Below are 230,686 nucleotides of genomic sequence, written 5' to 3'. Positions count from 1 at the left end.
GCCCCCACCCCTGCCATTCACAGGGACCGAGCCAGGGCCACCCGATCCGCGATCGATTCCGGTATGGCATTCAGCCCCTCCAGATAACGCAGGCGGGGCAGCAGGCCCCGCCGGTTAGCGATCTGTATGCTCAAGCCCGGTCGGGCGTTCATTTCCAGCATCAACGGGCCCAGCGTCCTGTCCAGCACGATGTCGACGCCGATATAACCCAGCCCGGTCAGATCGTCACAGAGCGCCGTGAGCGCCAAAATGTCCTCCCAGTGGGGAATCCTGATGCCGGCGATGGTCCCTCCGGTATCCGGATGATGGTCCACCGGCATTTCCCGCCAAACCCCCGAAAACGTGACGCCGGTAGCCAGGTCTATGCCGACGCCCACCGCACCCTGGTGCAAATTCGCCTTGCCGTCGGACACGCGGGTCGGCAGGCGTATCATGGCCATCACCGGCACTCCCCGGAACACCACCGTGCGGATGTCCGGCACGCCCTGAAAACTGACGTCGTCGAACAGGGGATCGAAATCGACCCGGTATTCGATCAGCGCGCAGTCCGGCAGACCGCCCAGGCTGTATAGGCCGCTCAGGATATTGGAGATGTGGTGGGCCAGCTCGTCTTCCGTCAGCGCCAGGCCGCTGCTGAGCCGGTACCGCCCGTTGCTGCGCCCGGTGACCACCAGTATGCCTTCCCCACCGCTGCCGTGGGCGGGCTTGACCACGAAATCCTCGTAGTCCGCGAGGATCCGCCTCAGGTTTTCGAGCTGATGCTCGATCTCGATCACCGCGTACAACGCGGGCACCGCGATGCCGGCGTCCAGGGCCAGTTGCTTGGTGATGCGCTTGTCGTCCACCAGGGGATAATAACTGCGCGGGTTGTAGCGCAAGGTAAAACCCGCGTTGCGTTCATTCATGCCCATGATGCCTTGCTCGCGCAGCTTGCGCCACGGCATCAGCCGGTCGACCCAGGACACGCGGCTATTCCCTCAGCGCCGAGCGGAAGCGCCACAGTTCGGTCAGCCGGTAGCCGGTATAGCGCCCCAGCAACAGGGTCGCGGCCAGCACCACCAGCAGCAGTTCGGGAAATACGAAAACCAGGTGGCCGAGCAGGCTGCTGCTCATCACCAGGTAACCCAGGGACGCGACCAGCAGACTACCCACCCCTTGCTGCAAGGCCTCCCAGGGCCCCGACTCTTCCCACACCAGCGACATGCGCTCGACCGTCATGGCGAGGATGACCATAGGGAACAAGGCCACCGACACGCCGCGGTCCACGCCCAGCTTGTGGCTCAGCAGGCTGACCGTAGCCATCAGCATGATGACGATGATCAACACCGCCGCCAGACGCGGCACCAGCAGCAGCTTGAGGTATTCCAGGTAGAAGCGGATCATCAAGCCCAGCGCCACCACCAGACTGAATAAGGCCAGCCCCCACCAGATCTTGGTCTCGCGGAAGGCCAGTGCGATCAGTATGGGCATGAAGGTGCCGAAACTCTTGAATCCGACCACGTTGCGCAGCAGCACGATCAGGAAAGCGCCGAGAGGCACCAGCAACAGCACGCGATAGACATTCTGCGTCTGCACCGGCAGGCCGAACAGAGAAAACTCCATCAGCCGGGAGCCCATCTGGCGCGCGCGCTGTTCGGCGACCGAGGTCATCTCCTGGGCGTGCCGGGTGACCGAATACTCGGCGTTGCCGAACCGCCCCCCCGATACGCTCAGCACCGGCCCGGTGCCCACGTGCCAAACCACCGCGTCATGGGGCAGGCCCAGCTCGGCGGTCTGCGGATTCACCGCCTGCCAGGCATGGCCGTCATGGATCTCCAGCCAGGGCGTGAGCTCGCCGTGTTTCACCCCGTCGCGCAACTGCAGGACGTGGAGCAGGCGGGCCGGGATGTTCGCGCCAGCCAGGACGTAAATCTGCCGTTTGGCCCACTCGGAAGGCGATTGTATGTCTTGCCGCAACAGGCTGACATTGGCGTCGGCGACCCCGGAATTCAAGCGCAGCAGGATCTCGCGCCCGAACGAGAGCGGGTCGGCGGACTTGCTGCGCGCCTCCTCGATCACGGCAGTGACCGCCGGACGCAGCAATTCGGGATAATCCGGCGTTTCCAGCTTGATCGGATAGGCCTCGGCCGGCGGAGGCGGGGTCGACGGATCCTTGGCGAGATGCAGGCGGTAATAAAGCACCTGGTAGCCGTTGGCGGATCGCGCGGCCCACTGCGCCGAGCGCCTTACGCCGTCGTCCTCGGTGGTCAGGCCGTAGCTGCTGGATACGAAGTTCTCGTCCACCACCGTGTAGCCGGCGGGTTGTCTGGGGATGAAGAACTGGACTTTGACCGGTACGTCCTTGCGCGCCTTGAATTCGATCCTCGCCTCCAAGGTCCATACATCCGCCTGTTCGGTCGGCAGCAGGGGCAAACCGAGGCGTGTCACCTTGTAATAACACAAGCCCACGCCGATCAATACCAGCAGCAGGGCGAGTATCTTCAGATGCAGATTTTTCAAGCCGATGCCCCGCGCTGTCTGCGGCGATACTTGGCGATCAAGGCTTGGCCGCCCCGGCCCGATTCACGCAGGGGTCGTCTTCGCCGCGGAACAGAAAGGTCGACGAGGCATCGACCAGCGCCACGTCTTTGAGGAAGCTGCGCCCCAGCAACACGGGATAATTGAATTTGCTGCGATCGACCAGATTGAACTCGGACGTGTAGTCCCTGCCGTTCTTGCAAACGGTCAGGGTCACGACGTCGCGCTTGGACACTTCGCGCTGGTGACTCTTGATGTAGGCGGTACGGACCAAGGGGCGCTCGATGACGATGGGTTTTTCGTGATCGTCGTCCAGATCCCTCACGGTAAAACGCACCCAAGGCTCGCCCTCCCGGCTGAAACGTTCGATCCGGTCCGAATGCAGCGACGAAGTCTGCGCTCCCGTGTCGAGCTTGGCGGTCAGACGCGTGTTCCAGGGTTTGAGGTAAACGGATTCCAGCCAGCCCATGACGACTTTCTCCCGCAACCGGTTACCCGCTTCTTCGCCGGCCCAGGATCGGCTGACCAGAAAAAATGCGGAACAGAGCAGGATGGCGATGCGCGGCATAGGTGGAGCGAGGGATTTGAAAAAACGGCGTGCATTCTATCAGGAAACCGTCCGAACGCCCCAGGTCTCGGGATCACCCCCCACGACATCAAAGGAAACGCGACCCCAGCACGCTCACCCATACGATGGCCGCCAGCACCAGCGAGGTCAATACCGCCGCCGAACCGATATCCTTGGCCCGGCCGGACAGTTCGTGGCGATCGAAGCTGATGCGGTCGACCACCACCTCGATGCCGGTATTGAGCAACTCGACGATCAGGACCAGCAGCACGCTGCCCAGCAGCAGCGCCTTCTCGATGCCGCTGCCCCCCAGCCATAAGGCCAAAGGCGCTGCGACGATCAACAGATAGACCTCCTGCCGGAACGCTTCCTCGTTTTCCCAAGTGGCGCGAAAGCCCTTGATGGAGTTGAAAAACGCTGCGTTGATGCGGGCCCAGCCCGTCAAATTCTGACCTGCCATAAATTCCGTCGATAAAGGGGTTAAACGGTGTGACGCGTCGCCCGGGACCAAACCTCGTCGATCCAGGACTGGTCGATGCGCAGATCACCGGCACTCAGCCAATCTACCACAGCCTGCGCCACGTCGGGGTAGTCCACCCGGATGGCCTGGCTCTGCTCCAGCCAGGTCGTGATCGTGGCCGCGTCCAGCGACTGCATCACCTGGCCGAGTTGCAACACGTCTAGGGCCAGCGCATTGGAAAGCTGCTCCATCTGTCCCCTGAGCGGCTTGACCAGCAGTTTCTTACCTGCGAGCAAGGCCTCGCTGGGAAGCTCGAAACCCGCATTGCAGATGACACCCGCGGCCTCGGCGAAATCCTGGAAGAATCCCGCCCTGGATAACTGCCGCACATGGATATGGTCCGCTTTTTCGTGCCGCGCGTGCGGCAGGTGCGGGCTGTAGACATAGAAGCGGTAATGGCGGTAACGCTTCAACAGGTGTATGACCTGGTTCACGTCTTCGAAAGGCAGATACACGACGATCTTGTCCCGCTGCACGGGGGTCGCGGCCGGCGACTCGATCAGCGGCGGCAGGATGGCACGATGAAAATGGTGCCAGTGCAGCCCCAAGCCCACCGATACCGGCGCGAACCAGCGCAGCACCTGCTCGCCGAAGAAATCGGCCCCGGCCTTGGGGATGTCGTAATCGAACGCGTACTGGTGGCCGATGCCCACGCAGGGGATGCCTTGCAGGCGGGCGGCCCAAGCGGTGACGGGCTCGAAATCGCTGACCACCACGTCGTAACCGCCCAAGTCCAAGGCGCGGACATCGCGTACGAAAGTACCGAGGCGGTTGTTGCGTGCGGTTTTCAGATATTGAATGCGTCCCGCCCGTGTGGCGAAAGTCAAACCCGCCCGCCACTCGAAATCGCCGAACGCCTCCATCTCGAACAGATGTTCCCAGGGGCGTCCCGTGAACATCCAGGTAATCTCCGCGCCCGCCGCCTTGAACTTGGGCGCCAGCGCCCGGGCGCGGGTGATGTGACCGTTGCCGGTCGCCTGCACCCCGAAAAAGACTCTCACGCGATCAATATCTCCAGGCTCAACATCGCCACGGCCGCCCCCATCAAGGCGCCGATCAGGGTATCGGTGGGAAAATGCACGCCCAAGACCACGCGGGCCATGCCGATCAGCCCCGCCCATACGAGTAGCGGCGGCAGCAAAACAGGATGGAAATAACCCAGCAGGGTGGCAACCAGAAAAGCCGCCGAGGTATGCCCGGAGGGAAAGCTGAATCGGTCGGAAGGCGTGACAAAGCTCTTGATGTTCAGCGCCGCCGGTGGCCGGTCCCGCTTGAATCCGTTCTTGATGACGAAATAAAGCGGGCGCTCCAAAGCAAAACCCAACACGAGGCAAGCCAACAAGGCATAGTCGTCGGGCCGCCCGGCCCACGCGAGCAGCAGTGCCAGCGTCAAATACAAATAGCCATCGCCCGACCGTGACACCCAGCGCGCGCAGCGAACCTGGAGTTTCTGCGTCTTGCGCCGCATGACCCAGCTGAACAGGGTCACATCGTAGCCGTGTATCGTCTGCATCAATTTCATGGCACACCTCCACCGCAAGCGTTACGATGCCTACGGTAGTTGCGGCGGATGACGAAGCGATGAAAGTTACATGACGAAGCGATGACAGGCACGAATGGCCTGCGGTCCTGATGCTGTTACCGTAACGAGGTGCGCACGTCGGAGCACCCGCCGCCCCAGATTTTCAACCGACTGCCGACGAGCGCGAAATCCGGCTCCAGAAGCGCTGGGCAATATTTCACCGTTGGTCAGTAAACGACCGTATAGACGCGAGTCCATGGAGGGACTAAAAGAATCCCATGCAATGCCTGCCGGTCGAAGTCAGTCCGGCTCCTATCAGTAGGAGCACCCAAGATGAAACGCGTCGACTCTAGCTTGAAGCCGAGTCTGGATGACTCCTCTGCAGTAACCGGCACCGAACCGGCAAGGCCCGCGCCTCATAGCCCGGCGACGCCCGCCGGGGACGACCGCTACCTTGTGCGAAGGTGGAAAACCCGCATCTACCGCTGGCTCTCGGTTTTCGCTCCGCACCGACGGGAAGCCATCGCCGAGCGCTACTTCCGCCGCAAAGATGCCCCCGGCCCTGCGGCCGAGCATGTCTACCAATACCTGATCGGCTCGACCAAACCGGGAAACCGGAAACGCCAGGAAGCCGCCGACGCCATCGGCGCCGATCATTTTTACCGCAGGCAATACCGGCAATATCTGAACACCGCCATGGGCGCATACGCCATGACGGCCACCCAGGTCATCATCGGTAGCGGTGGGGAAGCGCAAGGACATGGACGACAGCGTCACCGACGCACCTTTGCCGCGGTGGTGGAGCAGACCGGCAGTGCCAAGCCCATCGCAGTCATCGATGCCGCGACGGTCGTCGTTCCGCTCTTCCTGCCCTACCCCAAGCGGGCCGGCGAGTTGACCGCGGTACAACGCTGGCTGAATAGAAAAGGGGCAATGCCGGACTATTACCGCGGCCTGAGCGAAGGTGAGCCGGTGTCCTGCCGCTATCCGGCAGTCGACGCCCGCCGTCGGGGCGCCGCCGGTGCCCTGATCGAAACGGTGGAAGCCGCGTTGCACAACGACAGGCTGGCCCTGCTCGCACTCCACCCCATGGACCCGGACGCCATGGGCTTGCATATCACCCTGTTCGGCGTCGTCCCGCTGGAAGCGAGTCAAATCGAGCGAGAATACGGCCTGCCGCCTTCGGTATTACAGGCACACCGCAATGCCGCGCGGGACACGGGAAGCTTGCTGCGGTTTTTCGTAGGCGGCACGGAAGAAACCTACACGCAATGCTCGCAAAATCTGTTCGTCAAGCGTCCGGGAGGGACGTCCGACGAAAGGCCCTCCCCTTCTGACGCATGGAATCCGATGATGCCGCTGGAACAGCTATTGGCGGATCAGTTCGAATCCTTCCAGGTAACGGTGTCCGCCACCGGCCTGCCGGGAACCTCACCGCGCAACGGCGATCGGGGCAAAATCGCTTTCGTCGAACGACGCGGCAAAACCGTGTTCGTACTCGTCCCATACCATCCCGGCAACATGGTCCATGCGCACACGGCCAAACTCTGGAGTAACCCCTATGCCAGCCTGGTCGTCTCCGACGATCACCATGCGCTCAGCCGGGTAACGCTGTCCGGCCCCTGCAGCGCCTGGAGCCACCCCACGGTCCAGCGCAAATTCCCAGCCACCGCGGCGCGGACCGCAGATCGGACCGGAGCGAAAGGCAAGTCGTCACACGAGCCCGCGTACTGGTTCGTGCTCGAACTGGCGCGCTTGATCCAGCAGACGGAACCCATCAGAGCGCACCGCCTCTACGAAGCGCGCCCGCCCGACAGCATCAGTGCGGGCGGTCGAGCTCAGCACGGCAAAAAACCGGACTATTTCGGCGCAGAGTCCGTGCCTCCTTACGACCAGGCACTGCAGCATCGCCGGGTGGCGGGCGGGCGCCCCCTCGATCCGACAGGGCTTTCGCACCGCCGCTGGATAGAAGCCGTGGAGGCCGATCTGGCCCGGCGGCAGAAGCACCTGAGCGAGATTGTTGCGGAGGAGACGGCGCCGCTCGAACCGAACCTGGACCCGGGTCGGCTCAGCGATTTCGCTTGATCCGCAGAGACTCGATCCCCAGAACCGCCAGCAGCGCGAAGAAAAAAATCCGGCTCAACTGAGACGAAATGGACGTGCCGGCGAACCGTCCTGCTTTCCCTTCCGTCGCATCCGGCCACCCAAAAGACAGGGCCTCAAGGGACAGCGCCGTGCCGAGGCCACCCGACACCCCGGAGCGTTCCGCCAGAGGAGAAGCGCCAGCACCCGAACAGGACATCGAAGCCGCTTCGTGCGACCCGGCGGCGTAGTGGAAAAATGCCGGCGATGACACCGCTTCGAAAGGTGGCGCATCGGCGCTTTTCGACTGACCCATTGCCGGGGTATCCCGGGCGTGCAGAAACTCTATATTGGGACTATTCAGGATATTCCGTGGCAGATCGCCCATTCCCACTTCGTAAGCGTATTCGCAGCCCCCTACGGCAGGGCCTGCTGGCCACAATCCGCCCCCGGCATCGGCCATCAGCTTCGCTTCCGCATGGAGTTCTCCAGACTCCCGCGCGGCGGGCATTGCCACCGTGACATTGCAAAGCAGCATCCATACAACCGCCACCGCACCCATGTGTTCCTTCAGCGCCTCGGTTCCATGCCGGCGGATGACGCCCGGCGCACGTCGCCGACGGTCGCCGTTCATGTCCTGTCTTGCCCGGCATCGATTTTGACGGCAGCCGAAGACCCGCCGTGCTTCACCAGTGTTTCGGGCACTCGAATTTCATACTTGTCCAATAGTCTGTACAGCGTCGCTCTCGAAATACCCAAGTTACGCGCGGCCTGAGACATCGACTTCGATTTTCCACCGAGCATTTCCACAATCGCCTGCTTTTCCGCTGTAGCCTTCGCGGCGGCAAGTTCCGAAGGGCAGCCATTGCCATACGCGCTGCACTTCTCAAGACGCAAATCCTCAGCACTGATCAGAGCGTTTTCCGACATGACCAGCGCCTGCCTGACCCGGTTGATCAGTTCCCTAACGTTCCCCGGCCAATGGTGCCGATATAAGGCGTCTATAGCCTCGCGCGAAAATCCGCGTACGCGCGCACTTCTCTCATCCGCATACCGCTCGAAAAAAGCGCGTGCGAGCCCTTCTATATCCTCACCCCGCTCTCGCAAAGCCGGCACCGAAATATGAATGACATTCAAGCGGTGGTAGAGGTCTTCCCTGAATCGGCCTTCCGAAACCGCCTTTTCCAGATCCACATGGGTCGCGGCGATCACCCTGACGTCGCAAGTGATGGATTTACTGCCTCCCACTCTTTCTATGGTTTTTTCCTGCAGAAAACGCAGAAGATTAATCTGCGCCTCCAAGGGCAAATCGCCGATCTCATCCAGGAATATCGTGCCGCCGCTCGCCTGCTCTATCTTCCCTATCCTACATTTGAACGCTCCAGTAAAGGCGCCCTTTTCATAGCCGAACAATTCCGACTGTATGAGATTGGCAGGTATCGCTCCGCAATTAACTGCGACGAAATTACCCGCTTTGCGGCGCGATTGCCGATGTATCGACTGCGCCACGAGCTCCTTCCCTGTTCCGCTTTCCCCACCGATAAGAATGGGGGCTTCCACCGCCTTGATTTTGTATAAGTCCTTGAACAGCTTTTGCATCACGGGACTACTGCCGATAATCCCGTCCACCTTGTTGCATCCATAACCGTTCTCGGCGGCGGTCTGACGAAGAAATGCCATACCCGAAGCATGCCCGAGCGTATTTGCCAAAATGGACGAATCGATGGGGCGGGTTTGGAAATCATAGAAATACTCCACTATCAGATGACGAATGCTCGGATCCGTCACCGCCGCCGGTGCCACTGAAGCAATCCATTCGCAGTAGGGGAAACGACCTCGAAGCAGTTCCCACTGCGCCCTAACCTCGCTATCGAGGAGAATTTCTATATCGAGCAAGCCGACAGAGAAATTCTGCTCCTGCATAGCTTCGCCCGCTTCAAGAATAGTTTCGCAGCACGTCCCAAGCCATCCTTGTGAATCAAGCTCCTGACGTAGGAAAGAGCAATCTACTAACGCGGAATGAAGATAGATGAGCGCCCTTTTTTTCGGTACTTCACACTTTTCCGCAGCCAATACCTCAACAGGAACCTTAGCGCCGGACTTTATACTACTTTGGCACTCAACTAATAAATCGCTTGAACTTGCTTGCTTTAGCGCCATCATCTCACAGCCCCCTCCTCACAAACCCAATTAGTATCCTCCATTCCATTTATGCAAACCGCGAACACTCATGCGCAGCAGCTTACAAACCGCTTCCTAGGAAAAGAAACAACCTACCGCCGAAACACGGCTCCAAAAAATGAACGAGTAACCTCGGAATATTCCGGCTTTTTCGGCACAACTCAAGTTTGCCGAAATAAAGAGCCGACGGTCACATAACTTGATTTTGAAATGGAAACGACTCTATCCGCCCGCCTTGGCAAACTACCGGCCTTTGCGGAAAAAACAAAAGAACACCGTCATGATGTTTCAACGGCATCGCTACTTTTCACATAAATCCGTCATGCGATCCGCAAGCGAACAACCAAGCAAGCAGGAATACCAAGAGCAATGAACGTGCCCATCGATGTAAGAATTTTTTTTTCAGAAAATTCAATACATTGAAATTTCGACCCAGTTTTTCCCATGGCGCCTGTAAAAAAAACCGACACACGAATTTCTCACATTGGTTCGTTAAGAGCCCCTTTGTTGATTATTATGAAATGATGCGCCGTCAATGCAATTACTTACACCATACACCGATAGACAAATCAATATTAAATAACCCTCTAATACTATAATATTACCCAACTCTTATTATTAATGGCTGCGTTTTTTAAAAGCCAGCCTGAACGCTCACAACGAGCCGTTACACAATGTAAAAAAAGCTGACACCCCGGATCGGCCTATCAATGTGTTGACAGCCGATTGGACACGAAGAATGAATCAAAGACCGCCGACCACACAAAGCCAGCGCCTAAAGAAGTAGGGGACGCGAGAGGGATTGTTACTGATTTTGACCAGGAAAAACGACGCCTTCGATCCGGCCATTGAATAGCATACACACCGCTGGAGCATCTATGCCGTCGATGAGCGCGTTTTTGTATGGAAAATAGCGGCCGGAAATGGCACTGAAAATAGGTGGGTATGGACCGCAGGACTAGCACGCGGACCGGGAATCGAGAAAACTATAGAGCACCGCGTCAAACATGCATGACCATCGGACTCCAACGATCCTGAAAACGTCAAAACAATCAATAACCAGCGCCACGTCACGCGGATTTCATATCCTGCGCGGTTTTTAAACAAACTCCCATGCCCCGCAGGACATTCGACGCATTATTTCGATATACTTACTTGCGTTGCCAGGTCGTTTCCCGGAACATAGGTATAATCGTCGCGACTAACATCAACGACCGTGAACGTGAGAGTTCCCCCACCCTCACCCAAGGGCGGCGACAAAATCGCCGCAAGCCCCGATGCATTGGTTACTACGGAGCCTTCTCCTTCGACTATGCCACTCCATTTTCCCTTGACTGTCGCGTTGCTGATAATTTGCCTATTTCCATTAACTACGCCTACGATGACCCAAACCCTGTCGGCGCTTCCTAAAGGGCTTAGCGCTAATTGGCCAATTTGCAGAGTCATTGCCGGATCTCCGGCCACAACATTGATCTTTACCGATTTCGTTCCCGTAAGACCGGATTTGCCAGTTACTTTAAGGTTAGCCTCATAGGTGCCTGCGTTTTTATAGGTATGAACCGGATTACGGATATCCGACGCCATTGTTCCATCACCGAAATCCCAGAAATAACTCACTATATCTGGGGCATCCACAGAACCATCACTCGAAAAACTGACGGCTAGAGGGGCCACTCCCGCTTGTGGATTGCCCGTAGCCCGCGCGACCGGTGGAACTTCGGTGTAACGAATGTAGCTTCCGCCGAGTCTATATTGCCCGATACTTCCGTAATACGGATAGCCCGGGTCAGATCCGCTCGCCTGCTTGCCGACACCCGTTACTTTAAGATAGTAGGTTCCCGATGGTAATAATTCCGAAATGTGCGCATCGAGGGATCCTGCTGGGTTTGAGGACACCAAAAGCTCCCCCGATGAATTATAGAGTTCAGCCAGTATATCCAGGTTGGGACCGTGACGCGCAGGAGAGATGTGAAGCTCAACCGATCCTGCCGATGACGCAAACACAAAATAATCGACGTCGCCACGCCGTTCGATTACTCCGGCTTGCTCCACCGCGACCTGCCCGGCACTATCAGCCTGCCCCGTTAGAAGGCTGGCTTTTTCCACAGTATCTCCGATATCATCAGGTCGTAATTTCGCACCGTGGCTCTGAATTATACTGATGTCATCTTCTTTATTATTGGCATCCGGATACTCTCCACGACTCCATTGTACGAGGTTCTTGAAATATCCGACGCCCATGATAGAAGCCCATCCCGTCGCACCGCCCCCGTGTCCTCGGTAGTACTGGGAAGTCGACGTGCCGTCATGGGATAGACCGAGACTATGTCCGATTTCATGGGAAACCGAATCGGCCACGAACTTTTCGTTACCGGTACCCAGTCGGTCGTAAAAAATCCAGGATGGCTTATATTTGGGATTTAGCAGATCGAAGACACCCAGGAAGGATACGCCACCACATACACAATTTAAGACATCTTTCGTGATCAATGCGCGCGTACCATAAGCCTGATCTTCCGCATCTACTCGCAGCAGATTGGCCTCCGCCGGTTCTTCGGTGGTGATGTCGACATCGAAAGACGAATAGTCTTCCGCCACTCGCTGCCAGACGCGCTGTATCCATTCCTGCTCCTTTTCGTCGAATACGGTCGGATCGCCGTTCAAGTCGAACGGAGGTGCGTCGATTGCCGCTTTTCCATAAGCGGTGTTCCAAGCGGTTCCAATAACCAAATGGCCTGTAAAATCCAGGTAAACGAGCTTTTTCGAGCCGGGTCGGCTATGTAAATGAAAAGTCTTCGATAAATCGAATACAACGGGATTATCAACAGGAAACGGTCCGGCCTGCTCGCTCGACGCATAACTGATAGCGGGAGGCGTTTCCGCAAAGAATAATCGGCCGCTGGCGTCAAGCCATGCCGTGACGTCGGTCTCCAATATATTCCTAAATCGTTCGGGCGCCATGCCATGAACCGCAGCGATTCGGGGCAACAAACCACCCAAAATCCGAACAGCTTGCTTTCCCCGGACTTTCCCCTTGATATTTAGCGACGGCCACGTAGCTTGGACCGTTTGAGCGTCAAGACCAGACGCGGCACCCGCCATCAATGGCGAAAATAAGGGGTTAAGCCCCTTGCCGGACCCGTTTTTTCCAGAAACGTATACTGATTCGATGTCATGGTTGCGGCCAATTTTCATGACATAGTTATATCCGCGGAGTTCCCGAAGCAAATCGTCGTCTCCGGCCGGCTGATAGGCGCCGGCCCGAGCCGGCGTTATAGAGTGCCAACCAAGGCTTATTTCTTGAACTCCGTCACCGGCGTCCGCCTGTGCGCTTTGCCATATTATATTCCCCAGGAAAAGGCCCCACATAAAACGCCTGCCGCTGGCCGCAGGATGTATTAAGGCAAATGGCGTTTTCATCTTTTTCCTGCTTTATTTATTTTAATGAACGCAGAATAACGATCATATGAACCGACCGCTGCATTTTGACACGCGCCGATACCAGGACCGGCTTAAACGGAACTTCTCCACACCAATATGCTAATATGCACGCCCCAACCTTGGGGGCAGATTTAAGATCAATTACGGTATTTTTTTTAAAGTTCAGAAATCGAATTGATACCCAGGGTATGGCGTATCTGTTGATATCGTCAGCGTTCCGCTCTGGTAAAAGTAGTCAGGATTATTATAATCATGAGTATCGATAACGATACGACACGACGTTGGCCCAACAAGACGATCTTTGACAAATACGGTTCGCCCCTGAACCGAGTTATCGCGCACGCTTTTTGATCTTTGCCAATATTTTTGTACCGGATAACCTATCTTCGAGAAAGACTGCAAGCCCCAGTCGATGACATAGGGCAACCCGCTTATTTCGTCCACGGCCTGGTAATAGTCCTCAATAAGCTTTCCCGAATAAGCATTGGGCAGGCCGCTTGCGTTTATTACGCTCACGGAAGTATCCATGGCCATGATCGTTCCTTGTGAGTTGAACGATACCTTGGCCGTGTAACTTGAAAACACTACCTTCTTGAACGATCCTGATCCGCTTTGATTTACCGCAATTCGCTGCCCCCTAAACGTGTTTGGTGGATCGAGATCGGCCATGAGGGTAAATGTCGAGGCGGGAGAGTCCACGACCACAAAGCTATAATCCGGTTTGTGGACGGAACCGTCGCTAAAAACAAATACGTCATAGACACCCACAGAAAGCGAACAGCTCGTTTCCATGATGCGAGCCGCCGCTATCTGCATAGCAGCTTCAAGCAATGCGTAGGCTGCGCGTTCGGCTGTATAGAGATTGGTAACTACGAACGGAGCAGCGGGACCAGCAGAATAAATATCCGGCGGGCCCGGGGGCTCGGCTGCTAAAGCTGAGCCGAGTAAACCGCTAAGCACGTATGTAGCGACAAATTTGGCATTCATATTCATCCCATCTCATGCCTAGTTTATGATCTACAAGCTCCACCTGTTGCTCGGGTTATTTCAAAGTTACCAAGTCGACCTACCCGATACCCTTATTGGCCCGCCATTAATTGGCGAATAATAAACAGCCCCCGAGCCGCGGCTGAAGCTTATAGCCTCCTTAATAAGCAAACATCCATGAGTTATAGCCGGCCACTCCCCACGACTACTTGATAGTGTATTATCATGGTAACCCTGTCCATGCGGTAAAAATGCGCGCCTAGCGATAAACCAGGCGCGCTCATTTACTCGCATTAGACGTAACTATGCGGTATTTTCGGTTGCCTCAATCGTCCAACGGATTCCAATCTACAGGCGCCGCAGGAGCGACTCTTTGAACCACCAGGTAGCCGGATTGCGAGAAATAGTCCGGTTCGTTGAAGCCCGTGGTTCTTACCTGGATGCGGCATGAGGTCGCACCAACTAGCCGGTCTTTGACGAAGATCGTGAAGCCGTCCACGCCATTCCAGCGTTGGCTAATAGACCGCTGCCAGTACTTGTTGACCGGATATCCCAATTTCGAGAGAGACTGCAAGCCCCAATCGTAGATGTGGTAGTCACTCGGCCAAGAAGCGTCTCGGTAGAAGTCCTTGATTACCTTGCCTGAATAGGCATCCAAAATACCATTGATGCTTTGCTGCTGCAGGCTGGCCGTGCCATCCAAAATGGTATTGATACTGTTATAAGCGAGATCGGCATGATAACTGGCCACGGCTTTCCCTTTCAGGGTACCCGCGCCGACCTGATTGACAGCGATCTTTTCGCCCCGGAAGTTCACATAACCACCCGGATTCGCTTGTACGGTGAAGGAACCTATCCCTCCGGGAGACTCCACCGTAACCGTATTGGAAGCCGGGCTGCCCTTTTGACCATTGGCGAAAATGGTTAGCGGAAAAGAGCCCGCGCTGTCATCGCAACCCAGAGCATGAATCCGGGCTTCTGCTATCTGCTGAACGGCCTCCAGCAGACTATATGCCGACCGTTCCGACGCCGTTAGGTCGGTTACGGCTACCTGGGGCGAGGTGGGGCCTCCCGCATACAATCCCGGCGCATCGGGAGGCACGGCACTCACCGCGGCAGTCGCGAACCCGGCCAGTAGCGTCGTTGTTACGCTGGTCACCGTTAATTTAGCGCTCATAGTAATACTCCTTAACATTTGGGTTTTATGAATCACTCAATGCCCTTTATATAGAATTGCACTGAGTATTGAGCGTTCCGCTCAATTCGTTCTTCGGCATTCCGGGTGGCACAGAACAATACCTAAATTCCTGGAAGCCAATAACTCGATAGCCTTTATTGGTAACTAAGCTTTTGCCCTGCCCCTAGCGACAAACAATGCCGCTAGCCCCGATCCAAGCAGCCACACTGCCGCAGGTATGGGAACCGGCGCTTCTAGCGTTGGCGTTCCTTCTATGCGCAACATTAATGGCGAAGGACTGCTAGTGACGTCGAAATTGGTCAAATGAACGGCAATTTCACCTTCGAGAACGCCACTTGTTCTTCCGAACCATTCCAGGTATCCGGCTGAGGGCGACAACTTGGCCCAGTAAGTCGTGGCGGGGGCAAGGAATATATCGGCGGCCGGCGCAAATGTGTTGTGTCCGTTTTGGAGGGCCGCGAGGGGAGACAGCGTTCCGACCAATGTTGATCCGAGCTGTCCCGGATTTCCGTTATATATGGCCAGGGTTGCAATGGCCCCGCCATTAGGAAGATTCAGATTGAGTGTTATATCCCCCAAATCCCATCCATGGTTGCCGGTATTGAAGCCGTGTGCCACCCATTCGCTCTTGCCGTCGCCGCCCAACACGCCGACGGCCAAAGCTTCATCCTCTGCGCTGCCTAGGCTGTCATATAATGTATTGGCATCTGACGATACGGAATAAAAAACCGCCAACGCCAATAGCCATGAAAACTTCTTATATATGTTATTCATCTCGACATGCTCCTAATTAGTCATATCTCTAAATACCGGGGCCGGCGGCAGGCTTTTCTGGAATACCCGCGCCGCCATAAAACGCTTTGGATATGCCACCACAAGTACGTTTTCTTCATTGGGCATTCGATTGAATGTCTCGGAGAGACATCGCCCTGAATTACTACGGAAGCGTTTTCTGTTCGCCGATACCGACGCAATGCGTATGCCATACACCTATGGTCATGATATGAAAGGGAAAAAATTAGCGTACCTTGCAGCGCCGCAAAACAAGGTGTTCCAGAAGTGAGACAGGTATATCTTGCTGGGCAAGAAAAACCCGATATAACAATTAGTTGTGGACGATTTTCGGGTTGTAACAGATATGCGACAGCCGCGAGGCTTATTCCTTACCCACGGTTGTCATATCGGTGCGTGGTGCTGGCGCACCTTCAAGAGACCGGGCAACGGCCATAGCAGATTGGTGCAAAGCGCCCAGCCGTTGCCTGCCGCGTTTGGCTAGATTTTGGAGTGACGACGACAGCATCCGGGCGGAAACACCTGGCCATGACGCCTGGGGCCTTTTGTGAGGGGGAGGTCAAAGCAGAAGGTTCGTTGCTACATCGTAATTCGACCCGCCGGCTTGGAGATCGCCTCAGCCGGCCGCCAACTTAGGCTCTGTCGCGCCGGAGGCGGCTTGGGAGAGGGCGAAGCGGATCAATTAGACGGGGGAGTGCTGGCCGATTCGTCCACGGCGGCCATTGCGGCCGTATATTCGCGCGGCGTAAATCAGAAACGAACCGGAGCCGCCGTAGCCGCGACGTAACCGGCATTTACGGATATCGACGGGATGTTGCTCGGCGGCGCATGCCGGTTCGCAACGGAGAGGCGCGGTGATGATATTCGCGATGTGTTAGCCCCCCGCCACGCAGGACAAGCCCGCCCCTCAGGACGAACGCGGATAGCGGTCAAGGCACATGCCACCGTCTCGAAAGCGAAAAGCACGGCGGCCTCAGGTCGAAGACCGGCCGCCCGAATGACGCTGCCACCAGGCGGTGGGTCGAATGACGGTTCGGGAGATAGGCGCCAGATGGCTTTCGAACTGGCCAGCGCAGTTTTCCCAGGAATAGTTCATGGCGTAGGCGCGGCAATCTTCCGGCCTCAGATCCAGCGCGGCCAGGGCGGCTTTGCACAGGTCGTCGTGAAGGCGACCCACCTTGTCGCTGAGTATCACATCGACCGGCCCCTGCACCGGCAGCGCGGCCACCGGGACGCCGCAAGCCAGGGCCTCCAGCATCACCAGGCCGAAAGTGTCGGTCTTGCTGGGGAAAACGAAAACATCGGCCGCCGCGATTTCTTCCGCCAACTCCTGGCCGAATCGGTAACCGACGAAACGAACGGCCGGGTATTTGGATTCCAGTTCCGCCCGCTGCGGGCCATCGCCGACCACGACCTTGCGGCCCGGTAGATCCAGGGACAGGAAAGCGTCGATATTTTTTTCAATGGCGACGCGACCGGCGTAAAGAAAAACCGGCTCCTGCCTGTCCGGTTTGGCCAGCGGCTTGAACAAGGCCGTATCGACCCCCCGCGACCACAGGACCGGGTTCTTGAAGCCCCGCCCTTTCAGCTCTTCGATCAAGGCCGGGGTCGCGGTCATCGTGCGCTCGGCACCGTTGTGGAACCAACGCAAAAGCCGGTAAATCCAGCCCACCGGTATGCCGCTACGCACGTTGACGTATTCGGCGAAGCGCGTATGGAACGACGTCGTAAAGGGAAAGCCGCGCGAGCGGCAATAGCCGCGCGCCGCAAGCCCCAAAGGCCCCTCGGTGGCGATGTGGACGGCATCCGGCTGGAATTCGTCGAGCATACGGTGCAGCTTGCGCCCGCAGCCCAACGCGAGGCGAATCTCCTGGTAACCGGGGCATGGCCAGTTGCGGAAGCGGTCTGGCGTGAACAGCTCGACGATATGTCCGCGCGCTTTTAGCTGCTCGCAGTTCCGCGTCAGCGTGGTGACGACACCGTTAACTTGTGGGCGCCAGGCGTCCGTTATCAGGGCAATTTTCAAGCGTGTGTTCCTCCAGTAATCGAGCGCTTTCTTCCACCCAACGGATGACAGTCAGCTCGCCGGCGGAGCTCTCGGCGAGCGCCGTGCAGCTTTCCACCCAATCGCCGGTGTTGCAGTAAGTGATGCCGTTGTCCAGGGTATGCATGGCGGCGTGATGGATGTGGCCGCAGACCACCCCGTCCAGTTTCTCTTCCTCGGCGGCGTGCATGAGCGCCTTTTCGAAATCGAAGATGAAGCTGACGGCGTTTTTGACCTTGTGTTTGATGTAGGCCGACATGGACCAATAGGGGAATCCGAGCAGACGGCGGCCATGGTTGAACCAGCGATTGACCACCAGCAGCAGGTCATATGCCTCGCTGCCCAGGACCGCCAGCCAGCGGCTAGAGCACACCACCCCGTCGAATTCGTCGCCGTGCAATACGAGGAGGTGGCGCCCGTCGGCGGTTCGATGGATTGCACGCTCGCGGATTTCGACGCCGTTGAAGGTGGTGCCGATATAACCGCGGAAGATCTCGTCGTGATTGCCGGGGATGTAGATGACCTCGGTGCCGCGCGCAGCCTTTTCGAGGACCGCACGTACGATCTCGTTGTGCCGGGCGGGCCAGTAAAACCCGTTCTTCAGCTTCCAGAAATCGACGATGTCGCCGACCAGGTAGAGCCGCTCGCAGTCGTTGTGGCGCAGGAAGTCGAGCAGATATTCATCCTTACAGCCGCGCGTGCCGAGATGCACGTCGGAGATCCAGAGGGTCCGGTGATGGAGTGTCATGGGGCTACCCCGGGCACAAGCTAATACCGCGGGTTAGCGTAAGCAGGCTTTGTTACAGTCGGGTAACGCGGGGGTAACGATTGCATGACACGACCCCTTCCCTATAGCGCCCGCCGCTTGGAGCGCTTGCGCGCTCGGGATCCTGGGAAATTTGGCGCGGCTTATGGAGGGACGAGACGGGCCGCGCAGAACCGGCTACCATAAAGCCGCACGTAGTAAGCTGATTTTAAAACGACTTTTCGCTTCATCCATCTACTACGCGCGCCCCCCACTCCATTGGCCTGTCCATCAGTGTCTCTTTGAAATATGGCATCGTTCCCAACCCTGAGCCCCGCCTCATGAAAGCATGGTCATGGCTTTCGAGTTCGCTCAGGCGCAATTTGTGGGGCCTTGCCTTGGGCCTGACGACGGCGTTGCTGGGGCTGACCCCTCACGCCATCCTGCTGGAAGAGTCGCTGGGACTGGATCTGCTATTCGCTTTGCGAGGTGCGAGAACGCCCCCGGAACAGGTTGCGACCCTGGCGATCGACCGGGCATCCGCTTTGGACTTGCAGGCACCCGACGATCCCGGCCAGTGGCCCCGCGAGCTCCATGCGGAAGCGTTGCGGCGGCTAAAAGCGGCGGGTGCGGAAATCGCCGTGTTCGATATCGTCTTCGGTGAGCCGCGCGATGCCCAGGACGCCGTGCTGGCCCGGGCGATGAACGAGACCGGTATCTCCGTGCTGGCCACCTTGCTCAAGCTCAAGCATGTGCAGGGGGACGCTTATGCGGAAATTCAGGAGTCCCCGGCCCCGACACTGGGCGCAGCCGCTCTGGGTACGGGGCCCTTCCTGCTGGCTCAGGGCCCCGAAACGATCCGCTTCCTGCCCTGGCACGGGGAGCGCGAAGATCAGCCCACGTTGCCCCTGTTGGCCGTGCAGCATTACCTGCGGCACGCCGAAACGGGCTCGGCGCGGAGTGCGGCCCAAGAGGGTTGGAGTGACGTCCTTTCCAACCGGGGACCTCGCTTTTTCGATCACTACGGCCCCGCCGGCTCCATCCGGCGGCTGTCCTATTCGCGCCTGCTGAGAGCCGAAGCCGGCGAATTGCCCGATTTGCGCGGCAAGGTGGTGGTGGTGGGTTATGCGGAGGATTTTCAGCCCGAAACCAGCCTGCAGTTTTCGCCCTTTTCATGGGTCAGTTCATTGGAACTGACCGCAACGGCGATCGCGAACCTGCTGGAGAATCGCGCCCCGCGCCCCTTGCTGGGCACCGGCGGTCAGGCCGCTTTTCTGTTCGTCCTGGGCGTTGCGCTGGGAGTTTTGGCGCGGCGCGCGCGCATGTCGCGCTGCGTTCTGGTCGTCACCCTGTCCGTCGCGGCGTACACCGGCCTCGCGGGCGTGCTTTTCGGACTTGAAGGGCTGATCCTTCCGCTGATATTGCCGCTACTCTGGCTTACGCCGCTGACGCTGCTCGGCGGCCTGATCGGCAATTACCGGCGCCGAACCCGCGAGCATCGTCAAATCCATGCCGCCATACGCCGATTCATTCCCGTGGAAGTGGCGAGCCGCCTGATCCATCCGGAAGGCCGGCAGGACTGGGACGGACGGCTTTGTTACGGAATCTGTCTGGCCAGCGACGCCGGCCAATATACCGCGCTGGCGGAGAGGACCGAACCCATGGCGCTGGGCCAGCTGATGAACGCCTATTACGCCCGCTTGTTTCCGCTGGTCACAGCCCACGGCGGCCGCGTTTCCGACGTGCAGGGCGATGCCATGATGGCGCTCTGGATCGGCGCGGAAGACGATGTCGAATTGCACCGCAGCGCTCTCAGCGCGGCCCTGGCGATGCAGAACGTCATCGAAGATTTCGAACGGGAGCACGGCATTCATCTTCCGCTGCGCATAGGATTGAACTGCGGACCGATGCGGGTCGGGTTTGTCGGCGCACACGAACACGGGGAATACCGGGCCGTGGGCGATACGGTCAATACGGCCGCCCGCCTGGAGGCCTTGAACAAAGTGCTCGGTACTCGCGTGCTGGCCTCCGACTGGTTGTTGTATGCCTGTGGGGACCATCCGTCCCGATCCCTGGGACGATTTCTTCTGGCCGGCAAGACGCAACCGGTGGCGGTTCGCGAGGTGCTGCCGTCTGCCGTGGAACTGGGCACCCTGGACAACGGCCCGGAATTTGCCCAGGCCTTGACGCTATTCCAGGACGAACTCTGGGAGGAAGCCTGGACCGCCTTCGACGCGCTCGCGGACCGCTTCCCCGCGGACGGGCCGGTGCGATTTTTTCGCGATGCGGCCCGTGCGCGCGTTCTCAATCCCCAAGCCGAATCCATCGTCCGCATCGACAAGCCGTTGATACTGCAGCACAAGTCGATTTGAGCGATTGTCTCCGCAATACCCGCGACCCTAAAATGGCCACTCTCGCCCGGGAGCATCCGATGCGCTGGAAACAGCAACAAAGTCCTGCCACCAAACCGCGCCGCTTGATAAGCCCATATTTATCACTCGTTTCCCTGCTGGTTCCCGCCTTTGCGCTATCGGCGCCTTGCGAACACCCGGTCGCCCGCTTGGTGGCCTTTCAGGGCGAGGCAGAGGAACAAGCCGTGGGTACCGACCGCTGGACCAAATCCGCGCCGGAGCGATCTTTTTGCGCCGGCGACCGCATCCGCACCGGCGAACACAGCCGCGCCACCCTGGAGCTCGCCAACAAGACCTACCTCTCGCTGGAACAGCGGACCACCATCGTATTTTCCGGCCTCAAGCCGCACGAACCGTCCTGGCTCGATCTGGTGAAAGGCGCCATCTATCTGCGCAGCCGTACCCCCAGCAGCCTGGATATCCGCACGCCTTTCATCAACGCCGCGATCAAGGGAACCGAATTCCTGGTGGAAAGCGATGACCAGCAGGGCCAAGTCAGCGTGCTCGAAGGCCGCATCGAGGCCTCCAACCCGCGGGGCAGCGTGCTATTGACAGCCGGGCAGAGCGCCATCGGCCGCATCGGTGCGGCACCGCAGCGCAAGATACTGCTGACCCCACGCGACGCCGTACACTGGGCCTTGTATTACCCGCCCGTATTGGATACGGCCGAACTGCGCCGTCTCTCACCCGCCGCCGCCCATTTTTACGAGGACGGAGACACCGCCGCCGCGCTGGCCGCACTGGGTGCATCCGACGCATCGACAATCGCCAGATCCGCCCTGTTGCTGGAAGTCGGCCGGGCCGACGAGGCGAGCGCGCTGCTCGATACCTTGCCCATGGGGAGTCCGCACCGCGACGCGGCGCTGCCTCTGCAATCGGTCATCGCGCTGGCCCGCAACGACAAAACCCATGCGCGCACCCTGGCCGAGCAGGCCACGGTCCGCCTCCCACGCTCACCGGCCGCCTGGACCGCCTTGTCCTACGTGGAACAGTCCGAATTCCGCCTCGAACAAGCGCTGGATAGCGCCCACAAGGCCAGCGAACTGACGCCCGAAAACGCCCGTGCGTTGGCCCGGCAGGCCGAATTGACGGCCGCCTTGGGCCGGGCCTCCGAGGCTAGGCAGTTGACCGAACGGGCGGTGAGCTTCAACCCGCACCTGGCCCGCGCCTGGGTGCTGCGCGGATTGGCGCAATTGAACGAAGGCGACATCGCTCAGGCCGAAGCCACCCTCCAGGAAGCCGCGCGCCTGGACTCGGCCGATCCACTCGCTCATTTCGGGCTGGGGTTGGCGAAAATACGCCGGGGCCGACTCGATGACGGTACGGCGGAGTTGGAAATCGCCGCCAGCCTCGATCCGAACGACGCGCTCAGCCGCAGCTATCTGGGCAAGGCCTATTTCGAACAGAAAAACGCCAAGGTCGCCGCGACGGAACTCGAAATCGCCAAACAACTGGATCCGCTCGATCCGACCCCCTGGTTCTACGACGCCATCCGCAAGCAGACCGTGAACCGGCCGGTGGAAGCCTTGCAGGACATGCAGCAGGCGACCCGACTCAACGGCAATCGCGCCGTCTATCGTTCCAAACAACTGCTGGACAGCGATCTCGCCGCCCGCAGCGCGGCACAAGGCCGCATCTACAACGACCTGGGCTTCGGCCAGCGCGCCCTGGTGGAAGGCTGGAAATCGGTGAACGCCGATCCCGGCGACTATTCCGCACACCGCCTGCTGGCGGACAATTACGCCAACCTGCCCAACCACGAACTGGCCCGGGTCAGCGAACTGCTGCAGTCCCAGTTGCTGCAGCCTCTCAACGTGACGCCCTTACAACCCCATCTGGCGGAACGCAATCTGGCGATTGCTCCGGGTTCCGGTCCTTCGCAGAGCAGCTTCAACGAATTCAATCCGATGTTTCTGCGCAACGGCTTCAATCTGCAAACGTCCGGCGTGGTGGGCAGCAACGACACTTACGGCGACGAAGTGGTGCATTCCGGGTTGTGGAACAACTTCTCCTACAGCCTGGGCCAGTTCCACCACGAGACCGACGGCTTCCGCCCAAACAACCGGGTCAGCCAGGACATCTACAATGCCTTCTTTCAGGGGAACCTGACGCCTGATTTGAACGTCCAGGCCGAATACCGCCACCGTGGCATCAGCCACGGCGACCTGCTTTACAAGTTCGACTTGTTCGACTCGGCCAACAACAGGCTCGATCCTTTGTATAGCCGCAAGCTGGAAAGCGATACTTACCGTGTCGGAGCGCGTTACACGCTTACGCCGCAGTCGCAATTCATCGCTTCCGGCATCTATCGTTCGGAGAACGAAGCCTTGGAGGCATCCTCTTACTTACCGCCCCCCACGGCTCCGACAGTTCAGTTCAATTCGCCGAACCGCGGCTACATGGTCGAAGGCCAGTATCTCTTCAGTAGCCATTATCTCGATTTGAATGTCGGCGGCGGCTATCACGAAAACCGGACGCATAGCGATGCCACGCCGCTGGACTTCTTCGGTTTTCCCATCGATCTTTCCCGCCCGGCGGCGACGGTCAGCCAGGGAACCGCTTACGTTTATTCCCATATTCATGCGCCGCAGCAAGTAACCTGGACCCTGGGCGGCAGCCTCAACACCTACGACGACAAGCAGTTCGCCCAGCGGTTCAATCTGCTCAACCCGAAAGTCGGCGTGAGCTGGGACATCACCCCCTCGACCACCCTGAGGGCCGCGGCCTTCCGCACCCTCAAGCGTTCCCTGCTAACCGACCAGACCATAGAACCCACCCAGATCGCCGGGTTCAACCAGTTGTTCGACGACCTGAGCGGCACCAAGGCCTGGCGTTACGGGGTGGGACTGGACCAGAAATTCGGCGCCGGCCTGTTCGGCGGCGTGGAAGTGTCCCGCAGGGACAGAGCGGCGCTGCTGAACAATCCCGACGACCCCGGCTACCGCTACGTGCCGGACCGGGAAACCCTCTACCGAGCCTATGCGAGCTGGGCGCCCTCGGCGGAACTGGCCCTGAACCTGGCCTACCGGCTCGAGGTCTTCGACCGGCACAACATGAGCTTTCCTAACGAACCCGACACTCGCACCCACTCCGCGCCCCTGACAGTCAACTATTTCCACCCCGCCGGCTGGCTGGCCCATCTGACCACGACTTACGTCAACCAGACCGCCCGGGTGAACGGGACCTTCCTCGTCCCGGCGGTAGACGGCAAACCCGAACTTCACGACGAATTCGTGCTGCTGGATGCGGGGCTGGGCTACCGCCTGCCCGGACGCCACGGTATGCTCCGGTTCGACGTGAACAACCTGCTCGGCCAGAAATTCTCTTATTTCGGCCCAGCCTACCGCACGGGCCACGAAGAAAGGCCTCTTTTCTATCCGGAAAGAACCTTCACGGCCCGCTTCACCCTCGCGTTTTAACCACAACCTCTGGAGAGAGAGCATGACCCCAAGAACCAAGTCCCCACGCGCCACCCTGTTCGGCGGCCTGCTGTTCGGCACCTTGTTGGCCCTGGGCGGCTGCGCTGCCACCCCCGAAGCGCCCGCCCCCACGGTGCAGGCCCCCAAAGCGGCCTCGGCGCTCTCCTGCCCGTCGAACCAGTGCTTGCACGGCGTCAAGGTGAACAACCAGTGTACCTACTACTGCGGCACCTGCCCGGCGACTCCCTGCAATTAACATCCCCGTAGTTGAAGAATTGAGAGCAGCCTACAGCCCGATCCAACCCCGAAAATCGATAGAGTTTCAAGCCAACCGAAACAAGCGGCGGGCAGGCTGGGCCGCTGCAACCGGCGACCGCCCTTTCCTGCCCCGTAGGCCAATGCTCTCACGGCGTCAAGGTGAACGGCCAATGCTCCTACTATTGCAGCCCCAGTTGCCCGTCAACCTCTTGTTAGGATTTCCCATGCCGGACGGTGTGCTTAGCGTCCGGCATAGCCAACCTCCCCGCCCATGATATCGCCGTTTAAGAGGCCGCCCCGGAACGCGACAGCCCTTGTTGAAGGGCGCTTCCCCGCTTCATACCTCCACGTACTGCTCCCCCTGCGCCAGCCAGCGGCGCAACAGCAATTGGACGCGCTCCGGATTTTCATCGAGCAGGGTTTCCGCCGAGGATTTGACCCGCTCCAGCATCGCGCCGTCGCGCAGCAGGTCGGCAACACGAAACTGCACCTGGCCGGTCTGCCGCACGCCCATCAATTCGCCGGGACCGCGCAGTTCGAGATCGCGTTCGGCGATCACGAAACCGTCGCCGGTTTCCCGCAAGGTGGCCAGGCGCGACTGGGCCGAGGCCGATAGCGGCGGCTGATACATCAGCACGCAATGACTGTCGCCCGGCCCGCGCCCCACGCGGCCGCGCAACTGATGCAACTGGGCCAGACCCAGGCGTTCGGGATTTTCGATCACCATCAGGCCGGCGTTGGGCACATCGACGCCGACTTCGATCACCGTGGTCGCCACCAGCAGATCGGATTCGCCCGCCTTGAATGCACTCATCACCGCGTCTTTTTCCGCGGGCTTCATACGCCCGTGTATCAAAGCGCAGCGTACGTTCGGCAAAGCCTCGGCCAGAGCCACGGCGGCCTTTTCCGCGGCTTCGCACTGCAGCAGCTCGGATTCCTCGATCAGCGTGCACACCCAGTAGACCTGCCGGCCGCTGCGCACCCAATCGGCGATGCGCGCGATGATGTCCGGTCTGCGCGTGGCGGGCAGCACCGTGGTCTTGACCGGGGTGCGGCCGGGCGGCAGTTCGTCGATGACGGAAACGTCCAGGTCGGCATAACCCAGCATGGCCAGGGTGCGCGGGATGGGGGTGGCGGTCATGATGAGCTGGTGGGGATAACGACCATCGCGCGCGCCCTTCTCGCGCAAGGCCAAGCGTTGATGCACTCCGAAGCGATGCTGCTCGTCGATCACGATCAGTCCCAGCCGGCGAAACTCCACTGTTTCCTGAAACAAGGCGTGGGTACCGACGATCACGCCGGCACTGCCATGCGCGATCTCTTCCAGCACGCCGCGCCGCACCGCACCCTTGTGCTTGCCCGCCAGAAAGGCAACCTCGACGCCCAGCGGATTGAGCCACTGCGAAAAACTGCGGTGATGCTGTTCGGCCAGGAGTTCGGTCGGCGCCATGACGGCGACCTGACAGCCGGAGGCCAGGGCGGCCAGGGCGGCATGCGCGGCGACCACGGTCTTGCCGGAGCCCACATCGCCCTGCACCAGCCGCATCATGGGATGTTCGGTGGCGAGATCGGCCAGGATCTCGGCAATGACCCGCGTTTGCGCCGCGGTCAACGGAAACGGTAGGCTCGCGCGAAACCGTTGCGCCTCGCGTGCCGGCAAATCCAGGGCGGGCGCCCGGCGCAAGCGTGCACGGGACCGCAAGCGGCTGAGGCTGAGGTGATGCGCCAGCAGTTCCTCGAAAGCCAGACGCTGCTGCGCGGTTTTCAAGCTAGCCAGAGTGGCCCGCGCCGGTGGGCGGTGCAACTGGCGCAAGGCTTCCGGTAATGACGGCAGCCCCTGCTGGGCCAGCAATTCCGGCGGAAGCAAGTCGACCAGCCCGCTGGAGTTCAGCGCGAGATCGAGCGCCTGCTCGATCAGTCGGCGCAGACTCTTCTGGTGCAAGCCCTCGGTAAGCGGATAGATGGGCGTCAGCGTATGGCCGAGCGGATGATCCTCGCCTTCGGCCAGGACTTGCCAATCGGGGTGCACCATCTCCAGGCCGTAATAACCCTCGCGCGGCTCACCGTAACAGCGCACACGCGCGCCGCGCGACAACTTGCCCATCTGGGCGGCGGTGAAATGGAAAAAGCGCAGGTTGAGCAGACCGCTGCCGTCGGCGACGCGGCAGACCAAGGCGCGGCGCCCCTTGGCCGTCACCTCGCTCAACTCGACGCGGCCTTCGACCTGAGCATGCACGCCGGTCTGCAATCCGCCTATCGGCGTGAGGTAGCTGCGGTCTTCGTAACGCAGCGGCAGGTGGAACAATAGATCCTGGACGGAGTGCAGATGCAGCTTGTCCAATAGCTGCCGCACCCGCTCCCCCACGCCCTTGAGGGCCGTGACCGGCAGGCCGTCCAAAGCCTTGGGCGCGGCCACGGAACGATGAGGTTTTAGTCCGCCAGAACCAGAACGCCATCCATTTCCACGCCCGCGCCACGCGGCAGGGACGCCACGCCGATGGCCGCGCGCGCCGGATAGGGCTGGGCGAAATAGCCGGCCATGATCTCGTTGACCCGGGGGAAATGGGCCAGGTCCGTAAGGAAGATGTTGAGTTTGACGATATCGTCGAGCGAACCGCCGGCCGCTTCGGCCACCGCCCGCAGGTTGTCGAACACGCGGCGGATCTGCGCGTCGATGTCGCCTTCGACCAGCGTCATGGTGGCCGGATCGAGAGGGATCTGCCCCGAAAGGTAAACGGTGTCGCCCACCCGTACGGCTTGCGAATAAGTGCCTATCGCCTGCGGCGCCCGGTCAGTCTGTATGATGTGTCTTGTCATTTTTCTTGCGTCTTAGCTCGGATTTATTGCGGGAAATTTTTACCACCACCGACAATTTTCTCAGTTCCCGCATGACGTTGGCCAGATGCACCCGGTCCTTGACGCGCAGGGTGATGATGTCGGTGGACAACTCACTGTCCTGGTTGGTGATCTGCACGTTCTCGATGTTGGCGCGCATGGTGGAAATCACCGACGCCACCTTGGCCAGGGTGCCGACCCGGTTGAGCAATTCCAGCCTGACCTCGACCGGAAAATCGCCGCTGGCTTGCTTGTCCCATTCCACGTCCAGCCAGTTCACCTGGCGCTTGCGCAGGTCCGCAACGTTGTTGCAGTCGCTCAGATGCACCACGATGCCCTTGCCGGGATTGAAGAAGCCCACAATGGGGTCGCCGGGTATCGGCCGGCAGCAGCGGGCCAGATTGACCACCATGCCTTCGGTGCCCTTGATGACCAGCGAGGTCGGCGCCGGAACCGGCTTGTCGCACGCGGTAGCCGGCAGTTCAATCTCTTGCTGCCCCAGCAGACGCGCCACCAGAAAGGGTAAGCGATTGCCGAGGCCGATGTCTTCGAGCAGGCCGTCCAGGGAGGATGCCTCCACCGTCTTGATCAACCCCTCCACGCACGCCGGGGCCAGCTCGTCCAGATGCAGACCTTGCGCCGCCAACTCCTTGTCCAGCAGCCGGCGCCCCAGGGCGATCGCTTCCTGCTTCTTGAAATTGCGCAGATAGCCGCGGATCGCCGAGCGCGCCTTGGCCGTCACCACGTAGTTGAGCCACAAGGGGTTGGGCCTGGCCCAGGCGGCGGTGACGATCTCCACCGTCTGGCCGTTTTGCAGGACGCTGTGCAACGGAGCCAGCACCCGGTCGACGCGGGCCGAAACACAGGCGTTGCCGACATCGGTATGCACCGCGTAGGCGAAATCGACGATGGTCGCACCGCGCGGCAGCTTGACGATTTTGCCCTTGGGCGTGAGGACGTAGACCTCGTGCTGGAACAGATCGACCTTGAGATTTTCCAGGAACTCCATCGAATCGCCGGCATCCTTCTGGATTTCCAGCAGATCGCGGAGCCATTCGTGGGCGCGGGCCTGGGAATTGATGGCCTGATCGCTCTCCGACTTGTAAAGCCAGTGGGCCGCAATGCCGCATTCCGCCATCTGGTGCATGGCGCGGGTGCGGATCTGGATTTCCACCGGCAGGCCATAAGGACCGACCAGCACGGTGTGCAGGGACTGATAGCCGTTGGCCTTGGGCACCGCGATGTAATCCTTGAAGCGCCCCGGAACCGGTTTGTAGAGATTGTGGGCGATGCCCAACGAGCGATAACACTCGTCGACGCCGGTCGTGACGATGCGAAAGGCGTAAACGTCGTAGACCTGGCTGAAGGAGAGCCGCTTGCCGCGCATCTTCTGGTAGATGCTGTAAAGGTGTTTTTCCCGTCCGATGACCTCGCAGCGATCCAGCCCGCCCTCGGCCACGCGCTTGACGATGCTGGCCTCGATATTGGCGACCACTTCCTTTCGGTTGCCGCGCGCCTTGCGCACGGCCTGCTCGAGCACGCGGTAGCGGTTCGGATAGAGGGCTGAGAAGCCCAGATCCTCCAGTTCCAGCCGCAGTTCGTTCATGCCCAGCCGGTTGGCGATGGGGGCGTAGATGTCCAGGGTTTCACGGGCGATGCGGCGGCGGCGCTCCGCCGCCATGGCGCCCAATGTCCGCATGTTGTGCAGGCGGTCGGCCAGTTTGACCATGATGACGCGCAAGTCCTTGACCATGGCCATGACCATCTTGCGCACATTCTGCGCCTGGGCCTCGGCGCGCGATTTGGAATCCAGTTGCGACAGCTTGCTGACGCCGTCGACCAGATCGGCGACTTCCTGGCCGAAGGACTCCGCCAATTGGGCCTTGCTGACGGCCGTGTCTTCGATGACGTCATGCAGGATGGCCGCCATGACGCCGCGCATGTCCATGCGCATGCCCGCCAGGATGATGGCCACGGACAAGGGATGGCAGATGTAGGGTTCGCCGCTGACCCGGAACTGGCCTTCGTGCGCTTCGGCACCGACACGGTAGGCGCGGCGGACTTCTTCGATCTGCGACGGATCGAGATACGCCGCCAGTATGACGCAAAGACGCCGCAGAAGTTTCTCCTGCGGCGACTCGGTGGGATCGGAAAGAGGCAGGTCGTGCACGGGCAACCGCCCGGCGTCTACAGCCGGGGCGGCACTATGATCGAGCAACTCGGCGGCGAGGCGGTCTCCGGTCACGAAAGATCCCCATCGGGGTTTATTCCAGATCCTCGTCTTCCAGATCGGGCGTGTGCAGCCGGAAGGCCGGCCGCTCGATCGGATAACGGTCGTGCGAGGGAGCTTCCTTCAGATACTCGCGGGTGATCTTGCCCTCCGCGATTTCCCGCAAAGCCAGCACGGTCGACTTGTCATTTCCCCATTCCAGATGGGCATCGTCCGGGCGGCGGCTCAGATGGCGCGCCCGCTTCGATGCCAGCAATACCAGCTGGAAGCGGTTGTCGACCTTGTCCAGGCAATCTTCGATAGTCACTCTCGCCATTCGGCATAACCTCTATATGTGTAAATAAAAACGCATCCGCCGGCGCGGGGTTTCTTTGTATCCCAACGCGCCGCGGCTGTACAGTCCAAACGCGGTCTTAGCCTCGCGCCCGCTCCTCCAGTATCGCCACGGCCGGCAACACCTTGCCTTCCAGATATTCCAAAAAGGCGCCGCCGGCCGTCGAGATGTATGACACCTTGTCGTAGATGCCGTATTTCTGGATCGCCGCGATGGTGTCGCCGCCGCCGGCCAGGGTGAAGGCCTGGGTTTCCGCGATCGCCTTGGCGATGGTCTTGGTGCCCTCGCCGAACTGGTCGAACTCGAACACGCCGACCGGGCCGTTCCACACCACGGTGCCCGCCTTCAGGATGATGTCGGCCAGCTCCTGCGCCGATTGGGGACCGATGTCGAAGATCAGATCATCTTCGGCCACATCATCGGCGCTCTTCAACACGGCCGGCTCGTCTTCGGCAAACCGCTTGCCCACCACGACGTCCGTCGCGATGGGGATGCTGGCGCCACGGGCGGCCAGCTTTTGGGTTAAGGCCTGGGCCGTCGGCACCAGGTCTTCTTCATGGAGCGAATTACCGACCGGCTTGCCGGCCGCCTTGAGGAAGGTGTTGGCGATACCGCCACCGACTACCAGTTGGTCCACTTTTTCGGCCAAAGATTCCAACACCGTGAGCTTGGTCGAAACCTTGCTGCCGCCGACGATGGCGACCAGCGGACGGGCCGGATTGGCCAGCGCCTTGCCCAGCGCCTCCAGTTCCTGTGCGACCAGGATGCCGGCGGCGGCTACGGGGGCGTATTTGGCGATGCCGTGGGTGGAAGCCTCGGCTCTATGCGCGGTGCCGAAGGCATCCATGACGAAGATATCGCACAGGGCGGCGTATTTTTTCGCCGTCTCATCGACGTTCTTCTTCTCGCCCTTGTTGATGCGGACGTTTTCCAGCACCACCAGCTCCCCCTCGGCCACTTCGAAGCCGCCGTCCACCCAATCCTTGATCAGGCGCACGGGCTTGCCCAGGCGCGCAGCGATGTTGTCGGCCACCGGTTTGAGCGAACTTTCCTCGCTCCACACGCCTTCTTCCGGCCGACCGAGATGCGAGGTCACCATGACGCGCGCGCCGGCCTTCAGCGCATGCTCGATGCTGGCCATGGACGCGGTGATGCGGGCATCGGAAGTCACCTTGCCGTCCTTCACCGGCACGTTCAGGTCGGCGCGGATGAATACGCGTTTGCCCGCGAGATCGAGATCGGTCAAGCGTTTGAATGTCATGGCATGCTCCTTTTGTTGGATGGATTATTCGTGACGCCATTTGATCGAGCAGCCCATGCTGGGTATCTGCTCGCGCGGACCCGAACCCGTTTGGGCGACCTGCTTCATGGCTTCGAAAAGATCGCGCCGGGCGTTCGCCACGGCTTCCTTGCGGCTCTCGTCCAGCCGTCCCCGATACTGTAATTCCAGCTTGCCGTTGTAGCCGAAGAAATCGGGCGTGCAGACCGCCCCGTAGGCTAACGCGACTTCCTGGCTTTCGTCGTACAGATAAGGGAACGGAAAATCGAACTGCTCCGCCACAGCCTTCATCTGATCGAAGCCGTCCTCCGGGTGGTCCGCAGGATCGTTGGACATGATCGCCACGGAATTCACGCCGTAAGTCAGCAGCTCTCGGGCATCGCGCACGATGCGTTCGCGTACCGCCTTGACGTAGGGGCAGTGATTGCAGATGAACATCACCAGCAAGCCATGCTCGCCGCGGCTCTGTTCAAGCGTCCAGATGCGCCCGTCGACGCCAGGCAAGGCGAAATCGACGGCCGGCCGGCCAAAATCGCAGACTGGGGTTTCGGTACGCACCATGCTCGCTGACTCCCGATTCGGGCCGAAAAAGGCCGGTTATCATATCAGAGAAGCCGGTGCCGGCGGAGCCACTATAAATCGGCTCAGGCACGCGAGACCGTTCGAATCGCATCCGTCGACCATTCCCACCCCAAATTGGATGAGCCCTTGAACATCAACCGAGAAAAAATCGCGATTTTTCTGCGCTACGGGGGCGACAGCGACGGCTGGGCGCGCATGGGCACGGCCGAAGAAAAGGCCGTCATGTCCGACGGTGATTGGTACGGGCTCTCGAATCTGATCCAGGACTACACCCTGGTCAAGAACGGACGGGCGTCCGCAAACTTCAAGGCACGACTGGAGGAACGCATCGAGACATCAACCCGTGACCCGGCATCGCTCGAAGCCCTGAAACGGCTCATCGAACAAATGGCCTGAGCCCGTGTATCGCGGGCTTACGGCGACCGCCGTTCGCCCAGCTCGAGATAGGCTCAAACAACCTGAGCACACCCTAAGGAATACACCTAGAAGCGTGAACTGCCTCACTTTTTTTTTAACCACTTGTAGTCTAGGCTTTCGTCCGACGGCTTAATCGCTCGACCCACCCCACAAAGAACACGAAGGAGTTGAACACCATGAACAACTTGCCCAACAGAAGACAGCAAGGTTTTACCTTGATCGAATTGATGATCGTCGTGGCGATCATCGGCATATTGGCGGCGATCGCACTGCCGGCCTATCAGGATTACACTGTGCGCGCCAAAATATCCGAAGTACTGGCCAAGGGCGCAGAAGCGAAGACCTCCATCGCCGAGTTTCTTACGGCAACTGGCCACTTGCCTCAAACATTGACGTCTGCTGGAGTCGCAGCCACGGGTTATGGTCTAACGGGAGGTCCGGCTTGGACCGTGTCCGGCACTTCTGGGTACTTGACCTTGAAAACGACATCCAACACCACACAATTTCCGGCAGCTGCGGCAGGGAAGACTTTCCTACTGTCGATCCAATCCACGACGGGAGGCGTCATCGTGTGGAAGTGCAAGGTTGGAAGTGGAACTATGCCGCAGAAATATCTGCCGGGTAACTGCCGCTAATTTTCCGGGATTTTCCACCTGTTAGAAGAGCCCCTCAACCGAGGGGCTTTTTGCTTGCTGGCTCTGGGAGGCAGATCCCTCGTTGCACCGTGCCGCCCGGCTCATGCGCAACTCGCCGTCGAGCCCCGCCGTAGCAAGCTTTTTTCCATCTCGAATTTTGAGTCACTTTTGCGTTCCGCAACCGATGCAGCGCTTATCCCCATTCTTCCTGTATTTCACCATCCTGCTATTGCCTCTAGCTGGTTTTCAAGCTTATCGATCCGGGCTCACCGCCGGGTTCTTTTTCGACGATTTCCCCAATCTAAGCGGATTGGCCGTGGTTTCCGACCTTAACTCGGCACTCGCATTCGCCCTAGAACCCAGAGGAGGGCCGCTCGGCCGGCCCCTGGCGCTGTTCAGCTTTCTCCTGAATGTCTCGTCATGGGATGTCGCACCGGAAGATTTTCTCTTTACGAATATCTGCATTCATCTGCTGAATGCCATGTTGCTGATGTGGTGCTGTTTGCGAGCGGCAAGAATGGTTGGCGACGATCACGCACAGGCGGGGTGGTTTGCGCTCTCCGTGGCGGCGCTGTGGATGGTACAGCCGCTCATCGTTTCCGCCAGCCTAATGATCGTCCAGCGCATGACAACGCTGGCGGTCACGTTCGGGTTGATCGGAAGTCTGCTTTTCTTGCGCGGTCTGGAGTTGCTCAAACAGTCCTCGCGCTCGGGCTATTGGGTAATGTCGCTCGGTGTTGTACTTGGTACTTTTTTTGGCGTGCTCACGAAGGAAAACGGCGCTCTCTTACCGATGCTGGTGTTGATTCTCCAGGGAACGGTATTAGGAAGGTACGTTCAGGACCTCGGGCCAGGCTACCGGTTATGGAGACTGGTGTTTTTGGTGTTTCCTTCACTTCTCATAGGTACTTATCTGCTGTACCTGCTGCCGACTCTGCCAGCAGCCTATGAGTTCCGCGACTTCTCTTTCGAGCAACGCGTTCTGACCGAAGCCCGCCTTGTCTTGCGCTACCTTGGCCTTATCCTGTTCCCGAGGCGGGCGGACATCGGCCCGTTTCAGGATGATTACCCACTATCGAATGGGTTGCTCGATCCACCCATTACCCTGCTCTGTTACTTGACGATAGCCTCGCTCCTCGCACTGGCAGTCGCGTTACGCAATAAAATCGCCGTATTCTCGTTCGCCGTATTCTGGTTCTTCGCCGGCCATCTCCTGGAATCCACGATCATTCCATTAGAAATCTATTTCGAGCATCGCAACTACTTTCCGTCGGTGGGGCCGACCGTAGCTATCGTCTATCTGGCTCTTCACCGCTGGCCCAACCGATGGGTCGGGCCGGTCACACTGGCGGCATATGTATCCCTAGTTACTTGGGTGTGTTTTTCGGTTGCCTCCGTCATCGGCGACAAGAGACAATCGGCAATTCTATGGGCTCAAGAACATCCCGATTCGATTCGCGCCGTTCAGAATCTGACTTTGGTCCACTCGCTTAACCGTGACTATGCGGCAAGCGCAGCGGTTATACAGGCTTATTCAGATCGCCACCCTCAGGATGTGGGAGCGGCCATGCAATCTGTCCAACTCGCGTGCCTTACTGGAACGGCCTCATCGAGGCTAGCGCACCTGAGGCAACGGCAGGGCTTCTTTGAGCGAGGTAAACTCAACGGGGTTATCTGCGGCGCAATGGAAAAGATTGCAACGCTGGTTATCGAAGACGCCTGCCCTGGGTTTTCCTCGCAAGATGTTTTCTCGGTTTCCCGGCAGATACTCGCCAGCCATAATATCGATCGCGCGCGAGAGGTCAGCTATTGTCTCCATGATGCGCAAGCCATGCTTTATTTCAACGAGCGGGATTTCAGTGCCACCATGGAACACCTCGAAGCGGCCTTTTCGTTTCGTACTTATTTAGATGTCGCCGAGCGTCTGATCGAAATCCCCATCAGCGCCGGCCGCTACGATTTGGCGCGGGAGAGTATCGCCAAAGTGCGGGCGAGAAAGCCTAAGAATATATTCCAGGCCAAAATGTGGGAAGACAAGATAACTAAGTTAGAAGTTTTGATTGATGGGATAGAAAAACGAGATGGGCACGTACTCAAATAGCAGTTTCATATTTCCGGGAGAGCCAAGCTTCTCCATCGTAATTCCAGCAAAAAACGAGTCTGCGTCTATCGGGAGCTTGGTTCGACAGATCAAGGGTAACTACCCATCGGCCCAAGTCCTGGTTATCGACGACGGCTCGACCGATAATACATTCGCCGAAGCGCAGGGTTCCGGCGCCGAGGTCGTCCGCCACCCACGGTCTCTAGGGAACGGGGCGGCCATAAAGACCGGCGCACGCAAGGCAAAAGGTGAAGTAATCGTTTTCATGGACGCGGACGGGCAGCATGACCCTGCAGATATACCCAAGCTGTTAGAGAAAATTTCCGAGGGATATTACATGGTCGTTGGCGCACGGTCTTCGCGGTCACAAGCATCGTTTGGCCGCCGAATTGCCAACGGGTTTTATAACCGTCTTGCGAGCGTCATGACTGGCTATCGCATTCTCGATTTGACGTCAGGGTTTCGAGCAGTGAAGGCCCGGCGCTTCCGAAAGTTTCTATACCTGTTGCCGAACGGCTTTTCTTATCCTACGACCAGCACCATGGCTTTTTTTCGCGCAGGTTTTCCCGTGGCTTACGTACCCATACAGGCCGGCAAACGTCAGGGCAAGAGCAAAATCCGCCTCCTGCACGATGGGGCGCGTTTTTTCCTTATTATCTTGAAAATTGGCGCTTTGTTTTCGCCCATGCGCTTTTTTCTTCCTATTAGCCTATTTCTATTCAGTTCCGGCACGGGCCTTTATGCTTATAACTACGTCACTCAAGGGCGTTTCACCAACATGAGCCTGCTCTTGTTCATGTCGGCCTTATTTACATTTCTGATCGGTATTTTGTCAGAGCAAATCTCGTCTCTGCATTATCGCGGCATAGAAGGTTCGCCGGGTGAACCGGGCTGAAGCAGCATAAAGATGAGCGAGCTACTGGGACCCGGCAAAGTTTTGCTGATTACGCGCAATTTTCCTCCGCTTTGGGGCGGAATGGAGCGGCTTAACTGGCATATCGCTGACGAGTTGGCCAATCGGTGTGCCGTGCGCGTGATTGCACCGAAAGGGGCGGCCCTGTCGGGATTACCTGACGCGATACGTGTCGAAGAGGTCGCGCTTTCCCCCTTATCAAAATTTCTCTTCTCGACGTTAATCCGGACACTAAAGGTTGCTCGCCAATGGCACCCTGACTTGGTTCTTGCCGGCAGCGGCCTCACCGCGCCTATCGCCTGGCTGGCGTCTCGCATCTGCGGCGCCCGAGCCTATGCCTATCTCCACGGATTAGACATCACCGTGCCGAACCCGGTCTATCGCACACTTTGGCTGCCTTTCCTGCGACGTTTGGATGGCGTCATCGCCAACAGCAACGCGACAGCGAAACTAGCCGAGCAGGCAGGCATAGCCGCCGGGAGGATAACGATCGTCCATCCCGGTGTGCACATACCGCGGCTCGATCCGGCTGCGCGGGCGCGTTTTCGCGCCGCCCATGGTCTGGGTGATCGCCCTCTGCTGTTGTCTGTCGGGCGTTTGACCCAACGTAAGGGGCTGTTGGAGTTCATTAGGGTGTCACTCCCGACAATCGTCAAGGCCCGCTCGGATTGCTTGCTGCTGATCGTCGGGGAAACGCCGAAGCATGCCCTCCATGCCGGGCGCGTAACACCCGAACTCATTCGAGCCACTGCCGATGAAATGGGTATGTCTGCCTATTTACGCTTTTTAGGGACTCTGTCCGATGATGAACTGTCGGAGATCTATCAGGCTGCCGACGTGCACGTTTTTCCGGTACGCGATCTTCCCAATGACCCCGAAGGCTTCGGCATGGTGGCCGTTGAAGCTGCGGCGCACGGATTGCCCACAGTGGCCTTTGCTACCGGCGGCGTGGTAGATGCAGTTGCCAACGGCGTATCCGGCCGGCTGGTCGGACCGAATGACAGCGAGATCTTTACCAGGGCGGTACTGGCACTTCTCGAATCTCCCTTACCAAAAAGCGAAATCATACGATTTGCTGAGAATTTCACCTGGGAGCGGTTTGGCAAGCGGTTTTTTCAACACCTTGCATAGACGGAGTTGCACTCGTGACGGCTATAAATTTTCTCCCTGATACTCAGGGCTTACGCGCGCTTACCGTATCACTCGTGATTTTGTCGTACTTGGGCTATCGGCGGTTTCATACTTCCGCATAGGTTCTACGATTGCTTCGCCAAGTCAACTTCGTAATCCTTATAGGCCATTTCGCAATATACCTTCCAAGATATTTAGCGAACTTACCCATCCCCCAGTTTTAGGGTACGAGACAGGGCTAAGACTCAGAATATCTGTGGCAGTAGCTACGAAATCTTCTACTTCAGCGGTGCGGACTAACAGCCTAGGGTGGTCACGCAGCACCCAAGATGTCCCGGCCACATCCGTGGCTACAACCGGTACATTGCAGGCCATGGCCTCATAAATTTTCACTGGATAACTGTAGTCGCCAAAATCGCCAGGCTTGTTAACGACAATTAGGAGATCAAGGCTGTTCAATATTAGCGGCACTTCTTCGGGAGGCCGGTAACCCAGCCAATGCGTCCCGGCAGGTACGCTCGTTCTACTTGCCACACGTCCGGACAAGACCAATTCTATGCGGGGCTCGCTGGACCGCAATGCCTCGAAAACCGAGAAGAGCAATTCGATATCCCGGCTCGGGTACAACGAGCCGGTGTAACCGATCAGGATTCGGTCTCGGGGTAACCCCAAGCGTGTTCTACATGTCGCCTTTTCCATGGGGAAAAAATTGGGGTCAGCCGCCATCGGCACGATCCGTACTGGCCTGCCGCCAGCGGATACACTCATCAGCTCGGCCAACTGAGGTCCGGCGGCCGTTACTGCGTCGGCTCTCTTCAGGGCTTGCCGCCAAGCCCAATGCAATGGCTTGGCCCATGGAATATAGCTTTCGTAGTTGTCGTAAGCATCTATCAGCGTGTGCGCACCGACTGACCGCGCAATGTGGCAGGCCATGATACCGTACCAAGTATCTGAAAAGCCTATTACCCAGTCCGGTTTCGTTTCGAGTGCAAGCTGCTTGGCCTTACTTAAAAACGGACAAGGTCCCCATGGAATCGCGGAAACGGAATGCCAATGAAGATTGGCTTTCTTCTGATATTGCGGAGGGTCACATTTATAGCTCAACAGCACTAAGTGGACTTCGTGACCGCTTTCCGCTAGCAGTCGCGGAAGATGGTAGAAACGCCCGTAGGGCTGTGCAAAAAGATCACGCCCTTGAGGGCGGCGTTTACAAAGGCAGAGGAGTTTCACTTGCCGACTATGGACTCGACGATCGTTTGAAACCGCTTGTTGAATTGTACTTGCCCCCATCGCAGGGACTTGGCTTTTCCTGCTTCGGCCAATCTTACGCAAAGCTCGTCACTTCCGGCAAGTTGGAGCAACGCCTGTGCAATTTCCTCAACTGATTCGGGATCGAATAATAACGCGGCATTCCCAACTTGCGCCGGCATAGCGTAAATATTGGAGACAGCCAACGGGCAGCCAGCGGCTATTGCCTCTAAGGGGGGGATATTAGTCGGGCCGAAAAAGGTTGGCATCACCAATGCTCGGGCGCGCCGGTAAAATACGGGTACATCGTCATCGGGTATATACCCCAATATCTGCACCCGATCTTCCAATCCTAACCGCTGAATTTCCTCCAGCACACGTGGGTAGGCATTTTTTTTGGAGCCAGCCAGTATGAGATGAAGATCGGGCGCCTTGGGCCGAATAGCTGCTAATGCCCTTAGCAGCCGGCAATGATTCTTGTGCTCCCAAAACTGAGCCGGATAAAACAAAAACTTAGGCGGCAGGTGGTATCTCTTATCAAAGTCGTCGGGTACATATTCACTACGCATATACGCCGGAGCCACATAGGGAAGCACATGTATGTGTTCCGCCCTTATGTCATATGATTCCAACACCTGTTGCTTTCCGACCTCAGAATCCACCAAGACCCCTTTTGCATGGCGGCATAGTCGCCGATAGTGGCGCTCTCTTCTGTGAAAGAGGCCGAACGCCGAAACTTCAGGGAAACGCCTTTCGTACCGATGCATCAGGTCGTGAATGACGCCGAGTGTGGGCGAGGGAATAGCATAGGTCCACACGTCTTGCGCAGGGAAAAGCCACAGATCACAGCCTTGATCCATCAACTGCCGCGTGAAGGGGTGCACATATTTAGCAATGTTTCGCCAAATCGAAAGTGGTAGACCGAAGCGCAAAGCCGTGCGGACAAGAGTTTCCAGTTTGCCTTCATGAGTCGCTATTTTTAGTACCCTGGAGTCAAGCTTTTGCAGTTTTGGCGACCAGGCGGTGTGGGAGTACGCTACCAAGATTTCATAGCGACTCGGAGGGAGATTCAGCAAGGCATCGAGGACCGATTGAGCGTACTGAAAAGCCCCGCCTCCCTCTGGAGGAAAACCTAGATATAGGCCTATCCGCTTCACCGCACCGCCACAAAACAAGCGTTCCAAGTGGCCACATCAGGCTCACTTTCGTCCAGCCACTTTAGCAAACGTAATGGGCTTAGCCCAGCTGCCTGCAAAAACACACCTACCTCGGGGGCAAATAAATAGCGCATGGCATGAATTTCGGTGATGCGGCTCAATCCACGTTCGCCCTCGACGAGCACCTCATAGTGGACATCCACGCGGTTATCGTTGGGGTAAACAACCGGTTCAGCGATACGAGTGACTGTCACTCCATCACCTTCCAAACGCCTTACGCGAGTCACCGGCGGGTCAGTTAAAACTCCGGGACCATACCAGCAATCAAAGATAAACACCCCACCAGGATGCAAATGTTCTGCTGCCGTGGTCATGGCAGCCAAAAGGTCGTCATTACTGGTTTGATAACTTATCACATGGAATAAGGCCAAGACGACGTCGAATTGGGTATCCGTCCTAAAATCGCGCAGATCACCAATAACAAAATCGATATCGGCTAACAAAGGAGTGTCAGACGCCCGTTTCCGAGCCCTTTGTATCATCGATGGGCTACGATCAAGCCCTGTGATCCGATAGCCCAACTTTGCTAGCTCTCGCGCGTGACCGCCTGTACCGCAGCCCAACTCGAGGATACGTTTAGCGTTTGGCAAATGCTGTTGTATGAGTCCAGACACATAGCCCGCTTCGCCAGAATAGTCCTTATCTCTGTAAAGCAGGTCGTAGTAAACCGAATAGGCGTCAAAGACGCTCCCAGTAGTGGTTTCAGTCACGCATGATCTCCCATAACGCCTCACAAACCCGGTCCTGGTCATCCGACGTCAAACCAAGGCCGCTAGGAATATAAAATCCACGCCTAGCTAGGTGTTCCGCAATCGGATATCTTTCGCCTTGAAAAAGACCCATTCTTTGCAGGACGGGTTGCTCGTGCATGGGCCAAAAAAAAGGACGGCAACCTATCCCCTTTACGCCAAGTCGTTTCATGGCCTCCTCGGCATCGAATTCCACTTCGTCCTTCAAAACCAAACCATATACCCAGTAGATATTTTCAGCGTAATCCGTGTGTGGTTGCGGGAATTGTATTCCGGGAATACCCGAAAGTTGTGCGTTATATCGAGCTCCCATGCGTCGCTTGCGTTGGACAAACTCATCCAGCCGTTCGAGTTGCGCCAATCCCAGGGCGGCCTGTAAATTGGTCAGGCGCAGGTTCCAGCCCAAACGTTCGTGTACAAATCGTTTGCCTGGCTGGAAGCAAAGGTTACGCAGACTGCGACCATCCTCTGCAACTTGCTTGTCGTTCGTAACGATCATGCCGCCTTCGCCGGTCGTAATATGCTTATTCGGATAGAAACTGAACGTGCTGACATCACCGAAACTGCCGCAGGGCCGCCCTTTATAGGTTTGACCGTGCATTTCCGCTGCGTCCTCAATGACTTTGAGCCCATATTTCTGGGCGATATTCAATACTGGGTCGAGATCAACAGGAAGCCCATAAATGTGGACGACCATAATAGCCTTAGTACGAGGATTAATTTTATCCTCGATTTGGGCGATGTCCATATTCCATGTCAGGGCATCACTATCAACCAACACCGGTTTTGCCCCGGATCGGATGATTTGCCCAATACAAGAAATTATCGTAAAAGTTGGCAATATAACTTCATCTCCAGAACCGATATCTAGTGCTTCAATGGCAACATCAATGGCCGCTGTCCCGTTGCTTACCGCTATTCCGTAGCTACGCTCTACGCGCGTAGAAAATTGCTCTTCAAATTGCTTAACGAAGGGGCCTTCGGATGAAATCCAGCCGGTATCGATACATTTCTGCAGATACTTTTTTTCGTTACCATCAAGAAGAGGCTCATTGACTGGTATCATCTTTCTCACCGCAAAATCATAAGCTGCCCATGCTCCACGGAGTCGAAGCGGGTTTTGTCCTGATCGCCAGCATAGGGCCCTTGTTTCACTTCTATGATTTCTGTAGGTTCAAGCATTTCGAAGCCATGGCCACCCAGTGCAAGCAGAATAACATCCCCGGCCTCCAATATAGTGCTTTCAAGGTACTCACGTTCGGCTGAGTAAAAGTCTACTCTGAGTCGGCCAGACTTTATGAATAGAACCTCGTTTGTATAATGAACTTCACGTACCACAGGATTATGCACATGCGGCGGTATCACATAGCCAGTCGGGCGATTCATGTAGCCAAGCTGCTGGGAGTAAGCACCTGGAGTCAAAAACTCGATACCGTTTGCCCGAAAGGTATGACGTAAAATAATAGCTAATTCCTTGCTGCCATGAGTTATTCGGTTGATCATGTGATTCCCTCAGGTTTATCTACAAATTAGAAGGGTAACTGTTCTGTTGGTAGTTTATGGGCGAGACGCAAAGTGTCTATATATATTAGAGCCCGTTTGAGCTACCTTTGAGTGAAACTCTTAGACTGGAATGGCCACTCAAATCAGATGCGAGCCTAGTCGTTACGGAGAATATCGGCACTTTGTGAGCAATAGTGCGGCTGTTGGTTGCCGTCGAAGTAAGCGTCGAAAATTCTTAGTGCGTCTTCCACCGATAAGCCGTGACTGCGGACGGCAGGCCATTGGCTGACTTGGGACCGAGAAACGGTTCGGAAAGGGGAGAACTGCACTACAACCCGCGTTGCTCCCATGATACTGAGACTACTGATCCTGTGATTACCATCTGCCACAATATACGCGTTTCGGCTCTCGCCGCGGAGCTCAAAAACACGAATGTAGCTGTAAGTCTCAGGATGGTAGCCATTATCCTTGATATTCGCCCAGGCGCTCTCAAGCCAACGATATTCTTGCCGTACAACGACGTCTGGAACGCCTAGGTCTGAGAAGTGCGTGAGGATATCTGGTATAGAATGTGGGTTATCACACCAGCCTACCGGGTTCTTGGTTTGATGACGCCAAGGTAGTTGCCATAGTGATGGCGGATGTTTTAGCGAAATGGATAGCGCCTCCGCTAGATTCCGTGGCCGAAAGTGCAGTATAAAGCTTAAGAATTCATCTCTTAGTATCTTGCTCGATACGCCTTGCGATAAGCCTCTTATGTATTGTTCGTATGGATTAAATTCATTACGCCCGTAGCGGAACCCGCAATAATGCACGCAGTCTTCTATCTCAACCTCCTTGGTTCGGAAAAATAATAAGCGCGCGATCGTTTCAGACAGCTCTGTTCTGCTGCTCCAATACATAAACGTGGACCTCGTGACCAAAGTAGTATCCTAGTCTGGTGCTTTCCTGAACGTCAAGGCCCGCCTCGGCAAACGCGCGTTCTATTTGGGGACGGGAATGAATGTAGGTTGTTATCCGCTCGGTTGGCCTAACGGCATCTATAACTCTTAATGCTCGTCCTACACCTCGCGCAATTCGAGATAAAAGTCTTTTCAAGCGTGGTCCTTGAAGATACGTCTGAACTATTATTCTCCCACTGCAAACTCTTTTAAGTTCAGTCATTAGTGGCACTAGGTTGGCTTCAGGAAGAAGGTGTAATAGGCGCCAGCAAATTACAGTGTCGAAAAATTTATCCCCATAGATCAAATTAAATATGTCGCCTTGCGTAAGTTCCACGCGTTCACGATTTAGGGCGGCTACTTTCTTAAGTGCTTGCTTAAGCATGTGCTCCGATATATCGAGCCCGATAATGTGTGCTTCCATAGGATAATAGGAAAGAAATCTGCCGGTACCTACCGGAGCATCGAGAACCCTAGCGGCGGTTTGCAAGGAGAAATATTTTTTAATGAAACTATTTTCCAGACACCATACCACCTCGCTGTCACGTTGTTGCTCGTAATGCGCCGACTCTAGGACGCCATATTTTGAATATCCATCGTAGCTTTCCGGTACGCTTGTAGTCTGTGTCGGTTGATGAGAAGGGTTATTCATAGCGAATTTTCTCTGGATTGAGTGTTGCTCATGTAATATCTTGACTAATGAAAGTAGTAGCTGTATTAGCCCGCCCTTTTATATCAGGCCTGCTATTTGCGTGAGCTAATTCATACTGCATCAAGACAGATTGGCTGGCTATTTTGTGAGGGCATAAAATGTCTGATAACAATCTTATCGCAACCCAATCAGCGCCCGGACTTGGATACGTGCAAGACGCCTTGTCACTGGAACTGCGAGACCGAAGCCTATGGCGGAAACAGCGTAAGATATCACCGTCGCTATCGCCGCACCTTTTCCGTTAAAGTTAGGAATTAATGTCAAGTTTAGGATCAGATTCACAGCAGCAGCGGTAGCTGTTTTGGCGAGATATAACTTTCTCAAATCCCGGTTGATGTACCAGGAGTCGCTGGCGACGCTTATGAATACCATCCAGGTTGACCAAATATGTATTTGCAAGATTTCTACGGTTTGCGCATAGGTGTCTCCAAATATTATAGGGACCGCGACAGGTGAGAGAAGCGTCGTCAGTAATGCGATGGCTAATCCGGTCCAGGATAATATCCAAAGAAAACCGGATAAGGCTTTATCAAATTGGTCGGGGCTACTTACAAATATTGAAGCCAGTCGCGGGGCTGCAGCGGCCATCAAGGATGCAGGAATGATATAAAAGCCCTCTGAGAGTAAGCTTGCTGCGGTGTAATGCCCGGCGGCTGATACGCCTGAAACATAACCAAGCATGAGGACATCAAACCGTGAGTAGATAGCAGTTGTAAATGCGGCAAAGACCATAGGTGTTATTAGCGCCGCCATCTTTTTTAATGATCCCAAGGAAGGGCGCTGTAATTGTCGCAAGTGGAGTCCTAGGCATTTGCGAGCCGCATGCCACATCCCAATTAAGCATAAGGTGGACTCCAGTACATTAACTGCAGCAAGCCATATTAGTGGATGAGGAAGTGACAGCACAGTTACCCGCAAAGTCGCGCTGAGAACATAGGCGGTAATTTTTACTGATGCTACGGCTCGGAAGCAATGGTTCGCCTGTAACCAGATCTCTATCACCCATCCAGCTTGTATTAGGCCTGATATAGAAAGTATTAGAACTAAGGGGACGACATTACCCGTATCATCGTTTAAAACAATAACAGTGAGCGCTAATGATGAGGCTGCGGCAATTAAGGCTCCAGAAACTCGAAGAGCAAGGCCCGTAGCTAAAATAGCCGGAGCAGCTTGGCGGTTTTGGATCAGTTCCCTCAATAGCAGGGATTCAAGTCCCGCTTGGCCGAGAAACCCAAATAGAGCAACGTAGGATAATGCGTAGCTATAGGTACCGAAGGTCTCTGGTCCTAGGAGCCTTGCAATGAGAATGTTTAATAGAAATGCAAATACAATCCGAACAACTCGTTCGGTGATTTGCCAGCCGACATCGCCATGGATTCCTTTCCAATGAATAGATGCGATCAGGCTAGAGAAGAATGAGGTTCTGGGAGATCGCGTGCCCATTTATTGCGGGCCATAAGGTGCAAAGATCCTATATGTAGATCATCACGCTAAAAAATGCGAATTTTTCTCCGATGGGCTATGCAAAACATGCAGCCACTCTTAACCCACATTGCCTTGATCAGGCGAGTCGGCGCCTGACCAACATCACCGAGCAATGAATGGGATCCGATATCCTTTGGAATCGGAGAGTGTCGTCCTGCATTTCGCCAACCAGCACCATTGGCGGGCGACATCTTGCGGCATTTTGACCGATTCTGATCGGCCTTTGTGCGGATCCCATTTAGCCAAGTCTAGTGTCAGTGCCTGAAATGCCGCATCCCCGTGAACACCATGGCTAGGCCGTGCTCGTCGGCGGCGGCGATGACTTCCGGGTCGCGTACCGAACCGCCGGGTTGGATCACGGCGGTGACGCCGACGGCGGCGGCGGAGTCCAGGCCGTCGCGGAAGGGGAAGAAGGCGTCGGAGGCAACCACCGAGCCCTTGATCTGCAGACCCTCGTCGGCGGCCTTGATGGCGGCGATGCGGGCGGAATAGACGCGGCTCATCTGGCCGGCGCCGATGCCGACGGTCTGCCGGTTCTTGGCATAGACCATGGCGTTGGATTTGACGAACTTGACCGCCTTCCAGGCGAACAGCAGGTCGGCGATCTCATCGTCGGTGGGCGCCCGCTTCGTGACGATCTTCAGATCGGCGCGGGCGATGCGGCCTTCGTCCCTGTCCTGCACCAGCAGTCCGCCGTTCACCCGCTTGAAGTCCCAGGCCCCCTTTGGCGCTGCGGGCCAGGCGCCGGTGTCCAACACCCGCACGTTGGCCTTGGCGGCCAGTATGGGCAGGGCATCGGCGGCATATCCCGGCGCGATAATGACTTCCACGAACTGCCGGTCGACGATGGTTTTAGCCGTCGCCGCGTCCAGCGGCTGGTTGAAGGCGATGATGCCGCCGAAAGCCGAGGTGGGATCGGTCGCGTAGGCGCGGTCGTAGGCTTCCAGCAGGTTCGCGCCCTGGGCGATACCGCAGGGGTTGGCGTGTTTGACGATCACGCAGGCCGGCGCGTCGTCGAAACTCTTCACGCATTCCAGGGCGGCGTCGGCGTCGGCGATGTTGTTGTAGGACAGTTCCTTGCCCTGTAGCTGGCGGGCAGCGGCGATGCTGCCGGCTGGCGCCTGACTCTCGACATAAAAGGCCGCCGACTGGTGCGGGTTTTCGCCGTAGCGCAAGGCTTGAGCTTGCTCGAAGCGCAGATTCAAATGGGCGGGAAAGACGGGCGCGTTTTCCACTCGGGCGCCGAGATAGTCGGCTACCGCGGCGTCATAGCGGGAGGTATGGGCGTAAGCCTTGGCCGCGAGGCGGAAACGGGTCGTCAGCCCCAATGAGCCCTTACCGGCCTGCAATTCCTCTAACAGCGCGGTGTAGTCGGCTGGATCGACCACCACCGCCACGGCGTCGTGGTTCTTGGCCGCGGCGCGTATCAGGGCGGGACCGCCGATGTCGATGTTCTCGATCGCATCATTCAGGCTGCAATCGGGCCGCGCGACGGTCGCTTCGAACGGGTATAGATTGACCACCACCAGGTCGATAGGCCGGATGCCGTGCTCGGCCATGACGCCTTCGTCCACCCCGCGCCGGCCCAGGATGCCGCCGTGGATCTTGGGGTGCAAGGTCTTGACCCGGCCGTCCATCATCTCCGGGAAGCCGGTGTAGTCGGACACTTCGGTCGCGTCTATGCCTTCGGCCTTGAGCAGCTTGGCGGTGCCGCCAGAGGACAGAATATCTACGCCCTGGGCACTCAGGATACGGGCGAGTTCGACGATGCCGGTCTTATCGGAGACGCTGAGTAGGGCTCGGGTGATTTTACGTTGCATGGGCGATTTCCGCTGTTTGGCGACTATGGAATGCGTATTTTCAATGTAGTGTTCGCTTCGCGACTTGCATGGCCATCCGGCCCAAATAGGTCAGGGTGGGAGTGGCTTTCAGGTCGCGATCTTCGCGGGTTGAAGCCCGCTCCCGCAGAAACTGACCGGGGATCTCGGGCCACCTTAGAAGCCACACGAGCCGCTCTGTCGGCTCCCCGTCCATGTAAGTCCGGGCTCCGGTCATCCCTGCCGGAGTGACGACGTTAGGTAGTTGGCTGACGTAGTCTTACAAATCAGGACAGTTTTTGAGGCGGCGAACTTTAGCCCTCGACGATCACGCTCGGCTCTCTCCGTCGGGAAAACGGGCGTGCTTTACGTTTACCGAGGGTCATTCCAGCCCGTATTGTCCGATCTTCTTGCGCAATGTGCTGCGGCTCAGGCCCAATACCTGGGCGGCCTTGCTCTGGTTGTAGCCACAATGTTCCAACACGGTGAGGATGAGGGGGCGCTCGATTTCGGCCAGGACCAAGGCATAAAGCCCGCTGACGTCGTTATTGCCGAGCCGGTCGAAATATTCCTGCAAGGCGAGCCTGACCTGTTCGCTCAGCAGCAGGTTTTGGGCAGGCTGATGACAACCGGATGTTTCGATCAGAACGGTGTCCAAAGTTTCCATTTTCATGCGGCGAGTTCCCGGAGTGTTAGTTCGGACAGGTCGGCGAGCCGGCTCAACTGCAACCCGGCGCTCTCTGCGGCATAAACCGCCTTGAGCGCTTGCGGGTTCATGCCCCCCAGCCGGCTGACATACCAACCGATGTGTTTGCGCGCGATGCGCACGCCCGCGTATTCGCCGTAAAAGCCGTGCATCTCCCGTATGTGCTGATGCATCACCCGGCAAATTTCCTCGCGATCAGGTGGCGGCGGGATGACGCCGCGCTCCAGATAGGCCGCCGCGTGGCCGAACAACCAGGGGTTGCCGAGGGCGGCGCGGCCTATCATCACGGCATCGGCGCCCGTTTCATCAAGCACGAAGCGCGCCCGCTCGGGCGAATCTATGTCGCCGTTGGCGACCACAGGAATGCCGACCTCGGCCTTGACCGCACGAATTGTAGTGTACTCGGCCCGGCCGGAGAATCCGCAGGCGCGTGTACGGCCATGCACCGTCAGGGCTTGTATGCCGCAGCTTTCGGCCAGTTTGGCGATGCTCACGGCGTTCCGGTTGGCGGGATCCCAGCCGGTGCGGATCTTCAGCGTAACCGGCACGTCCACCGCTCGGACCACAGCGTCCAATATACGCCCGACCAGGGCTTCATCGCGCAGCAACGCGGAACCGGCCGCCACGTTACACACTTTTTTGGCGGGACAGCCCATGTTGACGTCGATGATCTGCGCGCCGCGCTCGACATTCAACCGGGCGGCGTCGGCCATGGCCAACGGATCGGCACCGAGTATCTGGATGACGCGGGGCTCCGGCTCGCCGGTATGGTCGCAACGCAATCGGGTCTTGCGGTCGTGCTGCAATTGCGGGAGCGAGGTGACCATCTCCGACACCGCCAGCGCGGCGCCGTGACGTCGACACAGTATACGGAACGGCCGGTCGGTGACGCCGGCCATGGGTGCCAGTATCAACCGTCCGTTCAGCGAATAAGGACCTATGCGCATACGGGAAGAAGCAAAAAGGGCCGCAGAGTCTAGCCGCAAAGCGGCGGGATGCAAAGCCGCGAAATAAAAAAAATCGATACGCGGCGAGCCGCGGATTTCTTCTCAGATCAGACGGGCGATCTTAAGCAATACGGCGGTCAGCGCGGTGGTCTGCAAAACGCCCACGGCCACGACCCACCGGATCAAGTCGGCGCGGGTTTCCGCGACTTTGACTTCGACGTTTTTGATCTCCAGGCTTAGCCGCGACTCGACTTCCTTGATCTCTTTCTGCAGACGCAACTCGGTTTCCCTGACTTGCGGGTCGGTGGCCAAGTCCTGCATGTGGAGGTAGTGCTGTTCCAGTTATTCGAAAGCCTTCGCGATCCGGCGGGCGTGGGTCTTGCCGTCCTGGGCTTCGCTCAGCCGCCCGTAGAGTTTGAGCGCAACGCTCATGGGTCAGATCCCGGTCAACAGCCTTTCGGCTTCGCGATATTTCTCCGCCGTCCTGGCCAGGATCTCGGCCGGCAAATGCGGGCCGGGCGGCGTTTTGTCCCAATCCAGGGTCTCCAGATAATCGCGCACGAACTGCTTGTCGAAACTGGGCGGGCTGATGCCGACCCGATACTGGTCCAGCGGCCAGAAACGCGAGGAGTCGGGCGTCAAGGCTTCGTCTATCCAATACAGTTCGCCGGTATCGTCCAGACCGAACTCGAACTTGGTGTCGGCGATGATGATGCCACGCGATAGCGCATATTCGGCCGCCTCGCTGTACAAGCGGAGGCTGACGTCGCGCACGCGCTCGGCCAGGTCCCGCCCGAGCAGCTCGACCGTGCGGGCGAAGTCGATGTTCTCGTCGTGCGAGCCCAGCTCCGCCTTGGTCGAGGGCGTAAAGATGGGCTGGGGCAGCTTGTCGGCCTGACGCAGACCGGCGGGCAGTTCGATGCCGCAAACGGCGCCGCTGCGCTGATAATCCTTCCAGCCCGAGCCGATCAGATAGCCGCGCACCACCGCCTCCACCGGCAGCGGCTTGAACTTGCGCACCACGAGGGCACGGCCTTCCAGCAGGGCCGCCTCGGCGGGATCGGCGATTACCTCGGACAGGCCCCGTCCGGTCAGTTGATTGGGAATGACGTGGCGCAAACGGCCGAACCAGAACAAGGAAACCGACGTCAGCACCCTGCCCTTCCCCGGCACCGGATCGGGCAGGATGACGTCGAAGGCCGATAGCCGGTCGGTGGTGACGATGACCATGTAGTCCGCATCGACGTCGTAGATGTCGCGCACCTTGCCGCGCGCTTTCAGCGGCAGGCTGTGCAGATCGGTTTGATAGAGAGCTTCCGGGGCGTTCATGCGGGTTCCAGACGGGCTAGGGGAAAAACGATAGATGTTGTAAGTTTGCCAGTTTCGCGGTTAGGGCGGAACCGGCCGCGCGAACCGAATGAGGATAGCCTCCATGCCCAGCTTCGACGTCGTTTCCGAAATCAACCTGCACGAGGTCGCCAACGCGGTCGACCAAGCCAACCGGGAAGTGGACACCCGCTTCGACTTCAAGGGCGCCAAGGCCCGTTTCGAACTGAGCGAATCCGCCATCATGATGACTACCGAAACCGAATTCCAGCTCCAGCAAATGCTGGACATCCTGCATGCCAAGCTGGCCAAACGCGGCGTAGACATCGCCGCCCTCAAGGCGGAGCCGCCGCAGATCGCCGGACGACAGGCCAAGCAGACGATTTCGCTGATTCAGGGCATCGATACCGTCCTGGCCAAGAAGATCGTCAAGCTGATCAAGGACGGCAAGCTCAAGGTTCAGGCCGCCATACAAGGCGACCAGGTGCGGGTGAGCGGCAAGAAGCGGGACGATTTGCAGGACTGCATCGCTTCGCTGCGCGCCGCTCAGTTCGAACAACCGATGCAGTTCACCAATTTCAGGGATTGACGCGGAGATTCGGCGGGGCCACTTTCCGCCAGGCTGCCGCCGCCGCCTCCGCGCCGCATGCTCACCATCTCGGCGACGATGGACAAGGCGATTTCTTCCGGCAGCTTCGCGGCCAGGTTCAAGCCCGCCGGCGCGCGGACGCGCCCCAAGTGGGCTTCGTCGCAACCTTCCTGACGCAAGCGGTCGATCACCAGCTTGGCCCGGGTGCGGCTGGAAACCAGCGCCACATAACCGGCCCCCGAGGCCAGTGCGCGGCTGAGCGAATCGTAATCGCCCTTGTGGTGGCTGGCGATCACCACATAATCGCCCGCCTCGGGCTGCAGTGCGTCGTAGCGGATATGCTCGTTGACGACCCGAGCCGCCGCCGGCAGCCGCTCGGGTGTGGCTTGGTTGTCGATGACGGTGACGTCGAAACCGACCTTGTGGGCGAATTCGCACAGGCTTTCGACGATGCGGCCGTGGCCCATCAGCCAAAGCATGGGCCTGGGCAATACCGGCTCCACGTAAACCCGCATGCTGCCGCCGCAAGGCATGCCCGCGCCGAAAACCTCGTCGTTGAGATCGATGTCGATCACGCAGCTCTCTCCGCTCTGCAGGCATAGCAAGGCCGCCTCGGCGACCATGGTCTGGGCGCATCCACCGCCGATCCAGCCGGCCAGCAAGCGTCCTTCAGCATCAAAGACCGCCTTGGCCGAGGGCTTCGCCGACGAGGAGCCGAGTATCTCCACGACGGTGGCCAGGGCGTGCGGCTGGCGCCGGTCGCGCAGACTCAGTTGTAAGGCGAGCAGATCGGCGCTCATGATTTGCGTGCGACCAGCATGGCTTCGTCGCGAAATCCCTCGGTGATATCTCCCACGCGGCCTTCCTCTCGATAAAACAACAGTTGCAGGGGTTGAAACAGGGCCAGCAGCTCGTTGGGCGCCAGCAAGTAATCGAGGCTGCTGGGTCCCGCGGCCGATAACTTATCCCGAATATAGGTTTGATAAAACAGCAGGCCGCCGGGCCTGAGCGCATCGGTCAGAGCCCGGCCCAGAGGACGGTACAGAAACCGGCTCACCACGATGACGTCGAAAGTCCCGCCGGCCGGCGGCTCGACCTCCACGTCGCGGGGTTCGGCCAGAATGTCGAGTCGCAGACGCTCGGCGCGCCGGTTCACGTTCTCGACAGCCACCGGCGAAATATCCCACGCCCGCGTCCTAAGTCCCTGGCGAGCCAGAAGCAAAGCGTTCCCGCCCAAACCGCAGGCCAAATCCAGCGCGTCCCCGGAGCTAGGCAGAAGATGGCGATTTTCTACCAGCACCCGAGCCGCTTCGGGCTCGGCGATTTTCGCCTCGCGCCAAATCCGGTCCCATTTCTCCCGCACGCCCGATTCCGGGCTCTGAGTCACGAATGCGGCGGCTCGAAGGGCCGCGGGTCATAGCCAAACGCCTGCATCGCGGGCGTGTTGTCGAAACACAGGTCGACCGCCATGCGGCTGGCCATTTCCCCGGAATAGTGCCGGTATTTCGGTAGCAGCGACGCTAATTCCATGGCCGCCTGAAACAAGGGCAGAGGGATGCGCAAAAAATGCGGCCTGATACCTGCGGCCGCAAAAATCCGCTCGACCATGGCGCGATAGCTCAAGGTTTCGCCGCCGCTTAAGTCATAAGCGCGGTTGAAGGCGTCCGGATGATCCAGGATATCCAAACACGCTTTGGCCAGATCGTCGGCATGCACCGGCTGGCGATGCCCCAAGGCGTCCCCGATCACGGGGAAAAAGCGGAAGCGACGGATGAAACGGGTGATCACCGCGACATTCTTGTCCATGCCGCAGCCGTAAATCAGCGTGGGACGGAACACCGTCCAGGCGATGCCGCGAGGCTCGCAATACGCCGCAATGGCCTCTTCCGCCTCGACCAAAGCCCTGGCGAAAGCCTGTTCCTCCGGATCCCCGCTATTCGCCTTGCTGAACCGGCTGGTCGAACCGAAGGCGATGATGCGCTTGAGCCCGCCCTCCGGCAGTTTGGCAAGCAATGGGGGAAGCAGCGGCAAAGGAGCGAGATGGATCAGGGTCTCGGCGTCGGTTGTCGGCAATCCGCCGGAAAGGATGTCGCAGACATGCCAAACCACGCCCGAATCCTTGACCGATGGATGCGGGTTTCTGCTGATGGCATGAATGTCCCGCCCGCTCGCCAATAAACGAGGAATGACGAACCGCCCGATCTGGCTGCTCGCGCCGATCACCAATACCGACTGGGTGCCGGGACGACGCTCCCCGCGGGGAGCGAGGTCGATAACGGGTTTACGGATCAATTCTCGGTAGAGCGCGTAATAGGCGTCGGCCATTCCCCTTGCGATGAAGTTCTGCTCGAAACGCAGCTTGGCCTGCGCCCCCCAAACAACTCGCTCGCCCGGCGACTCCACGAACCGGATCATGGCCGCCCTTAACGCCGACGGATCGCTTGGCGGTACCACCAAGCCGGTATGTCCATGCAAATTTACAAAACTGGTACCGGTACCTATTTCACACGAAATCACGGGTTTACCCAACATCATGGCCTCCAGCAACGATACGCCGAAAGCCTCCGAACGCAAATGAGACGGCAGCACCAAGCCGATACAAAGGCTCAAAAGAGCCATCTTGTCCTCGTCCGGCTGCCCACCGATGAAATGCACATTTTTCAGGCCCTTGTCGTCCGCGAGCTGGCGCAACGCCGGCAAGTCCAAGCCTTCTCCCAATATGACCAAAGGCAGATCGGTGTGCTCGACCGCATCCAACAAGGTCCGCAAGCCTTTGTAATAGCGTACGACCCCTATGAACAGAAAAAAGCCCTCGCCGACATGCGCTCGCCAAAACGCAATACGTTCGGGGCTGGGCGCTGGGTAGCTCGCCGGGTCGATACCTATAGGTATAATTCTTACTTTTTCTATATGCTCTTGCAATACGGGGCTGGAATCAACATAGGCCGGCGAAGTCGCCACTATGGCTTGCACGCTACCTAGAAAGCGCCTCATAAGCGGCCGGTATATCATCATTAAGCGGTCCTGCTTGACGATATCCGAGTGGTAAGTCAGCACGGCAGGTTTATTCGGGCGGCCGATCAAATGGAGTACATCGGCGTAAGGCCAGGGAAAATGGTAGTGAATCACATCCGCCCATGACGCCAATTCCCGAAAGCGATACAAGGCTTCGAACGAAAACCCACATCCCGCAAGCTGAAAATCCAATTGCAACCATATTACTTCCGGTTCATTGGCATAATTCTTTTGCGCCTCGCGGGGATGAGCAGAAAGCGCCAAGATGCGGGTTTCAACCCCCGATTCCCGCACGCCGAGCGCTATTTGCCTCATGACTTCCAACAACCCGCCCCGGCACTCAGGAAAATAGGTTCGGTAAACTTGCAGAACACGCATGAAAGGCCTTTACGTTGTTTGTTTTTCCGGGAATCTCACGTGATTAAGTGTTCAACGGCAAATGCGTTCGTCATCTCTACGGTACTCCCATCGTTCCGGTATGGACGAGAGGAATCCAGTGACGAGGAATAATCCAGGCCGATCACATCTATGTGAGCTGGATGCGGGCATAACAGGCGGTCGCCGAAACCATAATATATCGTAGCCCGTGAAGTCATCAGCATCTCGCCGTTTCTATCCTTCCGTTATTCGTTATAGTCGTACGCCTTGTAGCCTTCGCGCTTGCAGAGGGCGTCGCGTTCGGCGGCGATGAGGTCTTCGCGCACCATCTCGCGCACCAGTTCGTCGAAAGTGGTCTTGGGTGTCCAGCCCAGCTTTTCCTTGGCCTTGGTCGGATCGCCCAGCAGGGTTTCCACTTCGGTGGGACGGAAATAGCGCGGGTCGACCGCGACGATGAGTTTGCCGGTGGCGGTGTCGTAACCCTTCTCGTCCACACCCTGGCCTTCCCAGCGTATGGAAATGCCGACTTCATGGGCCGCGGTCTCGACGAACTTCCGGACGCTGTATTGCACACCGGTGGCGATGACGAAATCTTCCGGATGATCCTGCTGCAACATCAACCACTGCATTTCCACGTAGTCGCGGGCATGGCCCCAGTCGCGCAAGGCGTCCAGGTTGCCCAGGTAGAGCGTGTCCTGCAACTGCAGCTTGATGCGGGCGATGGCACGGGTGATCTTGCGGGTGACGAAGGTCTCGCCGCGCAAGGGCGATTCGTGGTTGAACAGGATGCCGTTGCAGCCGTAGATGCCATAAGCCTCGCGGTAGTTCACCGTGATCCAGTAGGCGTACATCTTGGCGACCGCATAAGGCGAGCGCGGATAGAAAGGTGTGGTTTCCTTCTGCGGGATCTCACGCACATCGCCGTAAAGCTCCGAGGTGGATGCCTGATAAAAGCGGGTCTTCTTTTCCAGGCCCAGGATGCGGATGGCTTCCAGCAGCCGCAGCGTGCCGAGACCGTCGGCGTCCGCCGTGTATTCCGGCGTTTCGAATGAAACCTGCACGTGGCTCTGCGCCGCCAGGTTATAGATTTCGTCGGGCTGGGTCTGCTGGACGATGCGGATGAGGTTGGTGGAATCGGTCAGGTCTCCATAATGCAGCACCAGCCGGCGGTCCTGGACATGCGGGTCCTGGTAGAGATGATCGATGCGATCCGTGTTGAACAGCGAGGCGCGGCGCTTGATGCCGTGTACTTCATAGCCCTTGCTCAACAGCAACTCTGCCAGATAGGCGCCGTCTTGTCCTGTGATGCCGGTGATTAAGGCTGTCTTGGCCATTGAGTCGTAAGAAATAATTAAAGCAGGGATTTGAGGCGCTCCAAAAAAGTTGATTGATCAAATGTTATGGCTCGCTCCTCGCAGGCGTGACGCATAGCCAATGCAACAGAAGGAGTGAGAGCTCGAACCGAAGCGGCGATCTCATAAACACCCGGGTTCGCTGGCAGAAGAAAGCCTGTGGAACCGTCAACAATGGTTTCTCGCAAACCGCCCTCGGCGACACCGATTACAGGTTTGCCTGCCGCCATCGCCTCTACCGCGGACATACCGAAATCTTCATCAAGCGGGATGTAAATGCAGGCTCGTGCATGCCCTATCAGTTCCGCGAGACTCGCATCATTCGACCAACCCACGAATTTAATATTCGGTGCACTGCGGGCCAGCGCACGGAGATTATCGAGCTGGGAACCACCTGAGGCAACAACGAGTCTCTGATCAGGCATATGCAGAAAGGCTTTCACTATCCGGTCTACACGTTTGTTTGGCTCAAGGCGAGCAAATGAAAGGAAATAGTCACCCTGATCTTTCCATTTGAATAAGTCTACTGCTATTGGGGGATAAAGAACATCGGCGTCAACTCCGAGTGTTGAAAGCATCATCCGGATATGCTCCGAATTGGCGAGTATAACGTCCATCCTACCGATAGCTTCCAAGTAAGCGGTGCGATAACGGTCGATTATTTTACCAAGAGCTATTCGTGCGCCAGATGGCACGCGATCAAGGTATTCATTCTTCCTGTCAAAAGCAAAACGTGGCGGAGTATGGCAATAATAAATACTGCGACCCAGTTTCTGGCTGCTTACCGCCAAAGGGGCATAAATGCCGCTATAAATCACGGTGGTAGCCTGTGCGACCTCGGCGCGGTGCGCCTTAAACGTAAGTAACGCGCGTGGTACTCGTGGTACCCACAGCGGAAGGCGCCCAAGCACATGCACATCGGCACCTGCATAGGAAGAACTGCTTGCGAAGTCCGGATATATGCCAGCAACACCAAGAGAGAACCCGGGCAAGCCCCGTGCAACCGTCAAAACAAGTCGTTCTGCTCCACCGTTGACTTGAAGATAGTCATGCAAAATCCATTGGCAGCTGACTTTATAAGTCTCTAGGAGAGACTGTGTATGCATTATGGCAAACAAGAGAACAATATCAAAAATAATTGGATAAAAATATGGTACTTATAATGTTACTTGCCATGAGCTCACAGGTCACAAATCAACCAATTCGAAAGGACAGCAACCCAGTAACGGGGATGTGTTTATGAGGAACTCTTGCTCAAAGTGATGTTCCGCTCGCGCAAGTATTTCCCTCGGGGAAGGGAGATCGTGACAAGCGATGGGTACGTTGATCGCACAGTCCACGGATAAAAAGTAATCAACATACTTCATATCGTCTCCGCCGATCTTTTCTCCAAACTTTAGCCAGGCGGCTGGAATGTGGTATGCGTGGGCGACAATAATGCCGTGCAGGGAGCTTGAAACGATCCTATCGCAGCTTACGATTTCATCAATTACTCGCTCGGGCGTATCAAGGACGTCAATGATCCTGATTTCCTTACTTTCCGCTTTATAGCGATGCATAACCGCTGCCTGATCTATGTAATGAGGAATAATACCCAGGCTGAATTTTTTTCGGCTAGGAGGGCGATAAAGAAGCGGTAGCAGCAAGGCCGGATCGCCGTAAACCTCGGGAACCGACGCGCCGCATTCAAGTGCACGTTGCCGGGAAAGAGGACCTCTCACCGCTCGAATCTCCGCTTGCGGATTCACTTGATCCTGTCGATTGGCAAGGCCTGGCCCCCACGCGATACAATTCTCATTACACCAGTTTAATATGCTTCCGATGGCGACTACCTTCTTGTCCCTGTCAGAAACATCTATATAAGCTACTCCATCGCGACTAAGACGGGATAGAATGTAATGATTCAGAGCATCGCCGAAGTTCGAACTCAAAAACCAAAATGCCTTTAGCATGCCCCTTCTCCCGCAAGACACTCATGAGCCATAATCGCCCGCATCTCATACTCCGCACCCCATACATATTTATTACGGCGGGTGGCGGAGTGGATCGGCTGGCGAAAAATATAGTCAAATTGTGACACCAACCGCGAATAGAGGCTGGGGCCAATGCTCTGCTCATCAAAAAAAGGTTTCCTGACTATTGAATGGTAAAGTTGGTCATTAGTATCAATTTCAACTACCCTATCAATAACATCGTCGATTGTTATAAAATCATGGCAATTAATAAAGCACTCTGGTGAAAACTCATTTGCTATCTCTGGATTTCCCCAGTAAATTGGAATAGTTCCTGATGCCAAGGCTTGCACTATCTTCTCAGTCGTATAGCCTAGTGTGCTGCTGTTCTCCATGGCGATGGAAAATTTGTACTGCCTTTGTAGGGCCAGCTTGCCAGCCTCCCAACGCGGCGAGTAAGCAGCTTCAGGACGAAACCCTATATTATTTAAATGCCCTCCGGCCAAATCTACTCTTTTATATTCGCTCAACCGCCGAAAAAAATTATCTCTATAGGGGTGGCAATTGCTGTTAGAGTAAATAAAATTACAAAACCTCTTGTTTTCAATTGCAAGCTCCTGGGTGGGGCGTTTCTCAAGAAGGAACTTAAATGAATCATAGAAGACGTAATTTGGGCATCGAAAATATCTGTCTGAAAAAACAATAGGAGAGAAGCCAAATGCATAATCAAAAAGATTAAAATCGGGGATAACATTTTCGCCGGTCCAAAATATGCGTATTGGACTATCGATTTTTAAAAATTTGTTATACGTCCCACCATATTGTCCAACGGAACAAATCAAATAGTCGCATGAATCGGATTTCACCACGGGAAAATGAGAGACAAGAAACCCATGTAGCTGCCTCTCTACGAAAGGGGAAATATCCGAATAGCCAACTTTTATTAGATTCATTAAAGCAACCTTTGATACGGCACCTGAATCACCATGACTTAATAGGTCACGCGTGAATCATCGCATCGTGAATGTACCCGTTTTTCTTGAAATCCTATAAGCAAACGAAGAGGAAGGGTTCTCCTATGTATGAACGACTGTCATGAGCTTTTGCCTATGCTTTGCGTAGTTCGCGCATGGCGGATACCTTACGGCGGCGACGGCATTCTATTAACTGAACCTTGATGGCCGATAGAGGTGCCCTGATTTACCAAAAAAATATGGGCGACATGCGTACTATAGCTCATAAGCAATGTTAGTTGACTCCAGATGGCAAATCCTAATTGTCCGACGAACAACCATAATGCGCTAAATTAGGCTGCATTCAGGCGCGAATGGACGAATAAAATCAATCCATCGCAAAAACGATTGTTCTTTTACGTAAAAGGCGTCAAAGTCAGATACGGTAGTAAAAACGCGTTTATACCCTCTTGGGAGTAGTAAGTTATCAAAGGAGATCAGTCGATTGGCGTCGTGGTTATGCTCGATTGTCATTGCATTTATATCCCACACATCAAGTGACAAGCCCTCCAAGACTGCCAACTCTGCACCCTCTACGTCTAAACTCAAGAAGTCAATTTGGCTTGGGGCAGAATGCTCCGACAGAATATCGTTGAGTGTCATAGTCTGTACTTGACAGGCACTAAAATCTGACCTGTCGTGCATATCATTCTGCTGCAGTCCGGCCAAGGCACTAACAGAAGTATTCTTGCAAACGTGGAAGTCCAATACACAACCGGAACTTGACCACGCAGCCTTTTTGATGAGTTTGGCAGTTCTGTTATTATTGATCTGGTCGTGCAGGTATGGGTTGGCCTCAACCAGAACCCCACTCCATCCCAAATGCTTTTCCAACATATATGTATTTGAGTGACACACGCCATTTGAGGCACCAACTTCAACAAAATATCCGTGCTTGCGGAAGTTAGACATGCTCCAGGCAAGAACATCTTGCCCGAGCTGGCTCATTCGAACTGAGTTGTACTCATTTAATAACGCCAAAAACAATATTTCGCCTGTTAAATCTGAGTCGGTTTCGCCGGGAGAATTAAGGTCTCTCATCTGACTAATAAACGACGCGAGATATCTTAGGCCAAAAGTACGTGATTCTTGATTTGGCTTATTATTTGTTTCCATCAGAATTTTCCCAAAAAATTAATAAAATATAAATGATCTAAAGAAGGCAGCACAGGAGCATCGCTTTATCAAAAGACCATAACAAAACCGAGGGGATGCGCGCCTAATTAAGCCTGATAGGCTTTTATTACCTCGTCCACGGTTCCTTCTAGCTTGATCTCACCTTTGTCGATCCAGATCGCTCGGTTGCAGTATTGCTTCATGAGCCCAACAGAATGTGTGGCGAGGACGAAGCACTTAGTGTCACGAATCAGTTCACCAATCCGCAAATTAAGCTTATTAAGAAACCTTTCATCACCAGCACCGATAACTTCATCGAATAATATATTTTCAGCGTCGAAGGCAACAGCAACTGAAACCATCAATCGCGCGATCATCCCAGAAGAGTAGGTGGAGACCGGCATATATATAAACTCCGCGAGTTCTGAAAACTCGATAATAGAAGGTACTTTGTCTTCAATCTCCTCACGGTTCTGAGTATAAAAATATGCAAGATTGCGTATATTTCTGTAACCAGACACTGAAAAATCCAAGCCCGCACCGATATTAAAAAAGCCGCGAATGGGTGCGCTCCGTGAAATGCTTCCCGAGCTAATTGGATAAATGCCAGCTATCGTTTTTAGCAATGTACTTTTGCCCGAGCCATTCCGGCCAACTAGTCCCAAACGATCACCAGTGGCGATGGTAAGATTTATGTTCTTCAATCCTTCCACTACGATCTGTTTGTTTTGTGTCTTGACCTTTGAAAGGTTACCTATCTGCCTACTCAGAAAAGAGCGTAAAGAAGCATCTTGGTCGCCGTGAAAAACGGGAAAGGATACGCTAACGTTTTGGAGTTCTATCATCACGATTCACACGTAAAAAACGACTCGCTGTTCCTGAGTCTTTATAACCAAGCCCTGCACCACAGCAAGGGCCAGTAGCAGGACGATAGCGAAATAATAGGAACTTACTTCTGGCACATTGCCAAGCAAGGGGGCTCTAAGCAGATCGATGAGGTGGGTGAACGGATTTATATTTAATAACCAAGAATAGTCAGACGGGAAAGTTTTTCGCTCCCAAATAATAGGAGTTACAAGGAAAAACAGATAGATAAAATTTCCTACCGCCGGAGAAAAGTCTCGAAACCTAGCCCCTAGAAATGCTGACACTCTCCCGGCCACCATCATTATACTCAATACAAGCAATAAATTTGGCAAAACCAGCAGACTAGCAAACGATACTTTAACCCCAAGAAATACTATAACCATCACTTGAACGACGATGCCGTGCATAAATATGATTAGGTGCTTCATTAATAGCTGGCCTGCAAAGATCCAGATCGGGAATGTAAAGTTTTGGATAATCGCCGCATTGGAACAGTAAAGTCGCGTGGACTCGTTTATATATCCAGAAAGCAGGTTCCAACTAATTATTCCAGCAGAAATATATGGGAAAAACACCGTTAAATCTTGTTTGAATAGCGCACCGAACACCAAGGCAATGCCAATAATATTCACAAACTGACTCAACACAATCCAAAAATATCCGAACGCCGATCTGGCATTCTGCCGTTTCAGTTCGTCAATGGAAAAATACAAGACGTAGTTTATCCAGTGGATAATTTCTCTCATTTAATTTATCCCCAATTGATTTTTATGGGATCAATGCGAATCTCCCTGCGTTCTCGCTGAGAGGGGTAAGGCGCAGCAATATGAGTGGCCAATTTAATAAACATGTTGTACTTCGTCAGGACAAGGAGTTTTGCTTCTTCCAGTGCTTGGCGTCTTGCAGACAAGTCATCAAAATTAATGATGTCCAGTATCCTATGCGCGACCCTGGGATCATCGGGATCGATGGGTATTAAGGATTTTTCCGGGAAGAATTGATAGATGCGCGGGGAACCAACATAAATAGGTATCGTGTGCGCTACAAAACAATCCATTAGTTTTTCTGTGAAATAGTAATCGGAAATAGTATTTTCATAAGCAATGCTATACTCATACGGTGCAAGTCCAACCCACTTATCATGCAGCTCCTTGAAGCCACGGCCGAAAAGATCGAACTCAACGGTTCCCTGAATGCGTTTCAAAAAGTCCAATCGTTTTCTGTGACCGGGCAGAAGTGCCAAGTTGCTGGTAATCCAGCTTAGTTTCTTGGTCTTCTGAACATTAGTAATTGAAATGAGATCTGTGATGGATTTCTTGACGGACCAAGTTCTTGTCATGCACGGCTCTAAAATATATTTCCGCTCCGCGCCAAAATCGGCGGCGACACTCTCATCACAAGAAAAAACTATTGTCCCTTCTCCTTGTGCCTTATGAAATGGCTTGTGTTGAGGCGTAGGCGGTTCCCCAATGGCGAAAATCACTCGCCCCGGGTCGTGATATAGAGTGATTCCATTTGGTGATGGCTGATTGAGGATTAGGTAATAATCAGGCTTACGCAGAGGGAGGTCGTGGGTTATAAAGCGGACAGCGCCCCATCGCCGGGTGCTGTTCGGCAGCAGATAATCCAAGGCCTCCTCCGCATCGCCCCAGTTGTCGTAAACCCTTACGATCTTGTCTTTTGGTTCGTTAAATTTCGTTTTCAGATCGTGAAGAATTCGGCTCAAAGAACGAAGTTGGCGCAGACGCCGCAATCGTTCGATCATCCCTTCTTTTTTGCGACCGAGCATACTCCTCAGCCTTTGGGATTTCTTATAGAGTTCAAGTTCGAGCTTCTTTTTGATCAAACGAGTTGCGCTTTTTGGCATCAAGATGAAGGCTTTGGCGACAATAAAAGTGGCTTCGGAGCAGTCTCGATAGCGCCGCCAGTATGCCGTCAGTAGAAGGTCTCCTGCTTGAGTGCCGTCTAGTGATGACACGAATGGGATGATGTCTTCGATTTTGCTCAGGCCAAACGTTGTTGCCACTTGATTGACCATATAACTAGCATGATCCGCTTGCCAGTTGGGGTGGCTGGTCAGAGAGTCGGGACGGAGACGGTATGAATAAAGCAAATCCGCAATATTGCGCAGTTGCCCGAAGGCATTCGCCCTAAGCAGGTAGTCTACATCTTCAGATGACGTAGTTAGAGTTTCATCGAAGCGCAGATGCCGGATCTCGGTGTGTTTGAGCATGAATGTGGCGCAGCAGCCGTGAAACCCCCCATTTGTCACCGCTTGCTCCGGATAGGTTTCACTCCGTAAAAGCGTACCAGATTGGGAAACAAAGTAGATCCCCGTCCCGACTCCGAGGACTTCGGAATGAGCAAGCAGATATTCAAGTTGGGTAGCAATCCTGTCGTGATGTATTAGATCGTCTGAATCCAAAAAACAGATAAATTGCCCCTGCGCCATTTCCAGGCAGCGATTTCTCGCATATGCGGCTCCGCGATTTTCACCCCCCCGTTGTATCTGGAGAGGAAAGTCCGATGTCGAGCGCAACTCGTCGCCGAATAGATCGTCAACGGGGGGGGTAGATGCATCGTCGAAAATGCAAATTTCAAAATTGCGGAACTGGCTATTCTTTAGACTCTGCAAACACGCTGAAAAATATTCGTTGGCGTTGTAATAGGGGATAAGCACCGATACCAGTGGTAATGTTCCGGCAAGGGGAAAGCTCGTGGCAATTACTTTCTCTCGGGCGGTTAGTTCAGCATTTTCGATAAACCAACTGTCTGTCAGGAACTCCGGGTAGGTGCCAAATGCACCGGAATCCAGGGGGCACTTTCCGCTCTTGCGCCTTATGCGGGCGGCAAGGCGAGCGATCACACCAAGACGTCTAATTTCAGCTTTGTTACCATGGGATACTGAAAAAGGGTTTTTTCTGTAGAAGTAAAGGATGTCCGGCAGGTTAGTAATATCCCAACTATCTGCAATGCGTAGCAGCCAGTCTCCATCTTCACCACCATTCTTGTATAGGGCTCTAAAAAATCCTGCATCATCTATAGCTGCTCTACGGACAAGGACCGTCGCGCAACATAGACTGGGATCAATACGCTGCAAAGCAGGGTCAGGAGAATAACTTTCCTCTTTGTATATCTCACCTGACAGAGTTGCATAGGCGATCCCTGTGCCTACTGCGCCGACCCGAGGCCGGGTGGCCAGAAAAGCTAACTGGATAGAAATTTTTTCTGGAGACAACCAATCGTCAGCATCAATCCAGGCAATGAGCTCACCAGTCGCTTTGGATAGCAAGGTATTGCGAGTGGCGACGACGCCTTGGTTAGTAGCGTTACGCAAAACCATTATGCGGCTATCTCTTTTCGCATACGCCATTAATATCTCATAAGAGCCGTCGGTTGATGCATCGTCGAGGCAAATTATCTCCAGATTGCGATGAGTTTGGGCCAGGATACTATCCAGCGCCACTGAGAGAAATGGTTCAGTGTTGAACACAGGCATCAACACACTCACAAGGGCATTAGAAAACATTACTCAACCTTCCTAAAGTTAATCTTGACGCTTACGAGCATCTCAAATATGGGGCCTGACTTTTGTTGCCCAATCCAGATCGCAAGGCTCGCAAACGCTTGCTTTGACTTCAATCCTTCTCTGTTAGGAGAGTGTCAATCCCGCTCGTAAGTGCTCCGCAGAAATCCCCTTTGCGTTAAAGCCCTCTGAAGTCGCAGATTTACAACGCTGAAAGCAAAAAAATTTTATCGTACTTATTGTCGTTGACTTTAATAGCATGGCCGCTGCGGGAGGTATTAGCATGGTGGTGGACAACGCGCTACGGATACTTGATGCTGTGGCAAGGACACAGCTTTATTCACTAGATATTGTATATAAGTTGAGTTTTTCACCGCCCTGATAACCGATGTACCATCGTTGGGGATGGCATAATATTTCAGTTACTAGATATCATCAATTACGAGCAGAGTAATGCCCTACTCTTGGCGATGCGGCAGTTGTGGCTCCTATCGATGGTTGTGTAACTCGTCTCACTTAGATAGTGTCGTCATAAGATAGCGGCCCAAATAGCAATGCAGCGAATCTGCACCGCCGCCAAGAATGAAGCGGTATTTTTGGCATAACGAGTTGCAATACCGCGCCAGCGCTTCAGGTGTAGAAAGGCGTTTTCCACCAAATGCCGAAGGCGGTAAAGGTCTCGGTCATACGCGCGAAGTTCGGTGCGATTTTTCTTCGACGGAATGACAACCGCCATATGGGCAGCTTGTGCTTGGGCGACGATGGCGTCCGTGTCGTAGCCTTTGTCCGCCAGCAGATGCTGGGCATCCAAACCCGCGATCAAGGTTGAAGCCTGCGTACAATCTGCCACGGTACCTGCTGTAACAATGACTCTGAGCGGCATACCATGCGCATCCACGGCCAGATGTATCTTGCTGTTGAGCCCCCTTTTGTGACCCCCATATCCTGGCTGCCCCCTTTGGCGCCCGCCGCATGCGGGTGGACTTTAATGTGGCTGGCATCAATCATCAGCCATTCATAGTCAGGTTCGATCACCAACTGTTCCAACAAGGATTCCCATATGCCTTTATCGCGCCAACGGCAAAAACGGCGATGGGTGTTTTTCCAATCGCCGTAGTCGGGCGGCAAGTCTCGCCACGGCGCGCCAGTGCGCAAAATCCAAAAAACCGCATTGATAAACCGGCGGTTATCGTGCGCTTTACCACCCCAAGCACCTTCTCGCCCCGGCAACCGCGGCTCCAATAATTGCCAGACTCGATCCGATATATCGTGTCGCCGATGCCCTGAATCCGCCATCTTTCCTTTCAAAGAAAATTTGAGATAGAACTATTCTCTCATAATCTTGTGACGACGCTATCTAGCAGTCTGGGGTCGTGGATTATTGGTCGCAAGAAAGTCTCTATAAAGTGGAGCATAATATGCCATCTTAATTGGGATCGATTCAGGTACGATCGAAAAGGCAATTTACGGTGTCGTTCGGAAGACTGCGCAGCAGGAACTCGCCGATGAAGCGATAGCGCTCAGTTCTCACGAGGTCAATGATTATCGACAGGTCGATGTTCATATAGTCGTGCACGATGCGATTGCGTATACCGATTACAGAATTCCATTGGGGTAGGTCTTCGGCGGCTATCAAGCCGCGACGGACCAAGCCGGCGAAGGCTTCGTAAGCGGAAAGAGGTACGGGTTCGCCGGCCGATTTGAGCAGTTGCTTGGCCTTGCCGATGGTATTTTCCATCAGTATCTGAAGGGCGTGTAACACCCCGTTTTGCTCCAGGGCACTCAGCATTTGGCCCGTGCAGACCTTTTGGCTTGCTTCATCCAGCATTGCGCACTGCTCGCAAGCTACCCGTGCCGTTTCGGCCTGGTAGATTTCAAGCCGCATGCGTGCGCTCCCAATAGAAGTCTTCGAGTTCTCTCCAGGTTCTGGTGAGAAACTTCGACCAGGCTAGTTCGTCGTTGGCGACCAGCAGTCGACCTTCTTCGGCCACCAGCGCTTTCATGGCCAACCGGACGGAAGACAAGTCGATCAGATCGATCTTGCTGTCGATCACGCCAAGTTCATGGGCAAGCCGATTGCGAAGGCTTTCGTGTTCCGCGATACGGTCGAGCGGTTCCTCGCCGTATCGCCATTGGACGGCGATGTCCCAGTCGCTTTGCTCCTTCGCGCGACCATCGGCACGACTGCCGACCAAAACCGCGAACAGAATGCGGGGAAACTCGGCCAGGATCTGGCAGATTTTCACCATTTCAGTCAACTTATCCGATTGCATCGCTTTTCAACGTCAGCAAGATCATTTTGTAAGCTATTCATACCCCTCGTCCATGCGAATTTCCCAGCGTTTTATTTATGTACAAGCCCCGACTCGTTTGGAAAAATCGATGTCTTAATCCAGTCCGCTTATCTAGTTCAAGCTGCTCACCGTTTGTTCCAGCTGCACGGACTCACGAGAAACCATGGATTTGGCCAGCAATAACGTTCCGATATTCGAATGCCCAGGTATGGGCGAATTCATTCGCCCAGGGCGATTAAGCGCCCTACTATGAATTCAGGGAAATCATTTCCGGCCGGATTCCCTGCTTTTGGGCGATATCGTGCAACGGTTGGTGCGCCGAGCCACCATCTTTGACGATGACATCGATGCGTCGCGCCCCGTTCGCTTCGACTCCGCTCAGCGAGCGGATTAACTAAACGGCATTGCATAAAGCGGTGGCTACTAAACTTAAAAGCGTAGATTCCCATTTTTTCGGGAATGAAGGGTTTTTTCGAGGTGTCTCCTTCATGCGCGTAATAAAGCCATGAATGTTTTGCATCCATCGATCCATGTCTGGAATAGCATCTTCCGTCCTTTGTATTCAACGATCCATCTTTGCGATAGAACGTTCCATCTTTTTCATTCGTCGATCGATGTTTGCGATAAATCGTTCTACAAAATTTATCCTTAGTTCCATGATCGCGATAGAACGGTGCATCTATTTGGTGCATCGTTTTATAAAATTTCTAGAATGATCTATGAATTTCATGAAACGTTCTATGTTGGACATAGAGCGTTGTATCAATCTGGTACACCATTCTATCTCGATCATGGACCGGTGCATCATTTTGATGCGTCGCTCCATCGCAAACATAGAATGCCCTATCTATTTTGTGGATCATTCTGCGGTCAACATAGATCGATGTATGATGCTTTTGCATCATCCCGTTGGAAAAAGGCAACGTCGCTGCAACAGGACGCGCCAACCCCATACTTTTTGGCGAGTTCTTACGCCGCATCGATCGCTGCGTTCAGATTGAGGCGCTGGCGGCCATCACGATGGCACCGCGCTCTTCGGCATATAAACGCATGAGGTTTAGGCAAATTGGTCGGAACAGGAAGTGTAACAATCCGAGCGGCAGACGCCTAGAACCTATCTGCTTTTATCGGGTTTGGCGGGTGTGCAATTCAAGCTTCCGGCGGCTGGAACATCTTTTCCACGGCCTTGATCAGCTTCTTGTCGTGCAGGAACATGATGACGTGATCGCCGTGTTCGATCACGGTGTCATGATGGACCTGAATGACTTCCTCGCCGCGCACCAGGGCGCCCATGACCACGCCGGCCGGCAGTTTGATCTGGTCTATGCGCTGACCGACGATTTCCGACTCGCCGCGCTTGCCGTGCGCAACGGCTTCGAGCGCCTCGGCCGAGCCATGCCGCAGCGAGTGCACCTGCACCACGTCGGCCTGGCGGATATAGCGCAGCAGGCTGCCTATGGTCGATTGCTGGGGGGACAACACCAAATCGACCATGTTGGTATCGATGAGTTCCGCATAGGCCATCTTGTTGACCAGACAGATGACCCGGCGCGCGCCCAGGCGCTTCGCCAACATGGACGAGAGTATGTTGGCTTCGTCGTTGTTGGTGATGGCGCAGAAGATATCGGTGTTTTCGATATTTTCGCTGAGGAGCAATTCCTTGTCCGAAGCGTCGCCCTGCAGGACCACGGTGCGGCTGAGATCGGCGGCGATCTTTTTGGCGCGGGCGACGTCCCGCTCGATCACCTTGACCTGGTAGCGGCTCTCCAGGGTCAGGGCGACCCGTTTGCCGATGTGGCCGCCACCGGCGAACATCAATCGTTTGTACGGCTTGTCGACCTTGCGCAATTCGCTCATCACGTCCTTGATTTCCTCGCTGGAGGCGACGAAAAACACTTCGTCACCCGCTTCGATCACCACCTTGCCGTTCGGAATGATGGTAGCGCCGTCGCGGAATATGGCGGTGATGCGCGCGTGGACATTGGGCATATGTTGGTGCAACTCCCGCAGTTCCCTGCCGACCAGTTGGCCATCGGGGCGGGCCCGAACGGATACCAAGCGCACTTTGCCATCGGCGAAGTCGAGCACTTGCGAAGCGCCGGGGTATTCCAGCAGGCGTTCGATGAAATGGGTGATGATCTGCTCCGGGCTGATGACCACGTCGATGGGCAGGGCATCCTGTGCGAATAGCGCCGGATAGCTGAGGTATTCGATGGCACGGACGCGGGCGATCTTCTTGGGGATCTTGAACAAGGTGTCGGCGATCTGGCAGGCCAGCATATTGGTTTCGTCGTCGCTGGTGACGGCGATCAGCATCTGAGCATCCTCGGCACCGGCACGCGCCAATACGGTGGGATGCGAGGCGCTGCCCTGCACGGTGGCGATGTCGTAGCGATCCTGGAGATCGCGCAGCAACGCGGGGTTCTTGTCGACCATGACGATGTCGTTGGCCTCGCTGGCCAAACTGTTCAACACGCTGCTGCCTACCTGGCCGGCACCTAAGATGATGATTTTCATGCGTTAACGAATAAACCTACAAATCGCTGTCGAATTTCTTATTAACCAGTTATGGCGGGAGTGGCTTTCAGTTCGCGATCCTCGCGGGTTAAAACTCGCTCCCACAGTAACCAGGGATCTCGAGCCAGCTTAATAAGCACCTGAAACGCCGGACGGGCGTTCTTCCGCGCCGAATGGTGCCCCGGAGCCCTTGTCACAATTCGTAGACTGACATGACCGAAGGATCGGCACGGCTTTCCTGGACGAACCGACCAAGTCCATCATTTCTTCTCCCGGAATTTGATGCCGAGCGAATTAAGCTTGCGATAAAGGTGCGTGCGCTCCAGGCCTATGGCATGCGAGAGCCGGGCGACGCTGCCGGCGTATTTGTCCAGGTGATATTCCAGATAGGCTTTTTCGAATCGCTCGCGCGCTTCCTTCAGCGGCAGTTCGAAATAATCGGGCGCCTGTTGCCGGCCGGCCGCGGCCGGTACGTCGTGCAGGCCTTCGCCTAGCGCGGACTTGACTTCGTCCAGGCTGACCTCCTCGCCGCTGCCAAGGATTAGCAGCCGCTGCACGAGGTTCTTCAATTCGCGCACGTTGCCGTGCCAGGGATGATTGCGCAGGAAGTTCTGCACCGAGACGGGAAAACGGCGGAAAGCCAGCTTATCGCGCGTCACGAAATAATCGCCGTAGTAGCGCAGCAAGTCCGGTATGTCCTCGCTGTGCTCGCGCAGCGGCGGGACACGGAGAGTAACCACGTTGAGCAGATAGTAGAGCTCGCGGCGGAATCGGCCCGAGTTCACCTCTTCTTCCAGGGATTTGCGGGTCGAGGCGATGACCCGGACATCGACCCGCACCGGCTCGCTGCCGCCCACCCGGCAGAATGCGCGGGACTCCAAGGTGCTCAGCAGGCGCAACTGGGTTTCGTCTTCCATGTCGGCAATCTCGTCCAGATACAGGGTGCCGCCGTGCGCCTGCTCCAACAGACCTGGCTGAATGCGCCCGCCATCCTCCCGGCCGAAGAATTCGATGGCCGAGTATTCGGGTGCGATGCCGCCGACCCCCACATCGACGAAAGGCCCGTCGCGGCGGGCGCTGTTGGCGTGAAGGTAGCGCGCGAGGGTTTCCTTGCCGCAGCCGGGCTCGCCGGTCAGGAGCACGCGCGCGTCGTGCTGCGCCAGACGGCGGGCCTGCTCGCGCAGCCGTTCCATGGCGGCGCTCTTGCCGACGGGCTCGATGGCCGTATCGGTGCGGCGCTTGAGGCCGATGTTTTCGCGCTTGAGCCGGGCGTGCTCCAGCGCATGCTCCACCGTCACCAGCAGCTTGGCGAGCGACAGCGGCTTTTCCAGGAAATCGTAAGCGGCCAGGCGGGTGGCCTCGACGGCCGTTTCCACCGTGGCGTGGCCGGACATCATGATGACTGGACAATCCAGGGGATCGCTTTCCTGCCATTCCTTGAGCAGCGTCACGCCATCGACGTCCGGCATCCAGATGTCGAGCAATATCAGGTCGGGCCGTCGGGCCGTCCGCAGCGCGCGGGCCTGGGCGCCGTCTTCGGCAACGACGACTTCGTAGTCCTCGTCCTCCAGGATCTCCTGCAAGAGCTGACGAATGTCGGGCTCATCGTCCACCACCAGTATCAACGCCTTAGCCATGCGCCGTCTCCGGAGCGGGCAGGCGCACGATGAAGCCGGCACCTTCCTGCCAGTTCGGATCCAGCCTGATCGTTCCGCCGTGTTCCTCGACGATCTTCTTGACGATGGCCAGGCCCAGACCGGTGCCCTTGGTCTTGGTGGTGACGTAGGGGTCGAAGACCCGCTCGGCCTGCTCGGGCGCTATGCCGGGGCCGTGGTCGCGCACCAGGATTTCGACGTGGGGATGGTCGTTGTCGTGAACGTGGCGGGTGTGCATGCTCATTTTTCCCGATGGGTGGGCCGTCGTCATGGCTTCCTGCGCATTTTTGATCAGATTGTGCAGCACTTGTCTGAGGCGTACCGGGTCGGCCTGAATCAGCGGCAAATTGTGCGCCAGCGACAGCTCAAACTCCAGCCCGGATTGTGGGGGATAAAGCGCGACGACTTCTTCGATCAGGGCGTCGAGGTCGACCCGCTGGATCTGCATGATGGCCGGCTTGGCGTATTCGGCGAAGGCGTTGACCATGCTCTTCATGGCTTCCACCTGCTGCACGATGGTGCGGGTGGACTTGTCGAGGATATCGGCCTCGGTTTCGTTCAGGCTGTTGACCAGCTTGTGGCGCAGCCTTTCCGCCGAGAGCTGGATGGGCGTCAGCGGATTCTTGATCTCATGGGCCAGGCGCCTGGCCACCTCGCCCCAGGCGGCGTTGCGCTGGGCCTGGATGAGGGCGGTGACGTCGTCGAACACCACCACCGCGCCCTGCCAGCGCCCATCCGGATCGAACAAGGGCGTGCCGCGGAACAGCAGTTCCTGCCGTCCCTCGGGGCCGGTGAAATGGATCTCTTCCTGCCAGGTCTTTTCCCGGATCAAGCGCTCGCCCACGCTGTCGAGCAGGCCGGCGAGGTGCGGATAGGCCTCCGTCAGGGCGGGCAAGGTGCAGTTCAGGCGCTGGCTCACCTCGGCGCCGAGTATGGCGTGGGCGGCGTGGTTGGCCGTCTGCAAGCGCAGATGGGCGTCGAAGCTCATGACACCGGAGGACAGATTGCCCAAGACCGTTTCCAGATAAGCGCGCTGGCGCTCGATCTCCTGCCGGCTGTGCTGGGCCTCGTCGCGCGCGCGGGCGATCTTGGCGGTCATGGCATTGAACGATTCGACCAGAAATCCCAGCTCGTCCCGGTTCTTGACCGGCAATCGCTTCTCGTAATGCCCTTCGGCCACCGCCCGCGTGCCTTCCGCCAAGCGTTGCACCGGCGCGACGATGCGGCGGATGCTGAGAAACGACACCCAGATGGCGGCCAGCAGGCTGAGCAGCAAGACCAGCGAAAGCGTGAGGGTGAAGCTGGTTTTCAGCGAGCTGCGCAGATAATTGAGTTCCTTCTGGTGGACGAAGGCAGCTTCGACGGTTTCCGCCAGTTCGGCCAAACGGGTCGGCAGCAGGTGCAGCGACTGGATATAAAAGTTTTCCTCCAGGCCCGGCACCAGGGCGACCGCCCGCACCGTCAGGCGGCCGGCGGCCGGCTCCAGCCCGACATAAGGCTTGCCGCGCTTGACCTGCAATAGCACCGCCTCGCTGGGCAGGTCCGGCACGATGGAGTCGGTGCGCGCGCCGCTGGAAGCGAGGATGCGGCCCTTCTTGGTGAACACCGTGAGTTCGGCGTCCTCACTGGTGTCGAACAAATCGCCCAGGGTGATGCTAATCATGGATTCCGGCACGTTTTCCAGGATCCCGGCCGTCTGCTCCGTTTGCCGCAGATGCGTGCGCGCGCGCTCGTCCAGGGCGGCGCGTCCCAGTTCCAGCGCATCGTCCAGGGCGCGATCGATGCGCACGTCGAACCAGCTATCGATGCTGCGCTGCAGAAACTGCATGGAGTAGTAAAAGACGATGGAGGCCGGGGCCAGGGTCAACAACAGAAACACGAAGGCCATGCGCGCGGTCAGCCGGGAGCCTGCGACCCGCTTTTTCAACTGGCGCAGCAGGGAATAGGCATTGGCCACGACCAAGCCTAGCAGCAAGGCGGAGCCGGCGGTATTGATCAGCAACAGGGAGGAATACAGCCGGTTGAGCTGGGAGCTGTCCTGGGTGGCCGAGCTCATCAGGTGCAGCGAGCCTACGATGGCCGCGAACAGCACGCCGATGGAGAGCCAGAATGGCGGTTTCAGCTTGCCGGCGTCCATCGATACCAGGGGCTGCTCAAACGCCAGCCGGCGCTGAGATAGGCGATCGGCCGCAGCGGCAGCGGCAGCGCTTCGATATCCAGACTGACGGCCAGTCGGGCGCGATAACGCTCCCCATCCGGCAGTTGTGCGGCTTTCGCGACCGGCAGACCGCGCAACGAGCCCAGGTTCTCCAGCAGCGCGTTGAGACTGGCGAAATTGCGCGGAGCCAACCCCGCGCCTTCGGGCACGAATTGAAACAGCTTGGCCAGCGAGCGGTAGCTGACCCGCGCCCGCCTGCGCACTTCGATCACCGTATCGTCCCAAATCCAGGGGCGGTCGCGGGCGACGACGAGTCGCCATTCCAAGGTCAGCGGCACGCCGTTGCGCAAGGCGTCGATCGCGACATCGCTGAAACGGTAGTCGATGTCGGCGTTCAAAACCCAGTCCGACGCCTGCTTCACGAGTTCGGCCCGGGCGATGCGAAAGCCTTCCGCCGCATCTACGCCTGCCGTCAGGGTGCAGAGCAGCAACGCGAACCAGGGCAGCCGGTGGCGGAGCGTCATTTTTCCAGAAGCGCGTAGTAGAAACCGTCCATGCCGTCTTCGCCGGTCAGGATTTGACGGCCGCAGCCGGTGGACCGTCCCCAATCGGCCTCTACCGGTTCGTGGCGGGCATCGGGGTGGCGGCGGACGAAGTCCGCGACGTTGTCTTCGTTTTCCGCCCGCAGGATGGAACAGGTCGCGTAAAGCAGCCGGCCGCCCGGTGCCAGCAGGGGCCAGACCGCTTCCAGGATGCGCCGCTGGGTGGACTGCAGGGACTCGATATCCTCCGGCTTGCGCAAGCGCTTGATGTCGGGGTGCCGGCGGATGACGCCGGTCGCGGAACAGGGCGCGTCCAGCAGGATGCGGTCGTAATGCCGGCCGTCCCACCAGGACCCGGGCGTTGCCGCATCGCCCGTCAGCAAGCCGGCGCGCAAACCTGCGCGCTGCAGATTCTGCCGGATGCGGGCGATCCGGTCGGGGGCGATGTCCAGGGCGGTCACGTCGGCATCCGGGCAAGACTCCAGCATATGCAGCGTCTTGCCGCCGGGCGCCGCGCAGACGTCCAGGACGCGCTGACCGGATTGCAGGTCGAGCAGGCCGGCGGCGAGCTGCGCGGCCTCGTCCTGCACCGAAACCTCACCCGATTCGAATCCGGGCAGGCGCTCGACCGCCACGGGATTCTCCAATATGACGGCGTCGGACGCATGCCGGCCGGGCCGGGCATTCAAGCCGGCACGCGCGAGTTTTTCGAGATAGTCTTCGCGCGTGCCCTGCCTGCGGTTGACCCGGAGGGTCATGGGCGGAGTCTGATTCGCGTCGGCCATGATGGCGGCGGCCTGTTCGGGCCAGTCGGCGCGGATGCGGGCGATCAGCCAGTCGGGATGGCCCAGCGCGGCGCTTTCGTTCTTGCCGGCTGCGGCGAGAAGCTCCTCGCGCCGCCGCTGGTAATTGCGCAGCACCGCGTTGAGCAGGGGCTTGGCCCAGCTTCTGCGGCCGGCCGCCGCCACGGTCTCGGACACGGCCGCGTGGGGCTTCACCCGCGTATGTTCGAGCTGGTACAAACCGAGCAGGGCGAGCATGCGGATTTCGAAATCCTTGATCGGCCGCGTCGCCAGTTGTCTCAACACGCAGTCCAGGCGTTCGTAACCGCGCAGCACGCCGAAGCACAGGGCCTGCACGAAGGCACGGTCCTGTTCGGCGGGTATCTCCGGCAGCGTAGATTCCAGGGCCGCAGTGAGCGAGCGCCCCTCTCCGATGACCTGGGCCAGGATGTGCGCGGCGAGGGCGCGACTGTTCAAGCGTCCGCGCCCAGCCGCACGCCGTTGAGGGCGTGCGCATTGAGGAACGCCTGGGCGGGCAGACGCTTGCCGCCGGGGAGCTGGAGCTCCAGCACGTTCAGCACGCCGCGGCCCGTGGCGACCTCCAGGCTTTTGCCGGCGGCGAGCACCGTACCGGGCTCGGCTCCCGCCTCCCGTTCCAGCGCTTCTGCGCGCCAGATACGCAGGATAGAACCTCGCCACGTCGTCTCGGCCACCGGCCAGGGATTGAAAGCGCGCACCTGGCGTTCCAGTTCGACGGCCGGGCGCGTCCAATCGATGGCCGCCTCCCGCTTTTCCAGTTTTTCCGCATAAGTAACCCCGCTTTCGTCCTGGATTTCGGGCTGCAGACTAGCCGTTTCTATGCCCGGCAGGCTTGCCCGCAGGGCTTCCGCACCCAACACGGCCAGCCGGTCATGCAGGTCCTGGGCGGATTCCAGCGGGGCTATCGGCGTACGGGCCTTATGCAGCATGGGGCCGGCGTCGAGCTTGGGTTCGATGCACATGATGGTCACCCCGGTTTCGGCGTCGCCGGCCAGGATGGCGCGCTGGATGGGAGCCGCCCCGCGCCAGCGCGGCAGCAGCGAGGCGTGCACGTTGACGCAGCCCAGCCGGGGAATTTCGAGCACCGCCTTGGGCAATATCAAGCCGTAGGCGATCACGACCATCAGGTCGGCGCCGTAAGACCGCAGTCGATCCTGTTCTTCGGCGGGCCTCAGCGATTCCGGCTGTATCACCGGGATGCCGTGGGCCAGAGCCAGCTCCTTGACCGGGCTGGGCTGAGTCTTGCGCCCGCGCCCGGCCGGACGGTCCGGCTGGGTATAAACGGCGGCGATCTCATGCCCGGAAGCGAGCAACATGCGCAACGTGGGCACGGCGAAGTCCGGCGTGCCCGCGAACAGTATTTTCATGAATTTACGAGGAAGGGGCGGCGAATTCGGTTTTCAGATCGCCACATGCTTTTCGGGCTGGTCGCCTTCGGCGGCCTTGAGCCGGCGGTCCTTCTCCAGCTTCTTGCGGGCGCGGTGCCGCTTGAGGGGCGAAAGATAATCCACGAACAGCTTGCCTTCGAGATGGTCGATCTCATGCTGTATGCACACCGCCAGCAAACCGCCGGTTTCCAGCTCGAAGGACTGCCCCTCGCGGTCGAGCGCCCTGACCTTCACGTGTTCGGCACGGGAGACCTTCTCGAACACCCCCGGCACCGACAAACAACCCTCGTCCATTTCCTCGGTACCGGATTTTTCGGTGATCTCGGGGTTGATCAGGCACAGCGGGGCGTTCTTCTCTTCGGACGTATCGATCACGATCACCCGTTTCCGCACGTTGACCTGGGTCGCGGCCAGACCGATGCCGGGCGCGGCATACATGGTTTCCAGCATATCGTCGAGCAGTTTGCGAACGGAGTCGTCCACCGTTTCGACGGGCAAGGCCTTGTTTCTCAGACGTTTGTCGGGAAATTCAAGTATCGTCAAAAGCGCCATGGGATTACGACCGAACGTGGGTGTGGGTTTTTGGCATTCTAGCCGAATTCCTCTATGCTTTGGAACGCTTCGGATAGGCCGCGAAACGCCGGGAACTTGGCGCTTTGCGGTCCGCAGCAACAGTCCACTCTTCCGCCCACCCCCCATTTACCTCGCCCCTACCCGCTCGCCGGGATGACTGACAGAGGATACGGCGTCATGATACTGCGCATACTGCTCACCTTCTGCTTGTTGCTCGCCGCGTCCGGCCTACGGGCGGACGAAATCGCCCTAAACCCCGAACATCCGGAGACTTATGTCGTGGTCCGGGGCGATACCTTGTGGGACATCGCGGGCCGTTTTCTGCAAAAACCCTGGCAGTGGCCACAGATATGGCGGGAAAACCCGCAGATTCGCAACCCGCACTGGATCTATCCGGGCGACGAGTTGCGCTTGACCTATGTCGACGGCAAGCCGCAACTGACCGTCGGCCGCCCGTCGGAGCTCAGGCTCAGCCCGCAGGTCCGGATAAGCCCGCTCGAACAGGCCATACCCGTCATTCCAATGAACGCGGTGCGGCAATTCTTGACCCGGCCCAAGGTGGTCGGCGCGGGCGAACTGGAATCGGCGCCTTATGTCGTGGATTTTGCCGAGGAACACATCGTCGGCGGAGCGGGTGACCGAATCTACGCACGCGGGCTCGCCGAGCAGGCACACGACGACGGCTTCATGATCTTCCGTCCCGGCGCCGCCTACCGCGACCCCGACACGCGGGAAGTCCTGGGTTACGAGGCCTTGTCCGTAGGCGATGCCACACTCGAGCGTGGCGGCGAGATTGCCACCCTGCAACTGACCCGCACCGAACGCGAGGTGATCATCGGCGACCGCCTGCTGCCGGTCGAACAGGAAACGATGCAGATGCAGTACCAGCCCCACGCGCCGGACAAACTGGTCGAAGGGCACATCATCAGCGTCGTGGACGGCGTCAGCCAGATCGGCCAATATCAGGTGATCATCATCGACCGCGGTTACGCCGATGGGCTGGAAACCGGTCACGTCCTCGACATTTACCGGGCTGGCCGCACCGAACGCGACATCGTCAGCCGGCAAGCCGCCGAAACGGTGGATTTGCCGCGCGAGAAGTCGGGCACGCTTCTGGTTTTCAAGCCTTACGAGCGTGTCAGCTTCGGGCTGGTCATGAAAGCCACCCGCGCGCTGCACATCAATGACGCCGTCGTAACCCCCTAACTTGACGGCAACCCCTGCCCAGGAACTTGCCTATTGGCTGGCGCTCATGCGTACGCCCCGCGTGGGCCCGCGAGCCTTCCAAACCCTTCGGGATCATTTCGGATCGCCCGAAGGGGTCTTTTCCGAATCGCGCGCCGGCCTGACCGCACTGGGGCTGGCGGCGGCGACCGTGGATGGGCTGCTCGCGCCCGACTGGCGCAAAGTCGACGACGACCTGCGCTGGCTCGCCGAACCGAACCGCCACTGCCTGACGCTCGATCACCCCGACTATCCGTTGCCCTTGCGTGAAATCGCCGATCCACCGCCCGTGTTGTTCGTCGAGGGCGCCCCCCTCGCACTGGGCAGCCTGCAGCTCGCGGTGGTCGGCAGCCGGAATCCCTCCCCTACGGGCGAAAAACTGGCCCGTGATTTTTCCCGGGCCTTGGCCGAAGCCGGCTGGGCGGTGACCAGCGGGCTGGCCTTGGGCATCGACGCCGCTGCGCACCGGGGCGCGCTGGAGGGACGGGGACGAACGGTAGCGGTCGCCGGCACCGGGCCGGACCAGGTTTACCCCGCCCGCCACGCCCGCCTGGCCGAGACCATCGTGCAATGCGGCGGCGCCCTGGTATCCGAGCTGCCCACCGGCACGGCGCCGCAAGCCGGCAATTTCCCCCGCCGCAACCGCATCATCAGCGGACTGTCGCGCGGCGTGCTGGTGGTCGAGGCGGCGCTGCGCAGCGGCTCCCTGATCACCGCACGCCTGGCCCTGGAGCAGGGCCGCGAAGTCTTCGCCATACCCGGCTCCATCCAGAATCCCTTGTCGCGTGGATGCAACGCCTTGATCAAGCAGGGCGCCAAGCTGGTGGAGACCGTGCAGGACATTTTGGAGGAGTTGGGGGTCTATACCCCTGCCCCGGCTGCGGTTCCGGACAGCGGAGAAAAGCCCGCGGCCCCCGATCCGGCCCTCGCCTCGCTCTTAAAATCTGTTGCGTATGAACCAACCTCTGTGGATACTCTCATCGCAGCGACGGGATTCGCGCCGGAAACCATCACCTCCATGCTGTTGTTGCTGGAACTGGATGGTTACGTCATCGCCTCCGGCGGTGGATTGTACTGCCGCATCCGGTGACTCCCTAGCCCATCGCTTACCGAGAATTTGCATGAAAGAAAACGTATTCGACGTTCTGATCTACCTGTTCGAAAACTACATGGGGGGCGAAGCCGAGCCCGAGCCCGATCCGGACACCATACGCACCGAGTTGCTGGAGGCCGGTTTTCCGCAGGAAGAGATCACCAAGGCGTTCGATTGGCTGGAGTCGCTGGCGGAGCACAAGCCCATCACGGCCGTGTCGTCCCCAGCATTCCGCATCTTCGCCCACGAGGAAGCCGCCAAGCTGGACATGGAATGCCAAAGCCTGCTCATGTCACTCGAACAGAGTGGCATCCTGAGCCCGGCCAACCGCGAACTGGTGATTGACCGGGCCATGGCGCTGAACGAGGAGCGCATCTCCCTGGAAAACCTGAAATGGATCGTGCTGATGATATTGTTCAGCCAGCCGGACGAGGAAGTCGCGTTCGCCCGAATGGAAAACCTGGTGTACGAAACCATGCCGGGTTATATCCACTGAACGCCTGTTTAGCGATCATCCATCGACCACATTCCGGCGTCGCGCCCTCCCCTGCCTCATGAGCCACAATCTCGTCATCGTCGAATCGCCGGCCAAGGCCAAAACGATAGAAAAATACCTGGGCAAGGACTTCCAGGTTTACGCCTCGTACGGCCATGTGCGCGATCTGGTGCCGAAAGAAGGCGCGGTCGATCCGGAACACGACTTCGCGATGAAATACGAGGTCATCGATCGCAACCAGAAACACGTGCAGACCATCGCCTCCGCCGCCAAGAAGGCCGATGCGCTCTATCTCGCGACCGACCCGGACCGCGAGGGCGAGGCGATTTCCTGGCACTTGTACGAGATACTCAAGGAAAAGAAACTGCTGGAAAACAAGCCGGTGCACCGGGTTGTTTTCCACGAAATCACCAAGCGTGCGATCACCGAGGCCATCGAGCATCCCCAGGCGCTGTCCAAGGATTTGATCGATGCCCAGCAGGCACGCCGGGCGCTGGATTATCTGGTCGGCTTCAAACTCTCTCCCCTGCTGTGGAAGAAAATCCGCCGCGGCCTCTCCGCCGGCCGGGTGCAGAGCCCCGCCCTGCGCATGATCGTCGAACGGGAACTGGAGATCGAGGCCTTCAAGACCCAGGAATACTGGACCATCGAGGCCACGGCGCGGACAGCAGAACAAGCGTTCAAGGCGCGCCTGACCCATTACGAAAGCCAGAAACTCGAACAGTTCAGCATCACCGACGAGGCTCAGGCGGGCCAGGTCCGCGACGCCTTGCTGAAGGCCGCGAACGGCCAGCTTTCGGTGCTCAAGGTCGAGGAGAAGGAGCGCAAGCGCAATCCCGCCGCGCCGTTCACCACCTCGACCCTGCAACAGGAAGCGGCGCGCAAGCTGGGCTTTACCACCCGCCGCACCATGACCGTCGCGCAGCAACTCTACGAAGGCATAGACCTCGGCGGCGAATCCGTAGGCTTGATCACCTATATGCGTACCGACTCGGTCAGCCTGGCCAATGAGGCGATCCAGGAGCTGCGCGAACTGATCGCCAAGCGTTTCGGCAAAGACAATATCCCGGAACAGGCACCGGTCTACAAAACCAAGAGCAAGAACGCCCAGGAGGCTCACGAGGCGGTGCGTCCGACCTCGGCCTTCCGCGTGCCCGAGCAGGTGAAGTCTCATCTCTCGCCGGACCAGTTCAAGCTCTACAGCCTGATCTGGAAGCGCACCGTCGCATGCCAGATGATACACGCGACCATAGGCACGGTGGCGGTCGATCTCGGTTGCGGCGAGGGCAATGTCTTTCGCGCCAACGGCTCCACCGTCATCAATCCGGGGTTCATGGCGGTCTACCTGGAGGGGCGCGACGATGCGCAGGCCGGCGAGGACGACGAGAGCTATTTGCCCGCGCTCAAGAGCGGCGAGCAGGTCGATCTGGCCGAAATCGTCGCCGGCCAGCATTTCACCGAACCGCCTCCGCGCTTCACCGAAGCCAGCCTGGTCAAGACCTTGGAGGAATACGGCATCGGCCGGCCGTCGACCTATGCCTCCATCATCTCCACCCTGCAGCAGCGCCATTACGTGGAACTGGACGCCAAGCGCTTCCGCCCGACCGATGTCGGCCGTATCGTCAACAAATTCCTCACCGAGCATTTCACCCAATACGTCGACTACAACTTTACCGCCAATCTGGAGGACGACCTCGACGCGGTATCGCGCGGCGAGAAAACCTGGATACCCTTGATGAAGGAATTCTGGGGGCCGTTCAAGTCGCTGATCGAGGCCAAGGACGAAGGGCTCAAGCGCGCCGATGTCACCCATGAAGCCATCGAGGAAGCCTGTCCGGACTGCGGCGGGCCTTTGTCGATACGCCTGGGGCGCAACGGCCGTTTCATCGGCTGCAACAACTATCCGACCTGCAAGTACACGCGCAATCTCAACGGTGAAACGACATCGGCGGAACCGGAGGTGGTCGAAGGCAAGACCTGCCCGAAGTGCGATTCGCCGCTGGTCATCAAGACCGGGCGCTACGGCAAATTCATCGGTTGCAGCGCGTATCCCAAGTGCAAGCACATCGAGCCTTTGGAAAAGCCGGAGGACACCGGCGTCCAGTGCCCGGAGTGCAAGAAAGGCAGCCTCATCAAGCGCAAGTCGCGCTTCGGCAAGCTGTTCTATTCCTGCTCGACCTACCCGACCTGCAGCTACGCGGCCTGGAATCCGCCCCTGGCGGAGCCCTGCCCCAACTGCGGCTGGCCGATATTGACCCTGAAAACCACCAAACGGCGCGGTACCGAAAAAGTCTGCCCGCAGAAAGAATGCGGTTATGCGACGCCCTACGAAGGCGAATTGAACGCCATAACCGAAAGCTAAGCTCCCTCGGATGGGCTGGGTATCGGCGTTCCGTCTGCGCTTATGCGTGCGTCAACTGCGCCGAGGCGGCTTGATCGCCTATCCGACCGAAGCGGTTTACGGCTTGGGTTGCGATCCCCGCAACCTCGCGGCGATCGAAAAATTGTTGGCGTCGAAACAACGCCCCTCGACCAAGGGGCTGATACTGATCGCCGAGAATTTCCGCCAACTGGAACCCTTCCTGGACCTCCGCCATCCGGGTTTGCGAGAGGCGCTCAAGCTCGGCTGGCCCGGCCCGATTACCCGGATCGTTCCAGCGCAGTCCTGGGTACCCGAGCTGTTGCGGGGAGACAGCGGCGGCATCGCCGTTCGGGTGACGGCCCACGGCCCGTCGGCGGCATTGTGCCGCGCGTTTGGCGGCCCTGTGGTATCCACCAGCGCGAATCGCAGCGGAACGGCTCCGGCGCGAACGAGACTGCGGGTACGACATTATTTTCCCGGCACCGATCTCGTTTTTCTTCCCGGTGAGCTCGGAGGGCGTGGTGAACCGACGCCCATCTACGACGCATTGAGCGGAAAACGGCTCCGTTAGCGCGGGGCCGGAGCGCTCAACTTGACTTAACCAGCCCCGGTTCATACGATTCGCACACTTTTTAATCCAATCAGGAAATCTGCCCGCCCTCACTTGAGCGGGAACTTTACATGACTAGCCTTAGCACAACGGCCACCGTGTCGGTAAACGAAGACGACGCCCGACAGGAATTCGCCGGCATCCGCCAACTCGTCGAGGAAGAAAACAAGGCCGTCGACCAGATCATCGTCAAGGAACTGAGTTCCGGCGTGCTGCTGGTCAACCAAATCGGTCACTACATCATCAACAGCGGCGGCAAGCGTCTGCGGCCCATGCTGCTGCTGTTGGCGGCGAAAGCCCTGAACTACCCCGGCGACAAGCATCTCACGCTGGCCGCTGTACTGGAGTTCATACACACGGCTACCTTGCTGCACGACGACGTGGTGGACGAATCGTCTCTGCGCCGGGGCCGCGACACGGCCAACCGCCTGTGGGGCAATTCCGCCAGCGTTCTGGTCGGCGATTTTCTCTATTCCCGCTCGTTCGAGATGATGGTCGGCGTGCATGACTTGCGGGTGATGCAGATCATGTCCAGCACCACCACGGCGATCGCCGAGGGCGAGGTCCTGCAGCTTTTGAACTGCAACAATCCCGCGACCACCGAGCAGAAATACCTCGACGTGGTAGCCCGCAAGACCGCCATCCTGTTCGCCGCCGCCGGCCAACTGGCGGGCGTGTTGACCGGCGCCTCCCCCGAGGTCGAGCAGAACCTGCGCGAATACGGCCTGCGCCTGGGTATAGCCTTCCAGCTCATCGACGACGCACTGGACTACATGGCCAATCCCGAGGAACTGGGAAAAAACCTGGGCGACGATCTCGCCGAAGGCAAGCCCACCCTGCCGCTCATCTATGCCCTGGAGCACGCCTCGCCCGAGCAGGCCGAGATATTACGGGTCGCTATCGAGCAGGGCGAACGCGAGCACTTCAAAGATGTGTACGCAATCGTTGAGTCTACCGACGCAATTGCGTATACTACGCGGCGCGCAAGGGAAGAAGCGGAAAAGGCCATCACGGCGCTGGACTGCATACCGTCTTCCCAGTTCAAAGACGCCTTAATACGGCTCGCAAGATTTTCGGTAGCGCGCAGCTACTGAAAATATCAAAGTTTCGGGGTGTAGCTCAGCCTGGTAGAGCACTGCTTTCGGGAGGCAGTGGCCGGAGGTTCGAATCCTCTCACCCCGACCAATCAATTCCCTGTTTCTCGATACGTGAGAAACATCTCTTTCGCTTGTTTCTCGTCCGGTTTTTCCAACACGGAACTCATCTACTTTTTTTCACCCCTCTGTCGATCCCAATAGCCGCATAGTCGGCCGTCGGCGCAAGTTGCGCAGCATATCGTCCATCACGAGGGCGTGTCGTAGATCGTACAAGCCCAGCGCCGGAGTTGCCTAAGGTATAGGCCCTATCGTGGAGACGGGTGTTCCAGGCCTCTCGCATTATCTTGACCCTGCCCGATCCCTTGCAATTTTGACTTTACACACGAACCGGCGTTGACGGCCTCGAGTTATCTTCTCGCGAAGGCCGGCAAGGGATGCCGTGGGTAATACGGCCCGCGGCGCACAAGAAATTGCAGGCAGAATACCGGCGGATCAAACTATTAACGGTTCTGCCAAAGGCCCTCTTCACGCCCCCGTGGACGAAAGTACCTTTCGTGTGGAGAGGTATTCCCCTAGGTAGTGACGGGATTGGCGTTTCGATGCCTCTATTCTTAACCCAGCCCAGAGGTCATGGTGGGAGCGGCCTTCAGGCCTTAATCGTCGTGGGCTAAAGCCCGCTCCCACCGATCTGGCCGGGGATCTCGGGCCACCTTAACTAAGGGTGGGGAGTATGGCGTGGCCGACCAAGTTCTGCGCACACGCGTACAATCCGCGAGCCTGGTGCGGGAAGACCGCACTCCGGGGCGGTGCCGAGGTGAAGGCAGCCGGCTTTCCTGTGGCGAGAACCTCTTCAGGGGGAAACGATCATGAGCGAGCGAATTTCACGACGGGAGATGCTCTCCAGAGTGGCCGGCTTGGCTACCGGCGCGGGATTGGCCCTGGTGCAGGAGAAGGCGGAAGCCGAATGGCTGGGCGAATTTCCCCGCGTCGCCGTCAGCGTCAAGACCTCACCCCCCGGCCCGAAATCGATCGCGATGCTGGAGCGGATGCGGAAAGTGATCGGCCGCACCAACTACTCCGGGCTTTACGGCATCACGCTCGAGGGTGGACAAGGTGCGTATGTCACCGATCTGGATGGCAACATCTACCTGGACTGCCTCTCCGCCGCGACGACCAACGTCCTGGGCTATGGCCATGACGAGGTGGCGTTAGCCTACTACCAGACCGCCACCCAGCTTCAGAACTCCTGTTTCCCATATTCCGCCAACATTCAGGCCATCGAGCTTGCCGAAAAACTGACCCGCATCACGCCCGGCCGGCATGCGAAGAAGGTACTCATCGGACTATCCGGATCCGATTCATGCGACGGCGCGATCGAGGCGATGCGCAAATACACGGGGCGTTATGCCGTGATCAAATTTGCCAACGCCTACCACGGATCGACGGGGCTTTCCCAGCAGGCTTCGGGATTTCGGGGGCTCAACGACGGCATCTATCCGCCTTCGCCGAACTTCATCACCGTGGACTTTCCGGTGACGCTAAAGCAACGCGACGAGGTCTTGCGCCGGATAAAGACCTTGCTGACCTCCGGTGAGATCGGCGGTGTGTTGGCGGAACCCATCCAGGGGGACGCCGGAGTACAGGTGCCCCCCGAAGGATTCTTTCCCTTGCTGGCGGAAATGCTGAGCAAACATCAAGCCCTGTTCATCATCGACGAGATACAGAGCGGAATGGGGCGGACCGGCCGCTGGTGGGCGATCGAACACGACGGGGTGGTGCCCGATATCCTGGTGACCGCGAAAGGGCTTTCCGGCGGCTATGCTCCGATCTCGGCTTTGATCGGTCGGGCAGAGGTGATCGATGCCCTGCACCCGGCGCAGCATCTGTTCACTTATACCGGGCATCCGCCCTCTGCGGCGGCGGCCGCCAAGGTCATTTCCATCATCGAGGACCACGACGTCATGGCCAACGCCGACAAGCTGGGATGCAGGCTACTCGGCAGGCTGCAAGCGCTTCAGCTGCAGTATCCGGATGTGCTGGTCGAAGCACGCGGCCGCGGGCTGATGATCGGACTGGAGATCAATATTTCCAGGGATCCCGCAGCCTGCAAGCTGTTCGCGATGCGTTGCGTGGAGAAAGGCGTTTACGTGGGCTACTTCGGAAACGCCCAGCAAGTGGTCAGGATAGAGCCTCCCTTGATCTTGACCGAGGAGCAGACGGAACTGGTGGCCGACGTATGCGCGGAAGTGGCCAAAGAGATGCATAGCGGCCGCATTCCGGCATCCACCCGAGAAAAGGTACGGAACTTCGCTATCGGCTTGTAAACCGACTCATCGCGACTTCATTCGATAGAGATACTCGCTGCGGCGGCATCAGGCTTTTGCCAGCGCCGAGCCGCTCACCCCCACGGGCGTGGGGGTGAGCGGCCGGTGCTCCCGGCCGTGAACGACCGCCCCAGGACGGGCGGGCTGGCAAGCGCCACAGGACGTGTCCTTGCATCATCTCCATTCCGAACAATAAGGTTCATCCCCACGGGCGTGGGGAGCGGGGTATCGGCCGCCAGCGCCGTGGCGCCGATGGCGGTTCATCCCCACCGGCGTGGGGAACGGGCATTCCGTGGCGCGCTCGAAGCCGGCGACATCGGTTCATCCCCTCAGGCGTGGGGAACGGATGGCGCTTCGACTTCGCCTGGCCTTCACAGCAGGTTCATCCCCACGGGCGTGGGGAACGGGCCTCCAACGCCACCGACAGCTGCCCGATCGACGGTTCATCCCCACGGGCGTGGGGAACGGCAGGTCCAGTTGCCCGAGGTAGGGCATCATTTGCGGTTCATCCCCACGGGCGTGGGGAACGGACAAGGCAGGCAAGCAAACCCCGTTGGATTGGCGGTTCATCCCCACGGGCGTGGGGAACGGGTACAAGATCAATATCGACCCGGGCGTCCTGGGCGGTTCATCCCCACGGGCGTGGGGAACGGGTTGGTTATCCATATCAGTCCTCGCATGATTCGGGTTCATCCCCACGGGCGTGGGGAACGGTGTCACCGCCTCTTCATTTCAAGAACAAGATCGCGGTTCATCCCCACGGGCGTGGGGAACGGCTATTGGCGAAAATGCGTTTGAGGGCTGAGGCCGGTTCATCCCCACGGGCGTGGGGAACGGCCGCACGCGGGGTGCCCTAACCCCTCGGCCAACGGTTCATCCCCACGGGCGTGGGGAACGGGATGTCGACCGCTCCGGTTTTGTCGCACAGCGCGGTTCATCCCCACGGGCGTGGGGAACGGTGCCATATTGCCTCCTCTTGTTGTCTGCCCGGCGGTTCATCCCCACGGGCGTGGGGAACGGTCGGTGTCCACGTTGTTGATGCGGAAGCGCACCGGTTCATCCCCACGGGCGTGGGGAACGGATAAAAATCTCCTCGCTGCCGCCACCCGAGCCCGGTTCATCCCCACGGGCGTGGGGAACGGATCCTTCTCTCCGCGCCGGCTCGCCGCGATCGCGGTTCATCCCCACGGGCGTGGGGAACGGGCGCACTTCTTTACCGTCCTTTGCCTCCAGCGTGGTTCATCCCCACGGGCGTGGGGAACGGAAAAACTCGCGCACGTCCCAAACACGGTGCACCGGTTCATCCCCACGGGCGTGGGGAACGGCACTTGGGGCCGTGGTTCTAGCCCACTCACGGCGGTTCATCCCCACGGGCGTGGGGAACGGTATCCGCTGTCGGCGACCGTCGAGCAGCACGGCGGTTCATCCCCACGGGCGTGGGGAACGGACTTTTATAGGGACGGACGACGTCCCGGCGCCCGGTTCATCCCCACGGGCGTGGGGAACGGATCGCTTAAATACGCGTCAAGCTCCTTCGTCACGGTTCATCCCCACGGGCGTGGGGAACGGCAGCACCCGATTGTAAACATAGCGACACGCGCCGGTTCATCCCCACGGGCGTGGGGAACGGCAGCACCCGATTGTAAACATAGCGACACGCGCCGGTTCATCCCCACGGGCGTGGGGAACGGCCCCGGTAAGGCTATGACATGGCGTCGTCAACCGGTTCATCCCCACGGGCGTGGGGAACGGGACGTGGAACCGCTGCTGGCTTACCGTCGTACCGGTTCATCCCCACGGGCGTGGGGAACGGCTCTTTGGCGTCTGCCAGGCGAACGATCATTTCGGTTCATCCCCACGGGCGTGGGGAACGGAAGAGGATCTTCTACGCCTTCAAATCCGGCATCGGTTCATCCCCACGGGCGTGGGGAACGGGTTGCGCAACGGCCAGGCCTTGGCCGGCCATCCCGGTTCATCCCCACGGGCGTGGGGAACGGACCGCCCGTAGCAGTGTCAATTTTTCCGTCTCCGGTTCATCCCCACGGGCGTGGGGAACGGGTCCGCTGACACCTTGCGCTAGCTGTTACCCGCGGTTCATCCCCACGGGCGTGGGGAACGGCCCATGGCCGTCGCGGGCGCGCTTGTACATCAACGGTTCATCCCCACGGGCGTGGGGAACGGATCCTACGGCCTATAGGAACTGAACCCAAACCGCGGTTCATCCCCACGGGCGTGGGGAACGGTCCTTGGCGGCATCGGTACCGATGTGGAAGAGCGGTTCATCCCCACGGGCGTGGGGAACGGCCTCTAGCTCTACCTCTTTAAGCTGCCGGAAACGGTTCATCCCCACGGGCGTGGGGAACGGTATTGGCTGATCGTCAACCCTGGCCGGATTGCCGGTTCATCCCCACGGGCGTGGGGAACGGAAACGCCTCTTTCCTGGCAACAACTGCACGCGCGGTTCATCCCCACGGGCGTGGGGAACGGTGTTACATGCCTCCCACGAGGCGTGGAATGTCCGGTTCATCCCCACGGGCGTGGGGAACGGCAGTATCAGCAGTTGGTAGTCGACCTGGAAAACGGTTCATCCCCACGGGCGTGGGGAACGGATGGAACGCGATTGCCGGCCTCAATAGCGCGTCGGTTCATCCCCACGGGCGTGGGGAACGGCAGATTGACGATGTGCCAATGCAACAGGTTGGCGGTTCATCCCCACGGGCGTGGGGAACGGGGCTTAGCTTACGAAATCATGAACGGTAGCGGCGGTTCATCCCCACGGGCGTGGGGAACGGTTCATCATCCCCCTCTAGTTACACCTCGTTAAGCGGTTCATCCCCACGGGCGTGGGGAACGGTCGGTGCTTTTACCGATCTGCGCAGCATAGAGCGGTTCATCCCCACGGGCGTGGGGAACGGGAATTCACCGCGGCCGATCTGGCGGCCATGGCCGGTTCATCCCCACGGGCGTGGGGAACGGGCCGCCGCGACCTGGCCGAGTTCGCCGAAGGGCGGTTCATCCCCACGGGCGTGGGGAACGGCCCTAGCCCCTCTCCCAGAGGGCGAGGGGAATCGGTTCATCCCCACGGGCGTGGGGAACGGTGCATTTTTTCCCGGTCGCCGATATCGAGCGCCGGTTCATCCCCACGGGCGTGGGGAACGGCCTGTGGCCGTGGATTCCGCTGCTACGCCGATCGGTTCATCCCCACGGGCGTGGGGAACGGGATCTGGCTGGTACCGGCCTTTTCAATGGCCGCGGTTCATCCCCACGGGCGTGGGGAACGGGGTTTATCGGTTCGACCCGGCGCTCTCGGCGGCGGTTCATCCCCACGGGCGTGGGGAACGGTAGAGGCCCTGCAACTGGAAGCCGACAAGTGCCGGTTCATCCCCACGGGCGTGGGGAACGGGCCCGCTCCTGAGTACCGGCTCGGCTGGAACCGGGTTCATCCCCACGGGCGTGGGGAACGGGACCTCGTCGAAAACGACATAGCGTGCGGACGCGGTTCATCCCCACGGGCGTGGGGAACGGCGCACAATCGTCGCAGCCATTCTCCGCCCGATCGGTTCATCCCCACGGGCGTGGGGAACGGATCCCATCCCAGCGGGCAAACGTGATCGTCCGCGGTTCATCCCCACGGGCGTGGGGAACGGCGCGTCTTCGGCTTCGGTGCCGGAGGCCTCCTCGGTTCATCCCCACGGGCGTGGGGAACGGTGTCAGCCCATTTAGCGTTATCTGCTCGACAACGGTTCATCCCCACGGGCGTGGGGAACGGTTAAGCGCGGTCTCGCCGCATTGGGCGTCAGACGGTTCATCCCCACGGGCGTGGGGAACGGGTACGGCATGGATAGCGCGGAGGCCGTGTACGCGGTTCATCCCCACGGGCGTGGGGAACGGTTCCCAATAATTACCGCAATGTATTTCGATACCGGTTCATCCCCACGGGCGTGGGGAACGGATTTCCCTCGCCATTGGACAATCGGTCTACACCGGTTCATCCCCACGGGCGTGGGGAACGGGCACCCTCCAAGCTCGCCGGAGCGTTGCCCGCCGGTTCATCCCCACGGGCGTGGGGAACGGCTCCAATCCTACAATTACGGGATCGGGAAGTACGGTTCATCCCCACGGGCGTGGGGAACGGTCTACACCACGCTGACTGGGCAATTATCGCTGCGGTTCATCCCCACGGGCGTGGGGAACGGACCATCGCTAGTGTAGATTCCGATCTCCATGCCGGTTCATCCCCACGGGCGTGGGGAACGGTGTGGTATTACCGTTATAGTCACAACCAAGGTCCGGTTCATCCCCACGGGCGTGGGGAACGGGATGAGCGAGGACTGCCGGGCATTTATACGGCCGGTTCATCCCCACGGGCGTGGGGAACGGCGACCACATAGGGATGCTAGCGGCATTACAGCCGGTTCATCCCCACGGGCGTGGGGAACGGTCTACACCACGCTGACTGGGCAATTATCGCTGCGGTTCATCCCCACGGGCGTGGGGAACGGTCGCGCATATCCAAGGCGACGGTCAACCCGTACGGTTCATCCCCACGGGCGTGGGGAACGGTTCCCAATAATTACCGCAATGTATTTCGATACCGGTTCATCCCCACGGGCGTGGGGAACGGCATCAACAAACGTCGCGGAACTCAGACGATATCGGTTCATCCCCACGGGCGTGGGGAACGGCAATCCCTATTACATAGAGTGCGCGAATCTACCGGTTCATCCCCACGGGCGTGGGGAACGGTACTTGAAACTCATACGGGGGTCGATTTCCGGCGGTTCATCCCCACGGGCGTGGGGAACGGTCGACCGAACGAGGTTACGGGCGAAATTTTATCGGTTCATCCCCACGGGCGTGGGGAACGGGGATAGTGTGTTGACGACGGCAGGTCCGTTCGCGGTTCATCCCCACGGGCGTGGGGAACGGAATATCTGCTCGCGCCGAAATTATCGCACGATCGGTTCATCCCCACGGGCGTGGGGAACGGGTGGTATTACCGTTATAGTCACAACCAAGGTCCGGTTCATCCCCACGGGCGTGGGGAACGGAAACGAAAATTCTGTCGAAACTCCTCGACATCCGGTTCATCCCCACGGGCGTGGGGAACGGCGAACGCCCTGGGAACGGCGAGCGCAGAAGAGCGGTTCATCCCCACGGGCGTGGGGAACGGAACCTCGCGGCCAAAGTACGGGTTGACCGCCGCGGTTCATCCCCACGGGCGTGGGGAACGGCGCAAGATCGTATCGCGGAGCGCCACCGGGAGCGGTTCATCCCCACGGGCGTGGGGAACGGTATTGTCTAACGCCCCGGCTAAATTCAACGTTCCGGTTCATCCCCACGGGCGTGGGGAACGGGAAATCGCCCGTGACCTGATACACCCGCAAATTCGGTTCATCCCCACGGGCGTGGGGAACGGAAACCGCAAAAGGCATGGCGGCCCGCCACGAGCGGTTCATCCCCACGGGCGTGGGGAACGGCCAGGGGCTGTTGAAATGCAGCCGCCTGCCGCCTGGTTCATCCCCACGGGCGTGGGGAACGGATAAAAATTGGCGTTGCAGCCCGCGCGTAGCACGGTTCATCCCCACGGGCGTGGGGAACGGACGTGGTCCCTGACCTTTACCGGCGCCACGACCGGTTCATCCCCACGGGCGTGGGGAACGGACTTGCTCCGCTGGCATCTGCCGGACTGCTCCCGGTTCATCCCCACGGGCGTGGGGAACGGTACCGATCTGTTCACCTATACCTCTGGTTCTCCGGTTCATCCCCACGGGCGTGGGGAACGGCCGCCTTCGGCACTACCCGCCCAACCCTGACGCGGTTCATCCCCACGGGCGTGGGGAACGGCACCGTCTCGCCATCGCAAGGCGGCGGGCCGTCGGTTCATCCCCACGGGCGTGGGGAACGGAAAGCCGGCGAGGCGTTCACCAAGGCCGGCGACGGTTCATCCCCACGGGCGTGGGGAACGGACTCCATCGCCCTATGGGCCGCCAGCCGGCTACGGTTCATCCCCACGGGCGTGGGGAACGGAACGCGGATTTCTACGCGGGCACCGGCAGTACCGGTTCATCCCCACGGGCGTGGGGAACGGTCAGCCAAGTGAGGCCGGTATGAAACCGCTATCCCGGTTCATCCCCACGGGCGTGGGGAACGGCCGGCACCCATGGGCGGCACGCTGACTACCGGCGGTTCATCCCCACGGGCGTGGGGAACGGCGGCAAGCTCTGCAAGCCATCCTGGACCAATACGGTTCATCCCCACGGGCGTGGGGAACGGCATGTTCTAATGTTATACGTTCACCTTCAACGCGGTTCATCCCCACGGGCGTGGGGAACGGTCTTCAGCCAGCGCGGGGGCCTTGTCGTCCACCGGTTCATCCCCACGGGCGTGGGGAACGGGCCCTGGTGTTGTTGGAAAGTACACCATCGACCGGTTCATCCCCACGGGCGTGGGGAACGGGATGATGCGTACGTTCTCGATACTGCCCAGCTCGGTTCATCCCCACGGGCGTGGGGAACGGGCCTTGCGAGTGCGGTTGAGAATAATCGGCCCCGGTTCATCCCCACGGGCGTGGGGAACGGTTGTTGGGCCTGCGCCTGAGCCTGCTGTATGCCGGTTCATCCCCACGGGCGTGGGGAACGGTGTAGCCGCATCGACCTGAATCTCTTGGAACGCGGTTCATCCCCACGGGCGTGGGGAACGGTGCGGTGCCGGTCAGGCGGGCGGTACCGATCACGGTTCATCCCCACGGGCGTGGGGAACGGAAGTTAATGGCGCACCGCCGAAATTATTGACGCGGTTCATCCCCACGGGCGTGGGGAACGGGCTCCTCACCGAGTCCACCGACACGCAGGACACGGTTCATCCCCACGGGCGTGGGGAACGGTTCGAGGCCTTGGTCGGCGGCCAGCCGGTAGACGGTTCATCCCCACGGGCGTGGGGAACGGGCGGCCGGCCCGAGGCGGCCAACTGCTCGGCCACGGTTCATCCCCACGGGCGTGGGGAACGGTGGATGGGCCAGACCTGGGACGGCAACATTGCCGGTTCATCCCCACGGGCGTGGGGAACGGTGCGCCATCCGCCTGCACCTGATGCAAGGACGCGGTTCATCCCCACGGGCGTGGGGAACGGGGTTTCGTCTACCAGCGGCTCCGCGAGAGCGCTGGTTCATCCCCACGGGCGTGGGGAACGGGCCGTCATCACATGGCCGTAACCGATGGTCGGCGGTTCATCCCCACGGGCGTGGGGAACGGAGGAGGGTGCCATGAGACGTGGATTTTTACTACGGTTCATCCCCACGGGCGTGGGGAACGGGCGAAGGCGTATGGATCGTAAGGCGCAACCGGCGGTTCATCCCCACGGGCGTGGGGAACGGGCCCATTTCCACCAGCACTCGTTCCAGTAGGTCGGTTCATCCCCACGGGCGTGGGGAACGGGTTGGGCGATATCGGCCACCCACGAGGCGCTACGGTTCATCCCCACGGGCGTGGGGAACGGGCGACATCGCCATCCGACAGACGTTGGGGATGCGGTTCATCCCCACGGGCGTGGGGAACGGAATCCATCCGCCTATGACCGCATGGACAATCTCGGTTCATCCCCACGGGCGTGGGGAACGGTGCTGGTTGGATTCCGTTCCGTGATACCAAAACGGTTCATCCCCACGGGCGTGGGGAACGGTGCCGCTGAGCATATAGACAAGCGGAAGATCCCGGTTCATCCCCACGGGCGTGGGGAACGGATTTGCTGTTCCTTTTTATCTTTGCTCTTAGGCGGTTCATCCCCACGGGCGTGGGGAACGGGCTGAAGGCCTTCGTGTTTTCTGGAAGGCCTACGGTTCATCCCCACGGGCGTGGGGAACGGTACGCGTGATGTTGTTGCAATGTCCCGTTTTGCGGTTCATCCCCACGGGCGTGGGGAACGGTCTACCACTTTCGTCGGCGCCGGCGAGGAAGGCGGTTCATCCCCACGGGCGTGGGGAACGGTGCAGCTCCGCATCGGTGTAGCGCGAGAGCTGCGGTTCATCCCCACGGGCGTGGGGAACGGGCCTTTTACGATGTATTCGTCTCCCGCCGCGCCGGTTCATCCCCACGGGCGTGGGGAACGGGGGATAGATCGATATGCCAGTGCGGCGGAGGTCGGTTCATCCCCACGGGCGTGGGGAACGGCGTCGTATGGGACAGAAGGCCTGATATGAGCCCCGGTTCATCCCCACGGGCGTGGGGAACGGGGCCCGCGCGTTGACGCGGGCAATGGCGGCGGCGGTTCATCCCCACGGGCGTGGGGAACGGGACACCCAGGCCGGGATTGGTTTTGGCCCATTCGGTTCATCCCCACGGGCGTGGGGAACGGGATGGATACCATCAGATGACGCGGCCGTCGTGCGGTTCATCCCCACGGGCGTGGGGAACGGTTGTTCTTCGGCAAGGGTTTGTTCTGCCCGAACGGTTCATCCCCACGGGCGTGGGGAACGGTCGCCATGCAAGGCGCTGCGGCAGATCGCCAGCGGTTCATCCCCACGGGCGTGGGGAACGGGCAAATACGCTGTTTGGCTTTACCGCACAGGCCGGTTCATCCCCACGGGCGTGGGGAACGGCCCAACGGATAGGTCGATGGGCACGCCTGCGGCGGTTCATCCCCACGGGCGTGGGGAACGGACCATTTCTAACTTGTTGTTAGCAATGGCGTTTTTGGGCCGTCCGAATTCTACCGAATTGAACGGCGTTTTTGCACGACAAAATTTCCGGATTGTTAAAGAGCATTTCCACCTCCCTGAGGCGGGTCGGCCTGCGGTTCGGGCGGGAAAAAAGACACCAGCTTAAGGCCGTCCAGTTCCACCGGCATGCGACGGTTCTTGCCCAGCGTGAGGAAGTCGAAGCCGGATTCGGTGTTGGTGGACCACACCAGCACCGCGTTGCCGTCCTCGATGCCTTCGGCGACCTGCGCCCAGATCATCTCGCGGATGCGCTTGGACAAGTCGCCGACGTAAACGCCTGCGCGCACTTCCACCAGCCACACGGCCAGGCGCCCGCGCAGCCTCGGCGGGGCGTTTTCAAGCACGATGACCAGCATCGCCCAGGCTCTCGGGGTTGGGAATGGCGGGGCCGACGCTGTCTTCCGGTGCTTCGGGCGGCTGCACGCCGCCGGCGGCCAATACGTCTTCGATCATGGGGATGATCTTCTTCAGCAAATGGGTCTCGCGGAACACGTCGCGACAGGCCAGGCGCACCTCGCGCTCGGCGTTGGCCGGCTCCTTGGCGGCGATCTTGAAGGCGACCGGCACCACGGTGTCGAATTTGACCAGGTCGGCGATGTCGTAGACGAAGGACAAAGGCTTGCCGGTGTGGATGAAGCCGACCGCCGGGGCGTAACCGGCCGCGAGTATCGCGGCCTCGGTGATACCGTACAAACAGGCGGTGGCCGAGCTGAGGCAGCGGTTGGGCAGGTCGCCCGCGTCCCATTCCTGCACGTCGTAATTGCGCTGCTTCCACTTCACGCCGTAGCGCTTGGCCAGCAGTTCGTAGGTCTTGCGCACGCGGGCGCCCTCGATGCCGCGCAACTGCTCCACGCTGCGCCGTTCGGGCGGCTTTTCGCCGAAACGCAGTTCGTACATCTTGCGCACCACCTTGAGCCGCAAATCGCCGTCCAGCGCCAGTTGGGCCTGATAAAGCAGGCGGTCGGAGCGCGCCCCACCGGGCTGGCCCGAGGCATAGAGGCGCACGCCGGCCTCGCCGACCCAGACCAGCAGGGTGCCCACCCGTGCGGCCAGGGCCGCTGCGCGATGCGAGACGCGGGTGCCCGGCTCCAGCATCATGCAGGCGATGGAGCCGACCGGAATGTGGGTGCGCACGCCGTTTTTGTCGATGACTACGAAGGCGCCGTCCAGCACGTCGATTTCGCCGTACTCGATGAAGATCAGGGAGACGCGTTCCTTCATGGCGATGGGTTTGAGGGGTGGGAGGAGTCCGTTCATGCCGGCACCAGTCGTTTAAAAAAGTAATGTCGTTTTGGATGACCCTCACCCAACCCTCTCCCAGAGGGAGAGGGAGAGGGAAAGAATCAGAATTCCACGTCCTCGTAAATCTCCGCGAACGCCAGATCCAAACCGACGCTGTCCAAGCGTACGGTTTCGCCCGGCGACCAGGTCCATTGCTCCCAGCCGCCGTCCGGCAGCCTGCGGTAAACCTCCACCTGCGGGAAACGGCTTTCCACCAGCACATATTCCCGCAAGCTCTCCAGCGCGGCATAGGCGCGCATCTTCTCGCGCCGGTCGGTGGTTTCGGTGCCCGGCGACAGCACCTCGACGATCAGGCGCGGCTCGGTCAGATAATCCTTGGGCGCATCGGCGGCGGTGTCTCGCTCGGAACAGGTGACCACGACGTCGGGGTAGAAATACGCCTGCTCACGCGCCACCCTCACTTTCATGTCGGCGATATAACTGCGGCAAGGCGAACCGCGCAGATGATTGCGCAACCGGCTCGCGATGTTCAGGGCGATGGTGTTATGCGCCTTGCCCGCTCCGGCCATGGCATAAACATGCCCGGCCACGTATTCGTGGCGCACCGCACTGAGCGGTTCGCCGGCCAGATAATCGGCTTCGGGGATGGGAAGTACGGTGGCATGTTGCATGGCTGTACTCGGCTCAATACCAGTCCTTGAGGTGCATGATGCAGGGCTCGCCGGCCACCGCTTGCAGGTATTTTTCATCGGCGGTGACGAAAACACCATCGCGGACGATGGCGAGGGCGTGATAAGCGGCGTCGTAGAAGGTGACAGGGTACGATGCCGTCAGGCGAACGATCTCTCGCTGCCAGCTTGGCGCCACCGGCTCGTCGCAGCCGGCGAGTTGCCGGCGCAAGTCGGCCAGGTCGCGGTCGGCGTCCTGCCGGTATTTTCGCGCCAGGATGTTACCCACCTCGAAATACCAAAGTGCCGGCAAGCGTGCTTCGACCCGCCCCTGGGACAAAGCCTGCGCGATGGCCAGTGCCTGCGCTTGATAAGGCTCGCTCTCCGGCGGCAACAGCCATTTCAGGATGACCGATGCATCGATGACCAGGTGTCTCATCTAATGACTGTCCCGGTCTTCGCGCACCCAGTCTTCGGTCGTTCCCGGCAATTTTTCCTTGGCTTCCGCCCGCGCCCTGATCCGCGCGAACGCCTCCTCGCGTTGCCGGCGCAGCAAGGTTTCCGACACCGCCTGATTGATCAATTTGCTGCGCTCCCCTTTGGGTATGGCCTGGAATTGCTCCCAAACCTCGTCATCCAGAATCACATTCACTCGATGCGACATACTCGCCCACCCATCGCGCTGATAATTACACACGCATTATACACACCGAAACTGGACAGCACGGAGGGCGTGCCGTATCGGCGCGCAGCCGCGGAAGATGTGAGCTCCCGCGGCGCGGGCCCGGTCAGGGCTTCACGGCGTCACCACCGTCTCCACGATGGCGCTGAACTGGCCGACCTCCTCGTCGGCCAGCACGTAGACCAGCTTGTAGCGCCGCAGCTCCGGTTTGCCCGCCGCTGCGGGCGGACGCTCGTCGACATAGGGCGAGGCATTGTCGCGGGCCAGAAACACGAAATCGGCGTCGCCTTCCCGCCAGCCGTAGACGTTCACACCGTGGCTGTTGGACTTGTTGAACGAAACCTCCGCCTTGCCGCCGCCCAGGTTGGCGACGAACACATCGGGGCGGGCCGCGCTCAGGTCGCCGCTGCTCTCGGCCCCCTCGATGCCCAGCAGTTGCCCGATGGCGGGCGTGTATTTCGGATGCGCCTTGATGCGTCGGGCGATGCCGCGCGCATCGCCGTCGGCCTTGCGCCGGCTCTCCGACTTCTCGGCATTGGCCACCTTGGCGGCCGCCGCCGCGGCATCGGCCGCCTGGAGCTTCGCGCTCAGGCTCTGATTGGCGGCGACGATGGCGGCGATGTCCTCGTCCGACAGGCCGAACAAGGCCTGCTGGGCGGGAAGTGCGGAGGAAAAGTTGTTGTACCAGCGCTGGAAATCGCTGTCGGTGGAAGGAATGAACGATGACTTGGCCATGAAACACCTCGATGGTCAGCGGCCGCAAGATCCGGCGGCCGTGGAGACTATGAAACCCGCGCGCCCCATCGAATTCGTCCTGACGCGCGCGGACGGTTTTTCCCCAGGCGTGGAAAGTCTTTCCGCGCCCGTAGGAAAGGGTTATACGTCCGTGGAAACCTCTCCCGCGGACGTCGCAAACGTTTTTACAGCCCTAAGACGGCGTCCCACGGCCGTAGCCAGGCAATTTACGCCCGTCAATCGGCTTCCTACGGACGTAAGCAAGCGATTTACGGCCCGAGCAAACCTTGCTCGGCGCGTAGCCAGGGTTTTTACGACCGCAGGAAGCGCGCTTACGGGCGTAAAAATCATTTCTACGGCCGTAAAAAACTTTTTAAACGCACCCGCATACCCCTCTCTCAAAAGCGCAAAGCCAGACATTGCGGGGCTTGCGGGGCATAGACGGAGTTTTTGCAACGGCAGGGCGGCAGACGATCGCAAATTGTCATCGGGTGCAGCCGCGTGAACCTTCCAGCTACACCATTGCGGAAATTTTCCAGGGCAGTTCAAGCGACTTTTTCCGAAAAATCCGACACATCGACGGCGGCATGAACCCCGCGGGCGTGCTCGACGATAACTTCCAATCGCTCGGCAACCGGATCGTCTATCCAATCCTCCCCGCACAAGGAGCAGACCTGGGCCGGCACGTTGCGCACGACCACCACCCCAAATCCCAGATCGACGGCGAACGTCGTCTTGCCGAACTCCTTGTCGCCGCCGCAGAGCGGGCAGCATTCTTTCGCCTTACTCATGTCCTGAATACCGCCAATACCTCCGCGCGCGAAACTCCGCGCTCCATCATCCGCTCCAATGCATGCTTGCGCCACAAAACCTGCCGATTCGCCAGGCAGTCGCACAGTTCGGCCAAAGTCCACATCAAACCCGCCGCACCAGCATCAACCCGCAGCCGAAGGCTTTGGCGGGACCGATGCCGTTATAGAGTCGGCTCCGCAGGATTTCCGGTACCGTTACTCGGAGCAAACCTTGATAGGTTACGGTTAATAGCTTGCCGTGATTTTTACGTTTATCCCGAAAAAATAGCAACGGGTGCGGCTGGACGGTTACAGACTCCACCATTGCGCAATCGATCAATCGGCCGTTCAGCCAAGCAATTTGCTCCTCTTCGCGCAGCAAGGGCACGCGGCATTTGCGTTCGCCCCGTTTGTTAGGTTTTTTACCCGGCTTGGTGTCGGAAAATTGATCGGTGATGGTTTTGATCGGGTTGGCCGTCAGCAAGAATTCCAATTGCTGGCCTTCCGACGGCTGCGGATCGAACTCCCGCGACCCCAGCGACCGGGCGCCCTGCCCTTCGATCCGAGGCGCAGTCTGCGATTGCACCAGGAGACGGGCCTTATGCCCGGTGTGGTTTTCCTCGACCCGAAACAAAAATCCCTGGCGCTCTTCATCCAGCTCCTTGCGCGGTTCCTTTTCCTGCCCGGGAAATAGCGTCCACACCGCACGGTGCAGATCATAAGGATTCCGCGCCTTCGCCCAGTCCACTTCAATCCGGCTGATGAACATCGGCGGCCTCCGATTGCTTGTGGACGTACACTTTACGAGTGGCGAACATCCGCTTATTTCTGTGTATGGGTAAGTCGCGGACCACGATGGGATTGCGTTCTCGCGCGTCGGTTTCGGCGTAGATCAACCCGCCCAAGGGCAGCACTTGCGCCAAGGCCGCAATGCCGTTTTCCTCCTCAATCAGAAAATTTTCGGCATCCAGCAGCGGACGGGCCAAGGGGCAAGAGCGCCGCCCCAAGCTCGGGGTATAGACGGGCTTACGCAAATAAGCGGCGATGGATTCCAAGGGGTAAGTGGCTGGTTCGCGCTGGCCGACCGCGACGGTGAAATACGCGTCATAGAGGTATTCGCGACGTGAAACCACGGGATTGGGATTCGCTTTCGGCAATCCGCTAGCGTCCCGTTTCACCAACCGCGCCGCCAGCACCGTGTGAAAATCCGCCAGCCGTATCGATTGCCGGGGAATTGGCTTGCCTTTGCGCTCCGGCAGTTCTGGCCGTATCGCCTGCAAATCCGCCCTGACTGTGAAGTCCACACTTCCCGCCAATTGAGCTTGGGCTTCCGCGTCCTCGCGCTCGATTCCCAAACAGGCAGCGAGCAAGCCAAGCAGGGCGCTACGGGTCGGAAAATCGCGGCTGGGTCGGAAATCCTCGAAGGTGTGATCGCCCCAAGCTTGCATGGGGCCATCGAGTTTCAAGATAAGGAAGCTAGGCATTGCCGTTTCCTCAACCTTGGCCGTCGCGGGTGATCCAGCTTTCCAATTTCGACAGGGTATCGAAAGCGGCTAATTTGTGCGGCCAGGGCTTTTTCACCCCGCTTTCCCATAGTTCATCGCCAAACCGGAATGCCGCCGCTGTTTCATTCAGGCCATAGGCCGAATTCAAGCGCCGCCAGTATTCGGCAAGCTCCACCATTGAGGGCGAGAGATAACCGCCGTTGCGTCCGCGCTGGACGGGCGCTTCAAAGGCATTGGCGAGGGAAATCGGCTGGTCGGAGAAACTGACGATGGCGAAATCCGCCGGGTTGAACGCCGCGTGCCGTCCTTGCATGGCGGAAGGCACGACGGTCGCCAGCATGTGGAATAAGTGCTTGGCGATTTCCAGGGCACGGGCGCGACTTTCGGCGGTTTCAGTCGCTTTCATGTCGCCGATCAGCCCTAGGTTCACCTGTAATTGCTTGAGGTTGAGGCTGGCATAGCGGTAGAAGACACCGGCGGAGAATTGTTGGGTGTTGAGATGACCGGCCCCCATTTCGCCGGAGTCCTCCGTCAAATCGTCCACGGCGGTGAACCAATCCACATCCTGCGGTTCGACAGCATGGGTGGTGATGACATGGGCTACAGCCATCGCGCCATCGACGCTGGTCATCAAACCGGACGTCGCCATGCGGCCAAAAAGCGCGATGTCGAGCGCACCGCCAATGGCACTCCGAATCAATTCCGCCGACTCCTCCAAGCGCTTGGCGATCTTGTCACTTAGCGCCACGGCCAAGCAATCTTCCTTGGTCAGCGTCCGCTTATCCTTGCCCTTGCCGACCGACTTGCCGACCTTTTTGAACGCTTTTTCCTTCTCTTCGTCGCTCAATCCCTGTGCCTTGACCTCTTTGAGGATGCGGCAGATTTCCCGAATTTCGTTGTTAACCCACGGCGCTACAGCCAGTTGCTTTTCGGCTTCCTTGCCATCGTCCGCTGCCTCGTCGTTGGCGGCGGCGGGCGCTTCTTCGGCATCACCGCCTGCGTCTTCGAGGGATTTCACTGTTCGCACAAAACGGGTAGCCGCTTCCTCGATCAATTCCCGGTCGAACTCGCCACCCAACGCCGCAATCAGTTCCGCCTTGGCTTTTTCCAGGCTGCGGGTGCGGAACGAGGGGTCGCCCAGATGTTCCGCCCAATAGTTCAGCCCCGTTTCCGGTGGGCGACGCATAGCCCGCTTCAAGCTCTGGCTGGAAATCCTGACCCGCGTTACGCCCCCGAACATGGCAGTTTTCTGCATGTTGGAATCGTCGCGGTTGAGGCAAGAAGGGCTGTGCGAAATCAGCACATGGAAGTTGACGAAATTCTTAGAGTTCATGAGCGGCGTCCTTTTTTTGGCCAGAAGAGGTGGGTTGAGCGATGAAAAAATCTTCAATGAGTTGGCGCTTGGAATTTCGGCTCCAGGAACCGTCCTGCTCCGAGCGATAAAGCAGCCAGCCAAAGGTTTCCCAATCCACCCGAGGATGCTTGAGCATGATCGCCAAGCGGCGCAGTTGGATGATATCGAGCGGAGAACACGAACGGGCCACTTGGAACAAGCGCAGATCGCTGATACTGGCTTCCTTCAACTGCCTGCCGAAACGGGGGGTGGAAGCGCGTTTGGCGTCGCCACAGTCCTCACACCAAGGCAGAAGGAATACGATCCTCAGCCAGCCATCGTGGGGTCGCGTATGGTTGAACAGTCGATAAAGCGCGGGCGTATCCCGCAAGTCGTCTGGTTCCGCGATTCGGCGAATCTGCGCTTTCAGTCCGTTGTCCAAGCCACCCTTGTAAGTTCCATCAGGTCCGCGTTTCCCATGGAATTTCTCGCAGATTTCTAGAAATTCCGTTTCCAGGTTTTTTTTATCTGCCATCGGCCTGTACCTCTTGTTTAAGACTGGCTAGATCGGCGCCCAGCCCGGCGCGGGCCACGGCGATGATGGGAACGAGTTCCGGCTTGGCGGCGTAAGGGCCGGTCAATTCGCCGAAAATGTCTTGGCAAACGTCGGCCAGCACAGCCACGAAGTTCTTGCGGTGGATATTGAATTGTGCATCATCGAAAGCGACATCCGCCAAGGCATTTTGAATCAATCGCTCAGTGCGGCGGAAAAATAGGGTTTCACCGGTTTGTTGCAACCCCACGCCCAACCCTTTGAAACCCTTGTCCTTATTGCCTTTGCCAACATAGAACAGCTTCTTCCGCAGGGCGTCTCGGCTTTTAAGCGCCAGTTCGACCAAGTGTTTAAGGTTGTTCCCGGCTTGATCCCAGCCACTCGCCAGGCTGAACAGTTCGTGGCGGCGTTCGATGACAGACGCTTGATTGCTGCGATAACCCCCCACTAGCAGTGGCAATGATTTTCTCGGCCAAGTCTTGCCGAACTGAGCGATTGCAGATGCCGGACGGCTACCCTCCGGGTCTTGCTTGCTGCCGCGAGGAACCACGAATTCGCTCAGCAAAGTCCAAGCGGGCGCGGTAGTCGTAAAGGACAGGAACCTTTCCTCACGCTTGCCCTTTTTTGTAGTAATTTGCAGGGCACCATGTGGATGGGACCAAGGCGCGCCCTCGGCCGTATAGGTGAATTTCTCTTTGAAGAAACCGGTATAAGCTGATCCGGGCTCACCGCCAAGCAATTGGCAAGGTTGATCGTCATCGGAGCGAACCAAGCCAACATGAGCCGGTTGCCAGAACAAACCGCGTAACAGGCCAATTCGCGAAGTAGGGAAAGTCTCGCCCGCTTTGATAGGCTGAACCCAAGTGGGCTGATCGTGCGCAAGATCAAAGTCGTAGGTCGGCAACAGATCGGCGATGGATTCGCGGGTGAGGACGTTCCGCCAAATTGTTTCCCGCAAATGAGTACCCGACACCAAGGTGGTAATCGGTGCTCCACCCCGCAACCCTCCCTTGAAGCCGCCACCGAAACTGGGGCAGTTCACCGCTTGATGGAACAGCGCAATAGCCGTGGCGGGCGCACCCAGATAGCGAATTTCCCCTGGTTGGTTAAAAAACGCATGGTTATTGCCTTCCGGTAAACCAATCAGCAGCTTTTGGATGGGGGTAGCCTCGTCGGCCTTGACGCCACGGGTTTGCATGAATGGCCATTCGGGATGGTCAAGGTCGAACCAATCGCTGAGCTTGTCGGCACCATCCGCGAACTCTTCAGGCGAGAGCGGGGATTTGGCCCGTTGGCGCAGGGCTGGCGCGTCGTCGGGCGGAAACATCACCTGGACGAAGGAAATCAACAATTGCAGGCAAGCCATTTCCAAGTCGTCGCGGGGCAGGGCGATTTCCCACTCTTCCCGTCCGCAAAGCAAGTCTTCCAAAGTCAACATACGGCCTTTTGCTGCGCCTGCCCGTAACCTTACCGGAACCCATGGTTGTTTCATCAAATTCATTTATGGCCTCCTGTCATCCACATCACGGAAATCGCCAACATAAGCGCCAAAGCAGCTACAGCTAGCGGCGTGGTTTTGTTTAGCGCCTCGACTAGTTCACGAATTTCTCGAACAAATTCAGACATCCCATCGCCTCCTTTGTGGACACAGAGCGCATGGTAAATTCCATAAATATTTAAATCAAGTAATTTGGATTTAACGTTTTTTGTCGAGCTTAAGTGTTAAAATTCACTTTCGTTCCCCATCTTCGGGGATGACCCGTAATTCGGATTGATCCGATTTTTTACGTGGAAAAGTTCCCCACGCCTGTGGGGTAGCCGGGCGGTCTCACCCGCCCGACTCTTTAATTGCTTTCGCGAGGCCGTATTCCTGCGAGTAAGTTAAGTCGGTACTTCCCGCCGCCCCGCGCCAAACACCGCCTTGACGCTCCATCGGCAACACCCGGCAGCCTTCATCATTGGTTTCCAGCGATTGCAAGAACCTCCAACTCGCCGGAGCGGGAATACCGTTCAAGTTGATGGCCTCGGCCTTATCCATGTCATCCAAGTCCTTCAGCCTTCGCCCATCCAAGAACGCCTTGCCGTCCGCGCTCAAGGGCAGCACTGTATGACCCATTTCCTCATCGCGGGTCAGGGAGGCCACGGTGTCTTGATCGTCCCGGAATTCCCGGATGTTCATCCGCACGTAGCGGGCAGCATCACTACGCTTTTGTTCCTGGCGCTGCTTCCAGCCACAATGCCCGCCGAAAACATCCTCCGGTTCATCTTTATCATCCGACCAAGCTTCCCCATAAACCGCCTCGATCCATTGCCGGTAAGCGCCTGGAAACTCGATCAATCCGCCCGGTCGCTTCAACAATTGCTCGGTGCGCCACAACAGCCGGGGATCGCCATAAATGCATTCGATCAAGCCGTATTTGCCGCTCTCGGGGACTAGCACAGTACAACGGGACGACTCGAAATCTGATGGCCTGGATCGGTTGTGCCGGTGCAGCCGACCCAGCCGCTGGAACAGCAAATCCACCGGGCAGATTTGCGTCACCATCCAATCGAAATCGAGATCCAGGCTTTGCTCCACCACCTGCGTCGCTACCAAAATGCGCCCGGCTTCTCGCGCCGCCTCCTTGCCATAATGCCCAATAGCGGCTTTCTCCTTGGCTTTGCGGTCCTCGAATCGATAGCGAGCATGGAAGATGTCCACCGGAACCGACGTTTTATCCCGCAATGCCTTCGCGGCTTTCTGCGCCACGTCCACCAGATTGACGATCAAGACGACCTGTGCGCCGCTCTCAGCCGCTTCGATGACTCGGGCCATCGTCGCTTCGTCCGGTTCCGCTTTAGGGGTGGCGAGGCATTCAACCGCGACCGTGCGCGGCTCGGGGTGATGTTCAGAGGAGAGCTCTGGCGTGCAGAGGCGTCGGCCCATGGCATGGGTCAACAACGGATAGTCATTAGAATCCTCGACTTTCTTGGCGCCCCAAGCCTCGACCAAGCGCTTGCGTTGATTCGCGGGCAGGGTGGCAGAAAGCAATAGTGCGGAACCGCCAGTTCGCGCTTGCCGGGCCAGGATTTCTTCCAGCAAACCCGTCATATAGCTGTCATAGGCGTGAACTTCGTCCACGATGAGCACGCCGTGATTGATCCCAAAGCCCCGCACAAACTTATGACGGACCGGCAGTGCGGAAAGCAAGACTTGGTCCACCGTACAAACGCCGATTTGTCCCAGGAAAGCGCGCTTGCGGCTTTGCGCCAGCCAAGCGGTGCATTGTGCGGCGGCTTCCTCTTCGCCTTGGATGCTCGGGCGACGCCCGGTTTCTGTCAGCCGTTTGAAGTCATCATTGAGTTGCGACTTCCCGTGAGCCAAGACGATATTCGTACCTTCCCGGAAGGCCAATTTGGCGAAATCTTCCAGCCTCTTGAGCATGGCGTTGGCTGTGGCTTGGGTAGGCAGGGCAAACACAATGGAATCGGCCAATCCCGCTTCAAGCAAGCGCCAAGCGTAACCTAACGCCGCTTCCGTCTTACCAGAGCCGGTGGGGGCTTCCACCAAGAGCAAACCCGACTCCACAGGCAAGGCATCCACCATGGTTTGCACGCCCCGTGGCTTTTCACCCTCCGGGAGTAGCGCGGTGATCCCGGAATAATCCAGGACTTGCCCCTGCAGGCCGCAAGAATGCAGCACCCGTTTGTCAGTTATATCCGCGATCCGCTGAGAGAGATAGGCGGCGGGTTCGAGAATTTCGGCACAGTAAGAAAAATACCGGGTGTTTGAACCCACCCAGTCGGCCACTGAGCAGAAACCGGCGATTAGGTTTTGCGCGGCGCGGTTGTCGTTTGTTATTTGCGGCGGCCTGTCCCGCAAAGACAGACCGACTGGCACAAGGAATAGGGCTTCAAGCTCAGCGAACCATGCTTTCCGCGCTTCGATGTCCAGCGCCTCCAATCCTGCAAAATTTCGGATACCATCCGAATCTGCGTTTGGCGAAATGATTTCCCCGTGATGTCCGGCTACCGATGCCAACCATGGTGCCCAGTAATCCATAGCCCCGTAGTAGTTATCTTCATCCTCGATTCCGAGGAGGGAATCGGCTTCCGATGAAAACCAGCAATACCCCCCGATACCATGGTCATAGTGCCTACGGTCATCGGGCGGAATACCACGGAGCTTCTGTCCTAGCTCGGGCCAAAGTACTCCCGTAACCCCCGGAGCTTTGGATTGGAACCGCACATCGAACTTGCCCAGATCGTGCAACGCGACGAAGAACAACAACCAAGCCTTGAGTTCCGTCATGGCTTGCTCATCATCGCGGTCTACGTCCAGAACGGCGGGAAAGGCCCGGCGGATGGAACGACTCGAATCCCACCAGACATATGCCACTGCCGCTACATCCAGACTGTGATAAGGCAATAGATGCCAACCCGGATATTGTTCTCGACGAGGAGGAAAATCTCGGCTGCTTTTACCCCAATACCTGAAAAAAGCTAGTTGATTTGACATTGGAAATCCTTCACCGTGTCCCTCGTTTTCACAAGCTAATCGCCTTGAATTCCCATACCACCCAATTCATTGCCGGATATGGTGTATCGGGAAAGACGCGCCTATAGAAATCCGTTATGGAGCCATTTATGAGTAAATTGAATGATCAAAACCTTGAGCGCTGGGAAGCAAAACGGGATTTGAATGCCGAACTGGAAGCCTCAATTATCGATATCCAGAAAGGCCGGATAACCACCTACACCGTATATCAAGCGCCGCCCACCGATCCACTCTCATCCAGCGACCAAGATGACTTATGCGAGTGAGACAGCATGGGTATAAACGCACATATCTCCAGCCGTACCCCAATAACGAAAATACGCTTCCATCGAAAGCTCAGATCCGTTTTGCCGGGCGCTAGTTTTACAGGCCACTGCCTCAATGCAGGGTCTGTGACGAAGCTTATGCTCAAGCAACATTCGACCTTTCTCACAGATTCTTTCACAAAGTTTCTACCGTCACCGGGGCTGTCTGAGGGTTGATGGCTGCGCGCAATGCTGCGTTGATGAGGGTCTGGTAACCCTTGCCTTCGGCGTCGGCTCGGGCGCGGAAAGAGGCTAGGATGTCGCCGTCAAGATAAATGCTGATGCGGGTTCTGCCTGTGGGCTCGACTACCGCACCACGTTCGACCGTGGAAAAATCGTATTCAGGTTTCATAGATTTCCCATTCGTTGCAGGACGCCTGGCGCGCCAGTGATAAGCGTCGTGCCAGCCCAAAAACCCGAGGGTGTCGTGGCGTATGTCGTAATGCCGGAGTGAGCTCTCTCCCCACCAGGACTTACGAAAGTCCGGTTTCAATTGCTGGAAACTTTCGGCGAACTTGCCCAGATCGTGAAATGACAGCAGCGTCGTGATCCATGCTGCCAAGGCCTCTTCCGACCAGCCAAGCCTATGGCTCAGTGTGGAACGCAGGAAGGTGTGCCGCTCCAGCAGTACCGCGCCTACCGCCGCGACATCCAAGCTGTGATAAGGCAGCAGGTGATACGGCGCCCCTTCTCCTTCATCACCCGCCTTTCCTGCTTTGCCCCAATAGCGGAAATACGCTTCCATCGATAGCTCCTTGTCCTGATGTCCGGCGCTAGTTTATCCAGGCTACTGCCTCAAAAGCTGAGCCTGTGGTGCGGGCCGGGCAAATTTTTCGGCTTGAAAGCAGTCTCGGCTACCGCCCTGGCACTGATCGCGGGCTAAAGCCCGCTCCTACAAGTCGCGGCTAGTGGCGAGGTAAGGCGTGTATAGGCCGCTGTCGTCCAAGCACTTGAGCCGCGGGCCGCATTCCCGTAGAACTTCGGCTTTCCGCCTTTTCCTCGCATGCGACCCATGAATAAAACCCCACTCAAAACCGCCATGCCCTGGCTGGTGGCCGGCGATATCGACGGCTTTTTCGGGCTGGCTTTGGACAATCTGGTGCAGTTGCTGGTGATGACCGCGCTGTGCCGGGGCGTGCTGGGATTTTCCGAGGACCTGGTTTACGGGCGGATATTGCCCGGCGCGGCGGTTTCGCTGCTGGTGGGCAATCTGTTCTATGCCTGGCAGGCCAAGCGATTGGCGGATGTGGAAGGCCGTGCGGACGTTTGCGCCTTGCCCTACGGCATCAACACGGTGTCGCTGTTCGCCTTCGTCTTTCTGGTGATGCTGCCGGCCAAGCTGGCCGCTCAGGCTCAGGGCGTGGCCGATCCGGCCCGGGCGGCCTGGCAGGTGGGTTTGCTGGCCTGCTTCAGTGGCGCGCTGATCGAGATGGCCGGGGCCTTTGTGGCCGAGCGGGTGCGCCGCGCCACCCCGCGCGCGGCCTTGCTGTCGACGCTGGCCGGCATTGCCGTCGGCTTCATCGCCATGGGTTATCTGTTCCATGCCTACGCCCACCCCTTGGTGGGGCTGTCCACTTTGGGCGTGATATTGCTGACCTATTTCGGCAAGGTGCGTTTCAAAGGCCGGCTGCCGGGCGGACTGGTCGCCGTGGTGCTGGGCAGTTTGCTGGCCTGGCTGACGGGCATCGCACCGGTGGGCGCGGAACCCGTGGCGACCGGCTGGCGTCTGCCGGTGCCGGTGCTGGGCGAGCTGTTCGATTCGCTCCGGGCCGAGACCCTGCTCGCCTACTTGTCGGTGATCGTGCCCATGGGGCTGTTCAACCTGATAGGCTCGCTACAGAACATCGAATCGGCGGAAGCGGCCGGCGACCGCTATTCCACTCGCCCGTCCCTGCTGATCAACGGCGTGGGTTCGCTGGCCGCCTGCGCATTCGGCTCCTGCTTTCCCACCACGATCTACATCGGCCATCCGGGCTGGAAGGCGCTGGGCGCGCGGGCCGGCTATTCGGTGCTGAACGGTGTTTTCATGAGCTTCATCTGCCTGTCGGGAACCTTGGCTTACATCGCCTGGGCCGTGCCCGTGGATGCGGGATTGGCGATTGTGCTATGGATAGGCATCGTCATCGGCGCGCAAGCCTTCCAGGCCACGCCTCGCCATCATGCACCGGCGGTGGTCGTGGGCTTGCTGCCGGGCATCGCCGCCTGGGGCGCATTCATGGCCAAGAACGGCATGCGCGCCGCGGGCATGGGCGATGCGGACGGCCCGGCATTTTCGGCCGAGGTGTTGAGCCGTTTCGCGCAGGCGGACCTATGGATGGACGGGGCTTTTGCGCTGGAACAGGGGGCGATCTTTACCGCCACGCTGCTGGCCGCCGCGACCACGGCGGTCATCGAACGCCGTTTCGTCCAGGCGAGCCTGTGGTGCTGGGCCGCGGCGCTGCTTTCCGCGTTGGGATTGATGCACAGCTACCGCTGGGACGCGGGCGACACGGTCCTGAGCCTGACGCCGGCCTGGCCCTGGGTGACGGGCTATGCCGTGATGGGATCGGTGTTTCTGTCGGCGCGCTGGCTGACGGTGGAAGAGAGATAGCGGGAGCGTCTTGAGGATTTCGGCGGGAGCGGCTTGCGGACCGCGATCGTCGCGGGCTAAAGCCAGCTCCCACCGTAACGAAGTTCGAGCCTATCAGCCCGCCACGCCCAGGATGACCGCGCCGGCCTTGAAAACCGCCGTGGCTTTCGAACCGACGGCCAGCCCCAGGGCATCGACACTTTCGTTGGTGATGCTGGATGCAATCGTGTCGCCACCGGCAAGCTCGACCAATACTTCGGCGTTAACGCTGCCCTTTTGCACCTTGCTGACGGTACCGGGCAACTGATTGCGCGCCGACAGGCGGTAACCGGCGGCGTCCGTCAGGATGATCACCGTGGGCGCCTTGACCAGCACCACCACGTCCACGCCCACCTTGATGCCGAGAGTTTCTTCGGAAGTTTTGGTCACGGTGGCGATGATCTTGCTGCCGCCCTTGAGGCCGACTTCCACCTCGGTCGTCACCGCACCGGGCGTTACGGCGGTCACCTTGCCGAAAAATTGATTTCTTGCGCTTGTTTTCATAGTGCTTCCCCTCAATAGGATAGGTAGCCGCCGAAGCAGGGTGGAGTGATGTAGAACGGGCGGCCGTCGTTCTGCAGTTTTCGGAACGGGAGCTACGGAAATCCACAAAGGGTTCGGGCAACCATCCTCTCGGCCTAAGTCTCCCCGACCGGCAAGGCAGCGGGAGAAAAAGAACTCCCCGCACTCTCGCGATCCGTCAGATAGGCGATGGATCGCGTCTTGATGAGGCAATAGGCCCAATCGCCCTCATGGAGATTGAGCTCCTGCCAGGCGCGCGGGGTGATTTCCGCCCACAGGGGCGTGCCGGCATCGATCTGCACGTGTACGGCACCGCCCCGGTTTTCGATGCCGACCACACGTCCCGCGAGCTGGTTTTGGATCGAAACCCCCTCCACCTTCCGACTGGCCAGGGTGACCTCGCCGCGGTGCACCGAGACGTAGGCGGTTGCGCCGACCCCGAGGGCCGGCCGCAGAGGCAGCAGCAAATGATGTCCCGCGAACACGCCGACGGTGCAGCCGCCTTCCGCATCGTGTGCCTCGATGGCGACCGCGAGGACGTTGTCGCCGCCCAAGCCTGCCAGTCGATTGCCCGGAGCGGTCGCGAGCAGTTCGCGCAAATTTCCGCTGGCGGTGATCCGGCCTTCGGCCATGAATGCCAGGCGGTCGGTCAGATACAAGACCTCGGGCAACGAATGGGAGACGTAAATCATGGGCAGGCCCAGCTCCCGCTTGATGCGTTCGAGGAAGGGCAGTATTTGCTCCTTGAGCTGGCCGTCCAGTGACGCCAGCGGTTCGTCCAGCAGCAACAGCCTGGGCGATGCCAGGAGCGAACGTCCCAAGGCCACCCGCTGCTTCTCGCCGCCGGAAATTTGCCGGGGATGGGCATCGAGCAGATGGCCTATGGCCAGCATGTCGACGATGTCGTCGAAGCGGAAGCGGATTTCGTCTTGCCTCAGACGAGCATGGCCGTACAGCAAATTCCCGCGGACCGAATACTGGGGGAACAACTGGCTGTCCTGAAACACCAACCCCACCCGCCGCCGATGAGCCGGGATGAAAACGCCCCTCGCCCCGTCGAACAACACATCGCCGTCGAGCACGACTTTCCCCTCCTGCGGACGTATCAGCCCGGCGATGATGCCCAGCAGGGTACTCTTGCCCGACCCCGAGCGGCCCAGCAGACCGGTGACCCCCTCGTCGCATTCGATCCGCGCCTCCAGCGCGAAGCGGTCGCGCCGCAACGCCACGTCGCAAGTCAGCATCCGGCCTCCTAGGCTCCGCGCAGCCGGCGTTCGGCTCGGCGGGCGAGAAATTCGCTGCCTAGCAGGGCGGTGAAGGCCAGCGCGACGGAGATGAACACCAGGCGCATGGCCGGTTCCTCGCCGTCCACCGACTGGGTGTAGGTGAAGAACGCCAGCGGCAGGGTGCGGGTTTCGCCCGCGATGTTGCCGACGAAGGTGATGGTCGCGCCGAATTCGCCGACGCTGCGGGCATAGCTCAGGATGGTGCCGGTGAGTATGCCGGGAAACGCGAGCGGCAGGGTGACGGTCATGAAGACCCGCGCAGGGCCGGCGCCCAAAGTGGCGGCCGCCTGCTCCAGACGCGGTTCGACCAGGCTCATGGCCAGCTTCACCGCCTGCACCAGCAGGGGAAAGCTCATCACCGCCGCGGCGATGGCCGCACCTTTCCAGGTGAATGCGAAGGTGATGCCCAGCGCGTCGTGCAGCCAGCCGCCCAGCCAGCCGTTGCGCCCGAAGGCCAGCAACAGCACGTAGCCGGTCACCGTGGGCGGCAACACCAGCGGCAGATGCACCGTCGCTTCCAGCAGCGACTTACCGGGAAAGCGCCGCCGGGCCAGCAGCCAGCCCAGCAGGATGCCCGGCGGGAGCATGCCGGCCACCGCCCACAGGCTCACCTTCAGGGAGAGCAGCAGGGCGGAGATTTCTTCCTCGGTCAGCATCATGGCAGCTTAAAACAGCCGTATCCGACGTCTGCGCTATTTCGCGGGCGTGAAGCCGTAATTGACAAATATCTTCTTGGCCTCCGCCCCAGCCAGATAACGAAGAAACTCTTTCGCCTCGCCGGACTGAGTGACCAGGGCGAAGGGATAGACGATGGGGCTGTGGGTGTCGGCCGGGAAGCGGTCGACCAGATCGACCTTCTTGCTCAGCTTGGCATCGGTCTCGTAGACGATGCCGGCATCGCATTCGCCGCGCTCGACCATGCTCAGCGCGGCCCGCACGTCCTCCAGGCCGACCACGCGGCCTTGCAGCTTGTCCCACCAGCCGAGCCGGGTGAGCGCTTCCTTGGCATAGGTGCCGACCGGGACCGATTCGGGCACGCCGGTGCACAGCTTGCCCTGGAAAGCGCCGGGGAAGTCGAATTCCTTATTCAGTTTCACCTGGAGCTTCTTGCCGTGCGGAGCGATCAGCACCAGGGTGTTGCCGAGCAGATTGGTCCGCGAGGCGTGGTCTATCTTGCCCTTGCCGTCCAGGTAATCCATCCACTTGCTGTCGGCCGAAGCATAAACGTCGGCGGGGGCGCCCTGCTCGACCTGCTTGGCCAGGGCGGAAGAGGCGGCGAACGACAGCTTCACCTTGACGTCCTTATGCTCTTGCTCGAACTTCTTCGCGACGTCCGACAGCGCATTGGTCAGGCTCGCGGCCGCGTAGACGGTGACGTCGGCGGAAACCGGTTCGGCCTGGACGAAGGCGATCAGCAGCGGAATCAGTGCATGCAACAAACGTTTTTTCATGGGTGTCGCCTCTATCGGTAGTCAACAATGTGCCGGCGCGGTAGGCGCCTCGCCGCTGCGCTCGTGAACGTTCACCACGAAGCAGGGATATATCCGTAAAAAACCATCGGCATCGGGATTACAACACAATTTCGATGCCGTCGGTATTACCGGATATGGAACAGCTTGTGTACCGATTGCGAACTTTCGCCCTGCGTTCCTTCAGCGCCGATGCCGCGGGCCACCTAGCGTGCCGCGCTCGGCGAACGCTAAACTGAAACCCGCAACACCAATAACAGTAACCACCCCGGGAGCACATCATGGCCAAAGCCACCGTCACCTTCGAAGATATCGGCATCACCGTCACGGTGCCGGCCGGCACGCGCCTGATCGAAATATCGGAAAAGGTCGGTTCCGCCATCACCTACGGCTGCCGCGAAGGCGATTGCGGTACCTGCATGATGCAAGTGACCTCGGGCTGGGACAATTTGAGCGAACGCTCGGTGCTGGAAGACAAGATCTTGCGCGAACACTTCGCCGGCAAACACGACCGGCTGGCCTGCCAGGCCCAGGTGCTGAGCGGCGAGATCTCGGTGCGGCCAACCTGAGGAATTTCCCGTTGGGCTGGCGTCTGGCCAGCATCCTTACGGAGCGTGACTACGCGGAGCGGCCCAGGATGGGAAACAGCTCGATCAAGCCCTGGGCGATGAACTCCACCGCGATGCTGGCGATAATCAAGCCCATGACGCGGGTGACGACGTTCATGCCGGTGCGCCCCAGCACGGGAGCGATACGGTTAGCCAGCAGCAGGGCCAGCAGGACGACGGCCGCCGCCGACACTACGACGGCGGCGACCAGCAGGCGGTGCGGCCACGCCGGATCTAGATTGCCGTAGACGATCACGGTGCTGATCGCTCCCGGACCGCTCAGCAGGGGAATGGCCATGGGCACGACGGCTATCGAATCTTTGTCCACCGCTTCGGCCCGTTCTTCGGGCGTGTTGCGGGAACGGTCGTGAGATGCGCGCAACATCGTGATCCCCATGAGCAGGATCAGTATCCCTCCCGCCACCTGGAACGATGGCAGGCCTATGCCGAACAGCCTGAGGATGGCCTCCCCGGCGAACAACGCCACCAGCAATACCGCGCCGACCGCAAGCGCGGTGACCCCGGCGATGCGGCGGCGGTCGCCGGCGCCGCGGCTTTCCGTCAGGCTGATGAATATGCCGAGCGCCCCGAGCGGATCCAGAACCGAAACCAGCCCGGCGAGTAGTTTGATGTAGTCGTTCCATTGGGCCATGTGCGAGCGAACTCCTGTAACGCGCCGGTTTAATCGGCGTATCGAACGCCACGGTTCGAGCAGGACCGCGACGGGGGAAAGGGGCGGCGGCCCATTGCACTTCGGCGCCTCATCAGGTTGCAGGCAAGTCGCCCGATACAGCCCCATCGAGCGGGCGGAGAATTATGGCCGCCCTACATCGTACCCAGCAACGCCGAGCGGAAATCGGTCCTTATGGCCCGCGCCCTGGCACTCGCGCAGTTCTCCTCCCCCAGGCTGGACCGGGCACAACGCAAATCAAGAAAAATGGTGTTATCGCCCTTGCCGTCTATGCGCACGACGATCAAGGCAATGTCCTGGTCGGCTCGGGGACTGACGGTCTGGAGGATGCGATCGGTTTCCGTGAACAGGGGCAGGCTAGTGCGCGACTGAACATATTTTTTCGCCAACCCCCAAACACGCTCGCATTGCGCTCCGGGCTGACACGTGACCATCGCGGCGACCTCGTCCTGCGCCGCGGGGGGCGGCTCATGCCAAAGCGAGGAGCGTTCGAGCTCCTCGCGCTGCGCGAGCAGGTTCCGGAAGCGCTGCAGATCGCGCGCGAATTGGTCGTTGATAAGCTTTTTCTCGTTCTCCAGCGAGCCGATTTTCCCCTGATGGATGGCAATCTGCCGGCGGGTCGCCTCGATATTGTCCCGCTGTACCTTGTTGACCGGCTTGCCCTGCAACTCCAGTCCGGCGGCCTTTTGCTGCAGCGACTGTAAATACTGCTCCTGGCGCTGGCGATTGGATATCACCACCTTGATCTGGGCATCGATGGTTTCGAGCTTGCTCGACAAGGCCCGTTGCAATTCCTCTTCGTTACGGAAGGAGCGCAACAGGGCCAGATCGCGGTCGTGTTGCTCGGTCAACAAACGAGTCTGCTCGGTACGCCAGAGCTTGAGCTGCTTTTCCCGCGCCAGTTGCTCCGGCGTCTTGGCCGCTTCCACGCGTTCGACCCGTCGTCCCTGCTCGTTGAGCCGGGCCCGCTCGCGCTTCGCCTCCTCGGGAGGCACCTGGTCGGAATAATGCACCTTGCCTTGTTCGTCGACCCAGCGATACGTGTCCGCCCGCACGGGCCCCCAACCGGCGAGCAGCATCACGACGGCCAGCGCCCACAGACCAGAACGAGGAACGCAGGGGCGGGGGGCGGCATCCATCGATCAGACCCCGTAACGGTCCCGATAATCGCGGACATCCGCCAACTCCGCCAAGCGGCCGTCGGCCTCCAGATAATCGATGATGTCCTGTAAGGTGATGAGCGCATGCACGGGCAAGCCATAGCGCTCACCGACCTCGGCGATCGCCGAACGGTCACCCTGCCCTTTTTCCTGCCGATCCAGCGCGATCAACACGGCGTAAGGCTCGGCACCGGCCTGTCGGATAATATCCACGGACTCGCGCACCGAGGTGCCCGCGGTAATCACGTCATCCAGGATCAAAACCTTGCCTTGCAGCGGTGCACCCACGAGATTTCCGCCCTCGCCGTGGTCCTTGGCCTCCTTGCGATTGAAGGCGAACGGAACCTCCTCGCCCGTGGCCCGCGACAATGCGATGGCGGTCGAGCCGACCAGCGGAATGCCCTTGTAGGCCGGGCCGTACAACACGTCTGCACGCAGCCCGGCATGCAAATAAGCCTGAGCGTAGAACTCTCCCAGACTGCCCAGCCGGGCGCCCGTATCGAATAGACCGGTATTGAAAAAATAAGGGCTGACGCGCCCGGACTTCAACGTGAAGCGGCCGAAACGCAGGACTCCACACTGAATCGCGTAGGCGATGAAATCGCGCTGAAATGGCTGCATTAGGTTCCCTAAATTAGTCGATGCAAGAATCCGGACCGGCTTCACCCTAGACGAAATGAGGAGTCCCTTCGTAATTCAACGGCCCCCAACAGGGCATAGCGGCAAAGCCGCGTGGCGCACGCCCTTCGGGAATACGCATCCTCCGTACCACCGGCAGATGACCTTAAGAACGCATTTTTCGACCTTCCCGAGTGAGATGGCAAGTATAAACTAGGCAAACAACTTACAGATCACACTCAGCAAAAAATAGGCCATTCATCCCAAGACGGCCATTGCAGGCCCCGGGGGGGCTCCCTGTCGCTCGATGGCGACGATCCAGGCCGTTCGTCGGCCGGTCAGGGCGCCGGAACCCGACGCAACAACTCCTGCACGATGCGTCCGGTGTTGATCCCTTCGGCTTCCGCCTCATAGGAAAGGATCAAGCGATGCCGCAACACCTCGGCGGCGACTTCCTGGATATCCTCGGGCGTCACGAAATCACGACCGGCCAGCCAGGCGCGGGCTCGCGCGCAGCGATCCAGCGCGATGCTGGCGCGGGGACTGGCACCGTATTGCAGCCAGCGCGCCAGATCGGGATCACGGTCGGCGGGATTGCGGGTGGTCAGCACCAACTGCAACAGATAGTCCTCCAGCGGTTCGCTCATGAACACGTCCAGCACCTCGGCCCGAGCCTGAAACAGCACCCGCTGACTGAGCGGCGCAAACTCCGCCCAGCTGCCCTGGCGGCGCCCGCGCGCCTCAGCCCTTACGAGCCGGAGGATATCCCGCTCGCGGCTGGCTTCCGGATAACCGATGCGCACATAGAGCAAGAAACGGTCGAGTTGCGCCTCCGGAAGAGGATAAGTCCCCTCCTGCTCGATGGGATTCTGAGTAGCCATCACCAGGAACAACTCCGGCAGGCGATAGGTTTCCTTGCCCACCGTGATCTGGCGTTCCGCCATCGCCTCCAGCAAGGCGGCCTGCACCTTGGCCGGGGCGCGGTTGATCTCGTCGGCCAGGACCAAATTGTGAAACAAAGGCCCTTGCTGAAAATGGAAAGAACCGTCTTGGGGCCGATAGATTTCGGTCCCGGTCAGATCGGCCGGAAGCAGATCCGGAGTGAACTGTATGCGGTGGAAATCGCCTTCAACTCCGCCCGCGAGCACATTGATCGCCCGGGTCTTGGCCAGGCCCGGCGCGCCCTCCACGAGGATATGTCCGTCGGCCAGCAAGGCGATCAGCATGCGCTCGACCAGGACCCGCTGACCGATCACCTCGCCGTTGATGAAGTCCTGCAAGCGCCGCAGGTCTTGCTGGGCGGACGACAGGTTGGCCGGGTTGCTAAGGACGGGGTCGAGGCTCATGGTCGGATAGGCGGCTGATCGGTTCGGTTTCGAAGATGGATGGGGCATTATAATGAAATCATCCGTACACCGAACCGGGCACGACCATGACTTCGCCACCTCCAACCGCTATCCGCCGCGCCCTCGCCGCCCTCCTCGCCGGGGCTTTCCTGTATGCCTGCTCGCCGCAGAGAGACAAACTCGCTCCCCTGCCCTTGCCGTCGTCGCAAAACGACCATGTCGATGTTCAAGGCGCCCTCATTAGCGCGTCGCCCTACATCGACCCTCGGCAGGCCGAAGCGGCGTTCGGTTTCGACATCCGTGGCGCGGGGCTGCTGCCGGTGCGCTTCGCGCTGGACAATCGCAGCAATACGGTGATACGCATCAATCCCCAGCAAACCTTCCTCATCGACCTGGACGGACAGGCTTGGCCGGTATTGTCGACCGAACAAGCTTACAATCGCGTCGCCCGCGCCCAGGAACTGGGCACGGTCGCCTTGGGTAGCGCCCAAGGGGCCGGACTGCTGGGCGCCGCAGGCCTGGCCACCGGCTTCGCCATCAGCGTCGTCACCGGACATCTTTCCGGCACTCCGCTGGCTCAAGGTGCAGCGGCCGGAGTGTTGCTCGGTGCGCTGACGGGCGGGAGCGATGCGAATTACGAACTTGAAAACCAGGTGCGTGAAGATCTGGCACGCAAGTCCTTGCGCAATCAACTGGTGCAACCGGGCGAACTGGCGCACGGCGTGCTGTTCTTTCCTGGCCAAGACGAGGCGCGGACCGCGCGCGGCCTGCGCCTGAGCCTGGATTTGGACGGCTATCCGCAAATCGTCACCCTGCCCTTGAAAGTACCCCCGCCTTTGCCGGCCAAGCCCTAGGCCAGGGCTGAAATTCTCCGCCGGGCGATGCCGCCCCCGACCCGTTCGACGGCCTTGCCGTCATTTTTCGAACAGGGCGATGGATTCGACATGGGAGGTATGAGGAAACATGTCCATCACGCCGGCGCGCACCAGGCGGTAGCCGTGCTGATGCACGAGGATGCCGGCATCGCGCGCCAGGGTGGACGGATTGCAGGACACGTAGACGATACGCGAGGCCTTCCAGCGCGGCGCATAGGCCAATATCTCCGCCGCGCCGGTCCGGGCGGGATCGAGCAGCACCTTGTGATAGGTGCGCGTAGCCCAGGGGCTATGCTCCTGGGGCTGGAAGAGGTCGGCGACGTGGAACTCCACATTGGCGATGCCATTGTATTCGGCATTCTGCCGGCCCCGCTCGACGGCGGCCTGGCTCCCCTCGACCCCCACCACATGAGCCGCGCGACGCGCCAACGGCAGGGTGAAGTTGCCCAGACCGCAGAACAAATCGAGCACGTCCTCGTCCGCCTGGGGCTCCAGTATTTCCAACACACGATCGACCATCTTGCGGTTGATCTCGGTGTTAACCTGGGTGAAGTCGGTCGGCTGGAAACGGAATTCCACCCCTTGCTCGGGCAGGGCGTAACTTAAAAGCGCCGGCCGCTCGGGCTGCAGGGCGAAGATGGAATCCGGCCCCTTGGGCTGTAGATAGATATCGAAGCCGTAGCGCAGCCCGAAACTCCGCAAGGCTTCCAGGTCGGCCGCCGTCGGCTCGTTCATCACGCGGAACACCAGCGCGGTCGCCTCGTCGCCCACCGCCACTTCGATTTGCGGGATGCGCTCGCGCAGACTCAGACCGGCGATCAACTCGCCCAGGTCGCGCAAATGCTCGCCGATAGCGGGATGCAGGACCGCGCAGGTCTCGATCTCGGCGAGGAAACCGCTGGCCTTTTCCCGAAAGCCCACCAGCACCTTGTTCTTCTTGGCCACCCATTTGACGCCCAGCCTGGCCTTGCGGCGATAGCCCCAGAGGGGACCGGTCAATGGCGGAAAAACCCCCTCCGGCTCCACCTTGCCCAGGCGGCGGAACTGCTCCATCAGCAGGCGCTGCTTTTCCTCGATCTGCGCGTCTTCGGCCAGGTGCTGCAGGCTGCAGCCGCCGCACACGCCGAAATGCGGGCAGCGCGGTTCCACCCGCAGCGGGGAAGCCTGCACGACTTCGACGACCTTGCCCTCGGCATAATCGCGGTGCATGGCGGTATAGAGAAAGAACACATGTTCTCCCGGCAGGGCTCCGATGATGAATATGGCCTTGCCATCGACATGGGCGACGCCACGCCCGTCGTGGGTGTAGGAGGTGATTTGCGCTTCGACGGGCGTGGAGGGTAAGGGTCTGCGATTGGGGCGTCTGGACATGAATGAATGAATGAACGAAAGAACTGAAGAGAAGCGGAAATCGGGCGGGGCTATTCCGGAAAGACACCGGTGGACAGATAGCGGTCGCCGCGGTCGCAGATGATGACCACGATGACCGCGTTCTCGACCTCGGCCGACAATTTCAAGGCGGCCGCCACCGCGCCGCCGGAAGAGACGCCGGCGAATATGCCTTCCACCGCCGCGAGTTGGCGGGTCATGTCTTCGGCTTCTTCCTGGCTCATGTCGATGATGCGGTCCACCCGGGAGGCGTCGTAAATCTTGGGCAGATATTCCTGCGGCCAGCGACGGATGCCGGCGATCTTGGAATTACCCTCCGGTTGAACCCCGACGATCTGGATGGCCGGGTTCTGTTCCTTGAGGTATTGCGAAGTCCCCATGATGGTGCCGGTCGTTCCCATGGAGCTGACGAAATGCGTCACGGTCCCTTGCGTGTCGCGCCAGATCTCGGGGCCCGTGCCTTCGTAGTGAGCGCGCGGATTGTCGGGGTTGGCGAACTGGTCGAGCACCAAGCCTTCACCGCGGGCTTCCATTTCCCGCGCCAGGTCGATGGCGGCTTCCATGCTGCCTTCCGCGGGAGTCAGGATGATTTCCGCGCCATAGGCCTTCATCGCCGCGCGGCGCTCCAGGCTCATGTTGTCCGGCATGATCAGGGTCATGCGATAGCCCTTGATCGCCGCCGCCATGGCCAGGGCGATGCCGGTATTGCCGCTGGTGGCCTCGATCAGCCGGTCGCCGGGCTTGATCTCGCCGCGCGCCTCCGCCTGCTGGATCATGCTCAGGGCCGGCCGGTCCTTGACCGATCCGGCGGGATTGTTGCCTTCCAGTTTGGCGAGAATGACATTGCGGGTATCGCCCGGCAGGCGCTGCAAACGCACCAGGGGCGTGTTGCCTACGAAGGACTCGAGAACCGGAAAGGACACGTTCATGACAGGCTGAAATTTGAAAACCGACGGCGGCAAGAATACCAGAACGGGGACCCGACCGGCTCAGATGCCGGCAAGGCAGGCGATGCCCTATTCCCCAGCACGTGGATAGGTTTTTACCTTAAAATGTCGCCTTCTTCTACACAGCAACACCGCCCACCATGAAATCCGTCGAACTGCTCTCGCCCGCGGGCACGATCAAAAACATGCGCTACGCCTATGCCTATGGTGCCGACGCGGTCTACGCCGGCCAGCCGCGCTACAGCCTGAGGGTGCGCAACAACGATTTTCTGGAGCAGAACCTGGCGCTGGGTATCGCCGAAGCCCACGCGTTAGGCAAGAAATTTTACCTGGCCACCAACGTGCTGCCGCACAACAGCAAGATCAAGACCTTCCTCAAGGACATCGCGCCCATCGTCGCCATGGGACCCGACGCCCTGATCATGGCCGACCCCGGTCTCATCATGCTGGTGCGGGAGAACTGGCCCGACATGCCGGTACACCTGTCGGTACAGGCCAATACCATGAATTACGCATCGGTCAAATTCTGGCAGTCGGTCGGTATCACGCGCATCATCCTCTCGCGCGAACTTTCGCTGGACGAAATCGCCGAGATCCGTCAGCAATGCCCGGACATGGAACTGGAAACCTTCGTCCACGGTGCCTTGTGCATCGCCTATTCCGGCCGCTGCCTGTTGTCCGGTTATTTCAATCACCGCGATCCCAACCAGGGCACCTGCACCAATTCCTGCCGCTGGAAGTATGACACCACGCCAGCCACGGAAAACGCGGAGGGCGATATCGTGCCCGTGGGGAAACTGGACATTTCATTCGCCGAACTCAACAAGGCCGATTGCGGCGGCGCGGCCCGCCATCCTCTGGCCGATCAAATCTACCTGCTGGAAGAAGAAAACCGCCCGGGCGAATTCATGCCGGTGATGGAGGACGAACACGGCACCTACATCATGAATTCGAAGGACTTGCGCGCCGTCGAGCATGTGCAAAGGCTGGTCGAGATCGGCGTGGACAGCCTGAAGATCGAAGGCCGCACCAAATCGCATTATTACGTAGCGCGCACCGCTCAGGTTTACCGCCAGGCCATCGACGACGCCCTCGCCGGCCACCCGTTCCAGCCGGAACTTTTAGGCGTGCTGGAAAACCTGGCCCAGCGCGGCTACACCGATGGTTTTTATCAGCGCCACCACACCCACGAGCAGCAGAACTACCTGCGTGGCTATTCGGAAAGCCGCAAACAGCAATTCGTCGGCGAAATCACTGGCTTCGACCCGCTCACCGGCAAGGCCGATGTGCTGGCGAAAAACAAGTTCGCGGTCGGCGACCGGCTGGAACTGATACTGCCGGAAGGCAATCGGGACATCGTCGTCGAGCACCTGGAAGACAAAAACGGCAACCCCCTAGCCGAGGCGCCCGGTGGCGGCTGGGAGGTCAAGATTCCATTGCCGACGGCAGCGGCCAAACTCGGACTGCTGGCGAAGTATCTGCCATCGGCTACGACTGTTTAATCCTTAGAGCGGCACGCCCTGGTAGAGAGGGCAGGCAGTAATGCGCGTCTCGATCTGCTGCTTCAAGGCCAGGAAGGGTTCGCTCTCTATCGTGCCATAACGCTGGGCAAAGGCATCGGCGTCGAGGTTTTCCGGCAGGTCCTTGATGGACGGCATGAACACCGACTCATCGGTTCCGGCTTTCAGCAGAGACTGCACACGTCTCGCCTCATCGGCCGAACGCACCGCAACCTTGCCGAACAAGGCGCCGGCCCGGTCGGCGGCCAAGTCGGTGAAGCTGAAGCCACTGCCGCTATGCGTGTCGTTGATTTCCTTGGCCATGCCGACCACATCGGCCAGGGCTCGATGGCCGGAGATGGCCAGAGCCGCCGAGCCCATGAAATGCTGCGCCATATCGATGCGGCGACTGAGCAGGACACCCCGGCGCGGAAGCCGGACGGAAGCGCCGCCGGCCTCCCGCAACAATTCGCGATTATTGACATAGGCGCCCAGCACCAGAATGATCGCGCGGTTTTCCTCCATGGGCTCGCTTTCGGGAAGCGCGGACCTTTCGTCGGCCAGCGCGAACAAGGACTGCATCAAGACGGCCAGGCTGGCGTAACGCTTGCCTTGCAAGGCGGCGAGAGCCTCGCCCAACCTTTGCTGATATACCAGCATACGCTCCTGGCTGGCCACGTCGACCACCAGCGCCCGCAGTTGCTGGACCGTCTCCTGGTCCCAATTGAGCGCAAGCTGCAAGCGCTCGTCGCCGATCCGCACTTCGCGCAACAGGCGCTCGCCGACCGCGGCATAGCGACCCAGCGAAGTCAACGCCCGCATGACACCGATCAGCCCCCTCACCACCGGCGCCGGCAAAGACAAGCGCCCGACCCTCAAGCGTTTGATGACAGCCTGCGGCTGGGCATCGTCCGCGACCAGCTTCAGATTGAGATAGAGGTCCGCGGACCGGATCGGCAGCCGGATGCTGGCCGTAACGTCGAGCCGGCCACCATGTATCGAGGCGAGGGCATAACCCTGCCAATGCTTACGCAGCAAGGCGAAATTGACCAAGGCGGTCAAATCGTTTTCCGTCAGCGCGACCAATTTGATTCGCTGGCCGTCCGGCCGGGCGGCTACGCCGTCATGCAACAGCGTCCTGGTGGCCGCCAAAAAGGGCTGGGAACCGCCCGGCGGAGCGCTGATCTCCGGCGCCGTTTGCACCATCATCGCCAGTAAAAACCCAAACAAGCCGGCGACAAGCAATAATGCCGTCATGAGCAAACGTAGCTGGCGGGAACACATGGAAGGCGATCGGACTAGTTCGTGGGCGTGCGCTTAGTTTGCCAGAAAAAAACCTGAAATTTCGTGTGATCCAGGGCTTGCAATCGTCACCGCAATAGTTGACTATTTTTCTGGGGATTCGCTATAGTTTTCCTAACCCTTTCGACTGGGAGCAAACCCGTGAGACTGACTACCAAAGGCCGATATGCCGTTACCGCCATGCTGGACCTGGCTTATCACGGCGAGAAACATCCCGTCACACTGACCGACATCGCCAAGCGGCAGAACATTTCACTGTCCTATCTGGAGCAACTGTTCGCCCGGCTGCGCCGAGCCGGCATGGTGGAAGGGGTACGTGGCCCCGGCGGCGGCTACCAGTTGAGCCGCGACTCCGCCAGCATCAATGTCGCGGACATCATCACCGCCGTTGATGAAACCATAGATTCCACCCGCTGCGGAGGAAAGTCCAACTGCCATAATGCTCAGCCTTGCCTGACCCACGATTTGTGGATGGGCCTGAGCGAGCAGATCAGGACTTATCTGTCCACCATCAGTCTGCACGACTTGCTCCAGCGCCGCCAGGTGCGTCAGGTGGCCGAGCGCCAGGACAAACAACCGGTAGCCGCCCATGCGATGGAAAAGCTGGTTCGCCACGAACAGCGGGTTACCGCGTCCTGAAAGACGAGTTGAAGCCCAGCGGGAGTTCTGCGCGAGTCGATGATTTATCTCGACCATAACGCCACGACCCCACTGGACGAGCGGGTGCGGGAATCCATGCTCCCCTATCTGGGACCGCTCTACGGCAACCCCTCCAGCCTGCACCGATTGGGACGAATCGCCCGCAGCGCGATAGGCACCGCCCGCGAACAAGTGGCGGCCCTGGTGGGCGCACAGCCCTCCGAGGTGATATTCACGGCATCCGGCACCGAGGCCGACAATCTGGCGATCAAGGGACTGGCCGGCAAACTCCGCCCCGGCGTGATAGCCAGCCCACTCACCGAACATCCCGCCGTAACGGGACCTCTGGACTATCTGAGCCGGCACGACTGGCGTATACAGACACTGGCGGTAGACGCACAAGGCTCGCTTACCGGCGATAGTCAGGAAGCCTGGGAGCATCCGGACTTGCGTTTCGCGACGGTGATGCTGGCCAACAACGAAACCGGCGTGATTCAGGACATAGCCCGCGTCGCAGATCGCCTCCGGGCCCGCGGCCTTTATCTCCACTGCGACGCGGTCCAGGCGGCGGGCAAGCTCCCGCTCGACTTCCACCGCTGCGGCGCGCATCTGCTGTCGATCTCGGCGCACAAGATATACGGCCCCAAAGGCGCCGGCGCGTTGATCGTACAAACCGGCGTCGAACTCGAACCGCTGCTGCACGGCGGAGGCCAGGAACGCGATCTGCGCGGCGGTACCGAAAACGTCGCCGCCCTGGTCGGCTTCGGGAAAGCAGCGGAATTGGCCAAGTCGGAACTGGATCAGCGGTACGCCCACATGCTGCGACTACGCCAAGTACTGGAATCCGGGCTGGCCAGTCTGCCCGGCGCGACGATATTTGCCGGTGACTCCGAGCGCCTGCCTAATACCGTCCAGTTTGCCCTGACCCGCATCGATGGCGAAGCCTTGGTGATGGCCTTGGACCGGCGCGGTTTTGCCGTTTCCAGCGGTTCCGCCTGCGCCAGCGGCGCCGGCGAACCCAGCCCGGTCCTGCTGGCGATGGGCGTCGAGCCGGACGTAGCCAAGGGCGCTGTGCGCGTCAGCTTCGGCAAAGACAACAGTGAGGAACAAGTGCCTCTGTTGCTGCAGGCGCTAAAAAACATCCTCGCGGATTTCGGCCTGAACCGCGCGGCGGGTTAGAATAAGCGTCCGTTTCTCCCTGGTTAGCCGTCATGTCCATCACCCTCACCGAAAGCGCCGCCAAACAAATCGCCAAACAATTAGCAAAACGGGGTCGCGGCCTGGGGCTGCGCCTGGGCGTCAAAAAGGCCGGCTGCTCCGGGCTCGCCTATGTGGTCGATTACGCCGACGATTTGGGCGGCGACGATCAGGTTTTCGAGGAACACGGTGTCAAGTTGATCATCAACGCCAGCGATTTGCCCGTACTCGACGGCGTCCAGGTCGATTACACCCGCGAAGGCATCAGCGAGGCTTTCCGCTTTCACAATCCCAATGCGAGGGCTTCTTGCGGTTGCGGCGAGAGCTTTACCGTCTGATCAATAGGACGACCCACGGGTGAAATCGATCCATCGGTGATCCTCACTAAGCTCGACATTTTCGATGTACGCAACATCGAATACGCCCAGTTGAATCCGTCGCCCCGCATCAACCTCATCCTTGGTCCCAATGGCAGCGGCAAAACCAGCCTGCTGGAAGCGATATTTCTATTGGGGCGAGCGCGATCTTTCCGTTCGAGCCGCGCCGCCCAACTCATACGCCACGGACGGGACAGCCTCACCGTATCCGGCCGCGTGCAAGGAGATTCGGCGCCCGGGCTGACTTCCCTGGGCGTACGCCTGAGCAAGAAACAAAGGGAAATCGCGCTCCGCGGGCACAAGCTCACATCCAGCGCCGAACTCATCCGTGCCTTTCCCGTCCTCCTCGTACAACCCGCCAGCCACGCCTTGCTGGAGCAATCGCCCAAGTCGCGGCGCCAGTTCCTGGACTGGGGTGCGTTCCATCTCGACCCCGACTATCTGTCCCATTGGCGCGGCTATGTGCGCGCCCTGAGCCAGCGCAATGCGCTGTTACGCCTGGGCGACAATCGCAATGTCGAGACCTGGAACCATGAGCTCGCGCGGTACGGTACAATAGTCGCCGAGTCCCGAGCGGCTTACCTGGAACGGTTGCGCCCTTGCTTCCAAGAGGTAGTGCGGTATTTTCTCGGCCAGTACACTTTCACCTTGTCTTTGTCCGACGGATGGGACAGCGGCACCAGCCCCCTGATCTCGGTACTGACGAATAGCTGGGAGCAGGACCGTAAACTCGGTTACACCCACTCCGGACCCCACCGAGCCGATTTCGCGATCCAGGTCGACGGCAAGGCCGCGCGCAACTTCCTGTCCCGCGGACAGATGAAGCTATTGATCATCAGTCTGCTGCTGGCGCAGGCGCAATGCCTGGAACCCGCGCAGGGCGGAGGCGGCTGCATCCTGATAGACGACCTGGCCTCAGAGCTGGACGAACGCAATCGCATCCGGTTGCTGGAATTCCTTGCCGCCCGCGAGGGGCAATGTTTCATCACCGCGACGGATGGTCGCGTCCGGCACGAACTTAAAGCAGACCTCACGGCCGTATACGACATCGCAAACGGCCGGGTGGAACAGATTTGAACCCAAACTTTGCAACCCAGCGAGCGACTATGGCAGCCGACGATTACGACAGTTCCAGTATCAAGGTTCTGAAAGGACTAGACGCCGTCCGCAAGCGTCCAGGCATGTACATCGGGGATACCGACGACGGTACAGGCCTGCATCATATGGTCTTCGAGGTGGTCGACAACTCCATCGACGAAGCGCTGGCCGGCTATTGCAAGAGCGTTCAGGTGACCATCCACGCCGACGAATCCGTCACCGTTACCGACGACGGCCGCGGCATACCCGTTGACATTCACCAGGAAGAAGGCCGGTCCGCCGCCGAAGTGATCCTGACGGTGCTGCATGCAGGCGGCAAATTCGACGACAACGCTTACAAGGTTTCCGGCGGCCTGCACGGCGTCGGCGTTTCGGTGGTCAACGCTCTCTCTGAAGTGCTGGAGCTTGAAATCCGCAAGAGCGGCCGGCTTTATCAGCAGACTTACCGGCACGGCGAGCCGCAGGCGCCACTCGCGGATGTCGGCGCGGCGGAAGGCTCCGGCACCAAAATCCGCTTCAAGCCCAGTGCCGAAACTTTCACGCACATCGAGTTCAGCTACGAGATCCTGGCCAAGCGGCTGCGCGAGTTGTCCTTCCTCAATTCCGGGGTACGCATCGAACTGCGCGACGAGCGCACCGACCGCGAAGACGTCTTTGAATACGAGGGCGGCATCCGCGCCTTCGTCGAGCATCTGAACAAGAACAAGACCCCCCTGTTCGACAAGGTGTTTTACGTCAGCACCGAGCGCGAAGGCATCACCGTGGAAGCCGCCCTGCAGTGGAACGACTCCTATCAGGAAAATATCTACTGTTATACCAACAATATCCCCCAACGCGATGGCGGCACCCATTTGGCGGGCTTCCGCGCCTCGCTGACCCGTACCCTAAACCAGTACATCGAAGCCGAAGGGCTGCAGAAGAAACACAAGGTCGCGACCACCGGCGACGACGCCCGCGAAGGCTTGACGGCCATACTTTCGGTCAAGGTGCCCGACCCCAAGTTCTCCTCGCAGACCAAGGACAAGCTGGTTTCCTCCGAAGTGAAACCGGCCGTCGAGTCGGCCATGAACGAAAAGTTCGACGAATTCCTGCTGGAAAATCCGTCCGTGGCCAAAATCATCGCCGGCAAGATGATAGACGCCGCTCGTGCCCGCGAAGCCGCGCGCAAGGCCCGCGAGATGACGCGCCGCAAGACCACGCTGGACATCGCTGGGCTCCCCGGCAAACTGGCGGACTGCCAGGAACGCGATCCCGCCCTTTCCGAACTGTTCATTGTCGAGGGTGATTCCGCAGGGGGTTCGGCCAAGCAGGGCCGCGATCGCCGCACTCAGGCGATCCTTCCGCTCAAAGGCAAGATACTCAACGTGGAACGCGCCCGTTTCGACCGCATGCTCTCCAGCGAAGAGGTCGGCACGCTCATCACCGCACTGGGCTGCGGCATAGGCCGGGAGGAATACAACCCGGACAAGCTGCGCTATCACCGCATCATCATCATGACCGACGCCGACGTCGACGGCTCGCACATCCGCACACTGCTGCTCACCTTTTTCTACCGGCAGATGCCCGAACTCATCGAGCGCGGCTATATCTATATCGCCCAACCACCTTTGTACAAGGTCAAGAAGGGCAAGCAGGAGCATTACGTCAAAGACGACGGTGAATTGGACAACTACCTGCTGCAGCTTGGCCTGGAAAAGGCGAAGCTTTATCCCAGCGAGGAAACGCCGCCCATCCAGGGCCAGGGGCTCGAGCAGCTCGCCCGCGAGCACCTCAAGGTCCGCGACCTCATCGATAGACACTCGCACCGCTACGATGAAACCTTCCTCGAAGCGCTCATCGGCTTGCCGCCTCTCGACAAGGAGATCGCGAGCGACAGGGATAGCTTATACAACTGGTTTCAATCACTGGAAGCGCGCTTACGAACCTTGGAAAACATCGCCCAGTTCAGAGTCGATCTAAGTTTCGGCGGTCAAGGCGAATTTTCCGCGCGCGTCCTCAAACGCATACACGGCGTGCAAAAGTTCTTTGAGGTGGGTCCCAGTTTCTTTCAATCCCATGATTACACCCGGCTCGTGGCTTTCGGACAGATGACCGAAGGACTTTTTGGTCCCGGCGCATGCATAGGAAGTGAGGACAAACGGTCCCCCGTCGGCAGTTTCAAAGAAGCATTCGGCTGGATGATGGCTGAAGCCAGGAAGGGTCAGCATATCCAGCGCTACAAGGGCCTGGGCGAGATGAATCCCGAACAGTTGTGGGAAACGACGCTGGACGCCAACACCCGGCGCCTGCTTCAGGTCAGGATCGAGGACGCCATAGCCGCGGATGAAGTGTTTACCACACTCATGGGCGACCAGGTCGAACCGCGACGCGACTTCATCGAGAAAAATGCCTTGGAGGTTTCCAACCTCGATATCTAAGCAGGCTCCAACCGGTTGTTCGTTGGGCCCGGTTCCGTTTGTGGATTCAACCGGTGGATGCAACGGTTTGGTGAAATCGTTGTGCTGGCGTTTCGTAGTTTAGTGTTTTCCTTGGGCGCCCATTCAATTCTCGCGCTACGGCATTAAGCTTGGCTTGTGAATAGGCAGACAAGTCAATTCCCTTCGGGAAATACTGGCGCAGAAGTCCGTTGGTATTCTCATTGGTTCCCCGTTGCCAAGGGTGGTGCGGATCACAGAAATAGACTTGGATGTCGGTAGCCAAAGTAAAACGCTTGTGGTCAGCCATTTCCTTGCCCCGGTCCCAGGTCAGCGATTTGTATAATTCTTGCGGCAATTTATGAGCATTCTTGATCAACGCATTGGTGACGGTTTCGGTGTCCTTTCCGGACAGTTTGAGCAGCATCACGTAACGTGACTGACGTTCCACGAGCGTCGCAATCTGACTGTTCTTGCTGCCGCACAGCAGGTCGCCTTCCCAATGCCCCGGTATGGCCCGATCATCCGCCGCGGCAGGACGTTCGCTAATGGACACGGTATCGACGATTCGGCCGTGATTGTCCGTCTTCTGAGTGTGATGACGAGAACGGCGCATGGCGCGTGTACGACGCAAATACGCCAGCAACTCCTTCTTCAAAGCCCCTCGGGTTTGGATGAACAAGGTGCGATAGATCGTCTCGTGTGACACCTGATGACTTGCATGGTCGGGATAGATGCGCTTGAGCCATCCGGCAATCTGTTCCGGCGACCACAGCAACTGGAGCTTGTTCGCCACGATGTGGGCAAGCGTTCGGCTCTCCACCAGCTTACAACGCTTGGGACGACGCGCCCGATCCCAGGTAGCCTGGTCGGCTTGGCTGGCTCTATAGCAACTCCGACCTCCATTGCGATTGATTTCTCGGCTGATGGTGGAAGGCGCTCGCCCGAGCTGGCTTGCAAGGGTACGAATGGAGTGCCCCGCAACCAAACCTCGGGAAATTTCTTCCCGGTTGCTCAGCGTCAGCGCCAACCTAGAGCGACATCGCGGAGCAGGAGGTATCCCACCTGTCTCCGCCAGAATTCTCTGAACCGACGAGTGGTTGCGATCGAATAGTTGCGCAATCTGCTGGAGGGAGTCGCCCTTTCTCCAGCGCTCCCACATCAGCGCCTTCTGGCTGTCCGTGTAATAGATTCGGGGTCGCTGTTTCATCTGCAACACTCCTTCTGCCTATGCAGATCTAGTATGTTGCATCCACCGGTTGAATCCACATTCTTTAGTCGCCGTTCGCACCCGCTTTCGATTTTCCAAATCCAGGGGCCAGTTCAAGCTCCCCATCACCCGGCCGAATCGGGCTTCCATTCGGCCGCATCACGCCTTATCCCCCACTCGCTCAGCTGTATCTCGGCGCGCTGATAGCGCCGTGACTTCATCAGACTTGCCCAACTCCGGTCTCACAGCACAACATCGGCTTCGCTCGGCTGTACACTCGGTCGCGGAATCGTTACTGCCGGGTTGCTTGCGTTCCATTGAGTGACTGGTGAGTGACTGGGCCCGGGACCGCCGTTAAGCGTGGCACTTTCGCGGGATAGACGCGGAGTCAATAACTCAAACTGATTCCTATCGATACGGGCTTATAAGGCCCGGCTCGTCTAACTTCGATCCGATATCGGAAATAAAAAACCCCCGCCGGTTACCCGGCGGGGGTCAGTTGAACCCGATTCGGTTCGGATGGGATGAGCCACCCCGCGCGGGGCGGCTCAGGCCCACCTTACAGGAAGGACGGGATCAGAGGCGCGTCGATCTGGACGATCTGGCGGGTGCCAGCGGCGTCGAAGAAGAACAGCAGACCGGCGAAACGGCTGTCCGGATCGTAGATGATGTCGGCCAGACGATAGACTTCCCATGCAGCGTCGGAAGCGGTGACTTCGACGGTGCGGGTTTCACCCGGAGCCAGCGGGCTGTTGTCGCTGACGCTCAGGCCGTCTTCCGCCAACAGGTCTTCCGGATAGCCGGTGGTGTCTTTGTAGACATTGGAATCCAGGAAGCGGACCGAGGCGGTGTAGAACTCACCCAGACGCACAGCGCTGGTGCCATTGTTGCTGATGGTCAGCTTGAAGCGAATCGCACGACCCGGCACACGGTAGGTGGCGTCTTCCACCTTGATCGCGATGGTCGGCTTCTTCTCTTCCAGCGCGTGGATGCCACGCAGAGTACCCGCCTGCAGAGGAATGGTGATCGGGTACTTGTTGTTGGTGGCGCTCATGGAAGCCACCACGATCAGGATGGTGCCGGCCAGGAAGGCGGCGCCTACCTTGCGGTCGGTCGGGGTGACGATTTCATTGGCGCGACCCGCATCAACCAACAGGATGCGCGGCAGGAAGACCGGACGGCGGACCCACCAGACGATCCAGGCGGTGCCGAACACTGCCCAGAATACGTGCCAGAAGGCGATGTTGCTTTCACCGTAGGTTTCCAGGTCGATGGTCTGACCGGTCAGGGTGGTCACCGGGTTCTTGAAGTTGGCCATGGAGCCTTCAATGGTGATCCATTTGCCGGGTCCGATGATCGGACCGCCGCCCTGGACGTTCAACATGGTGTGTACGTGCCAGTCACCCGGACGACGAGCGCGCAGTACGACGCGGAACTCGTAGGTGCTGCCGATTTCCAGACGCACGGAACGCGGCACCAGCTGACCGCCGATGTAGGATTCCTTGCGGATGAAGACGGGACCGGGGATACCGATGTTGAGGAACGATACATGCGGTTCGTCAACGGTTTCCGGCCAGCCTTCGAAGACGTGGAACTTACCGGTGATTTCAACGTCTTCGTTGACCTGCACCTTTTCTTTGGACCACTTCAGGTCGTACCAGTGGATGGTACGCATACGCATGAACGCAGCCTGCGATTTTTCACCGTGGGCCGAGGCGCTCGGCGCGTAGAAGCTGGTCGCGGCGAATGCCAACAACAAGCCGACCAAGGACCAGTGCGCGATCCTGTCTCTGATTACTTTCATAGTTCCTCCTCTTTCGAGAATGTTCGTTGTTTCCGCTACCCGGTGAGCCCGGCAGCGGTGTGCTCTTCTTGATGGTTCAGCGCATGGGTGCGGACGCCGCCGACACCCATCCGTTTATCTACTCGCAATTAGCTCTGCTGAATGAACTTGACGGAGCCGAACCAGCGGCCGACGAAGTGCCAGATGAAGTAGATGAGGATGGACATGAACGCAGAGAAGAAGGCCGATACCGGCGCTACGTCCTTACCGAAGGTACGCAGAGTGCCCTTTTCAACCATGCGGATGTACTCGGGGGTACCGGTACGGACATAGTTGTAGCCCTGCAAGTCGGCAACCGACAGCAGCATGCCGTTGTACTCGACCGGTACGTGGAACGGTGCGATGACCGGCCAGTTGCCCGGGTAGAAGATCAAGCCCCAGCCCATGGCGCCAACGATGGCGGTGAACAGGTAGCTGCCGCTCAACAACAGGACGGTGTCGAGAATGATGGCGCCCGGTACGATCTGGGAAGGAAATACCAGGTTGATCGGGAAGTAGGTCCAGCCCCAGAAGTTGAAGTAGCGGTTGATCCACTCACCCAACAGCAGGCCCAGGACCGCCACGGTGGCGCCCCAAGGCAGACGGAAGCGTTCCCACAGAACCGACTGCAGCGCCGCCGGGAAGGTGATCAACACGATCGGTACCACCGTTACCCACAGACGACGATCCTTCCAGTCAACCCAGAAGTCCCAGTCACCCATCGTCAACATGGCGTGAATGTGGTACGAGCCCACCACCACGAAGAAAACAACAAACAACAAGATATAGTCTACGGTCCGCGAGACCTTTACTGCTTCGGCGTGTGACCGAACCGCGGATTGAAGTGCGCTCATGAGTTACCTCCAAAATGTCGCATTTTTATGTTTTCGCAAACCAGATCGACGAGCCGTAGATCCGGCTTACACAGCCTGCTTGCCCGAAGGACAAGTGGCAGGCGGTGCAGACAAAAGCCCGACCGCCCAGCCCGTAGCCTACTTACTTGCTGATCAGACCCTGATCAACAGCTTCGCAGATTTGCTTGCCGATCAGGTTGTTGAAGCTGCTAGCAACTTGCAGCACAACGCCCAGGATCGCCAGAGCCAACCAACCGAAGAACACGAAGCCGTAGTGCAGCGGCGCTACGAACAACTCTTCCATGAACCAGAAGGTGTGACCCCATTCGTTCAGACCGACGTTCGGCAGAATCATGAAAGGACCCACGACCGTGATCAGGTAGGGCAGAGACAGACCCTGCGACCAGAACGGCAGACGGGTCTTCGCATACAGGAAGGCGCCGAAGCCGGTGATGATGTAGATCGGGTAGCTCAGGTAGAACTCGATGATGTGCGACGGGGTGAAGTCGGTGTCGCGCACGATCGTCTGATGCCAGGTGCCGTCCTGCTCGGTGAAGTAGGAAGCGCCCCAGTAGATGGCCCACGCATAAGCGAACAGCCAGATCAGGTGGGTGAAGTTGCGGCGCAGTTCTTCACGCGGGGTGATGGCGGCCAGGTTGCGGTCGCGGGTCTTCCAGATGTAGCCCCACAGCAGCGATGCGGTGACGATTTCCAGCACGATTTCGATGTACAGGAAGTTCATCCAGTAGGTTTCGAATTCCGGTGCGAAAGAATCCAGACCGGCGGACCAGCCGTAAACGCCTTCGTACCAGCGTACCCACACATAGAAAACGGTGTAGATCGCAAACGCAAAAGTCAGCCACTTGATATCAAGCAGCGGCTTTTCCTGGGCGGCGACGCCACCAATAGTTGTTGCAGCCATTGTTACCTCCAGATTTAGGGTTTGCCTCATCGCATGATGAAGCGATTTCTTGTGTCTTCATCCTTAAATCCCCCACCTCATTTGCAGAAGTGAAGCCCCCTACCCTTGGGTGCGCGACACTTTGTCACACCCCCCGTTGCGCTGTCAAGAACTCATCCGGACGATTTCGCATAATCTTTCCGCTGCTAGAATCTTGCCTTCTACCGCATCGCAGGATCGCCCATGATCCACCAGGAACCCACAGTCAGCCGTGAGACTCTCGAACGCCTATTGCGCTACTGCCACCGTCGGCAATATGCGGGGAAGGCCCGCATCATCAAACCCGGCGACCATGGCGATACACTGTTCTACGTCGCCTCGGGCTCGGTGGCGGTCAGCATGCACGACAAGGCGAACGACCAGGACATCGTGCTGGCCTATCTGAACAAAGGCGACTTCATCGGGGAAATCGGCGTTTTCATGGGCCCCATGGTCCGCGACGTGTCGGTGGTAACTCGCGAACCTTCACAGCTCGCCGAAATCGGCTACGCCCGGCTGCATCAGCTGTTACATGCGGAATTGGCCGATTGCGCCGTCGATATTTTGTTGCTGATGGGCAAACAGCTTTCCCACCGCTTGCTCAAAACCAGCCGCAAGGTCGAGAAGCTGGCATTTTTCGATGTGACCCAGCGTATCGTCCACACGCTGGAGGATCTCTGCGGCCAGCCCGACGCCATGACTCACCCGGACGGTATGCAAATCCGCGTGACCCGCCAGGAGCTCGGTCGCATCGTGGGATGTTCGCGGGAAATGGCGGGCAAAGTCTTGAAGAGTCTCGCGGCGGATGGCCTGATATCCGTTTCAGGGAAAACTATTGTGGTCTTTGGCGCCCGCTAAGGGCTTCGCTCGGACGATTGCGTCCTCGTATACAGAGGGGGAAGAACCGCACCCGGGCTCGCCACATCGCGGTGGCCGGCGACTTCCTCCAAGCCGGCAAACCGGCCCCATAACTCGTCGCCCGACCAGGGGGTCTCGACGCGGCCGTATAGGGCGCGCTCCAAACGGTCGACGGCTTCGGCAAACTCCGCTCCCAATTCGCACCACACCGTCAGCGTCAAGGGTTCCTTAGCCGGATAGCGTATGCGCGCCCATCTCAGCAACGCCACGCGCGCCGCGCGGGCGTCGTTCGCCCTGCAGGCGGCCTGCAACTCCCTGCGGACCGACCGTGCGCTGTCATCGCTGGAAGATGACCGGGGACGGGGGAGCCCTTTATCGTCTTTGCGGCCCTTTTTGTAGCGACTGCCCCACCAGCCGGCCGCCGTGATCGCCCAACCCGTCGCACAGAGCAAAGCCAGCCCGAGCCAACGGCTTCCCGGCTCCGCCGAGTCCGGCGGCGTTACGGCAGGCGCTGCCGCCGGCTGCGCCGGTCCCGTCGTCATCGGCTTCGGTGTGGAAACGGCCGCTTGCTGTCCATCGTCAGCCAGCCCCTGAGCCGACTCTATGGTCAAAATGCGCTGCGGGATCCTTGCAACCTCGGGCTGGTCCGTTCGGATGTTCCACCAGGGTATTTCTATCGCCGGCAGGACGATGCGGCCGGCGCGCCCGGGGATCAGGGCTACTTTCTCCTCACGGGCCGCAACGACACCCGAATCTTTCTTTTCCTCGTTCAGACTAGGCTGGTCGGGATATTGCCTCAGATCGGCCACGGTTTCGGGCATCGCTGCAATTTCGGGCAGCACCCCTACCGTCGCACCGACTGCACGCAAACTCAGCGTGCGGGTCACGGGCTCCCCTACCTTCAAGCGACCCGGATCCTGCGACCACGTCTCCTCCAACTGCACGCTTTCGGCGGGAAGCCAGGGCTTGCCGGCGACCGCCGACGGCACCGCACGCACGGTGAGATCCAATGGGTTGGAATTCAAGCGCAACACCCGCGTCGCGCGATTGAACAGGCTGTTGAAACGGGAGCGCCCGCCGTCGGCGACGCGCGCTTCCAGCCGGACGGGATCGATGTGTAGTGGCCCGCTCTTCTGCGGGAACAAGGCATATTTGCGCTCCACGACCGTATAGTCGAGGCCGCCGCGTTGTGCGGTGTAACGGCGTTCCTTGCCCAGGCGCTCGATCAGGGTATCGGCCGGCGCAGGCTCGCTGAGATCGGCGCCCGCGACGTCCACCCTGAAAAAAACCCGCAAGGTATACACGACCTGCGCCTGAACGTAGGGGCTGCGTGGCTCCGCCTCGGCTTCCACTATCAAATCCCCAGACGGCGCGCCGTTCTTGGTCGATGGATCAGGTCCTTCCTCCACGAGGATCGGCGTCGCGGGACTGGCGTCGCGGCCGAAGGAGACGGGCGGCAGCGTCAGACTACCCGCGCGCCTGGCGATCAGAGTGAGCAGCCATTCGGTCTTGCGGTGGAAACGGCCGTTGACGATGGAAACCTGGCTGCTCTGGCTCTGGCTGACGATATCGAAGTCCTGTTTCAAAGGAGCGAAATCGGGCTCGCCGTCGGGCGACGCCTCGGCGCCGAACACGACATTGAACGACTCACCCAAGCGCACCGTACGGCTGTCGAGCGTGACCTGAACGGTGGCGGCCAGCGCCGGCGTCGCGACGAGGAACAGCAAACAGCCGAGCCAACGGATGGACGTGGCGAGTGAGAAGCTCATGGCCGACGCTCCAGTCCCTGGCGCTGCTGATACTGGTAATAAAACTTGCGCCGAAGCAGCCCGCCCGGATCATCGGGAATACGCCGCAACCATTGTTCTCCCGCTTGTTGCTGCTCGCGGCGCTCCGTACTCACCTCGCCCGCAGCCGGCCGATCGCGCTCGGCCGCGGACGTTTCAGATGCCGCGGACCGCGGCTTTTCCCCGCGCCCCTTTGCGTTTTCGCCCTCGCTCATGTCGTCCTTCTGCGTACTATTCTGTTCAGCACGTCGCTCCTGCCGGTTTTCACCCGACTTCTCCTGGTTCGCCTGCTGCTCCTGCGCCCGCTCTCCGCCGTTTTGCCCATTTTCCGGCTTCGCATCCTGCCGCTGTTTGGCGGCTTGGTCTTGTTGCCCATCACCGGGTTTTTCCTTTTTCTGTTCCTGCTGTTGTTGCAAGGCATGCTCCACGAGTTCCTTGTTGTACTTGGCGTCGGCATGCTGGGGGGATAACGCGAGGGCACGGTCATAAGCAGCCAACGCCTCCAGGTAGAGACCCTGCTTCGCCAAGGCGTTGCCGCGATTGTAATGAGCCTCCGCCGTATCCAGCGACTCCAGCGCTCGTGCCGCCTCGGCATAATCGCCGGCCCGATAGAGCGCGGCGCCCTTCCAGGCAGGATCGCTGAATGTCGACGCCGCTTCGGCGTGACGGCCTTCCGCATAGGCCCGGCTCGCGCGCTGGTCCGGGGTTTGCCAGAGACTCGTGCTGCCCTCGGCGTGGCTGGGGACGGGAGCCTGGGCCAGCACGACCGAGACGAATACCCACAGCACGCCTCTGCGGAATGCCAGAGCAGCCAGCGGGAGCAAGCCCAGCAGCAGCCACGGCCCCTGCTCGCGCCATTGCTCCACCCGGAAAACATCCGATCCGGCCCCAGCCCGCGCCTGTTGCGCGAACTGCGCCGTTAACTCGGCGACGTCGGCATCGTCCGCGCCCAGGGTGCGATAAAGCCCACCTCCGGTCGCGGCCAATTGCCGCAGGGCGGGCGTGGCCAGTTGGGAAAGCACGATTTGTCCTCGCGTATCCTGCAAATACCCGCCTTCGGGCAAAGGCACGGGCGCTCCCTCTTCGCTGCCCACGCCCAGGATCGAAAGACGATATCCACTCGCCCGCAATCCGGCGGCGGCTGGCTCCGACTTGCCCAGATTGACACCATGGGTGATCAGCAAGATATCGCCCTGCGTCAGTCCGGCTTGCCCGAGCAACTTCCACGCCCGTTCCAACGCCAGATCGGCACGACCTCCCTGCGTCGGCATGAGATCACTGGTCAAGGCCTCGATTTGTGCCTTGATGGTCGCCACATCGTCGGTCAATGGCGTCACGGTATACGCATCGCCCGAATAAACCAGCAGCGCAGTCAAGCCATCCTTCCGCTGGCGCAGGATATCCTCGATCTTGAAGCGCGCGCGCGCCAGGCGACTGGGCTTGGCATCCGCCGCATCCATGGTCCGCGATAAATCGAGCGCGATGACCAAAGCCGCTTCGTTGCGCAGGGCGGGAGCCGGCACCCGCTGCCAAACGGGGCCTGCCAGAGCCAAGACGGCCAGGACACCGCCCAGCCACCACAGCCAGACGCCGAAACGGCGCCCTCCACCACCCGCGCCCTGCACCAAAATGTGGGGCAGCAGGTCGGGATCGCACAACTCGCGCCAATCGCCGGCGTCACGTCCGCGCCGCTGCAGATATGCGCCCAACAGAACCAAAAGCAGTAGCGCCAGCAGCCACCAGGGCCGCATAAAATGGAATTCGTTCATCTCGGGTAAATCGCTTCAAACGACACGCCCCGCGGAAAGCGGGGCGTGGGCGGCAAACCGGCGGATCGGAAACTTCCCGTTAAACCAGCTCGCGGGCCTTCTGAAACGCATCGCGAAAATCCAGGTAGACCGGCTTTTCGGTCTCCAGCATCAGCGCCAGCAATCGATGTTGCAAGCGGTATTTGACGTCGCCGACCGCCAAGGCGCCTATGCCGACCGCGCCTTTCGAATTGACTGCATGGACCAGCGGTTCGCCGAAATGTTTCAGTTTGAGGCCCTCGATGCCCAAAGGCGGCACGGCATTGACGTCGCCGGCCACCTTGAGCTGCAGGGCGTCGGCCAGCACTTCCGCGCTCAACACCTGCACACCGGCCTTGGCGGTGCAGAACACGATATCGGCGTGCGCCAGCAAACGCGCCTTGTCGGCGTCGGAACTGGCGTAAGTCCCGTGCAGCTTGCTGCCACACAGCGCATTGTATTCGTCGGCCTTCTGCAGCGCGGTCTCGATGTTGAAAGGATCGATGATCGTGGTATCCGCGCCGGCCAACGAGGCGATGACCCCTGTCGCCAGGCCGACCGGCCCGGTGCCTCCGAACACGACCGCGCGCTGTCCTTCCAAACCCAGGCCATGCTTGTTTTTCAACTCTCGCTCCACGCAGGCGACCAGCGCCGCGGCGGTGGTGAATGCGCCGCTCGGATCGGCGAACACCGAAACTTCGAAGGGCGGCACCATGGCCTTCCGGGCTTTGTCCAGCATCCCCATGGCCAAGCCGATGTCGCGCCCGCCGATGAACACACCGGTGCGCTTAACGCCTGCCGGGCCGCGCGAGAAGATCGCATCCTGGACCAGGCCGTTCACCTCTTCGAGCTTGACGTTGCTATAGGGAAGCAAGACTTCGAAACCCGCATCCGCCGCCATGTTCAAATCGAACGGGCTATTGTGCGGCATGGGGTCGATCATGTGGATGATGGAACGTTTTTCCATGAGCTGGGACCTAATCGAAACGTGTGTCGAACGCCCGGAGGGCCGGGCGATGGAGCCGCCGGTCAGCGGCGACTGTCAGAGCTTCTTGGCGAATTCGCGCGCCGCCTCGAAGGCGTGCTCATAGTGGAGATAAACCGGCTTGTCGCCCTTGCGGGTCTGGAAACGCATCTGGTTGAGCAATCGATTCTGCGTCTGATACTTGACGTTGCCGATGGCCAATGCGCCTATCCCCACTGCGCCGCTCTTCGATCCCGGAATGGGCGTGCCTTTGTGGTGCGCGTCGAGACCGGCGATGCCCGAAGGCGGCACGGCATTGACGTCGGCCGCCACCTTCAGTTGCGGCGCGGACGCGACCAGCTCGGCGCTGAGAACTTCGATACCGGCCGCGGCGGTGGCGAACACCACGTCGGCCGTCTTGATCAGCTCGGCCTTGTTGGCGTCGGCATCCCCCTCGATGGCGATCTTGCCCTCACCGTACTCCGAGTTGGCGAGTGAGGCGATGGATTGCGCCCTTTCGAGCTGGCGACCGATGATCTTCACCTTGGCGCCGGCTTGCGCGGCGAGCACGGCGGCGATCTGGCCGACCGGGCCGGTACCGCCCAGCGCCAGCACGTTCTTGCCTTTCAGATCCGTGCCGTGCTGCTTTTCCAGTTCGCGCTCTGCCATAGCGACCATGGCCGCGGCGGTCGTGAACGAACCGCTGGGGTCGGCGAACAAGGACACCTCGAACGGAGGGAACATGGTCTTACGCGCGCTGCGCAGGAAATCCATGGCCGTTTTCACATCCCGCCCGCCGATGAAAATACCGGTCCGCTTGAGTCCGCCTGGACCGCGCGAAAATATCGCATCCTGCACCAGCGCGGGAATTTCGCCCAGTTCGAGCTGGGTATACGGAATGGTGGATATCCAGCCGGCGTCGAGCGCCATGTTCACGTCGAAAGGACTGAGATTCTTCTCGGGGCTGAACATATGGAGGATGAAAGGTTTTTCCATGGCGCGCTGCTCTCGTTATTGTTGGGAACTCGGGGCGGGTTGAGCGGCGCATTTTCCCTCATTGCGCGCGGGCTTTAAAGCACTTTGCCGGCCAGCCCCACCCGCCCCGTTTTGATCAGCCCTTCAATAATTTGGCATGAGCCGCCGCCAGCCGGGCGATGGGAACGCGCGGAGCGGAACACGAGACATAGCTGAGGCCTATTTCATGGCAGAAGTGGATGGACTCCGGATGTCCGCCCGCCTCGCCGCAGATGCCGACTTTCAACTCGGGCTTGACGCGCCGTCCGCGCTCCACCGTCATTTCCATCAGGATGCCCACCCCGTGGATATCCAGCACCTCGAACGGGTTGTCGCTCAAGATGCCGTGTTCGGTATACAGCGGCAGGAACTTGTTTTCAGCATCCTCGCGCGAGAACGAGAACGTGGCCTGCGTGAGATCGTTGGTCCCGAACGAAAAAAACTCCGCCACTTCGGCCAGCTGCGCGGCTCGCATGCAGGCCCGCACGGTCTCCACCATGCTGCCGAACTTGAGGTTGAGCTTGACGCCGAATCGCGCTTCCACTTCCGCCTCGATCTTGTCCACCCATTCCTTGACGCGAACCAACTCCGCGGAAGTGATGACCTGCGGAACCATGATCTCCGGACTGACCGCGACCCCCTCTTTCAGGCTTTCGGCCGCCGCCTCCAGCACCGCCCGGATCTGCATTTCGTAGATTTCCGGATAGGTGATCCCCAGGCGGACGCCCCGATGGCCCAGCATGGGATTGACCTCATACAGTTCGCGGACCTTGCGCAGCATCCGTTCCTTCTTGGTCAGGGCGGTGTTCAGCTGATCGAGGCCGAGATCGAATCCGGCCGGCGGCGGGTTCAGGTTCAGTACCCCGGCGGCGGCCAGATGGCCCTTGACGATTTTGCGGTAGCGGGTGATCGCATCGATGTCGTCGATCAACTGCTGTTCGGTGGGCAGGAATTCGTGCATGGGCGGGTCGAGCAGACGCACCGTCACCGGACGCGGCGCCATGGTCTTGAAGATCGCCTTGAAATCCTCCTTTTGTATGGGCAGCAATTGCGCCAGGGCGGCCTTGCGTTCGTCGACGTTGCGAGCCAGGATCATCTCGACCACCAGCGGCAACCGGTCGACCTCGTTGAACATGCGCTCGGTGCGGCAAAGACCGATGCCCATGGCGCCGTAATCCACGGCCAGACGCGCCGCGCTGGGCGTATCCGCGTTGGCCATCACCTTCAAGCGGGCCGTCTCGTCGGCCCAGGCCAATAAGGTTTTTAGGTCATCCGAGAAAGTCGGCTCCACCGTGGGGATTTCGCCCTGGTAAACATTGCCCGTCGATCCGTCGATGGTGATCACGTCTCCTTCGCGCAGCACCAGTTCGCCTATGGTCGCCTGCCGGGCGCGGGTGTCGACCTTGATGCCTTCGGCGCCGGCCACGCAAGCCTTGCCCATGCCGCGCGCGACCACGGCGGCATGTGAGGTCTTGCCGCCGCGGCTGGTGAGTATGCCTTGCGAGGCGAAGAAGCCGTGTATGTCTTCCGGCTTGGTTTCCTCGCGCACCAGGATGACCTTTTCGCCGGCGCGCCCGAGCAATTCGGCCTGGTCGGCATGAAACACCACCTTGCCGCAGGCCGCCCCGGGGGAGGCCGGCAAACCCTGGGCCAGCGGCTTTTCGCCGTGCGAAGGATGCAGGGTGGGATGCAGCAACTGCTCCAGGTGTACCGGATTGACGCGTAGCAAGGCCTGTTCCTTGGTGATCAGCCCCTCGTTGTACATTTCGATCGACGTGCGCACCAAGGCGGTGGCATTCATCTTGCCGTTGCGGGTTTGCAGGCAGTAGAGCACGCCTTTCTCGATGGTGTATTCGTAATCCTGGACTTCGTGATAATGCCCTTCCAGCTTGTTCCGCAACTCGACCAGTTGGCGGTAGAGATCGGGCATTTCGCGCTGCATCTCGGCAACCGGCTTGGGCGTGCGGATGCCGGCCACCACGTCTTCGCCCTGGGCGTTGACCAGATATTCGCCGTACATCTCGTTTTCACCGGTGCCCGGATTGCGGGTGAAACCGACTCCCGTCGCACAGTCGTTGCCCATGTTGCCGAACACCATGGTCACCACATTGACGGCGGTGCCGTTGGCCTTGTCCGGCGTGATGTTGAATTCGCGGCGGTAATCGACCGCGCGCTTGCCCGACCAGGAGTTGAACACCGCCTTGATGGCGATTTCGAGCTGCTCGTAGACATCCTCGGGAAAGGGCCGGCCGGTATGCTGACGCACGACGTTGAGGAAACGCTCGCTGACTTCTTTGAGGTGCCAGGATTCCAGGCCGATGTCGGCCTTGACCCCCGCCTGGCGTTTGACCTCATCGAACTCTTCGTCGAATAGCTCGTCCGGCACGCCCAACGCCACCTTGCCGAACAATTGGATGAAGCGGCGGTAGGCGTCGTAGCCGAAGCGCTCGTTATTGGTCTGCTGGATCAGGCCGAACAGCGTCTTGCTGTTCAATCCGAGGTTGAGGATGGTGTCCATCATGCCGGGCATGGACATGGCCGAGCCGGAGCGGACCGATACCAGCAAAGGATCGCTCTCGCCGCCGAAGCGCCGGCCGGTTTTTTCCTCCAGGTGACGCATGTGGCCGACGACATCCTCCATGAGATCGGGCGGCAGCACCTTGCGTTCCAGGTATTCCAGGCAGGCCTCCGTGCTGATGACGAAGCCGGGCGGCACGTTGAGGCCGATCTGGGTCATTTCGCATAGGTTCGCGCCCTTGCCGCCCAACAAATGCCTGTTCTTGCCGTCACCCTCGGTGAATGCGTAAACGTGTTTCTTGTTCATGAGCGTCTCCTTATTGATTATGGGTGGGACAACAACTTCGGCAGCCCCTTACATGCCTCGATGAAATCTCAGCGGGAACGCGGGCGCTTGCCGTGCAAGCGCAGCAAATCGACCCGCTCCAGCACACGCAATTGCGCCAGTGCCTTGATCAGTTCGAGCTTGGCCTGATCCCTATCGGTGAACAGGCGCGCCTTTTTCAAGACCTCTTCGGCCCGACGCTTGGCTTCCAGGGCCGACTCGCGATCGAGTTGATCCGAGCGCAGCATGTGATCGGCCAGTATCGTCACCTCGGTGCGTTGCACCTCCAGGTAACCGCCGGACACGTAGAACAACGCCGGCTCCCCGTTCCCCGTATCCAGCTTGATGGTGCCGGGGATGAGCTTGGACAACAGGGGCGCGTGACGGGGAAGGATGCAGACTTCGCCCAGCGAGGCCGGCGCGACCACGCTGCGGCAGAGCCCGGAGAATATCTGTTGCGTGACGTCCGCGATGTCGACTCTTAGCAGGGCCGGAGTGTGTTCGGTCATGAACTCGCCTTGGGATGGCTGAAATAGGATTCCGTTTCGTGCACGGCCAGCAGCGTGATTGCAACCGCACCGTCGACCGACAGGCGGTCGGTATTCAATATCAGGTCGAAATTCGCGGCGTGTTCCAGGGAGCAGTGTTCGAAGTTCTCGCCGAACAGATTGACGATGGACTGATGGCGCTTGCCGTTGATCTCGGCCACCTTTTGTTCGGCCTCGGTCAGGCCTATGCCGGTCTCGCCGCTGATGCGTGCGGCGCAGTTCAAGCGGGAGCCGACGATGCGCAAGCGGAACACGGGGCGATCCTGCAGGATGAGATGGGCACCCCGCCCGATCAGGATGCAGTCCTTTTGCGCCAACTCCAGCACGACGTCATAGAGGTATCGGCGGTAGCTGAGCAGGGTGGCCGTGGAGCCGGTGATCAGACTGTAAAGGAAGGTGGTGGTCTTCGCGCTGCCCTGCTCGTCGAAATGTTCGAGAAAAAACTTGTCGATGCGGGCGCGTTTGGCGACCTGCTCCAGTATCTCCGTCCCGTATACCGGCAACCCCAGCCGCTGTCCCAGGCCAGCGGCGATTTCCTCTCCCAGCGCACCGTAATCGCGCGAAATCGTGATCACCCTTGGCGGAGCGGGCTCGGCCTTGGCGCGAAGCTTCTTCTTGGCGAGGTAATCGTCGATGACGAACTCCCGGGTCAGCAACACTTCGATGGGCTCTTTGCCTGGCATGGACGGCGTCTCCGGAAATCGGGTTGTTTAAGGCTCGCAGCGATTGGTGTCGGGCTTGCCGGAAGCTTCGAGGATTTTCTTGAGTTTCCATTCGCGGTGGCGATTCATGATGTCGACCACCTCCAGAGGATCGTCCGTGACGGAAATGTAGTCCAACTCATCGGGGCCGATCAGCTTATGCGCCAACACCGTATCGCGGATCCAGCTCAGCAATCCGTTCCAGTAATCGGCCCCGAAAAGCACCAGCGGCATGGGGTGGATCTTGTGCGTCTGCATCAGGGTCAAGGCTTCGAAAAGTTCGTCCAGCGTGCCGAAGCCTCCGGGCAGGCACACGTAGCCGATGGAGTATTTGACGAACATGACCTTGCGCGCGAAGAAATAACGAAATTCCAGCGATACGTTCTGATAGTTATTGGGGCGTTGTTCGCTGGGAAGCTGGATATTGAGGCCTATGGAGGGTGCGTTTTTCAGCCAAGCCCCCTTGTTGGCCGCTTCCATGACACCGGGCCCGCCGCCGCTGATGATGGAATAGCCGTTGCCGGCCAACACTTCCGCGATGGTCTGAGCGGCCTGGTAATAAGGCGTTTCGGGCTTTATCCGCGCCGAGCCGAAGATCGAGATGGCGAAATGGGTATCGGAGAGCCTCTCGAAGCCTTCGGTGAATTCGCTGATGATCCGGAACATCCGCCAGGATTCATCGCCTTTGAGATCTTCTATCATGACCGGTTCCGTTCGGGTGGATTTCAGGGAAAAACGAACATCCGGATTATGGCATGTAATCGCTAACTGTTCCGGCCCGTGCGCTCGGGGAGGAATTGGGAAAGCAGCGCATGCAAGGCCTTGCCACGATGGCTGAGCCGGTTCTTTTCGTCCGGCGGCAATTCTGCCGACGTAACGCCCAGACCGGGCAGGAAAAAAATCGGGTCGTAGCCGAAACCGCCGCCCCCCGACGGCTCGAGCGCAATGCGTCCTTCCCACACGCCCTGACCGATCAGCGGGCTGGGATCGTTGGCATGCCGGAGATAAACCATGACGCAGCGGAAGCGCGCCGTGCGACGCTCATCCGGGACTTCGGCCAACTCGTACAACAATTTCTCGTTGTTCGCCCCGTCTTCGGCGCCGTCACCGGCGTAACGGGCGGAGCGTACGCCCGGCGCGCCGCCGAGCGCGTCGACCTCCAGGCCGGAGTCGTCCGCGATGGCTGGCAGGCCGCTGCACCGCGCCGCGTGGCGGGCCTTGATCAGCGCGTTTTCAATGAAGGTGAGCCCCGTCTCTTCGGCCTCGCGATCGATAAACCCGGCTTGCGAAACCACCTCGATGCCTCGACTCCCCAACATCACCTGGATCTCGCGGATCTTTCCGGGATTATTGCTGGCGAGCACGATCTTTTGCGTCATGACTTGGTCAAACCATTTGTGAAATTCATAAGCACAGGCTTATATTCATGAGGCCTGGCTGGCCGCCGGGCGTCACCAACAATCACCCCCGTGGAGAGCGCTACATGAGCAAGATTCTTCAAGAAGTATTGGCAGCGAACCAGAACTACGCCGCGCGTTTCGATAAGGGAGGCCTGGCCCTGCCGCCGGCCCGCCGCTTCGCCATCCTGACCTGCATGGACGCCCGCCTCGATCCCGCCAAATACGCCGGCCTGAGCGAAGGCGACGCCCACGTGATCCGCAACGCCGGCGGACGCGCCAGCGACGACGCCATCCGCTCCCTGGTGATTTCCCACAAGCTGCTGGGCACCCACGAATGGTTCGTCATCCATCACACCGACTGCGGCATGGAGCTGTTCAACAACGACATCATGGCGGATCTGCTGAGCAAGAGCCTGGACACCGCCACCATCGACGAGCACGGCTGGCACGATGTAGGCGCCGGACCGGGCTCCGCGGAAGGCCGCTACATCAACTGGCTGACCATCAAGAACCAGGCGGAGAGTGTCACCGAAGACGTGCGCCGCATCCGCGCCCATGCGCTGGTTCCCAAGCACATTCCGATCTACGGCTTCGTCTACGACGTGAAATCCGGGAAGCTGGTCGAGGTGCCGGAAGCCATCAACGCCGGCCGCGCCATCTGATCCGTACGGGCGCCGGCGCGTCCCGGCTAATCAGACAGCAGATCACCCCACTTTTCGGTGATGGCGGCCTTGGCACTCTGCACGGCAACGGCGTCGACACGCAAATCTTCCGGGCGACAGACGTGGAATCCGGCCCTGTCGCCCTGGGGCGGAGGAATGCGCAAATCTTCGACGTGCAGCCCAAGCCGCACGCCGAACAGGGCGGCGAAATCGGCAAATGCCTTCAATTCGGTGGCGGTGCGCAGCAGCTGACGTGCCGCTGCCAGATATTCGACGGCCAGGCTCTCGCCCTTCTCGCCCAGAAGCTCCGTGCGCAGACTCTGCAGCTGCCGCTGCAAGGCCTGTTCTTGCGCTTCGCGCTGCAGCACATTTCCCTGGCTGCCCCCCCCTGCTCCCAGCCCCCTTAAACGTTCTCTGACGGTGTGTAGCTGGCTCAGCAACTGAGCCCGCCCCTCGGCGGCCGTTTCATCCAAATGGGCTTGGATTTCCTCGATCTGCTCGGCCAGTTCGCAGGCCCGCTCACTGGCGGCGTCGGCCCGCTCGCGCAGGACGAAAACTTCGCCGTTGTCGCCCGGCTGCCCCGCAGTCGCCGAACGACGCGACTCGGCCAGCCGCCTAAAGGCATCGGACTCTTCCAAAGCCGCCAGATGTTCCGCCTTGATGGCGGTCAACCTTTCCTCTAGTGTCATGCCCAACCTCCATGATCCGATCAAGATAGGGATGCAACCCGTCAGACCGGGTTTTCGCTCACGGGAGGAGTGTAACGCAACGCATCCGTGACGTGAGGCCGGATTGCCTCTTCCATCAACGCGTGCAGGCGCGGATTGGCGGTCAGCACGTTGCCCGTTTCCAGGAATTTATCGCCGTTTTCGAAATCCGTGACGATGCCGCCGGCCTCCTGGATCAGCAACACGCCGGCCGCCAGGTCCCAAGGCATCAAGCCGATCTCCCAAAATCCGTCCAGTCGACCGCACGCCACCCAGGCCAGATCCAGTGCGGCGGAACCGGCCCGGCGTATGCCGGCCGTGTCCTTCATCAACTCGCGGAACATCGCGAAATAGGCGTCATTGTGACGCTGGTCCTTGAACGGAAATCCGGTGCCCAGCAAGGCGCCCTTGAAGCCGTTCTGCCGGGTGACCCGCAGACGGCGGCTATTCAGCGCCGCCCCGCCGCCCCGCTTGGCGGTGAACAACTCCTGCCGCACCGGATCGTAGATCACGCCGCACTCCAGCTTGCCCTTGAACAACAGGGCGATGGACACGGCGAACTGGGGAAAACCGTGCAGAAAGTTGGTGGTGCCGTCGAGCGGATCGATGACCCAGGTGTATTCCGCTCTCGGCCCGCCGTGGCGGCCGCCTTCCTCGCCCAGGAAGCCATGAGTCGGGTAGGCCTTGCGCAAGATATTAACGATTTCGTCTTCAGCCTTGCGGTCCACCTCGCTGACGAAATCGTTGCGTCCCTTGGGCGTGATCTTAAGGGTATCAACGCGATCGAGTTGGCGGACGATGTAATCACCTGCCGCGCGTGCAGCGCGGGTGGCGATGTTCAGCATGGGATCCATAGCGCTACCGGTTTTGTGAAAAAGCAGCGTAGGTTAGCAACTTTTGCTAGTATTTTCGCCCCTTTTTTGCCCGAGCCCTCGCCCCGTGCTCTCCAACATCCGCATCGTTCTGGTCGCCACGACCCATCCCGGCAATATCGGGGCCGCCGCCCGCGCCATGAAAAACATGGGGCTGTCCGACCTGGCCCTGGTAACCCCCAAGATTTTTCCCAGCGACGAGGCCAGCGCCCGGGCATCCGGAGCCGACGACATCCTGGAATCCGCCCGCGTGTTCGACGACCTGGACGCCGCCGTTGCGGACTGCCATCGCGTGATCGGGGCCAGCGCCCGGCTGCGCACCATCGCCTGGCCGCAACTGACGCCCAGGGAAAGCGCCGAACTGGCGATGGGCGATGCCGGCCGCCACAAGACAGCCATCGTATTCGGCCGCGAGCATGCCGGGCTCACCAACGAAGAACTGGAGCGCTGCCACTTCCTCCTGCACATACCCTGCAATCCCGATTTCAGCTCGCTCAACGTCGCCGCCGCCGTGCAGGTCATCACCTACGAGTTGTTCCAGGCCACCCGGGCCGGGGCGCCGCCCAATACGGCTAAGGAGCAAGAACCCCTGGCCACCGGCGAACAAATGGAATCCTTCCACAAGCATCTCGTACAAACCCTGTTCGATGTCGGCTTCCTGCACGAGCGCAAATCCTCGCCCTCGCTGACCCGCAAATTACGCCGTATCTTCAACCGCGCCCTGCTGGAGCAAAGCGAGATTCACATGTTGCGAGGCATACTGACTGCCGTCCAGCATCGCCTGGGGACGCGCGATGTCCCCCGTGGCAGCTAGCGCGGACCGCTCTTCCGGACGCCCCCCCAAAAGGCAAGCGGGAAGGGACTTCCCCTCCCCGCTTGCCAAGCCCTGCACGCGACTGTCCCGCACTTGAGCTTCTTGACGGCCGCTCCGGACTAAACCAGCCGCGCTAGCCCCTGCCACAACAGCTTGCCGCCTATGGCCAAGATCACGAAGGCGAACACCCGCTTGAGCTGAGCGGCCGGCAAGCGGTGCGCCAGCCTCGCGCCCAGAGGCGCGAACAGCACGCTGGTCAGGATGATGCCGACGAAGGCCGGCAGGTAGACGTAGCCCAGGCTAGGCGCGGGCAACCCTGGATGCTGCCAGCCCAGCGCAACATACGTGACGGCGCCAGCCAGCGCGATGGGAAAGCCCAAAGCCCCCGAGATGGCTACTGCATTGCCCATGGGCTGGCCGCATCGGGCCAGAAAAGGCACGCTGAGGGTCCCGCCGCCTATCCCCAGTATGGCCGACAGCAGTCCGATCAAACCGGACACCCCGGCCACCACGACGCTCCGCGGGTGCTCGGTGGCGAGCCGCGTGGACACACGGCGCAACATACGCAGCGCGACGAAGATCAGGAACAGGGCGAACAGCAGCTTGAACCAGCCCGCCGGCAGGCGCTCGGCGATCACCGAGCCTACCGCCGTGCCGAGCACGATGCCCGGCGTCATCCGCCGGATCCAGGACCAGCGCAAGGCACCCAGCCGATGATGGGTATAGACCGCGGACATCGACGTCACGACAATGGTCGCCAAGGAGGTGGCCACCGCCACGATCATGACCAGATCCGGCGGGCAGCCCGCCAGCGTCAAGCGCCAGATCAGAAACGGCACCACCACCACGCCCCCGCCTATGCCTAAAAGTCCGGACAAGACGCCGGCCAGACTGCCGAAGGCCAGGTAATACGCCCAAGTTTCGAACATACGCGCTTAAAGATGCTTGAGTTAAACTCGCGACCTTATCCGATCGGCACCTTCAGCATCAATCCATGGCATCGTTGAACACCTATCTCGTCGGCGGCGCGGTGCGCGACCGCCTGCTGAACCTGCCGGTCAAGGAGCGGGACTGGGTGGTCGTGGGCGCGACCCCGGAGCAAATGTTGGCCCTGGGCTTCCGGCCCGTGGGCCGTGAATTCCCCGTGTTCCTGCACCCACAAACCCACGAGGAATATGCCCTGGCCCGCACCGAGCGCAAGACCGCTCCCGGTTATCGTGGCTTCGTCGTGCACGCCGCGCCGGAAGTGACGCTGGAACAGGATCTGTTGCGCCGCGACCTGACCATCAACGCCATGGCCGAAGATGCGCGTGGCCGGCTGATCGATCCCTACGGTGGCCTGAGCGACCTGCAAGCCGGGCTGTTGCGCCATGTTTCCCAGGCATTCGCCGAAGACCCGGTGCGCATCCTGCGAGTGGCCCGTTTCGCCGCCCGTTACGCGCGCCTGGGCTTCAAGGTGGCGGAAGAAACCCTAACCTTGATGCGAGCCATGGTGGCGGCCGGCGAGGTGGACGCCCTGGTGCCGGAAAGGGTCTGGGCCGAGCTGGTCAAGGCCTTGTCCGAACCCGCACCGGCCGAATTCTTCCGCGCTCTGAGAAATTGCGGCGCCCTCGAGCGCCTGTTTCCCGAACTCGACCGCCTGTTCGGCGTACCGCAACCGCCCCAGCATCATCCGGAAATCGATACCGGGATCCATGCCCTGTTGGTTCTGGAACAAGCCGCCTGCCTCAGCGATGATCCCAAGCTGCGCTTCGCCGCCTTGATGCATGATCTGGGAAAGGGATTGACGCCACCGGAGCGTTGGCCCAGCCATCATGGCCACGAAAAATCCGGCCTGCCGGCCCTGCAGGCTTTATGCACCCGACTAAAGGCACCCAAGGATTATCAGCGGCTCGCGGAGCAGGTCATGCGCTATCACGGCCATTGCCATCGGGCGACCGAGTTGCGCGCCGCTACCTTGGTCGACCTGCTGCAACGATTGGACGCGCTGAGGAAAAACAACCGCTTGGCCGACTTCCTGCTGGCCTGCGAAGCCGACGCCCGAGGCCGCACCGGCTTCGAAAACAGGTCTTACCCACAGCGCGACCTCATCCTCAAAGCCCAAATCGCCGCCATGGCCGTGACCACCGCGCCTTTGATCGCGCAAGGCCTGCAAGGCGAGGCGTTAGGCAAGGCCTTGCGTCAGGCGCGCATCGCGTCGGTCCGTCGAGCCCTCGCGCCCCAAACCCCGACGATCACAGACCTTAGCCCCAAATAAACCGCCTCTTGCCTATTGCAGATCGAGTACCGATGAACACTTTTCCATCAATAATTTTGGCCAGACATAAAAGCCGTTGAATCTCCGGCTCTGTTCGAAATTCATACCTTACGTCCTCCGCGGAACACCCTTAATCGCCGACAACGCCCAGTTGAACCAGCACGTTGTGCGACCCCGAAATCAGGCTGCAAATGCGCATTCGATCGATCGATACCCTTAAGGGCTTGGCTATAATTGCCGTAGTCATCATACATACGGAACCCTTTATTGCCACCGCATCGATGAAGGGGGACTGGTACTATCTAGGGCAGTCGCTACAGCAGCTTTCTTCCTTCGCCGTCCCCTTCTTCTTCGTTGCCGCCGGCTACTTTTATTCCAGAGGAATCAGTAAGGAAAGCATACTGTCCAGATGGCTGAAATACACGTCACGACTCGCCTCGCTACTCCTAATCTGGACCATCATCGATGGAATCTTCTGGGGCCCATGGCTGGAACAAATGATTAAAGCAAAGAGCGCAGCTCCATTGCTTTGGAATTTGAACGCTCTCCCTTCGTTCGCCGCGAAGCGGCCAGACTTATTCTTCTTTCGCGGAACGGCCGTGCCATTATGGTTTCTCGTCTCGCTAATCGCAGGAATCAGTCTATTGGCACTATGCCTTAAACTCTCCTTACGCCCACCGGCCCTGCTTGCGATTGGTTTTAGCGCGTATGCGCTATGCCTAGCCACCTCATCTTATGAGGCCACCTTTTTGGGTTTTGGCCTGACTCTACCCCTTGAACAGCGAGGGCCACTCATTGCTTTCTCATTTCTGACCGTCGGGCACTTCTTTGCGGCCCACAACATAAGCACAAAACATAGCGCGCCCTTCCTGGCCACGGCAGTAATTATGATATTTTGTGAATCCGCCTTACTATCTCATCTTTCCGGGCTGCCCTTCCAAGAAAGACCTTATCTGTTCAGCAGCCTCCCGCTCGCCGCTTGCGCATTCCTGTTTGCAACTAGCCATCCGAACCTGGGGGCAAATTCGGTTCTTTCCGCACTCGGAAGTCGCTCGCTTGGCATTTACCTCATACACACGCCGGTGCTCGGCGCCGTCAGCCTCATCAGGAGAGCGGTCGTCCACCCAATATGGGAAATCATTTTCGCGTTATTGGTAATAAGCCTATCGTATGGGCTAGTGGCTTTATTAATGAGAATCCCATATATTCGAAAATCCGTCATATAGCCTGCCGTTTTCACACTCGGGCAACACCTACACCATACCCAAACTCCCAGCTTCAGCACACCCTAACCCCGCGCGCGGCCAACCGGGATGGTCTAACAGGACCTTGCGGGCCGCTTCATGTCTCCCGCAGAAACGATAGCTGTCTATGTATTTTTCTGGAGAGCTTCTGAAACAAAGAATATTCCCGCGATGAAATCGGCTCATCAATATCGAACGGGTATTTCCGTTGCAAGTAATCCAACTCCCCCTGCCGCAGAGCCTGGCTAGATGCCGTCGTATTTGAAACCTGCCCCTCCCAAAGAAACACGGCCGTGGTTAACTCGTTAAGAATATAAGGAGCCCCATAAATATCGTAGAGCCTGCGATAGTACTCACAGTCCATAAACCAAATCAAATTTTCATCGAACAAAGGCGGATCAACATTTCTTATCGTCAAGCAACTGTGAGTCCCTACGGTATTACTCACATGGATCGACTTATTGAGGGTTGGATATTGCGGCCGAAAGTAATTCACACGATCCCTCGTATGTATATATCTCGACAACAACCAGTTCGCTTCAGGCAAAAAAGCATCGACTATGGTCTTAAGGGCCAATTTATCATACAAGTAATCATCCTGACAGAGAAACTTAATAATATCGCCCGAACAATGCCTAATGCAGCTATTATGGTTTGCAGAGGAAGAGCCCCGCATTTCCTCAAACCTGACATAGCGTATATCGAGATTAGCAGCCCAACGACGAACCACTGTATAAATCGCATCATCTCGCGAATGGTCGGAAATAACGACTTCTATATCCTTATATGTTTGCCTTGATATGGCAGAGAGCGAATGATCCAGACACTCGACACCTCTTCCATACATTTCGTAGCAGGGAATTGCGATACTTACCTTCATACAGCCTCATCAGCAAATTCATTAAGTAGAGCAGCATGATTACCAACATTCAGGCCGTATAGCCTGAATTCAAAACGGCGGCAGGTTGGAAAAATGGACGCCAAAGCTTCATGCCACGAAAGGTAGGCGTTGCAAGTAAAAATTGCCGAAAAAAGCCTACACGATGGAACTCCGTGAGTGGACGGAGTAACCGGTATAGGACGGGGCCTGTAAGGGAAAGGAGACCGTGCCATGGCTAGCAGCGTTGTCAGCCCCCTGCAGAATGCGGCGATCGCGACTCGGGAACACCGGCTGAAAGCCGGGGGACGGAACGGGCATTGGCCGAACTAGTCGCATGATTTGCGCTTAGGAAAACGTTGCAACACGAGTTCATGGTATCGGCAAGCGGATGCTGCGCTTGGTTCAAGCAGCCGCCCCACAGCATGTTCCGGAAGCCCGCCGGGAGGCGTATCGAACACGCTCAAAGAGCGATCCCACCTAAATTTGACCCGCGCCGCTTCATCTTTTGCAGCAACGCACGATCCCTTTCCTGCTCCGAGAGGCGGGACTCAAGGCTTCCTCGTTGAACAATCCCGGCATCCGGCCACGCGTCGCATGGGCGACCAAGCCAACGCTCGCTCGCCGCAACCGGAATTCAGTTGCTCTGTTATATAATTAAAAGTATAAATTCTATAATGGAATAAGAAGATGCATGTAAATTGCTTATGCACGCCCCGTTGCCGCTTCCAGGTTAGTTCATGACTTTGTCCAAACGCCACAGCGTATTGCCCGGCTTTCCTTTGGCGATGGGCTTCACCTTGCTGTATTTGAGCCTGATCGTACTCATTCCGCTATCGGCGACCTTCCTCAAGAGTGCGACCCTGGGCTGGGAAGCATTCTGGCAAGTCATCACGACCCCTCGCGTCCTGGCGTCCTACAAACTGACCTTCTTCGCCTCCTTGGCCGGCGCGCTGATCAACGCGGCGTTCGGTTTGTTGGTGGCCTGGGTGCTCGTGCGCTACGAATTTCCCGGCAAGCGCTTGATCGACGCGCTGGTCGACCTGCCCTTCGCCCTGCCCACCGCCGTCGCCGGCATTGCCCTGGCGACGCTTTATTCCACCAAGGGTTGGGTCGGACAGCTATTCGCGCCCTTGGGGCTGAAGATCGCCTACACCCCCCTCGGCGTAGTGGTCGCCTTGACCTTCATCGGCCTGCCTTTCGTGGTCCGCACGGTACAGCCGGTGCTGGAAGAATTCCCCAAGGAACTGGAAGAGGCGGCGCACAGCCTGGGGGCGAACCGGCTGCAGACGTTCATCCGGGTGCTATTCCCGCAAATCTGGCCGGCCCTGCTGACTGGCTTCGCCCTGGCGTTCGCGCGAGCCATCGGGGAATACGGCTCGGTTATTTTCATTGCCGGCAACATCCCTTTCAAGTCGGAAATCACCCCGCTGCTCATCATCACCCACCTCGAGCAATACGACTACGCCGGGGCGACCGCGCTGGCCGTCTCCATGCTGGTGGTTTCATTCGCCCTGCTCCTGGCCATCAATGTATTGCAATGGTGGGGGCAGCGTCGATTGGGTCAGGCACATTAACCTATAGACATCGATATGAGCGCGATCGCAACCCCGCAGGCGCGTACCGCAGGCAGCTGGCTACCCTGGCTGCTGATAGGGCTGGCCTTGCTGTATCTCCTGGGCTTTCTGGTCCTGCCCCTGGCGCTGGTATTCATCCAGGCGTTCTCCAAAGGGGTGGCGACCTATTGGCAATCCCTGACGGATCCCACCGCGCTGGCCGCCGTGCGGCTGACCTTGACGGTGGCGGCCATCGCCGTCCCGCTGAACCTGGTATTCGGCGTCGCGGCGGCCTGGAGCATCGCCAAGTTCTCGTTTCCCGGCAAGAGCCTGCTGATCACCCTGATAGACCTGCCGTTTTCCGTCTCGCCCGTGGTTTCGGGCCTGATCTACGTGCTGATGTTCGGCCTGCAGGGCTGGTTCGGCGACTGGCTGCACGAGCATGACATCAAGCTGATCTTCGCCGTACCCGGCATCGTGCTGGCCACGATCTTCGTCACCTTTCCCTTCGTCGCCCGCGAATTGATCCCGCTGATGCAGGCGCAGGGCACGCAGGAAGAAGAAGCCGCCATCGTACTGGGCGCGACGGGCTGGCAGACCTTCTGGCACGTCACCCTGCCCAACATCAAGTGGGGACTGCTGTACGGCGTGATCCTGAGCAACGCCCGCGCGATGGGCGAATTCGGCGCCGTATCGGTGGTGTCGGGCCATATCCGCGGACTGACCAACACCATACCGCTGCACGTGGAAATCCTCTACAACGAATACAACACCGCGGCGGCCTTTGCCGTGGCTTCGCTGCTGGCGCTCCTGGCCCTGGTGACGCTGGCGGCGAAGAGCCTGCTGGCATGGCGCATCAAACAGCAAGTCCGCTTAGCCCATACCGAAGAATAAAGCCCCATGACCATACATATCGACCACGTCAGCAAGCATTTCGGCCAATTTCACGCGCTCAAGGACGTCAGCCTGGAAATCGCCGGCGGGGAACTGGTCGCGCTGCTCGGGCCGTCCGGCTGCGGCAAGACCACGCTGCTGCGCATCATCGCCGGCCTGGAGGCTCCGGACTCCGGCAGCATCATTCTGCACGGTGAAGACGCCACTAATGTGCACGTGCGCGAGCGCCAGGTTGGCTTCGTGTTCCAGCATTATGCGCTGTTCCAGCATATGACCGTGTTCGAGAACGTCGCCTTCGGCCTGCGCGTGCGTCCGCGCGCGACCCGGCCCAGCGACGAGGACATCCGCCGGCGGGTCAACGAACTGCTGGAACTGGTACAGCTCGGCTGGGTGGCGCAGCGTTATCCGACCCAGCTTTCCGGTGGACAGCGCCAGCGTATCGCCCTCGCCCGCGCCCTGGCGGTAGAACCCAAGGTGCTGCTGCTGGACGAGCCTTTCGGCGCGCTGGACGCCAAGGTGCGCAAGGACTTGCGGCGCTGGCTGCGGCGCTTGCACGACGAACTGCACATCACCAGCGTATTCGTCACCCATGACCAGGAAGAAGCGCTGGAGGTGGCCGACCGCGTGGTGGTCTTGAATTCCGGCCGCATCGAGCAGGTCGGCACGCCGGATTCGGTTTACGACCACCCGGCCAATCCTTTCGTCATGCACTTCCTCGGCGACGTGAACCTGTTTCACGGGCGTATCCACGAAGGCCAGGCGCATATCGGCGACGCGACCGTCGAACTGTCCGAGGCGCTACAACCTCCCAGCGACCAGGCCGTCTTTTACGCCCGACCCCACGAGTTGCAGATCGCCCCGCTCGACTCCGCCAAGCTCAACGGCGGCCTGCGCGCGCGCATCCGGGATGCACGCCGCTTCGGTTCCACCGTCCGGGTCGAACTGGAACGTAGCGACGGGCAAGGCCTGCTGGAAGTGGATATTTCGCAGGCGGATTTCCAGCAGCTGGGTTTGCAGAAGGACGCCGAAGTCCTGGTCGAGCCGACCAAGATACGGTTTTTTGCCGGCACCTAAAGCCCGGCGGCGACGCCAGTTCAGGACGCCCCTGGCGCCGCCGCGTCGGTGATGCGAGACACCAAAACCTTGTCCACCCGGTTACCGTCCATATCGACGACTTCGATACGCAATCCGTCGAATTCGAAGTGATCGGCCGTCCTGGGCACCCGCCCCAGGTGCAGCATCACGAAGCCGCCCACCGTGTTGAACTCGCCGGCCCTCTCCTCCGGCAGCTCGTCTAGATCGACCACGGCCTTCAGTCGGTCGATATCCAACATACCATCGACCAGCCAGGAGCCGTCCTCACGCTCCACGATCTCCGGCCTGTCCTCGCCCGCGTAAGAAGACAGATGTCCAACGATAACGCCCAGCACATCGCCCAGCGACACCAGCCCCTCCACCTCGCCGTACTCGTCCACTACCAGGGCGGTATGCAGGTGGGAAGCCCTGAACTGCTCCAGCAACTCCATCAGGGTCAGCGATTCCGGCACGTAGAGTGCCGGGGTCGCGATCGCGCGCAAATCCGCCTGTTCGCCCATCAACATATGGTTCAGCAGATCCTTGGTCTTGACCACGCCGATGATGTTTTCCAGGCCGTTTTCACACAAGGGCAGGACCCAATGGCGATGGTCGACGATGCGCTGGCGGTTTTCTTCGAAGGTGTTGCCCAGGTCGAGAAACACGATGTCCTTGCGCGGTCGCAGGATGGCACCCACCTTGCGATCGTCCAGGCGCAAGATGTTCTCCATCAACTGTTGCTCGGTCTGCTCGAACACCCCTTCCTCGGTGCCCTGCTCCAGCAAGACCTTGATTTCCTCCTCAGTGATGGACGGCGCTTGAGACGGTTTGATCCGCAGCAGCCAGAGTACCAGCTCCGTGGACAGAATCAGAGCCTTCACCGCCGGCAGGGCGGCCAGCGAGAGCCAATGCATGGGGCGCGCCGTCCAGGCCGCGATGGACTCGGGAAAGTTCAGCGCCAGCCGCTTGGGCACCAGTTCGCCCAGGATCAGGGAAAGGTAAGTGATGACTACCACGGTCACGGCCAGGGCCAGTTCATCCGCATAGGGCTGCAGTTGAGGGACCGCGGCGAGGTAAGGCAGCAGAGGTTTTGCGATCGCCGCCTCGCCCAAGGCACCGCTCAGCACGCCGATGGATGTGATGCCCACCTGGATGGTGGAAAGGAAACGGGTCGGCTGATCGACTAACTCCAGGGCCCGGGCCGCGCCGGCGTGGCCATCGTCCGCTCGCTGCTGCAGCCGGTGCTTGCGTGCCGAGACGATGGCCATCTCCGACATGGCGAACACGCCGTTGAGCAAAATCAACAGCATGATCAAACCGAATTCATAACCCATCGGGATACTCGAATGTAGGAACCGATAAAGACCGGACAACGGATATGCGCGCGGCTCCGGCCCGGTAGACGCCGACAGTGTAACAGGCCAGCAGATCCTGCTTTAAGAGCGATGAACACCCGGCGCAAGCGCCCCGACGGAGACACCTGCGACCTGCACAGGGCGGAGTTCTCCGCGCGCTTCAATTTCCAGGGCAAGGCGATGGCCGGGGCGCCACTCAAGGACGTGACGCCGAACCACTATCCGTCGAGAACTCCGCCGCTCACCCGGTCGTATCCCAATCCGTCGGTATAACTGGCGACATCGGCATATCCCGCCTCGTGCAGCAGTTCGCGGGCGGACGCGCCCTGGTCGTAGCCATGCTCGAACAGCAACCAGGCGCCCGGCAGCAGGTGTTTGCGTGCATCCGCGACGATGATGCGGATGGCATCCAGCCCGTCGACGCCGGAACTCAACGCGAGTGCGGGCTCGAAACGCACGTCGCCCCGCGATAGATGCGGATCGTTTTCGGCGATATAGGGCGGGTTGCTGACGATCAGATCGAAACGAGCGTCGTCGTCCAGTGCGGCAAACCAGTCGCTGGCCAGGAAGCGCAGATTGCGGGCTCCCAGTCTTTCCGCGTTGTCGCGCGCGACCGCGAGAGCCGCCGGACTGAGGTCGAGGGTGAGAACTTGCGCCTTCGGCAGTTCCAGGGCCAGGGTGACGGCGATCGCGCCGCTGCCCGCGCCGAGGTCGGCGATGCGGGCCGGCCGGTCGGGTGGGATGCGCTGCAAGGCCAGATCCACCAGCAGCTCGGTTTCCGGGCGAGGGATCAGCACATCCGGGGTAACCCGGAACTCCCGCGACCAGAACTCCCGCGTGCCGAGGATGTGGGCGATCGGCTCGCCCGCCAGCCGTCGCGCGAGCAGGCTTTCGAAACAAGTCATTTCCGCCGCATCGACCGTTTTTTCAGGCCAGGCGAAAAGCTGGGCCCGGCTTTTTCCGGTGGCGCGGCCGAGCAGGATTTCGGCATCCAGACGGGGGCTGTCGGTAAACTCGGCGAGTTTGGCCGTGGCATCCCGCAGCAATTCGCCGTAAGCGAGACGACTCATGTTCGATCGAATCGGATGCGCACGAAAGAGTCCGCCGGACGATGCCAGGCGTCCGGCAAATGGACATAATCCCCCGGTCCGCACCACCAGCTTTGCAGAGACGCATCGCGGCCATACTCGCGGAAGGCCGGATCGACGACACCTTGCGCTATCAAATCGTCGCACTCGACCGCCCGCGCACCGCCCTGAGACGACACCGACTTGACCAGCAGCAGATGGGACGCACCCGTAGCGACAGCCAGCCAGGCGGCCAGACTGTCGGACGTGATGTCCCAGGAAGCCGGCACGCGGGCGGCGCTCAGCGTTTCCGGCTCCGGCAGCCAGACGGCGGGCAAGCGCCCGGCCAATTCGCAGGGCGAGCGCGCCGCCCGCAAACCGGCGTTGAGGCCCAGCAGCATCCGCCCGTATTGCTGCATGCCTAAGATGGCCATTTCGTGGGCTGTCTGTTCGTCGAAATGCCAGCGGGCCTGGGCCGTTCTCACGGCGTCCGCGAAAGGTCCCCCGCCAGGCACGACGACGACCGGGCAGCCGGCCAGGGCATCCAGCCAGTGCGGCAAGGCATCGCCGTCGGCCAGGCTGCCGCCCAGCTTAAGCACCCACATGGTCGCCGGTGTTGCCGATCTGGAAATGTTCGAGCAGATGCAGGAGGGCGGCGGCCTTGTGATAACACTCCTGGTATTCCTGTTCCATGTCGGAGTCCGCGACGATGCCGCCGCCCGCCCAGAAGCGGATGCGGCTGTCCGAATGCACCAGGGTGCGGATGGCGATGTTGCTGTCCATGTCGCCGTCGTAGCCGATATAGCCGATGGCCCCGCAGTAGACGCCGCGCCGGTTGGGCTCCAGTTCCTCGATGATTTCCATCGCACGGATCTTGGGCGCGCCGGTGATGGAGCCGCCGGGAAAACAGCCGCGCAGCAGATCGAGCGCATGCCTCCCCGCCGCCAGCCGGCCGCGCACGGTACTGACCAGATGATGCACCGTGGCGTAGCTCTCGATCTCGAACAGGCCGGGCACGTGGACCGAGCCGGGCTCGCAGCTTTTGCCGATGTCGTTGCGCAGCAGGTCGACGATCATCAAGTTTTCCGCCCGGTCTTTCAGGCTGGCGCGCAACTCCTCGATGCGGGCCCTGTCGTCCTCGGGGTTCAGGGAACGCGGCCGGGTGCCCTTGATGGGCTTGGTTTCGACGACGCCCTGCTTCAGTTTGAGGAAGCGCTCGGGCGAGGAACTCAGGACCTGGACCTGGGGCTGGTTGAGGAAGGCGCTGAACGGCGCAGGATTGACGTGCCGCAGGGTCACGTAGGCGGTCCATGGATTGCCGTGGCAGCGGACCTGGAAGCGTTGGGCCAGATTGACCTGATAACAATCGCCCTCGCGGATGTACTGCTTTATGCGCGTGAAGGCCTTGCCGTACTGCGCGCGGGTCATGTTCGATTCGACCTGACCGCTCAGGCCGAAGCCTGTGTGCTGCCAGCCCAGGGTCTGGATCTGGCTGAAGGCGTGAACCAGATGAGGCCAGCGCGCCGCGGTCGCGGGATCGCGATTGAGGCTGACCAGACGGGTGCGACGCTCGTGGTGATCGACGACGACCGCCCAGTCGTAGACTCCCACACCCATCTCGGGTATCAGTTCCGCATCGCTAGCCAGCTCCGGCAAACGCTCCAGCCGCCGCGCCAGGTCATAACCGAAATAGCCTATGGCTCCGCCCGGAAACGGGATATCCGGCAGAGCCGGAGCCGGCTCGCCCAGAGCCTGCTTGATCAGGGCGAACGGGTCTTCGGGTGACAATCGGATGCTGTCGTCCTGGCGGATTTCGGTCAGTGGCCCGCGCGTCACCAGCGTGATGTACGGCTCCGCCGCCAGAATGTCGTAACGGCCCTGTCGGGTAAACGGAAAACCGCTGTCCAGGAAAGCCGCCCAGCGCCGTTCCGCCCAGGGCATGAACAGGGCGGTGCTGTCCTCGAAATAGGGTAGTTCGGTGATGGTGGGGATGTTTTCGCTCATCGGTTCTGCTCGGCCAGACAGGCGACCGCGACGGCCGGCGCGCAATCGGCCGCATGGAATCCGGCTGGGGATAGGGAGGAAGCTAACACGTCGTCGAAATCCAGATAGGGTCGCCCGGATCGGCGCGCCAATTCTTGCACCAGAAAACGGCCGACGCCAGCGCCGACCAGAGGCGCGTCTTCCGCCAGCAGGCCGAGCGACTCGGAACGGGCGCAGGCATCGCCCACGCAGGACAATTGCCGCTCGCGAAAATAGCGGGCGAGCCGCACCCAGTCGGCCATGGCCACCGATTCGGCGTCCAGCCCCAACATCCGCGCCAGGCGCCGCGCGCTGGCCTCCGGCGTCTTCGGACCGCCGTCGGCGGTATCGGCCTGATCGGCATGAGCCGGCAAATCGCCGAGCAGGCGGTAAACGTCGGCCGTCGTGGCGAAATGCTCGGCCATCAGGCGGACCCACTCGCCTCGAAACGGGGCGTGCGGCGTCAGGGCCATGAGCGAGGTGCGCACCGCGCCCGTGTAAACCAGCTCGTCGTAACGCATGCGTTCGAAATCGCTATAGCCCCGGTAAGAAACCGTACCGCCATGCAGGACCAGGATATCCGTGGTCGTGCTGCCGATATCCACCAGCAGGCCCGACGCGATACGACCGGCCGCATAAAGCCCGGTGGCCAGCCAGTTGGCCGAAGCGATGGCCGCGACGTGCCGCGCATCGACCTCGGCGGCGGGCAGGAATCCTTGAGGACCGGCAAAAACGGACAGTTGCTCGACGGGGCAATGCTCGCGCATCGCCGCGAGCAATCCCAGCACACCTTGTTCGCGATGCTCGAACAAATCGACCAGTTCGCCGGTCATGGTCAGGACATGACGGCAACCCGCGGCGGGAGCCAGTTCTTCGACTATGGAAGCGGCGGCGGCATGCAGATGGTCCAGGCCTCGCCACAAGGGGCAGGGCCGCTGGGCGACGGCAACCACGACACCGTTCGCCAAGCCCGCCGCCTTGAGATGGGCGCCGCCGATGTCCCAGCCTATCCGGTCAATCTGCATGATTTTCCCGCAGGGAAATTGCGACCGCTATCCCCCGAGCCGAGACCGGCGGCGGCAGAGCACCGCCTCGCATCAGCTCGAGAACGAACTCGGCGGGATTGTGCCCGATCGCGCGACGGATGCCGGCATAGGACGTCGTCAGGCGGGGGTTGATTTCCAGGATGCGGGGCCCCTGCGCGGTCAATATCAGATCGATACCGGCATAGCCCCACAACTCTGGCATGGCCCGAGCGACGTCCTCAGCCAGTTTTTGCCAGCGACCATCGGTGTCGGACAGGGCATTCACGAGGCAGCCGGTGAGTACGAAGCCCTTATCCCGCTGGTCTATCATCTGTCGGTTGACGGTCAGCAGGCTCGCCTCACCCGCGGCGAAAAGGATGGACAAGCTGAGCGGTTCCCCTTCCAGCAGCGGCTGAACGATAAACGCCGTATCGTCCGGTACTTCGGGCTCGTCCGGATGGAAAAAGATGCGCGTATGCTCACACCCTACCCCATCGTCGGGTTTGATCACCAGAGGCGAGTTGGCAAGCAGACCGTCGCGCTGAACCTGTACCCGGTAATCCGCCCAGTGCCAGCTTTCCACCACCGGCAGGCCATGGGCGCGCAAGCGCTCCAGAGTCGCGGACTTGCTGCCGGCCAGATTCACGGCCTGCGAAGGATTGCTCAGCAGACGGATGCCGGCCGCTTCCGCCTCCGCGCTCAAATCGGCCAGGATGCCGCCGCTTTCCGGCGCGACGAGCCATAGCGCATCGCAAGCCCCCAGCCCCTCGCGCCAGCGGGCCGAGAAACCCGCCGCATCGCTCACGGGAAGCCACTGCACGCGCGTATCGGCCGGCACTGCGGGAATGCGAGCATCGTTCAAGACCAGCACCTCGCTCACCCCGCCTGCCTGCAAGAGATCGTCCAGCAAGGCCCTCCGCATCAACCCGCCTTCCCGAACCAAGCCCGGCGGCAGCTCTGCCCCCGCGAGTCCACCGCCGGTGATATATTCCATCACCAAGATTTTCATGGATTGCGCCTTGCCTAACTCACGCATACAGATCGTCCCGGTTGTCGACCTGATGGGCGGCGTCGCGGTACAGGCCCGCGCCGGTTTGCGGGAGGAGTATCGCCCCCTCGAAAGCTCCCTGTGCACCGGCCCGGCGCCCGAGGACGTGATCTCCGGCCTGGCCCGGCTGCATCCTTTCGCCACCTACTACATCGCCGACCTGGACGCCTTGATGGGCCGGGGTGCTCAACATCCCCTGGTGCGTACGCTGGCCGAACGGCATCCGACCGCCGATATCTGGCTGGACGCCGGCTGGCCGGCGCCGACGGGCCCGTGGACTCCGATCGTCGGCACGGAGTCGCTCGACGCGAGCGCCTGGAATGACCTGAAGTATTCCGGCCGCGACTGGATTCTTTCGCTGGATTTTTTCCATGGGGAACTGCGGGGGCCGAGGGAGATTCTGGCCCAAGCGGACCATTGGCCGGAACGGGTGATCGTCATGACACTGAACCGGGTCGGAACCTGGGCAGGACCGGACTGGGATCGATTGACGCAAATACGGGAACTCGGCCCGGCCCGGCACCTGATCGCCGCGGGCGGCGTGCGCGACGAGCACGACCTCGATCGGCTGAGTGAATTGGGCATCGAAACCGTGTTGGTAGCGAGCGCCCTGCATGCGGGCCGATTGCATGACTATCTAAGTCGTTGAAGCGCTGTCGAAGACTGCAAAAAGAAAAAGCGCCTTGCAGCGCTTTTTCATTTTATCGCCGGAGCGACGCGACACCGCCAAACGGGTCGCGTCAGGCCACGAAATTAATCGTGAGCGGCGAAGGGGTGGCTTTCCTTGCTCTTACGTGCAACCACGTCAACGGCCTTCGGCTCGCCGGCTATGGCGCGCTTGATGGACAAACGGGTGGCTTCGTAGTTGTAGTCCTGAATCTTGGCATCGTCTTCAGCCAGCCAGTGGATGAACACACCGACGCTGATGAAGATGTCGTCGGCTTCGTCGGCCGGGATGGTGCCGTCTTCAACGGAATCGGCAACGGCCAGAGCCACACCGCGCTGTGCGGGTCCGAACAGCTGAACGGCTTGCTTGCCGTTCTTGATGGTGACCTTGTTGAACAGAATGGTGTTCGGCTTGACTGCCAGGTTCGGAGCGACAACGGCCAGCAGGGTGGTGAAGCCATCCTTGTTGTTGGTCAGTGCGTTGGCGAAAGCGGTTTCAGCAGCGCTGCCACGCGGTCCCAGGATCAGGTCGATGTGAGCGATTTCGTTGCCTTCGCCGACCAGGGCTTCGCCGACCAACAGTTTATTGATTTTTGCCATCTTGATTTCCTCTTCACTCGTCAAAGTATGAATAAATTATTGATTACAGACTCAGGTCTTAATCGGAATAGTTGCAAACAATCTCCGTGTTCAACCTCCTGCGGCTTTTACCGGCCACAGCGACTCCAGGCGTACTGCGAGCAGACAGGTAACCGTCAGGTCTGCGGTCGTGCCTGGATTGATCCCGGACGATTTGAATTCCTCATCCACCTCCTCGAGGAGTTGCATGAGTCGTTCAGATTCGACCGGAGCGGACAACGCCTCGTCGACTTGCGCCATCCTTTCGGCCACCTTCCTGGTGTACCGGGTGCCAAACTTGCGTTCGATGTGGCTGTCGGGGATCGCTTTCAGCAATCCTGCGAACACGGCCACGGCCGCCCATTCTTCATCCCCCCAACGGGACAGGGCCTTATAATAGCTTGGAATGGCAAAATCAAAAACATCCGCATAAACGGTTATATATTGCCGAGCGATTCGGTCGCGGTGCGCCGCGATGTTCATGGCTTCCCGCAGCGTAACGCTCGGAGGAGCGCGTACATCCTGCTCGGACGACTCGCCCAAGCCACCGGGCTCGGCCAGACAGATGGCCCGAAACACCCATTCGGCATCCTCGCGGGTAGTCTGTTCGAGCACATGAAATAGATTATTACGCAAAGGCAGCTCGCTCCTGCCGACCTGGCAAGCGAGCAGCAAGGGAGCCGCGAGCAAAATGATGCCCAGATTGGTATTGCAGCCCGCTGTTTCGCGGGTGGCGAGCACCGCCTGATAGATACGTTCGCCCAGCGACAGCGCCGGATCGCATAGAGGAGGCGCGCTGGCCTGCGCGCTACGGCGAAAATCCTCCACCGTCATGTCGTGACCTTCCGAATGGATGCTGACATTACCGGGTTTGAAGGCGCGCAGTTCCACCTCGCAGGCATCACGATAAGCCTGTTCGAGAAGCGCCCTTGCGATGCTCACGAGGCGCAGGCGCGCGTCTGATCGATATCGCTCCGGCACAGCGCGAGAAAATCGTCGGCCAGACGGTCGGCGATCACGACCTCACTGACGCTTTGCAGGCCCTTCCAAGCCGGCACGCTGTTTACTTCGAGGACGGAATAGTGGCCGAAAGCATCGCGGATGATGTCCACCCCGGCGTAAGCCATGCCGACTTTTTTGACCGAGTCTTCGGCCATTCGGCATAGCAGCGCATCGTCCAGCCTCACCGACTCGCAACGCCCGCCCTGCGCTACGTTGTTGAGCCAGGTCAGTCCGCAACGACGCATCGCTGCCACGGCCCGCCCATGGATGACGAACACCCGGAAATCATGCGGCTCGGCACCGGTGCTGACAAACCGTTGCAGATAATAGATGCCGTTGCTCTCGGCCAGAAAGCCCAGATCGTCCGGGCCTGAGTGGCGCTGCAAGCCCTCGCCCTGGGAGCCGAACAAGGGTTTGGAAATCACCTGATGCCCCTGCGCGAACTCGCGCCGGGCGATGGCCTCGGCTTCTTCGCGATGGCTGACGACCCAGCTCGGCGGCGTCGGGATGCCGGCCTGCTTGAGCAGGAAGCTGGTCATGCCCTTGTCCACGGTCCGTTCGATGGCGCGGGCGTCGTTATAAACGGGCACTCCCAGGGCCTTCAAGCCGTGCAGGATGTCCAGATAAAACGTCACCTGCTCCAGCGAGCCGCCCGGTATGCCGCGGACGAACACACCGTCCGGCAACGCGGCCTCGAAGCCGGGTATTGCGATGGGCAATCCGCCGCCATCGAGATTCATTCGGCAGGCGGTGAGGGAGACATAGGCGCAATCGTAGCCCCGTCCGGCGAAGGCGCGCTTCAAACGCGCGCCATGCCAGCCGGGGTCGTCGGTGAACAGGGCGATGCGGCCCATTTATTCTCCGCCGAAGGAACGTTCCAGCAACTCCTCGTCCAACTGGCCGGCGTGGAAGCTTCGGCCGGACTCGACCGCAGTCACGATCACCCTGGCGGGGCTGAACAGCATGGCGTCGACTTTGAAGAAATCGTACTTGTATTCCTTGAACACCTGGGCGAAGGGCTTGCCATAATCTCGCGAGGTGGAACTGGGCAACTCGTTGGCCAGCTTCTCCGCGGCTTCGGTGCTGCCCTTCACAAACAGATGCACGGTACCGCCGAACAGAATGGCATCGTTGGTCCGCCCCATCGCCTCCACAAAGCTGGGATGAGGCGGCGGAACCGGCGCGGAAGCCGTTCCATCAAGGATGTGCTCCAAAGGAAAGTGCAAAGAATGGGCCTTGTGCAGCGAAACTTCGAGCACGCGGGACACGACCTGCATGCCGCCCGCCAGACTGCTGGTCGGCGTGACGATGACATTGACCTTGGCAGGCTCCAACTGACACGCCTTGGCCACCTTGTCGACCAACTCGACCGGAGGAATCTTGTCCACTTCCAGCACGATGCTGGTTTCGCCGCAGACATCTCGATACCCCAACTCCTTGTAAAGCTCTTCGACCGGCGCCTCCACGCCGTCCTTAACTTTTACCGCCAGCGCGCGAGCAGGACCGGACCCCAGGGCATAGAAAGCGCCCTTGCCCTCCCCGTGAGACAAACTCCAGCCTGCGTACTGGCTGCCCAGACAGGCAATGACCGGGTTGGTGGAGTGCACGTGAACCGTGGTGGGCCAACGGCTGAAGGCACCGTTTTGGGTGAGCGTCACGGTGCCCAAACCACCCATGCAGATCTCGCCGATCAGACGACCCGCTTCCAGGCTGCCGAGCGCCTCGATGCCGGCATCGATCAGCGTGGCTCCGTTGGCCAACGTGCCAATCTTCAGGCGTAATTTGTCGGCGTTGGCAATCAGGTGTTTAACGATAGGCAAGGCGTGGGCATTGACGCTGACGGCTTGGGGCATGGCGATCCTCGTAAGAGCGGTAGTTGGATTTAAAGAAACAAGCTTTTGTACCCGATTGCAGTTCTACTGCAAAGCCGTGACCGAGATCGGACAGCACTCGAAACCCTCGTCACACCCGAACACACTTATATCCCCAGCCACGTGAGCAGCGCCCCCTCCCTCTCGGCCAGCAGGCTCAACACCTGGGACTCCTCAGTACCCATGGCCTGCACGCTGCACAGAGGAGATCCCGCGGCGATGCACGCGCCGGGCATGGGGCGATCGGCACACCAAATCGGCAATCGCTTGTCGAAGGGCAGCGTGAGTGCCCGCGGCGCATAAATCACACGGAATGCGCGCACGCGCCCTTGCAGCGCCACAACCCCATCCAACCGGCCTCGGCAAGCATCGATGTGCGCACGCAGCAAGCCGGCGGGGAAATCCTCGTCGTATAGCGACATGGTCGCGCTGGGTCTTGGGTTTAATTCGAGCACGCGACAAACTTCGCCGTCCATAACGATATCCAGGCTGTTAAGTCCGACCAGCCCGAGCGCCCGAGTCAGTTTCAGGGCGTATTCGTTTAATTTGGGCCTTTGCGCCGCATCGAGTTCCAAACGATTGATCGCACCGGCGAACAGGAATGGATGGGCAGGATCGTGACCAGCCGTCCACAGCGTGTTGAAACCGATCGGAACGATGTCCTGACCATCGGCCAAAAACAAGAGCGAGCCGATGCGACCGGCCACATGACGCTGGAAATATTCGCAAGGCCCCAGCCGGCCCGGTTCGGCGAGGAAGCGTACACCCATGCCCCCCTCGCCGCAAGCGGACTTCCGCAGCCAGCCGTCCAGTGTTTCCGGAACTTCGAAGCGTATTTCCGGGTAAGGAATGGCGAGCCGATCCAGCAGGGCGAAAAACTCGTGCGGCTCGTTCGCCCGATGAACGGTCGCGGGCGAATTTCCCAGCAGCGGCCAGCCGGCTTCCAGCTTGTCGAGCCACGCCGGCCGGGTATCGATGCCCCCGCCGTAAACCACGCCGCACACGTCCTTGCTTGAAACGAACGCACTCAACTCGTCCAGACAAACCGGGGCGTCGAAATCGGCCACAGCGACATGTTGACTCGCTGCGTTCAAGGTATCTTCGTCGCCGAAGCCATCGACCGCGATCGACGCATATCCGCCCCGGGCGGCCGATTGCGCCAGCATGCGTGCGGAGACTGCAACCAATAACAGGGCGGAGCCCGCGCTCTCGGGGCGGGCTTGCGTCACTCCAGCCGCACCTCGGCGCCCCGGTTACGTGGACTGGCAATGAGGAAATCCAGATCGGGCCATCGCGCTTGAATGGGGACAATCAATTCCGCGGCGCGCGCAGCACTTTCCACCAAACAGAATCCAGTTGGACCCCACGAACTCTGGCCTATGGCCACGGCCCCGGCGGACTGCAAATCGGCCATGGCCGCGCCCACCTCCGGACTGGTGAACCGCCCGCCCTGCGCCGGAGCAAAATGGTCACCCATCGCGCTCTGCAGCTCGGTGATCACCGCACCGAAACCGGCCAGATCACCCTCGGCCAGAGCCGGCAGTGCCTGCATCAACAAAAGATGACACAAGCGAGCGGTCTGCTGCGGGGGAAACGGCGGAAGCTCCGCAAACGCCGCCACCTCCGATACCCCGTGCAAGCCCTTGCCGCGGCGGTCGAAGGCGAGAATAAAACGCCAGTCTCCCGGCATTTCCAAACGCGCGATCACCGGAGGAACCACGGTATCCGGGCCACGTCCGCCGTCCACGACCAAGCCTCCTTGTTCGAAAACCGCAATACCGATGCCCGAGCGGGCACCCCGCTCTATGGTTCCCGCCAGTTCGCGGACCCTCGAGTTGAGACCGTGCAACCGCGCCAAGGCGGTGCCCAAGGCAAGCGTCAATTGGGTACCCGACCCCAAGCCGACATGCTCAGGTATCGCCTGATGGATACGTATGGAAATGCGATCGTCGACCCCCATGCGCTCGGCAAACTCCCGCGCCACTTTCAGCGCCCTTTCCGAACCCGGCCCTTCTGCGCACAATGATTCGGCACGCCTGACGCTCAATCGCGTGGCGACCTCGTTGATGCCTACGCCGATGCTGCCGAACTTCCTCCCCAAACTGCCCCCCAGATCGATAAACCCCATGTGCAAGCGGGCGGGGGCTTCGATGCTGACGACGGGTTGCGTAATTTCTGATGTGTCGGGATACTCAAGCATGCGTGGACGCGAAGTTGCTAGCGGGTGGACGGCGCGCGAACGTGGCCGGCCATGCTAGGCGATGAGTCAATTTTTGTCGACTTCTACGACGCACCCGGTAACATTGCGCCCGAGCCCACCGGCCCTCAGCGAGGGTCGAATTTGAATCTGCCCCACTCAAGGGTATGGGTTATAATTGCCCGCCTTGGAATACGCCATAGGACAAGCTTGATGTCTGTGCCCAACAAACCGCCTCTCAAGGATGCTCCCAAGTCCTCCGGCCTTTTATCCTCCATCGACAGCTTTTCCCTAAAGGAGCGTGGCGGCCTGTGGTTGGGCGGTGCGATTGCCACCGCGCTGATCATCCTCTTCGTGGCCATTTCCGAGTATTGGAGCCGAGAACCGCCCCGACTGGACGTCCTTGAAACCGCTGTGGAGGAAGCCAAGGTCCAGGATCCGAAAGAACTCCCGCTGGGCTACACCTACGCGACCGCCTTGATCGACATCGCGCAGACCTTGCTCCACAAGCCGGGCGGATTTCTGTCCAACGACATGTTCCCTCCTGGAGTATTTCAGGACAATATTCCGAGTTGGGAATACGGTGCTCTGACGGCCCTGCGTGATGGAACCTCGGCGCTACGCAACCATATCGCCCGCGCTCAGTCGCAGTCCAAGGAAGACGCCGATCTCGGCAAAGCCGAACCCTTTTTCTATTTCGACCACCGCTCCTGGCAGCTACCCTCCTCCGAATCGGAATACGACAAGGGGATCGAAGCCATGGAGCATTACCGCGAGCGCCTGGTGGGGCGAGACGCCCAGTTTTACTCGCGCGCCGACAACCTGCGCCAGTACCTCGAAATCCTCGAAAAGCGTCTCGGCAGCCTGTCCAACCGTTTGAGCGCCAGCGCCGGAGACAGCCGGCAGATGAGCACGGAAGAGAACCGAGCCATCGTCACGAGAACGTCGTGGATCAACATCGACGACGTATTTTTCGAGGCCCGCGGCTATTGCTGGGCCACCATACACATCCTCAGAGCCGTCGAATTCGACTTCCGGGACATCCTCGGCAACAAAACCGCCCTTGTTTCGCTCCAGTCCATCATTCACGAACTGGAGGACGGCCAAGCTCCCTACCTCAGCCCCGTCATACTCAACGGTGGCGGTTTTGGGCTATTCGCCAACTATTCACTGACGCTCGCCAACTACATCGCGCGCGCCAACGCCGCCACCATCGACCTGCGCAACCTGCTGCAGCAGGGTTGATCCCATTCCATTTAACAGTACGACCCGACAGTCATCCTTTCCATTCGCGTTATCCGTCATGCATAGCCTACCCAACGATAATCAGGTGGCGAGCAACGCCTTCGTTCGCCTGCTCTTCATGCTGATTTACTTCGCCTTGTTCGGTATCGTTCGCTTCATGATCTGGGCCTTGGTACTTTTTCAGTTCCTGGCTCACCTTTTCACCGGGGGCGTAAACGGGCGCGTAAAGCGCTGGGGCGATGGCCTGTCTGGCTGGACCCACAACATGCTGCGTTTCATGACTTACAACACCGAACGCATGCCATTTCCTTTCCATAAACTCGGACCCAATGGCGATTAGGCGCGGACACCGTCAGTCCATTGCTTTCCGGGCGGCCTAAGCATGGACTCCGAAGACTACTCCGAGTTCGACGAACATCCCCGGCGCCCGAGCAAGTCCAGCCAAAAGCGGGATAGCGAGGCGTTACAAAGCGTGGGCGAAGCACTCATCGCCTTGCCTCGCGAACGTCTGACCGAATTCGACCTGCCTCCGGACTTACTCGAAGCCGTCACGGTTGCGCAAACGCTCTCCACGCACCGCGGTGCTTACAAGCGACAGCGTAAATACATCGGAAAGCTATTGCGGGATATCGATGCGACACCGATCAGCGAAAAGCTGGCTAGCCTGAATCAGCAAAGCGCGGAGGCCATACACGCGCAGCACTTGATCGAGCGCTGGCGCGATCGCTTACTCGCGGGCGATGATCACGACATAAACGCCTTGATGGCGGAGCATCCGGACGCGGACCGGCAAAAGCTGAGGCAACTGGTTCGCGACGGCCGTAAGGAGAGGCAAGAGGCTGCAGCACCTCGTGCGGCTAGGTTGTTATTCAGGTATCTGCGCGAACTGCAACAACAGACGCAAGAGTAGTCTGTCACTTATCCAAGAACCAGACCTGCGGCAATTCGAGGATAGGACCAACGTGACCGTTGGCTTTCCTCTCACCAACAATCCGCCCCGCCTCCTGTGGAAGTTTTTTGGGCCAAATGGTTCAAACTCAACGATGCGCACTTCGTATCGCCCGCCTGTACACCCTTGGCGGTTGCTGTAAGCGTATAACACGAAACGAATGTGCCTGTGGTGCAACTGGGATTGGAGACCGTCATGGTGTAATAACCCTCATCAGACTCATAAGCACCGCCGGATGCCTTCCAGCCTAGATTTGCCGCGCTCGAGCTGTAGGTATTATTTTCTGTAAACCACCGCTCTTGGGCGTTGGCTGCCCTCATTAAAGCCACTTTGGCATCCGCCCTCCGGGTTTTCCGGATATGCTGCTGGTAACTCGGATAAGCCACGCTCGCCAAGATCGCCACCACAGCGACGGTGATCATCAATTCTATGAGGGTAAACCCCCGATAAATTCTAACGCTCCCCATCATTCGCCCTAGCCTTTTCATTGTATCTGTATCCAGGATTGGCGCCCCGTTGCGGCGCCAGCACCAACGGATTCGCGCGTAACATTCAGCTTGCCGCCTGAACCGCTGGTGTACTTGTACTCCACCGTACCGGCTGAGATGACACCCGGGGTTTTGATGATACCGATGGTCGACTTCATCCCCGACGGGGCAACCTTGGCACTGGAATAAGTCAATAAATCATTGCTATTGATCGCATTTTTCCCGTCAGCCGTATAAATATCCCAAGGCGTATTGGCTGGACTCAATCTGCGCCCGGTCGTGGCATCCAGTTCCATGAGCCAACTGTTGCCGCCGGCATCGCAAGAAAGAGAACTGGGTATGAGGGTAGTGAAAACGACGCGATTGTTACGCAGCAAGGCGAAACTCACGACCCGCTCGCCCTCTTTGGTCGGCGGGTCGGTTGAAGGACTAGTTGCCGGTTTGGCTAAATTCATAAACCAGCCCCGCGGACGCACAGATGGATTTGTCGTGTCGGAACAACCGAGGGTCGATGACGTTGTGATTTCCGTGTAGACGAACTGGCAATCGCTGGTGACTCTGAACTCGAGCCCGAATTCCGTTTGCTGGGAGACAATTTCCTGCTCCTGCAAATCACCTTTGCTGTCGATCCTGTCCGTATTCGCAGTACCGGTATTCTTGTCCCATATTCCGTAAAACGTCTGCAACTGCGGGTTCGCGCCCACCGTACCGTCGCCTTCCTCGAAATACTTGCCCGTGCCGAAATAAACCATCAGGCCACCCGCGGCTTGCGTCGCCCCCACATTGCCGACTTGGGGTTTGGCGGTAATCGGTTGACGGTTGGCGTCTGAACAGGAAGTCTCGGCAACGGCGCAGGCCACAAACAAGGGTTGGTTTCCAGCTGCGCTGCCGCCACCGCTTTTATAGTCAACAACGCTCCAGCCGCTGCTGCAACCCGTATTGTCCAGATTGGCGCTAGTACAACTCACGTCGAATTTCCAGAGATTGCCGAGCAAGTCACCCGCATAGATATAATCCACGCGGTGATCACCATTGCGATCTACCGGTATCGGTGTCGATAAGCCGTTTTTAGCCACCACGGTATTACCCGCAACGCCCGTATCGAGCTTTTTGATGATACTGCCGTCGGCAAGATTCAGGATGAACAATACAGCCTTGCCAGCGGTGCTCTCGTAGCCGTTTGCCACGATGGCGGCCCACTGCCCGTTGGCCATGCGTACGATAGTGGGTTGAGGGATGGTATAGCCAAGGTCGGCATCGTCGGCGCTGGTAAACTCCCACATGACTTTCTCTTTCGCGAACGAATCCGGCTCGGTCACATCGAGGGCGAATATGCCCTTTGCTCCTGCACCCGTCGCCCCGACCAATACCGTCCGCCATTTCACCGTACTATCGGCAGGTGTTCGGATATAAGCATCGCCCGTACGCACGGCACCGTCGACGAAATACTCGTGAGAGTGTGATGGCGATCCGTATAGCGAAGACGTTAGCTTACCTAGATTAGGAAATACGCTATTCGGCACATAGGCGAAGATCTCCTTTCCCCCATCCGTACCGTCGGTTGCATCGACGCCATGCAGCATGCCGTCATTCGCGCCGATATAAATCATTCGCCGCCGGGTTAGGTAAGATGATTGGGCTCGATAAGTAAGATAGCTGCTACCTTCCACATTGACCGGATCGGTAGGGCTGGTATTGGAAGGATTAAATATTTTGTCATAACCGAAATCCTCCGTGCCGGTAAACCACGGATCGGAGTTAATAACATCGCCAAGCAAGTCCGTCCTATCCCTAAACTCCCCCCCCGATTTCTTCAATTCTTTGCTTTGATCGCCGCGCAGGTAATTCAAGCGGAACTCACCTTTGGTATCGGAAACAGCCGGCGAGGAGTAGGGCACTGTATTTAGTGCTGCTTGTTGGGCACTGCTCAGCCCGGCAGATGTGGTATCCCAAACGAATGGAATCCCGCGGCTTCCCGCAGCCTTATCGCGATCGAAGGTATAGATGCTCCGACTGCCATGCGTGGGGAGTTTTTCCGCAGCATCCCAGCGCCGCTCGCCAATATCCCCATCCGATTTGACTTCAAACGCCAAAAGGCTGCCGGTCCAATTCGTGCTGTCGAATTTGGCCTGGTATACCAGGGTCGTCGTATCCAGGCGGGTGGAGTTGGTGGCTATCGCCGACGCCGAGGACGATTGCTTGATCACATCGTTGATGATGTTATCCAGCGCGGCTTCCAACAGCGAAGGATTGGTCGCCTTAAAAAAACCGTCCGGTAGTCCGTTCCCGTCGGAGTCCCATTCCGACGCCAAATTGGGCTTGTCGTCGGTAATATCCTTGTCGGCCGTATCGTCGATTTCGGTAAAGCTGCCGTATTTCGCCATATACCACAGCGGGTTTTCGAGCAGCTTCGCCGTGGATGCACCTTGCGTGTGAGTGACTACGGTAGGCTCGGTCACATCCGAAGATGGAAGGTTATCACCGACGATAAAGTTTTGGCCGCCTCCACGGATCACGGGCAGGTTGATGCCGTCGGCGGTACTGCCGGTGACGGTATAGCCGAACCGCAGGGTATGACCCGCTTGTGCCTGGGCGGCACAGGTGATTACCGTGATCTGGCTATCGCCAACCGATGAAAGCGATACGGCCGCGCTCGGGCTGGAAGTCGTCGGGCAATTGATGGTAAATGAACCGCAGGCCGCGCCGACACAAAAACCCAGCCGCTCGATACCGTCCATGTCGTGGTCGTTACCCCAGGTCGAGTCTTCCCAGTTGACCAAAAAACTGCCGGACATGAGTTTTTTGCCCGTATCGTAGTTCAATTGCTCGACGACCAGGTCGGTGAGACTGCACGCCCGCCAGCCGGTGGTGCTCGACGTCGCATGCGCGTCCGAGTTGGCCTCACAAGCCGGTAGCAGAGCCACCGTACCGGAACCTGCAGGAATTTCGAAACGGGGAAGGTTTTCCGCCAACGCCACGCTGTAACTGGTGACCGTCTGATTGTCCGGATACGCCGTTTGGTCGGGACGCAAATCGTGGGTATGGGCATGATAGGCCAGACCGGCGATTTGATAGCCGCCCTCCTGGGTGGGCACTTCCGGGCATATCCCTTCGGCATCGGCCAGGCCGGCAAGCACCTTGCCCGTACAGGATTTGTCCAAACCACCATAGAGATAGGTGCCGCCGTTGATGTTTTCCAAGGCGCCGATGGCATTAGTGGTCGCGGCCGCATCGATGCCAAGATCATTGCTCAACTGGTCGCGGTCGAATGAATTGAGTCCGGTGGAAATCGCAATGATGGAGCATTTGGCGCACCAGTCGCCGGTCGGTACCGGGTCGATCCAAGTCAACTGCGGCAGCGAGGAGATAAAACCCGAATCGGCCGCATTGAAGGCGGACGTCGGGTCTGTCTTACCTGCCATGTAGCGCAAGGCCTCCAAATAGGTTTCGCTCAGCGGGTTTCCCCAATCGACGCACTCGCCATCGTTGAAGTTGAGTATTCCCGGGCTGTCGCAGTTACTTTTGTATTCATGGTCGCCCAAGTGGTAGCTGCTGATACGCAGGCGGTTCAGGGTGTTGACGATGCCCGCGTCGCTGGGACCTTGATTGATGAATAGGCCATCAGTATCGATTTCGTTTTTTGTGACGTTCGCATTACCGCTTATGCGTTCCACGTTACGCCGGAGCACGCCTCCGGATTTGTTCTTTTGGAAGCTGCCGGTCATCAAACCGAAACGCAGCGGCTTATTTGATTGGCCGTAGCGTTGGACGATACCCGCCGGCTTGTAATTGGTGCCACTGGTTTTGTTGGGATAATCCTTGCAGTTACCCTCGCGCACCCCCGACACGCAGACTTGCACCCGAACGTTATAATCGGCCAGTTTCACGGTTGGCTGGGTACCGCCACTCAACTGGCATTGGGTGATCTCCGAAGCCGCCCACCGCGGGAAAGAACCCTCGGCGATACGCATTAGCGGCGGGTGGGAACTGGTGTCGACGTCCTTCAGCAGACCGGAAGTCGCATCGGTGAAGTTACATATGCTGATCTGGGTTTTGGCATAAGGCAGATATTTCTGCATATCCGCCTCGCTAGCTGCGGTATATACCTTGGCGAAGGAATGCACGTCATAAGGGAGTATCGCGCGCTCGAGCACGGTTTCCGCAGCGGTGTCGGTGGAACGATAGCCGCCGTATAACACCTTGCGGACGATATCCATACGGGTCATGGTAGCCCAGTTCAGAAAATTGCCACTCCAGTGACCCGTACACTCGTCTTTATAGGTTCCGCCAGCCACGCCGAACGGCTCGAACCGGTTGCTGCTGTAGTCGTAGCACTTTTCGGAATCGAAATAGCCGTAATAATCGATCTTCGGATTATATGTGGTATCGATACCGTCATTGTCCGCCGGGTTAAGGTCGGCGTAATCGGTATAGGCCTTGATATAAAGCTGGTGGTCGCGCGACATCGCCAGCAATACCCGCGGGTCCGCCGACGCGGTGAGAAATAATGGCGTCGTGGCGATAGCGGCGACCGCCGCATTCAGCGCGGCAGTAAGCAATAACGTGACAACCGCTATCAAAGTTTTTGTAAGCATATAGCCTCCACCGCCCGAAACACCGTGCAGCGTCTTAGCGTTTAAAAGTCGACTGCAAGATAACCACCGATGAGGCCGTGCCACCGGTACCGCGTGCAGTTATGCGGTACGTATTTGGCACTCCCGAAGTGTATACCGTCCCCGCTTCCAAACTGCCACCGGAAGCGGAAGCCGATGCAGCAGAAAACTCTTCGACTATATAAGCCGGATTGTTTGCTACACCCGATAATGTGCCACTATAAGTCGTAACATTGCTCGACGTCCAATCCACGGAAGCCCACAAATCCGGCGTGGCCGTCGCGCAATTCGTTCCGCTCGCATTGGCTTTATATAAACCATTAGCGCAATTGAATACCGGCAATGTCGCCTGGCTCAAAAATATTTCACCGGCTCTCAAGGCGCTCTCGGCCGCTTGAAACGCCAAACTCCGATCACGCATGTTGCCAGCCATCTTTTCTTCCAAGGTGATGGTTTGCAATGCGGTAACCCCCAGCAAGGTCATCAGCAACAACATGATGAGTGAGACGACCAGCACGGCCCCCTTTTGAGCCCCTGCTATTGCTAGGCAAATACCGCTAAGCGGCGGCATTTGCGCACGAAATGCTCGAGATCCTCCGAGCTCTGAACGATCATTCGCCATGACTTACTCCACCCGATTTCGCAAGGTAAAGGTCGCTTCAAACGACTGGTATAAACGGCGGTCCCCGGCTGGCACATCGGCACCGTTATAACGATAGGTTTGCTCTATATCCACGACGTTGTTTTCCACCGACATCAACAGCAAAGCAACCCGGACCGACTTGGCCTTATCCCACTGCGTATTGTTAGTAACGGTTTGCGCAGTCGAATACACATCGATTGCGCCATCGTTATCGGTATCGACGCCGTAGGTGATTTGCATATCTCGCACACCTTCGACAAGCTCCAGCGGAACTGAGGCACCTTGCTTGCGGTAAAGCGATGGTAGGTTCGCCGGATTGTTGCTGATGTAATAGACGAATGTGTCGATTTTAATAAGCTGCCCGTCGCCGGCGTAGCAGGCGCCGAGGTCCCCAGTGGCATTACCTGGACCGGCGCTTACGCTACCGGTGTTGTGAACGACATTATTCCCGGTATTCAAATTGGTGATTTGTAAAACCGACGCATGACTACAGTTTGTCGCAACCACTATGTCATTAACAGACAAGCCCGTCGTTGACGAAATTTTCAAATCCTTTGTATAGCTCGCTGAATTGTTACAGTCGCCGGAGTTGCTGGGCTGTCCCGTAATCAGGACCGAACGATCGGCTGCTTTTCGTATGACCACGATGTCTCTATTACCCAACGGGCTGGTAATCGCCGCATCGAGCGTTTCGTTCCAGGCCGTGGCGGAAATGGCCTCATATCCGTAGACCGCCTTTCCAAAGTCCCACAAAAAACCAGTTGCGTTGTTGAGTGTATTGGTCAGCGACACGAAGCGGCTACTGCAACCGAAATAGCCGGCCATGCGGATATCGCGCCCCATGATCTCGAAAGCATAACGCGCATTTTCCTGCAATCTCGCCAAGGCTTCGTTCAAGCGATAACTTTGCTTGTTGCCTAGATAAACCGTCAAAACCCCGGCCGTAAGAAAAAGCCCGAGCACCAAAGCCACCATGATTTCGACCAGAGACAGGCCCTGCTGACGCCGACGAGGGATAGCTGGATTTCGGCAATAAAGGAGCTTTGAACTCATAACTGGGTTTGATAGATGAATTGTTGACTCGAACTCCCCCCGCTGCGGGCGTCGTTCCATTGGATAGTGATAGTCACCCGACCGGAACTGACTTGCACCGCTCCATCCCCTTGCGGCAAACGCCGTTCTACCCGTTCAGTGAGCCAGTTATTCAACTGGCTCTGAGGCACTGTGCCACCCGACGGCGCCGCATCGCCCAACGCGAGGTTATAACCGCCATTCAAAGCAGCCTGACGGTCGGAGCGAAGAACATCGAGGATGTCGTAGGCGAGCATTGATGCCTGTGACCGCAGGTAGGCACTGTGATTGGTCTTGAGCCCATGCGCCTGAAGCCCCGCCAAGCCCAAAAGCCCGATGGAGAGCACCAAAACGGCGACGAGAACCTCCAGGAGGGTAAAGCCGCTTTGTATGCGCCTAAGATTCAACATGTGCCAGCCTCGACACGCGCTCTGCCTGTGCTGCTAACAACGATATTTTTCGCCTTAGGCGCCATGCAAAGCCCGAATGTGTCATTGACCACACCCCCGCTTCCTTGGGCGAAGCCATTGGGCAAATAGGCGATCCAGTCATCAACATGGCTACCCGCAGTCATGGTCGCGCCACTCAATGGCGGAAATATGCGCAGGATTTCGTCCCCCGCGTCTAAAGTACCGTTGGTCCCGCTAGGCTTGTTCTGGTCGACGAATACCAGCCAGCCTTGCGCCCAACTGCCGGAGGTTGCACAAACCGGGGAGCTCGCGGTCGTGTTGCTTTTGCACACGGTTACTTGAACACCACGCTTGATGGCCTCGCTACGTGCGAGGTTAAGGGCCGTGACGACATCGTTAGCCCGTGTGGTCAAGCGATTATTGCGTATGACTTCCTGAAAACCAGGCACTCCCAAACTTAAAATAATAGCCGCCACCGCCAAGGTGACCATCAGCTCGATGAGCGTGAAGCCTGAGTAGGCAGGATGTTTGTTCATGACGCTATATATAGCAATGATTCCTCTGCTTGAAAGGTGGCGCCGATCACAATTTCCATCGGTCGATGGAGGTGTTGGCACCACTGACAGCCTGAGTTGAGAGACTGGCTCCTCAAGTGGCATACAAGCCATCTTCGCGCTAGTCTCTGAGCATCCCCAACTAAACCTCATATTCCGCCTGGAGTTTTTCGATCATGCCGCTGACAGGCGGACGCTACTGAAAGATCGGAGAAGCCGTCATGAACACTACACCGCTCGCCGTTTCCCGCAACTACTTTCGCCACAGGGCCGCCAACCAATGGCACAAGACGCCTGCAGAACCAGGTGAACCGGGGGCGATACGGCCGTTTCTGGCAGGAAACTGGAAAATGAACCTGGTGCCACGCTCCGGCGTGGCCCTGGCGGCCCGCATTTTCGATATCTGCAAAGGCGTCAAGGATGTCGATATCGGCCTGGCGCCACCCTATACCGGGCTGTCCGCACTCGCCGATTACATCAAGCCCGATTTTCTGCGATCCGAATACGACTTGGGCAGAAACGTCTTCTTGATGGCCCAGGACACCTTTTTTGAGTCCAAGGGTGCGTATACCGGCGAAATCTCGCCCGAGATGCTGGCTGCCATCGGGGTGGACCGCGTCATCATCGGACACTCGGACCGCCGGGCCAATCTGGGGAAATTTTTCGGCTTCAGCTCCAGCGTCGCACGCCGCTTGACTCCCGATTTTCTCACACATGAACTCGATGCGTTGAGAAAGCGGGAGGGTGTCGACCCGCAGGTTTTTGCCGCCATCGAGTTCATGGCGGCCGAGCAGAATCACGAAATCCTCGCGGGCTTGGCGAAATTCCTGGAGGAAGACCTCAAAGAGCGCGCGGGTGAAAGTGACGCGGTGACCCAGCGTAAGGTGCATGCCTCGCTCGCCCAGGGCCTGCAGGTGATCCTTTGCTGTGGCGAGAACCGGGAAGCCCGGGCCCTGCACGAGACGTTCAAGCTTCTGGATCGGCAAATCCGGATAGGGCTGGAGGGTGTTTCGCCCAAGACCGTGAACGAGATGATCATTGCCTATGAGCCGGTATGGGCGATCGGTTCGGGCGCGAAGGCGGCCGGTGTGGAACAAATCAGCGAAGTGCATGATTTCATCCGCAACCTGGTGATGGATTTATACGGCGAGGAAACCGCTTCCGTGATTCGCATCCTTTATGGCGGAAATGTGAATCCCGAAAATATCGCCGACATCATGAGCATTGCCGGCGTGGACGGAGCGCTGGTGGGTGGCGCCAGCCTGAAAGCGCATGACTTTGCCCAGATCATACGCTTCGGCTGCCTCATACGGGACCGCCACAGCGATCTGTAAGACCGAACCATACCCTTTCGCCTACTGGTTTGGGGAGAAGCACGGTATCATGGTCGGGCGCGACGGTGCGCCCGACCACACCCGGAGGGACTGCAGCAGAAGACTGCTCCTTATTACCTTTCCTCATTTTGAGGAAACGGTGGACCGAATGAGACGGAGAGTCCGTGAACGACCGGTCGCCATACACCTGCCGCCACGCCCGAGGGCTCACCCGCCACCTGAATTGGCCCCGTCGGGCTAATCTTTCACCACCATCGTAGACATCTCGACGAGGACGTTATGCGTAACTGGAAACGCCTGCTGGCGACCACTGCCGCGATTTTGACCGCCCTGGTGGCGCTCGTTTTGGGGGCGGGCATCCTGCTGACCGATTTCCTGGTCGATCTGTGGTGGTTCTCTTCGCTGGAATATGGCGGGTATTTCTGGCTTCGACTGTTGTACCGTTACATCCTGTCGGGCGGGGTGACGGTATTCTTCTTTTTGATCTTTTTCCTCAACTTCCAGGTGGCATCGCGCTTCCTGGGAGTCGATCAGTCGGTCTTCTACCGCGAGGAAGTCGGCACCCTCATGCGCCTCGCCCAGACCGGTTCGATGCGGCTTTATATACCGCTTTCACTGGTGTTGGCGATCGCCATCGCGGCGCCCTTGTACCAGCATTGGGAGGAAGGGTTGCTTTTCCTTTTCGGGCCCGCGTCCGAGATTAGCGATCCTGTTTACAATCAGAATATCAGCTTCTTCCTTTTCTCCCTGCCCATCTTCGAACTGATACAGCGGGAGTTGTTCGGCAGCTTCACCCTTCTCACGGCCTGGATCGGTGTGCTGTATTGGCTGGAACACCGCATGGTCCCGGGCGAGCACAGGCCATGGGCGGTCGGCGCGAAACTGCACTTGAGCGGGCTGGTCTTCATCACCGCCTTGATTACTGCGTGGGGTTATATCCTGCAACGTCATGGCCTGCTCTATGTCGGCGACCATGAACCCATATTCTTCGGCCCCGGTCTGGTGGAGTTGCGCTACACGCTGCCCCTGCTTTGGGTGAGTGCCGGCGCCTTGGTCGTCGGCGCGGCTTGCGGCATCGCTTTTGTGCAATCCGGCCGGGCGCTCCGCGGTATGCTGGCCAGCGTGGTGGTATTCGCCGTGGCCGGCGGACTGCTGCGCCTGAACGTCATTCCCGAACTGCTCGATCGCTTCGTCGTCAAACCCAATCCCGTGAAGGTGGAAAAATCCTTCATGGAGAACAACATCAAGGCCACCCTCGCTGCCTACGACCTGACCGATATAAAGACCATAGACTTTACCGCTTCGAGCAGCGATTTGCGGATCGTGGACCCTCACACCCGCGAGCATCTGCACAACATCCCGATCTGGGATCCGGAATATCTGGACGACGTCTATCAGCAGCTACAGGGCATCCGGCCCTATTACAATTTCACCGACGTGGATGTCGGGCGTTACCAGATCAAAGGCCAGGAGGAACAGGTCAATCTGGCGGCCCGCGAAATCAATATCGAACGCCTGCCCAAAGAGGCGCGCAACTGGGAAAACAGGCACCTACGCTACACCCACGGCTTCGGCGCCGTGATCACGCCCGCATCGCAAACCGGCGAGAATCCCATGCAGTGGTTTTTGCGCGACCTCAGCCTGCAATCGGACGTAGGTCTGGGCGTGGAAAAGCCGGACATCTATTTCGGCATGGAAAACCTGGATTACGCGATCGTACCTAACCGGTTGAAAATCGTCGACATTTCCAGCTTCGACCAGGACTCCAGCCAGAACTACACGGGCAAGGGCGGCATCCCGATCTCGTCGCTCTTCCGCAAGCTCATCATGGCCCTGCATCTGCGGGACGAGAAGCTGTTCTTCTCGGTGAACATCGATAGCGACAGCAAGCTGCTGTTGCGCCGCAATGTCGTCGACCGCATTCAGAACCTGACCCCGTTCCTGGCGCTGGACAACGATCCCTACATCGTGGTGACACCCAAGCGCATCTATTGGGTTCAGGACGCCTACACCACCTCGCGCTGGTATCCGGTTTCCAAAACATCCAGGTTTGCGTTCAACAAGGACCGCAAAGCGCGGGAGTTCAACTACATTCGGAATTCCGTCAAGGTGGTGGTCGATGCTTTCGACGGCACGGTCGACTATTACGTAGCCGACCCCAGCGACCCCATCATCCTCGGCTATGGCAAAGCCTACCCCGGCCTGTTCAAAAGTCTGGCCGAGTTGCCGCCCCTACTGCGAGAACAGGTGCGCTACCCCAAGGACATGTTTCAGATCCAGATGGGCATCTACGCGAAATATCACCAGACGCAGCCGGAGCTCTTTTATCAGCAGGCTGAAACCTGGGACTTCGCCAAGGTGGGCGACAAGATCGTGAAGCCTTATTACATCACGACCTACCTGGAAGGTGCCCCCGAAATGGAAGAGTTCACCCTGCTGAACCCCATGACGCCGATCGGCCGCAACAACCTCAGCGTACTGGGCGTGGCAGGGTCTTACAGGACCGACGCCGGCCGTTCGTACAACAAGCACGTGGTGCTTTACAAGTTCAGCCGGGATGTCCAGGTGGAAGGCCCCTCGCAGGTCAGCGCCCTCATCGACCAAGACCCCGAGATTGCCCGTACGTTCGCCCTGTGGGACCAGAAGGGTTCCCATGTCCAGCGCGGGCGCATCATCATGCTGCCGATCGGCAAATCGCTCTTGTACGTGCAGCCGGTCTACATCGTATCGACGGCCAACATCAAGATCCCCGAACTGGCTCGCGTGATCCTTTCCCTCGGCAATATCGTGGTGATGGAAACCTCCCTGGAAAAAGCCCTGGACCGCCTGGAGGCCCGACTGCAGGCGCTGAAAATATCGAGCCCCGCACCATCGCCGCAGCCCGAGACCAAGCCACAGCCCTCAATGCGCCCTTTGCCCTGAAATCCTCCCGCGTCCTCAATGGGCACAAAAAAGCCATTTCCGGGTACCCGGAAATGGCTTTTTAACGAGAAGGACGAAGCGCTCAGGGTTGCGCGGGCGGGGGCTCTGCGACCGGAGGCAACTCGGCCCCGACCGGAGGAGCCGATACGGAAGGCACGGGAGCCTTGGCCTTATTCTTACCCTTGGGCTGAGTCGGGGCAGGAAGCGGCGCCGGATCCGCGGGAGGTTCAACCTGCGGAATAAGCTCGCCCGCGGCGGGTGGCGTAGCCGCGTCCGGAGCCGCCCCCTCACCCTCCGCCGGAGCGGCCTCCGGATTTTCCGCCTCTTCGGGCTCGGCCAGCGTATCCAGTTTATCTTCGAAGGTGGAGCCGGTATCGATGGAAATGGCACTCCGGTCCGGCAGGCTCAACTTATGGCCCAGATCCCGGAAACTGAACTTCAGCTCGCCCTTCAGCGAGCGCGGACCGGCGATGAGGTATTGCTCCTTGGTCGAATAATCGAACAGCGCCGTATCCAACTGATCACCCACCGTCAGCTCGAACGGTTCGCCGACCTGATCGTCTCCCGCCTGGAAAAACAGCGTCTTGAAAGAAATTTTGTCGCCGCTGGGCACACCCAGGCCATTGGCGGTACTGAAAAATCCCTGTAGCTTGGAGCGCGCCATGATCTTGCCGTTGATGCCAGCCGGAAACTCGTGCTCGAAACGCACCGTGATGTCCTTGCGTGTCGGGAAAGCGGCCACGAACGTCGTCTTGAGAATGGAGATAGAATTCACCTTGGCGCTGGTATAGCAGATGCGCGGTATCGCACCGGCTTCGCTGGGTTCGACTCTGACCCCGGGATATTCGCCCTCGATTTCGATGCAACTGGCGCCGGGCTGTTGCGACTCCAATCTTTTTCCCTGTATTTCCACGACCAACGCGGCAGCGACGGAAGGTGCCAGCATGGGCACCAGAAGACAGGTCAGTAACAAATGCTTGGGCTGCATGGTGTGAATCCCTTATCAAATCGATTATTAGATGAATATAGAAATCTGGCTTATGGCGACGCCGAACCCGGTTAACCCCGGAATGAGCTAAAGCATAGCGAAGCTCCATCGCCTTGTCTTGCGCCCCCATACCCACTCTGTCACACGCTCAATTCATGACCACAACATCCAACCATCATGACGTCATCATCACCGGTGGCGGCGTCCTCGGCCTGCTCAGCGCCAGAGAACTGGCGGCAGCCGGCCTCCGCGTCGCCGTCATCGAACGAGGCCACATCGGCGGGGAGTCCTCCTGGGCCGGTGGTGGCATACTTTCGCCCTTGCAGCCCTGGAACGCGCATCCCGCGATCAATACCCTGTGTGCATGGAGCCAGCGTGCCTATCCGGAACTCGCCCGAGAACTGTCGGATCGGACCGGCATCGATCCGGAATGGACCCGCAGCGGATTGCTGAGCATCGCCTCCCCTGACAGGGAGCGAGCCCTGGACTGGTGCCGGGCCCACCGCATCGAGCACGCGCTGCTGGAGCCCGGCGAACTGGCCAGGCAGGAACCGGCCCTCGCCGCGACCGATGCGGCCGCACTGTACCTGCCCGACATCGCTCAGGTGAGGAACCCCCGGCTTATCGCCGCGCTTAAAGCCGACGCCATCGCGCGTGGCGTCGTACTGTCGGAAAACACGCCGGTAATCGAAATGCCGATGGAAAACGGCGAAGTATGCGGCCTCGTCACGCCGCAGGGCCGATATACGGCCGATCGTTATGTGATCGCCGCGGGCGCCTGGTCCGGCTCGATTATACCCAGCCCGGCGCTGGCGATTGCGCCGGTCAAGGGACAGATGCTGGTGTTCCAGGCACCCGCAAACCTGATACGGTCCATCGTCCTGAGAGACACGCTCTACCTCATCCCTCGGCGCGACGGCCACATACTGGCGGGCAGCACGGTGGAGCACACGGGATACGACAAGGGTCTGACCGACGACGCCCGCGAGATGCTGAAGGATTTCGCCTGCTCGACGCTGCCGGCCTTGCGCGACTGCCCGATCGAGAAACACTGGGCCGGACTGCGTCCGGGCTCGCCCGAAGGCATCCCGCGCATCGGGCGCCATCCCGTGATCGAAAACCTCTATTTCAACTGCGGCCACTTCCGCAACGGCTTCGTCATGGCTCCCGCCTCCGCTCGACTGCTGGCCGATCTGATACTCGACCGGCAGCCCATCGTCCCTCCCGAGCCCTATCGCGTTCCCGACCACGTCTGAGCAAACGGTTCCGTTCAGCGCTCAGCCGTCGATGGCTATCATCTCCAGGGCATTGTCGTCCGGATCGCGGCAAAACAGGGCCCGGCGACCGGAAACGCTGACGGTGTATTTCACGCCCAAGGCATCCAGATGGGCCCGGAGGCCGTCGAAATCCCTGACCAGCAGCGCGGTGTGGCGGTCACGCCCACCGTGGGCGGGGCGAACCAGACCCGCTTCGGGACTGGGCAAGGCGATCAGATGGACCTGCTGTTCGCCGATCTCGTACCAGGCTCCGTCATAGGCCAGCGGCGGGCGCTTGGGGCTGGGCGTCAAACCCAGCACGCCTTCGTAGAACGCGCGTGCGCGGGGGAGGTCGGACACCAACACGGAGGCGTGGTGCAAGCTTACGATGTAGCTCATGGGGTGACTCCGAAAAAGTTAGAACAGGGCTCAGTCGCCAATTTTCTGGTAGCCGCCGTCCCGACTGGGCACGGCGTAGCGCTCCAGCGTGTCCAGGCGCAAGGCCGTCAACTCGCCGCCCCACAAACAGCCGGTGTCCAGGCCCCAGCAACCGTTTTCCGCATGAAAACCCAAGGCCGACCAGTGCCCGAACACGATGTTCGTGCCCTGGCTGCGCCGCCCGGGCACGCGAAACCACGGTAGCAAACCCGGCGACTGCTGACCCAGCGGGACTTTCTCCTTCAGGTCGAGACGGCCGTCCGCGGTGCAAAAACGCATGCGGGTGAAGCAATTGGTAATCAAACGGATGCGGTCCCAGCCGCGTAAATCATCCGACCAGCAGTCGGGCAAATCGCCGTACATGTGCGGAAAAAACTCGGCGTAAGCCTCACCGGACAGCAGATTTTCCACCTCGCCGGCGTAGCGGATCGCGTCTTCCAAACTCCACTGGGGCGGCAGACCGGCGTGTATCAGGTAAAATGCGCCGTCGCCGTATAGCAGGGGTAGCCGGCGCAGCCAGTCCAGCAGTTCGTCGCGGTCCGGCGCGCTCAGCACGGCGGCGAAGGTGTCCTTGCGTTTGACCCGGGAAGCCCCGCTGGCCACCGCCAGCAGGTGCAGATCGTGATTGCCCAGGACGGCTGCGGCCGCGCCGCCCAAGCCCTTGATGAAGCGCAGGGTTTCCAGCGAATCCGGTCCGCGGTTCACCAGATCGCCGGTGAACCAGAGCCGGTCTTGGGCCGGATCGAAACGGATGAGCGCCAGCAGGTCGTGAAGTTCGGCCAGGCAACCCTGTATGTCGCCGATTGCGTAAGTCGCCATGCCCGGTCAATGCAGGGTGCGGGGAATCGCGAGCGTGAACGGCGGGATCTCCGCCTCGAAGCGCTCGCCGTTGTCGTCGACCATGAGGTATTCGCCGCGCATCACCCCGACGGGCGTGGTGATCATGGCCGCGCTGGTGTAGCTGAAGCTCTCACCCGGTTCCAGGTGCGGCTGCTCGCCGATGACGCCGTCGCCGCGCACCTCCTGCACCTGGCCGTTGGCGTCGGTGATCACCCAATGGCGCGACAGCAGTTTGGCCGGCGCTTTGCCCTCGTTGCGGATGATCACCGTGTAGGCGAACACGTAGCGGTCGGCGTCCGGCTGGGATTGCTGATCGAGGTAATGGGTCACGGTCTGGATATCGATGCGATGGCGGGCGGTCATGGCGCGGTGTAGGTACGGTCGGGGCGCTCAGTGTAATCGGAACGCTCGACGCAACGAAACAGAGGAACACATGATCAAGAGCATTACACTCGTGTTGGCGCTGTTCTCGCTCGCCCCGAGCGCGTCCGCCGAGAGCGGCGCGGAGCTTTTCGCCGCCGCGGCGGCCGGCCAGGTCGAGCGGGTCGACGCCCTGCTGGCCCAAGGGGCGGACGTGAACGCGAAAAACCCGGCCGGCCGCACGCCGCTGCTGGCGGCTTCGTCGGCCGGAAACGCGCGCATCGTGCGCAAACTGCTGGCCTTCGGCGCCGATCCCAATGCGCCCGACCCGCACGGCGTCACGCCCTTGATGGAAGCGGCCGGACATGGCTACCCGGAAGCCGTCAAGGCCTTGCTGGCCGGTGGAGCCGATGTCAACGCCAAAGACGGTGCGGGGATGGCGTTGATCGACCGGGTCAAGAAAAGCGGCGTCCCGCACATCGCCGCTCTGCTGGAAAAATACGGAGCGAAAGGCGCGGAAGCCCCTCTGCCCGAAAGCGACAAACCCGCCGAAGGCGAACCCAAAACAGAAGGCGAAGCGCCCAAGGATGGCGCGGCCCAGCCGTGATTCAAGCGATAACCCGATTCGAGGCTCACAAGACGACATGCACATACACATACTAGGCATCTGCGGCACCTTCATGGGCGGACTCGCCCTGATAGCCCGGGAACTCGGCCATCAGGTCACCGGCTCCGACCAAAACGTCTACCCGCCCATGAGCACCCAGCTCGAGGAGCAGGGTATCCGTCTATACAACGGTTACGACGCCCAGAACCTGGACTCCCGCCCCGACCTGGTCATCATCGGCAACGCGCTCTCGCGCGGCAATCCCGAAGTCGAGGCCGTACTCAACCTGGGTCTGGCCTACACCTCGGGCGCCCGCTGGCTGTACGAAGCCTTGCTGAAGGACCGCTGGGTGCTGGCGGTCGCCGGCACGCACGGCAAGACCACCACATCCGGCATGCTGGCCTGGATCCTGGAGGAGGCCGGCCGCAAGCCGGGCTTCCTGATCGGCGGCATTCCCCTGAACTTCGGCATTTCGGCCCGGCTTGGCGGTTCGCCTTATTTCGTCATCGAGGCCGACGAATACGACACGGCGTTTTTCGACAAGCGCTCCAAATTCCTGCACTACCGGCCGCGTACCGCCGTACTGAACAACCTGGAGTACGACCACGCCGACATATTCCCCGACCTGGCGTCCATCCAGCGCCAGTTCCATCATCTGGTCCGCACCATCCCCGGCAACGGCCTGATCGTGTCCCCCGATGTGGACGCCAATCTCGCCGAAACCCTGCGCATGGGCTGCTGGACCGGCGTCGAACAGACGGCGCTGGACGATGAAGCCGGCGAAGCCGCCTGGCGCGCCCGGCTGCTGGCCGGCGACGGCAGCCATTTCGAGGTGTGGCGCGACGGACAGCTCACCGGCACCGTGCTATGGACGCTGACGGGCCGGCACAATGTGCGCAACGCCCTGTCGGCCATCGCCGCCGCGGCCCACGCCGGTGTCGCCCCGGACCAGGCCTGCCGGGCCCTGCAACGCTTCCAGAACGTCAAGCGCAGACTGGAAGTGCGCGCCGTGATCGACGACATCACCCTGTACGACGATTTTGCGCACCATCCCACGGCCATCGCCACCACCCTGGAAGGGCTCAGGGCCAAGGTCGGCGGACAACGCATCATCGCCATCCTGGAACCGCGCTCCAACACCATGCGCCTGGGTGTCCACGCCGACTGCCTCGGCGCCTCACTGCAGGCCGCCGACCAGGCCATCGTCTACCAGGCGCCCAATCTCGGCTGGGACGTCGGCCAGGCACTGGAACAGACGGGGAACGTCAGCGTGTTTTCATCGCTGGACGACATCGCGACCCGGCTCGCAAGCGACGCGCGCCCCGGCGATCACCTCGTATTCATGAGCAACGGCAGCTTCGGCGGATTGCACGGCAAGGTCGAAGAAGCGCTGCGCAGCCGCACTGCGAGTTGAGCGGGCTCACGGGATAACAGCGCCCGGTCCGGGTCTGGGTGCCTGTGTTCATGCCGTCTCGCGCGCCGGCATGGCCATCATCATGTTTGCGCCGCGAAACACATGACCACGCGCCGCAAGTCTCAAAGGCCTGCGGCTGACTTCGACGCTCAAAGCGACAAGCCCACCCTGCTCCGCGCATCCAGGCAATGCGCGCTGCCGCGGGCGAATTCGCGGCAGGTGCGCGGCCTGTCCGGGTAGATGTCGCAGGCGTAAGGTTCGTGCGGCGTCTGCCCGCCTTGCAGCGCGGCGCAGCGCTCGCCTTCCCGGCGCAGCTTGGTGTGGGTTTCCAGCTTCAGCACCAGATCCGGATGCCGCTTCACGACCTTCTCGCCCGGGCCGACTTCGACGGAATGATAGGCCTCGCGGCAGCACGCGCCGCAGGTCTGGCAATCCAGCTCCTCCGCCGGCTCCCAGCGCGCACAGGGCGGCGCATCGCCGGGCAGGCGGGCAGCCGGGGCGTGGCGGCAGCGCAGGCCTCCCCGTGCGCTAAAACCCCAGGCGCAATCCGCGCAGCCGTGCCCGCCGAAGTAATGCGCGGCGACCGCGTGACCGGCGGGATGAGTCGGCAGGGGATGCGTCACGGTATGCCATAAAGACGGCAGGCTCCCGCCGCCCTGTGCGGAAGCGGCAATGGGCTCCCGACTGCGCGGCGTCACGGCGGCGATGGCGGCACTCGCTTCCAGCGCTTCACGCAGAGGCCCCGCCCAACGCGGCTGCCCGGCGCGCCAGGCGGCGAGACGCGCGGCCACGCAACTGCGCTCGCGCCTGCCGCCCTTTTCCGCCGGCGCGGCGTAAGGATCCGCAGGCAGTTCATCCCAGAACTTCACGCGAAAATCGGTGGTCGGCGCGAAGAAATCGCGCAAGCCGTAAGGCATGGTCAGATAAGCCTGCAGGCGCAAGGTGGCATGTTCGCGCCAGGTGTGACGCCCGCTGGTATTGTCCAGACCCCAGTCGGTCTGCCCCTCCCCTGCCTCGCCTTCGACCAGGGCGTGACAGAGTTCGTGCAATATCATCTGGGCCAGCGAATCGTCCGGGTCCAGCATTTCATCCGCGCCGATCAGTAAAATGCCTCGCCCGTCGGTCGATGCGTAAGCCTCGGCCGTGCGTTCGACGCGAAAGCCAATGCGCTGCGCGCAAACGACCCAGACCCGCGCCAGCGGATCCTCGTATACATGCTGGGGAATGCGGATGAAGTTGGTCATATAAGCCGGTCGAACGGGGGAAAAACAAAAGGCGCCGATCATCGTTCGGCGTTTTACCGCTGTCAAATCGCGCTCGGCAAGACAGCATGGCCCGGCTTGCTGAATAATCGGCTTCCAGCGACCCGCGTCCGCGGGCCTTCCGCGCTTGCACGATGTCATCAGGGAGTACGCCATGCGCCGGTTTTATCTGCTGCTATCGCTCTGTTTCGTCTTCGGCCGTGCGGTCACCGCCGCACCGCTCGCCCCGGCCGACGTGCCCGAACCGCTCAAGCCCTGGGTGGGCTGGGTGCTGCACGACGAAGAGGAAAGGCTGTGCGCGGCCCTGGCGGGACAGCCGGATATCCACCGCTGCCTTTGGCCCAGCAAGCTGGGCCTGGCCCTGGACGAGCGGGGCGGCAGTTTCGACTTGCGCGTGCAGGTGGATGCCGCGGGCTGGCTACGCCTGCCGGGAGATCCGCAGCGCTGGCCGACGGACGTCAGCCTGGACGGCCGCGCCGCCCTGCTGGCGGGTCGCGACGGGATGCCGACGCTTTGGCTGACGCCCGGCAATCACGCGATAGCCGGGCGCTTCGGCTGGGAGCGCCTGCCCGAAAGTCTGGGCATACCGCGCGACGCCGGCCTGATCGCCCTGACCGTCAACGGCCGCGCGCAGTCGACGCCGCTGTACAATGCCCAAGGCGAACTCTGGCTGCGCGGCGCGCAGCGCCAGGACACCCAGGCCGCCAACAACACCCTGGACCTGCGCGTCTACCGCAAGATCGCCGACGGCAATCCCCTGCAACTGGCCACCCGGCTGGACCTGACGGTGGCCGGCGAGGCGCGGGAGGTTCTGCTGTCCGGCGCCCTGTTGCCCGAATTCATCCCGCTCTCCCTGCGCAGCGCCCTGCCGGCCCGGCTGGAAACCGACGGCGCGCTGCGCGTGCAGCTGCGTCCGGGCCGCTGGCAGATCGAGCTCGTCGCACGGCATCCCGGCGAAGTCGCCAACCTGAAACGGCAGGACACAGCGGTCGAACCCTGGCCCGGGGAAGAAATCTGGTCTTATGAAGCGCATGCGGAAACCCGCGTGACGGAAATCGAAGGCGCGCAGCAAATCGATCCACGCCAGACCGAGCTGCCGGACGAATGGAAAGCCTTGCCAGCCTACCGGCTGCAAGCCGGACAGGTATTGGCGATCAAGACCCTGCGCCGCGGCGATCCGGAACCCGAGCCCGACAATTTGACCCTGACGCGCGATCTCTGGCTGGATTTCGACGGTGCCGGCTATACCTATCGCGACCGCATCGCCGGAACCATGAGCCGGGACTGGCGCCTGGAGGCACAGTCCACCCAGCAGCTCGGGCGAGTCGAGATCGACGGATCGGACCAGTTGATCACCCTGCTGGAAGACCGGGCGGGCGTGGAAATACGCCGCGGCCAGCTTAATCTGACCGCCGAGGGTCGGACCAACCGCAGCGGGGCCGGATTGCCGTCGAGCGGCTGGCGACGCGACTTCCAGAGCCTGTCCATGACCCTGCACCTGCCGCCGGGCTGGCGTCTCCTGACCGCCACCGGGGTCGATCAGGCGCCCGGCAGTTGGGTCGGACGCTGGACCCTGCTGGATCTGTTCCTGGTGCTGATCGCCGGCCTGGTGGTCGCCCGCTTGTACGGCTGGCCGCAAGCGGCACTGGCCCTGGCGGCGCTGACCCTGCTATGGCACGAAAACGACGCACCCCGACTGGTCTGGCTGCATCTGCTGGCCGCGGCCGCCTTGCTGAAATCGCTGCCGGCCGGCCGCGCCGCCAAGGCCGTCAGGTACTACCGCCAATTGGCCGCATTGGGGCTGGCGCTGATCGCCCTGCCCTTCATGGCCGAGCAGATACGCATCGGCCTCTACCCCCAACTCGAACCCCACATCTGGGCCGATTACGAGGAGAGCGCCGACAGGAGCGCGCCGGCGATGGCTACGGAGCCGGCCGGTATCGCGGCGCAGAAGGCGGAAGACTATTCCGCCGAGCGCGCGTCGGGCGCCAGGAATTATCTGCCGCAGTCGCTGCCGACGCCGGCACCTCGGCGACTCGACGAATTCGACCCCGAAGCCAAAACGCAAACCGGTCCCGGCCTGCCGAACTGGCGCTGGAATCGCGTCGCGCTTGCCTGGAACGGACCCGTGCTGGCCGATCAAACCACGGCGCTTTATCTGCTGCCGCCCGGCCTCAACCTCCTGCTCAGCCTGGCGCGCGTCGGCCTGTTGCTGGCCCTCGCCTGGCTGCTGTTGCGCTCGGACTGGGAGTCCGCGCCCCCGCGGGCGGTATCTCCGCCGCCGACCGGCGCCAGTCTGCCCCCGGCGGCCGCCCTGCTGGTTCTGCTTGCACTTCCCTACGCGCCGGAAAGTCGCGCCGATTTTCCGCCGGCCACGCTGCTGCAGGAGCTGAAATCCCGCTTGCTGGCCCCGCCCGAGTGCCTGCCGGATTGCGCGCAGATACCGCGTCTGACCCTGCGTTTCGACGCCAGCGAACTGCAGATGCGCCTCGAACTGCACGCCCAGGAAGCGCTGGCGGTGCCGCTCCCCGCCCGCGAGGGCCAATGGCTGCCGGAACGCGCCGAACTCGACGGCCGGCCCGCCGGAGGACTGTTCCGCGGAACCGAGGGCGAGCTGTGGATCAAGCTGGATCCGGGCCGCCATGAACTGCTCCTGAGCGGTCCTTTGCCGCAGCACGGTCAGACGGCGCTGACCCTGCCTTTGGTCCCGCGCCGGGTGGCCGTGGAAGGCGAAGGCTGGCGGGTGGACGGCCTGGGGGAAAACGGCGTCCCGGCCGGGCCCTTGCAGATCTCCCGCACCCTACCCGGCGATGCGGGCCACGCCGAGCAGGAACTGGAAGCGCGTCCCCTGCCGCCTTATCTGCGCGTGGTAAGGACCCTGCGCTTCGGGCTGGACTGGCGCTTGCTGACCCAGGTGCAACGGGCCTCGCCGCCGGGCACGCCGGTTCTGGCAGACATCCCCCTGCTGGAAGGCGAGTCGGTCACCACACCCGGCTTCAAGGTCAAAAACGGAACGGTCGCCATCAACCTGGCGGCCGGGCAGAGCGAAACCGCCTGGGAATCGATCCTGGAACCACGCGCCTCGCTGACCCTCCATGCGGCATCCAACACCTTGTGGAGCGAAATCTGGCGGGCCGAGGTCGGCTCCATCTGGCATCTAAGCAGCGACGGCATCCCGGTGACCCGCCACCGCGGACCGAACGGCGACTGGTTGCCGGAATGGCGGCCCTGGCCGGGCGAAACGCTCACCTTGAAACTGCTCAAGCCGCGCGGCGCACCGGGCGCCACCCTCACCCTGGAACGCAGCCGCCTGGAGCTGAACCCGGGAGTACGCGCGACCGACGCCACCCTGACCCTGAGCTTGCGCAGCTCGCAAGGCGGACAGCACGGCATCGTGCTTCCGGAAGGCGCCGAACTGCGCTCCGCCGCTTTGGACGGCGTCGCCCATCCCCTGCGCCTGCAGAACGGCGCACTCAGCCTGCCCATCCATCCGGGCCAACAGACGGTGACCCTGAGCTGGCGGGAAAACCGCGGCATGGCAGGGCTGTTCGACGGCTCGCGCGTGGACCTGGGGCTGGCCGGTGTGAACAGCGAGATCCGGTACACGCCGGGACAGGATCGCTGGGTGCTGCTCGCCGGCGGCCCACGCCTCGGCCCGGCTGTGCTGTTCTGGGGGGTGTTGATCCTGATCGGCGTATTGGCGGCGGGGCTCGGCCGGATCGGTTGGACGCCCCTGAGCACCCGGCAATGGTTCTTGCTGCTGATCGGCCTGAGCCAGATCGGCCCGCTCGGCGCGCTGAGCGTGGTCGGCTGGCTCTACGCCCTGGCCTGGCGCGAGCGCCGAAACTCAATTTATTCGGATAGCGGCTTCAACCTCATGCAGGCCGGCCTGGCCCTGCTCACCCTGCTGGCCTTGTCCAGCCTGTTTCTCGCCGTACAAAACGGACTGCTGGGGCTGCCCGACATGCAGATCGCGGGCAACCAGTCCGATGCCTGGCATCTGAACTGGTACCAGGACCACAGCGAAACCGTGATGCCGCGGCCCTGGGTCGTCAGCGCGCCGCTATGGAGCTACCGGCTGCTGATGCTGCTGTGGGCCATGTGGCTGGCCTTCGCACTCCTGGACTGGCTGCGCTGGGGCTGGAATTGCTATTAACCCGGCCAAATAATACCGTACTGAGTCTGGTAAAATTCGAGCATGGAAGCAGAACGAATCGATACTCGAAAACTGGAGCCGGCGGCACGAGAGCAATTGCGCCGTACGGTCATCCGCTTGCACCGGCGAGGGCATAGCCAGGCGGCGATTGCGCGGGAGTTGGGTTTGCGCCGTCCCACGGTGACGCTCTGGCTGCTTAAAGCCGAAGCCGGGCATGGCGTGAAAGAGGCCCAGCGTGGTCGGCCCGCAGGCAACGGTCGCCGTCTCACGCCCGCTCAGGAAAGCGTTCTCCAGAAAGACCTGGTGGACAAAACGCCGGATCAAGTGAAACTGCGCTTCGCCTTATGGAGTGCGCAGGCGGTGCGAGCGCATATCCAGGCGTGTTTTGGGCTGAACCTGCCAGTGCGCTCGGTCAGAAACTATCTGAAGCGCTGGGGATTCACGCCGCAGCGCCCGCTCAAACGCGCCTTCGAGCAACGACCGGCGGCGGTGCAAAAGTGGCTCACAGAGGACTACCCAGCCATCGCCCAACGGGCCAAGGCCGAAGGGGCGGAAATTTGCTGGGGCGATGAAACCGCTGTCAGTTCGGTCGAGCATTATCCGCGCGGTTACGCGCCGCGCGGCAAAACGCCGGTGCTGGTGTTGTCCCAGTCCAAGCGGGAGCGCATCAACCTCATCTCCGCCATCACCAACCAAGGGAAGATGCGCTTCATGATGTATCGAGAAACGCTCACCGCCGATGTCTTCATCCAGTTTCTCCAGCGCCTGGTCCGTGAGGCGGGGCGCAAGGTGTTTCTGGTCCTCGACAACCTGCGGGTTCATCACAGCCAAACGGTCAAAGCATGGCTGGCAGACAAAACCGACCAGATCGAGCTGTTTTTCCTACCCAGCTATTCCCCTGAACTCAATCCGGACGAATACCTCAATGCCGACCTCAAGGCACGGATGAGTGCCGCCGAACCCGTGCGCGACGGCTCTCACCTGAAGCGCAAGGTGACTTCGCACCTGCGTTCGATCCAGAAACAGCCCGCCCGCATCCGCGCCTACTTCAAAGCCGCCCCCATCAAGTACGCCGCTTAGAACGTACGGTATTTTATGGCCGGGTTAATATGTGCGGGACGGATACTGGCGCAGCAAGCCCAAAAAGGCTCAGACCCCGGCGGAGCAGGCGCCGACGGACGCGGGGGGGAAGGAGAACGGCCCGTGATCAGGCCGAGCCGTGGGCGTTGAGGCGGCCGATGTGCTCGGCGAGGCGCAGGTCTTCCCGCACGGTGTGCTGGGCGAACCAGTCCATCAGAAACTCCAGCACCGCCACGGCCTCGCTTTCGCCGCGCTGGTAAGCCTCGATGTGATCGCGTAGCCTTCGGCTCAGTTGGAGGTGCAATTGCCGGTGCCGCTCCCGTTCGGGATAACGGCAACTGATCATGATGTTTTCTTCGCTCAGGAAATGGAACTCGGCGTATTTCTCGACTTCCGTGAGCAGCCTGACGATATAGTCGCTTTCCGCATCGTCTTCGATGCTATAGGCGACATTGCGGATGAGCTCGACGAATACCTGATGCTCCTTGTCGATCAACTCGTTACCGATCTCGTATTTCTGGTCCCAGTCGAATCGCATGGCACACCCGGCGTATGATTTTGCGTTCAGAGTATAGGCAAGACTGTCCCGGCGCGGCGGCGTTGAAATGCGCCGACCCGCCCGTTAACATCCGACCGCGGCATATCGAGATTTTTACGCTTTATTATCATTGCGTTACAACGGACAACTGCAAACCTTCGAAACCCGGACCGTTTTCCCCTCATGCCCCTCTACTTTTATAAGGCCGTCAACCGCGAAGGCGAGACCCAGGAATCGGAGCGCGAGGCGGCCGACGAGAGCGTCCTGCTGGCGGCTTTGCAGAGCGAGGGGCTGATCCCGATACGGATTGCCCCGGCATCCTCGCGACCCTTCGCCTGGCTGCGCCTGGGACGGGACAAATCGAAGCTGGCGCAGAAAGACATTGCGCTCTTCACCCACGAGTTGCTGACCCTGCTACATGCCGGCCTGCCGCTCGACCGGGCGCTGACCGTGCTGCTGGAGCTCACGGAAACTCAACCGGCGCTGAACGCCTTGATCGGCCGGGTGTTGGAAACCGTCAAGGGCGGCGCGCAGTTGTCGGATGCGCTGGAAAAGCAGACCGGCGTGTTCTCCCGCTTTTACCTGAACCTGATTCGGGCCGGCGAGGCCGGCGGCGCGCTGGAACAGGTGCTGCAACGCCTATCCGACTATCTGGAACGCTCCAAGGAATTGCGCGAGACGGTGAGCACCGCCCTGATCTATCCGGCCATCCTGGTCACCATGGCCGCCCTCTCGTTGTTGCTTTTGCTGACCTTCGTCGTCCCCCAGTTCACCGAGATGTTCGAAAGCGCCGGCAAGGAACTGCCCTTGCCCACCCAGATCGTGGTGGGCCTGGCCGAAGGCCTACGCGACTACTGGTGGGCGATCCCCTTGCTCGTGATGGGCGTCGCCAGCTACGTCCGCCAGCAGATGAGCGTGCCGGAACGGCGCTACGTATGGGACCGCCGGCTGCTCAAGCTGCCCCTGGTGGGCGACCTGGTCCGCAAGATCGAGGTGGCCAATTTCAGCCGCACGCTGGGTACCTTGCTGGGCAACGGCGTGGCGCTTTTGACCGCGCTGACCATAGTCAAGGAAACGCTGGGCAACCGCGTGGCGGCGGAAAAGGTAGACTTGGCGCTGGAAAACCTGAAACAGGGCGGCGGGCTGTCCGGGCCGCTGATCGAGTCCGGTTTGTTCCCCACCCTGGCAATCCAGATGATCAAGCTGGGCGAAGAATCCGGCCATCTCGACGAAATGCTGGAACGCGTGGCCGCCACCTACGACAAGGAAGTGAAGATCGCCATCCAGCGTCTGCTGGCCCTGCTGGAACCGGTGCTGATCGTGGGATTGGGCATCATGATCGCCGGCATCATCATCTCCATCCTGATGGCCATACTCAGCGTCAACGACCTGGCCTTTTGACCGCTCCTAACTCCTAACTCCTAACTCCTAACTCCTAACTCCTAACTCCTAACTCCTAACTCCTAACTCCTAACTCCTAACTCCTAACTCCATAAAAGCGTACCCAGCCATGCTTACCCCAAACTCCCGTCCTCTCGCCTCCCGCGGCTTCACCCTCATCGAACTGCTGGTCGTGCTCGCCATCATCGGTCTGCTGGCCGGTCTGGTCGGACCGCAGGTGATGAAGCATTTGGGCGAATCCAAGTCCAAGACCGCACGCCTGCAGATCGAGGAGCTGTCCTCTGCGCTCGACATGTACCGCCTCGACGTTGGCCGTTATCCCTCGACCGACGAAGGGTTAGCCGCGCTCATCGAAGCGCCCGGCAACGCCAAGGTCTGGAACGGGCCTTACCTGCGCAAGAAAAAGGTCCCGGCCGACCCCTGGAACACCCCCTATCACTATGTCGCGCCCGGCCAGCACGGCAAATTCGATCTGTTCACCCTGGGTGCCGACAACAGCGACGGCGGCGAAGGCGAGGATGCCGACGTCGCGAGCTGGGAATAAGCCGCGCCGAACATGGCCGCTCCTCGACCGCCGAACTCAGGCACGGCTAGCCCGCATGGCTTCACGCTGATGGAGATGATCCTCGTGCTGGTGATCGCCGCCCTGCTGACGGCGGTGGCCGTGCCCAACCTGCAGCCGGCCATGGCCACCATGCGATTGCGCGGGGCGGCCAGCGACATCGCCTCGGCCTTGCGCCACGTGCGCGGACTCGCGCTCGGCCGCGGCAAGGAAACGGTGTTCAGCCTCAACGTGGCGCGGCATGTCTATCGCGTCACCGGACGCGCCAAGAGCTATGCCCTACCGGATTCCGTGCGCCTGCAGTTGTTCACCGCCGACAAGGAGCTGGTCGATGCCGAAGAGGGCAACATCCGCTTCTATCCCGACGGTTCCGCGACCGGGGGACGGATCACCCTGGAAGCCGCCGGGCAGCGCCGGCTGGTCGACGTCAACTGGCTGTCCGGAGAAGTCACGGTACGCGAAGAACGTGAAGACTGAGTTCCGCGCCGGCCAAAGGGGATTCTCCCTGCTCGAGGTCATGGTCGCATTCGCCATATTGGCCCTGGCGCTGGGCGTGCTGCTCCGCATCTTCGGCGGCGGCACGCAGCTGGCGGCCAACGCCGGCGAGCGTGCCCGGGCGATATTGCTGGCGGAATCGCTGCTGACGGCCGCCGGCCGGGATGCGCCGCTGCAGCCTGGCACCAGCGGAGGCGAAATCGACGATACCTACCGCTGGCAACTCGACGTAAATCCCTGGCAACCGCCCGACCCCCTGCCGGACAATCTGCCGTATCAGGCCTATTGGGCCGAACTGACCGTGAGCTGGGGCGACGAAGACCGTCCGCAGACCTACAGCCTCGGCACGCTGCGGCTGCAGGCCGCGCAAGCCGGCCTGCCCCGATTCGGCGCGGGGAGATCCCGATGACGCGACCCCTGCGCCAAGCCGGCTTCACCCTGATCGAAGTGCTGATCGCGGCCACCCTGCTGGCCGTGATGATGACGCTGCTGCTGGGCAGCCTGCGCATCGGCGTGCGCAGTTGGGAAAGCGGCGAACGCCGGACCGCCGACATGAACCGCATGTTGACCACCCAGAATTTTCTGCGTTCCCACCTGTCGTCCACCCTGCCACTGAGACAAACCACCGCGCCGGGAGCCGATCCGGATCCGTCCTCGTCCGCCCTGCTCTTCGACGGCGGACCGGACCGGCTCGCCTATGCCGGCAGCCTCCCGCCGCAAGTGCGCGGCGGGCTGTACCGCTTCGAACTCTATACCGAGGAGCACGACGACATCCGCGATCTGAAACTGTCCATCCAGCCGGTCTACCAGGCCGCCGGAGGGTCCCGGGGAAATGAAGAAGGCAGCATCGAAGACGTAACCCTGGTTGAAAACCTGGCCGATCTGCGTATCGCCTACCTCGCCTCGGCTCAAGCGGACCAGCCCGCCGAATGGCAAAGCGAATGGCGACAGCCGGTCCTGCCGGCGCTGATCCGCATCGAGATCGCGCTGAAAGGCTCGCCGCCCTGGCCTCCCCTGACCATCGCGCCCCGCAGCGAGGCGCGCCAATGAAGGATATGCGCGGCCTGGCCCTGATCGCCGTGCTCTGGGCCGTGGCCCTGCTCAGCATCATGGCGGGAAGCTTCTCACTCGGCCTGCAACGCGACGCCGGCCTGCTGAATTCCCTGCAGGACCGCGCACGCAGCCTGGCGCTGGCGGACGCCGGCCTGCAATACGCCCTGATGATGCTGAGCATTCCCGACCCCAAGCTGCGCTGGCGCGCAGGGGACAGCTTGCGGGAAATCGAACTGCCCGGCGGCCGGGTAAGGTTGCGTGTCCTCGACGAGGGCGGCAAAATCGACATCAATACCACTCAGGAGCTTACGTTACGCGCCGTGCTGACCAAGCTGCTGAACGAGGACCGCGACAGGGCGGACGCCTTGGCGGATGCCATCCTGGATTGGCGTGACCCCGACTCCCTCAAACGCCTGCATGGCGCCGAAGCCGACGATTACGCCGCGGCCGGTAAGGGCTACGCGCCGGGCAACAAGAATTTTCAAACACTGGAAGAATTAGCCATGGTGTTAGGCATGACACCCGCGCTCTACGCCCGACTGGAACCCGTGCTGACCCTCTATAGCGGGCAGGACGGGATCAATCCCGCCTATGCCAGCCGCCAGGCCTTGCTCGCCCTGCCCGGCCTGGACGAAAGTGCCGTCGACGCCTACCTGGCCCAGCGCGCGAGCACCCCGCCCGAGGTGCCTCCGCCGCCGCTCAACATACCCCCCGGCGGCGTCCGCATGCACCAAGGCTCCAACGTCGCCTTTTCCATACTTTTGGAAGCGCGCACGGCGGAAGGCGCGAGCGCGGGCCTCAAGGCCGTGCTCCGCCGCCAGTTCTCCCGCAGCGGACTGCCTCTCGCCGTGGTCGAATGGAAACCGCAAACCGCAGGCGCCCTCGGTTACTTTGATACGCCGGGCGCGAACTGACCGCCATGCTGAAACTGGATTCCCACATCGAACTGGATTATGCCCGCTTCTTCCGCTGGTGGGGCGGCGAGTTGGCGGCGATACTGCCGGCACCCTTGCGCGCGTCCCTCTGGCCGCAGCGCGCCCGCCTGCTGCTGAGCCGCCGCGGCGAGCAAGTGCAGGTTTCCCTGTCCGACGATAACGGCGAGCGCCCGCTGGGCCTGTTCCCGCTGGACGAAAGCGCGGCCCGGGAACGGGAAAAGCTGTACGAAACCACGCCGCACCTGGACGAGGCGGAGCTTTGTCTGCGCTTAGGCCAGGGCCAATCTTTGCTGCGCACCTTCAAGCTCCCGGCCGCGGCGAGCGAAAATCTACGCCAGGTCATGGCTTTCGAGATGGACCGGCTGACGCCTTTCAAGGCCGATCAGGTCTATTACTCGATCCAGCTCATCGAACGCCTGCCGGACACGCGCCAGATTCGGGTGGAACTGGCCCTCACCCCGCGTGCCAAGCTGGACCCCTCTCTGGACGAACTGGCGTCCGCCGGCTGGCGGCCCGAACGGGTGATCGCCGACGGTGCTCGCGCCAATCACGACCTGTTGCCGGAGGCATTCCGCAGGCCCCGCTCGCGCCTTCCCCAACGGGTCAACATCGCCGCGGCGGCCCTGTTCGCGCTGCTGCTGCTAGCGACACTCGCCCTGCCCGCCTGGCTCAACTACACCCTGGAACAGCAGTTGCGCCAGGAGGTGCGCCAAGTGACCAAGATTTCAAAGGAAGTGGAAGACATCAAGGCCGAGGCGGAAAAACTTGCCCATGAGAATGGCTTCCTGCTCCGCAAAAAGAGCGAGGAGCCGGCAACCCTCGAAATGCTGGACGAACTGAGCCGGCTCATTCCCGACCAGACCTGGCTCAACGGCCTGCAATATCGCGACCGCAAAGTCGTCATCCAGGGGCAATCGCCCGCGGCCTCCAGCCTGATCTCGCAAATCGAGGCTTCCCCCTACTTCAAGAACACCAATTTCGTCTCCCCGGTGACCAAAGATGTCGCCAGCGGCCAGGAGCGTTTCCAGATAGCCAGCGAAGTACTCGGCAGGAGGGCATCTGAACAAGCCATACCCCCTCAGTAAATCGCGCCTCATCGCCCTGGGTCTGCTGGCGGGCGCCGTGCTGCTGGTGCTGGGCGTCGTGGTGCTGCCCTTGCATAGCCTCACGGCTTCCTATGCCGACAGCATAGAAGAACTGGAATTCCGTCTGGCCAAACTCCGCAAGCTCGCGGCCGGCAAGGAGGCCTGGACGGCCAGACTGGAAGAAATCCGGCAGCAGGGGCAGCAGGAGGAGCGTTTCTTCGCGCGCGACACCACCGCACTGGCCTCGGCGGACTTGCAAACCCTGATCAAACAGACGGTAACCGACGCCGGCGGCGAACTCATCAGCACCCAGGTAATACCCGAGCGCAAGGAAGAACAGTTCTCGCGGGTCGCCGTCAAGGTCCGCATGACCGGCAGTACACCGGTGCTGCGCCAGGTTCTCCACGCATTCGAAGCCAACACTCCCATCCTCTTCGTCGAGAACCTCAACATCCGCCCCATCCGGGTGGGCCAGCCTTTCTCGCCCGGCGGCAAGCCGGCGGCCAAGGCGACCGACAAGCTCAGCGTCGATTTCGACGTCGTCGGTTACATGAGGGGAGTGAATTAAGCATGCCCAAGACCTTGCGCCCCTATCTTCCCGCCCTGGCCCTGCTCGCCGGCAGCGGACTGCTGATCCTGATTCTGCTGCTGGAATGGTGGAGCGATCACAGCCGGCGGTCCGTTCTCCGGGCGGACCGGCCCGCCGGCACAGCCGAAATCGCCGCGGAAGCGGACGCCGGCGACGTCGGCCTGAAAGCGCTGGAAGAATACGGCCAAATGGTGGAGCGCCCCTTGTTCCAGGACAGCCGGCGGCCGGTGGAAGCCGAAGAGCCGGGCTTGGCGGGCGCGACAGAGCAAACACCGCTCGACTTCAAGCTGATGGGCGTGGTGCTGGTCCCGCAGGGCAAGAGCGCGCTGTTCATGGACGCCCGCAACAAATACAAGCGTGCGCGGCTCAACGCCAAGGTGAACGGCTGGACCCTCGTCAAGATCGGCGAAGACCGGGTGACGCTCGAACAGGCGGGGGAGCAGAAGGAACTGCTGCTGCTCAAACCCAAGCCGAAAGCCGCCACCCCCGCCCCTCCGCCCAAAGGCAAAGCCCAGATAAACACGGGCGCCCCGCCCCCTCCCGAGGGCGAGGTTGCCGAAGAACCCGATCAAAACAGCGCTGAAGATGAAGAGACGCCACCCGATGAACCACCCCAACCTTAAGCGCCGCGTTCCGGCAAACCCCAAGCGCCTCGCGGCGGGCATAGCATTGCTGGCCATGAGCCTGAACGGCTGCGAATACCTGGGACCCGTCGCCCAAAAGCAGCCCGTACCCAAGGTCCTGCTTCCGCAGGAACCGCCGGCGGAGAGCGAAGCAGCACCGCCCGCCGCCGAATCGAAGCCGCGGCAGGAAAAGGAATACTATCCGCCCTCCGGCGGCCTGGTGGGCCAGGGCTCCCCGTCCGTCCCCGCGGCGCAGCCGGCCAAGGAAGGCAAATACACGCTCAACTTCGACGAAGCCGACCTGGGCGAAGTCAGCAAGGTGATCCTGGGCGACACCCTCAAACTCAACTACGTGCTGAATCCCAAGGTGGTCGGCAAGGTCAGCCTGCAGACCACGCGACCGCTGGCCGAAGACGAGCTGATTCCCACCCTGGAAATGCTGCTGCGCATGAACGGTGCGGTGCTCATCAAGGACGGCCCGCTGTACAAGATCGAACCCGAAGCCGCCGGCACCGTGGGCGCGGCCGGCGCCCGCCTGGGCCTGGGCGGCCGGGACCTGCCGGCGGGCTATCAGCTCCGGGTGGTGCCGCTGCGCTACGTCGGCGTGCAGGAGATGCAGAAAGTCGTCGAACCGCTGATGCCGCCCAAATCCATCATACGCGCCGACGAGGTGCGTAACCTGCTGTTGCTGGCCGGCACCTCCGACGAACTAGAGAGTGTGATCGACACCATCCGCCTGTTCGACGTGGACTTCATGCGCGGCATGGCCGTCGCCCTGTTTCCGCTGCGCAACGTGGACGCCGTCACCATCGCGGAAGAACTGACCAAGCTGTTGGGCGAGAGTGCCGGCAAGGGCCCCCTAGGCGGCATGTTCCGGCTGCTGCCTATCGAGCGTCTCAACGCCATCATGGCGGTCAGCCCGCAGCCGCGTTACCTGGACGAGGTGGAAAACTGGATCGAGCGCCTGGACCGCTACAACACCGACAAGAGCGGCAGCATGCACGTCTACCGGGTGCAAAACGTGGACGCGGCGGAACTGGCCAACACCCTGGGCCAGATATTCGGCCAGGGCGGGGGACGCGGACGCGGCGGCGCCTCGCTGGCGCCCGGTCTTTCCGGGGCCAGCATAGGCGGTGGCGGTGCCTCGGGCGGATTCGGCGGCGCGGACGACAGCGGCTTCGGCGACGGCGCGTCCTCGTCCTCATCTTCCTCGTCATTCGGCGGCACCGGCTCGACCAGCAGCACCACGACGGGAACGGGGGGACGCAGCAGTCTTTCCGGTTCCGGCACGGGCGGCCTCGGCGGCTCTTCGGCGAGCGGTTCGGGGTCGGGAGGATTGGGAGCCGGTGGCCTCGGATCGGGCGGCTCGTCGGGTTCCTTCAGCCGGCGCACCACCGCTCGCGGCGCCACCGCCACCGAGCTCGGCAACAACATGCGCATCGTCGCCGACCCGTCCAACAACGCCCTGATCATCATGGCCAAGGCGCAGGACTACAAGGAAATCGAGACCGTCATCAAGGAACTGGACGTGCTGCCCTTGCAGGTGTTGATCGACGCCACCATCGTCGAAGTCAGCCTGACCGGCTCGTTGCAGTACGGTCTCCAATGGTTGTTCACGCACGGGCAAAGCGCCGAAGCGCTGGCGGGTTCCAAAAATCTGCTGGAAAACGCGGCCAACGCCGCCCTGGCCGCGTCAGGACCGGGCGGATTCGCCTATGCCTTCGCCGGCAAAGACATCAAGGTGATCGTCAACGCCCTGGCCGAGGATAAAAAGATCAACGTGGTGTCCTCCCCCTCGTTGATGGTATTGAACAATCAGGAAGCCCAGATCAATGTGGGCGACCGCGTGCCGACCACGACGAGCTCTTCCACCAATCTCAATTCCGGCGCCACCAACCCGTTCTCGACCGCCACCATCCAGTACCAGGAAAGCGGCGTGACCCTCAAGGTCAGGCCCCGCGTCAATTCGGGCGGCTTGGTCATCATGGACATCTACCAGGAAATCAGTACGCCATCGGAGGTCGTCGTCGGCGGCACAAACACCTTCCAATTCGCCCAGCGCAAGGTTCAGAGCCAGGTCGCGGTCGGCAACGGCGAAACCTTGGCCTTGGGAGGATTGATCAGCAATACCGTCGACAGCAGTCAGAGCGGCATCCCCTGGCTCAGCAATGTCCCCGTGCTGGGTTATCTGTTCGGCAGTCGAAGCAAGACCGACGACCGCAAGGAACTGGTGGTGCTGATCACCCCGCGGGTCGTCGAGAAGCGCCGCGACATCGCCGAAGTGACCAACGAATTCCGCCGCCGCCTCACCGGCATCTACCAGGAGCACCGCCTCGCCCCCCCACCGCCCGCAAGGCCATGAGTCGACGCGGGTCCCGGCCCGCACGGTCGAACTCCGCGCATTGCCAGTGGGCCAGGCCTTTTAGGATAATGCCCGGGCCACGAGTCCCTTCCCTCCCTACAGAGCACGATGAAAAAACGCCTGGAATCCCTGCTGCAAACGTCCATCGACACCCTGAAATCCGAGGGGATAGTGCCCGCCGACCTGGCGCCCTCGATCACGGTGGAGCGTGCCCGCGACGCGCAGCACGGTGATTTCGCCAGCAATGCCGCGATGGTCCTGGCGAAGGCGGCGCGCAGCAATCCGCGCCAGTTGGCGGAGAAAATCGTCGCGGCCTTGCCCGCCGATGCCGCCGTGCTGAAGGCCGAGATCGCCGGCCCCGGCTTCATCAATTTTTTCATCGATCCGGCGGCGCAATTCCAGCTCGTCAGGCAAATCATCGAAGCCGGCCACGATTACGGCTTGAGCAAGGTCGGCGCGGGCCAGTCCGTGCAGGTCGAGTATGTCTCGGCCAATCCGACCGGGCCTCTGCACGTCGGCCACGGTCGCGGGGCCGCCTACGGTTCGGCGGTCGCCAAGCTGCTGGCCGCGGCGGGCTTCACGGTGCACCGCGAATATTACGTCAACGATGCCGGCCGGCAGATGGACATCCTGGCCACCAGCGTATGGCTGCGTTATCTGGAATTGTGCGGCGAAGTCCTGACCTTCCCCAGCAATGGCTATCGCGGGGAATATGTGCGCGAGATCGCCTGGGAACTGCACAAACAGGTCGGCGACACCCTGCGCCGGGCCGCCCCGGTGGTGACGGCCGAGCTGCCGCCCGACGAGCCGCAGGGCGGCGACAAGGAATTGCACATCGACGCCCTGATCGCCCGCGCCAAGACCTTGTTGGGCGAAGAGGGCTACCAGCAAGCCTTCGATGCCGGTCTGAACAGCATACTGGCCGACATCCGCCAGGATTTGGCCGAGTTCGGCGTGGAATACGAGGAATGGTTTTCCGAACGCCGCCTCACCGACGACGGCTCGGTCGGACGATCCCTGGAGAAATTGCAGGCCGCCGGTTACCTCTACGAAAAGGACGGCGCGACCTGGTTCGCCTCCACCCGGCTGGGCGACGAAAAAGACCGCGTGGTGGTGCGAGAGAACGGGCAGATGACCTATTTCGCCTCCGACATCGCCTACCACATGAACAAGCTGGAGCGCGGCTACGACCGCATCATCAACATCTGGGGCGCCGACCATCACGGCTACATCCCGCGGGTGAAGGCGGCCATGCAGGCGCTGGGCGGTGCACCCGACAAGCTGGACGTGCTGCTGGTGCAGTTCGCCGTGCTGTACCGCGGCGAGGAAAAGGTGCAGATGTCGACCCGCTCGGGCGAATTCGTCACCCTGCGCCAGTTGCGCAACGAGGTCGGCAAGGACGCCTGTCGCTTCTTCTACGTCATGCGCAAATCCGACGCGCACATGGATTTCGACCTCAAGCTGGCCACCAGCCGCAGCAACGAAAACCCGGTCTATTACGTGCAGTACGCCCACGCCCGCATCTGCAGCGTGTTCCGCCAGTTGGACGAAAAAAGTTTGCCGCGCGATCTGAACGCCGGCATGGATCACCTGGACAAGCTGACCGAGTCCCACGAAGCCGCGCTGATCGCCACGTTGGGCCGTTATCCGGAGGTGGTCGAAAGTGCCGCCCTGCAACAGGCGCCGCATCATCTGGTCAACTATCTGCGCGAACTGGCGGCCGAATTGCACGGTTATTACAACGCCCACCAGTTCCTGGTCGAGGACGCGGGCCTGCGCGATGCCCGCCTCAACCTCATCGAAGCGGTCCGCCAGGTTTTGGTCAACGGCCTGAAGTTGCTGGACGTCAGCGCGCCGGAAGCGATGTAAGGCAGAGCGCATGGATTACAAACACCGGGTGCCCGGCTACCGCCCCCATCGCCATACCAGGCGCCGACTTCCCTGGCGTCTGCCGGCGGCCGCCGTTGCGCTCGTGTTGATCCTCTGGCTGATATTCCGCGATGGCGACGAAACGCCGCCGCCCACGGCCGCAGAACCCGCGCCGCCGCCTCCCCGTACGACCCAGCTGCCGGCGCCGCCCATCCCGCCCAAGTCCTTGCCGGAAGAAAAGAAGCCGGTCAAGCCGGAAGCCAGGCCGGAGAAAAAGGCGGAGCCTGCCGTGACCAAGGTGGAACTGCCGCCGAGCAAGCCGGAAGTGCCGCAAAAACCGGTCGAGCCCGCGCCGGTCAAGCCCGAGGCACCCGCGAAGCCGGTCGAACCCCCTCCGCCGCCGCCCAAGCCGCCCGAACCCCGTTTCAGCTTTTACAAGATTTTGCCGGAAAAAGAAGTCATCATCGGCGAGAGCGACATCAAGAGCATGAAGCAGGAGGAAAGCCTGGGCAACAAGCCGGCCGGCGTGGTTTACCTGCTGCAGGCCGGGTCGTTTCCTAATCTGGCGGACGCGGAAAAATTGAAGACGCAATTGTCGCAGCTCAAGGTCAAGTCCAAGATCGAAACGGTCAAGATCGAGAACACCCCCTGGCACCGCGTGAAGATAGGCCCCTTTGGCAGCCTGGTGGACGCGGACCGAACGCGCGCCTATCTGCGCACCAACCAGATCGACAGCGTCGTACAGAAATCGACCGGCAAGCCTTGAGCACGGCCCCGTTTTCCTTCTAGAAACGCCGGATGCGGCCGATAATTGAATTGCCCGCAAACCACCCGAAGGTCATGTCATGGATATTTCGACCGCCAACAGCGCCGGCTTGGCCGAGATGATCGGCGGCGTCAGCCTGAAGCAGCAGCATGCGACCTCCGTGTTGAAACTGGCCAACGATCAGATCAAACAGGACGGCGCGAATGCCCTGAAGCTCGTGCAGTCGGCCGCGCTCCCCGAATCCCCCCAACCGCAGGGGCCTCTAGGACACCATATCGACGTCAGAGCCTGAAGGCCGATGCTGGAACGAGAAACGGCGCCTTAGGCGCCGTTTCTTATGGTTTGGAAGAGCTAAATCAATTCAAAACTGAATCCGCCGATTTCCCTGGCCGGGCGCGCCAGCAGGAGGCGGACCTCCACCGGCTGGCCCACGGGCATGGAGCCCGGACGGACCGATCCCAGATATTCTTCGGGTTTGAACTGGCGGACGGCGATGGGGGCTCCATTGACCTCGGTCAATGCCAGCCGCAGGGTCGGATAGGCTTGCGGCAGGCGTGCCTGGTTGACCATGATCAGACTGAATTCGAAGCCGTCGATGTCGTCGGGCGCAGCCTGCAAGGCGCGGTCGACGATGCGGATGCGGTCCAACTGGTGGAACTCCGGCAGGCTGCAGCGCAAAGGACGGCACAGCCATTCCAGACCGGCGCGCAAGTCTTCCTGCTGGGCCAGGCGAGGCCCCTCGAACACGGCCAGTTGTCCCAACGCCAATAGGAGCAAGGCGGTGGAGCCCAGCCCCCAGCCCCAGCCGGCGAACCGGCTGTCCGCCGAACCCTCGGGCTCGACGGGAGGCGCTTCCACAGACCGCTCGGGTACGCGGCGGCGTACCGGCCGGTTTGCATCGGCGGAGAAGGACGGCAAGCCATCCGCCCCATGGACCGTGTCCTGCCGCATCTCCTGCTCATAGCGCGATGTGGCGACCGTCTCCGCCGGCCCAAGCGAGGGCGGCAGGGCGGAATTGCCGGGCGATTCGGAAGTCGCCTCGCTGACGGTCTCGGACAATGCGCCCAGCGCATTGAAAACGATATGGCAACGCTGGCACAACACCTCGCCGTGCGCACTGCGCAGACGTGCCACGTCGATGCGGAACACGGTTTTGCAGCCGGGGCATTGGGTATACATGGCTCAATCTCCGCGGCGTATGCCGCTCAATCGGCTCCAGTCTTCCAGAAAATCCGGCTCGTTCATTTCGAACCAGGGTTGGTAGGCCAGTTTCACCGCCTCGGCCTGTTCGCGCAATATGCCGGACAAGGCCAGTTCGCCGCTGGGTTTGACCAGGACGGCCAGGGACTCGGCCAGCTCGATCAGCGGATTGGCGAGGATGTTGGCCACCAATACGTCGACGGGCCCGGCGGGGAGATGCTTGGGGTGGCAGATTGTCAGGCGCTCCAGGACTTCGTTCTTGCGCGCATTGTCTTCCGTGGCGGTCAATGCCTGCGGATCGATGTCGGTGCCGATCGCGCTATCCGCGCCCAACAGCAAGGCGGCGACTGCCAATATGCCCGAGCCGCAGCCGTAATCCAGCACCGTCTTACCGCGCAGATCGAGGCCATCCAGCCATTCCAGGCATAACGCGGTGGTCGGATGGGTACCTGTGCCGAACGCCAGGCCCGGATCCAGACTGACGCAGACCGCATCCTCCTGCTCGGGGGCCGGATAGCCGGTCGGCACGATCCACAATCGCCGGCCGAAGGGCATGGGTTTGAAATGCTCCAGCCAGGCGCGCTCCCAGGCCTGGTCCTGGATTTCCTCCTCGCGCCAGGCATCGAACCGGTCAGGAAAGTGTTCGATCAGATCGCTGCGTATGGCCGCCAGGTCCTTGTCGGCCTCGAACAGCCCGATCACCCGCGTGTGGTTCCAGATGGGTGTCTCGCCCGGCTTCGGTTCCAAAAGCGGCTGATCGCCCTCATCTTCCAGGCTGACCGAGAGGGCGCCGAGATCGGAAAGCCGATCGGCGACCGCCTCGGCCGTGCCCTGGTCGGTCGCCACCGAAAGCTGGCGCCACATCAGTGTTTCAGCCCCAGCTTCTTCTCCAGGTAGTGGATGTTTTGTCCGCCCTCCTGGAAGGCCTTGTCGTTGATGATGTCCAGCAGCAAGGGGATGTTGTTCTTGATGCCGGCGATGACCATCTCGTTCAAGGCGGTACGCGCGCGCGCGATGGCGCTGTCGCGGGTTTCGCCGTGGGCGATCAGCTTGCCTATCATGGAATCGTAATAAGGCGGCACCCGGTAGCCGTTGTAGATATGGGTTTCGACCCGGATTCCCGGCCCGCCGGGCATGTGAAAATGCTCGATCAGGCCCGGCGAGGGCATGAAGTTGGTCGGATCCTCGGCGTTCAGCCGGCACTCGATGGCATGACCGATCAGCTTCACGTCTTCCTGCCGGATCGACAAAGGCTTGCCGGATGCGATGCGCAGTTGTTCCTTGACGATGTCGACACCGGTGACCATCTCGGTGACGGGATGTTCCACCTGGACGCGGGTGTTCATTTCGATGAAATAGAACTCGCCGTCCTGATAGAGGAATTCGAAGGTGCCGGCACCCAGATAACCGATCTCCCGGCAGGCTTCAACGCAGCGCATGCCCATCTCCTGGCGCTTTTCCTCGGAAATGCCGGGCGCCGGAGCCTCCTCGATCACTTTTTGATGACGGCGCTGGGTCGAGCAGTCGCGTTCGCCCAGATGCACGACATTGCCGTGGCTGTCCGCGAGCACCTGAAACTCGATGTGGCGCGGATCCTCCAGGAATTTTTCCATGTACACCGTGTCGTTGCCGAAGGCCGCCGCAGCCTCGCCCTTGGTCAGCGTGATGGCGCTGTGCAGCGCGGCTTCACTGTGCACCACCCGCATGCCGCGCCCACCACCGCCGCCGGCCGCCTTGATGATGATGGGGAAGCCGATACGGCGCGCGATCTTGACGGTTTCGTCGTAGTCCTCGCCGAGAGGACCGTCGGAGCCGGGCAGACAGGGAATGCCGGCCTTCTTCATGGCCTCGATGGCGGAAACCTTGTCGCCCATCAGGCGTATGGTTTCGGGGCGCGGGCCGATGAAGATGAAGCCGCTCTGTATCACCTTTTCGGCGAAATCGGCGTTCTCGGACAAAAAGCCGTAACCGGGATGGATCGCCACCGCGTCGGTGACTTCCGCCGCGCTGATGATGGCGGGAACGTTGAGATAGCTTTCCTTGGACGGAGCCGGCCCTATGCAGACCGACTCGTCGGCCAGGCGCACGTGCTTGAGGTCGCGGTCGGCCTCGGAATGGACGGCCACCGCCTTGATGCCGAGCTCACGGCAGGCGCGCAGTATGCGCAGCGCGATCTCGCCGCGGTTGGCGATAAGAATTTTATCGAGCATGGGGTTTACCTGAATCGGATAAGGAGGCGGAAACTAGCCTGCAAGCTACCGGGCAAGCCCGGCCGGCTCACTCGATGACGAACAGCGGCTGGTTGTATTCCACCGGCTGGGCGTCCTCGACCAGGACTTTGACGACCACGCCGGATTTGTCGGCTTCGATCTGGTTCAGGATTTTCATGGCTTCGATAATGCACAAGGTGCTGCCCGCCTCGACCCGCTGTCCCACTTCCACGAATACTTTGGCGCCGGGCGACGGGGCGCGGTAGAAGGTGCCGACCATGGGGGAGCGCACGATGTGGCCGGCCGGCTCCTCCGGCTGAGCCGGCACGGCGGGCGCCGCTGCCGCGGCAAGCTGAGGCGCAGCGGCGACAAACGAGGGGGCGGCGGCCACCAGCGCAGGATTGGCGTTGGCGCCGTAGCGGCTGAGACGAACCGACTCCTCCCCCTCGCGAATCTCGATTTCAGCGATATCGGATTCTTCGATCAGTTCGATAAGTTTCTTGATTTTGCGGATATCCATCTTTCTATTGCCCCTTTTTTTCTAGTTCATGGATGGCGGCTTGGAGTGCGAGTTCGTATCCGAGGGCGCCCAGCCCGCAGATGACGCCTTTGGCGATGTCGGAGAGGTAGGAGTGCTTGCGGAACGGTTCCCGTGCATGCACGTTGGACAGATGCACTTCGATGAACGGGATCCGGGTGCCCGCCAGGGCGTCCCGCAGGGCGACGCTGGTATGGGTGAACGCGCCCGGATTGATCAGTATGAAGTCGGTCCCTTCGTGAAACGCGAGATGGATGCGGTCGACCAGCACATGTTCCGCATTGCTCTGCAAAAAGGCCAGCTGATGGCCGCGTTGCACCGCCTGGGTCGCCAGCGTCTGTTCGATGTCGGCCAGAGTTTGCCGGCCATAAATCTCGGGCTCCCGCACCCCCAGCAAGTTGAGATTGGGGCCGTTAAGCACCAGGATGCTAGTCATAGGGTGAGAACCGTCGCTCCGATTTTGCGAAAAGCCGTGAAAACGCGCGGTTATTTTGCAGAACTTGACGGATTTTGTCTACAAAATAGCGCCATCGGCCTGATTCGCCGTGACCGTCCGGAACCCGGAGCGAGCGCTACACCAACACCCGCTCAATGCCACCTTTTCCCGCCTTTTCGACGTATTCCTCCAGCCATTCGCCGCCTAATACGTGTTTGGCGATTTCGACGACGATGTAGTCGGCGTCGAGCTGGTCCACGTCGTCCTTGTAGCGCTGCAAACCCTGCAGACAGGAAGGGCAGGAAGTCAGCACCTTGACCGGTCCGTCGTAGCCGTCGTCGCGCAGATGGTCGGCGCCGCGCCGCAATTCCTCCTCCTTGCGGAAGCGTACCTGGGTCGAGATATCCGGCCGGCCCACCGCCAGAGTGCCGGATTCGCCGCAGCAGCGCTCCGATTTCGCGATCGGCATGCCGTCGGCCGTGGCGAGCAGCGCATTGACCGTCTTGAGCGGATCCTGCGTCTTCATGGGCGTATGACAGGGGTCATGGTAGAGGTAGCGGGTGCCGCTGACACCCTCCAGCTTGACGTCTTTCTCCAGCAGATACTCGTGGATGTCGATCAGCCGGCAGCCGGGGAAGATCTTATCGAACTCGTAATCGGCGAGTTGGTCCAGGCAGGTGCCGCAACTGACGATCACGGTCTTGATGTCGAGATAATTCAGCGTGTTGGCGACCCGGTGAAACAACACGCGGTTGTCGGTAGTGATCTTTTCCGCCTTATCGAACTGTCCCGCAGCCCGTTGCGGAAAGCCGCAACACAGATAACCCGGCGGCAGCACCGTCTGCACGCCGATTTCGTAGAGCATGGCCTGGGTGGCGAGGCCGACCTGCGAGAACAGGCGCTCCGAGCCGCAGCCGGGAAAATAGAACACGGCTTCGGAATCGACCCGGGTCTTTTGCGGGTCGCGGATCACCGGCACGATCTGGCTGTCCTCGATATCGAGCAAGGCGCGCGCGGTCTTGTTCGGCAGCTTGCCCGGCATTTTCTTGTTGATGAAATGGATCACCTGCTCGGTCAGCTTGGGCTTGCCCAGCGAAGCCGGCGGATGCGCCGTCTGCGCCCGGCCCAGCGGCCCCAGGATCAGATTGCCCAGACGCTGCCCTTTGTAACCCCACTCGATCATGGCCGTGCGCATGGCCTTGACCGTCTTCGGATGTGTGGCGTTGAGGAAGAAGATCGCGGCGCTCTTCACCGGGTTGAAGCTTTGCTTGCCCATCTTGCGCAGCAGGTTGCGCATGTTCATCGATACGTTGCCGAAATCGATGTCCACCGGGCAGGGGTTGTAGCATTTGTGGCAGACGGTGCAATGGTCGGAGACGTCTTCGAACTCCTTCCAATGAGTGATGGACACGCCGCGCCGGGTCTGTTCCTCGTAGAGGAAGGCCTCGATCAGCAAAGAGGTGGCGAGGATCTTGTTGCGCGGCGAATACGGCAGGTTGGCCCGCGGAACGTGGGTGGAACAGACCGGCTTGCACTTGCCGCAACGCAAACAGTCCTTCACCGAATCGGCGATCGCGCCGATGTCGCTCTGCTGCATGATGAGCGACTCGAAGCCCATCAGGCTGAACGATGGGGTATAGGCGCGGGTCAGGTCGGAGCCGGGCATCAGCTTGCCCTGGTTGAAGCGGCCTTCCGGATCCACCTTCTGCTTGTAATCGTGGAACGGGGCGACCTCATCGGGCGTGAGGAACTCGTATTTGGTGATGCCTATGCCGTGCTCGCCCGAAATCACCCCGCCCAGCGAACGGGCCAGCGCCATGATGCGGGCCACCGCGGCATTGGCCTCCTGCAGCATCTCATAGTGGTCCGAATTGACCGGCAGATTGGTGTGCACGTTGCCGTCGCCGGCGTGCATGTGCAGGGCCACGAACACGCGACCGCGCAACACGTCCTTGTGCAAGGCGTCGACACGCTCCAGCACCGGGCGCAGATTGTCGCCGGCGAAGAACTCTTGCAGCGGCGCGCGCAGCTCGCGTTTCCAGGACACGCGGATCGAATGGTCCTGCAGACGATGGAAAACGGTGGGGCGTTCGACGCGACTGGCGAGTTCGCCGGCCTCGATACTCAAGGCCGCAAAGCGGGATTCGGCCTCACTCAACGGCAGATCGAGATGGTCGTACAGCCACTGCCAACGCGTCCGCGCGGCTTCCACGGTCTCCAGGGCCCGGGCACGCCGGTCGCCGATCAGCTCGTCCTTGTCCACCCCTTCCTCGTAGGCGCGCAGAGGCAGTTCGCCGCGCAGGAACTCGGCGAGGGCCTCGCTCAAGCGCAGCTTGTTGCGCAAGGAGAGCTCGATATTGATGCGCTCGATGCCATCGCAATAGTCGCCCATGCGCGGCAAGGGGATCACCACGTCCTCGTTGATCTTGAAGGCGTTGGTATGGCGGGCAATCGCGGCGGTGCGCGCGCGGTCCAGCCAGAACTTCTTGCGGGTCTCCGCGCCGACCGCGATGAAGCCCTCGCCGCCCCGCGCATTGCTGAATCGGATGACCTCGCTGGTCGCCTGAGCCACGGCGTTTTCGTCGTCGCCGACGATGTCGCCCAGCAATACCATCTTCGGCCGCCCGTGCCGTTTGGCCTTGGTGGCATAGCCGACGGCTTTCACGTAGCGTTCGTCCAGGTGCTCCAAGCCGGCCAGCATGACCCGCGCGCGGCCGGTCTTGGGCAGGCCGTCGAGATAATCGCGCACTTCGACGATGGCCGGCACCGCTTCGCGCACCTGGCCGAAGAACTCCAGGCAGAAGGTGCGGGTATGCGGCGGCATCTCGTGGAGTATCCAGCGCGCCGAGGTGATGATGCCGTCGCAGCCTTCCTTCTGTATGCCCGGCACGCCCCCCAGGAACTTGTCGGTCACGTCCTTGCCCAGGCCCTCCTTGCGGAAGCGCTCGCCGGGCAGGGCGAGGATTTCCTCACCCAGCAGTTTGATGCCGTCGGCGGCATAACGCTTCAGGCGGAAGCTCACCTCGGCCTGACGGTGGATCTTGCCGAAATTATGATCCAGCCGCTCGACTTCCAGCCAGTTGCCGTCCGGCGTGACCATGCGCCAGGACGCCAGGTTGTCCAGCGCGGTGCCCCATAGCACGGCTTTCTTGCCGCCCGCGTTCATCGCCACGTTGCCGCCTATGCAAGAGGCATCGGCCGAAGTGGGATCGCAGGCGAACACCAGACCGGCGGCTTCCGCCGTCTCCATCGCCCGCCGGGTCACGACGCCCGCGCCGGTGTACAGCGTGGCACAGGACTCGGACGCGCCGGGCAAGCGGGTGCCGAACTCCACCGGACGCATTTCCAGCAGTTTCTCGGTGTTGATGACGGCCGACAACGGCGTCAGCGGTACCGCCCCGCCCGTGTAGCCGGTGCCGCCGCCGCGCGGAATGATGGTGAGCCCCAGCGCGATGCAGTCGCGCACCAGATGCCCCACCTCCTCCTCGGTGTCGGGATAAAGGACCACGAAGGGGTATTCCACGCGCCAGTCGGTGGCGTCGGTCACATGGGTGACGCGGGCGTAGCCGTCGAAGCAGATGTTGTCCTTGCGCGTATGCTTGGCCAGCTTGTGCAAGGCCCGGCGTCTGAGTTCGGCGGTGTGGGCGAAGCGGGCCTCGAAAGCATCGACCGCATCGTGGGCCGCCTGGAGCAACCGCGCCACCTTGGGCGCGCGGCCGGCATTTTCCTTTTCCAATTCGACGCGGCGCTCGTCCATCTGTTGCAGACGATGGCGCAAGGCATCCAGGAGCGCCTTCCGCCGCCCCTTGTTCTCGAGCAAGTCGTCTTCCAGGTAGGGGTTGCGCTGCACCACCCAGATGTCGCCCAGCACCTCGTACAGCATGCGTGCGGAGCGCCCGGTGATCTGCTCGGCGCGCAAGGCGTCCAGCACTGCCCAGAGTTCCTCTCCGAGCAGGCGGATGACGATCTCGCGGTCGGAGTAGGAGGTGTAGTTGTAGGGGATCTCGCGGAGGCGGACAGGCGGACAGCTCTGGTTCACCGATGCGGACTCGGTAGCGGCTTGCATGCGGGGCTCTCTCGGCGGCAATGGATGTGAGATTGTACCGTGAAAGCCGGCTTCGCCATTTTTTGCGCCGGCTCGTGCAGCGAATTATCCGTTTCCCGCCGTAAGGGAGCACTCGTGGGAGCCGGCCTTCAAGCCGCGGTTCCGCGCGGGCCCAAGCCCGCTCCCACGGTAGAGCCTCAGCCCAGCTTGCGCACGACGGCGTCGGCCAGATCGTCGGTGCCGTAGGTGGAGCCAGGCTTCAGGTCCGGCGTGAGATAAACGCCTTCCTTGATGACTTCGCGCACGGCCTGTTCGATGCGGCGGGCGGCGCTCAATTCGCCCAAGTGCTCCAGCATCATGGCCCCGGCCAGGATCATGGCGGTGGGATTGGCTATCCCTAAATGGGCGATGTCCGGAGCGGAACCGTGCACGGCCTCGAACAAGGCTGCGTCGGCGCCGATGTTGGCCCCGGCGGTGAGCCCCAGGCCACCGATCAGGCCCGAGGCCAGGTCGGAGAGGATGTCGCCGAACAGATTGGTGGTCACCAACACGTCGAAGATCTGGGGCTTCATGACCAGCAACATGGAGGCGGCGTCGACGATGCGGTCGTCGAACTCGATGTCCGGGTATTCCTTGGCGATCTCCCGGCCGATTTCCAGGAACAGGCCGGAGGTGCATTTCAGGATATTCGCCTTGTGCACCAGTGTGACTTTCTTGCGCTGGGCCTTGCGCGCGTATTCGAAGGCGTAGCGGATGATGCGCTCGGAGCCCTTGCGGGTGACGATGGCGATGCTCTCCGCGCCGATCTTTTCCTCGTCCACCTTGATGAAATGCTCGATGCCGGCGTAAAGGCCTTCGGTGTTCTCGCGTACGGTCACCAGATTGACGTTCTTGAACGGCGTGTCGGTGCCTTCGAAAGAGATGGCTGGACGGACGTTTGCATAGAGGTTGAAGGTCTGGCGCAAGGTCACATTGACGCTGCGATAACCGCCGCCGATAGGCGTGGTCAAGGGACCTTTGAAGCAGATCCGGTTCTTGCGGATGGATTCCAGCGTGGCGTCCGGCAGCGGATTGCCGTGTTTCTCCACCGCGGCCATGCCGGCGATTTGCTGCTCCCACTGGACCTCGACGCCGGTCGCCTCGATGACTCGGACGGCTGCGGCGACAATGGCGGGACCGATGCCATCACCCGGAATGAGCGTAATAGTGTGCATGAGGCGTACCTGTGTTCTTCTTGTCTGGAGGGGAAGTGCGTTTGAACGCGCCTATGATAACGCCTCGTGCGGCGTCTTTCCCGCCTCGCTCAAAACGGCGGATGCCAAGGGCAGGCTGATTTCGAAATACGCGCCGCCGTTCGGGCGGTTTCCACCGTTCAGGGTTCCTCCGACGGCTTCCACCGCGCGCCGGCAATAGCAAAGGCCTAAGCCCATGCCGGCGGGCTTGGTCGAGCGGAAAGGCAGGAACACATGACTCGGATCCGGCAGGCCGGGGCCATCGTCGTCGATCCGGATCAGGACCCGAGCGTCGGCGACGCTGGCCCCGAGACTCACCGCGCCGCCCAGGCCGGTGGTCGTGATGGCCTCGGCGCTGTTGCGCAGCAGATTCAGCAGCACGCTTTCCAGGCCGACCCGACTCCCCATCACGCGGTGTTCGCGGCCGGCCCCCTGGACCGAAATGTCGACGGTGCGATAACGCGCGTCCAGTCTCGCCATTTCAGCCACCCGCCGCAAGGTTTCGTCCACGGTCAGTAGTTGCGTGTTCTGGGTTTCCTGGGTCGCGCTCGCGTGCCGGCGTATATCGTCCAGGATGTCGGCGGCCCGTTCCGCGTGCTCGAGCGCCTTCGCGAGCTCCTTCCATCCTTCGGTGTCGGCTTGTTTGCCGGCGGCGCGCAATTGCGCAGCCTCCAGACAGGTGATGACGCCGGTCAGCGGCTGGGCGACTTCGTGGGCGATGGCGGCGGCGAGTTCGCCCATGGCCGCGATGCGGGTGTAGCGCTCCAGTGCCCGTTCGGTCTCGCTCAAGCGCTGCTCGTAGCGGCTACGGATGAAACCGAGCAGGCCGACGACTGCGAACACGACCATCAGGCCTGCCCCGAATACGGCTCTGCCCCAGCGACGAAAAATCCTGTCGTCCGCCGACGCGCCGGCCAGTTGCACCACCAGGTCGTTGCCCAGAAAGGCGATCTCGTCGTGACTGAGCAGCGTACCCGCCGGGCCCTGCTGAGCGTAAAGCGGCACGAGGCGGGCGCCGCCGTCGGTGCTCAGGATCAGGGTCACGCTGCGCACCGACAAGCCCATCATCGCGGGATCGTCGAAGAGGTGGATGAACAGCGGCCGCGGTTCGAAATAGGCCTCGACCACGCCGACGCAGGCGGCACGCCGCTGCTCGGGGGTTTCCAGCGGTGCGCCGACGCGATAAACCGGCAAATGCCAGCTCAGCTCGGGATTTTCCTCCCGGCCGGAGACTTCCGCCCATTCGGCGGGGAATTCCGCCGGCGCCGAAGCGTTGCGGCAGCCCTCCGGCAGGAACCGGACGCGGTTCAGGCCGGGGTAATGGCCATGCGGCGAGATATCCTGTTGACCCGGTAAAATGCGCGCCGTCAAACCGTTGCTGGCCGTGCTGTGGGCGGACCGCACCACGGTCTCGAATTCCGCGAGCCGCGACGCCAGGTGGGCCAGCACGCGTCCGGAGCGGTCGCGCGCTTCGCGAAAATTGCGGTCCTGTTCGAACCGGTCTGCCGCATAAGCCGCCAGCAGCGACAACAGGATGCCCACTGCCAACACGGTTCCGGATACTCGCCCAGGCCTGTGCACGTATTTCCTTTTAGGTATTCAACGGGATGAAAAAACTACGAATCGCCATCATCGACGACGATGCCTCCGTGCGCGATGGTCTCGCCACGCTGCTCGAAGCCCAGGGGCATGCGCCCACCCTGTTCGGCAACACCGAAAGCTTTCGCGCTACGGCCGGGCCGGGCGAATTCGACTGCATCCTGCTCGACCTGTGGTTTCGCGAAGGCGGCAATGGCATCGATCTGCTGCGCTATTTTCTCGACTCGGGCCTGACCACGCCAGTCATCATGATGAGCCGGGAGGCCGACATCGAATCGGCGTTTCGCGCCGGCGAGCTGGGCGCGGTGTCGTATCTCCCCAAGCCCATCCGCAGCCTGCAACTGGCGGATGCCTTGACCAAGGCGCGCGCCCGTCTTACCCGCCTGCCCCAGGCTACGCATCGCTCGGCCGATGCCGCGCGCCTCAAACTGGAACGCCTGACCGCGACGGAGCGGAGAGTGCTGGACCGTCTGGTCCAGGATCTTCCCAACAAGAAGATCGCCGATGAATTCGGCGTCTCGACACGGACCGTCGAAACCCACCGCGCCCACATCATCGAAAAGCTCGGCACTCATTCCAAGATAGAAATGCGCGAGATGCTGGCGGCGGCCGGCGAGTTAGCGATCTGATACGGTTCTTTCCTCGCCCAGCCATGACCGCCATGGCGGGCTTCCCTACGCCTCCGCATTACTACGTAGGCCGTCTCGGTATTACTCCGAATTCTACCCCGCTTTCTTTTCCGGATAATTCAAGCCCGAAGTTATCCCGATCATTTCCTCAAGCACGCATTAAAAAGCGGGGAATGCGCGGAGATTAAAGAATGCTTCATCACCTAGCGCTCACAAAAATGGCAGGGCAGATCCCATGACAATACCTTATATAGCCATGTCCGCTTTGCTGTTGATATTCGTATCCGCGGCGAACGCGGAAGAATCTGTCGGGAAGACAAGTGAGGCTTGTGTCAAAGGGAGATTAGACGCCCTAGTCGAGCAAGTTCAGAAGAATTCGATACCGCTATCGGCCGAGGAACTATCCCGGCGACCTGATTGGGAACGCAACGCCTATGAAATCGTCGAGAGTTTCTACCATACGGAGAACCTGGCGGCCATCGCGTCCGGTATCGGAGGCGACACGGATATCATCAAAGCCTTGACCACAGAAATCGGCGCGGCGCGCTATTGGTTGATGCCGCCATACCTACGCGTGCAAACCGTGGAAGACATCGACGGCGATGGGCGACCGGAGGTCAGGGAAAATATCGCCAGGGACTTTCGCCCTGACATCGACGCCATCCCGTATGGCTCGTTTTTCTCCTCCGAGCTTTTTCGAACGATTAACGACCTTTTAATCGACTGCGGCGCGCCCGAGCTAACGTACGACGATAAGAAAATCCAAGAGAAATGGTCGTATGAGAAGTCGAATGACAGCATGGGCCCTATCTTATTCGATGCCGCCATGAGCGAGGCAAATTTTGATTTTCTAATTTCGGGTCATGCCGTCCGGGTCAAGTATCAAAAACTAAACGGTTATTGGGTACAGACCGAATTGCAGTTTCCCTGAATTCGGCAAGCGGACCTGAGGTGCGTCACCGTGAGTTCTGTTCTTGTCGAAGGACTTGATCCGAGTTTCTTTGCCTCGTCGAGGATACCGATTCCATGAAATACACCGCATATATCTTGGGCATAGCCATGCTGATGCCGGCGGCAAACGTTTACGCCTTTTCCGGATTCTATGTGAACCAGGCGGACGGCAAACTCTACAACCAGGCCTCGCAAGCGATCATCGCCCGCGACGGGGATAGCACCGTGCTGACCCTGAGCAACGACTTTCAGGGCGAGGCCAAGGATTTCGCCCTGGTGATACCGGTTCCCACCGTCTTGCGGAAAGATCAGGTGCGGGTGGTAGACCGTGCGCTCATCGAACACCTGGATGCGTACTCGGCGCCGCGTCTGGTGGAATATCCGCAGCCGGAACTGTCCTGCTCCAACGAGGGCGAAGCCAAGTCGCCGGGGGCGGCCGGCAACGGTAGCTCGCCGCCCCTGGGCGTGCGGGTGGAGGCGGCGTATACCGTCGGCGAATACGACTTCCAGATGCTCTCGGCCGAGGAGAGCGGCGGCCTGGTCGTTTGGCTGAAACAGAACGGTTACCGCTTGCCGGAGGGCGCCGAAGGCGTCATAGGCAGCTATCTCAAACAAGACATGCGCTTCCTGATGGCCAAGGTGAACCTGGGCGCACCGGCGCGGCAGGGTTACGGCCGGCTAAGCCCGCTGCAAATCCGCTACCAAAGCCGCAGCTTCATGCTGCCCATACGGTTGGGCACGATGAACGCCCGGGGGCCGCAAGACTTGCTGATTTACACCCTGACCCGGAAGGGGCGGGTGGAATCGGCCAATTACCGTACGCTGCCGGTACCCACGGACGTGGATCTTCCTCCGGCGGTCAAATCCGATTTCGGCGCGGTTTATCGGGCGACATTCGCCCGTCAGGTCGAGCGGGCTGGAGGCAAGGTGGTGTTTACGGAATATTTTGGGGACCTGAACGGCTGCGACCCCTGTACCGCCGGGCCCGTGACGTCGGCGGAGCGGAGTGAACTGGGGCTGAGCCCAGCCGCCGGACCGGTTTATCTCTCCCGCCTGCACGTCCGCTACGACCGCGAACACTTTCCCGAAGATCTGGTGCTCACGGAAACCGGCGATACCCGTAGTTTCCAGGCGCGCTACGCCATCGCCTGGGATGCCTGGGGGCAATACGCCGCACCCGAGGGACCTCTGCGGCCTTATTACGACAACCTGGCCGAGCTCACCGGCTGGAGCGCCGACAAAATCGCGGCTCTTGCGGACGGCCATCCCGAAGCTGGCCGGGGAATTCAAGGAGCGTCTGCAAAGCCGCGCTACTCCGATCCACCGGTGGCCGTAGAAACCTTGAGCCGGGAGCAACGCCAGTGGACAACCTGGGGCGGCGACCTCGCCGGGACGAGCTATAGCCCGCTGAATCAGATCAACCGATCCAATGCGTGGAATCTGCAACCGCTGTGGCAGTTTTCCACCGGCGCCCTGGGCGGGCACGAAGGCGGCCCGCTGGTCGTGGACGACGTGATCTACATCCACACCGGCTATCCGCACAAGGTTTATGCGCTCAGCCAGATCAGCCGATCCGTACTGTGGGGGTATTACGGCGATTCCATAGTCCCCTCGCACCTCGATCCGGTCCGGGTTCGGGAGAAAATGTGCTGCGCTGTGAATCGTGGACTGGCCTATGGCGACGGCAAGATTTTTCTGGCGCAGGGCGATGCCAGCCTGGTGGCGCTGGACGCCAAGACCGGCAAGATAGTCTGGAAGGTTGTAACCGGGGATCCCCGCAAGGGAGAAACCAGCACCAATGCCCCCCTGGTGGTGAAGGACAAGGTGATCACCGGCGTGTCCGGCGGCGAGTTCGGCGTGCGGGGTTACCTCGCCGCCTATCGCATCGAGGACGGCAGTCTGGCGTGGAAGGCCTACAGTACCGGGCCGGACGCCGACATGAAGGTCGACGCGGAAAAGACCCTGACCTGGCGTGACGGCCGGATGCAAGCCGTGGGCCCTAATTCCAGTCTCGAGAGCTGGCAAGGGGATCAGTGGAAGATCGGGGGCGGAACGACCTGGGGCTGGTACAGTTACGATCCGGCGTCCAACCTCGTCTATTACGGCACCGGCAATCCGGGCACCTGGAATCCCGTACGGCGCCCCGGTGACAACCGCTGGAGCAACGCCTTGTGGGCTCGCGACGCGGGCACCGGCGTAGCCCGCTGGGTCTATCAGACGACGCCGCACGACCAATGGGCTTATGACGGCACCAGTGAATCCATGCTGATCGAGCGTCCCGTCAAGGACCGCGCAGGCAAGATCCACGACAAGCTGCTGGTTCACATGGACCGCAACGGCTACGGCTACACCCTGGACCGCATCACGGGCGAGTTGCTGGTAACCGGGAAGTTCGACGAGGCGGTGAACTGGGCCCGGCAGATCGATCCGCTATCGGGCCGGCCCGAGGTGGACCCGCGTTACAGCCCTGAAACCGGCGGGGAAGACCATGTCCAGAAGGGCATCTGCCCCTCGAACCTGGGCGCCAAATCCCAGGGCCCCGCGGCCTACTCGCCGCGCACCGGCCTGGCCTATGTCCCGGGCAGACACGAGTGCATGGACTACGACCCCTTCAAAGTGGAATACCACGAGGGGAGTCCGTATACCGGCGCCGCGACAGTCCGTTACCCGGCCAGCCAATCCGTCAAGAACGGCGAGGACGAATCGCGCCACCATGCCGGCTCCTTCACCGCCTGGGACCCGGGGTCGGGAAAAGTCGCCTGGCAGGTCGATGAGCCGGTGGTCCTGCAGGGCGGCATGACCGCCACCGCCGGCGACGTCGTTATCCACGGCACCCCGCAAGGCGAGTTCAAGGTTCGCGATGCCCTCAACGGCGAGGAGCTCTACCGGTTCAAGACTCCATCCGGCATCATCGGCAACGTCAGCACCTGGGAACACCGCGGCAAACATACATCGGTGTGATCTCGGGCGGAGGAGCGTTTTCGCCCATCGGTGCCCACCAATGCCGCTACGATGGCCTCTACATGACCACGTTAGGGGGCGTCTTCACCGTATTCGGACTGCCCTGAAGGCAACGACAAAACCCGTATCAGAGGAGCGCCCCATGCCATCAAACACGATGAAGGATTACACGGAGTCCCACGCCACCGCGGTGGAGTTGCAACGCCAGCATTACCCAGGGTTGTTCATGCTGAAGTTCATGCTGCTCGTTCTTTTCGGTAGCCTGCTGATCTTCGGCTTTTACTTCGTAACCAATTCTATTGGCGTCGTTGCCGGAGTGGCTGGGGCACTGATATTTTGGGGGTTTACGATCGAGCGCTTCCTGGACAGTGTTGGATACCTCACGCCGCTGACTGTGTTTTTCACCCTGATTACCCTCAATTTCGCCAAGACGGCGTATGCGCCACGCGGTTACGAGTTAACGGCCGCGAGATTTCCCGAACTGTTTGCACAATTGGAAAAACTGAATCAAAAACACCGGGCGCCCCGCATACATAAGGTGCTATTGGAGCATACGTGCAACGCCGGCATCGTACACAGGCCGCGGCTGGTTTTTTTGGGTTGGAACGAGCATACCCTGGTATTGGGGATGGAAATGCTGCTGTTCATGTCGCCGGAGCAGATGCAGTCGGTTCTGGCCCACGAATGGGGGCATCTCTCCGGCCGGAACGAGCGGATTCATGCACGGATAGGCCTAATCCTCTTCTATTTTCGAGCGGCATGGGACGTCGTGGAGAAACGCTTTCCCGGCCGATGGGCGGGCTTGCTGCACTGGTATCTGTCCACCTTGACCGTCTATTCCATCATCTACGGGCGCTCCAACGAATTCAGGGCAGATGCCACCGCGGCGCGCCTGGTCGGGCAGGAGCGGGCCGCAGAAGGCTTGTTGATCCATACGGCTCTGCCCCGCTTGCTGGACAGATATTATTGGGAGCCTTTATTCGACCTGACGCGGGTACTGCCTCAGCCTGTGGCCTCGCCCTACAAGAATCTGCAGGCGTTCCTGCGTGACCGCCCATTTTCCCTGCAGGAAGTCGGCGCCGAGATCAGGCAGGAACTGTCGCAGAAAACCGACTCACTGGATCGACACCCGTGCTTGGGCGAACGGCTGGCAGCCTTGCAGATCGCGCCCGACACGATGCGCTATGCACCTGAGAAGTCGGCCGCCGAAGCCTGGTTCGGCGAGGACCTGGATGCCCTGATCGCCGAAATGGACAAGACGTGGGGAGAGCTTTATCGCTCCTGCTGGTCCGAACGATATCGGGAGCACAGGGCAAGCGATTAGCGATTGCTGCCTTCACGATCTCGAAAAACGGCTGGTGGGCTAGAGCCGACTGCGTCGCTTCGCCTCCAGAATCAAAGCATGCAAGCCATGACCAGGGCGTCTTCGCGGCCGTTGTTGGCCGGGTAATAGCCCTTGCGCTGGCCGATTTCGTTGAATCCCAGGCTGAGGTAGAGATTGACGGCACGGGTGTTGGAAGGACGGACTTCGAGGAACATCATCTCGGCCCGATGGCTTTTGGCCACTTCCATGAGTTGGACCATCATCTTACGGCCCAGGCCCTGACGCTGGATTTGCGGATCGATGCAGATATTCAGGACATGGGCCTCTCCGGCGCCCACCGTGAGGATGCCGTAGGCGACCACCTGGCGGGCGCGTTCGGCGACCCAGCAGCAATAGCCGGTCTTGAGGCAGTCCTTGAAGGTGGCGGGCTCCCACGGAAACTCGTAAGCGCTTTCCTCGATGACCGACACGGCCTTGAGATCGGCCTTGCGCATGGGCCGAAATACGGTCTCGGGATTTTCACGCAGGCTGGGGAAGTGTTTTTCGTAGAAGTCGCGCTCGGCGTCGTAGTCCACCCATTGCTTGATGGCATCGAATAGTCCGGACATGGCTCACTCGGTTCAGGGTTGTCGGCGGCGGAAAATGGCTCGCGCCAATTTTAAATCATCCCAGGCCCGTCGCTTCTCCAGGGGCGAGCGCAACAGGTAGGCCGGGTGGTAAGTCACCACCAGCGGCACGCCCTGGTAGTCGTGCACCGCGCCGCGCAGCTTGCCTATGGGTGTGGCGGTCTTCAGCAGGTTCTGGGCGGCGATGCGGCCCACCGCGAGGATGATATCGGGATGCACCAGGGCCAGTTGGCGCTTCAGGTAGTCCTCGCAGGCCGCGGCCTCCTCGGCTTGCGGATCGCGGTTCTTGGGCGGACGGCATTTCAGCACGTTGGCGATGTAGACCTGTTCGCGCTGCAAACCGACCGCCCTCAGCATTTCGTTGAGTAGCAGGCCGGCGCGCCCGACGAAAGGCTCGCCCTGCAGGTCTTCCTGCTCGCCCGGCGCCTCGCCGATGATCATCCAGCGCGCGGTGCGGTCGCCAACGCCGAACACGGTCTGCGTGCGGCCGGCGTGCAGGGGACAAGCCGTGCAGCCGGCCACCCGAGCCGCCAGTTCGTCCCACCCGCAGGCCGCAATCGGATTGGGCGCCGCGATCGGCAGGATTTGCCGTTCGGAGGAAGCGCCGGCTGCTGCTGAAACCAGGCCATCGGAAGACTCGTTGGCTGGAATGCGCTCACGCTCATTCCGGTCGAGGGCGGACGTCACCTCCGTGACCGGCTCCGGCAATTCCACACCTGCCGGCGCATACCGGGACTGCCATACCTGGATGCCCATGGCCTCCAGGTATTCCCTCCGTCTGCGCTCCGCCGCGTCCATCGTCCCGGGCTAAACGTCGCCGACCTGGGGATGGGTGCGGTCCTTGTCGGTGAGCAGCTTGTTGACGGCATTGATGTAAGCCTTGGCGGAAGCGATCACGATGTCGGTGTCCGCCCCCTGGCCGTTGACGATGCGCCCGCCTTTTTCCAGCCGCACGGTCACCTCGCCCTGGGCATCGGTGCCGCTGGTGATGTTGTTGACCGAATAGAGCGTGAGATTGGCCTCGGTCGGCACCAGGGACTCGATGGCCTTGAGGCTGGCATCGACGGCGCCGCCGCCGGTGGACGACCCGGTACGCTCCTCGGCGTCGACCCGGATGGTCACCAGGGCACTCGGGGTTTCCCCGGTTTCCGAACAGACCTTGAGTGCCACCAGCTTGACGCGCTCGTCTTCCGACTCGACCCCCGCCTCGGTGATCAGGGCCTGCAAGTCCTCGTCGAAGATGTCGTGCTTCTTGTCCGCCAGTTGCTTGAAGCGGAAGAAAGCCGCATTGAGCTCTTCTTCGGACGCGAACTCCACACCCAACTCACCCATGCGGGTGCGGAAGGCATTGCGGCCGGAATGCTTGCCCAGCACCATGCGGTTGGCGCTCCAGCCCACGTCCTCGGCGCGCATGATCTCGTAGGTCTCGCGGTGCTTGAGCACGCCGTCCTGATGGATGCCGGACTCGTGCGCGAAGGCGTTGGCGCCGACGATGGATTTGTTGGGTTGCACCGGAAAACCCGTGATGCCGGACACCAGCTTGGAACAAGTGACGATTTCCCGCGTGTCGATGTCCGTGTGACAGGGGAAGTAATCCTTGCGGGTGCTCACCGCCATGACCACTTCCTCCAGCGCCGCGTTGCCGGCCCGCTCGCCCAGGCCGTTGATGGTGCATTCCACCTGGCGCGCGCCGTTGATGACCGCCGAGAGTGAATTGGCGACCGCCAGACCCAGGTCGTTGTGGCAATGGACCGAGAAGATGGCCTTGTCGGCATTGGGAATACGCTCTCGCAGCCGGGCGATGAGCCGGCCGAACTGTTCCGGCATGGCGTAACCGACGGTGTCGGGGATATTGAGCGTGCCGGCGCCGGCATCGATCACCGCCTCCAGGATGCGGCAGAGAAAATCCTCTTCCGAGCGACCGGCGTCTTCCGGCGAAAATTCCACGTTGTCGGTGTATTGCCGGGCCCGCTTCACCGCCTTCACCGCGTATTCGATCACCTGTTCCGGCGGCATGTTGAGCTTGCGCTGCATGTGGATGGGCGAGGTAGCGATGAAAGTGTGGATGCGTGCGCTGTTCGCCTCCTTCAACGCCTCGCCGGCCCGGTCGATGTCCTTGTCCAGGGCGCGCGCCAGGCCGCAGACCGTGCTGTCCTTCACCGCGCGGGCCACCGCCTGCACGGACTCGAAATCGCCGGGACTGGCGGCCGGGAAACCGGCTTCGATGACATCGACCCTAAGCCGCTCCAAGGCCTTGGCGATGCGGACCTTTTCGTCCCGGGTCATGGACGCGCCGGGGCTCTGCTCGCCGTCGCGCAAGGTGGTATCGAATATGATGAGTTTGTCGCTCATGGCTGAACTCCACGAAATCCGCCGCGTCGACGAGGGAGACGCCGCGGGAGGTAATACGGATGGGTGTTGGTACGGGAGATGGGATCGAGTTAGTTGCCCGCGCGGGGCAGCAGCTCGCGGAGGTTCAGCGAAGACAGGAGGAAAACGAAGCTGTGCAGCGTTTCGCGTTTCATGGTGTCCCGATTATGCCGACGTCAGCGGCCCCCGGCAAGTCCGTTCACACCTTACGCTCGCCGCGCCTGCGCTTCAGCCCCAGCAAGGTCAGCACCGGGCCGGACACCGCATAAGCCGTGAAAAACAGGAAAAGCATCATGGGCGGGTTGGTGAACAGCACGGCGAAAGCCAGCATGATGATGATGGCCTTGACGAAGGGCATGCGACCGCGCAGGTCCACGTCCTTGAAGCTGTAATAGCGGAAATTGCTGACCATCAGCAGGCCGGTCATGATGGACAGGCCCAGAGTGACGTAAGCCACGTCGGCGCCGGCAATGCCGTGATCCACGGCGAACCAGACGAAACCCGCCAATATGGCCGCCGCCGAAGGACTGGGCAGGCCCTGGAAATAACGCTTGTCGGCCGTACCGATCTGGGTGTTGAAACGGGCGAGGCGCAGGGCCGCGCCGGCGCAATGCACGAACGCCGCCACCCAGCCCAGCTTGCCCAGCCCCGCGAGGGACCAGACGTAACCCACCAGCGCCGGAGCCGCGCCGAACGAGATGAGGTCGGCCATGCTGTCGTATTCGCCGCCGAACGCGCTCTGCGTGTTGGTCAGGCGGGCGACCCGGCCGTCCATGCCGTCCAGGATCATAGCGATGAAGATCGCCACCGCCGCGTGCTCCCAACGCTGGTTGAAAGCCGCGGTGATCGCGTAAAAGCCGGCGAACAGCGCCGCCGTGGTGAACAGGTTGGGCAGCAGATAAATGCCGCGCCGGGGTCTGATCGGGGGGGTCGGTTCGCTCATGGCTATCCCGGCCCGCCCGGACGGCGCAGCCGTCCGGGCGGCACGCCGCTCCTAGTTTTTGGTCTTGTCGACGATCTTGTTGGCCTTGATCCAGGGCATCATGTCGCGCAGCTTGGCGCCGACTTCCTCGATCTGGTGTTCGCGGCCCAGACGGCGCTTGGCCTTCAGGGTCGCCGCGCCGGCCTGGTTCTCCAGGATGAATTCGCGGGCGAATTCGCCGGTCTGGATCTCGCGCAGGATCTTCTTCATCTCCGCCTTGGTCTGCTCGGTGACGACGCGCGGACCGCGGGTCAGGTCACCGTATTCGGCAGTGTTGGAGATCGAGTAGCGCATGTTGGCGATACCGCCCTCGTACATCAGGTCGACGATCAGCTTGAGCTCGTGCAGACACTCGAAATAAGCCATCTCCGGCGCATAGCCGGCCTCGACCAGGGTCTCGAAACCCGCCTGCACCAGCGCGGTGGCGCCGCCGCACAGCACCGCCTGCTCGCCGAACAAATCGGTTTCGGTCTCTTCGCGGAAGGTCGTCTCGATGATGCCGGTGCGGCCGCCGCCGATGGCGGACGCGTAGGACAGCGCGATTTCCTTGGCCTTGCCGGACGCGTTCTGCGCTACGGCGATCAGGTCGGGAATACCGCCGCCCTTGACGTATTCGCTGCGCACGGTGTGGCCCGGCGCCTTGGGTGCGATCATGATGACGTCGAGATCCGCACGGGGCTGGATCAGGCCGAAATGGATGCCGAAGCCGTGCGCGAAGGCCAGTGCCGCACCCTGCTTGATGTTCGGCTCGATCTGCTCGGCGTAGAGCTTGGCCTGATGCTCGTCCGGAGCCAGGATCATGAGCACGTCGGCGGCCTTGGCGGCCTCTTCTATGCTCAGGACGGTCAGGCCGGCGTTCTGCGCCTTGATGGCGGAGGCCGAACCGGCGCGCAGGGCGACGATGACGTCCACACCGGAATCCTTCAGATTGAGGGCGTGCGCGTGGCCCTGCGAGCCGTAGCCGACGATGGCGACTTTCTTGCCCCGGATGATGGAAAGGTCGGCGTCTTTATCGTAATAAACCTGCATGATGTTCCTCTTGTTTAAATATCAGCTCTGCAAAAACCGATCACGGCCGCCTGGCGGGCCGTCGGATCAAACACTCAAACCCTTGTCGCCGCGGGTGATGCCGGTCGCGCCGGAACGCACCACCTCGATGATGTGCTCCTCGCCCACCGCGTCCAGAAAGGCGTCCAGCTTGCTCTTCTCGCCGGTCACCTCGACCACGTAGGTGGCCGTCGTGACGTCCAATATGCTGCCGCGGAAGATCTCCGTCAGGCGCTTGATTTCCTCGCGCTGGCCGTTGACCGCCCGCACCTTCACCATCATCAGTTCGCGCTCGATGTGGGTCGCGCTGGAAATGTCGATCAACTTGACCACGTCGATCAGCTTGTTGAGCTGCTTGGTGATCTGCTCGACGATTTCCTCGTTGCCGGTGGTCACCAGGGTCATGCGCGAGAGCGTGGGATCCTGGGTCGGCGCGACGGTGAGCGACTCGATGTTGTAGCCGCGCGCGGAAAACAGCCCAGCTACCCGCGACAAGGCGCCGGACTCGTTTTCGATCAAGATGGAGATGATGTGTCGCATGACTCAGGCAAGCTCCGTATCCGTGTTGACGCCGGGCGCCAGGCGCATGTCGTGATGTGCCTTGCCCGCCTCGATCATGGGGTAGACGTTCTCGGTCGGGTCGGTGAGGAAGTTCAGGAACACGGTACGGTCCTTCAGCCTGAAAGCCTCTTCCAGAGCCGGCCGGACGTCGGCGTGCTTTTCGATGCGCAGGCCGACATGACCGTAAGCCTCCGCCAGCTTGACGAAATCCGGCAGGGTCTCCAGGTAGGAATGCGAATAACGGCTCTCGTAGCTGAATTCCTGCCACTGCCGCACCATGCCCATGTAACCGTTGTTCAGGTTGATGATCTTGATCGGCGTGCGGTATTGCAGAGCGGTGGCGAGCTCCTGTATGCACATCTGTATGCTCGCCTCGCCGGTGATGCAGGCGACGTCGGCCTCGGGAAACGCCAGCTTGACGCCGATCGCGGCCGGCAGGCCGAAGCCCATGGTGCCGAGTCCGCCGGAATTGATCCAGCGCCTGGGCTTGTCGAACTTGTAAAACTGCGCCGCCCACATCTGGTGCTGGCCGACGTCGGACGTGATGTAGGCATCGCCCTGGGTGAGTTCCCACAACTGTTCGATCACGTATTGCGGCTTGATGACCTTGCCGCTGCGGTCGTAGGCCAGGCAATTGACGGCGCG

General features: G+C 60.2%; 199 protein-coding genes, 1 tRNA gene and 1 CRISPR repeat array (1 of these 201 cut by a window edge). Of the genes, 64 read left to right on the top strand and 136 right to left on the bottom strand.

Features of this window, described 5'->3' with window-relative positions:
• Positions 1-17 precede the first annotated feature (17 nt).
• The 6 genes from JWZ97_RS16925 to JWZ97_RS16900 all read right to left on the bottom strand — a co-directional run bounded on the left by JWZ97_RS16925 (position 18) and on the right by JWZ97_RS16900 (position 5,127).
• Positions 18-965, bottom strand: coding sequence for an alpha-L-glutamate ligase-like protein (locus tag JWZ97_RS16925; protein ID WP_240342385.1), 948 nt, complete (start codon positions 963-965; stop codon positions 18-20).
• 4 nt (positions 966-969) lie between these two features.
• Entirely contained in the window at positions 970-2,499 is a 1,530-nt protein-coding gene (locus JWZ97_RS16920; RefSeq protein ID WP_205431548.1) for an inactive transglutaminase family protein, read from the bottom strand.
• A gap of 37 nt (positions 2,500-2,536) precedes the next feature.
• Complete coding sequence (locus tag JWZ97_RS16915) at positions 2,537-3,085, bottom strand: ATP-dependent zinc protease (protein ID WP_371822528.1); 549 nt, start codon at positions 3,083-3,085, stop codon at positions 2,537-2,539.
• 88 nt (positions 3,086-3,173) lie between these two features.
• Entirely contained in the window at positions 3,174-3,545 is a 372-nt protein-coding gene (locus JWZ97_RS16910) for a diacylglycerol kinase (RefSeq protein ID WP_205431546.1), read from the bottom strand.
• Positions 3,546-3,565: 20 nt separating this feature from the next.
• The gene (locus tag JWZ97_RS16905; protein WP_205431544.1) at positions 3,566-4,606 is read right to left on the bottom strand and encodes an MJ1255/VC2487 family glycosyltransferase; all 1,041 of its coding nucleotides are present in this window, start codon (positions 4,604-4,606) and stop codon (positions 3,566-3,568) included.
• Positions 4,603-5,127 carry a phosphatase PAP2 family protein gene (locus JWZ97_RS16900; RefSeq protein WP_205431542.1) on the bottom strand — a complete coding sequence of 175 codons (525 nt, stop codon included), beginning with the start codon at positions 5,125-5,127 and terminating at the stop codon, positions 4,603-4,605. The genes JWZ97_RS16905 and JWZ97_RS16900 overlap by 4 nt, the downstream gene beginning before the upstream one ends.
• Before the next feature lie 333 nt (positions 5,128-5,460).
• On the opposite strand from JWZ97_RS16900, the gene JWZ97_RS16895 reads away from it, so the two are divergent.
• Entirely contained in the window at positions 5,461-7,212 is a 1,752-nt protein-coding gene (locus JWZ97_RS16895) for a hypothetical protein (protein ID WP_205431540.1), read from the top strand.
• Here JWZ97_RS16895 and JWZ97_RS16890 read toward each other — a convergent pair.
• The 8 genes from JWZ97_RS16890 to JWZ97_RS16855 all read right to left on the bottom strand — a co-directional run bounded on the left by JWZ97_RS16890 (position 7,196) and on the right by JWZ97_RS16855 (position 18,600).
• Entirely contained in the window at positions 7,196-7,843 is a 648-nt protein-coding gene (locus tag JWZ97_RS16890; protein WP_205431538.1) for a hypothetical protein, read from the bottom strand. The two genes, JWZ97_RS16895 and JWZ97_RS16890, sit on opposite strands and share 17 nt — an antisense overlap.
• Entirely contained in the window at positions 7,840-9,372 is a 1,533-nt protein-coding gene (locus tag JWZ97_RS16885; protein WP_205431537.1) for a sigma-54 dependent transcriptional regulator, read from the bottom strand. The genes JWZ97_RS16890 and JWZ97_RS16885 overlap by 4 nt, the downstream gene beginning before the upstream one ends.
• 1,155 nt (positions 9,373-10,527) lie before the next feature.
• Positions 10,528-12,810, bottom strand: a complete 2,283-nt coding sequence (locus JWZ97_RS16880) for a PKD domain-containing protein (protein WP_205431536.1) — start codon at positions 12,808-12,810, stop codon at positions 10,528-10,530.
• 183 nt (positions 12,811-12,993) lie between these two features.
• Positions 12,994-13,824 (bottom strand): hypothetical protein, encoded by an 831-nt coding sequence (locus tag JWZ97_RS16875; RefSeq protein WP_205431528.1) that lies wholly within the window; start codon positions 13,822-13,824, stop codon positions 12,994-12,996.
• A 319-nt stretch (positions 13,825-14,143) separates the two neighbouring features.
• On the bottom strand, positions 14,144-14,995 hold the full coding sequence (locus tag JWZ97_RS16870; protein ID WP_205431526.1) for a hypothetical protein: 852 nt from the start codon (positions 14,993-14,995) through the stop codon (positions 14,144-14,146).
• A 165-nt stretch (positions 14,996-15,160) separates the two neighbouring features.
• The gene (locus JWZ97_RS16865; protein ID WP_205431524.1) at positions 15,161-15,790 is read right to left on the bottom strand and encodes a VPLPA-CTERM sorting domain-containing protein; all 630 of its coding nucleotides are present in this window, start codon (positions 15,788-15,790) and stop codon (positions 15,161-15,163) included.
• A gap of 991 nt (positions 15,791-16,781) precedes the next feature.
• Positions 16,782-17,834, bottom strand: a complete 1,053-nt coding sequence (locus JWZ97_RS16860) for a glycosyltransferase family 1 protein (RefSeq protein ID WP_205431522.1) — start codon at positions 17,832-17,834, stop codon at positions 16,782-16,784.
• Positions 17,791-18,600 carry a UDP-2,3-diacylglucosamine diphosphatase gene (locus JWZ97_RS16855; protein ID WP_205431520.1) on the bottom strand — a complete coding sequence of 270 codons (810 nt, stop codon included), beginning with the start codon at positions 18,598-18,600 and terminating at the stop codon, positions 17,791-17,793. The genes JWZ97_RS16860 and JWZ97_RS16855 overlap by 44 nt, the downstream gene beginning before the upstream one ends.
• Before the next feature lie 338 nt (positions 18,601-18,938).
• Between JWZ97_RS16855 and JWZ97_RS16850 the strand changes: the two genes are divergently transcribed.
• From JWZ97_RS16850 to JWZ97_RS16840, 3 genes are read left to right on the top strand one after another with little or no spacing between them, the layout of a single operon-like run.
• Positions 18,939-20,969 (top strand): CHASE2 domain-containing protein, encoded by a 2,031-nt coding sequence (locus JWZ97_RS16850; RefSeq protein ID WP_205431519.1) that lies wholly within the window; start codon positions 18,939-18,941, stop codon positions 20,967-20,969.
• 32 nt (positions 20,970-21,001) lie between these two features.
• The gene (locus JWZ97_RS16845; protein WP_205431517.1) at positions 21,002-24,427 is read left to right on the top strand and encodes a FecR domain-containing protein; all 3,426 of its coding nucleotides are present in this window, start codon (positions 21,002-21,004) and stop codon (positions 24,425-24,427) included.
• A gap of 22 nt (positions 24,428-24,449) precedes the next feature.
• Complete coding sequence (locus JWZ97_RS16840) at positions 24,450-24,683, top strand: hypothetical protein (protein WP_205431515.1); 234 nt, start codon at positions 24,450-24,452, stop codon at positions 24,681-24,683.
• Positions 24,684-25,022: 339 nt separating this feature from the next.
• Here JWZ97_RS16840 and recG read toward each other — a convergent pair whose 3' ends face one another.
• From recG to JWZ97_RS16810, 6 genes are all read right to left on the bottom strand, one after another.
• Positions 25,023-27,101 (bottom strand): ATP-dependent DNA helicase RecG, encoded by a 2,079-nt coding sequence (recG, locus tag JWZ97_RS16835; RefSeq protein ID WP_240342384.1) that lies wholly within the window; start codon positions 27,099-27,101, stop codon positions 25,023-25,025.
• A gap of 14 nt (positions 27,102-27,115) precedes the next feature.
• The gene (locus tag JWZ97_RS16830; RefSeq protein WP_205431513.1) at positions 27,116-27,502 is read right to left on the bottom strand and encodes a RidA family protein; all 387 of its coding nucleotides are present in this window, start codon (positions 27,500-27,502) and stop codon (positions 27,116-27,118) included.
• Positions 27,477-29,639, bottom strand: a complete 2,163-nt coding sequence (locus JWZ97_RS16825) for a bifunctional (p)ppGpp synthetase/guanosine-3',5'-bis(diphosphate) 3'-pyrophosphohydrolase (RefSeq protein WP_305799122.1) — start codon at positions 29,637-29,639, stop codon at positions 27,477-27,479. Before JWZ97_RS16825 ends, JWZ97_RS16830 begins: the two co-directional genes overlap by 26 nt.
• Before the next feature lie 145 nt (positions 29,640-29,784).
• Positions 29,785-30,066: a DNA-directed RNA polymerase subunit omega gene (gene rpoZ / locus JWZ97_RS16820; RefSeq protein ID WP_205431512.1), complete on the bottom strand. Its 282-nt coding sequence runs from the start codon at positions 30,064-30,066 to the stop codon at positions 29,785-29,787.
• Positions 30,067-30,163: 97 nt separating this feature from the next.
• Positions 30,164-31,345 (bottom strand): phosphoglycerate kinase, encoded by a 1,182-nt coding sequence (locus JWZ97_RS16815; protein ID WP_205431510.1) that lies wholly within the window; start codon positions 31,343-31,345, stop codon positions 30,164-30,166.
• A gap of 24 nt (positions 31,346-31,369) precedes the next feature.
• Positions 31,370-31,924, bottom strand: coding sequence for a thioredoxin family protein (locus tag JWZ97_RS16810; RefSeq protein WP_205431508.1), 555 nt, complete (start codon positions 31,922-31,924; stop codon positions 31,370-31,372).
• Positions 31,925-32,071: 147 nt separating this feature from the next.
• Here JWZ97_RS16810 and JWZ97_RS16805 point away from each other — a divergent pair, with 147 nt between their 5' ends.
• From JWZ97_RS16805 to JWZ97_RS16785, 5 genes are all read left to right on the top strand, one after another.
• The gene (locus JWZ97_RS16805; RefSeq protein ID WP_205431506.1) at positions 32,072-32,341 is read left to right on the top strand and encodes a hypothetical protein; all 270 of its coding nucleotides are present in this window, start codon (positions 32,072-32,074) and stop codon (positions 32,339-32,341) included.
• 197 nt (positions 32,342-32,538) lie between these two features.
• Complete coding sequence (locus tag JWZ97_RS16800; protein ID WP_205431503.1) at positions 32,539-32,997, top strand: pilin; 459 nt, start codon at positions 32,539-32,541, stop codon at positions 32,995-32,997.
• Between the two features lie 103 nt (positions 32,998-33,100).
• Positions 33,101-35,098 (top strand): hypothetical protein, encoded by a 1,998-nt coding sequence (locus JWZ97_RS16795; RefSeq protein ID WP_205431501.1) that lies wholly within the window; start codon positions 33,101-33,103, stop codon positions 35,096-35,098.
• Positions 35,079-35,993, top strand: a complete 915-nt coding sequence (locus JWZ97_RS16790) for a glycosyltransferase family 2 protein (protein ID WP_205431499.1) — start codon at positions 35,079-35,081, stop codon at positions 35,991-35,993. The genes JWZ97_RS16795 and JWZ97_RS16790 overlap by 20 nt, the downstream gene beginning before the upstream one ends.
• 12 nt (positions 35,994-36,005) lie before the next feature.
• Complete coding sequence (locus tag JWZ97_RS16785) at positions 36,006-37,142, top strand: glycosyltransferase family 4 protein (protein WP_205431497.1); 1,137 nt, start codon at positions 36,006-36,008, stop codon at positions 37,140-37,142.
• A 159-nt stretch (positions 37,143-37,301) separates the two neighbouring features.
• Here the strand turns inward: JWZ97_RS16785 and JWZ97_RS16780 are convergent, their stop codons facing one another.
• The 12 genes from JWZ97_RS16780 to JWZ97_RS16725 form a co-directional block, all read right to left on the bottom strand.
• Positions 37,302-38,252, bottom strand: a complete 951-nt coding sequence (locus JWZ97_RS16780) for a glycosyltransferase (protein ID WP_240342383.1) — start codon at positions 38,250-38,252, stop codon at positions 37,302-37,304.
• A gap of 116 nt (positions 38,253-38,368) precedes the next feature.
• On the bottom strand, positions 38,369-39,574 hold the full coding sequence (locus tag JWZ97_RS16775) for a glycosyltransferase family 1 protein (RefSeq protein ID WP_205431493.1): 1,206 nt from the start codon (positions 39,572-39,574) through the stop codon (positions 38,369-38,371).
• Positions 39,544-40,317 (bottom strand): class I SAM-dependent methyltransferase, encoded by a 774-nt coding sequence (locus JWZ97_RS16770; RefSeq protein WP_205431492.1) that lies wholly within the window; start codon positions 40,315-40,317, stop codon positions 39,544-39,546. The genes JWZ97_RS16775 and JWZ97_RS16770 overlap by 31 nt, the downstream gene beginning before the upstream one ends.
• Complete coding sequence (locus JWZ97_RS16765; protein ID WP_205431490.1) at positions 40,310-41,422, bottom strand: DegT/DnrJ/EryC1/StrS aminotransferase family protein; 1,113 nt, start codon at positions 41,420-41,422, stop codon at positions 40,310-40,312. Before JWZ97_RS16765 ends, JWZ97_RS16770 begins: the two co-directional genes overlap by 8 nt.
• Positions 41,423-41,427: 5 nt before the next feature.
• On the bottom strand, positions 41,428-41,859 hold the full coding sequence (locus tag JWZ97_RS16760; RefSeq protein ID WP_205431488.1) for a hypothetical protein: 432 nt from the start codon (positions 41,857-41,859) through the stop codon (positions 41,428-41,430).
• Positions 41,860-42,729: 870 nt separating this feature from the next.
• The gene (locus JWZ97_RS16755; protein WP_205431486.1) at positions 42,730-43,452 is read right to left on the bottom strand and encodes a class I SAM-dependent methyltransferase; all 723 of its coding nucleotides are present in this window, start codon (positions 43,450-43,452) and stop codon (positions 42,730-42,732) included.
• Positions 43,453-43,626: 174 nt separating this feature from the next.
• Positions 43,627-44,955 (bottom strand): flippase, encoded by a 1,329-nt coding sequence (locus JWZ97_RS16750; RefSeq protein ID WP_205431484.1) that lies wholly within the window; start codon positions 44,953-44,955, stop codon positions 43,627-43,629.
• A 296-nt stretch (positions 44,956-45,251) separates the two neighbouring features.
• Positions 45,252-46,817: a bifunctional phosphoribosylaminoimidazolecarboxamide formyltransferase/IMP cyclohydrolase gene (purH, locus tag JWZ97_RS16745; RefSeq protein WP_205431483.1), complete on the bottom strand. Its 1,566-nt coding sequence runs from the start codon at positions 46,815-46,817 to the stop codon at positions 45,252-45,254.
• 379 nt (positions 46,818-47,196) lie between these two features.
• Positions 47,197-47,487, bottom strand: a complete 291-nt coding sequence (locus JWZ97_RS16740) for a helix-turn-helix domain-containing protein (RefSeq protein ID WP_240342382.1) — start codon at positions 47,485-47,487, stop codon at positions 47,197-47,199.
• On the bottom strand, positions 47,484-48,467 hold the full coding sequence (gene dusB, locus JWZ97_RS16735) for a tRNA dihydrouridine synthase DusB (RefSeq protein ID WP_205431482.1): 984 nt from the start codon (positions 48,465-48,467) through the stop codon (positions 47,484-47,486). The genes JWZ97_RS16740 and dusB overlap by 4 nt, the downstream gene beginning before the upstream one ends.
• 102 nt (positions 48,468-48,569) lie before the next feature.
• The gene (locus JWZ97_RS16730; RefSeq protein ID WP_205431480.1) at positions 48,570-48,788 is read right to left on the bottom strand and encodes a hypothetical protein; all 219 of its coding nucleotides are present in this window, start codon (positions 48,786-48,788) and stop codon (positions 48,570-48,572) included.
• A gap of 114 nt (positions 48,789-48,902) precedes the next feature.
• Positions 48,903-49,796 carry a phosphoribosylaminoimidazolesuccinocarboxamide synthase gene (locus tag JWZ97_RS16725; protein ID WP_205431478.1) on the bottom strand — a complete coding sequence of 298 codons (894 nt, stop codon included), beginning with the start codon at positions 49,794-49,796 and terminating at the stop codon, positions 48,903-48,905.
• A gap of 103 nt (positions 49,797-49,899) precedes the next feature.
• On the opposite strand from JWZ97_RS16725, the gene JWZ97_RS16720 reads away from it, so the two are divergent.
• A complete protein-coding gene (locus tag JWZ97_RS16720; protein WP_205431476.1) occupies positions 49,900-50,382 on the top strand; it encodes a YajQ family cyclic di-GMP-binding protein in 483 nt (160 codons plus the stop codon).
• On the opposite strand, the gene JWZ97_RS16715 is transcribed toward JWZ97_RS16720, so the two are convergent.
• The 22 genes from JWZ97_RS16715 to def form a co-directional block, all read right to left on the bottom strand.
• Positions 50,340-51,182, bottom strand: coding sequence for an XdhC family protein (locus JWZ97_RS16715; protein ID WP_205431475.1), 843 nt, complete (start codon positions 51,180-51,182; stop codon positions 50,340-50,342). The two genes, JWZ97_RS16720 and JWZ97_RS16715, sit on opposite strands and share 43 nt — an antisense overlap.
• Positions 51,179-51,769 (bottom strand): bifunctional 2-polyprenyl-6-hydroxyphenol methylase/3-demethylubiquinol 3-O-methyltransferase UbiG, encoded by a 591-nt coding sequence (locus tag JWZ97_RS16710; RefSeq protein ID WP_205431474.1) that lies wholly within the window; start codon positions 51,767-51,769, stop codon positions 51,179-51,181. Before JWZ97_RS16710 ends, JWZ97_RS16715 begins: the two co-directional genes overlap by 4 nt.
• The gene (locus tag JWZ97_RS16705; protein ID WP_205431473.1) at positions 51,766-53,712 is read right to left on the bottom strand and encodes a glycosyltransferase; all 1,947 of its coding nucleotides are present in this window, start codon (positions 53,710-53,712) and stop codon (positions 51,766-51,768) included. Before JWZ97_RS16705 ends, JWZ97_RS16710 begins: the two co-directional genes overlap by 4 nt.
• A 308-nt stretch (positions 53,713-54,020) precedes the next feature.
• Entirely contained in the window at positions 54,021-55,109 is a 1,089-nt protein-coding gene (gmd, locus tag JWZ97_RS16700) for a GDP-mannose 4,6-dehydratase (RefSeq protein ID WP_205431472.1), read from the bottom strand.
• A 17-nt stretch (positions 55,110-55,126) separates the two neighbouring features.
• On the bottom strand, positions 55,127-56,233 hold the full coding sequence (locus JWZ97_RS16695; RefSeq protein ID WP_205431471.1) for a glycosyltransferase: 1,107 nt from the start codon (positions 56,231-56,233) through the stop codon (positions 55,127-55,129).
• Positions 56,234-56,314: 81 nt separating this feature from the next.
• The gene (locus tag JWZ97_RS16690; RefSeq protein ID WP_205431470.1) at positions 56,315-57,079 is read right to left on the bottom strand and encodes a polysaccharide pyruvyl transferase family protein; all 765 of its coding nucleotides are present in this window, start codon (positions 57,077-57,079) and stop codon (positions 56,315-56,317) included.
• Positions 57,073-58,032 carry a glycosyltransferase family 10 domain-containing protein gene (locus JWZ97_RS16685; RefSeq protein ID WP_205431454.1) on the bottom strand — a complete coding sequence of 320 codons (960 nt, stop codon included), beginning with the start codon at positions 58,030-58,032 and terminating at the stop codon, positions 57,073-57,075. The genes JWZ97_RS16690 and JWZ97_RS16685 overlap by 7 nt, the downstream gene beginning before the upstream one ends.
• Before the next feature lie 348 nt (positions 58,033-58,380).
• Positions 58,381-59,208, bottom strand: a complete 828-nt coding sequence (locus JWZ97_RS16680) for an FkbM family methyltransferase (RefSeq protein WP_205431452.1) — start codon at positions 59,206-59,208, stop codon at positions 58,381-58,383.
• A 107-nt stretch (positions 59,209-59,315) separates the two neighbouring features.
• Positions 59,316-60,053, bottom strand: coding sequence for an ABC transporter ATP-binding protein (locus tag JWZ97_RS16675; protein ID WP_240342602.1), 738 nt, complete (start codon positions 60,051-60,053; stop codon positions 59,316-59,318).
• A gap of 6 nt (positions 60,054-60,059) precedes the next feature.
• The gene (locus tag JWZ97_RS16670) at positions 60,060-60,821 is read right to left on the bottom strand and encodes an ABC transporter permease (protein ID WP_205431448.1); all 762 of its coding nucleotides are present in this window, start codon (positions 60,819-60,821) and stop codon (positions 60,060-60,062) included.
• A gap of 5 nt (positions 60,822-60,826) precedes the next feature.
• A complete protein-coding gene (locus JWZ97_RS16665) occupies positions 60,827-63,604 on the bottom strand; it encodes a glycosyltransferase (RefSeq protein ID WP_205431447.1) in 2,778 nt (925 codons plus the stop codon).
• Positions 63,605-64,130: 526 nt separating this feature from the next.
• Positions 64,131-64,897, bottom strand: a protein-coding gene (locus tag JWZ97_RS16660) for an IS5 family transposase (protein WP_205434700.1) whose coding sequence is annotated in 2 segments (ribosomal slippage) — positions 64,131-64,522 and positions 64,522-64,897 — 768 coding nt in all. Because the reading frame shifts where the segments join, the coding sequence is not laid out codon by codon here.
• 145 nt (positions 64,898-65,042) lie between these two features.
• Complete coding sequence (locus JWZ97_RS16655; protein WP_205431446.1) at positions 65,043-65,486, bottom strand: DUF86 domain-containing protein; 444 nt, start codon at positions 65,484-65,486, stop codon at positions 65,043-65,045.
• A complete protein-coding gene (locus JWZ97_RS16650; protein WP_205431445.1) occupies positions 65,476-65,874 on the bottom strand; it encodes a nucleotidyltransferase domain-containing protein in 399 nt (132 codons plus the stop codon). Before JWZ97_RS16650 ends, JWZ97_RS16655 begins: the two co-directional genes overlap by 11 nt.
• Positions 65,875-66,113: 239 nt before the next feature.
• Positions 66,114-66,587: a hypothetical protein gene (locus JWZ97_RS16645; RefSeq protein ID WP_205431444.1), complete on the bottom strand. Its 474-nt coding sequence runs from the start codon at positions 66,585-66,587 to the stop codon at positions 66,114-66,116.
• A gap of 457 nt (positions 66,588-67,044) precedes the next feature.
• Entirely contained in the window at positions 67,045-68,412 is a 1,368-nt protein-coding gene (trkA, locus tag JWZ97_RS16640; protein WP_205431443.1) for a Trk system potassium transporter TrkA, read from the bottom strand.
• Positions 68,413-68,672: 260 nt separating this feature from the next.
• The gene (locus JWZ97_RS16635) at positions 68,673-70,049 is read right to left on the bottom strand and encodes a sigma-54 dependent transcriptional regulator (protein ID WP_205431442.1); all 1,377 of its coding nucleotides are present in this window, start codon (positions 70,047-70,049) and stop codon (positions 68,673-68,675) included.
• Positions 70,042-72,204 (bottom strand): ATP-binding protein, encoded by a 2,163-nt coding sequence (locus tag JWZ97_RS16630; protein ID WP_205431441.1) that lies wholly within the window; start codon positions 72,202-72,204, stop codon positions 70,042-70,044. The genes JWZ97_RS16635 and JWZ97_RS16630 overlap by 8 nt, the downstream gene beginning before the upstream one ends.
• Entirely contained in the window at positions 72,186-72,749 is a 564-nt protein-coding gene (locus JWZ97_RS16625) for a DUF4390 domain-containing protein (protein WP_205431440.1), read from the bottom strand. The genes JWZ97_RS16630 and JWZ97_RS16625 overlap by 19 nt, the downstream gene beginning before the upstream one ends.
• A complete protein-coding gene (gene rsmB / locus JWZ97_RS16620; RefSeq protein WP_205431438.1) occupies positions 72,746-74,026 on the bottom strand; it encodes a 16S rRNA (cytosine(967)-C(5))-methyltransferase RsmB in 1,281 nt (426 codons plus the stop codon). The genes JWZ97_RS16625 and rsmB overlap by 4 nt, the downstream gene beginning before the upstream one ends.
• Positions 74,023-74,955 (bottom strand): methionyl-tRNA formyltransferase, encoded by a 933-nt coding sequence (gene fmt / locus JWZ97_RS16615; RefSeq protein ID WP_205431436.1) that lies wholly within the window; start codon positions 74,953-74,955, stop codon positions 74,023-74,025. The genes rsmB and fmt overlap by 4 nt, the downstream gene beginning before the upstream one ends.
• A gap of 33 nt (positions 74,956-74,988) precedes the next feature.
• Entirely contained in the window at positions 74,989-75,528 is a 540-nt protein-coding gene (gene def / locus JWZ97_RS16610) for a peptide deformylase (protein ID WP_205431434.1), read from the bottom strand.
• A gap of 198 nt (positions 75,529-75,726) precedes the next feature.
• Here def and JWZ97_RS16605 point away from each other — a divergent pair, with 198 nt between their 5' ends.
• The 8 genes from JWZ97_RS16605 (at position 75,727) to JWZ97_RS16570 (ending at position 84,755) form a co-directional block, all read left to right on the top strand.
• Complete coding sequence (locus JWZ97_RS16605) at positions 75,727-76,755, top strand: LysM peptidoglycan-binding domain-containing protein (RefSeq protein WP_205431432.1); 1,029 nt, start codon at positions 75,727-75,729, stop codon at positions 76,753-76,755.
• 46 nt (positions 76,756-76,801) lie between these two features.
• Positions 76,802-77,863 carry a DNA-processing protein DprA gene (dprA, locus tag JWZ97_RS16600; RefSeq protein ID WP_205431429.1) on the top strand — a complete coding sequence of 354 codons (1,062 nt, stop codon included), beginning with the start codon at positions 76,802-76,804 and terminating at the stop codon, positions 77,861-77,863.
• 31 nt (positions 77,864-77,894) lie between these two features.
• Entirely contained in the window at positions 77,895-78,362 is a 468-nt protein-coding gene (locus JWZ97_RS16595) for a DUF494 family protein (RefSeq protein WP_205431412.1), read from the top strand.
• Positions 78,363-78,420: 58 nt separating this feature from the next.
• Complete coding sequence (gene topA, locus JWZ97_RS16590; RefSeq protein ID WP_205431410.1) at positions 78,421-80,724, top strand: type I DNA topoisomerase; 2,304 nt, start codon at positions 78,421-78,423, stop codon at positions 80,722-80,724.
• 10 nt (positions 80,725-80,734) lie between these two features.
• Positions 80,735-81,295 carry a Sua5/YciO/YrdC/YwlC family protein gene (locus JWZ97_RS16585; RefSeq protein WP_205431408.1) on the top strand — a complete coding sequence of 187 codons (561 nt, stop codon included), beginning with the start codon at positions 80,735-80,737 and terminating at the stop codon, positions 81,293-81,295.
• A gap of 110 nt (positions 81,296-81,405) precedes the next feature.
• Positions 81,406-82,428 (top strand): octaprenyl diphosphate synthase, encoded by a 1,023-nt coding sequence (gene ispB / locus JWZ97_RS16580; RefSeq protein ID WP_205431404.1) that lies wholly within the window; start codon positions 81,406-81,408, stop codon positions 82,426-82,428.
• A 14-nt stretch (positions 82,429-82,442) separates the two neighbouring features.
• Positions 82,443-82,519 (top strand) — tRNA-Pro (locus JWZ97_RS16575).
• Positions 82,520-83,297: 778 nt separating this feature from the next.
• Positions 83,298-84,755, top strand: a complete 1,458-nt coding sequence (locus tag JWZ97_RS16570; protein ID WP_205431401.1) for an aspartate aminotransferase family protein — start codon at positions 83,298-83,300, stop codon at positions 84,753-84,755.
• A 195-nt stretch (positions 84,756-84,950) separates the two neighbouring features.
• Positions 84,951-93,412: a CRISPR direct-repeat array (repeat unit 29 nt; unit sequence CGGTTCATCCCCACGGGCGTGGGGAACGG).
• Positions 93,413-93,506: 94 nt separating this feature from the next.
• Here JWZ97_RS16570 and cas2e read toward each other — a convergent pair.
• The 14 genes from cas2e to cas3 all read right to left on the bottom strand — a co-directional run bounded on the left by cas2e (position 93,507) and on the right by cas3 (position 105,478).
• Positions 93,507-93,827, bottom strand: coding sequence for a type I-E CRISPR-associated endoribonuclease Cas2e (gene cas2e, locus JWZ97_RS16565; RefSeq protein ID WP_205431399.1), 321 nt, complete (start codon positions 93,825-93,827; stop codon positions 93,507-93,509).
• Complete coding sequence (gene cas1e, locus JWZ97_RS16560) at positions 93,808-94,728, bottom strand: type I-E CRISPR-associated endonuclease Cas1e (RefSeq protein ID WP_205431397.1); 921 nt, start codon at positions 94,726-94,728, stop codon at positions 93,808-93,810. Before cas1e ends, cas2e begins: the two co-directional genes overlap by 20 nt.
• A gap of 86 nt (positions 94,729-94,814) precedes the next feature.
• The gene (locus JWZ97_RS16555; protein ID WP_205431394.1) at positions 94,815-95,384 is read right to left on the bottom strand and encodes a Uma2 family endonuclease; all 570 of its coding nucleotides are present in this window, start codon (positions 95,382-95,384) and stop codon (positions 94,815-94,817) included.
• 13 nt (positions 95,385-95,397) lie between these two features.
• Complete coding sequence (locus tag JWZ97_RS16550; protein WP_205431392.1) at positions 95,398-95,820, bottom strand: type II toxin-antitoxin system VapC family toxin; 423 nt, start codon at positions 95,818-95,820, stop codon at positions 95,398-95,400.
• Positions 95,821-96,045: a hypothetical protein gene (locus JWZ97_RS16545; protein ID WP_205431389.1), complete on the bottom strand. Its 225-nt coding sequence runs from the start codon at positions 96,043-96,045 to the stop codon at positions 95,821-95,823.
• 132 nt (positions 96,046-96,177) lie between these two features.
• Positions 96,178-96,798, bottom strand: coding sequence for a hypothetical protein (locus tag JWZ97_RS16540; protein ID WP_205431386.1), 621 nt, complete (start codon positions 96,796-96,798; stop codon positions 96,178-96,180).
• Positions 96,799-97,343: 545 nt separating this feature from the next.
• Positions 97,344-97,589, bottom strand: coding sequence for a type II toxin-antitoxin system MqsA family antitoxin (locus JWZ97_RS16535; RefSeq protein ID WP_205431384.1), 246 nt, complete (start codon positions 97,587-97,589; stop codon positions 97,344-97,346).
• A gap of 124 nt (positions 97,590-97,713) precedes the next feature.
• Entirely contained in the window at positions 97,714-98,358 is a 645-nt protein-coding gene (gene cas6e / locus JWZ97_RS16530; protein ID WP_205431382.1) for a type I-E CRISPR-associated protein Cas6/Cse3/CasE, read from the bottom strand.
• Positions 98,339-99,073 carry a type I-E CRISPR-associated protein Cas5/CasD gene (gene cas5e, locus JWZ97_RS16525; protein ID WP_205431380.1) on the bottom strand — a complete coding sequence of 245 codons (735 nt, stop codon included), beginning with the start codon at positions 99,071-99,073 and terminating at the stop codon, positions 98,339-98,341. The genes cas6e and cas5e overlap by 20 nt, the downstream gene beginning before the upstream one ends.
• 10 nt (positions 99,074-99,083) lie before the next feature.
• Positions 99,084-100,427 (bottom strand): type I-E CRISPR-associated protein Cas7/Cse4/CasC, encoded by a 1,344-nt coding sequence (cas7e, locus tag JWZ97_RS16520; RefSeq protein WP_205431378.1) that lies wholly within the window; start codon positions 100,425-100,427, stop codon positions 99,084-99,086.
• The gene (gene casB, locus JWZ97_RS16515; RefSeq protein ID WP_205431376.1) at positions 100,417-100,962 is read right to left on the bottom strand and encodes a type I-E CRISPR-associated protein Cse2/CasB; all 546 of its coding nucleotides are present in this window, start codon (positions 100,960-100,962) and stop codon (positions 100,417-100,419) included. Before casB ends, cas7e begins: the two co-directional genes overlap by 11 nt.
• Positions 100,952-102,481 carry a type I-E CRISPR-associated protein Cse1/CasA gene (gene casA, locus JWZ97_RS16510; protein WP_205431374.1) on the bottom strand — a complete coding sequence of 510 codons (1,530 nt, stop codon included), beginning with the start codon at positions 102,479-102,481 and terminating at the stop codon, positions 100,952-100,954. The genes casB and casA overlap by 11 nt, the downstream gene beginning before the upstream one ends.
• Entirely contained in the window at positions 102,478-102,606 is a 129-nt protein-coding gene (locus tag JWZ97_RS20200) for a hypothetical protein (RefSeq protein WP_256438280.1), read from the bottom strand. The genes casA and JWZ97_RS20200 overlap by 4 nt, the downstream gene beginning before the upstream one ends.
• A 202-nt stretch (positions 102,607-102,808) precedes the next feature.
• Positions 102,809-105,478 carry a CRISPR-associated helicase/endonuclease Cas3 gene (gene cas3 / locus JWZ97_RS16505; RefSeq protein WP_205431372.1) on the bottom strand — a complete coding sequence of 890 codons (2,670 nt, stop codon included), beginning with the start codon at positions 105,476-105,478 and terminating at the stop codon, positions 102,809-102,811.
• 128 nt (positions 105,479-105,606) lie between these two features.
• On the opposite strand from cas3, the gene JWZ97_RS16500 reads away from it, so the two are divergent.
• Positions 105,607-105,783, top strand: coding sequence for a hypothetical protein (locus tag JWZ97_RS16500; RefSeq protein ID WP_205431371.1), 177 nt, complete (start codon positions 105,607-105,609; stop codon positions 105,781-105,783).
• Between the two features lie 175 nt (positions 105,784-105,958).
• Here JWZ97_RS16500 and JWZ97_RS16495 read toward each other — a convergent pair whose 3' ends face one another.
• On the bottom strand, positions 105,959-106,567 hold the full coding sequence (locus tag JWZ97_RS16495; protein WP_205431370.1) for an HD domain-containing protein: 609 nt from the start codon (positions 106,565-106,567) through the stop codon (positions 105,959-105,961).
• A 267-nt stretch (positions 106,568-106,834) separates the two neighbouring features.
• On the opposite strand from JWZ97_RS16495, the gene JWZ97_RS16490 reads away from it, so the two are divergent.
• On the top strand, positions 106,835-108,412 hold the full coding sequence (locus JWZ97_RS16490) for an NCS2 family permease (RefSeq protein ID WP_240342381.1): 1,578 nt from the start codon (positions 106,835-106,837) through the stop codon (positions 108,410-108,412).
• A gap of 93 nt (positions 108,413-108,505) precedes the next feature.
• Here JWZ97_RS16490 and JWZ97_RS16485 read toward each other — a convergent pair whose 3' ends face one another.
• The 4 genes from JWZ97_RS16485 to modA form a co-directional block, all read right to left on the bottom strand.
• Positions 108,506-108,934, bottom strand: a complete 429-nt coding sequence (locus tag JWZ97_RS16485) for a molybdopterin-binding protein (RefSeq protein WP_205431368.1) — start codon at positions 108,932-108,934, stop codon at positions 108,506-108,508.
• A gap of 134 nt (positions 108,935-109,068) precedes the next feature.
• Positions 109,069-110,196: a molybdenum ABC transporter ATP-binding protein gene (modC, locus tag JWZ97_RS16480; protein ID WP_205431367.1), complete on the bottom strand. Its 1,128-nt coding sequence runs from the start codon at positions 110,194-110,196 to the stop codon at positions 109,069-109,071.
• Positions 110,197-110,204: 8 nt separating this feature from the next.
• The gene (gene modB, locus JWZ97_RS16475) at positions 110,205-110,897 is read right to left on the bottom strand and encodes a molybdate ABC transporter permease subunit (RefSeq protein ID WP_205431365.1); all 693 of its coding nucleotides are present in this window, start codon (positions 110,895-110,897) and stop codon (positions 110,205-110,207) included.
• A 33-nt stretch (positions 110,898-110,930) separates the two neighbouring features.
• Positions 110,931-111,689 (bottom strand): molybdate ABC transporter substrate-binding protein, encoded by a 759-nt coding sequence (modA, locus tag JWZ97_RS16470; protein ID WP_205431363.1) that lies wholly within the window; start codon positions 111,687-111,689, stop codon positions 110,931-110,933.
• Positions 111,690-111,988: 299 nt separating this feature from the next.
• Between modA and JWZ97_RS16465 the strand changes: the two genes are divergently transcribed.
• Entirely contained in the window at positions 111,989-112,276 is a 288-nt protein-coding gene (locus JWZ97_RS16465; RefSeq protein WP_205431361.1) for a 2Fe-2S iron-sulfur cluster binding domain-containing protein, read from the top strand.
• 49 nt (positions 112,277-112,325) lie between these two features.
• Here the strand turns inward: JWZ97_RS16465 and JWZ97_RS16460 are convergent, their stop codons facing one another.
• The 4 genes from JWZ97_RS16460 to JWZ97_RS16445 form a co-directional block, all read right to left on the bottom strand.
• Positions 112,326-112,967 (bottom strand): MarC family protein, encoded by a 642-nt coding sequence (locus tag JWZ97_RS16460; protein WP_205431358.1) that lies wholly within the window; start codon positions 112,965-112,967, stop codon positions 112,326-112,328.
• Positions 112,968-113,140: 173 nt separating this feature from the next.
• Positions 113,141-114,145, bottom strand: coding sequence for a DUF4124 domain-containing protein (locus JWZ97_RS16455; RefSeq protein ID WP_205431356.1), 1,005 nt, complete (start codon positions 114,143-114,145; stop codon positions 113,141-113,143).
• Between the two features lie 3 nt (positions 114,146-114,148).
• Positions 114,149-114,787, bottom strand: coding sequence for an orotate phosphoribosyltransferase (gene pyrE, locus JWZ97_RS16450; RefSeq protein ID WP_205431355.1), 639 nt, complete (start codon positions 114,785-114,787; stop codon positions 114,149-114,151).
• A gap of 335 nt (positions 114,788-115,122) precedes the next feature.
• Entirely contained in the window at positions 115,123-116,130 is a 1,008-nt protein-coding gene (locus JWZ97_RS16445; RefSeq protein WP_205431353.1) for a MoxR family ATPase, read from the bottom strand.
• An 86-nt stretch (positions 116,131-116,216) separates the two neighbouring features.
• Here JWZ97_RS16445 and JWZ97_RS16440 point away from each other — a divergent pair, with 86 nt between their 5' ends.
• Positions 116,217-116,984, top strand: a complete 768-nt coding sequence (locus tag JWZ97_RS16440) for a hypothetical protein (protein WP_205431351.1) — start codon at positions 116,217-116,219, stop codon at positions 116,982-116,984.
• Positions 116,985-117,044: 60 nt separating this feature from the next.
• Here the strand turns inward: JWZ97_RS16440 and rlmD are convergent, their stop codons facing one another.
• Positions 117,045-118,376 carry a 23S rRNA (uracil(1939)-C(5))-methyltransferase RlmD gene (rlmD, locus tag JWZ97_RS16435; RefSeq protein WP_205431350.1) on the bottom strand — a complete coding sequence of 444 codons (1,332 nt, stop codon included), beginning with the start codon at positions 118,374-118,376 and terminating at the stop codon, positions 117,045-117,047.
• A 50-nt stretch (positions 118,377-118,426) separates the two neighbouring features.
• Positions 118,427-119,323, bottom strand: coding sequence for a cysteine synthase CysM (gene cysM / locus JWZ97_RS16430; protein ID WP_205431342.1), 897 nt, complete (start codon positions 119,321-119,323; stop codon positions 118,427-118,429).
• A 158-nt stretch (positions 119,324-119,481) separates the two neighbouring features.
• On the opposite strand from cysM, the gene yegQ reads away from it, so the two are divergent.
• Entirely contained in the window at positions 119,482-120,843 is a 1,362-nt protein-coding gene (gene yegQ / locus JWZ97_RS16425) for a tRNA 5-hydroxyuridine modification protein YegQ (protein ID WP_205431340.1), read from the top strand.
• 3 nt (positions 120,844-120,846) lie between these two features.
• Here the strand turns inward: yegQ and JWZ97_RS16420 are convergent, their stop codons facing one another.
• Positions 120,847-122,097: a hypothetical protein gene (locus tag JWZ97_RS16420; RefSeq protein ID WP_205431337.1), complete on the bottom strand. Its 1,251-nt coding sequence runs from the start codon at positions 122,095-122,097 to the stop codon at positions 120,847-120,849.
• Positions 122,098-122,283: 186 nt separating this feature from the next.
• On the opposite strand from JWZ97_RS16420, the gene iscR reads away from it, so the two are divergent.
• Genes iscR through gyrB form a run of 5 tightly spaced genes read left to right on the top strand, consistent with a single transcriptional unit; the run spans position 122,284 to position 127,870 of the window.
• Complete coding sequence (gene iscR / locus JWZ97_RS16415; RefSeq protein ID WP_205431336.1) at positions 122,284-122,781, top strand: Fe-S cluster assembly transcriptional regulator IscR; 498 nt, start codon at positions 122,284-122,286, stop codon at positions 122,779-122,781.
• Positions 122,782-122,820: 39 nt separating this feature from the next.
• Positions 122,821-123,960: a cysteine desulfurase family protein gene (locus JWZ97_RS16410; RefSeq protein ID WP_205431334.1), complete on the top strand. Its 1,140-nt coding sequence runs from the start codon at positions 122,821-122,823 to the stop codon at positions 123,958-123,960.
• Between the two features lie 32 nt (positions 123,961-123,992).
• Complete coding sequence (locus JWZ97_RS16405; protein ID WP_205431333.1) at positions 123,993-124,316, top strand: iron-sulfur cluster assembly accessory protein; 324 nt, start codon at positions 123,993-123,995, stop codon at positions 124,314-124,316.
• A gap of 36 nt (positions 124,317-124,352) precedes the next feature.
• Positions 124,353-125,432: a DNA replication/repair protein RecF gene (gene recF, locus JWZ97_RS16400; protein WP_205431331.1), complete on the top strand. Its 1,080-nt coding sequence runs from the start codon at positions 124,353-124,355 to the stop codon at positions 125,430-125,432.
• A 29-nt stretch (positions 125,433-125,461) separates the two neighbouring features.
• Positions 125,462-127,870, top strand: coding sequence for a DNA topoisomerase (ATP-hydrolyzing) subunit B (gyrB, locus tag JWZ97_RS16395; protein ID WP_205431329.1), 2,409 nt, complete (start codon positions 125,462-125,464; stop codon positions 127,868-127,870).
• A gap of 46 nt (positions 127,871-127,916) precedes the next feature.
• Here gyrB and JWZ97_RS16390 read toward each other — a convergent pair whose 3' ends face one another.
• From JWZ97_RS16390 to amoC, 4 genes are all read right to left on the bottom strand, one after another.
• Positions 127,917-129,077, bottom strand: coding sequence for an IS30 family transposase (locus JWZ97_RS16390; protein ID WP_205431327.1), 1,161 nt, complete (start codon positions 129,075-129,077; stop codon positions 127,917-127,919).
• 559 nt (positions 129,078-129,636) lie between these two features.
• Positions 129,637-130,881 (bottom strand): bacterial ammonia monooxygenase, subunit AmoB, encoded by a 1,245-nt coding sequence (gene amoB / locus JWZ97_RS16385; RefSeq protein WP_205431325.1) that lies wholly within the window; start codon positions 130,879-130,881, stop codon positions 129,637-129,639.
• Positions 130,882-131,009: 128 nt separating this feature from the next.
• Positions 131,010-131,753, bottom strand: a complete 744-nt coding sequence (gene amoA, locus JWZ97_RS16380; protein ID WP_205431323.1) for a bacterial ammonia monooxygenase, subunit AmoA — start codon at positions 131,751-131,753, stop codon at positions 131,010-131,012.
• Between the two features lie 142 nt (positions 131,754-131,895).
• On the bottom strand, positions 131,896-132,675 hold the full coding sequence (amoC, locus tag JWZ97_RS16375; RefSeq protein WP_205431322.1) for a bacterial ammonia monooxygenase, subunit AmoC: 780 nt from the start codon (positions 132,673-132,675) through the stop codon (positions 131,896-131,898).
• A gap of 222 nt (positions 132,676-132,897) precedes the next feature.
• Here amoC and crp point away from each other — a divergent pair, with 222 nt between their 5' ends.
• Positions 132,898-133,551, top strand: coding sequence for a cAMP-activated global transcriptional regulator CRP (gene crp, locus JWZ97_RS16370; protein ID WP_205431319.1), 654 nt, complete (start codon positions 132,898-132,900; stop codon positions 133,549-133,551).
• On the opposite strand, the gene JWZ97_RS16365 is transcribed toward crp, so the two are convergent.
• From JWZ97_RS16365 to rdgB, 9 genes are all read right to left on the bottom strand, one after another.
• Positions 133,548-135,320, bottom strand: a complete 1,773-nt coding sequence (locus tag JWZ97_RS16365; protein ID WP_205431308.1) for a BatD family protein — start codon at positions 135,318-135,320, stop codon at positions 133,548-133,550. The two genes, crp and JWZ97_RS16365, sit on opposite strands and share 4 nt — an antisense overlap.
• A complete protein-coding gene (locus tag JWZ97_RS16360) occupies positions 135,317-137,107 on the bottom strand; it encodes a VWA domain-containing protein (RefSeq protein WP_205431307.1) in 1,791 nt (596 codons plus the stop codon). The genes JWZ97_RS16365 and JWZ97_RS16360 overlap by 4 nt, the downstream gene beginning before the upstream one ends.
• A 79-nt stretch (positions 137,108-137,186) precedes the next feature.
• Positions 137,187-138,092, bottom strand: coding sequence for an NAD(P)-dependent methylenetetrahydromethanopterin dehydrogenase (locus tag JWZ97_RS16355; protein WP_205431306.1), 906 nt, complete (start codon positions 138,090-138,092; stop codon positions 137,187-137,189).
• Between the two features lie 75 nt (positions 138,093-138,167).
• Positions 138,168-139,085: an NAD(P)-dependent methylenetetrahydromethanopterin dehydrogenase gene (locus JWZ97_RS16350; protein WP_205431305.1), complete on the bottom strand. Its 918-nt coding sequence runs from the start codon at positions 139,083-139,085 to the stop codon at positions 138,168-138,170.
• Positions 139,086-139,200: 115 nt separating this feature from the next.
• On the bottom strand, positions 139,201-141,927 hold the full coding sequence (gene ppdK, locus JWZ97_RS16345) for a pyruvate, phosphate dikinase (RefSeq protein ID WP_205431304.1): 2,727 nt from the start codon (positions 141,925-141,927) through the stop codon (positions 139,201-139,203).
• Between the two features lie 68 nt (positions 141,928-141,995).
• Entirely contained in the window at positions 141,996-142,454 is a 459-nt protein-coding gene (atpC, locus tag JWZ97_RS16340; RefSeq protein WP_205431303.1) for an ATP synthase F1 subunit epsilon, read from the bottom strand.
• The gene (locus JWZ97_RS16335) at positions 142,451-143,176 is read right to left on the bottom strand and encodes an AAA family ATPase (RefSeq protein WP_205431295.1); all 726 of its coding nucleotides are present in this window, start codon (positions 143,174-143,176) and stop codon (positions 142,451-142,453) included. Before JWZ97_RS16335 ends, atpC begins: the two co-directional genes overlap by 4 nt.
• Before the next feature lie 27 nt (positions 143,177-143,203).
• The gene (locus tag JWZ97_RS16330) at positions 143,204-143,896 is read right to left on the bottom strand and encodes a TIGR00730 family Rossman fold protein (RefSeq protein WP_205431293.1); all 693 of its coding nucleotides are present in this window, start codon (positions 143,894-143,896) and stop codon (positions 143,204-143,206) included.
• 62 nt (positions 143,897-143,958) lie between these two features.
• Complete coding sequence (gene rdgB / locus JWZ97_RS16325; protein WP_205431291.1) at positions 143,959-144,573, bottom strand: RdgB/HAM1 family non-canonical purine NTP pyrophosphatase; 615 nt, start codon at positions 144,571-144,573, stop codon at positions 143,959-143,961.
• Positions 144,574-144,677: 104 nt separating this feature from the next.
• Between rdgB and JWZ97_RS16320 the strand changes: the two genes are divergently transcribed.
• Positions 144,678-145,256, top strand: coding sequence for a carbonic anhydrase (locus JWZ97_RS16320; protein ID WP_205431282.1), 579 nt, complete (start codon positions 144,678-144,680; stop codon positions 145,254-145,256).
• 26 nt (positions 145,257-145,282) lie between these two features.
• Here JWZ97_RS16320 and JWZ97_RS16315 read toward each other — a convergent pair whose 3' ends face one another.
• Both JWZ97_RS16315 and JWZ97_RS16310 read right to left on the bottom strand, forming a co-directional pair.
• Entirely contained in the window at positions 145,283-145,945 is a 663-nt protein-coding gene (locus JWZ97_RS16315; protein ID WP_205431280.1) for a hypothetical protein, read from the bottom strand.
• Between the two features lie 41 nt (positions 145,946-145,986).
• Complete coding sequence (locus JWZ97_RS16310) at positions 145,987-146,817, bottom strand: inositol monophosphatase family protein (RefSeq protein ID WP_205431279.1); 831 nt, start codon at positions 146,815-146,817, stop codon at positions 145,987-145,989.
• An 85-nt stretch (positions 146,818-146,902) separates the two neighbouring features.
• Between JWZ97_RS16310 and JWZ97_RS16305 the strand changes: the two genes are divergently transcribed.
• On the top strand, positions 146,903-147,649 hold the full coding sequence (locus JWZ97_RS16305) for an RNA methyltransferase (protein ID WP_205431277.1): 747 nt from the start codon (positions 146,903-146,905) through the stop codon (positions 147,647-147,649).
• Positions 147,650-147,768: 119 nt separating this feature from the next.
• Here JWZ97_RS16305 and JWZ97_RS16300 read toward each other — a convergent pair whose 3' ends face one another.
• Positions 147,769-148,578 carry a sulfite exporter TauE/SafE family protein gene (locus JWZ97_RS16300; RefSeq protein ID WP_205431275.1) on the bottom strand — a complete coding sequence of 270 codons (810 nt, stop codon included), beginning with the start codon at positions 148,576-148,578 and terminating at the stop codon, positions 147,769-147,771.
• A 74-nt stretch (positions 148,579-148,652) separates the two neighbouring features.
• Between JWZ97_RS16300 and JWZ97_RS16295 the strand changes: the two genes are divergently transcribed.
• Positions 148,653-149,906: a multifunctional CCA addition/repair protein gene (locus JWZ97_RS16295; RefSeq protein ID WP_205434698.1), complete on the top strand. Its 1,254-nt coding sequence runs from the start codon at positions 148,653-148,655 to the stop codon at positions 149,904-149,906.
• A gap of 191 nt (positions 149,907-150,097) precedes the next feature.
• Positions 150,098-151,132 carry an acyltransferase gene (locus JWZ97_RS16290; protein WP_205431273.1) on the top strand — a complete coding sequence of 345 codons (1,035 nt, stop codon included), beginning with the start codon at positions 150,098-150,100 and terminating at the stop codon, positions 151,130-151,132.
• A 115-nt stretch (positions 151,133-151,247) separates the two neighbouring features.
• On the opposite strand, the gene JWZ97_RS16285 is transcribed toward JWZ97_RS16290, so the two are convergent.
• Positions 151,248-152,030 carry a glycosyltransferase family A protein gene (locus JWZ97_RS16285; RefSeq protein ID WP_205431271.1) on the bottom strand — a complete coding sequence of 261 codons (783 nt, stop codon included), beginning with the start codon at positions 152,028-152,030 and terminating at the stop codon, positions 151,248-151,250.
• A 737-nt stretch (positions 152,031-152,767) separates the two neighbouring features.
• Here JWZ97_RS16285 and cysT point away from each other — a divergent pair.
• From cysT to JWZ97_RS16270, 3 genes are read left to right on the top strand one after another with little or no spacing between them, the layout of a single operon-like run.
• The gene (cysT, locus tag JWZ97_RS16280) at positions 152,768-153,604 is read left to right on the top strand and encodes a sulfate ABC transporter permease subunit CysT (RefSeq protein WP_256438273.1); all 837 of its coding nucleotides are present in this window, start codon (positions 152,768-152,770) and stop codon (positions 153,602-153,604) included.
• Between the two features lie 15 nt (positions 153,605-153,619).
• Positions 153,620-154,477, top strand: a complete 858-nt coding sequence (cysW, locus tag JWZ97_RS16275; RefSeq protein ID WP_205431269.1) for a sulfate ABC transporter permease subunit CysW — start codon at positions 153,620-153,622, stop codon at positions 154,475-154,477.
• 6 nt (positions 154,478-154,483) lie between these two features.
• Entirely contained in the window at positions 154,484-155,551 is a 1,068-nt protein-coding gene (locus tag JWZ97_RS16270; protein ID WP_205431267.1) for a sulfate/molybdate ABC transporter ATP-binding protein, read from the top strand.
• Between the two features lie 20 nt (positions 155,552-155,571).
• On the opposite strand, the gene JWZ97_RS16265 is transcribed toward JWZ97_RS16270, so the two are convergent.
• From JWZ97_RS16265 to JWZ97_RS16240, 6 genes are all read right to left on the bottom strand, one after another.
• Positions 155,572-156,885 carry a hemolysin family protein gene (locus tag JWZ97_RS16265; protein ID WP_205431265.1) on the bottom strand — a complete coding sequence of 438 codons (1,314 nt, stop codon included), beginning with the start codon at positions 156,883-156,885 and terminating at the stop codon, positions 155,572-155,574.
• Between the two features lie 239 nt (positions 156,886-157,124).
• Entirely contained in the window at positions 157,125-157,976 is an 852-nt protein-coding gene (gene prmC, locus JWZ97_RS16260; protein WP_205431264.1) for a peptide chain release factor N(5)-glutamine methyltransferase, read from the bottom strand.
• Positions 157,973-158,578: an amino acid kinase gene (locus tag JWZ97_RS16255; RefSeq protein ID WP_205431261.1), complete on the bottom strand. Its 606-nt coding sequence runs from the start codon at positions 158,576-158,578 to the stop codon at positions 157,973-157,975. Before JWZ97_RS16255 ends, prmC begins: the two co-directional genes overlap by 4 nt.
• Positions 158,565-159,977, bottom strand: coding sequence for an aminodeoxychorismate synthase component I (gene pabB, locus JWZ97_RS16250; RefSeq protein WP_205431259.1), 1,413 nt, complete (start codon positions 159,975-159,977; stop codon positions 158,565-158,567). The genes JWZ97_RS16255 and pabB overlap by 14 nt, the downstream gene beginning before the upstream one ends.
• Positions 159,974-161,020: a hydantoinase/oxoprolinase family protein gene (locus JWZ97_RS16245; RefSeq protein ID WP_205431258.1), complete on the bottom strand. Its 1,047-nt coding sequence runs from the start codon at positions 161,018-161,020 to the stop codon at positions 159,974-159,976. Before JWZ97_RS16245 ends, pabB begins: the two co-directional genes overlap by 4 nt.
• On the bottom strand, positions 161,010-162,029 hold the full coding sequence (locus tag JWZ97_RS16240; RefSeq protein WP_205431256.1) for an ATP-grasp domain-containing protein: 1,020 nt from the start codon (positions 162,027-162,029) through the stop codon (positions 161,010-161,012). The genes JWZ97_RS16245 and JWZ97_RS16240 overlap by 11 nt, the downstream gene beginning before the upstream one ends.
• Before the next feature lie 10 nt (positions 162,030-162,039).
• Here JWZ97_RS16240 and JWZ97_RS16235 point away from each other — a divergent pair, with 10 nt between their 5' ends.
• Positions 162,040-162,717: a HisA/HisF-related TIM barrel protein gene (locus JWZ97_RS16235; protein ID WP_240342380.1), complete on the top strand. Its 678-nt coding sequence runs from the start codon at positions 162,040-162,042 to the stop codon at positions 162,715-162,717.
• Between the two features lie 104 nt (positions 162,718-162,821).
• On the opposite strand, the gene fae is transcribed toward JWZ97_RS16235, so the two are convergent.
• The 6 genes from fae to JWZ97_RS16205 all read right to left on the bottom strand — a co-directional run bounded on the left by fae (position 162,822) and on the right by JWZ97_RS16205 (position 168,425).
• Complete coding sequence (gene fae, locus JWZ97_RS16230; RefSeq protein WP_205431255.1) at positions 162,822-163,334, bottom strand: formaldehyde-activating enzyme; 513 nt, start codon at positions 163,332-163,334, stop codon at positions 162,822-162,824.
• A gap of 90 nt (positions 163,335-163,424) precedes the next feature.
• Positions 163,425-164,294, bottom strand: coding sequence for a triphosphoribosyl-dephospho-CoA synthase (locus tag JWZ97_RS16225; protein ID WP_205431254.1), 870 nt, complete (start codon positions 164,292-164,294; stop codon positions 163,425-163,427).
• Positions 164,291-165,208: a RimK family alpha-L-glutamate ligase gene (locus tag JWZ97_RS16220; protein WP_205431253.1), complete on the bottom strand. Its 918-nt coding sequence runs from the start codon at positions 165,206-165,208 to the stop codon at positions 164,291-164,293. The genes JWZ97_RS16225 and JWZ97_RS16220 overlap by 4 nt, the downstream gene beginning before the upstream one ends.
• Entirely contained in the window at positions 165,209-166,207 is a 999-nt protein-coding gene (gene mch, locus JWZ97_RS16215) for a methenyltetrahydromethanopterin cyclohydrolase (protein WP_205431252.1), read from the bottom strand.
• 125 nt (positions 166,208-166,332) lie between these two features.
• A complete protein-coding gene (locus JWZ97_RS16210; protein ID WP_205431251.1) occupies positions 166,333-167,454 on the bottom strand; it encodes an ATP-grasp domain-containing protein in 1,122 nt (373 codons plus the stop codon).
• Positions 167,451-168,425: a beta-ribofuranosylaminobenzene 5'-phosphate synthase family protein gene (locus tag JWZ97_RS16205; RefSeq protein WP_205431250.1), complete on the bottom strand. Its 975-nt coding sequence runs from the start codon at positions 168,423-168,425 to the stop codon at positions 167,451-167,453. Before JWZ97_RS16205 ends, JWZ97_RS16210 begins: the two co-directional genes overlap by 4 nt.
• A gap of 210 nt (positions 168,426-168,635) precedes the next feature.
• Here JWZ97_RS16205 and JWZ97_RS16200 point away from each other — a divergent pair, with 210 nt between their 5' ends.
• The 3 genes from JWZ97_RS16200 to yjgA all read left to right on the top strand — a co-directional run bounded on the left by JWZ97_RS16200 (position 168,636) and on the right by yjgA (position 170,577).
• On the top strand, positions 168,636-169,667 hold the full coding sequence (locus JWZ97_RS16200) for a DUF2333 family protein (RefSeq protein WP_205431249.1): 1,032 nt from the start codon (positions 168,636-168,638) through the stop codon (positions 169,665-169,667).
• Positions 169,668-169,752: 85 nt separating this feature from the next.
• Complete coding sequence (locus tag JWZ97_RS16195; RefSeq protein WP_205431248.1) at positions 169,753-170,007, top strand: DUF4389 domain-containing protein; 255 nt, start codon at positions 169,753-169,755, stop codon at positions 170,005-170,007.
• A gap of 42 nt (positions 170,008-170,049) precedes the next feature.
• Positions 170,050-170,577, top strand: a complete 528-nt coding sequence (gene yjgA, locus JWZ97_RS16190; RefSeq protein ID WP_205431246.1) for a ribosome biogenesis factor YjgA — start codon at positions 170,050-170,052, stop codon at positions 170,575-170,577.
• Positions 170,578-170,648: 71 nt separating this feature from the next.
• Here the strand turns inward: yjgA and JWZ97_RS16185 are convergent, their stop codons facing one another.
• The 6 genes from JWZ97_RS16185 to JWZ97_RS16160 all read right to left on the bottom strand — a co-directional run bounded on the left by JWZ97_RS16185 (position 170,649) and on the right by JWZ97_RS16160 (position 178,377).
• Entirely contained in the window at positions 170,649-171,038 is a 390-nt protein-coding gene (locus JWZ97_RS16185) for a type IV pilin protein (RefSeq protein ID WP_305799067.1), read from the bottom strand.
• 62 nt (positions 171,039-171,100) lie between these two features.
• Positions 171,101-175,699, bottom strand: a complete 4,599-nt coding sequence (locus tag JWZ97_RS16180) for a pilus assembly protein (RefSeq protein WP_205431244.1) — start codon at positions 175,697-175,699, stop codon at positions 171,101-171,103.
• A gap of 34 nt (positions 175,700-175,733) precedes the next feature.
• Complete coding sequence (locus JWZ97_RS16175) at positions 175,734-176,339, bottom strand: PilX N-terminal domain-containing pilus assembly protein (protein ID WP_240342379.1); 606 nt, start codon at positions 176,337-176,339, stop codon at positions 175,734-175,736.
• 3 nt (positions 176,340-176,342) lie between these two features.
• The gene (locus JWZ97_RS16170; RefSeq protein WP_205431243.1) at positions 176,343-177,413 is read right to left on the bottom strand and encodes a PilW family protein; all 1,071 of its coding nucleotides are present in this window, start codon (positions 177,411-177,413) and stop codon (positions 176,343-176,345) included.
• Positions 177,410-177,841: a type IV pilus modification protein PilV gene (gene pilV, locus JWZ97_RS16165; protein WP_205431241.1), complete on the bottom strand. Its 432-nt coding sequence runs from the start codon at positions 177,839-177,841 to the stop codon at positions 177,410-177,412. Before pilV ends, JWZ97_RS16170 begins: the two co-directional genes overlap by 4 nt.
• Positions 177,835-178,377, bottom strand: a complete 543-nt coding sequence (locus tag JWZ97_RS16160; RefSeq protein ID WP_205431240.1) for a GspH/FimT family pseudopilin — start codon at positions 178,375-178,377, stop codon at positions 177,835-177,837. The genes pilV and JWZ97_RS16160 overlap by 7 nt, the downstream gene beginning before the upstream one ends.
• Positions 178,378-178,616: 239 nt before the next feature.
• On the opposite strand from JWZ97_RS16160, the gene JWZ97_RS16155 reads away from it, so the two are divergent.
• Together JWZ97_RS16155 and JWZ97_RS16150 are read left to right on the top strand one after the other, a co-directional pair.
• Positions 178,617-179,729: a triose-phosphate isomerase gene (locus tag JWZ97_RS16155; protein ID WP_205431238.1), complete on the top strand. Its 1,113-nt coding sequence runs from the start codon at positions 178,617-178,619 to the stop codon at positions 179,727-179,729.
• 279 nt (positions 179,730-180,008) lie between these two features.
• A complete protein-coding gene (locus tag JWZ97_RS16150) occupies positions 180,009-182,651 on the top strand; it encodes a UPF0182 family protein (RefSeq protein ID WP_205431236.1) in 2,643 nt (880 codons plus the stop codon).
• Positions 182,652-182,733: 82 nt separating this feature from the next.
• Here JWZ97_RS16150 and JWZ97_RS16145 read toward each other — a convergent pair whose 3' ends face one another.
• Complete coding sequence (locus JWZ97_RS16145) at positions 182,734-183,639, bottom strand: hypothetical protein (RefSeq protein ID WP_205431234.1); 906 nt, start codon at positions 183,637-183,639, stop codon at positions 182,734-182,736.
• Between the two features lie 155 nt (positions 183,640-183,794).
• Here JWZ97_RS16145 and thiO point away from each other — a divergent pair, with 155 nt between their 5' ends.
• Positions 183,795-184,895 carry a glycine oxidase ThiO gene (gene thiO, locus JWZ97_RS16140; RefSeq protein WP_205431233.1) on the top strand — a complete coding sequence of 367 codons (1,101 nt, stop codon included), beginning with the start codon at positions 183,795-183,797 and terminating at the stop codon, positions 184,893-184,895.
• 21 nt (positions 184,896-184,916) lie between these two features.
• On the opposite strand, the gene JWZ97_RS16135 is transcribed toward thiO, so the two are convergent.
• Genes JWZ97_RS16135 through apaG form a run of 3 tightly spaced genes read right to left on the bottom strand, consistent with a single transcriptional unit; the run spans position 184,917 to position 186,536 of the window.
• Complete coding sequence (locus tag JWZ97_RS16135) at positions 184,917-185,294, bottom strand: VOC family protein (protein WP_205431232.1); 378 nt, start codon at positions 185,292-185,294, stop codon at positions 184,917-184,919.
• Between the two features lie 30 nt (positions 185,295-185,324).
• A complete protein-coding gene (locus JWZ97_RS16130) occupies positions 185,325-186,152 on the bottom strand; it encodes a symmetrical bis(5'-nucleosyl)-tetraphosphatase (RefSeq protein WP_205431231.1) in 828 nt (275 codons plus the stop codon).
• A gap of 6 nt (positions 186,153-186,158) precedes the next feature.
• Complete coding sequence (gene apaG / locus JWZ97_RS16125) at positions 186,159-186,536, bottom strand: Co2+/Mg2+ efflux protein ApaG (protein WP_205431230.1); 378 nt, start codon at positions 186,534-186,536, stop codon at positions 186,159-186,161.
• A 70-nt stretch (positions 186,537-186,606) separates the two neighbouring features.
• Between apaG and JWZ97_RS16120 the strand changes: the two genes are divergently transcribed.
• Both JWZ97_RS16120 and mpl read left to right on the top strand, forming a co-directional pair.
• Complete coding sequence (locus tag JWZ97_RS16120) at positions 186,607-187,140, top strand: ankyrin repeat domain-containing protein (protein WP_205431229.1); 534 nt, start codon at positions 186,607-186,609, stop codon at positions 187,138-187,140.
• 37 nt (positions 187,141-187,177) lie between these two features.
• Positions 187,178-188,554, top strand: coding sequence for a UDP-N-acetylmuramate:L-alanyl-gamma-D-glutamyl-meso-diaminopimelate ligase (mpl, locus tag JWZ97_RS16115; protein WP_205431228.1), 1,377 nt, complete (start codon positions 187,178-187,180; stop codon positions 188,552-188,554).
• A 149-nt stretch (positions 188,555-188,703) separates the two neighbouring features.
• On the opposite strand, the gene JWZ97_RS16110 is transcribed toward mpl, so the two are convergent.
• On the bottom strand, positions 188,704-189,798 hold the full coding sequence (locus tag JWZ97_RS16110; protein WP_205431227.1) for a YkgJ family cysteine cluster protein: 1,095 nt from the start codon (positions 189,796-189,798) through the stop codon (positions 188,704-188,706).
• A gap of 172 nt (positions 189,799-189,970) precedes the next feature.
• Between JWZ97_RS16110 and JWZ97_RS16105 the strand changes: the two genes are divergently transcribed.
• On the top strand, positions 189,971-193,972 hold the full coding sequence (locus JWZ97_RS16105) for a hypothetical protein (RefSeq protein WP_205431226.1): 4,002 nt from the start codon (positions 189,971-189,973) through the stop codon (positions 193,970-193,972).
• Positions 193,973-194,014: 42 nt separating this feature from the next.
• Complete coding sequence (locus tag JWZ97_RS16100; protein WP_205429545.1) at positions 194,015-195,052, top strand: IS630 family transposase; 1,038 nt, start codon at positions 194,015-194,017, stop codon at positions 195,050-195,052.
• A gap of 127 nt (positions 195,053-195,179) precedes the next feature.
• Here the strand turns inward: JWZ97_RS16100 and JWZ97_RS16095 are convergent, their stop codons facing one another.
• Entirely contained in the window at positions 195,180-195,590 is a 411-nt protein-coding gene (locus JWZ97_RS16095; RefSeq protein WP_205431224.1) for a bacteriohemerythrin, read from the bottom strand.
• Positions 195,591-195,773: 183 nt separating this feature from the next.
• Between JWZ97_RS16095 and JWZ97_RS16090 the strand changes: the two genes are divergently transcribed.
• From JWZ97_RS16090 to JWZ97_RS16030, 13 genes are all read left to right on the top strand, one after another.
• Positions 195,774-196,991 (top strand): type II secretion system F family protein, encoded by a 1,218-nt coding sequence (locus JWZ97_RS16090; RefSeq protein WP_205431218.1) that lies wholly within the window; start codon positions 195,774-195,776, stop codon positions 196,989-196,991.
• 109 nt (positions 196,992-197,100) lie between these two features.
• On the top strand, positions 197,101-197,535 hold the full coding sequence (gene gspG, locus JWZ97_RS16085; RefSeq protein WP_205431217.1) for a type II secretion system major pseudopilin GspG: 435 nt from the start codon (positions 197,101-197,103) through the stop codon (positions 197,533-197,535).
• Positions 197,536-197,547: 12 nt separating this feature from the next.
• Entirely contained in the window at positions 197,548-198,030 is a 483-nt protein-coding gene (locus tag JWZ97_RS16080) for a GspH/FimT family pseudopilin (protein WP_205431216.1), read from the top strand.
• Entirely contained in the window at positions 198,020-198,457 is a 438-nt protein-coding gene (locus tag JWZ97_RS16075) for a prepilin-type N-terminal cleavage/methylation domain-containing protein (RefSeq protein ID WP_205431215.1), read from the top strand. Before JWZ97_RS16080 ends, JWZ97_RS16075 begins: the two co-directional genes overlap by 11 nt.
• The gene (locus JWZ97_RS16070) at positions 198,454-199,098 is read left to right on the top strand and encodes a prepilin-type N-terminal cleavage/methylation domain-containing protein (protein WP_205431214.1); all 645 of its coding nucleotides are present in this window, start codon (positions 198,454-198,456) and stop codon (positions 199,096-199,098) included. The genes JWZ97_RS16075 and JWZ97_RS16070 overlap by 4 nt, the downstream gene beginning before the upstream one ends.
• Positions 199,095-200,015, top strand: a complete 921-nt coding sequence (locus tag JWZ97_RS16065) for a general secretion pathway protein GspK (RefSeq protein ID WP_205431212.1) — start codon at positions 199,095-199,097, stop codon at positions 200,013-200,015. The genes JWZ97_RS16070 and JWZ97_RS16065 overlap by 4 nt, the downstream gene beginning before the upstream one ends.
• Before the next feature lie 5 nt (positions 200,016-200,020).
• Positions 200,021-201,121, top strand: coding sequence for a PilN domain-containing protein (locus JWZ97_RS16060; protein WP_205431211.1), 1,101 nt, complete (start codon positions 200,021-200,023; stop codon positions 201,119-201,121).
• Between the two features lie 37 nt (positions 201,122-201,158).
• Positions 201,159-201,689 carry a type II secretion system protein GspM gene (gene gspM, locus JWZ97_RS16055; protein WP_240342378.1) on the top strand — a complete coding sequence of 177 codons (531 nt, stop codon included), beginning with the start codon at positions 201,159-201,161 and terminating at the stop codon, positions 201,687-201,689.
• Positions 201,690-201,691: 2 nt separating this feature from the next.
• Entirely contained in the window at positions 201,692-202,333 is a 642-nt protein-coding gene (locus JWZ97_RS16050; RefSeq protein WP_205431210.1) for a hypothetical protein, read from the top strand.
• On the top strand, positions 202,314-204,695 hold the full coding sequence (gspD, locus tag JWZ97_RS16045) for a type II secretion system secretin GspD (RefSeq protein ID WP_205431209.1): 2,382 nt from the start codon (positions 202,314-202,316) through the stop codon (positions 204,693-204,695). Before JWZ97_RS16050 ends, gspD begins: the two co-directional genes overlap by 20 nt.
• Positions 204,696-204,803: 108 nt before the next feature.
• Positions 204,804-206,564, top strand: a complete 1,761-nt coding sequence (gene argS, locus JWZ97_RS16040; RefSeq protein WP_205431205.1) for an arginine--tRNA ligase — start codon at positions 204,804-204,806, stop codon at positions 206,562-206,564.
• 10 nt (positions 206,565-206,574) lie between these two features.
• Complete coding sequence (locus tag JWZ97_RS16035; RefSeq protein WP_205431204.1) at positions 206,575-207,330, top strand: SPOR domain-containing protein; 756 nt, start codon at positions 206,575-206,577, stop codon at positions 207,328-207,330.
• 79 nt (positions 207,331-207,409) lie between these two features.
• On the top strand, positions 207,410-207,622 hold the full coding sequence (locus tag JWZ97_RS16030; protein WP_205431202.1) for a hypothetical protein: 213 nt from the start codon (positions 207,410-207,412) through the stop codon (positions 207,620-207,622).
• Between the two features lie 59 nt (positions 207,623-207,681).
• Here JWZ97_RS16030 and JWZ97_RS16025 read toward each other — a convergent pair whose 3' ends face one another.
• The 8 genes from JWZ97_RS16025 to JWZ97_RS15990 all read right to left on the bottom strand — a co-directional run bounded on the left by JWZ97_RS16025 (position 207,682) and on the right by JWZ97_RS15990 (position 218,533).
• The gene (locus JWZ97_RS16025) at positions 207,682-208,509 is read right to left on the bottom strand and encodes a zinc-ribbon and DUF3426 domain-containing protein (RefSeq protein WP_205431200.1); all 828 of its coding nucleotides are present in this window, start codon (positions 208,507-208,509) and stop codon (positions 207,682-207,684) included.
• A 3-nt stretch (positions 208,510-208,512) separates the two neighbouring features.
• Positions 208,513-209,394 carry a 50S ribosomal protein L11 methyltransferase gene (gene prmA, locus JWZ97_RS16020; protein ID WP_205431198.1) on the bottom strand — a complete coding sequence of 294 codons (882 nt, stop codon included), beginning with the start codon at positions 209,392-209,394 and terminating at the stop codon, positions 208,513-208,515.
• Complete coding sequence (gene accC, locus JWZ97_RS16015; RefSeq protein ID WP_205431196.1) at positions 209,394-210,740, bottom strand: acetyl-CoA carboxylase biotin carboxylase subunit; 1,347 nt, start codon at positions 210,738-210,740, stop codon at positions 209,394-209,396. Before accC ends, prmA begins: the two co-directional genes overlap by 1 nt.
• A 67-nt stretch (positions 210,741-210,807) precedes the next feature.
• Positions 210,808-211,260, bottom strand: a complete 453-nt coding sequence (gene accB, locus JWZ97_RS16010; protein ID WP_205431195.1) for an acetyl-CoA carboxylase biotin carboxyl carrier protein — start codon at positions 211,258-211,260, stop codon at positions 210,808-210,810.
• 4 nt (positions 211,261-211,264) lie between these two features.
• On the bottom strand, positions 211,265-211,714 hold the full coding sequence (gene aroQ / locus JWZ97_RS16005; protein ID WP_205431194.1) for a type II 3-dehydroquinate dehydratase: 450 nt from the start codon (positions 211,712-211,714) through the stop codon (positions 211,265-211,267).
• 136 nt (positions 211,715-211,850) lie between these two features.
• Positions 211,851-215,780, bottom strand: a complete 3,930-nt coding sequence (locus JWZ97_RS16000) for a DUF3683 domain-containing protein (RefSeq protein ID WP_205431193.1) — start codon at positions 215,778-215,780, stop codon at positions 211,851-211,853.
• 176 nt (positions 215,781-215,956) lie between these two features.
• Positions 215,957-216,973 (bottom strand): isocitrate/isopropylmalate dehydrogenase family protein, encoded by a 1,017-nt coding sequence (locus JWZ97_RS15995; RefSeq protein WP_205431192.1) that lies wholly within the window; start codon positions 216,971-216,973, stop codon positions 215,957-215,959.
• 51 nt (positions 216,974-217,024) lie between these two features.
• Positions 217,025-218,533: a sensor histidine kinase gene (locus JWZ97_RS15990; protein ID WP_240342599.1), complete on the bottom strand. Its 1,509-nt coding sequence runs from the start codon at positions 218,531-218,533 to the stop codon at positions 217,025-217,027.
• Positions 218,534-218,598: 65 nt separating this feature from the next.
• Here JWZ97_RS15990 and JWZ97_RS15985 point away from each other — a divergent pair, with 65 nt between their 5' ends.
• From JWZ97_RS15985 to JWZ97_RS15965, 4 genes are all read left to right on the top strand, one after another.
• Positions 218,599-219,219 carry a response regulator transcription factor gene (locus tag JWZ97_RS15985; RefSeq protein ID WP_205431190.1) on the top strand — a complete coding sequence of 207 codons (621 nt, stop codon included), beginning with the start codon at positions 218,599-218,601 and terminating at the stop codon, positions 219,217-219,219.
• A 235-nt stretch (positions 219,220-219,454) separates the two neighbouring features.
• Complete coding sequence (locus tag JWZ97_RS15980; protein ID WP_205431189.1) at positions 219,455-220,150, top strand: hypothetical protein; 696 nt, start codon at positions 219,455-219,457, stop codon at positions 220,148-220,150.
• A gap of 95 nt (positions 220,151-220,245) precedes the next feature.
• Positions 220,246-223,131 carry a PQQ-dependent dehydrogenase, methanol/ethanol family gene (locus JWZ97_RS20270; protein WP_305799066.1) on the top strand — a complete coding sequence of 962 codons (2,886 nt, stop codon included), beginning with the start codon at positions 220,246-220,248 and terminating at the stop codon, positions 223,129-223,131.
• 142 nt (positions 223,132-223,273) lie between these two features.
• Positions 223,274-224,455 carry a M48 family metallopeptidase gene (locus JWZ97_RS15965; protein ID WP_205431187.1) on the top strand — a complete coding sequence of 394 codons (1,182 nt, stop codon included), beginning with the start codon at positions 223,274-223,276 and terminating at the stop codon, positions 224,453-224,455.
• A 71-nt stretch (positions 224,456-224,526) separates the two neighbouring features.
• Here the strand turns inward: JWZ97_RS15965 and rimI are convergent, their stop codons facing one another.
• From rimI to JWZ97_RS15930, 7 genes are all read right to left on the bottom strand, one after another.
• Positions 224,527-225,063: a ribosomal protein S18-alanine N-acetyltransferase gene (rimI, locus tag JWZ97_RS15960; protein ID WP_205431185.1), complete on the bottom strand. Its 537-nt coding sequence runs from the start codon at positions 225,061-225,063 to the stop codon at positions 224,527-224,529.
• A 12-nt stretch (positions 225,064-225,075) separates the two neighbouring features.
• Positions 225,076-225,837 carry a uracil-DNA glycosylase family protein gene (locus tag JWZ97_RS15955; protein ID WP_240342377.1) on the bottom strand — a complete coding sequence of 254 codons (762 nt, stop codon included), beginning with the start codon at positions 225,835-225,837 and terminating at the stop codon, positions 225,076-225,078.
• A 51-nt stretch (positions 225,838-225,888) separates the two neighbouring features.
• Positions 225,889-227,433 (bottom strand): 2-isopropylmalate synthase, encoded by a 1,545-nt coding sequence (locus JWZ97_RS15950; protein ID WP_205431182.1) that lies wholly within the window; start codon positions 227,431-227,433, stop codon positions 225,889-225,891.
• Between the two features lie 217 nt (positions 227,434-227,650).
• Positions 227,651-228,394, bottom strand: a complete 744-nt coding sequence (gene pssA / locus JWZ97_RS15945; protein WP_205431180.1) for a CDP-diacylglycerol--serine O-phosphatidyltransferase — start codon at positions 228,392-228,394, stop codon at positions 227,651-227,653.
• 51 nt (positions 228,395-228,445) lie between these two features.
• Positions 228,446-229,462 carry a ketol-acid reductoisomerase gene (gene ilvC / locus JWZ97_RS15940; protein ID WP_205431178.1) on the bottom strand — a complete coding sequence of 339 codons (1,017 nt, stop codon included), beginning with the start codon at positions 229,460-229,462 and terminating at the stop codon, positions 228,446-228,448.
• Positions 229,463-229,528: 66 nt separating this feature from the next.
• Complete coding sequence (gene ilvN, locus JWZ97_RS15935) at positions 229,529-230,020, bottom strand: acetolactate synthase small subunit (protein ID WP_205431176.1); 492 nt, start codon at positions 230,018-230,020, stop codon at positions 229,529-229,531.
• A gap of 3 nt (positions 230,021-230,023) precedes the next feature.
• On the bottom strand, positions 230,024-230,686 hold the final stretch of the coding sequence (locus tag JWZ97_RS15930; RefSeq protein ID WP_371822525.1) for an acetolactate synthase 3 large subunit. It continues 1,068 nt past the right edge of the window; only the last 663 of its 1,731 coding nucleotides appear in the window; the start codon falls outside the window, past its right edge; the stop codon is at positions 230,024-230,026.

Origin of the sequence: Methylococcus sp. EFPC2, from assembly GCF_016925495.1 — a bacterium.
Lineage (GTDB): Bacteria > Pseudomonadota > Gammaproteobacteria > Methylococcales > Methylococcaceae > EFPC2.
Note: the sequence above shows the minus strand (reverse complement) of the source record. Positions and strands in the feature narration are given on the sequence as shown.

Bases quoted from the DNA above. Each gene is read 5' to 3' on its own strand.
- JWZ97_RS16915 (WP_371822528.1), bottom strand. From the start codon at position 3,085: ATGCCGCGCATCGCCATCCTGCTCTGTTCCGCATTTTTTCTGGTCAGC.
- JWZ97_RS16910 (WP_205431546.1), bottom strand. From the start codon at position 3,545: ATGGCAGGTCAGAATTTGACGGGCTGGGCCCGCATCAACGCAGCGTTT.
- JWZ97_RS16900 (WP_205431542.1), bottom strand. From the start codon at position 5,127: ATGAAATTGATGCAGACGATACACGGCTACGATGTGACCCTGTTCAGC.
- JWZ97_RS16895 (WP_205431540.1), top strand. From the start codon at position 5,461: ATGAAACGCGTCGACTCTAGCTTGAAGCCGAGTCTGGATGACTCCTCT.
- JWZ97_RS16890 (WP_205431538.1), bottom strand. From the start codon at position 7,843: ATGAACGGCGACCGTCGGCGACGTGCGCCGGGCGTCATCCGCCGGCAT.
- JWZ97_RS16885 (WP_205431537.1), bottom strand. From the start codon at position 9,372: ATGATGGCGCTAAAGCAAGCAAGTTCAAGCGATTTATTAGTTGAGTGC.
- JWZ97_RS16880 (WP_205431536.1), bottom strand. From the start codon at position 12,810: ATGAAAACGCCATTTGCCTTAATACATCCTGCGGCCAGCGGCAGGCGT.
- JWZ97_RS16875 (WP_205431528.1), bottom strand. From the start codon at position 13,824: ATGAATATGAATGCCAAATTTGTCGCTACATACGTGCTTAGCGGTTTA.
- JWZ97_RS16870 (WP_205431526.1), bottom strand. From the start codon at position 14,995: ATGAGCGCTAAATTAACGGTGACCAGCGTAACAACGACGCTACTGGCC.
- JWZ97_RS16865 (WP_205431524.1), bottom strand. From the start codon at position 15,790: ATGAATAACATATATAAGAAGTTTTCATGGCTATTGGCGTTGGCGGTT.
- JWZ97_RS16855 (WP_205431520.1), bottom strand. From the start codon at position 18,600: ATGACACTCCATCACCGGACCCTCTGGATCTCCGACGTGCATCTCGGC.
- JWZ97_RS16850 (WP_205431519.1), top strand. From the start codon at position 18,939: ATGAAAGCATGGTCATGGCTTTCGAGTTCGCTCAGGCGCAATTTGTGG.
- JWZ97_RS16845 (WP_205431517.1), top strand. From the start codon at position 21,002: ATGGCCACTCTCGCCCGGGAGCATCCGATGCGCTGGAAACAGCAACAA.
- JWZ97_RS16840 (WP_205431515.1), top strand. From the start codon at position 24,450: ATGACCCCAAGAACCAAGTCCCCACGCGCCACCCTGTTCGGCGGCCTG.
- JWZ97_RS16830 (WP_205431513.1), bottom strand. From the start codon at position 27,502: ATGACAAGACACATCATACAGACTGACCGGGCGCCGCAGGCGATAGGC.
- rpoZ (WP_205431512.1), bottom strand. From the start codon at position 30,066: ATGGCGAGAGTGACTATCGAAGATTGCCTGGACAAGGTCGACAACCGC.
- JWZ97_RS16815 (WP_205431510.1), bottom strand. From the start codon at position 31,345: ATGACATTCAAACGCTTGACCGATCTCGATCTCGCGGGCAAACGCGTA.
- JWZ97_RS16810 (WP_205431508.1), bottom strand. From the start codon at position 31,924: ATGGTGCGTACCGAAACCCCAGTCTGCGATTTTGGCCGGCCGGCCGTC.
- JWZ97_RS16800 (WP_205431503.1), top strand. From the start codon at position 32,539: ATGAACAACTTGCCCAACAGAAGACAGCAAGGTTTTACCTTGATCGAA.
- JWZ97_RS16795 (WP_205431501.1), top strand. From the start codon at position 33,101: ATGCGCAACTCGCCGTCGAGCCCCGCCGTAGCAAGCTTTTTTCCATCT.
- JWZ97_RS16790 (WP_205431499.1), top strand. From the start codon at position 35,079: ATGGGCACGTACTCAAATAGCAGTTTCATATTTCCGGGAGAGCCAAGC.
- JWZ97_RS16785 (WP_205431497.1), top strand. From the start codon at position 36,006: ATGAGCGAGCTACTGGGACCCGGCAAAGTTTTGCTGATTACGCGCAAT.
- JWZ97_RS16765 (WP_205431490.1), bottom strand. From the start codon at position 41,422: ATGATACCAGTCAATGAGCCTCTTCTTGATGGTAACGAAAAAAAGTAT.
- JWZ97_RS16760 (WP_205431488.1), bottom strand. From the start codon at position 41,859: ATGATCAACCGAATAACTCATGGCAGCAAGGAATTAGCTATTATTTTA.
- JWZ97_RS16755 (WP_205431486.1), bottom strand. From the start codon at position 43,452: ATGAATAACCCTTCTCATCAACCGACACAGACTACAAGCGTACCGGAA.
- JWZ97_RS16750 (WP_205431484.1), bottom strand. From the start codon at position 44,955: ATGGGCACGCGATCTCCCAGAACCTCATTCTTCTCTAGCCTGATCGCA.
- purH (WP_205431483.1), bottom strand. From the start codon at position 46,817: ATGCAACGTAAAATCACCCGAGCCCTACTCAGCGTCTCCGATAAGACC.
- JWZ97_RS16740 (WP_240342382.1), bottom strand. From the start codon at position 47,487: ATGAAAATGGAAACTTTGGACACCGTTCTGATCGAAACATCCGGTTGT.
- dusB (WP_205431482.1), bottom strand. From the start codon at position 48,467: ATGCGCATAGGTCCTTATTCGCTGAACGGACGGTTGATACTGGCACCC.
- JWZ97_RS16730 (WP_205431480.1), bottom strand. From the start codon at position 48,788: ATGCAGGACTTGGCCACCGACCCGCAAGTCAGGGAAACCGAGTTGCGT.
- JWZ97_RS16725 (WP_205431478.1), bottom strand. From the start codon at position 49,796: ATGAACGCCCCGGAAGCTCTCTATCAAACCGATCTGCACAGCCTGCCG.
- JWZ97_RS16720 (WP_205431476.1), top strand. From the start codon at position 49,900: ATGCCCAGCTTCGACGTCGTTTCCGAAATCAACCTGCACGAGGTCGCC.
- JWZ97_RS16715 (WP_205431475.1), bottom strand. From the start codon at position 51,182: ATGAGCGCCGATCTGCTCGCCTTACAACTGAGTCTGCGCGACCGGCGC.
- JWZ97_RS16705 (WP_205431473.1), bottom strand. From the start codon at position 53,712: ATGAGGCAAATAGCGCTCGGCGTGCGGGAATCGGGGGTTGAAACCCGC.
- gmd (WP_205431472.1), bottom strand. From the start codon at position 55,109: ATGGCCAAGACAGCCTTAATCACCGGCATCACAGGACAAGACGGCGCC.
- JWZ97_RS16695 (WP_205431471.1), bottom strand. From the start codon at position 56,233: ATGCATACACAGTCTCTCCTAGAGACTTATAAAGTCAGCTGCCAATGG.
- JWZ97_RS16690 (WP_205431470.1), bottom strand. From the start codon at position 57,079: ATGCTAAAGGCATTTTGGTTTTTGAGTTCGAACTTCGGCGATGCTCTG.
- JWZ97_RS16685 (WP_205431454.1), bottom strand. From the start codon at position 58,032: ATGAATCTAATAAAAGTTGGCTATTCGGATATTTCCCCTTTCGTAGAG.
- JWZ97_RS16680 (WP_205431452.1), bottom strand. From the start codon at position 59,208: ATGGAAACAAATAATAAGCCAAATCAAGAATCACGTACTTTTGGCCTA.
- JWZ97_RS16675 (WP_240342602.1), bottom strand. From the start codon at position 60,053: ATGATAGAACTCCAAAACGTTAGCGTATCCTTTCCCGTTTTTCACGGC.
- JWZ97_RS16670 (WP_205431448.1), bottom strand. From the start codon at position 60,821: ATGAGAGAAATTATCCACTGGATAAACTACGTCTTGTATTTTTCCATT.
- JWZ97_RS16665 (WP_205431447.1), bottom strand. From the start codon at position 63,604: ATGTTTTCTAATGCCCTTGTGAGTGTGTTGATGCCTGTGTTCAACACT.
- JWZ97_RS16655 (WP_205431446.1), bottom strand. From the start codon at position 65,486: ATGCGGCTTGAAATCTACCAGGCCGAAACGGCACGGGTAGCTTGCGAG.
- JWZ97_RS16650 (WP_205431445.1), bottom strand. From the start codon at position 65,874: ATGCAATCGGATAAGTTGACTGAAATGGTGAAAATCTGCCAGATCCTG.
- JWZ97_RS16645 (WP_205431444.1), bottom strand. From the start codon at position 66,587: ATGCACCAAATAGATGCACCGTTCTATCGCGATCATGGAACTAAGGAT.
- trkA (WP_205431443.1), bottom strand. From the start codon at position 68,412: ATGAAAATCATCATCTTAGGTGCCGGCCAGGTAGGCAGCAGCGTGTTG.
- JWZ97_RS16635 (WP_205431442.1), bottom strand. From the start codon at position 70,049: ATGGCTAAGGCGTTGATACTGGTGGTGGACGATGAGCCCGACATTCGT.
- JWZ97_RS16630 (WP_205431441.1), bottom strand. From the start codon at position 72,204: ATGGACGCCGGCAAGCTGAAACCGCCATTCTGGCTCTCCATCGGCGTG.
- JWZ97_RS16625 (WP_205431440.1), bottom strand. From the start codon at position 72,749: ATGACGCTCCGCCACCGGCTGCCCTGGTTCGCGTTGCTGCTCTGCACC.
- fmt (WP_205431436.1), bottom strand. From the start codon at position 74,955: ATGAAAATACTGTTCGCGGGCACGCCGGACTTCGCCGTGCCCACGTTG.
- def (WP_205431434.1), bottom strand. From the start codon at position 75,528: ATGGCGCTTTTGACGATACTTGAATTTCCCGACAAACGTCTGAGAAAC.
- JWZ97_RS16605 (WP_205431432.1), top strand. From the start codon at position 75,727: ATGATACTGCGCATACTGCTCACCTTCTGCTTGTTGCTCGCCGCGTCC.
- dprA (WP_205431429.1), top strand. From the start codon at position 76,802: ATGCGTACGCCCCGCGTGGGCCCGCGAGCCTTCCAAACCCTTCGGGAT.
- JWZ97_RS16595 (WP_205431412.1), top strand. From the start codon at position 77,895: ATGAAAGAAAACGTATTCGACGTTCTGATCTACCTGTTCGAAAACTAC.
- topA (WP_205431410.1), top strand. From the start codon at position 78,421: ATGAGCCACAATCTCGTCATCGTCGAATCGCCGGCCAAGGCCAAAACG.
- JWZ97_RS16585 (WP_205431408.1), top strand. From the start codon at position 80,735: ATGGGCTGGGTATCGGCGTTCCGTCTGCGCTTATGCGTGCGTCAACTG.
- ispB (WP_205431404.1), top strand. From the start codon at position 81,406: ATGACTAGCCTTAGCACAACGGCCACCGTGTCGGTAAACGAAGACGAC.
- JWZ97_RS16570 (WP_205431401.1), top strand. From the start codon at position 83,298: ATGAGCGAGCGAATTTCACGACGGGAGATGCTCTCCAGAGTGGCCGGC.
- cas2e (WP_205431399.1), bottom strand. From the start codon at position 93,827: ATGCTGGTCATCGTGCTTGAAAACGCCCCGCCGAGGCTGCGCGGGCGC.
- cas1e (WP_205431397.1), bottom strand. From the start codon at position 94,728: ATGAACGGACTCCTCCCACCCCTCAAACCCATCGCCATGAAGGAACGC.
- JWZ97_RS16555 (WP_205431394.1), bottom strand. From the start codon at position 95,384: ATGCAACATGCCACCGTACTTCCCATCCCCGAAGCCGATTATCTGGCC.
- JWZ97_RS16550 (WP_205431392.1), bottom strand. From the start codon at position 95,820: ATGAGACACCTGGTCATCGATGCATCGGTCATCCTGAAATGGCTGTTG.
- JWZ97_RS16545 (WP_205431389.1), bottom strand. From the start codon at position 96,045: ATGTCGCATCGAGTGAATGTGATTCTGGATGACGAGGTTTGGGAGCAA.
- JWZ97_RS16540 (WP_205431386.1), bottom strand. From the start codon at position 96,798: ATGGCCAAGTCATCGTTCATTCCTTCCACCGACAGCGATTTCCAGCGC.
- JWZ97_RS16535 (WP_205431384.1), bottom strand. From the start codon at position 97,589: ATGAGTAAGGCGAAAGAATGCTGCCCGCTCTGCGGCGGCGACAAGGAG.
- cas6e (WP_205431382.1), bottom strand. From the start codon at position 98,358: ATGTTCATCAGCCGGATTGAAGTGGACTGGGCGAAGGCGCGGAATCCT.
- cas5e (WP_205431380.1), bottom strand. From the start codon at position 99,073: ATGCCTAGCTTCCTTATCTTGAAACTCGATGGCCCCATGCAAGCTTGG.
- cas7e (WP_205431378.1), bottom strand. From the start codon at position 100,427: ATGAACTCTAAGAATTTCGTCAACTTCCATGTGCTGATTTCGCACAGC.
- casB (WP_205431376.1), bottom strand. From the start codon at position 100,962: ATGGCAGATAAAAAAAACCTGGAAACGGAATTTCTAGAAATCTGCGAG.
- casA (WP_205431374.1), bottom strand. From the start codon at position 102,481: ATGAATTTGATGAAACAACCATGGGTTCCGGTAAGGTTACGGGCAGGC.
- JWZ97_RS20200 (WP_256438280.1), bottom strand. From the start codon at position 102,606: ATGTCTGAATTTGTTCGAGAAATTCGTGAACTAGTCGAGGCGCTAAAC.
- cas3 (WP_205431372.1), bottom strand. From the start codon at position 105,478: ATGTCAAATCAACTAGCTTTTTTCAGGTATTGGGGTAAAAGCAGCCGA.
- JWZ97_RS16500 (WP_205431371.1), top strand. From the start codon at position 105,607: ATGAGTAAATTGAATGATCAAAACCTTGAGCGCTGGGAAGCAAAACGG.
- JWZ97_RS16495 (WP_205431370.1), bottom strand. From the start codon at position 106,567: ATGGAAGCGTATTTCCGCTATTGGGGCAAAGCAGGAAAGGCGGGTGAT.
- JWZ97_RS16490 (WP_240342381.1), top strand. From the start codon at position 106,835: ATGAATAAAACCCCACTCAAAACCGCCATGCCCTGGCTGGTGGCCGGC.
- JWZ97_RS16485 (WP_205431368.1), bottom strand. From the start codon at position 108,934: ATGAAAACAAGCGCAAGAAATCAATTTTTCGGCAAGGTGACCGCCGTA.
- modC (WP_205431367.1), bottom strand. From the start codon at position 110,196: ATGCTGACTTGCGACGTGGCGTTGCGGCGCGACCGCTTCGCGCTGGAG.
- modB (WP_205431365.1), bottom strand. From the start codon at position 110,897: ATGATGCTGACCGAGGAAGAAATCTCCGCCCTGCTGCTCTCCCTGAAG.
- modA (WP_205431363.1), bottom strand. From the start codon at position 111,689: ATGAAAAAACGTTTGTTGCATGCACTGATTCCGCTGCTGATCGCCTTC.
- JWZ97_RS16465 (WP_205431361.1), top strand. From the start codon at position 111,989: ATGGCCAAAGCCACCGTCACCTTCGAAGATATCGGCATCACCGTCACG.
- JWZ97_RS16460 (WP_205431358.1), bottom strand. From the start codon at position 112,967: ATGGCCCAATGGAACGACTACATCAAACTACTCGCCGGGCTGGTTTCG.
- JWZ97_RS16455 (WP_205431356.1), bottom strand. From the start codon at position 114,145: ATGGATGCCGCCCCCCGCCCCTGCGTTCCTCGTTCTGGTCTGTGGGCG.
- pyrE (WP_205431355.1), bottom strand. From the start codon at position 114,787: ATGCAGCCATTTCAGCGCGATTTCATCGCCTACGCGATTCAGTGTGGA.
- JWZ97_RS16445 (WP_205431353.1), bottom strand. From the start codon at position 116,130: ATGAGCCTCGACCCCGTCCTTAGCAACCCGGCCAACCTGTCGTCCGCC.
- JWZ97_RS16440 (WP_205431351.1), top strand. From the start codon at position 116,217: ATGACTTCGCCACCTCCAACCGCTATCCGCCGCGCCCTCGCCGCCCTC.
- rlmD (WP_205431350.1), bottom strand. From the start codon at position 118,376: ATGTCCAGACGCCCCAATCGCAGACCCTTACCCTCCACGCCCGTCGAA.
- cysM (WP_205431342.1), bottom strand. From the start codon at position 119,323: ATGAACGTGTCCTTTCCGGTTCTCGAGTCCTTCGTAGGCAACACGCCC.
- yegQ (WP_205431340.1), top strand. From the start codon at position 119,482: ATGAAATCCGTCGAACTGCTCTCGCCCGCGGGCACGATCAAAAACATG.
- JWZ97_RS16420 (WP_205431337.1), bottom strand. From the start codon at position 122,097: ATGACGGCATTATTGCTTGTCGCCGGCTTGTTTGGGTTTTTACTGGCG.
- JWZ97_RS16410 (WP_205431334.1), top strand. From the start codon at position 122,821: ATGATTTATCTCGACCATAACGCCACGACCCCACTGGACGAGCGGGTG.
- JWZ97_RS16405 (WP_205431333.1), top strand. From the start codon at position 123,993: ATGTCCATCACCCTCACCGAAAGCGCCGCCAAACAAATCGCCAAACAA.
- gyrB (WP_205431329.1), top strand. From the start codon at position 125,462: ATGGCAGCCGACGATTACGACAGTTCCAGTATCAAGGTTCTGAAAGGA.
- JWZ97_RS16390 (WP_205431327.1), bottom strand. From the start codon at position 129,077: ATGAAACAGCGACCCCGAATCTATTACACGGACAGCCAGAAGGCGCTG.
- amoB (WP_205431325.1), bottom strand. From the start codon at position 130,881: ATGAAAGTAATCAGAGACAGGATCGCGCACTGGTCCTTGGTCGGCTTG.
- amoA (WP_205431323.1), bottom strand. From the start codon at position 131,753: ATGAGCGCACTTCAATCCGCGGTTCGGTCACACGCCGAAGCAGTAAAG.
- amoC (WP_205431322.1), bottom strand. From the start codon at position 132,675: ATGGCTGCAACAACTATTGGTGGCGTCGCCGCCCAGGAAAAGCCGCTG.
- crp (WP_205431319.1), top strand. From the start codon at position 132,898: ATGATCCACCAGGAACCCACAGTCAGCCGTGAGACTCTCGAACGCCTA.
- JWZ97_RS16365 (WP_205431308.1), bottom strand. From the start codon at position 135,320: ATGAGCTTCTCACTCGCCACGTCCATCCGTTGGCTCGGCTGTTTGCTG.
- JWZ97_RS16360 (WP_205431307.1), bottom strand. From the start codon at position 137,107: ATGAACGAATTCCATTTTATGCGGCCCTGGTGGCTGCTGGCGCTACTG.
- JWZ97_RS16355 (WP_205431306.1), bottom strand. From the start codon at position 138,092: ATGGAAAAACGTTCCATCATCCACATGATCGACCCCATGCCGCACAAT.
- JWZ97_RS16350 (WP_205431305.1), bottom strand. From the start codon at position 139,085: ATGGAAAAACCTTTCATCCTCCATATGTTCAGCCCCGAGAAGAATCTC.
- ppdK (WP_205431304.1), bottom strand. From the start codon at position 141,927: ATGAACAAGAAACACGTTTACGCATTCACCGAGGGTGACGGCAAGAAC.
- atpC (WP_205431303.1), bottom strand. From the start codon at position 142,454: ATGACCGAACACACTCCGGCCCTGCTAAGAGTCGACATCGCGGACGTC.
- JWZ97_RS16335 (WP_205431295.1), bottom strand. From the start codon at position 143,176: ATGCCAGGCAAAGAGCCCATCGAAGTGTTGCTGACCCGGGAGTTCGTC.
- JWZ97_RS16330 (WP_205431293.1), bottom strand. From the start codon at position 143,896: ATGATAGAAGATCTCAAAGGCGATGAATCCTGGCGGATGTTCCGGATC.
- rdgB (WP_205431291.1), bottom strand. From the start codon at position 144,573: ATGACGCAAAAGATCGTGCTCGCCAGCAATAATCCCGGAAAGATCCGC.
- JWZ97_RS16320 (WP_205431282.1), top strand. From the start codon at position 144,678: ATGAGCAAGATTCTTCAAGAAGTATTGGCAGCGAACCAGAACTACGCC.
- JWZ97_RS16315 (WP_205431280.1), bottom strand. From the start codon at position 145,945: ATGACACTAGAGGAAAGGTTGACCGCCATCAAGGCGGAACATCTGGCG.
- JWZ97_RS16310 (WP_205431279.1), bottom strand. From the start codon at position 146,817: ATGGATCCCATGCTGAACATCGCCACCCGCGCTGCACGCGCGGCAGGT.
- JWZ97_RS16300 (WP_205431275.1), bottom strand. From the start codon at position 148,578: ATGTTCGAAACTTGGGCGTATTACCTGGCCTTCGGCAGTCTGGCCGGC.
- JWZ97_RS16290 (WP_205431273.1), top strand. From the start codon at position 150,098: ATGCGCATTCGATCGATCGATACCCTTAAGGGCTTGGCTATAATTGCC.
- JWZ97_RS16285 (WP_205431271.1), bottom strand. From the start codon at position 152,030: ATGAAGGTAAGTATCGCAATTCCCTGCTACGAAATGTATGGAAGAGGT.
- cysT (WP_256438273.1), top strand. From the start codon at position 152,768: ATGACTTTGTCCAAACGCCACAGCGTATTGCCCGGCTTTCCTTTGGCG.
- cysW (WP_205431269.1), top strand. From the start codon at position 153,620: ATGAGCGCGATCGCAACCCCGCAGGCGCGTACCGCAGGCAGCTGGCTA.
- JWZ97_RS16270 (WP_205431267.1), top strand. From the start codon at position 154,484: ATGACCATACATATCGACCACGTCAGCAAGCATTTCGGCCAATTTCAC.
- JWZ97_RS16265 (WP_205431265.1), bottom strand. From the start codon at position 156,885: ATGGGTTATGAATTCGGTTTGATCATGCTGTTGATTTTGCTCAACGGC.
- prmC (WP_205431264.1), bottom strand. From the start codon at position 157,976: ATGAGTCGTCTCGCTTACGGCGAATTGCTGCGGGATGCCACGGCCAAA.
- JWZ97_RS16255 (WP_205431261.1), bottom strand. From the start codon at position 158,578: ATGTGGGTGCTTAAGCTGGGCGGCAGCCTGGCCGACGGCGATGCCTTG.
- pabB (WP_205431259.1), bottom strand. From the start codon at position 159,977: ATGAGCGAAAACATCCCCACCATCACCGAACTACCCTATTTCGAGGAC.
- JWZ97_RS16245 (WP_205431258.1), bottom strand. From the start codon at position 161,020: ATGCAGATTGACCGGATAGGCTGGGACATCGGCGGCGCCCATCTCAAG.
- JWZ97_RS16240 (WP_205431256.1), bottom strand. From the start codon at position 162,029: ATGAAAATCTTGGTGATGGAATATATCACCGGCGGTGGACTCGCGGGG.
- fae (WP_205431255.1), bottom strand. From the start codon at position 163,334: ATGGCAAAAATCAATAAACTGTTGGTCGGCGAAGCCCTGGTCGGCGAA.
- JWZ97_RS16220 (WP_205431253.1), bottom strand. From the start codon at position 165,208: ATGGGCCGCATCGCCCTGTTCACCGACGACCCCGGCTGGCATGGCGCG.
- mch (WP_205431252.1), bottom strand. From the start codon at position 166,207: ATGCCCCAAGCCGTCAGCGTCAATGCCCACGCCTTGCCTATCGTTAAA.
- JWZ97_RS16205 (WP_205431250.1), bottom strand. From the start codon at position 168,425: ATGCTTGAGTATCCCGACACATCAGAAATTACGCAACCCGTCGTCAGC.
- JWZ97_RS16200 (WP_205431249.1), top strand. From the start codon at position 168,636: ATGTCTGTGCCCAACAAACCGCCTCTCAAGGATGCTCCCAAGTCCTCC.
- yjgA (WP_205431246.1), top strand. From the start codon at position 170,050: ATGGACTCCGAAGACTACTCCGAGTTCGACGAACATCCCCGGCGCCCG.
- JWZ97_RS16185 (WP_305799067.1), bottom strand. From the start codon at position 171,038: ATGATCACCGTCGCTGTGGTGGCGATCTTGGCGAGCGTGGCTTATCCG.
- JWZ97_RS16180 (WP_205431244.1), bottom strand. From the start codon at position 175,699: ATGCTTACAAAAACTTTGATAGCGGTTGTCACGTTATTGCTTACTGCC.
- JWZ97_RS16175 (WP_240342379.1), bottom strand. From the start codon at position 176,339: ATGGCGAATGATCGTTCAGAGCTCGGAGGATCTCGAGCATTTCGTGCG.
- JWZ97_RS16170 (WP_205431243.1), bottom strand. From the start codon at position 177,413: ATGAGTTCAAAGCTCCTTTATTGCCGAAATCCAGCTATCCCTCGTCGG.
- pilV (WP_205431241.1), bottom strand. From the start codon at position 177,841: ATGTTGAATCTTAGGCGCATACAAAGCGGCTTTACCCTCCTGGAGGTT.
- JWZ97_RS16160 (WP_205431240.1), bottom strand. From the start codon at position 178,377: ATGAACAAACATCCTGCCTACTCAGGCTTCACGCTCATCGAGCTGATG.
- JWZ97_RS16155 (WP_205431238.1), top strand. From the start codon at position 178,617: ATGAACACTACACCGCTCGCCGTTTCCCGCAACTACTTTCGCCACAGG.
- JWZ97_RS16150 (WP_205431236.1), top strand. From the start codon at position 180,009: ATGCGTAACTGGAAACGCCTGCTGGCGACCACTGCCGCGATTTTGACC.
- JWZ97_RS16145 (WP_205431234.1), bottom strand. From the start codon at position 183,639: ATGCAGCCCAAGCATTTGTTACTGACCTGTCTTCTGGTGCCCATGCTG.
- thiO (WP_205431233.1), top strand. From the start codon at position 183,795: ATGACCACAACATCCAACCATCATGACGTCATCATCACCGGTGGCGGC.
- JWZ97_RS16135 (WP_205431232.1), bottom strand. From the start codon at position 185,294: ATGAGCTACATCGTAAGCTTGCACCACGCCTCCGTGTTGGTGTCCGAC.
- JWZ97_RS16130 (WP_205431231.1), bottom strand. From the start codon at position 186,152: ATGGCGACTTACGCAATCGGCGACATACAGGGTTGCCTGGCCGAACTT.
- apaG (WP_205431230.1), bottom strand. From the start codon at position 186,536: ATGACCGCCCGCCATCGCATCGATATCCAGACCGTGACCCATTACCTC.
- JWZ97_RS16120 (WP_205431229.1), top strand. From the start codon at position 186,607: ATGATCAAGAGCATTACACTCGTGTTGGCGCTGTTCTCGCTCGCCCCG.
- mpl (WP_205431228.1), top strand. From the start codon at position 187,178: ATGCACATACACATACTAGGCATCTGCGGCACCTTCATGGGCGGACTC.
- JWZ97_RS16110 (WP_205431227.1), bottom strand. From the start codon at position 189,798: ATGACCAACTTCATCCGCATTCCCCAGCATGTATACGAGGATCCGCTG.
- JWZ97_RS16105 (WP_205431226.1), top strand. From the start codon at position 189,971: ATGCGCCGGTTTTATCTGCTGCTATCGCTCTGTTTCGTCTTCGGCCGT.
- JWZ97_RS16100 (WP_205429545.1), top strand. From the start codon at position 194,015: ATGGAAGCAGAACGAATCGATACTCGAAAACTGGAGCCGGCGGCACGA.
- JWZ97_RS16095 (WP_205431224.1), bottom strand. From the start codon at position 195,590: ATGCGATTCGACTGGGACCAGAAATACGAGATCGGTAACGAGTTGATC.
- JWZ97_RS16090 (WP_205431218.1), top strand. From the start codon at position 195,774: ATGCCCCTCTACTTTTATAAGGCCGTCAACCGCGAAGGCGAGACCCAG.
- gspG (WP_205431217.1), top strand. From the start codon at position 197,101: ATGCTTACCCCAAACTCCCGTCCTCTCGCCTCCCGCGGCTTCACCCTC.
- JWZ97_RS16080 (WP_205431216.1), top strand. From the start codon at position 197,548: ATGGCCGCTCCTCGACCGCCGAACTCAGGCACGGCTAGCCCGCATGGC.
- JWZ97_RS16070 (WP_205431214.1), top strand. From the start codon at position 198,454: ATGACGCGACCCCTGCGCCAAGCCGGCTTCACCCTGATCGAAGTGCTG.
- JWZ97_RS16065 (WP_205431212.1), top strand. From the start codon at position 199,095: ATGAAGGATATGCGCGGCCTGGCCCTGATCGCCGTGCTCTGGGCCGTG.
- JWZ97_RS16060 (WP_205431211.1), top strand. From the start codon at position 200,021: ATGCTGAAACTGGATTCCCACATCGAACTGGATTATGCCCGCTTCTTC.
- JWZ97_RS16050 (WP_205431210.1), top strand. From the start codon at position 201,692: ATGCCCAAGACCTTGCGCCCCTATCTTCCCGCCCTGGCCCTGCTCGCC.
- gspD (WP_205431209.1), top strand. From the start codon at position 202,314: ATGAACCACCCCAACCTTAAGCGCCGCGTTCCGGCAAACCCCAAGCGC.
- argS (WP_205431205.1), top strand. From the start codon at position 204,804: ATGAAAAAACGCCTGGAATCCCTGCTGCAAACGTCCATCGACACCCTG.
- JWZ97_RS16035 (WP_205431204.1), top strand. From the start codon at position 206,575: ATGGATTACAAACACCGGGTGCCCGGCTACCGCCCCCATCGCCATACC.
- JWZ97_RS16030 (WP_205431202.1), top strand. From the start codon at position 207,410: ATGGATATTTCGACCGCCAACAGCGCCGGCTTGGCCGAGATGATCGGC.
- JWZ97_RS16025 (WP_205431200.1), bottom strand. From the start codon at position 208,509: ATGTATACCCAATGCCCCGGCTGCAAAACCGTGTTCCGCATCGACGTG.
- prmA (WP_205431198.1), bottom strand. From the start codon at position 209,394: ATGTGGCGCCAGCTTTCGGTGGCGACCGACCAGGGCACGGCCGAGGCG.
- accC (WP_205431196.1), bottom strand. From the start codon at position 210,740: ATGCTCGATAAAATTCTTATCGCCAACCGCGGCGAGATCGCGCTGCGC.
- accB (WP_205431195.1), bottom strand. From the start codon at position 211,260: ATGGATATCCGCAAAATCAAGAAACTTATCGAACTGATCGAAGAATCC.
- aroQ (WP_205431194.1), bottom strand. From the start codon at position 211,714: ATGACTAGCATCCTGGTGCTTAACGGCCCCAATCTCAACTTGCTGGGG.
- JWZ97_RS16000 (WP_205431193.1), bottom strand. From the start codon at position 215,780: ATGCAAGCCGCTACCGAGTCCGCATCGGTGAACCAGAGCTGTCCGCCT.
- JWZ97_RS15995 (WP_205431192.1), bottom strand. From the start codon at position 216,973: ATGCACACTATTACGCTCATTCCGGGTGATGGCATCGGTCCCGCCATT.
- JWZ97_RS15985 (WP_205431190.1), top strand. From the start codon at position 218,599: ATGAAAAAACTACGAATCGCCATCATCGACGACGATGCCTCCGTGCGC.
- JWZ97_RS15980 (WP_205431189.1), top strand. From the start codon at position 219,455: ATGACAATACCTTATATAGCCATGTCCGCTTTGCTGTTGATATTCGTA.
- JWZ97_RS20270 (WP_305799066.1), top strand. From the start codon at position 220,246: ATGAAATACACCGCATATATCTTGGGCATAGCCATGCTGATGCCGGCG.
- JWZ97_RS15965 (WP_205431187.1), top strand. From the start codon at position 223,274: ATGCCATCAAACACGATGAAGGATTACACGGAGTCCCACGCCACCGCG.
- rimI (WP_205431185.1), bottom strand. From the start codon at position 225,063: ATGTCCGGACTATTCGATGCCATCAAGCAATGGGTGGACTACGACGCC.
- JWZ97_RS15955 (WP_240342377.1), bottom strand. From the start codon at position 225,837: ATGGGCATCCAGGTATGGCAGTCCCGGTATGCGCCGGCAGGTGTGGAA.
- JWZ97_RS15950 (WP_205431182.1), bottom strand. From the start codon at position 227,433: ATGAGCGACAAACTCATCATATTCGATACCACCTTGCGCGACGGCGAG.
- pssA (WP_205431180.1), bottom strand. From the start codon at position 228,394: ATGAGCGAACCGACCCCCCCGATCAGACCCCGGCGCGGCATTTATCTG.
- ilvC (WP_205431178.1), bottom strand. From the start codon at position 229,462: ATGCAGGTTTATTACGATAAAGACGCCGACCTTTCCATCATCCGGGGC.
- ilvN (WP_205431176.1), bottom strand. From the start codon at position 230,020: ATGCGACACATCATCTCCATCTTGATCGAAAACGAGTCCGGCGCCTTG.